This window comes from Acetobacter suratthaniensis (assembly GCF_017377745.1).
Taxonomy (GTDB): Bacteria; Pseudomonadota; Alphaproteobacteria; order Acetobacterales; family Acetobacteraceae; genus Acetobacter; species Acetobacter suratthaniensis.
This window is the reverse complement of sequence record NZ_JAFVMG010000001.1, coordinates 1-229657: the sequence shown is the minus strand read 5'-3', so window position 1 is coordinate 229657 and position 229657 is coordinate 1. Positions and strand designations below refer to the sequence as shown.

Annotated in this window: 221 protein-coding genes, 3 tRNA genes and 1 pseudogene (1 of these 225 cut by a window edge); 104 read left to right on the top strand and 121 right to left on the bottom strand. The window is 60.7% G+C overall.

Annotated features, from left to right (window positions below):
• The 3 genes from odhB to zapE all read right to left on the bottom strand — a co-directional run.
• A protein-coding gene (gene odhB / locus J2D75_RS01125) for a 2-oxoglutarate dehydrogenase complex dihydrolipoyllysine-residue succinyltransferase (RefSeq protein WP_207852787.1) crosses the window boundary here: on the bottom strand, nt 1–162 show its 5' portion. The gene continues 1068 nt to the left of window position 1, outside the view; only the first 162 of its 1230 coding nucleotides appear in the window; the start codon lies at nt 160–162; the stop codon falls past the left edge of the window.
• 127 nt (nt 163–289) lie between these two features.
• The gene (locus J2D75_RS01120) at nt 290–3154 is read right to left on the bottom strand and encodes a 2-oxoglutarate dehydrogenase E1 component (protein ID WP_207851928.1); all 2865 of its coding nucleotides are present in this window, start codon (nt 3152–3154) and stop codon (nt 290–292) included.
• A 205-nt stretch (nt 3155–3359) separates the two neighbouring features.
• The gene (zapE, locus tag J2D75_RS01115; protein WP_207851926.1) at nt 3360–4589 is read right to left on the bottom strand and encodes a cell division protein ZapE; all 1230 of its coding nucleotides are present in this window, start codon (nt 4587–4589) and stop codon (nt 3360–3362) included.
• A gap of 145 nt (nt 4590–4734) precedes the next feature.
• Between zapE and J2D75_RS01110 the strand changes: the two genes are divergently transcribed.
• A complete protein-coding gene (locus tag J2D75_RS01110) occupies nt 4735–5073 on the top strand; it encodes a carboxymuconolactone decarboxylase family protein (protein ID WP_207851924.1) in 339 nt (112 codons plus the stop codon).
• Here J2D75_RS01110 and J2D75_RS01105 read toward each other — a convergent pair.
• Nucleotides 5042–7465 (bottom strand): ComEC/Rec2 family competence protein, encoded by a 2424-nt coding sequence (locus J2D75_RS01105; protein ID WP_243428377.1) that lies wholly within the window; start codon nt 7463–7465, stop codon nt 5042–5044. The genes J2D75_RS01110 and J2D75_RS01105 overlap by 32 nt on opposite strands.
• A gap of 38 nt (nt 7466–7503) precedes the next feature.
• On the opposite strand from J2D75_RS01105, the gene gltX reads away from it, so the two are divergent.
• The 10 genes from gltX (at nt 7504) to J2D75_RS01055 (ending at nt 21887) form a co-directional block, all read left to right on the top strand.
• Entirely contained in the window at nt 7504–8907 is a 1404-nt protein-coding gene (gltX, locus tag J2D75_RS01100) for a glutamate--tRNA ligase (RefSeq protein WP_207851922.1), read from the top strand.
• Nucleotides 8900–9865, top strand: a complete 966-nt coding sequence (locus J2D75_RS01095; RefSeq protein ID WP_207851920.1) for an aspartate carbamoyltransferase catalytic subunit — start codon at nt 8900–8902, stop codon at nt 9863–9865. The genes gltX and J2D75_RS01095 overlap by 8 nt, the downstream gene beginning before the upstream one ends.
• Nucleotides 9862–11169, top strand: coding sequence for a dihydroorotase (locus J2D75_RS01090; RefSeq protein ID WP_207851918.1), 1308 nt, complete (start codon nt 9862–9864; stop codon nt 11167–11169). The genes J2D75_RS01095 and J2D75_RS01090 overlap by 4 nt, the downstream gene beginning before the upstream one ends.
• Nucleotides 11166–11810, top strand: a complete 645-nt coding sequence (gene plsY, locus J2D75_RS01085; protein WP_207851915.1) for a glycerol-3-phosphate 1-O-acyltransferase PlsY — start codon at nt 11166–11168, stop codon at nt 11808–11810. Before J2D75_RS01090 ends, plsY begins: the two co-directional genes overlap by 4 nt.
• Before the next feature lie 67 nt (nt 11811–11877).
• Nucleotides 11878–13197 (top strand): DNA-processing protein DprA, encoded by a 1320-nt coding sequence (gene dprA / locus J2D75_RS01080; RefSeq protein ID WP_207851913.1) that lies wholly within the window; start codon nt 11878–11880, stop codon nt 13195–13197.
• Between the two features lie 29 nt (nt 13198–13226).
• On the top strand, nt 13227–15968 hold the full coding sequence (topA, locus tag J2D75_RS01075) for a type I DNA topoisomerase (protein WP_207851911.1): 2742 nt from the start codon (nt 13227–13229) through the stop codon (nt 15966–15968).
• 35 nt (nt 15969–16003) lie between these two features.
• A complete protein-coding gene (locus J2D75_RS01070) occupies nt 16004–18211 on the top strand; it encodes an RNB domain-containing ribonuclease (RefSeq protein WP_207851909.1) in 2208 nt (735 codons plus the stop codon).
• Nucleotides 18201–20198, top strand: a complete 1998-nt coding sequence (locus J2D75_RS01065; RefSeq protein WP_243428376.1) for a S41 family peptidase — start codon at nt 18201–18203, stop codon at nt 20196–20198. Before J2D75_RS01070 ends, J2D75_RS01065 begins: the two co-directional genes overlap by 11 nt.
• The gene (locus J2D75_RS01060) at nt 20195–20536 is read left to right on the top strand and encodes a DUF1491 family protein (RefSeq protein ID WP_207851907.1); all 342 of its coding nucleotides are present in this window, start codon (nt 20195–20197) and stop codon (nt 20534–20536) included. The genes J2D75_RS01065 and J2D75_RS01060 overlap by 4 nt, the downstream gene beginning before the upstream one ends.
• Before the next feature lie 193 nt (nt 20537–20729).
• Entirely contained in the window at nt 20730–21887 is a 1158-nt protein-coding gene (locus J2D75_RS01055; protein ID WP_207851905.1) for an OmpA family protein, read from the top strand.
• An 89-nt stretch (nt 21888–21976) separates the two neighbouring features.
• On the opposite strand, the gene cysK is transcribed toward J2D75_RS01055, so the two are convergent.
• A complete protein-coding gene (cysK, locus tag J2D75_RS01050) occupies nt 21977–22963 on the bottom strand; it encodes a cysteine synthase A (protein ID WP_207851903.1) in 987 nt (328 codons plus the stop codon).
• A 154-nt stretch (nt 22964–23117) separates the two neighbouring features.
• Between cysK and J2D75_RS01045 the strand changes: the two genes are divergently transcribed.
• A complete protein-coding gene (locus J2D75_RS01045) occupies nt 23118–23567 on the top strand; it encodes an RrF2 family transcriptional regulator (RefSeq protein WP_207851901.1) in 450 nt (149 codons plus the stop codon).
• 108 nt (nt 23568–23675) lie between these two features.
• Here J2D75_RS01045 and J2D75_RS01040 read toward each other — a convergent pair whose 3' ends face one another.
• On the bottom strand, nt 23676–24227 hold the full coding sequence (locus J2D75_RS01040) for an Ig-like domain-containing protein (RefSeq protein ID WP_265782753.1): 552 nt from the start codon (nt 24225–24227) through the stop codon (nt 23676–23678).
• A gap of 382 nt (nt 24228–24609) precedes the next feature.
• Between J2D75_RS01040 and J2D75_RS01035 the strand changes: the two genes are divergently transcribed.
• Nucleotides 24610–25131: a hypothetical protein gene (locus tag J2D75_RS01035; protein WP_207851899.1), complete on the top strand. Its 522-nt coding sequence runs from the start codon at nt 24610–24612 to the stop codon at nt 25129–25131.
• A gap of 72 nt (nt 25132–25203) precedes the next feature.
• Entirely contained in the window at nt 25204–27228 is a 2025-nt protein-coding gene (parE, locus tag J2D75_RS01030) for a DNA topoisomerase IV subunit B (protein ID WP_207851897.1), read from the top strand.
• A gap of 123 nt (nt 27229–27351) precedes the next feature.
• On the opposite strand, the gene J2D75_RS01025 is transcribed toward parE, so the two are convergent.
• From J2D75_RS01025 to J2D75_RS00970, 12 genes are all read right to left on the bottom strand, one after another.
• Entirely contained in the window at nt 27352–28887 is a 1536-nt protein-coding gene (locus J2D75_RS01025; RefSeq protein WP_207851895.1) for an NADH-quinone oxidoreductase subunit M, read from the bottom strand.
• Between the two features lie 116 nt (nt 28888–29003).
• Nucleotides 29004–30941, bottom strand: coding sequence for a DNA mismatch repair endonuclease MutL (gene mutL / locus J2D75_RS01020; protein WP_207851893.1), 1938 nt, complete (start codon nt 30939–30941; stop codon nt 29004–29006).
• Between the two features lie 34 nt (nt 30942–30975).
• On the bottom strand, nt 30976–31506 hold the full coding sequence (locus tag J2D75_RS01015; RefSeq protein ID WP_207852779.1) for a DUF3035 domain-containing protein: 531 nt from the start codon (nt 31504–31506) through the stop codon (nt 30976–30978).
• A gap of 55 nt (nt 31507–31561) precedes the next feature.
• Nucleotides 31562–32077: a signal peptidase II gene (gene lspA, locus J2D75_RS01010; RefSeq protein ID WP_207851892.1), complete on the bottom strand. Its 516-nt coding sequence runs from the start codon at nt 32075–32077 to the stop codon at nt 31562–31564.
• Entirely contained in the window at nt 32074–34977 is a 2904-nt protein-coding gene (gene ileS / locus J2D75_RS01005; RefSeq protein ID WP_207851890.1) for an isoleucine--tRNA ligase, read from the bottom strand. Before ileS ends, lspA begins: the two co-directional genes overlap by 4 nt.
• A 139-nt stretch (nt 34978–35116) precedes the next feature.
• Complete coding sequence (locus J2D75_RS01000; protein ID WP_207852778.1) at nt 35117–36058, bottom strand: bifunctional riboflavin kinase/FAD synthetase; 942 nt, start codon at nt 36056–36058, stop codon at nt 35117–35119.
• Nucleotides 36055–36804: an acireductone synthase gene (mtnC, locus tag J2D75_RS00995; RefSeq protein WP_207851888.1), complete on the bottom strand. Its 750-nt coding sequence runs from the start codon at nt 36802–36804 to the stop codon at nt 36055–36057. Before mtnC ends, J2D75_RS01000 begins: the two co-directional genes overlap by 4 nt.
• 13 nt (nt 36805–36817) lie before the next feature.
• Nucleotides 36818–37363, bottom strand: coding sequence for a 1,2-dihydroxy-3-keto-5-methylthiopentene dioxygenase (locus J2D75_RS00990; protein ID WP_207851886.1), 546 nt, complete (start codon nt 37361–37363; stop codon nt 36818–36820).
• The gene (locus J2D75_RS00985) at nt 37360–37980 is read right to left on the bottom strand and encodes a methylthioribulose 1-phosphate dehydratase (protein WP_207851884.1); all 621 of its coding nucleotides are present in this window, start codon (nt 37978–37980) and stop codon (nt 37360–37362) included. Before J2D75_RS00985 ends, J2D75_RS00990 begins: the two co-directional genes overlap by 4 nt.
• Nucleotides 37981–38074: 94 nt before the next feature.
• Complete coding sequence (locus tag J2D75_RS00980; protein ID WP_207851883.1) at nt 38075–38329, bottom strand: twin-arginine translocase TatA/TatE family subunit; 255 nt, start codon at nt 38327–38329, stop codon at nt 38075–38077.
• 123 nt (nt 38330–38452) lie between these two features.
• The gene (locus J2D75_RS00975) at nt 38453–38905 is read right to left on the bottom strand and encodes a CHAP domain-containing protein (RefSeq protein ID WP_408736728.1); all 453 of its coding nucleotides are present in this window, start codon (nt 38903–38905) and stop codon (nt 38453–38455) included.
• A 44-nt stretch (nt 38906–38949) separates the two neighbouring features.
• Complete coding sequence (locus J2D75_RS00970) at nt 38950–39786, bottom strand: RecX family transcriptional regulator (RefSeq protein ID WP_207851879.1); 837 nt, start codon at nt 39784–39786, stop codon at nt 38950–38952.
• A 283-nt stretch (nt 39787–40069) separates the two neighbouring features.
• Here J2D75_RS00970 and J2D75_RS00965 point away from each other — a divergent pair, with 283 nt between their 5' ends.
• From J2D75_RS00965 to J2D75_RS00930, 8 genes are all read left to right on the top strand, one after another.
• The gene (locus J2D75_RS00965; RefSeq protein ID WP_207851877.1) at nt 40070–41278 is read left to right on the top strand and encodes an aspartate aminotransferase family protein; all 1209 of its coding nucleotides are present in this window, start codon (nt 40070–40072) and stop codon (nt 41276–41278) included.
• A complete protein-coding gene (gene argF, locus J2D75_RS00960) occupies nt 41275–42279 on the top strand; it encodes an ornithine carbamoyltransferase (RefSeq protein WP_265782759.1) in 1005 nt (334 codons plus the stop codon). Before J2D75_RS00965 ends, argF begins: the two co-directional genes overlap by 4 nt.
• Nucleotides 42279–42596 (top strand): hypothetical protein, encoded by a 318-nt coding sequence (locus J2D75_RS00955; protein WP_207851875.1) that lies wholly within the window; start codon nt 42279–42281, stop codon nt 42594–42596. The genes argF and J2D75_RS00955 overlap by 1 nt, the downstream gene beginning before the upstream one ends.
• A gap of 73 nt (nt 42597–42669) precedes the next feature.
• The gene (gene hslO, locus J2D75_RS00950) at nt 42670–43662 is read left to right on the top strand and encodes an Hsp33 family molecular chaperone HslO (RefSeq protein ID WP_207851873.1); all 993 of its coding nucleotides are present in this window, start codon (nt 42670–42672) and stop codon (nt 43660–43662) included.
• 124 nt (nt 43663–43786) lie between these two features.
• Nucleotides 43787–44692 (top strand): hypothetical protein, encoded by a 906-nt coding sequence (locus J2D75_RS00945; RefSeq protein WP_207851871.1) that lies wholly within the window; start codon nt 43787–43789, stop codon nt 44690–44692.
• A 163-nt stretch (nt 44693–44855) separates the two neighbouring features.
• A complete protein-coding gene (hrpB, locus tag J2D75_RS00940) occupies nt 44856–47420 on the top strand; it encodes an ATP-dependent helicase HrpB (RefSeq protein WP_408736727.1) in 2565 nt (854 codons plus the stop codon).
• 258 nt (nt 47421–47678) lie between these two features.
• A complete protein-coding gene (locus J2D75_RS00935) occupies nt 47679–48806 on the top strand; it encodes a S1C family serine protease (protein ID WP_408736726.1) in 1128 nt (375 codons plus the stop codon).
• A 126-nt stretch (nt 48807–48932) separates the two neighbouring features.
• On the top strand, nt 48933–49379 hold the full coding sequence (locus J2D75_RS00930; RefSeq protein WP_207851867.1) for a DNA polymerase III subunit chi: 447 nt from the start codon (nt 48933–48935) through the stop codon (nt 49377–49379).
• Nucleotides 49380–49471: 92 nt separating this feature from the next.
• Here the strand turns inward: J2D75_RS00930 and J2D75_RS00925 are convergent, their stop codons facing one another.
• Nucleotides 49472–50944 carry a leucyl aminopeptidase gene (locus J2D75_RS00925; RefSeq protein WP_207851865.1) on the bottom strand — a complete coding sequence of 491 codons (1473 nt, stop codon included), beginning with the start codon at nt 50942–50944 and terminating at the stop codon, nt 49472–49474.
• 116 nt (nt 50945–51060) lie between these two features.
• Between J2D75_RS00925 and cysQ the strand changes: the two genes are divergently transcribed.
• The 4 genes from cysQ to J2D75_RS00905 all read left to right on the top strand — a co-directional run bounded on the left by cysQ (nt 51061) and on the right by J2D75_RS00905 (nt 55016).
• Nucleotides 51061–51831, top strand: a complete 771-nt coding sequence (gene cysQ, locus J2D75_RS00920; RefSeq protein WP_207852772.1) for a 3'(2'),5'-bisphosphate nucleotidase CysQ — start codon at nt 51061–51063, stop codon at nt 51829–51831.
• Between the two features lie 85 nt (nt 51832–51916).
• On the top strand, nt 51917–52927 hold the full coding sequence (locus tag J2D75_RS00915) for an L-threonylcarbamoyladenylate synthase (protein WP_207851863.1): 1011 nt from the start codon (nt 51917–51919) through the stop codon (nt 52925–52927).
• Nucleotides 52924–53481, top strand: coding sequence for a hypothetical protein (locus J2D75_RS00910; protein WP_207851861.1), 558 nt, complete (start codon nt 52924–52926; stop codon nt 53479–53481). The genes J2D75_RS00915 and J2D75_RS00910 overlap by 4 nt, the downstream gene beginning before the upstream one ends.
• A 92-nt stretch (nt 53482–53573) precedes the next feature.
• Nucleotides 53574–55016, top strand: a complete 1443-nt coding sequence (locus J2D75_RS00905) for an FAD-binding oxidoreductase (protein ID WP_207851859.1) — start codon at nt 53574–53576, stop codon at nt 55014–55016.
• Nucleotides 55017–55033: 17 nt separating this feature from the next.
• On the opposite strand, the gene J2D75_RS00900 is transcribed toward J2D75_RS00905, so the two are convergent.
• From J2D75_RS00900 to J2D75_RS00890, 3 genes are all read right to left on the bottom strand, one after another.
• Nucleotides 55034–55519: a hypothetical protein gene (locus tag J2D75_RS00900; RefSeq protein ID WP_243428373.1), complete on the bottom strand. Its 486-nt coding sequence runs from the start codon at nt 55517–55519 to the stop codon at nt 55034–55036.
• Nucleotides 55520–55604: 85 nt separating this feature from the next.
• A complete protein-coding gene (locus tag J2D75_RS00895) occupies nt 55605–56258 on the bottom strand; it encodes a hypothetical protein (protein ID WP_207851857.1) in 654 nt (217 codons plus the stop codon).
• A 293-nt stretch (nt 56259–56551) separates the two neighbouring features.
• Entirely contained in the window at nt 56552–57157 is a 606-nt protein-coding gene (locus J2D75_RS00890; RefSeq protein ID WP_207851855.1) for a cob(I)yrinic acid a,c-diamide adenosyltransferase, read from the bottom strand.
• Between the two features lie 132 nt (nt 57158–57289).
• Between J2D75_RS00890 and J2D75_RS00885 the strand changes: the two genes are divergently transcribed.
• Nucleotides 57290–57676 (top strand): DUF423 domain-containing protein, encoded by a 387-nt coding sequence (locus J2D75_RS00885; protein WP_207851853.1) that lies wholly within the window; start codon nt 57290–57292, stop codon nt 57674–57676.
• Nucleotides 57673–58656, top strand: a complete 984-nt coding sequence (locus tag J2D75_RS00880) for an SAM-dependent methyltransferase (protein ID WP_243428372.1) — start codon at nt 57673–57675, stop codon at nt 58654–58656. The genes J2D75_RS00885 and J2D75_RS00880 overlap by 4 nt, the downstream gene beginning before the upstream one ends.
• 25 nt (nt 58657–58681) lie before the next feature.
• Here J2D75_RS00880 and J2D75_RS00875 read toward each other — a convergent pair whose 3' ends face one another.
• The gene (locus J2D75_RS00875) at nt 58682–59128 is read right to left on the bottom strand and encodes a hypothetical protein (protein ID WP_243428371.1); all 447 of its coding nucleotides are present in this window, start codon (nt 59126–59128) and stop codon (nt 58682–58684) included.
• Between J2D75_RS00875 and J2D75_RS14390 the strand changes: the two genes are divergently transcribed.
• Nucleotides 59102–59542 (top strand): DUF1653 domain-containing protein, encoded by a 441-nt coding sequence (locus J2D75_RS14390; protein ID WP_243428370.1) that lies wholly within the window; start codon nt 59102–59104, stop codon nt 59540–59542. The two genes, J2D75_RS00875 and J2D75_RS14390, sit on opposite strands and share 27 nt — an antisense overlap.
• Before the next feature lie 49 nt (nt 59543–59591).
• On the opposite strand, the gene acs is transcribed toward J2D75_RS14390, so the two are convergent.
• Together acs and J2D75_RS00860 are read right to left on the bottom strand one after the other, a co-directional pair.
• Entirely contained in the window at nt 59592–61526 is a 1935-nt protein-coding gene (gene acs / locus J2D75_RS00865; protein ID WP_408736720.1) for an acetate--CoA ligase, read from the bottom strand.
• 246 nt (nt 61527–61772) lie between these two features.
• Entirely contained in the window at nt 61773–62204 is a 432-nt protein-coding gene (locus J2D75_RS00860) for a DUF2501 domain-containing protein (RefSeq protein ID WP_207851849.1), read from the bottom strand.
• Nucleotides 62205–62730: 526 nt separating this feature from the next.
• On the opposite strand from J2D75_RS00860, the gene J2D75_RS00855 reads away from it, so the two are divergent.
• Nucleotides 62731–63426 (top strand): YoaK family protein, encoded by a 696-nt coding sequence (locus J2D75_RS00855; RefSeq protein ID WP_207851848.1) that lies wholly within the window; start codon nt 62731–62733, stop codon nt 63424–63426.
• 54 nt (nt 63427–63480) lie between these two features.
• Here J2D75_RS00855 and J2D75_RS00850 read toward each other — a convergent pair whose 3' ends face one another.
• The 3 genes from J2D75_RS00850 to radA form a co-directional block, all read right to left on the bottom strand.
• Nucleotides 63481–64839: an amino acid permease gene (locus tag J2D75_RS00850; RefSeq protein ID WP_207851846.1), complete on the bottom strand. Its 1359-nt coding sequence runs from the start codon at nt 64837–64839 to the stop codon at nt 63481–63483.
• 192 nt (nt 64840–65031) lie between these two features.
• A tRNA-Gly gene (locus J2D75_RS00845) sits at nt 65032–65105 on the bottom strand.
• A gap of 70 nt (nt 65106–65175) precedes the next feature.
• Nucleotides 65176–66564 (bottom strand): DNA repair protein RadA, encoded by a 1389-nt coding sequence (gene radA, locus J2D75_RS00840; protein ID WP_207851844.1) that lies wholly within the window; start codon nt 66562–66564, stop codon nt 65176–65178.
• Between the two features lie 223 nt (nt 66565–66787).
• Between radA and J2D75_RS00835 the strand changes: the two genes are divergently transcribed.
• From J2D75_RS00835 to J2D75_RS00820, 4 genes are all read left to right on the top strand, one after another.
• On the top strand, nt 66788–67573 hold the full coding sequence (locus tag J2D75_RS00835) for an MlaE family ABC transporter permease (RefSeq protein ID WP_207851842.1): 786 nt from the start codon (nt 66788–66790) through the stop codon (nt 67571–67573).
• Between the two features lie 24 nt (nt 67574–67597).
• The gene (locus tag J2D75_RS00830) at nt 67598–68374 is read left to right on the top strand and encodes an ABC transporter ATP-binding protein (protein ID WP_207851840.1); all 777 of its coding nucleotides are present in this window, start codon (nt 67598–67600) and stop codon (nt 68372–68374) included.
• Between the two features lie 100 nt (nt 68375–68474).
• Entirely contained in the window at nt 68475–68618 is a 144-nt protein-coding gene (locus tag J2D75_RS00825; protein WP_207851838.1) for a hypothetical protein, read from the top strand.
• 112 nt (nt 68619–68730) lie between these two features.
• Complete coding sequence (locus J2D75_RS00820; RefSeq protein WP_207851836.1) at nt 68731–71229, top strand: mechanosensitive ion channel domain-containing protein; 2499 nt, start codon at nt 68731–68733, stop codon at nt 71227–71229.
• A gap of 56 nt (nt 71230–71285) precedes the next feature.
• Here the strand turns inward: J2D75_RS00820 and J2D75_RS00815 are convergent, their stop codons facing one another.
• The 4 genes from J2D75_RS00815 to gmk are packed head-to-tail and all read right to left on the bottom strand — an operon-like array spanning nt 71286 to nt 76161.
• Nucleotides 71286–72785: a replicative DNA helicase gene (locus J2D75_RS00815; protein ID WP_207851834.1), complete on the bottom strand. Its 1500-nt coding sequence runs from the start codon at nt 72783–72785 to the stop codon at nt 71286–71288.
• Between the two features lie 50 nt (nt 72786–72835).
• Complete coding sequence (locus J2D75_RS00810; protein WP_207851832.1) at nt 72836–74053, bottom strand: AGE family epimerase/isomerase; 1218 nt, start codon at nt 74051–74053, stop codon at nt 72836–72838.
• 5 nt (nt 74054–74058) lie between these two features.
• Nucleotides 74059–75504 (bottom strand): D-glycero-beta-D-manno-heptose-7-phosphate kinase, encoded by a 1446-nt coding sequence (gene rfaE1, locus J2D75_RS00805; protein WP_207851830.1) that lies wholly within the window; start codon nt 75502–75504, stop codon nt 74059–74061.
• Between the two features lie 6 nt (nt 75505–75510).
• Nucleotides 75511–76161, bottom strand: coding sequence for a guanylate kinase (gene gmk / locus J2D75_RS00800; protein WP_207851828.1), 651 nt, complete (start codon nt 76159–76161; stop codon nt 75511–75513).
• On the opposite strand from gmk, the gene J2D75_RS00795 reads away from it, so the two are divergent.
• The 3 genes from J2D75_RS00795 to J2D75_RS00785 are packed head-to-tail and all read left to right on the top strand — an operon-like array spanning nt 76100 to nt 78530.
• On the top strand, nt 76100–76318 hold the full coding sequence (locus tag J2D75_RS00795) for a hypothetical protein (RefSeq protein ID WP_207852920.1): 219 nt from the start codon (nt 76100–76102) through the stop codon (nt 76316–76318). The genes gmk and J2D75_RS00795 overlap by 62 nt on opposite strands.
• On the top strand, nt 76297–77115 hold the full coding sequence (locus J2D75_RS00790; protein WP_207852764.1) for an SDR family NAD(P)-dependent oxidoreductase: 819 nt from the start codon (nt 76297–76299) through the stop codon (nt 77113–77115). The genes J2D75_RS00795 and J2D75_RS00790 overlap by 22 nt, the downstream gene beginning before the upstream one ends.
• Before the next feature lie 44 nt (nt 77116–77159).
• Nucleotides 77160–78530 carry a purine-cytosine permease family protein gene (locus J2D75_RS00785; protein WP_243428369.1) on the top strand — a complete coding sequence of 457 codons (1371 nt, stop codon included), beginning with the start codon at nt 77160–77162 and terminating at the stop codon, nt 78528–78530.
• Here J2D75_RS00785 and rlmB read toward each other — a convergent pair.
• Nucleotides 78494–79300, bottom strand: a complete 807-nt coding sequence (gene rlmB / locus J2D75_RS00780) for a 23S rRNA (guanosine(2251)-2'-O)-methyltransferase RlmB (protein ID WP_207852760.1) — start codon at nt 79298–79300, stop codon at nt 78494–78496. The genes J2D75_RS00785 and rlmB overlap by 37 nt on opposite strands.
• 235 nt (nt 79301–79535) lie before the next feature.
• Between rlmB and J2D75_RS00775 the strand changes: the two genes are divergently transcribed.
• From J2D75_RS00775 to lptB, 5 genes are read left to right on the top strand one after another with little or no spacing between them, the layout of a single operon-like run.
• On the top strand, nt 79536–80189 hold the full coding sequence (locus tag J2D75_RS00775) for a ribonuclease D (protein ID WP_207852758.1): 654 nt from the start codon (nt 79536–79538) through the stop codon (nt 80187–80189).
• A 48-nt stretch (nt 80190–80237) separates the two neighbouring features.
• Complete coding sequence (locus J2D75_RS00770) at nt 80238–81245, top strand: KpsF/GutQ family sugar-phosphate isomerase (protein ID WP_207851827.1); 1008 nt, start codon at nt 80238–80240, stop codon at nt 81243–81245.
• The gene (gene lptC, locus J2D75_RS00765; protein ID WP_207851825.1) at nt 81242–82018 is read left to right on the top strand and encodes an LPS export ABC transporter periplasmic protein LptC; all 777 of its coding nucleotides are present in this window, start codon (nt 81242–81244) and stop codon (nt 82016–82018) included. Before J2D75_RS00770 ends, lptC begins: the two co-directional genes overlap by 4 nt.
• A gap of 1 nt (nt 82019) precedes the next feature.
• On the top strand, nt 82020–83042 hold the full coding sequence (locus tag J2D75_RS00760; RefSeq protein ID WP_408736719.1) for an LptA/OstA family protein: 1023 nt from the start codon (nt 82020–82022) through the stop codon (nt 83040–83042).
• A gap of 22 nt (nt 83043–83064) precedes the next feature.
• Entirely contained in the window at nt 83065–83850 is a 786-nt protein-coding gene (gene lptB / locus J2D75_RS00755; RefSeq protein WP_243428421.1) for an LPS export ABC transporter ATP-binding protein, read from the top strand.
• Here lptB and J2D75_RS00750 read toward each other — a convergent pair.
• Together J2D75_RS00750 and J2D75_RS00745 are read right to left on the bottom strand one after the other, a co-directional pair.
• A complete protein-coding gene (locus tag J2D75_RS00750) occupies nt 83847–84686 on the bottom strand; it encodes an MOSC domain-containing protein (RefSeq protein ID WP_207851823.1) in 840 nt (279 codons plus the stop codon). The two genes, lptB and J2D75_RS00750, sit on opposite strands and share 4 nt — an antisense overlap.
• Nucleotides 84679–84987 (bottom strand): hypothetical protein, encoded by a 309-nt coding sequence (locus J2D75_RS00745; protein ID WP_207851821.1) that lies wholly within the window; start codon nt 84985–84987, stop codon nt 84679–84681. Before J2D75_RS00745 ends, J2D75_RS00750 begins: the two co-directional genes overlap by 8 nt.
• Nucleotides 84988–85269: 282 nt before the next feature.
• On the opposite strand from J2D75_RS00745, the gene hpf reads away from it, so the two are divergent.
• Nucleotides 85270–85866 carry a ribosome hibernation-promoting factor, HPF/YfiA family gene (hpf, locus tag J2D75_RS00740; RefSeq protein WP_207851819.1) on the top strand — a complete coding sequence of 199 codons (597 nt, stop codon included), beginning with the start codon at nt 85270–85272 and terminating at the stop codon, nt 85864–85866.
• A gap of 86 nt (nt 85867–85952) precedes the next feature.
• Here hpf and J2D75_RS00735 read toward each other — a convergent pair whose 3' ends face one another.
• Together J2D75_RS00735 and J2D75_RS00730 are read right to left on the bottom strand one after the other, a co-directional pair.
• A complete protein-coding gene (locus J2D75_RS00735) occupies nt 85953–86216 on the bottom strand; it encodes a hypothetical protein (protein WP_207851817.1) in 264 nt (87 codons plus the stop codon).
• Nucleotides 86217–86237: 21 nt separating this feature from the next.
• Complete coding sequence (locus tag J2D75_RS00730; RefSeq protein ID WP_207851815.1) at nt 86238–86729, bottom strand: Hsp20 family protein; 492 nt, start codon at nt 86727–86729, stop codon at nt 86238–86240.
• Between the two features lie 291 nt (nt 86730–87020).
• Here J2D75_RS00730 and def point away from each other — a divergent pair, with 291 nt between their 5' ends.
• The 3 genes from def to truA are packed head-to-tail and all read left to right on the top strand — an operon-like array spanning nt 87021 to nt 89346.
• Nucleotides 87021–87581 (top strand): peptide deformylase, encoded by a 561-nt coding sequence (def, locus tag J2D75_RS00725; RefSeq protein ID WP_207851813.1) that lies wholly within the window; start codon nt 87021–87023, stop codon nt 87579–87581.
• 33 nt (nt 87582–87614) lie between these two features.
• Nucleotides 87615–88553, top strand: coding sequence for a methionyl-tRNA formyltransferase (gene fmt / locus J2D75_RS00720; RefSeq protein ID WP_207851811.1), 939 nt, complete (start codon nt 87615–87617; stop codon nt 88551–88553).
• Entirely contained in the window at nt 88546–89346 is an 801-nt protein-coding gene (gene truA / locus J2D75_RS00715) for a tRNA pseudouridine(38-40) synthase TruA (RefSeq protein WP_207851809.1), read from the top strand. Before fmt ends, truA begins: the two co-directional genes overlap by 8 nt.
• A 61-nt stretch (nt 89347–89407) precedes the next feature.
• Here truA and J2D75_RS00710 read toward each other — a convergent pair whose 3' ends face one another.
• The 8 genes from J2D75_RS00710 to rpmH all read right to left on the bottom strand — a co-directional run bounded on the left by J2D75_RS00710 (nt 89408) and on the right by rpmH (nt 96127).
• Entirely contained in the window at nt 89408–90034 is a 627-nt protein-coding gene (locus tag J2D75_RS00710; RefSeq protein WP_265782768.1) for a hypothetical protein, read from the bottom strand.
• Nucleotides 90031–91215, bottom strand: coding sequence for a succinyl-diaminopimelate desuccinylase (gene dapE / locus J2D75_RS00705; RefSeq protein ID WP_207852750.1), 1185 nt, complete (start codon nt 91213–91215; stop codon nt 90031–90033). The genes J2D75_RS00710 and dapE overlap by 4 nt, the downstream gene beginning before the upstream one ends.
• A 30-nt stretch (nt 91216–91245) precedes the next feature.
• Complete coding sequence (gene dapD, locus J2D75_RS00700; RefSeq protein WP_207851807.1) at nt 91246–92094, bottom strand: 2,3,4,5-tetrahydropyridine-2,6-dicarboxylate N-succinyltransferase; 849 nt, start codon at nt 92092–92094, stop codon at nt 91246–91248.
• 72 nt (nt 92095–92166) lie between these two features.
• Nucleotides 92167–93084, bottom strand: coding sequence for an acetylglutamate kinase (argB, locus tag J2D75_RS00695; RefSeq protein WP_207851805.1), 918 nt, complete (start codon nt 93082–93084; stop codon nt 92167–92169).
• A 38-nt stretch (nt 93085–93122) separates the two neighbouring features.
• The gene (gene yihA, locus J2D75_RS00690; protein WP_207851803.1) at nt 93123–93794 is read right to left on the bottom strand and encodes a ribosome biogenesis GTP-binding protein YihA/YsxC; all 672 of its coding nucleotides are present in this window, start codon (nt 93792–93794) and stop codon (nt 93123–93125) included.
• Nucleotides 93791–95551 carry a membrane protein insertase YidC gene (yidC, locus tag J2D75_RS00685; RefSeq protein ID WP_207851801.1) on the bottom strand — a complete coding sequence of 587 codons (1761 nt, stop codon included), beginning with the start codon at nt 95549–95551 and terminating at the stop codon, nt 93791–93793. Before yidC ends, yihA begins: the two co-directional genes overlap by 4 nt.
• Before the next feature lie 48 nt (nt 95552–95599).
• Entirely contained in the window at nt 95600–95980 is a 381-nt protein-coding gene (gene rnpA, locus J2D75_RS00680; RefSeq protein WP_207852748.1) for a ribonuclease P protein component, read from the bottom strand.
• Nucleotides 95981–95992: 12 nt separating this feature from the next.
• The gene (gene rpmH, locus J2D75_RS00675) at nt 95993–96127 is read right to left on the bottom strand and encodes a 50S ribosomal protein L34 (protein ID WP_207851799.1); all 135 of its coding nucleotides are present in this window, start codon (nt 96125–96127) and stop codon (nt 95993–95995) included.
• 165 nt (nt 96128–96292) lie between these two features.
• Between rpmH and J2D75_RS00670 the strand changes: the two genes are divergently transcribed.
• Nucleotides 96293–96685, top strand: coding sequence for a hypothetical protein (locus J2D75_RS00670; RefSeq protein WP_207851797.1), 393 nt, complete (start codon nt 96293–96295; stop codon nt 96683–96685).
• Nucleotides 96686–96690: 5 nt separating this feature from the next.
• Here the strand turns inward: J2D75_RS00670 and gloA are convergent, their stop codons facing one another.
• The 20 genes from gloA to folK all read right to left on the bottom strand — a co-directional run bounded on the left by gloA (nt 96691) and on the right by folK (nt 115792).
• Nucleotides 96691–97083 (bottom strand): lactoylglutathione lyase, encoded by a 393-nt coding sequence (gene gloA, locus J2D75_RS00665; protein WP_207851795.1) that lies wholly within the window; start codon nt 97081–97083, stop codon nt 96691–96693.
• A 28-nt stretch (nt 97084–97111) separates the two neighbouring features.
• Entirely contained in the window at nt 97112–97966 is an 855-nt protein-coding gene (locus J2D75_RS00660) for a UDP-2,3-diacylglucosamine diphosphatase LpxI domain-containing protein (RefSeq protein ID WP_207852746.1), read from the bottom strand.
• Complete coding sequence (gene lpxA / locus J2D75_RS00655; RefSeq protein WP_207852744.1) at nt 97966–98820, bottom strand: acyl-ACP--UDP-N-acetylglucosamine O-acyltransferase; 855 nt, start codon at nt 98818–98820, stop codon at nt 97966–97968. The genes J2D75_RS00660 and lpxA overlap by 1 nt, the downstream gene beginning before the upstream one ends.
• A 110-nt stretch (nt 98821–98930) precedes the next feature.
• Nucleotides 98931–99359 carry a 3-hydroxyacyl-ACP dehydratase FabZ gene (gene fabZ / locus J2D75_RS00650; RefSeq protein WP_456304227.1) on the bottom strand — a complete coding sequence of 143 codons (429 nt, stop codon included), beginning with the start codon at nt 99357–99359 and terminating at the stop codon, nt 98931–98933.
• Between the two features lie 92 nt (nt 99360–99451).
• Complete coding sequence (gene lpxD / locus J2D75_RS00645) at nt 99452–100537, bottom strand: UDP-3-O-(3-hydroxymyristoyl)glucosamine N-acyltransferase (protein ID WP_207851793.1); 1086 nt, start codon at nt 100535–100537, stop codon at nt 99452–99454.
• Nucleotides 100538–100539: 2 nt separating this feature from the next.
• A complete protein-coding gene (locus tag J2D75_RS00640; RefSeq protein WP_207851791.1) occupies nt 100540–101409 on the bottom strand; it encodes an OmpH family outer membrane protein in 870 nt (289 codons plus the stop codon).
• Nucleotides 101410–101413: 4 nt separating this feature from the next.
• Nucleotides 101414–103894, bottom strand: a complete 2481-nt coding sequence (gene bamA, locus J2D75_RS00635; protein WP_207852740.1) for an outer membrane protein assembly factor BamA — start codon at nt 103892–103894, stop codon at nt 101414–101416.
• A gap of 73 nt (nt 103895–103967) precedes the next feature.
• Nucleotides 103968–105080 carry an RIP metalloprotease RseP gene (gene rseP / locus J2D75_RS00630; RefSeq protein ID WP_207851789.1) on the bottom strand — a complete coding sequence of 371 codons (1113 nt, stop codon included), beginning with the start codon at nt 105078–105080 and terminating at the stop codon, nt 103968–103970.
• A 31-nt stretch (nt 105081–105111) separates the two neighbouring features.
• Nucleotides 105112–106269, bottom strand: a complete 1158-nt coding sequence (dxr, locus tag J2D75_RS00625; RefSeq protein WP_207851787.1) for a 1-deoxy-D-xylulose-5-phosphate reductoisomerase — start codon at nt 106267–106269, stop codon at nt 105112–105114.
• Nucleotides 106270–106378: 109 nt separating this feature from the next.
• Complete coding sequence (locus tag J2D75_RS00620; protein WP_207851785.1) at nt 106379–107224, bottom strand: phosphatidate cytidylyltransferase; 846 nt, start codon at nt 107222–107224, stop codon at nt 106379–106381.
• Nucleotides 107221–107934 (bottom strand): polyprenyl diphosphate synthase, encoded by a 714-nt coding sequence (uppS, locus tag J2D75_RS00615; protein WP_408736718.1) that lies wholly within the window; start codon nt 107932–107934, stop codon nt 107221–107223. Before uppS ends, J2D75_RS00620 begins: the two co-directional genes overlap by 4 nt.
• An 80-nt stretch (nt 107935–108014) precedes the next feature.
• Complete coding sequence (frr, locus tag J2D75_RS00610) at nt 108015–108557, bottom strand: ribosome recycling factor (protein ID WP_207852738.1); 543 nt, start codon at nt 108555–108557, stop codon at nt 108015–108017.
• Nucleotides 108558–108665: 108 nt separating this feature from the next.
• Nucleotides 108666–109403 (bottom strand): UMP kinase, encoded by a 738-nt coding sequence (gene pyrH / locus J2D75_RS00605; RefSeq protein WP_207851781.1) that lies wholly within the window; start codon nt 109401–109403, stop codon nt 108666–108668.
• Between the two features lie 127 nt (nt 109404–109530).
• Complete coding sequence (gene era, locus J2D75_RS00600) at nt 109531–110430, bottom strand: GTPase Era (RefSeq protein WP_025860743.1); 900 nt, start codon at nt 110428–110430, stop codon at nt 109531–109533.
• 10 nt (nt 110431–110440) lie between these two features.
• Nucleotides 110441–111166, bottom strand: a complete 726-nt coding sequence (gene rnc, locus J2D75_RS00595) for a ribonuclease III (protein ID WP_207851779.1) — start codon at nt 111164–111166, stop codon at nt 110441–110443.
• A 2-nt stretch (nt 111167–111168) separates the two neighbouring features.
• Nucleotides 111169–111975, bottom strand: coding sequence for a signal peptidase I (gene lepB / locus J2D75_RS00590; protein WP_207851777.1), 807 nt, complete (start codon nt 111973–111975; stop codon nt 111169–111171).
• A gap of 82 nt (nt 111976–112057) precedes the next feature.
• Complete coding sequence (acpS, locus tag J2D75_RS00585) at nt 112058–112465, bottom strand: holo-ACP synthase (protein WP_207851775.1); 408 nt, start codon at nt 112463–112465, stop codon at nt 112058–112060.
• A complete protein-coding gene (locus J2D75_RS00580; protein WP_265782771.1) occupies nt 112462–114732 on the bottom strand; it encodes a RelA/SpoT family protein in 2271 nt (756 codons plus the stop codon). The genes acpS and J2D75_RS00580 overlap by 4 nt, the downstream gene beginning before the upstream one ends.
• Nucleotides 114733–114806: 74 nt before the next feature.
• Nucleotides 114807–115178, bottom strand: coding sequence for a DNA-directed RNA polymerase subunit omega (rpoZ, locus tag J2D75_RS00575; protein WP_207851771.1), 372 nt, complete (start codon nt 115176–115178; stop codon nt 114807–114809).
• 89 nt (nt 115179–115267) lie between these two features.
• Complete coding sequence (gene folK / locus J2D75_RS00570; protein WP_207851768.1) at nt 115268–115792, bottom strand: 2-amino-4-hydroxy-6-hydroxymethyldihydropteridine diphosphokinase; 525 nt, start codon at nt 115790–115792, stop codon at nt 115268–115270.
• Nucleotides 115793–116037: 245 nt separating this feature from the next.
• Between folK and J2D75_RS00565 the strand changes: the two genes are divergently transcribed.
• From J2D75_RS00565 to J2D75_RS00555, 3 genes are all read left to right on the top strand, one after another.
• Nucleotides 116038–116655, top strand: a complete 618-nt coding sequence (locus J2D75_RS00565) for an NYN domain-containing protein (protein WP_207851766.1) — start codon at nt 116038–116040, stop codon at nt 116653–116655.
• A gap of 197 nt (nt 116656–116852) precedes the next feature.
• Complete coding sequence (locus J2D75_RS00560; RefSeq protein ID WP_207851764.1) at nt 116853–117539, top strand: carbonic anhydrase; 687 nt, start codon at nt 116853–116855, stop codon at nt 117537–117539.
• Nucleotides 117540–117561: 22 nt separating this feature from the next.
• Nucleotides 117562–118455: an endonuclease/exonuclease/phosphatase family protein gene (locus J2D75_RS00555; protein WP_243428366.1), complete on the top strand. Its 894-nt coding sequence runs from the start codon at nt 117562–117564 to the stop codon at nt 118453–118455.
• An 84-nt stretch (nt 118456–118539) separates the two neighbouring features.
• Here the strand turns inward: J2D75_RS00555 and J2D75_RS00550 are convergent, their stop codons facing one another.
• From J2D75_RS00550 to J2D75_RS00515, 8 genes are all read right to left on the bottom strand, one after another.
• Nucleotides 118540–119817 carry a DEAD/DEAH box helicase gene (locus J2D75_RS00550; protein ID WP_207851762.1) on the bottom strand — a complete coding sequence of 426 codons (1278 nt, stop codon included), beginning with the start codon at nt 119815–119817 and terminating at the stop codon, nt 118540–118542.
• Nucleotides 119818–120243: 426 nt separating this feature from the next.
• Nucleotides 120244–120849, bottom strand: a complete 606-nt coding sequence (gene metW, locus J2D75_RS00545; RefSeq protein WP_207851760.1) for a methionine biosynthesis protein MetW — start codon at nt 120847–120849, stop codon at nt 120244–120246.
• On the bottom strand, nt 120849–122021 hold the full coding sequence (gene metX / locus J2D75_RS00540) for a homoserine O-acetyltransferase MetX (RefSeq protein WP_207851758.1): 1173 nt from the start codon (nt 122019–122021) through the stop codon (nt 120849–120851). Before metX ends, metW begins: the two co-directional genes overlap by 1 nt.
• Nucleotides 122022–122117: 96 nt before the next feature.
• Complete coding sequence (gene lepA / locus J2D75_RS00535) at nt 122118–123923, bottom strand: translation elongation factor 4 (RefSeq protein WP_207851756.1); 1806 nt, start codon at nt 123921–123923, stop codon at nt 122118–122120.
• A gap of 107 nt (nt 123924–124030) precedes the next feature.
• A complete protein-coding gene (locus J2D75_RS00530; RefSeq protein WP_207851754.1) occupies nt 124031–124693 on the bottom strand; it encodes a helix-turn-helix transcriptional regulator in 663 nt (220 codons plus the stop codon).
• Nucleotides 124690–124926 (bottom strand): hypothetical protein, encoded by a 237-nt coding sequence (locus J2D75_RS00525; protein WP_207852734.1) that lies wholly within the window; start codon nt 124924–124926, stop codon nt 124690–124692. The genes J2D75_RS00530 and J2D75_RS00525 overlap by 4 nt, the downstream gene beginning before the upstream one ends.
• Before the next feature lie 144 nt (nt 124927–125070).
• A complete protein-coding gene (gene glnA, locus J2D75_RS00520; protein WP_207851752.1) occupies nt 125071–126516 on the bottom strand; it encodes a type I glutamate--ammonia ligase in 1446 nt (481 codons plus the stop codon).
• 109 nt (nt 126517–126625) lie between these two features.
• Nucleotides 126626–126964 (bottom strand): P-II family nitrogen regulator, encoded by a 339-nt coding sequence (locus tag J2D75_RS00515; RefSeq protein WP_025860992.1) that lies wholly within the window; start codon nt 126962–126964, stop codon nt 126626–126628.
• A 257-nt stretch (nt 126965–127221) separates the two neighbouring features.
• Here J2D75_RS00515 and J2D75_RS00510 point away from each other — a divergent pair, with 257 nt between their 5' ends.
• From J2D75_RS00510 to J2D75_RS00485, 6 genes are all read left to right on the top strand, one after another.
• Nucleotides 127222–128415, top strand: a complete 1194-nt coding sequence (locus J2D75_RS00510; RefSeq protein WP_207851750.1) for an aminotransferase — start codon at nt 127222–127224, stop codon at nt 128413–128415.
• Between the two features lie 74 nt (nt 128416–128489).
• A tRNA-His gene (locus tag J2D75_RS00505) sits at nt 128490–128565 on the top strand.
• Between the two features lie 149 nt (nt 128566–128714).
• Nucleotides 128715–129488: a class I SAM-dependent methyltransferase gene (locus tag J2D75_RS00500; protein WP_207851748.1), complete on the top strand. Its 774-nt coding sequence runs from the start codon at nt 128715–128717 to the stop codon at nt 129486–129488.
• A 243-nt stretch (nt 129489–129731) separates the two neighbouring features.
• Entirely contained in the window at nt 129732–130952 is a 1221-nt protein-coding gene (locus J2D75_RS00495; protein WP_207851746.1) for an NADP-dependent isocitrate dehydrogenase, read from the top strand.
• Between the two features lie 258 nt (nt 130953–131210).
• Nucleotides 131211–132230 (top strand): NAD(P)/FAD-dependent oxidoreductase, encoded by a 1020-nt coding sequence (locus J2D75_RS00490; protein ID WP_207851744.1) that lies wholly within the window; start codon nt 131211–131213, stop codon nt 132228–132230.
• Nucleotides 132231–132275: 45 nt separating this feature from the next.
• A complete protein-coding gene (locus tag J2D75_RS00485) occupies nt 132276–133538 on the top strand; it encodes a D-amino acid dehydrogenase (protein WP_207851742.1) in 1263 nt (420 codons plus the stop codon).
• Nucleotides 133539–133683: 145 nt separating this feature from the next.
• On the opposite strand, the gene J2D75_RS00480 is transcribed toward J2D75_RS00485, so the two are convergent.
• On the bottom strand, nt 133684–133992 hold the full coding sequence (locus J2D75_RS00480; RefSeq protein WP_207851740.1) for a hypothetical protein: 309 nt from the start codon (nt 133990–133992) through the stop codon (nt 133684–133686).
• A gap of 251 nt (nt 133993–134243) precedes the next feature.
• A complete protein-coding gene (gene typA, locus J2D75_RS00475) occupies nt 134244–136058 on the bottom strand; it encodes a translational GTPase TypA (RefSeq protein WP_207852732.1) in 1815 nt (604 codons plus the stop codon).
• A 344-nt stretch (nt 136059–136402) separates the two neighbouring features.
• Here typA and J2D75_RS00470 point away from each other — a divergent pair, with 344 nt between their 5' ends.
• The 3 genes from J2D75_RS00470 to J2D75_RS00460 are packed head-to-tail and all read left to right on the top strand — an operon-like array spanning nt 136403 to nt 138794.
• The gene (locus J2D75_RS00470) at nt 136403–136690 is read left to right on the top strand and encodes a FeoA family protein (RefSeq protein WP_207851738.1); all 288 of its coding nucleotides are present in this window, start codon (nt 136403–136405) and stop codon (nt 136688–136690) included.
• Nucleotides 136687–138537 (top strand): ferrous iron transport protein B, encoded by a 1851-nt coding sequence (gene feoB, locus J2D75_RS00465; protein ID WP_207851736.1) that lies wholly within the window; start codon nt 136687–136689, stop codon nt 138535–138537. Before J2D75_RS00470 ends, feoB begins: the two co-directional genes overlap by 4 nt.
• Nucleotides 138538–138575: 38 nt before the next feature.
• The gene (locus J2D75_RS00460; RefSeq protein WP_207851734.1) at nt 138576–138794 is read left to right on the top strand and encodes a DUF6587 family protein; all 219 of its coding nucleotides are present in this window, start codon (nt 138576–138578) and stop codon (nt 138792–138794) included.
• Between the two features lie 41 nt (nt 138795–138835).
• Here the strand turns inward: J2D75_RS00460 and J2D75_RS00455 are convergent, their stop codons facing one another.
• The 4 genes from J2D75_RS00455 to J2D75_RS00440 all read right to left on the bottom strand — a co-directional run bounded on the left by J2D75_RS00455 (nt 138836) and on the right by J2D75_RS00440 (nt 142452).
• Nucleotides 138836–140014, bottom strand: a complete 1179-nt coding sequence (locus tag J2D75_RS00455) for an SMP-30/gluconolactonase/LRE family protein (RefSeq protein ID WP_207851732.1) — start codon at nt 140012–140014, stop codon at nt 138836–138838.
• 60 nt (nt 140015–140074) lie between these two features.
• A complete protein-coding gene (locus J2D75_RS00450) occupies nt 140075–141145 on the bottom strand; it encodes an SH3 domain-containing protein (RefSeq protein ID WP_207851730.1) in 1071 nt (356 codons plus the stop codon).
• Nucleotides 141146–141256: 111 nt separating this feature from the next.
• The gene (locus J2D75_RS00445) at nt 141257–141679 is read right to left on the bottom strand and encodes a DsrE family protein (RefSeq protein WP_207851728.1); all 423 of its coding nucleotides are present in this window, start codon (nt 141677–141679) and stop codon (nt 141257–141259) included.
• On the bottom strand, nt 141676–142452 hold the full coding sequence (locus tag J2D75_RS00440) for a HesA/MoeB/ThiF family protein (protein WP_207851726.1): 777 nt from the start codon (nt 142450–142452) through the stop codon (nt 141676–141678). The genes J2D75_RS00445 and J2D75_RS00440 overlap by 4 nt, the downstream gene beginning before the upstream one ends.
• 143 nt (nt 142453–142595) lie before the next feature.
• On the opposite strand from J2D75_RS00440, the gene J2D75_RS00435 reads away from it, so the two are divergent.
• Entirely contained in the window at nt 142596–143228 is a 633-nt protein-coding gene (locus J2D75_RS00435; RefSeq protein ID WP_207851724.1) for a DUF2939 domain-containing protein, read from the top strand.
• Nucleotides 143229–143275: 47 nt separating this feature from the next.
• Here J2D75_RS00435 and J2D75_RS00430 read toward each other — a convergent pair whose 3' ends face one another.
• Nucleotides 143276–143506 (bottom strand): DUF3126 family protein, encoded by a 231-nt coding sequence (locus J2D75_RS00430; protein ID WP_207851722.1) that lies wholly within the window; start codon nt 143504–143506, stop codon nt 143276–143278.
• Nucleotides 143507–143786: 280 nt separating this feature from the next.
• Between J2D75_RS00430 and J2D75_RS00425 the strand changes: the two genes are divergently transcribed.
• The 4 genes from J2D75_RS00425 (at nt 143787) to J2D75_RS00410 (ending at nt 149357) form a co-directional block, all read left to right on the top strand.
• Nucleotides 143787–144329 carry a hypothetical protein gene (locus J2D75_RS00425; protein WP_207851720.1) on the top strand — a complete coding sequence of 181 codons (543 nt, stop codon included), beginning with the start codon at nt 143787–143789 and terminating at the stop codon, nt 144327–144329.
• Between the two features lie 196 nt (nt 144330–144525).
• Entirely contained in the window at nt 144526–146379 is a 1854-nt protein-coding gene (locus J2D75_RS00420) for an alginate export family protein (protein ID WP_207851718.1), read from the top strand.
• A 134-nt stretch (nt 146380–146513) separates the two neighbouring features.
• Entirely contained in the window at nt 146514–148481 is a 1968-nt protein-coding gene (locus tag J2D75_RS00415; RefSeq protein ID WP_207851716.1) for an OPT family oligopeptide transporter, read from the top strand.
• A 90-nt stretch (nt 148482–148571) separates the two neighbouring features.
• A complete protein-coding gene (locus tag J2D75_RS00410; protein WP_207851714.1) occupies nt 148572–149357 on the top strand; it encodes an alpha/beta fold hydrolase in 786 nt (261 codons plus the stop codon).
• Between the two features lie 42 nt (nt 149358–149399).
• Here the strand turns inward: J2D75_RS00410 and J2D75_RS00405 are convergent, their stop codons facing one another.
• Complete coding sequence (locus J2D75_RS00405) at nt 149400–151052, bottom strand: NAD(P)/FAD-dependent oxidoreductase (protein WP_207851712.1); 1653 nt, start codon at nt 151050–151052, stop codon at nt 149400–149402.
• A 224-nt stretch (nt 151053–151276) separates the two neighbouring features.
• Here J2D75_RS00405 and J2D75_RS00400 point away from each other — a divergent pair, with 224 nt between their 5' ends.
• From J2D75_RS00400 to J2D75_RS00380, 5 genes are all read left to right on the top strand, one after another.
• Nucleotides 151277–152413 (top strand): cation diffusion facilitator family transporter, encoded by a 1137-nt coding sequence (locus tag J2D75_RS00400; protein WP_243428365.1) that lies wholly within the window; start codon nt 151277–151279, stop codon nt 152411–152413.
• A 26-nt stretch (nt 152414–152439) separates the two neighbouring features.
• Nucleotides 152440–153393, top strand: coding sequence for a cation diffusion facilitator family transporter (locus tag J2D75_RS00395; protein ID WP_207851708.1), 954 nt, complete (start codon nt 152440–152442; stop codon nt 153391–153393).
• A gap of 143 nt (nt 153394–153536) precedes the next feature.
• Nucleotides 153537–154919 carry a chloride channel protein gene (locus J2D75_RS00390; RefSeq protein ID WP_207851706.1) on the top strand — a complete coding sequence of 461 codons (1383 nt, stop codon included), beginning with the start codon at nt 153537–153539 and terminating at the stop codon, nt 154917–154919.
• Nucleotides 154920–155031: 112 nt separating this feature from the next.
• Nucleotides 155032–156042: a CobW family GTP-binding protein gene (locus tag J2D75_RS00385; RefSeq protein WP_207851704.1), complete on the top strand. Its 1011-nt coding sequence runs from the start codon at nt 155032–155034 to the stop codon at nt 156040–156042.
• Nucleotides 156039–157103 (top strand): WD40 repeat domain-containing protein, encoded by a 1065-nt coding sequence (locus J2D75_RS00380; protein WP_207851702.1) that lies wholly within the window; start codon nt 156039–156041, stop codon nt 157101–157103. The genes J2D75_RS00385 and J2D75_RS00380 overlap by 4 nt, the downstream gene beginning before the upstream one ends.
• Nucleotides 157104–157112: 9 nt before the next feature.
• Here J2D75_RS00380 and J2D75_RS00375 read toward each other — a convergent pair whose 3' ends face one another.
• Nucleotides 157113–157967, bottom strand: coding sequence for an alpha/beta fold hydrolase (locus J2D75_RS00375; protein ID WP_207851700.1), 855 nt, complete (start codon nt 157965–157967; stop codon nt 157113–157115).
• Nucleotides 157968–157969: 2 nt separating this feature from the next.
• On the bottom strand, nt 157970–158914 hold the full coding sequence (locus J2D75_RS00370) for a 2-hydroxyacid dehydrogenase (protein WP_207851699.1): 945 nt from the start codon (nt 158912–158914) through the stop codon (nt 157970–157972).
• 183 nt (nt 158915–159097) lie between these two features.
• Here J2D75_RS00370 and J2D75_RS00365 point away from each other — a divergent pair, with 183 nt between their 5' ends.
• The 5 genes from J2D75_RS00365 to J2D75_RS00345 all read left to right on the top strand — a co-directional run bounded on the left by J2D75_RS00365 (nt 159098) and on the right by J2D75_RS00345 (nt 164657).
• Nucleotides 159098–161209, top strand: a complete 2112-nt coding sequence (locus J2D75_RS00365; protein WP_408736725.1) for a M13 family metallopeptidase — start codon at nt 159098–159100, stop codon at nt 161207–161209.
• A gap of 144 nt (nt 161210–161353) precedes the next feature.
• Nucleotides 161354–162526: an energy transducer TonB gene (locus tag J2D75_RS00360; RefSeq protein ID WP_207851697.1), complete on the top strand. Its 1173-nt coding sequence runs from the start codon at nt 161354–161356 to the stop codon at nt 162524–162526.
• Between the two features lie 75 nt (nt 162527–162601).
• Complete coding sequence (locus J2D75_RS00355) at nt 162602–163042, top strand: acyl-CoA thioesterase (protein WP_207851695.1); 441 nt, start codon at nt 162602–162604, stop codon at nt 163040–163042.
• A 305-nt stretch (nt 163043–163347) separates the two neighbouring features.
• Nucleotides 163348–164172 (top strand): ferritin-like domain-containing protein, encoded by an 825-nt coding sequence (locus tag J2D75_RS00350; RefSeq protein ID WP_207851693.1) that lies wholly within the window; start codon nt 163348–163350, stop codon nt 164170–164172.
• 95 nt (nt 164173–164267) lie between these two features.
• The gene (locus J2D75_RS00345) at nt 164268–164657 is read left to right on the top strand and encodes a VOC family protein (RefSeq protein WP_207851691.1); all 390 of its coding nucleotides are present in this window, start codon (nt 164268–164270) and stop codon (nt 164655–164657) included.
• Nucleotides 164658–165045: 388 nt separating this feature from the next.
• Here J2D75_RS00345 and J2D75_RS00340 read toward each other — a convergent pair whose 3' ends face one another.
• Nucleotides 165046–165489 (bottom strand): hypothetical protein, encoded by a 444-nt coding sequence (locus J2D75_RS00340; protein ID WP_207851689.1) that lies wholly within the window; start codon nt 165487–165489, stop codon nt 165046–165048.
• Nucleotides 165490–165734: 245 nt separating this feature from the next.
• Between J2D75_RS00340 and trhO the strand changes: the two genes are divergently transcribed.
• Both trhO and J2D75_RS00330 read left to right on the top strand, forming a co-directional pair.
• Complete coding sequence (trhO, locus tag J2D75_RS00335) at nt 165735–166811, top strand: oxygen-dependent tRNA uridine(34) hydroxylase TrhO (protein ID WP_243428364.1); 1077 nt, start codon at nt 165735–165737, stop codon at nt 166809–166811.
• Between the two features lie 216 nt (nt 166812–167027).
• The gene (locus tag J2D75_RS00330; RefSeq protein ID WP_207851688.1) at nt 167028–167702 is read left to right on the top strand and encodes a hypothetical protein; all 675 of its coding nucleotides are present in this window, start codon (nt 167028–167030) and stop codon (nt 167700–167702) included.
• A gap of 34 nt (nt 167703–167736) precedes the next feature.
• On the opposite strand, the gene J2D75_RS00325 is transcribed toward J2D75_RS00330, so the two are convergent.
• Nucleotides 167737–168120, bottom strand: a complete 384-nt coding sequence (locus J2D75_RS00325) for a hypothetical protein (RefSeq protein ID WP_207851686.1) — start codon at nt 168118–168120, stop codon at nt 167737–167739.
• 172 nt (nt 168121–168292) lie between these two features.
• Here J2D75_RS00325 and J2D75_RS00320 point away from each other — a divergent pair, with 172 nt between their 5' ends.
• Nucleotides 168293–169375 (top strand): hypothetical protein, encoded by a 1083-nt coding sequence (locus J2D75_RS00320; RefSeq protein WP_207851684.1) that lies wholly within the window; start codon nt 168293–168295, stop codon nt 169373–169375.
• Between the two features lie 132 nt (nt 169376–169507).
• Nucleotides 169508–169687: a hypothetical protein gene (locus J2D75_RS00315; RefSeq protein WP_207851681.1), complete on the top strand. Its 180-nt coding sequence runs from the start codon at nt 169508–169510 to the stop codon at nt 169685–169687.
• 149 nt (nt 169688–169836) lie between these two features.
• Here the strand turns inward: J2D75_RS00315 and J2D75_RS00310 are convergent, their stop codons facing one another.
• The gene (locus J2D75_RS00310) at nt 169837–170139 is read right to left on the bottom strand and encodes a YggT family protein (protein WP_207851679.1); all 303 of its coding nucleotides are present in this window, start codon (nt 170137–170139) and stop codon (nt 169837–169839) included.
• Nucleotides 170140–170256: 117 nt separating this feature from the next.
• On the opposite strand from J2D75_RS00310, the gene J2D75_RS00305 reads away from it, so the two are divergent.
• Nucleotides 170257–170332 (top strand) — tRNA-Ala (locus tag J2D75_RS00305).
• 81 nt (nt 170333–170413) lie between these two features.
• Here J2D75_RS00305 and J2D75_RS00300 read toward each other — a convergent pair.
• The 17 genes and pseudogenes from J2D75_RS00300 to J2D75_RS00220 form a co-directional block, all read right to left on the bottom strand.
• Nucleotides 170414–171151 (bottom strand): phage baseplate protein, encoded by a 738-nt coding sequence (locus J2D75_RS00300; RefSeq protein WP_207851677.1) that lies wholly within the window; start codon nt 171149–171151, stop codon nt 170414–170416.
• A gap of 321 nt (nt 171152–171472) precedes the next feature.
• On the bottom strand, nt 171473–172003 hold the full coding sequence (locus J2D75_RS00295) for a hypothetical protein (RefSeq protein ID WP_207851675.1): 531 nt from the start codon (nt 172001–172003) through the stop codon (nt 171473–171475).
• A gap of 1 nt (nt 172004) precedes the next feature.
• Nucleotides 172005–172739: a hypothetical protein gene (locus J2D75_RS00290; protein WP_207851673.1), complete on the bottom strand. Its 735-nt coding sequence runs from the start codon at nt 172737–172739 to the stop codon at nt 172005–172007.
• A 13-nt stretch (nt 172740–172752) separates the two neighbouring features.
• A complete protein-coding gene (locus J2D75_RS00285) occupies nt 172753–173076 on the bottom strand; it encodes a hypothetical protein (protein WP_207851671.1) in 324 nt (107 codons plus the stop codon).
• Complete coding sequence (locus J2D75_RS00280; RefSeq protein ID WP_243428363.1) at nt 173064–174515, bottom strand: hypothetical protein; 1452 nt, start codon at nt 174513–174515, stop codon at nt 173064–173066. Before J2D75_RS00280 ends, J2D75_RS00285 begins: the two co-directional genes overlap by 13 nt.
• Nucleotides 174512–174865 carry a hypothetical protein gene (locus tag J2D75_RS00275; protein WP_207851669.1) on the bottom strand — a complete coding sequence of 118 codons (354 nt, stop codon included), beginning with the start codon at nt 174863–174865 and terminating at the stop codon, nt 174512–174514. Before J2D75_RS00275 ends, J2D75_RS00280 begins: the two co-directional genes overlap by 4 nt.
• A 170-nt stretch (nt 174866–175035) precedes the next feature.
• Complete coding sequence (locus tag J2D75_RS00270; RefSeq protein WP_207851667.1) at nt 175036–175605, bottom strand: recombinase family protein; 570 nt, start codon at nt 175603–175605, stop codon at nt 175036–175038.
• Between the two features lie 393 nt (nt 175606–175998).
• Nucleotides 175999–177290 (bottom strand): annotated as a pseudogene (locus J2D75_RS00265) (phage/plasmid primase, P4 family).
• Between the two features lie 98 nt (nt 177291–177388).
• Nucleotides 177389–178198: a bifunctional DNA primase/polymerase gene (locus J2D75_RS00260; protein ID WP_207851665.1), complete on the bottom strand. Its 810-nt coding sequence runs from the start codon at nt 178196–178198 to the stop codon at nt 177389–177391.
• The gene (locus tag J2D75_RS00255; RefSeq protein ID WP_207851663.1) at nt 178195–179064 is read right to left on the bottom strand and encodes a hypothetical protein; all 870 of its coding nucleotides are present in this window, start codon (nt 179062–179064) and stop codon (nt 178195–178197) included. The genes J2D75_RS00260 and J2D75_RS00255 overlap by 4 nt, the downstream gene beginning before the upstream one ends.
• Nucleotides 179065–179168: 104 nt before the next feature.
• Nucleotides 179169–179417 (bottom strand): hypothetical protein, encoded by a 249-nt coding sequence (locus J2D75_RS00250; RefSeq protein WP_207851661.1) that lies wholly within the window; start codon nt 179415–179417, stop codon nt 179169–179171.
• Between the two features lie 99 nt (nt 179418–179516).
• Entirely contained in the window at nt 179517–180170 is a 654-nt protein-coding gene (locus J2D75_RS00245; RefSeq protein WP_207851659.1) for a hypothetical protein, read from the bottom strand.
• On the bottom strand, nt 180167–180403 hold the full coding sequence (locus J2D75_RS00240) for a hypothetical protein (RefSeq protein ID WP_207851657.1): 237 nt from the start codon (nt 180401–180403) through the stop codon (nt 180167–180169). The genes J2D75_RS00245 and J2D75_RS00240 overlap by 4 nt, the downstream gene beginning before the upstream one ends.
• Nucleotides 180400–180660 (bottom strand): hypothetical protein, encoded by a 261-nt coding sequence (locus tag J2D75_RS00235; RefSeq protein WP_207851655.1) that lies wholly within the window; start codon nt 180658–180660, stop codon nt 180400–180402. The genes J2D75_RS00240 and J2D75_RS00235 overlap by 4 nt, the downstream gene beginning before the upstream one ends.
• Nucleotides 180657–180926, bottom strand: a complete 270-nt coding sequence (locus J2D75_RS00230) for a hypothetical protein (protein ID WP_207851653.1) — start codon at nt 180924–180926, stop codon at nt 180657–180659. Before J2D75_RS00230 ends, J2D75_RS00235 begins: the two co-directional genes overlap by 4 nt.
• The gene (locus J2D75_RS00225) at nt 180923–181192 is read right to left on the bottom strand and encodes a hypothetical protein (RefSeq protein WP_207851651.1); all 270 of its coding nucleotides are present in this window, start codon (nt 181190–181192) and stop codon (nt 180923–180925) included. The genes J2D75_RS00230 and J2D75_RS00225 overlap by 4 nt, the downstream gene beginning before the upstream one ends.
• Nucleotides 181189–181419, bottom strand: a complete 231-nt coding sequence (locus J2D75_RS00220; protein WP_207851649.1) for a hypothetical protein — start codon at nt 181417–181419, stop codon at nt 181189–181191. The genes J2D75_RS00225 and J2D75_RS00220 overlap by 4 nt, the downstream gene beginning before the upstream one ends.
• A 324-nt stretch (nt 181420–181743) precedes the next feature.
• Here J2D75_RS00220 and J2D75_RS00215 point away from each other — a divergent pair, with 324 nt between their 5' ends.
• The 3 genes from J2D75_RS00215 to J2D75_RS00205 all read left to right on the top strand — a co-directional run bounded on the left by J2D75_RS00215 (nt 181744) and on the right by J2D75_RS00205 (nt 183117).
• Nucleotides 181744–181983: a helix-turn-helix domain-containing protein gene (locus tag J2D75_RS00215; RefSeq protein ID WP_341534959.1), complete on the top strand. Its 240-nt coding sequence runs from the start codon at nt 181744–181746 to the stop codon at nt 181981–181983.
• A 160-nt stretch (nt 181984–182143) separates the two neighbouring features.
• The gene (locus J2D75_RS00210; RefSeq protein ID WP_207851647.1) at nt 182144–182500 is read left to right on the top strand and encodes a helix-turn-helix domain-containing protein; all 357 of its coding nucleotides are present in this window, start codon (nt 182144–182146) and stop codon (nt 182498–182500) included.
• A gap of 5 nt (nt 182501–182505) precedes the next feature.
• On the top strand, nt 182506–183117 hold the full coding sequence (locus J2D75_RS00205; protein ID WP_207851646.1) for an ImmA/IrrE family metallo-endopeptidase: 612 nt from the start codon (nt 182506–182508) through the stop codon (nt 183115–183117).
• Nucleotides 183118–183487: 370 nt separating this feature from the next.
• On the opposite strand, the gene J2D75_RS00200 is transcribed toward J2D75_RS00205, so the two are convergent.
• A complete protein-coding gene (locus tag J2D75_RS00200) occupies nt 183488–183928 on the bottom strand; it encodes a RusA family crossover junction endodeoxyribonuclease (RefSeq protein ID WP_207851644.1) in 441 nt (146 codons plus the stop codon).
• A 282-nt stretch (nt 183929–184210) separates the two neighbouring features.
• On the opposite strand from J2D75_RS00200, the gene J2D75_RS00195 reads away from it, so the two are divergent.
• Both J2D75_RS00195 and J2D75_RS00190 read left to right on the top strand, forming a co-directional pair.
• The gene (locus J2D75_RS00195; RefSeq protein ID WP_207851642.1) at nt 184211–184465 is read left to right on the top strand and encodes a type II toxin-antitoxin system HicA family toxin; all 255 of its coding nucleotides are present in this window, start codon (nt 184211–184213) and stop codon (nt 184463–184465) included.
• Entirely contained in the window at nt 184462–184794 is a 333-nt protein-coding gene (locus J2D75_RS00190) for a type II toxin-antitoxin system HicB family antitoxin (RefSeq protein WP_207851640.1), read from the top strand. Before J2D75_RS00195 ends, J2D75_RS00190 begins: the two co-directional genes overlap by 4 nt.
• On the opposite strand, the gene J2D75_RS00185 is transcribed toward J2D75_RS00190, so the two are convergent.
• From J2D75_RS00185 to J2D75_RS00175, 3 genes are all read right to left on the bottom strand, one after another.
• Nucleotides 184779–185981 carry a tyrosine-type recombinase/integrase gene (locus J2D75_RS00185; RefSeq protein WP_207851638.1) on the bottom strand — a complete coding sequence of 401 codons (1203 nt, stop codon included), beginning with the start codon at nt 185979–185981 and terminating at the stop codon, nt 184779–184781. The two genes, J2D75_RS00190 and J2D75_RS00185, sit on opposite strands and share 16 nt — an antisense overlap.
• Nucleotides 185982–186237: 256 nt before the next feature.
• Nucleotides 186238–186576 (bottom strand): tRNA-binding protein, encoded by a 339-nt coding sequence (locus J2D75_RS00180; RefSeq protein WP_207851636.1) that lies wholly within the window; start codon nt 186574–186576, stop codon nt 186238–186240.
• Between the two features lie 4 nt (nt 186577–186580).
• Nucleotides 186581–187567 (bottom strand): DMT family transporter, encoded by a 987-nt coding sequence (locus J2D75_RS00175; RefSeq protein WP_207851634.1) that lies wholly within the window; start codon nt 187565–187567, stop codon nt 186581–186583.
• Between the two features lie 99 nt (nt 187568–187666).
• On the opposite strand from J2D75_RS00175, the gene J2D75_RS00170 reads away from it, so the two are divergent.
• The 5 genes from J2D75_RS00170 (at nt 187667) to J2D75_RS00150 (ending at nt 191329) form a co-directional block, all read left to right on the top strand.
• Entirely contained in the window at nt 187667–188149 is a 483-nt protein-coding gene (locus J2D75_RS00170; protein WP_207851632.1) for an Lrp/AsnC family transcriptional regulator, read from the top strand.
• A 154-nt stretch (nt 188150–188303) separates the two neighbouring features.
• Nucleotides 188304–188546 (top strand): (2Fe-2S)-binding protein, encoded by a 243-nt coding sequence (locus tag J2D75_RS00165; RefSeq protein WP_207851630.1) that lies wholly within the window; start codon nt 188304–188306, stop codon nt 188544–188546.
• An 84-nt stretch (nt 188547–188630) separates the two neighbouring features.
• Nucleotides 188631–189605 (top strand): NAD(P)H-dependent glycerol-3-phosphate dehydrogenase, encoded by a 975-nt coding sequence (locus J2D75_RS00160; RefSeq protein ID WP_207851628.1) that lies wholly within the window; start codon nt 188631–188633, stop codon nt 189603–189605.
• A gap of 200 nt (nt 189606–189805) precedes the next feature.
• The gene (locus J2D75_RS00155; RefSeq protein ID WP_207851626.1) at nt 189806–190339 is read left to right on the top strand and encodes a Dps family protein; all 534 of its coding nucleotides are present in this window, start codon (nt 189806–189808) and stop codon (nt 190337–190339) included.
• A 249-nt stretch (nt 190340–190588) separates the two neighbouring features.
• Complete coding sequence (locus J2D75_RS00150; RefSeq protein ID WP_207851625.1) at nt 190589–191329, top strand: TetR family transcriptional regulator; 741 nt, start codon at nt 190589–190591, stop codon at nt 191327–191329.
• A gap of 41 nt (nt 191330–191370) precedes the next feature.
• Here the strand turns inward: J2D75_RS00150 and msrB are convergent, their stop codons facing one another.
• A complete protein-coding gene (msrB, locus tag J2D75_RS00145) occupies nt 191371–191775 on the bottom strand; it encodes a peptide-methionine (R)-S-oxide reductase MsrB (protein WP_207851622.1) in 405 nt (134 codons plus the stop codon).
• A 121-nt stretch (nt 191776–191896) separates the two neighbouring features.
• Between msrB and J2D75_RS00140 the strand changes: the two genes are divergently transcribed.
• From J2D75_RS00140 to J2D75_RS00125, 4 genes are read left to right on the top strand one after another with little or no spacing between them, the layout of a single operon-like run.
• Nucleotides 191897–193402, top strand: a complete 1506-nt coding sequence (locus tag J2D75_RS00140) for a sodium:solute symporter (RefSeq protein WP_207851620.1) — start codon at nt 191897–191899, stop codon at nt 193400–193402.
• Entirely contained in the window at nt 193399–194343 is a 945-nt protein-coding gene (locus J2D75_RS00135; RefSeq protein WP_207851618.1) for an N-acetylmuramic acid 6-phosphate etherase, read from the top strand. The genes J2D75_RS00140 and J2D75_RS00135 overlap by 4 nt, the downstream gene beginning before the upstream one ends.
• Nucleotides 194340–195404, top strand: coding sequence for an N-acetylglucosamine kinase (locus J2D75_RS00130; RefSeq protein ID WP_243428362.1), 1065 nt, complete (start codon nt 194340–194342; stop codon nt 195402–195404). Before J2D75_RS00135 ends, J2D75_RS00130 begins: the two co-directional genes overlap by 4 nt.
• A complete protein-coding gene (locus tag J2D75_RS00125; RefSeq protein WP_207851616.1) occupies nt 195401–197665 on the top strand; it encodes a beta-N-acetylhexosaminidase in 2265 nt (754 codons plus the stop codon). Before J2D75_RS00130 ends, J2D75_RS00125 begins: the two co-directional genes overlap by 4 nt.
• 6 nt (nt 197666–197671) lie before the next feature.
• Here J2D75_RS00125 and J2D75_RS14510 read toward each other — a convergent pair whose 3' ends face one another.
• The 3 genes from J2D75_RS14510 to J2D75_RS00110 form a co-directional block, all read right to left on the bottom strand.
• On the bottom strand, nt 197672–198856 hold the full coding sequence (locus J2D75_RS14510; protein WP_207851614.1) for a methyl-accepting chemotaxis protein: 1185 nt from the start codon (nt 198854–198856) through the stop codon (nt 197672–197674).
• A 593-nt stretch (nt 198857–199449) separates the two neighbouring features.
• Nucleotides 199450–201288, bottom strand: a complete 1839-nt coding sequence (locus tag J2D75_RS00115) for a Na+/H+ antiporter (RefSeq protein ID WP_207851612.1) — start codon at nt 201286–201288, stop codon at nt 199450–199452.
• Between the two features lie 69 nt (nt 201289–201357).
• Nucleotides 201358–202269: a LysR family transcriptional regulator gene (locus J2D75_RS00110; protein ID WP_207851610.1), complete on the bottom strand. Its 912-nt coding sequence runs from the start codon at nt 202267–202269 to the stop codon at nt 201358–201360.
• 118 nt (nt 202270–202387) lie between these two features.
• Between J2D75_RS00110 and J2D75_RS00105 the strand changes: the two genes are divergently transcribed.
• Together J2D75_RS00105 and J2D75_RS00100 are read left to right on the top strand one after the other, a co-directional pair.
• Nucleotides 202388–203161: an SDR family oxidoreductase gene (locus J2D75_RS00105; protein WP_207851608.1), complete on the top strand. Its 774-nt coding sequence runs from the start codon at nt 202388–202390 to the stop codon at nt 203159–203161.
• Nucleotides 203162–203314: 153 nt separating this feature from the next.
• Nucleotides 203315–205627: a TonB-dependent receptor gene (locus J2D75_RS00100; RefSeq protein ID WP_207851606.1), complete on the top strand. Its 2313-nt coding sequence runs from the start codon at nt 203315–203317 to the stop codon at nt 205625–205627.
• Between the two features lie 156 nt (nt 205628–205783).
• Here J2D75_RS00100 and J2D75_RS00095 read toward each other — a convergent pair whose 3' ends face one another.
• Nucleotides 205784–207151 carry an outer membrane beta-barrel protein gene (locus J2D75_RS00095; RefSeq protein ID WP_207851604.1) on the bottom strand — a complete coding sequence of 456 codons (1368 nt, stop codon included), beginning with the start codon at nt 207149–207151 and terminating at the stop codon, nt 205784–205786.
• 60 nt (nt 207152–207211) lie between these two features.
• Nucleotides 207212–207691, bottom strand: a complete 480-nt coding sequence (locus J2D75_RS00090; RefSeq protein ID WP_207851602.1) for a c-type cytochrome — start codon at nt 207689–207691, stop codon at nt 207212–207214.
• A 346-nt stretch (nt 207692–208037) separates the two neighbouring features.
• Here J2D75_RS00090 and petA point away from each other — a divergent pair, with 346 nt between their 5' ends.
• Together petA and J2D75_RS00080 are read left to right on the top strand one after the other, a co-directional pair.
• Nucleotides 208038–208667, top strand: coding sequence for a ubiquinol-cytochrome c reductase iron-sulfur subunit (gene petA, locus J2D75_RS00085; protein ID WP_207851600.1), 630 nt, complete (start codon nt 208038–208040; stop codon nt 208665–208667).
• An 869-nt stretch (nt 208668–209536) separates the two neighbouring features.
• Nucleotides 209537–209923, top strand: coding sequence for a hypothetical protein (locus J2D75_RS00080; protein ID WP_207851598.1), 387 nt, complete (start codon nt 209537–209539; stop codon nt 209921–209923).
• Between the two features lie 29 nt (nt 209924–209952).
• Here J2D75_RS00080 and J2D75_RS00075 read toward each other — a convergent pair whose 3' ends face one another.
• Nucleotides 209953–210549 carry a histidine phosphatase family protein gene (locus J2D75_RS00075; RefSeq protein ID WP_207851596.1) on the bottom strand — a complete coding sequence of 199 codons (597 nt, stop codon included), beginning with the start codon at nt 210547–210549 and terminating at the stop codon, nt 209953–209955.
• A gap of 48 nt (nt 210550–210597) precedes the next feature.
• Nucleotides 210598–211530, bottom strand: a complete 933-nt coding sequence (locus J2D75_RS00070) for a ribose-phosphate pyrophosphokinase (RefSeq protein WP_025860912.1) — start codon at nt 211528–211530, stop codon at nt 210598–210600.
• A gap of 425 nt (nt 211531–211955) precedes the next feature.
• On the opposite strand from J2D75_RS00070, the gene J2D75_RS00065 reads away from it, so the two are divergent.
• The 4 genes from J2D75_RS00065 to J2D75_RS00050 all read left to right on the top strand — a co-directional run bounded on the left by J2D75_RS00065 (nt 211956) and on the right by J2D75_RS00050 (nt 215351).
• Complete coding sequence (locus J2D75_RS00065) at nt 211956–213479, top strand: MATE family efflux transporter (protein WP_243428361.1); 1524 nt, start codon at nt 211956–211958, stop codon at nt 213477–213479.
• On the top strand, nt 213436–213645 hold the full coding sequence (locus J2D75_RS00060; protein WP_207851594.1) for a hypothetical protein: 210 nt from the start codon (nt 213436–213438) through the stop codon (nt 213643–213645). The genes J2D75_RS00065 and J2D75_RS00060 overlap by 44 nt, the downstream gene beginning before the upstream one ends.
• Nucleotides 213646–213654: 9 nt before the next feature.
• Nucleotides 213655–214233, top strand: coding sequence for a YqaA family protein (locus tag J2D75_RS00055; RefSeq protein ID WP_207851593.1), 579 nt, complete (start codon nt 213655–213657; stop codon nt 214231–214233).
• Between the two features lie 116 nt (nt 214234–214349).
• Complete coding sequence (locus tag J2D75_RS00050) at nt 214350–215351, top strand: SDR family oxidoreductase (protein WP_207851591.1); 1002 nt, start codon at nt 214350–214352, stop codon at nt 215349–215351.
• Between the two features lie 51 nt (nt 215352–215402).
• Here the strand turns inward: J2D75_RS00050 and J2D75_RS00045 are convergent, their stop codons facing one another.
• Nucleotides 215403–218120, bottom strand: coding sequence for a M1 family metallopeptidase (locus J2D75_RS00045; RefSeq protein WP_243428360.1), 2718 nt, complete (start codon nt 218118–218120; stop codon nt 215403–215405).
• Nucleotides 218121–218264: 144 nt separating this feature from the next.
• Here J2D75_RS00045 and J2D75_RS00040 point away from each other — a divergent pair, with 144 nt between their 5' ends.
• Nucleotides 218265–220412: an EAL domain-containing protein gene (locus tag J2D75_RS00040; protein WP_207851589.1), complete on the top strand. Its 2148-nt coding sequence runs from the start codon at nt 218265–218267 to the stop codon at nt 220410–220412.
• 32 nt (nt 220413–220444) lie between these two features.
• Here J2D75_RS00040 and J2D75_RS00035 read toward each other — a convergent pair whose 3' ends face one another.
• Nucleotides 220445–221356, bottom strand: a complete 912-nt coding sequence (locus J2D75_RS00035; RefSeq protein ID WP_265782787.1) for a 4-(cytidine 5'-diphospho)-2-C-methyl-D-erythritol kinase — start codon at nt 221354–221356, stop codon at nt 220445–220447.
• A complete protein-coding gene (locus J2D75_RS00030) occupies nt 221353–223203 on the bottom strand; it encodes a tetratricopeptide repeat protein (protein ID WP_207851587.1) in 1851 nt (616 codons plus the stop codon). The genes J2D75_RS00035 and J2D75_RS00030 overlap by 4 nt, the downstream gene beginning before the upstream one ends.
• Nucleotides 223204–223328: 125 nt before the next feature.
• Between J2D75_RS00030 and J2D75_RS00025 the strand changes: the two genes are divergently transcribed.
• Both J2D75_RS00025 and J2D75_RS00020 read left to right on the top strand, forming a co-directional pair.
• Nucleotides 223329–224207 (top strand): uracil-DNA glycosylase, encoded by an 879-nt coding sequence (locus tag J2D75_RS00025; RefSeq protein ID WP_265782788.1) that lies wholly within the window; start codon nt 223329–223331, stop codon nt 224205–224207.
• A gap of 214 nt (nt 224208–224421) precedes the next feature.
• Nucleotides 224422–226374 (top strand): transglycosylase SLT domain-containing protein, encoded by a 1953-nt coding sequence (locus tag J2D75_RS00020; protein ID WP_207851585.1) that lies wholly within the window; start codon nt 224422–224424, stop codon nt 226372–226374.
• 96 nt (nt 226375–226470) lie between these two features.
• On the opposite strand, the gene J2D75_RS00015 is transcribed toward J2D75_RS00020, so the two are convergent.
• From J2D75_RS00015 to J2D75_RS00005, 3 genes are all read right to left on the bottom strand, one after another.
• Entirely contained in the window at nt 226471–227769 is a 1299-nt protein-coding gene (locus J2D75_RS00015; protein WP_207851583.1) for a hemolysin family protein, read from the bottom strand.
• Nucleotides 227770–228051: 282 nt separating this feature from the next.
• Nucleotides 228052–229263 carry an adenosyl-hopene transferase HpnH gene (hpnH, locus tag J2D75_RS00010; protein ID WP_207851581.1) on the bottom strand — a complete coding sequence of 404 codons (1212 nt, stop codon included), beginning with the start codon at nt 229261–229263 and terminating at the stop codon, nt 228052–228054.
• A gap of 64 nt (nt 229264–229327) precedes the next feature.
• Nucleotides 229328–229657: hypothetical protein (locus tag J2D75_RS00005; RefSeq protein ID WP_207851579.1), on the bottom strand; the 330-nt coding region annotated here is incomplete at its 5' end.

The window sequence follows — 229657 nt, the reverse complement described above, 5'->3', positions numbered from 1 at the left end:
ACCAGCCTTGGGCGCGGAAACCTCGACACTCACCTTATCGGTTTCAAGTTCGACAATCGGCTCGTCTTCCTTAACCGCCTCGCCGGGCTGCTTCAGCCACTTGGCCACCGTCGCGGTCGTCACGCTTTCACCCAGTGTCGGCACCTTGATCTCGACTGACATCCTGTTCCCCATTTCTTTTCAGAAATTCCCGGTATGGCCTGCTGCTCCCGTGGCCATACCGGTCTTCATGTCCATACAGTGGACGGCTTGATTAAATAAAAACGACCCTGCTGCGCGGGGCGGCCATTCAGCCGCCTGTTTTCAGGCCCAGCGCCCTTTGCACCAGATCAGCCTGCTCTGCGGCGTGGATACGGGCAAGGCCCGTTGCCGGGCTGGCCGCTGCGGCGCGGCCGACATAACGGGGCCGCCCTGCCTTGTGACCAGCTTTTTCCAGCGCCTTTTCAATCCGCCTATCCACAAAGTGCCATGCACCGCCATTTTCCGTCTCTTCCTGACACCAGACGATATCCGCTTCAGGATAGCGCTTGAGTTCAGCCGCGAGAGGTGCCTGAGGGAAGGGGTAGAGTTGTTCCAGACGCAGGATGGCGACATCCTTGATGTCTTTCTCGCGCCGCTCGGCCAGCAGGTCGTAATAGACCTTGCCCGAGCAGAGCACGACCCGGCGGATGCTCTTGTCAGCCGCCAGTGCATCCACTTCCGGCAGCACAGGCTGGAAGCGCGTACCTTTACCGAACTCTGCCAGCGTGGACACCGCCAGCTTGTGCCGCAGGAGCGACTTGGGCTCCATCAGGATCAGCGGCTTGCGGTAGTCCAGCTTGAGCTGGCGGCGCAGGGCATGGAAGTAGTTGGCGGGCGTGGTGATGTTGCAGACAAACATGTTGTCTTCAGCACAGAGCTGGAGATAACGCTCAAGCCGCGCGGAGGAATGTTCCGGCCCCTGCCCTTCGTAACCATGCGGCAGCAGCATGACCAGACCGGACATACGCAGCCACTTAGTTTCACCCGAAGCAATGAACTGGTCGATAATCACCTGCGCACAGTTGGCGAAATCGCCAAACTGGGCTTCCCACAGCACCAGCGTGTTGGGGTTACGGACAGAATAGCCGTATTCAAACCCGAGCACGCCGTATTCGGACAGGAAGGAATTCCAGATCTCGATCGGAGCCTGCCCGTCCTGCACATGGTTGAGGGGGGTGAACTGCGTCTGGTTGACCTGATCTGTCCATGTTGCATGGCGCTGGCTGAACGTGCCGCGCTGGCAGTCCTCGCCCGACAGACGCACACGATGGCCTTCAACCAGCAGCGAGCCAAAGCCCAGCGCCTCGCCCGTAGCCCAGTCAAAGCCTTCGCCCGAGCTGAACATGGCGGCCTTGGCCTTGAGCTGGCGCGCAATCTTGGAGTTGAGATTGAAATCAGCCGGAGAGGTCGTGATGGCATCACCGATTTTTTGCAGAACCGCTTCATCCACACCAGTTTCAGGCCATGCTTCCTCGGGCTTGGCACCCGGTGCGGTCAGGCCTTTCCAGTCACCATCCAGCCAGTCGGCCTTGTTGACCTTGTAGGACTGCGCGGCCTTGTAGTCTTCCTCCAGCCGATCCTGAAACGCATCCCACAGGCTCTGCACTTCTGCATCGCTCATCGCACCCGTCTGCACCACTTTTTTAGCGTACAGCGTGTGCGGCGTCTCGTGGCTGGCAATGGCCTTGTACATCACGGGCTGGGTAAAGACCGGCTCATCGCTCTCGTTATGGCCGTGGCGGCGGTAGCACACGATGTCCAGCACGATGTCAGAGGCAAAAGCCAGGCGATAATCAGCCGCCAGACGCGAGGCATAGATCACGGCCTCGGCGTCATCCCCGTTCACATGCAGAACCGGCGCGTTGATGGATTTGGCAATATCCGTGCCGTAAACACCCGAATGGCCCTGCTCGGGGTTGGTGGTAAAGCCAACCTGATTGTTCACCACCATATGGATGCTGCCACCCGTACGGTAGCCGGGCAGTTTGGACATGGAGAAGGTTTCGTAAACGATACCCTGACCGGCAAACGCCGCATCCCCATGAATGACAACGGCCATAGCGGTTTTACGCCCGGCGTCCCCATAATCATCCTGAATGGCGCGCACCTTGCCGCACACCACAGGATCGACCGCCTCAAGATGTGAGGGGTTGGGCTGAAGCGAAATATGCACCGGCTTACCGCCCACCTCGACATCGGTGGATGAACCCAGATGGTATTTGACGTCGCCCGAGCCTTCAACATTGTCGGGCTTGAACGAACCCCCGGCAAATTCGTTGAAGATCGCGACATACGGCTTGCGCACGATGTTCACCAGCGTGTTCAGCCGCCCACGATGCGCCATGCCGATCGCCACCGACTGCACACCCTGCACGGCCGACTGGTCGATGATGGCATGCAGCGCGGGAATGGAGATTTCGCCCCCTTCAAGGCCGAAACGCTTCGCACCCACGTAACGCTTCTGGCAGAACGCCTCGAACCCTTCGGCTTCCGTCAGGTTACGCAGGATGCTCTTGCGCTCTTCAACCGACACGTTGGCCTGCCAGTTATCGCCCTCAAGGCGGCTGCGGAACCATTCACGCTGCTCGGCCGTAGAGGTCTGCATGTATTCCGCACCAAGGCTTGCGCAATATACGGCGCGCAGGGCGGCAATCACGTCCTTGACCTTGCCGGTGGTTTTGCCTTTGAGCAGCGGCTCAAGCAGCGAGCCAAAGAAAACTTCGCGATCCAGATCCTTGGGGCCAAAACCATAGGTGGCGGGGTCCAGCTCCACGCGGGGAGCAGGCACTTTCAGGCCCAGCGGATCGAGCGTTGCTTCTAGATGTCCGTATTCACGGTAGGCACGCACCAGACGGGCAATAGCCAGACTGTCCTGCGCGGCCAGACCGCCTGCGGGGCCACCCTTGGCGGGGGGCGGCGCCTCTTCACCCGTGATGATGGACGGGCGCGGCGCCCATGAAGCCCCGAGCGCGTCATGCAGGACGGCGGCTTCATCATCACCCAGAGAGCCAAAAAGAATATCGAAGGAAGGATCAACACTTTTCGGATCCTTGACCCACTGGGCATACAGATCCGCAAGGTAAGCGATATTGGCACCGTTCAGCGCGGTTGCCAGCATATCCGTGACCGCCATCTTACATTCCTCCCCGATGCGGGATTTTTCCGCGCTGCTGACCAGCAAACGTGTCGCATTTCAGCGTAAGGCAGACCATTTTTCCACCACTCCGCAGCATGGCACGGAGCGCCCTTCAGAAATTCCTGAGCCGGGGCCAATGTGGCCCGGCCGTTCTTTTCAAAGAGCTAGACCGCCCCTGAGGCGGGAACAAGATCAACCCCTGTCACGCTCTAGAGAGGCTATGCGCCGCCTGCGCCGCCTGTGCCCCATGTTCCAGCCAGCTTTCGCTTCCCATTTCAGCAAGACGTGATGCGGTGCGGGCGAACGCATCCGATCCCTCGCCCTGCGTGAACAGCTTGTCCGGCGGGGCTTCAGCCGAGGCAAAAAGCAGGTTTCCGTTGTCGTACAAGGCATCAATCAAAGTAATGAAGCGCCGCGCGAGGTTGGCTTCATCCATGCCCATGCTCGGAATATTGTCGATCACAACAACCGGAAAATGCCGTGCCAGCGCCAGATAATCGTTAGGGCCAAGCGGTCTGCCACACAAAGAGTTGAAATCAAACCGGCAGACCGGGCCTGCCGCCTGATCCACCTCAAACGCCCGGCCACTGAACTCCAGCCGCACGGGGCGGGGTGTTTCGCTCCCGGCATACCGGCTGAAAATCTGCCGCAACCGTGCGCGGGCGGCTTCATCAGCGGGTACCAGCCATGTTTCCTGATCCTGCTCACGCCCGCGCCGGTAATCACGTGGCGAATCCAGTTCTACCGTATCCAGCTCACGGCGGATGATCGCAATAAAAGGCTTGAACGCATCAGCGCCCGGCCTGTTCTGGAACAATTGCCCCGGCTCGGTATTGGATGTGGCCACAATCACCACCCCTGCCGCGAACAACGCCTCGAACAGACGCCCCAGAATCATGGCATCCGCAATGTCGTTCACCTGAAATTCGTCAAAGCACAGAAGCTGCGCCTGTGCCGCAATGGCATGCGCCAGCGGCGGAATAGGGTCCGCCATGCCGGGGTTGGCTTTTTTAAGAGCGTAGAGCTTCTGGTGTACATCCTGCATGAAACGCAGGAAATGCACGCGCTCCTTTTTTGCCACCGGTGCGCAGGCATAAAACAGGTCCATGACCATGGTTTTGCCGCGCCCAACACGCCCGACAATATAAAGCCCGCGCGGCCGCGCAACCGGAGAGGCCGCTGCGGGAGCCTGCAAAAACCGACGCGCCAAGCCGGAAAGTCGGCCCAGAGCCCCGGCTTCGGCCCGCTGGGGGGCCGAAGCCGGGCGAGCGGGCAGAGTGGCCAGTTCACGCCACAGCGTGTCCAGCCGCTCGACCACGCGGGCCTGATCGGCATCTCCATTCAGCTCTCCGGCTGCTACACGCTGCCGATAAACTGCCAGTGGCCCCTGCCGCATCGCGGCCGTAGGCCCGTTCTCGTGTCTGTCTGTCATACTCGCCCGATACCGGCTGAACACCGTCTTGGGCAAGCATCGTCACCTCTCCTAACCGTGTCGTGACAACACGGGGGGAAGACGCGCTAGGCTACGCGGGTTCTGACCCTGTTTTTCATGACAGCAACCGCAGGAAAACAACACCATGACCGACTGGAACGCCTACCGCGCCAATCTGACCAAAAACGTCAAGACACTGGCCAGCCTGACCCCCAACACCCTGAGCGGACTCCAGACGCTTGAAACCCCCCTGCCCGAAACAAAACATCTGGATGCCAAAACCCGCGAACTGATCGCGCTGGCCGTAGCCGTTACCACCCGGTGCGATGGCTGTATTGCCGTGCATACCGCTGCCGCCCACAAGGTCGGGGCCAGCAAGGAAGAAATTGCCGAAGCCCTTGGCGTGGCCGTGGCGCTAAACGCCGGTGCGGCACTGGTTTATTCCAGCCGGGTCATGGAAGCGTTTGAAAGCGTGGCGGACTGAAAAACCAGCCCGGATGCCCGGTGGGCAGCCCGTCCTCGCTCCGCGCCAGCGGCAGCAGCGGCAGGCCGTGACCGCCGGGGTTTAAAACCCACGGTCGCGCACCGCTCCATTGCCTGTCCGACACCACGCGCACCCGGCCTGACGCCAGATACATGGCCTGAGCACCTTCAAGCCGCGCCTGCGCCCGATCCACCCGGACAGGCACCCCCTCGCACAGATGCCCAAGCCCACCCGTGCTGACCACGCCATCCATACCCGCACACAGCGTACCCATCCGCGCCTGCCCCTCCGCTATGGACAGGCCTGCGGGGAATGGCGCGGGTATGAGCAGCAGCGTGCGCCCCGCACGCTGGAACACACAAACCCCCGCTACACCATCCTGCCCGCAGACAAGGCCACCATCGGGCGTCTGCCCCTCATGTTCGGGGTTAAAAACCCGTATGGGCAGGGCCAGTGCGCGCGCCCATTCGCGCTCAATCGCCGCCTGCTCCACCGAATGACCCAGCACCAGCACGCTGTTCGGCATGCGAATACCAATCAGCCCGCCATCCGGGCTGAGCAGAATATCCGGTTGGCTGACAAACCACGGAGACAGCAGCCCCACCCCGAACACGACCACACCGGCCAGCCGCCACGCCCTGCGCCACAGGCATAGCCACGCCAGCCCCAGCAGCGCCATGCACAGCCCCCAGCCCGGCATGGCAGGCACCGCAAACCGTGCGCCCGGCAGGCTGGCCACCCCATGCGCAAGCCATAAAACAGGCCGCAGACCAAGCCCCATGAGCCACAGCCCCGGTGCAGCAAGCCCGAACGGCATACCCAGCAGCGCCAGCAGGCCCATGGGCATGATCCACACCGCCATAAGCGGCACCGCCACCAGATTGGCCAATACGAAATACGGCTCGATCACCCCCAGATGCGCCATAACAACCGGGAGTGTAGCCAACCCCGCCAGCAGACTGGCCAGTGCGAGTTCAGCCAGATGCCCGAGCAGGAAACCACCAGCTCGCCCCATGCGCCCCTCCTGCGCGGCACACCAGCCCTGCAAGCGCGGATGCACACTTTCGTACCCCGCCACCAGCGCCATGACAGCAGCCATCGACATCTGAAAAGCCATGTCAGCCACCACCTGCGGCCAAAGCAGCAGCAACAACGTGGCGGCAAACGCCAGCCCGCGCATGGAAACCGCCCGCCGCCCCGCAACCAGCCCCAGCACCACCACCCCTGCCATCAGCCAGCCGCGCAAGGCGGGCAGGTGCGCGCCTGTCAGCAGCACATACGCCCCTCCCGCCCCCCATGCTGCAAGCGCCGACAACGCCTTGCAGGGCCAGCGCAGGGCCGCATATTCCCATGCCGCCAGCCCAAGGCGACACACCGCCATGACCACACCCATGACAATGCCCAGATGCAACCCCGCCACGGCGAGAAGATGCGCCAGACCCGACGCCGCAAAATCATCCCGCACGGAATCGGGAATGGCTTCGCCCCGCCCATCGAGCAACACGGACGCCACGGCCCCCACAGCACCCGGCAGGCTGGTGCGAATCCGCTCATCCATAGCGCTCCGCAGGATTTCCAGCCGTTGCCGCCACAGAGCTGTGTACCCTGTGCGCTCCACGCCCGTTGCCACCTCTGCTTCAAAGGCGGCTGGTTCCTGCCCGGCCAGGTCAGGTTCGTCCTGCCCCTCTACCGCAGGGAGGTGGGGCGCATCGGGCCTGGCAGGCACCGCTTCATGCACGGAAAGCGCCGTGCCACTCCCGGCCCGGCCTGCAAACCATGCCTCAAACTGCCAGTCGCGGCCGCCGGGCAGAGCGGCAAAACCCGGTGGGTGCAGCACCGCGCGCAATGCCACGGCGCCTCCCTCCGTCAGGGCGGCTGTGTCATCCGCCCTAAGCCTGACTGTCAGGCTGCGAACCAGAGGGGGTGCGGTTTCGGTCAACGGCATATGCAGGCGCACATCCACCAGATCGACCCGGCGGACCGGGCGTTGCCCCGCGCCGCGCGGGGGCAGGTCATGCACGGCACGCACCACACCGGATAGCGCCACCCCCCGGCGCGGCAGCTCAGGCATGGGCGGTTGCCTGTGGGTGCCAACCCAGGCCATCAACCCGCCCAGTGCCAGCGTGGCGCACAGCCCGGCCACGCAGCGCACCAGCAGGCTATGCCGCCAGACCACCCCTGCCCCCACAGCCGTCACCGTCAGCAACAGGGGCATGACCACGCCCCCTATGGCCGTGGGTTCAGCCCGCAAGCCGTAAAAATAGAACGCCGCCCCCAGCGCCAGCCCCACCGGCACCCACAGTACCAGCCGCCGCTGTTCCGCCACCAGCAGGGCTGTCAGCCCCTCAAAACACCTGAACAGAACAGAGGCCATTCCCGTCATCGTGCGCATATGGCTCCGCGCGCCCGTGCGTGATAAGGATGCTGCCCATGAGCATCCGTACACGTTTCGCCCCGAGTCCGACCGGCCTGCTGCATATCGGCAACGCCCGCGCCGCCCTGTTCAACTTCCTCTTTGCGCGTCACCATGGCGGCAAGTTCCTCCTGCGTATCGAGGATACCGACCGTGAACGCTCCACCCAACAGGCGGTGGACGTTATTTTCGCGGGGCTGGAATGGATGGGCATCACCCCGGATGAAGAACCGGTGTTCCAGTCCACCCGTGCCGACCGCCACCGCGAAGTCGCACTCGAACTGCTCGAACGCGGTCTGGCCTATAAGTGCTACTGCACGCCCGAAGAACTGGCCCAGATGCGCGAAGACGCCATGAAAAATGGCCTGCCCCCGCGCTATAACGGCCTATGGCGCGACCGCGACCCGGCAGAAGCCCCCGCAGGCGCCCCTTTTGCCGTGCGTATCAAAGCCCCGCGCGATGGCGAGACCGTCATTAACGATCTGGTGCAGGGCGAGGTACGAGTCGCCAATGCCGAGATGGATGACATGATCATCCTGCGCTCGGACGGCTCCCCCACCTACCAGCACGCCGTGGTGGTGGATGACCACGACATGGCCATTACCCACGTTATCCGGGGTGATGACCACCTGACCAACACCTTCCGTCAGGCCATGATTTACCGCGCCATGGGCTGGGATCTGCCCCGCTTTGGCCATCTGCCGCTGATTCACGGCCCGGATGGCGCCAAACTGTCCAAACGGCATGGCGCACAGTCCGTGGTGGAGTTCCGCGATCAGGGCTACCTGCCCGAAGCCCTGTGCAACTACCTGCTGCGTCTGGGCTGGGGGCATGGCGATGCCGAAATCCTCTCGCGCGAAGAGCAGATCCGCCTGTTCGACATCGACGGCGTGGGCCGCGCGCCCTCACGTATGGATTACGCCAAGCTTGAACACATCAACGCCGTGTGGCTGCGTCAGGCCGATGACACGCGCCTGACCGACGATGTGATGGAGCGCCTGAAGGCCGTAGACGGCGTGGAAGTGGATGAAACCACCCGTGCGCGCGTTCTCGCCCTTATGCCCGGCCTGAAAGACCGCGCCCGCACGTTGGTGGAACTGACGGACAATGCCGCCTTCCTTGGCCGCCGCGTGCCGCTGCCTTTCAACGCCAAGGCGGAAAAGCTGCTCACCCCCGAAGCCCGCACGCTGCTGGCCGAGCTTGCGCGTGATCTGGCGGTAGTCAGCCCCTTCACGGCGGAAAACATTGATGCGGCCCTGCGCCGCTTTGCCGAAACCGGTGGCCACAAACTGGGCAGCGTTGCCCAGCCCGTGCGTGCGGCGGTCACGGGGTCTAACTCCTCTCCGGGGATTGACGCGACACTCCACGCGCTGGGGCGCGACGAGGTGCTGGCCCGTATCGGGGCCGTGCTGCATGGCTGACGCGCCCTCCACCACGGCCACGGCCGGGTCGGGCCGTAACGCCCGGCACCTGCTGGGGCTGGAAGGCATGACCCCGGATCAGATCGAGCCGCTGCTCGATCTGGCCGAGAGCTACGCCCTGCTTAACCGTTCCCGCAAGGTGCCGCGTGACGTGCTGCGCGGGCGCACGCTCATCAACCTGTTCTTTGAGGACAGCACGCGCACACGCACCTCGTTCGAACTGGCGGGGCGCAGGCTCGGGGCTGATGTCATCAACATGTCGGTGGCGCAGTCCTCGGTCAACAAGGGTGAAACCCTGCTGGATACAGCGGCAACGCTCAACGCCATGCAGACAGACCTGCTCGTGGTGCGCCACTCGCAGTCCGGTGCGCCCGCCCTGCTGGCCCGCAAGGTCGATGCCTGCGTGGTCAATGCGGGTGACGGCATGCACGAACACCCCACACAGGCCCTGCTGGACGCCCTGACCATCCGCCGCCATATCGGCACGCTGGGTGGGCTGACCGTGGCAATCTGTGGCGATGTGGCGCATTCGCGCGTGGCACGCTCGAACATCCACCTACTGACCACCATGGGCAGCAGCGTGCGGCTGGTCGGGCCTTCCACGCTGGTGCCATCAGCCCTTGGGCGGCTGGGTGTGGATATCCACCACAATATGGAAGATGGCCTGCGCGGTGTGGATGTGGTGATGATGCTGCGCCTGCAACGTGAGCGCATGTCTTCGGGGCTTGTGCCCAGTGCGCGCGAATATTTCCGTTTTTTCGGGCTGGATCGCAGGCGGCTTGATCTGGCCCGCCCGAATGCGCTGGTCATGCATCCCGGCCCGATGAACCGGGGCGTGGAAATTGAAAGCAGCGTGGCCGATTCGAGCCAGAGCGTCATTCAGGAACAGGTTGAAATGGGTGTGGCCGTCCGCATGGCCGTGCTGGATCGCCTGACCCGCAACAGGCGTGCCGCATGAACACCATTCTTTTTGAAAATATCCGCATTATCGACCCCGCGAACGGTATCGACCAGCCCGGTCGCCTACTGGTGCGCGAGGGAAAAATAGCCGGAACCGACACCGCCGGAGCGGAAGGCCGCCCCGAGGGCGCACAGGTTATCGACGGTAACGGGGCTGTTCTCAGCCCCGGCCTTGTGGATATGCGCGTGGAAATCGGTGAGCCGGGGTTTGAATACCGCGAGACCATCGCCTCTGCCGCACGCGCGGCCTCTGCGGGTGGCATCACCACCATTGCCGTGCTGCCCACCAGCAAACCCGCTATCGACAACCCTGCTCTGGTGCGGATGCTCCGCACCCGTGGCGAGGAAAGCGGGGCCATTACCATCCTGCCTTATGGTGCGCTGACCAAAGGCTGCGAAGGGCGCGAACTGGCCGAAATCGGCATGCTGCACGAAGCCGGAGCCGTTGCCTTTACGGATGGCAACCGCGCGGTTGACCCTGCCCGGCTCATGCGCCTTGCCCTGTCCTATGCCAGCGGTTTCGGGGCGATGGTTGTCCAGCACCCCGAAGACCCCTCTCTGGCTGGCTCCGGCTGCGCCACGGCGGGGGCCCTTGCTACACGCCTGGGGCTTGCTGGCATTCCCGCTGCTGCCGAATCCATTATGATCGCACGCGACATCCGTCTGGCGGAACTGACCGGCGGACGGCTGCATTTCGGTCATGTCTCCACCGGCGAGGGCATTGACCTGATCCGCAAGGCACGGGGGCGCGGGCTTGCGGTAACATGCGACACCGCCCCGCCCTATTTCGACCTGAACGAAAACGCGATCGGGGATTTCCGCACCTTCGCAAAGTTCTCCCCGCCCCTGCGGAGCGAGGAAGACCGGCTGGCCGTATGCGCCGCGCTGGCCGATGGCACGATTGACGCCATTGCCTCCGACCACCTCCCGCGTGATGCCGATGACAAACGCCTGCCCTTCGCGCAGGCGGCAACGGGCGGTACCGGCATGGTCACGCTGCTGGGGGTCACGCTGGCCCGCGTGCATGACGGCACGCTGACACTGCCACAGGCCATTGCCCTGCTGACACACCGCCCGGCGGCCCTGCTGGGCAGCACGGCAGGCACGCTCAGCGTAGGAGCCGAGGCCGATCTGTGCCTGTTCGCCCCTGAACAGAGCTGGCTCGTACGCGCAGGGCAGTTGCCCGGCCGGGCGCAGAACACGCCCTTTGACCGTCGCCCGCTCGAAGGCCGCGTGCTGGGAACATGGAAAGCCGGGCGCAGAGTGTATGAAGCAGGCGCGACAGCCGGGGCCGGAGCATGACAGACTCCCTGCCGACTTATGCTCTCTGGCTGATCGGGGCCATGGCCTTTCTGGGCTATGTGCTGGGTAGCGTGCCTTTTGGCCTGTTGCTGACCAATTTTGCCGGAGCAGGCGATCTGCGCAAGATCGGCTCGGGCAATATCGGGGCCACCAATGTGCTGCGCACGGGCCGCAAGGACCTTGCCGCCGCCACTCTGGTGCTGGATGCAGCCAAAGGGGTACTGGCCGTGCTGACGGCCTGGATCATGACCCCACCCGATTTTTCCGACCGGGCGGCTGCCGTTGCGGCACTGGCCGCTGTAGTGGGCCATTGTTACCCGATTTTTCTCGGCTTTCGGGGGGGCAAGGGCGTGGCTACAGGGCTTGGGGTCATGCTCGCCCTTTCCCCGCTGACAGGGCTGGCAGGCTGCGCACTCTGGCTTGGCATGGCGCGGCTGACACGCATTTCTTCCGCCGGGGCGCTATCAGCCTTTGTGGTCATGCCGTTTATCTGCTTCGCCCTGTATGATTTTTCACTCCATGCTTCGCCCAAGCCGATGGCCACGCTGCTGATCTGCCTGCTGGTGCTGGCCCGGCACCATGAAAATATCAGCCGCATACTCCGTGGGGTCGAACCCCGAATCGGTGATGGCAAACGCTAACTGACCTCTCCCCGCCTGTCCGGCCCGTGACAGTGCGGGGGCTTGTTTTTTTACGGGTGAGTAAGCCATGAGCGCATCACCCTTTCCCGCACAGCTTCCCTTTGCCACCCTTGTTGCCTGCCTGCGCCTGACCCGTACCGAACAGGTTGGCCCACGCCAGTGGCACCGGCTGATGGCGCTCTACGCCACGCCCGAAAACGCGGTTGAAGCCCTGCGCACCAAACGAGGTGCGCCGACTGGCCGCAGCGGCAAGGTGCTTACCCTTGCACCTGAAGACGATATCTTACGCGAAATCGACGCAACACTGGCCCTCGGTGGCCAGTTCCTGACCCTGCTGGACTCGGGCTACCCCGCCCCTTTGCGCCACGTACCCGACGCACCCGTGGTACTCAGCGCACTAGGCGATACCACCTGCCTACACCAAGCGGGTATTGGCATTGTGGGGGCACGCAATGCCTCCGCCGCCGGACTGCGACTGGCTGAAAGCCTGTCAACCGAACTGGTGGAAGCCGGGCTGGTGGTCATATCCGGGCTGGCGCGTGGGATCGACACCGCCGCGCACCGGGGCGCTCTACACCGGCGGGGATTGACCGTAGCCGCCATTGCCGGAGGGCTGGACCGCCCTTACCCGCCCGAAAATACGGCCCTTCAGGCCCGTATTGCCGAACAGGGAGCTGTGATTACCGAAGCCCCTCTGGGTACAGCGCCACTGGGGCGGCATTTTCCGCGCCGCAACCGACTTATTGCCGGGTTGGCACTAGGCTGCGTGGTGGTGGAGGCTGCCCCGCATTCCGGCACGCTCATTACGGCGCGTATGGCGGGCGAATACGGGCGCGAACTGTTTGCCGTACCCGGCTCTCCGCTTGATCCGCGCTGTCGGGGCAGTAACAATCTGATCCGCAATGGCGCGGTGCTGACGGAAAGTGCTGCCGATATCCTGCCCCATATCGCCAGCCTGCGCGCAGGGCTGCCTCCCGTATGGCAGGACACGCTCCCCCTGCTCCGTGCACCTGCGGCCACACCAGTTCCCATGCCGCACTCCCATGTGCCGCAAGCACCACCACCCGGCCCGCACCCCCAGAAACTGCCTACAGGGCTGGCACACAGGGCAGCCCCATCTCCCCCGGCAGACATGCTGCCAGACGCCCCTCCGCCCCCTCGCGCAACGCTGGAACGGACACAAAAAACAGACGTGAATGTGCCTCAGCACATACTTGATCTTCTGTCCTTTACGCCCATAGCTGTTGACGATCTGATACGGCGCTGCCAGTTCTCGGCTTCCGTCGTGTTGATTGCGCTGACCGAACTGGAACTTTCGGGGCGTATCATCACCTCTGCCAGTGGATATGTGGCGCTGGCAGGCGGACAGGCGGAAACAAGAGGTTAAACGCTGCCTCCGGGCAGGTCGGAGAGAGTATGACTAACGTTGTCGTTGTCGAATCGCCCGCCAAGGCGAAAACGATCAACAAATATCTTGGAGACGGTTACACCGTTCTGGCGTCGTTCGGCCATGTGCGCGATCTGCCGCCCAAGGACGGCTCCGTGCTGCCCGATGAAGGATTCGCCATGTCGTGGCAGTCCGATGAACGGGGCATGAAGCAGGTTTCCGCCATTGCCAAGGCGCTCAAGGGTGCCAGTCATCTCTATCTCGCCACTGACCCTGACCGCGAGGGAGAGGCCATTTCGTGGCATGTCCGGGCCATGCTGGAGGAACGCAAGGCCCTCAAGGGCGTGGATGTCCAGCGTGTTACCTTCAACGAAATTACCAAAAGCGCCATTCTGCACGCCATGGCGCACCCGCGTGAACTCGACTTCCCGCTGATCGAGGCCTATCTGGCCCGCCGTGCGCTGGATTATCTGGTCGGATTTACCCTATCGCCCGTGCTGTGGCGCAAGCTGCCCGGCTCGCGGAGTGCGGGGCGCGTGCAATCCGTGGCGCTGCGTCTGGTCTGTGAGCGCGAAGCCGAGATCGAGGTTTTCAAGCCGCGCGAATACTGGAGTGTCACCGCCGCCCTGCTAACCCCGCAGGGTGCGCCCTTTACCGCACGCCTGACGCACCTCAACGGCACCAAGCTCGACCAGTTTGATCTGTCCAATGCCGAGCTGGCTGAAGCCGCACGCCGCGCGGTGGAGGCCGAAGCCCTTGCCGTTCGCAGCATCGAACGCCGCAAGGTGCGCCGCAACCCGCAGCCCCCCTTCACCACCTCCACGCTCCAGCAGGAAGCCTCGCGCAAGCTGGGCATGAGTGCGCAAACCACCATGCGCACCGCCCAGCAGCTTTACGAAGGCATAGACCTCGGCGGCGAAACGGTGGGTCTGATCACCTATATGCGAACCGATGGCGTCACCATGGCGCAGGAAGCCGTACAGGCCATCCGCACGCATATCGGCAAGCGGATTGGCGCGGCTTATGTGCCGGAAAAGCCACGCCTTTACACCTCCAAGGCCAAAAATGCGCAGGAAGCGCATGAAGCCGTGCGCCCGACCGATATTTCCCGCACGCCTGATCAAATGGCAGGACACCTCAACCACGACCAGCGCCGCCTGTACGAGCTGATCTGGAAACGTGCTGTGGCCAGCCAGATGGAATCCGCCTCGCTCGATCAAGTGGCGGTGGATATTGCCGGGCCTTCAAACCAGACCGTGCTGCGGGCCAACGGTTCGATCATCACCTTCGATGGTTTTCTCAAGCTCTACCGCGAAGGGCGTGACGATACCGACAAGGCGGCGGACGACGAATCGCGCATGCTGCCGCCCATGAGCGAAAAAGACCCGCTCACGCGTGAAAACGTGGAGGCCGAACAGCACTTCACCCAGCCACCGCCCCGCTACTCCGAGGCCTCGCTGGTCAAGAAAATGGAAGAGCTGGGGATCGGCCGCCCCTCCACCTATGCCTCAGTGCTGAGCGTGCTGCAGGATCGCAGCTATGTGCGGCTGGAAAGCCGCCGCTTCATACCCGAAGCCCGTGGCAGGCTGGTAACGGCCTTCCTTGTCTCGTTCTTTGAACGCTACGTGGATACGGGCTTTACCGCGAGCCTCGAAGAACTGCTTGATGATATTTCCGGTGGGCGCGCTCAGTGGAAAGAAGTGCTTGCCTCGTTCTGGCGCGACTTCTCCCACGCGGTGGCCGATACCAAGGAACTGACGATTACCGATGTGCTGAACGCACTCGATAAGGATCTGGGGCCGTTCTTCTTCCCCCCGCATGAGGATGGCTCCGATCCGCGCCACTGCACCTCGTGCGGCACAGGGCGTCTGGGCCTCAAGCTTGGGCGTTACGGGGCGTTTATCGGCTGTTCCAACTACCCTGAATGCCAGTACACGCGCCGTCTGGTTTCTGACAGCGCGGAAGAGGGCGAAGGGGCCGCCACGCTCAAGGACGGCATGCGCCTGCTGGGCCAGCACCCTGACACCAGCGAAGATATTACCGTGCGCCAAGGCCCCTACGGGCTTTACGTGCAGCAGGGCGAACCCGACCCGGCAGACAAAAAGGCCCGGCCTCGCCGCGCCTCGCTACCCAAAGGCGTCAGTGGCGAAACCATAACGCTTGAACAGGCACTGGGCCTTCTGTCCCTGCCCCGTCTGGTCGGGCTGCACCCGGAAACGGGTGAGCCAATCGAAGCCGGTCTGGGCCGGTTCGGGCCTTATGTGAAAATGGGCGCCGTTTATGGCTCGCTGGACAAGGATGACGATGTTCTGACCGTGGGCCTGAACCGCGCAGTGGATGCACTGGCCAAAAAGCTGGCCTCCATCCGCACGCTCGGCACCCACCCCAAGGACGCAGAGCCCGTTATGGTGCGCAAGGGCCGCTTCGGGCCTTACGTGCAGCATGGCCAGATCGTGGCCACCCTGCCGCGCGGCACGGACATGGATACCGTGACGCTGGATGAGGCCGTGGCCCTGCTGGTGGAAAAAGGCAAACCCCTCAAAGCCAAAGGCGGCAAGGCCGGGGCTAAAAAAACCACCGCCAAAAAGACCACCACCAAAGCTGCGACAGCCAAAACAACGGCAACAAAAGCAACCACAGCCAAGGCAACCACCAAAAAGGCGGCGGCCCCTAAAAAGACCGCCACAGCCAAAAGTGCGGCCTCTGACGAGGCAGCACCCGCCAAGGCTCCCCGCAAAGCCGCAGCACCCCGGAAAAAGAAAACCGATTGAGGCACACCGCCTCCGCGCCTGACTGTCTTCCGTGCATGGAGGACATTCAGGCGGTGCTGGCACAGGACACACGGCCTCTCGGGCTGATGGACATCCTGCGTGCCCTGCGCCTGCCGGTACAGCACAAGGCGTCGCTTAAAGCGCATCTGCACGATATGGCAGTAGCGGGTGCTCTCCTGCACCTGCCTGCCGGACGAATAAAAGCCTCTGTGGGCCTGCCGGATGTTGTGCGGGTACGGATCATAGGGGTTCACCCTGCTGATGACGGCACCAACACCGGGTCATTGCTAATCCGTGGGCAGGCAGAAGCCGCCCGCGGCTCCGGCGCAGCGGACAGGCCGCTCCGTCTATCCACCCCACCGGTAGAGACGGCACGCGGTATCCTGCCCCTGCTGCCTGACGATACCGTGCTGGCCCGCCTGCGTCCGGCTCTGGCCGGGCAGGCGCGCACAGGCCGAATCCTGCGCGTGCTTTCCCGCACATCCCGCAGCAGCCTGCCCATGATGGACTGCCCGCCGCACCGGAACGAATCCACGCAGGGGTCTGTCCCCACCGATCCGGCTTTGCTCTGGTCGTGCGATCCGCGCCTGACGGTACCCTTCCACCTGCCTGCATCAGCCCGCTCAGCCACCGACTGGCCCTTAAAAGACAGGGCTGACACCCAGCCGGGCACCATCCTGCTGGCAGCCCTGCCTGCCGGGCTGGATGCTTTGGCTGATGAGCCTGCGGAGCGTGCCTACACCGCACAGCCATCGGGCGTCATGGGGTGCGCCACGGAGCCGGGCATGGCCGCGCGGCTGAGCCTGCTGACCCATGCCGTGCCAGAAGTCTTCAGCCCCGAAGCTCTGGCCGAGGCCGAATCCGCCGCCCATGCGGTCGCGGCCCTGCACGGCCAGCCCACCCCAACCGACCGCGAAGACCTGCGCGCCCTCCCCCTCGTCACGATTGATGATGAAAACGCGCATGACTTTGATGACGCCCTGTGGGCCGAAGCAACCGACACAGGCTGGCGGCTGGTGGTCGCGATAGCGGATGTCAGCGCCTGTGTAAGCCCGGACACGGCGCTGGACAGACAGGCCCGCCTGCGCGGCACATCGCTTTACCTATCAGACAGGGTTGTACCGATGCTGCCGCCTGCCCTGTCTGAAAACGCCTGCTCGCTCCTACCGGGGCAGGATCGGCCCTGCCTGTTCATGGAGCTCTCCATAACCCCGCAGGGTACCCTTGGCCCAACACGACTAGGCCGGGGGCTCATGCGCAGCGCTGCCCGCCTGAGCTACACGCAGGCGCAAGCACTTCTGGCCCCGACCGAACACAATACCGCCCCTTCAGGTCAGGCTCTATCGCAGTCAATCCCCCCCGACCCGATGGTGCTCGAAAGCCTGCATGCCCTGTGGCACGCGGCTCAAGCACTACAGGCGGAAGCCCTGCGGCGCGGCGTCGCACCCCAGCATGACGATTCATGGATCGTGACCCATGATCCACAGGGCCGGGCTGTGTCGTTTACGCCACGCACGACCCTGCCCACGCATGAAATGGTGGCTGCGTGCATGATTGCCGCCAACACGCAGGCGGCCCTGTTTTTGCACCAGAACAGCCTGCCCGGCCTGTTCCGTATCCATGCCGCTCCGGCCCCCGGCCAACCACGCGCCATGGCCCGTTACAGTGCGGAGCCCGCCCCCCATGCGGGGCTGAAGCTTGCATATTATACGCATTTTACCAGCCCGATCCGACGTTATGCCGACCTTGTCACACATCGGACACTGGCGGATTTTCTGGCTCAAGCACCCTTGTCCACCACCCTAACCACACACGCCGCGCCCGCAGCGCCACCCCGCCCGCGCAATGCAGAACTGGAGACGCTGGCGGGCCATCTGAACCGGACAGAACGCCGTGCCACGGATGTCGCGCAGGCCTGCCTGAACCGGCTTGCCGCACAGATGCTCGCCCCCCTAAAAGGCCAGCACGTGACGTTCCATGCCCTCACATCAACACGGCATGGCCTTCGGGTGAGATTGACGAAAACCGGAACTCCGTCTTTCCTTCCATGGTCGGCATTCCCTTCTGGCACAGGGGCCTGCGACACCTTGCTGCATGACGGCGTCGCGTCGCGTCGTTCTGACTTCACTGAGCCGCCAACCGGAAACCTGAACCGGGGCGGGCGCGTATTTTCAGCAGTCCTGACCGCAACCTGCCCGTCGCGGGGCACCGTAACTCTGGCTTCTCCCGTTCATGCGTGCTGACCTGTCCCTCCCTTATGCCTGCGTCATGCGTGGCCTGCCTGTTGTCATTCTGGCAGTGCTGCTGTGCCAGCCAGCACCCGTGCGCGCGCAGGACAGGGCGGGTAACCAGACCCTGCCGCCCCCACCCCTGACCCCGCGCCAGAGCGCCACGGCCAGCCCCGCTGCCGCAACGCAAGCACCCGCACAGGCACAGGCACAGGCACAGGCCGAACAGCCTGTCGTAGCCCAAGCCCAGACAGCAACACCCGCACCAACGCAGGCTACGCCCGCCCCGGCCAGCCCGACCGCTGTGGAGAATGCCCCCCCCGCCCCCCCTCCTCAGCCCGCGGCGCACGATGCCCCCGCGCAGCCTGAGCAGGCGGCGCCAGCTTCCTCCGCTGCAACCGCCCAGAGCGCGGCCCCCGAAACACCGCCCCCTCCCGCTATAGACATGACGCTGATCCATTCCGTCATTGCCACGGCGCTGCAGTTTCTGGCGCCACGCACGCTGGAGCCGCACAGCAGCCGTGACTTTACGCTCTGGGGGCTGGGTAGCGTCACCGCCCTTGATCCCTCGCTGGCGTTTGACGCCCGTGGAGCGGATATCCGCCTATTACTGGGCCAGACACCGATTCTATCCCGCGTAGCCCCACCAGCGGACGATTCTGAACAATGGGCGCAGCTCGCCACGGATTTTCTGGATTCAGCACGCCAGCATTCCTCCGCCGTGGCCAGCGCCAGCCGCGAGGAACTGCTACAGGCGTTCTTTGACGAGCTGTTCAACCATCTCGACCCGTATTCGCGCTATATCGGCCCATCCTCCGCCACCACCGACCGTCAGGCCCGCGTGGGTGGAGAGGCAGACGCCGGGCTGACCCTGACACAAAGTGGCCCGCATATTGTCATTGCCTCCATCAACGCCAATGGCCCGGCATGGGCCGCACCGCTGGATACGGGCGAGCGGCTTATTGCCGTTAATAAACGTCCAACCGCAGGCCAGAGCGCCGAAACCGTGCGTGAATGGCTGCGCGGCGCGCCCGACAGCCTGCTGTCCCTGCGCCTGCAGGCACCGGGCAAACGCACCATCCGCACAGTAACCCTGCGCCGCGCCAAGGTTCCGCCTGAAACCGTATTTGCCTTTGCCAGCGGTTCCATCGTTGTACTGCGGATCACCTCTTTTTCGGCCGATACGGCGGAAGAACTCAGCCAGTATCTGGATCAGGCCGTGCAGGACAAACATCTGCGCGGGCTAATCATAGACTTACGCGGCAACCGGGGCGGTGTGCTGCAACAGGCCATGACCGCCGCCGCCCTGCTGCTGGACCGGGGCGTGGCCGCCATTACCAGCGGACGCGACCCGCAGGCCAACCATATCTGGGCAGTGGAAGGCGGCGACATGACCAACGGCCTGCCCATTGCCGTTCTGGTAGACGGACGCTCGGCCAGTGCGGCTGAAATTCTGGCTGCTGCTCTGGCCGACCACCGCCGCGCGGTAGTGATCGGCAGCGCGACGCTGGGCAAAGGTCTTGTGCAGACCGTGGCGCAGCTTCCCGATGAGGGCGAACTGTTTGTCACATGGAGCCGTGTCATTGCCCCGCTGCAATGGCCGCTTCAGGGGCTTGGCGTCATGCCCCAGATCTGCACCAGCCTTGGCGCACTGGAAACCGGCCGCGCCATGCGCGATCTGGCGGCGGGCCAGTTGGACAACCAGCCCGCCGTTGCCGCCTCACGCGCGGCGCGTTACCCGGTGCCAGTCTCGCGCATCATGGCCATCCGCCGGGCCTGCCCCGCCGCCCTTGGCACGGATACCGACCTGAGCGTTGCGCGCGATGTGCTGGAGCACGATGCGTGGTACAAAACCGCACTGGCCGCCATACCGGATGAGGCCGCCCCGCTCGCACCTGCCCCCACCAATGCGGCCCCGGCCATTCCTGATGTCCTGCCCGCCTCTTTACCGGCTGCGGCCCTGCCAGCTGCCCCCTCTCAGCCTGCCCAGAGCGCACCATGAGTACGGAGCCTCGCCTTAAGAGCGATCTTCTCGCCCGTGCCCTTGTGCGCGAATCCGCACGCGATGGCCGCTCGGCCATGGTGCTGCGTAAAGGCGATTCCGATGCAGGCGGGATTCTGGTTGTGCTGCTCAACCGTGCAGGCGAAAGCATGGTGCTGAGCCAGACCCGTACACCAGATGGTGATCGGGCCTGGATACGCAGCTCAGGCCCAACGCCGCTGAACGCACAGGACACACAGGCCTACATTGACCGGCAGGTAAAATACGACCCCGACCTGTGGGTGCTGGAAATGGAAAGCGATGATTTCAGCCCCCCGTTTCAAGCAATGCTGCTGTGAAACAAATAGTTAAAACCGTGACATCCGTCACACGCCTGCAACATTTATTGCAGCGAAAAAGACCCCACGGGGGAAAACTCACCCTCATGCCTGTTGCGCCTCAGGCCAGTTTCCAGCAAAGACAACAAGCATGTACCTCTTTGCATCCCGTGTCACAGTTGATGTACCACACCGCCACAGCGGGGAGAATTCCATGACGCCACGTAAGGCCCTGTTTGTGCGGACCGCGCTTTCCGTGCCTCTGGCCGCCGGGCTGCTCCTTGCCGCGGGCAGTGTATCGGCTCAACCCGTACAGGGGCTGTATGTCAGGGGTGAAGGTGGCGCCACCTTCAACCAGGATCAGTCCGTGCGGCTCTCCAACTCCTTCCCGCTGGGCCGCGACAGATGGCACGCGGGTGGTGTAGGTGTTGGTGCCGTTGGTTGGGGACTGGGCAACGGTTTTCGCGTGGAAGTCGAAGGCGACTACCGCTCCATGGCCTACAAGCAGTTTGCCAATAACAGCCTGACCTCCACACAGGCAGGCGGACGCAGGCAGACCTATGGCTTCATGGCCAATGCCCTGTTTGACCTCGATATCGGCCAGCCCTGGCTGTTCCCCTATTTTGGGGCCGGTATCGGCTATGGCTGGACGGCCATGCGCACGTCTATTCTGGCCACCAAGGGGAATGACACCGCCAATGAAACCATTGGTGGCACCTTTGGCAACTTCGACTATCAGGGTATTTTCGGCCTGTCCTTCCCCCTGCCGGGGGCTGTCGGGCTGTCCGCCACGGCAGAATACCGCTTCTGGACCATGCTTGGGCCGCAGTCGCATAATGTTGTCTCGACCGGCACGCTGGGCGGCACTGACCCCACCCATGCGTACGGCACCATCAGCGGCCATCACGACACGCAGACAGACTTTAACCATTCGCTGATGCTCGGCCTGCGTTACGAGTTCAATCCCGCACCGCCGCCCCCGCCGCCCGCACCAGTACCCTCCGTGCCTGCGCCGCAGGCGGCACGCAGCTATCTGGTCTTTTTCGACTGGGATAAGGCAAGCCTGACAGACAGGGCGCGCGCCATTGTCAACGAAGCAGCACAGGCTTCGTCCCATGTGGCGCTGACGCGGATTATCGTCTCAGGCTATACAGACAACTCCTCGGCCCATCCCGGACAGGAAAGCGGCAAGGCTTACAACCTCAAGCTGTCCCTGCGCCGTGCGGAAATCGTCAAGGCTGAACTGATGCGTGATGGCGTGGCAGGCACCACAATTGACGTGCATGGCTACGGCGAGGCCAATCCGCTTGTCAAAACCGGCCCCAACACCAAAGAACCCCAGAACCGCCGGGTGGAAATTCTGTTCCGCTAACGCCCTGCCCGCCATCGTGCGGGCACGGATACTCCCGCTCCTTACAGGCCGAACGGGCAGATTGCTCTACCGTCCGGCCATCTGAGGCTTTACAGCCCCGTAAACAGCGATGTGGACAGATAGCGCTCGGCAAAGGACGGCGCGATCACAACAATGGTTTTACCCTTGTAGCGATCTTCCACCGCCAGACGTAGCCCTGCATGCAGCGCAGCCCCCGAAGAAATACCAATCGGAATCCCTTCCAGGCGGGCGCAACGCCGGGCCGCAGCGATAGCCTCGCGTTCTGATACGGTCAGAACACCATCAAGCTGCGTGGTATCGAGCGTAGCGGGGCAAAAGCCCGGACCAATACCCTGAATACCATGCGGGCCGGGTTCATCCCCATTCAGAATGGCGCTTTCCGCCGGTTCCACCCCAAAAACCTCCACGCCCTTACGGCGTGCCTTCAGCGCGGTAGCAATACCCGTTGCGGTGCCGCCGGTGCCGACACCCGCCACAACCACATCAATATCTCCTGCCGTGTCCTGCCAGATTTCTTCTGCCGTGGTGGCGGCATGTACAGCAGGGTTAGCCTGATTATCGAACTGGTCAGGCATCCACGCATCGGGGGTTTCGTTCAGGATTTCGTTTGCACGGGCAATGGCTCCGGCCATCCCGAGGCGGGCGGGCGTCAGTTCCACCTGTGCGTCCATCAGTCGCAGCATGCGCCGCCGTTCGATGGATGCCCCTTCGGGCATGGTCACAACCAGCCTGTAACCGCGCGATGCCGCCACAAATGCCAGTGAAATACCTGTATTGCCCGATGTGGGTTCCACCAGCAGGGTGCGTCCGGGGGTAATCAGCCCACGACGCTCTGCATCCAGCACCATCGCGGCGCCAATCCTGTCCTTGACTGAACCAAGCGGATTAAAAAACTCAAGCTTAAGGAGCAGGCGGGCCTTGAGGCCATCATCCTGCATAAGATGGGGCAACGCCACCAGCGGCGTACCCCCCACCAGATTCACAACCGAATCGTAAACACGCCCACGCGGCGCCGCAAAACCATACCCTTCTGCTTTTTGCGTCTTCGTCGTCATTCCTAGCCCCGGCTGCACTGTTTACAAAACACACCCGCTTATAATACGAAATAACAACGTAGATAAACAGGCGTCCCCCTGCTATACCGTAATTCTGAACAGGAAAACAGCGGGCCATGATCGGCCTGACAACAACAACCGGAAGGATGTTTTCATGATTCTCCGACGCGACAGGGCAATGACAGCCGTACTTATCATGCTGGATGTTGCTTTTTATGCTGGCCGCGCCGGCACTGTCAGCGCCGCTGATATCGCGGAGCGATCTGGCCTTGTGCGGCGTGGAATCGAGCCGTTGCTTCAGGCTCTGTCACGTTCCGGCCTGCTGGAAAGCATTCGCGGCCCACGCGGCGGCTATAAGCTGGGGCGCCCACGGCGTGATATTTCTCTTGTCAGCATCATCAGCGCGGTTGCGGGCGATGATCAGGCCGAAGACGGCGCAGCCCCCGGCCCCCTGCTTCAGCGGGTGATCGAACCGTGCTGGGCGGAATATGAAGAATCCCTGACAGAAAAAATGGAGCAGACCACGCTGGATGATCTGGTGCGCCGCGCCGAGAAATCCGGCCTCAAGCGCCCGCTGAGCGAGCCTATTACGTTTTCTATCTGACATGTGAAGGGCCGCACGCGGGTGCGGCTCTGACTGCCCATAAAAAAAACGGCGTCTGAATAATCAGACGCCGTTTTTCATGGTCATACGGCTTTACGCCGCACGCCCTCAGTGCTTGCTTTTGGCTGCGGAAGCCGCGCGATGCACGCTGGCTTTTTTCTTGCCTTTGCTTGCGGGTTCCGCCGCTGGCGCAGGGCCGGTCACAGCAGGGTGCGGCACGTAAACGCCCGTTGCATCCACCTGCGCCGTTACGGTCAGCTTAGTGCGCTGCTGGCCGGGGCCGGGCACCAGAATAACCGTAAACGTATCCTGCCCGGCATAAGCCAGCGTGGGCGTATAGCTTACATGCGTATCGTTATCGAGCGAATACATGAACGCCTTGCCGTGTTCAGGCACCGGCGCGACTCCGAAAGACGCATAGGGCTTGCCATCAGGCTGGGAGATCAGCAGTTCGCACAGCCCGTCATCCGAGCGGACGGTCATGGTGGTGGACAACTGGCCATCAGCACCCTTGACCACGGGCGTGGTTTTACACACCGCTGATTTTTTCATGTAACCAAACGGATTGGGAGATCCGACATGAACCGGCCCGCTGGTTGTTGCACAGCCAGCCAGCATGCCACCGGCCATAACCAGCCCGGCAATTCCTCTTAAGCGCACTCCACAGCTCCGCTTCATTTCTGTTGAACTTGTTGTTTTCGCGGCCCGCCATCATCCGAACGGACGCGCAGCGCCGCGAGACACGATAGAGATCGTTTTTTTCTTTAAAACATCCCGCGGCAGGAAGAAAGAGGCCCCACACCAACGTGCCGCCCCTTCGCAGCAGAACTGATGTGTCCAAGCATTGTTTTACCGGGCGGATAGCCCTAAAACAGCCTGTCTTTCCCGCCGTCATTCCCTGTGGCACCGGCCCCGCGCCAGAGTGATGCCACAAGGAGTAACGAAGCGGCAGAAAGGCATGCTATTTTCGGTTTTGTTCTGGCCCCAATACGCACCGCCCGGTCTGTGGTTGTGTGGAAGCGCATCTGTCGGAGGTTACCGCATGTCCCTTTCCCGTCTTCTTGCCGCCGGTATTTTTGCCGCGGGCGTGGCGCATGGCTCCGTGTCATTCGCCGCAAGCCCCTGCGGCCATTCTCCCGCGCATGAGGCTTTTGATGTACAGGGCCTGAAAAGCGAGCTGATGGTTACCGCGCTCAAATGCTCGGCCCAAGATCGCTATAACGATTTCGTGGCGAAGTTCCGCCCCGAACTGCTGGCTGCCGAATCCAAGCTGAACGGCTATTTCCGCTCCGTTTACGGCCGCAAGGGCCAGCAGGAATTCGACAACTACATCACCCAGCTCGGCCTTGTGCAGGAAGATGCGGGCCTGCAGTCCGGCACGCTGTTCTGTCAGCAGCGCGTTTCCATGTTTGACGAGGTCAAGGCTCTGGAAAGCGCCGAGGATCTGGCCAACTATGCTGAAGGCAAGGATGTGTCACAGCCCTCCACGTTCGAGGCCTGCGCTGCTCCCAGCACCGCCCACCCCACGGCCCCCACGCGCCGCCGCACCACCCGCAAGGCCTGAACCTGCGCAAGGGGCGCGCTGGTCGCGCCCACTGCTTGACGAATCAGCCTTAACGCGGGACAGACTCTGCGCATGAGTGATCTGTTTTCCGCACCGTCCGTTCCCGGTGGCTCCGGCCCGTCTTCCGCGCGCGCGAAGAATACGGAACCTCAGGCCTATGACGCCAGCTCCATTGAGGTGCTGGAAGGGCTTGAGCCCGTCCGCCGCAGGCCGGGCATGTATATTGGTGGCACCGATGAGGCCGCCCTGCACCATCTGGCGGCGGAAATTCTTGATAACGCCATGGATGAAGCGGTGGCGGGCCACGCCACCACGATTGATGTCCGGCTGGATACGGAAAACCGCCTGACCATCCGCGATAACGGACGCGGCATTCCTGTTGACCCGCATCCGCGCTTTCCTGACCGCTCAGCCCTTGAGGTTATCCTGACCACGCTGCATGCGGGCGGCAAGTTCTCGGGCAAAGCTTACGCCACATCGGGCGGTCTGCACGGGGTTGGCTCCTCGGTTGTGAACGCCCTGTCCTCTCACATGGAAGTGGAAATCGCGCGTGAGCGGATTTTGTGGCGGCAGTCCTATGCGCGCGGCAAACCTGTCAGCACGCTGGAACAGGTGGGGGCAGCCCCCAACCGGCGCGGCACGCAGATCAGCTTTCAGCCCGACCCGGAAATTTTCGGCACCCAGCTTTTTGCCCCCGCCCGCCTGTACAGGCTCTGCCGCTCCAAGGCTTTCCTGTTCCGTGGCGTAACCATCCGCTGGTCGTGCGATCCTGCGCTGATCCGCACGGGCGAAGAAACCCCCGCTGAAGCCGTACTGCACTTCCCCGGTGGGCTGGCCGACAGTCTGGCGGATGAACTGGGCACCAACCCGCCTTTGCTCACCCCCTTCTGGGCGGGTGAAGCGCCGCTCCCGGCTGCGGCAGACGGTTCGGAAAACGGTAAGGTAGAATGGGCTGTCGCCTTTTTGGAAAGCGGTGCGGCCTCGCTGGTTTCTTACTGCAACACCATTCCCACCCCGCAGGGCGGCACGCATGAAACCGGGCTGCGCAATGCGCTGGTTAAAGGGCTGCGCGCATGGGGTGACCAGCGCTCGGTCAAAAAAGCTTCGGCCATTACCGCCGAGGATGTACTGGGCATGGGGGCTATCCGGCTTTCAGTCTTTATCCGCGACCCCCATTTTCAGGGGCAGACCAAGGAAAAGCTGACCACGGCCGAAGCCTCGCGCCTGGTGGAAACCGCCCTGCGTGACCGCTTCGACCACTGGCTGGCGCAAAACCCGCCACAGGCGGATTCCCTTCTGGCTTTTGCGGTTGAACGGGCGGAAGAACGCCTGCGCCGCCGCGAGCAGAAGGATACGCCCCGCAAAAGCGCAACCCGCCGCCTGCGGCTGCCCGGCAAGCTAACAGACTGCACGCGCGAACAGGCATCCGACACCGAAATCTTTCTGGTCGAAGGCGATTCCGCCGGTGGCTCGGCCAAGCAGGCCCGCAACCGCGAAACACAAGCCGTGCTGCCACTACGCGGAAAAATTTTGAATGTCGCCAGCGCCACATTGGAAAAACTACGCGCCAATCAGGAACTACGTGATCTGATTGAGGCACTGGGCTGTGGGTCGGGCGAGTCTTTCGACCTTAGCCGCCTGCGCTACGGGCGTGTGATTATCATGACCGACGCAGATGTAGACGGTGCCCATATCGCCTCGCTGCTGATGACATTTTTCTACCGCGAACTGCCCGAACTGGTGCGCAACGGCCACCTTTACCTTGCCCAGCCGCCCCTTTACCGGCTGACGCAGGGAGCCAAGAGCGTGTACGCGATGGACGATGCCGACCGTGACCGCAAAATGAAGAGCGAATTCAAGACACGCGGCAAAATTGATGTCTCACGCTTTAAAGGCTTGGGCGAAATGCCGCCCGCCGATTTGAAAGAGACGACAATGGACCCCAAGCGCCGCACGCTGCTGCGCGTTGTCACCCCGCCCGAAGACCGCATGACCACCCGCCAGCGGGTGGAAAGCCTGATGGGCCGCAAGCCCGAACTGCGCTTTGCCTTTATTCAGGAACATGCCCGCTCGGTGGACGAACTGCTCGATATCTGACCCCTGCAAAAAAACACCCGCCGGTATGCCCGGCGGGTGAATAAAACAGATAGCCCATGCCTGCAGCCACAACACAGAGCCTTATGACATGGCTCTGTGTCCGCTAAGCGTAGCTGACCCCTGTTAGCGGCTGGCCAGATGTACGACGCCCTGCACCGCACCCCCATGTGCCGCACCAGCACTCAGCCCACTGGCCATATGCCCGTGGACAGCCTGCATAACCACCGGATCAAACAGACGGGTAAAGGTTGACGGGTGAACGCCCATCCACAGGGTAACAATCGCAAGCGGCACCAGAACAGCCATTTCACCCGCTGTCAGGTCACGCAGTAGCCCGACTGTTCCCTTGACCGTGCCAAACAGCACCCTGCGATACAGCGAGAGCATATACACCGCCCCCAGAATCATGGTGCTACCAGCCAGCAGGGCGACCCATAGCGAGACATGCACCGCCCCCATCAGCACCAGCAGTTCACCCACAAAAGCGCCGGTACCCGGCAGGCCGACATTGGCCATGGTAAACAGCATGACCAGCAACGCGAGAATGGGCATCTGCCGGGCAACGCCCCCCAGCGCATCAATGTCGCGGGTTTCCGCCCGCCATGCCACAGCGGCCACACAGAAGAACAGGGCCGCAATAACCACACCATGCGAGAGCATCTGAAAAATCGCGCCGTCTATCCCTTCCGCCGTCAGGGTAAACAGCCCGACCGCAATCATGCCCATATGGGAAAAGGAAGAATACGCCACCATCCTTTTTATATCGGACTGGGCATAAGCCACAATGGCCGCATACAGGATGGCCGCCACACCGAGTGCGAGAATGTAAGGAGCAAAAACCCGCGCGGCATCAGGGAACATCAGCACCCCAAAACGCAGCAGGCCATATGCCCCGGTTTTGGACAGCACGCCAGACATCATGGCGGTCGCGGGTGTGGGTGCCTCGGTATAGGCATCGGGCAACCAGGCATGGAGCGGGAACAAGGGCAGTTTGACGCCAAAGGCGAGCACAAAAGCCAGTAACAGCCACCCCTGCAAGGGCTGCGAAAAACCGGTTTCCATCAGGGTGGGAATGTCGGTCGTGCCGGTCTTGAGCCACATGGTAATCAGCCCGACCAGCATGAACAGCGAACCCGCAAAGGTAAACAGAAAGAACTGGAGCGACGCCCAGACCCGTTTCTGCCCACCCCATATCCCGATCATGAGAGAGCCGGGAATAAGCGTTGCCTCGTAAAAAACATAGAACAGGACAAGATCCTGCGCAGAGAACAACCCAAACAGCGCGGTTTCGAGCATGAGCAGCATGGCCACGAAATCGCGCCCCTGTGTCTGCACGCTGCGCCAGCCCGCAAGAAGGGAAAGTGGGGTCAGGAACGCGGTCAGCAGCACAAACACGAGGCTGATGCCATCAACCCCCGTGTGGTACGTAATGCCGTATTCACCCAGCCAGTTCAGCCGTGTTTCATACTGCAAGCCGGGCTGGGCCGGATCAAATCCGACCCATAGCAGAACACTCAGGCCGAGTGTGACAAGCGTTGTCCACAGACCAAGCCACCGCGCGGCACGATCCCGCTCCTGAGAGCCACCGGGGCACAAAAAGGCCACCAGCGCACCTGCCAGCGGAAGATAGGTTATCAGCGAGAGGAGGATCGGCTGCACGACTTCACCGCCTTATGGGTTTGTTTCGTAATGCCCCATACTGCGCCTTTTCACCCTGCTATGCCAGCACGCCACCGTTCACGTTCTGCCGAACTGCACGCAATAAAAGCACCGTCTCAGCGGCGTCCGAACAGGCGTTCCAGATCGCCCCGGCTCAGTTTCAGCCACGTGGGGCGCCCATGTGAGCAGGTGCCTGCCAGCGGTGTTGCCTCCATCTGGCGCAGCAGGGCGTTCATTTCCTCGGCACTCAGGCGGCGCCCCGCCCGTATGCTGCCGTGGCAGGCCATACGCGCAATCACCGCATCCAGCCGCCCGTCGAGTGCAGCCATTTCATCGGGCGCACCGTGCTCATCCCGCTCCAGCTCATCCGCCAGATCCCGCAACAGCCCTACGGCGTCAGTCGCCCCAAGCATGGCAGGCAACGCGCGGATCAGCACCGACTGGCCACCAAAACCCTCGATTTCAACACCGAGTCTTTCCAATAGCGGCGTGGCATTCAGCAGGCTTTCCACCTGTGCGGGCGGCAGATCAATGACATCTGGCACCAAAAGGCGCTGCGCCTGCACCCGCCCGGACAGAAACTGCTGGCGCAGGCGCTGGTGGGTCAGCCGCTCATGGGCTGCATGCTGATCCACCAGAATAAGGCTGCCATCCGCCGCCACAGCCAGAATATAGGTATCCAGCACCTGTGCCACAGCCGCCCCAAGCGGATACTGCACCACGGGTGGGGCAAGGGTTTCGTTACCCTCAGGCTCAGGGCAAGCCGTTTCCGGTAATGGCTGTTTCGAATCCGAAGGCATGGCGGACTGAATGGTGCGCGCGGCGGGCGGGGCATCAAAATCGAGACGCTTTTCCGCAAAACCTGTCAGCGGCACCACCCCATCAGCCAGAGGGCGCGGTGCGGTGGCACCCGGATAAGCCGGTGCCTGTTCAGGCGTATTTTCCGGAGGATACCAGATGCGTGCCTGCCGGCCGATAGCCGAAGACAGAACGGGCCGCACCCCCGCTACCCCGGCCCCATGTTCCAACGCACGCTGGATGGAACCAATCACCAGTGAGCGCACTGCCGCTTCATCTGCAAAGCGCAGTTCGGTTTTGGCGGGGTGGACGTTCACATCCACCATCTGCTGCGGCACACTCAGCGACAATGCCACCACGGGATGACGCCCCGGCTCAATAACCCGCCGATACGCTACCCGCACCGCCGTACGCAGCAGCGGGTCCACCACCGGGCGACCATTGACCAGCATGAACTGCCCCGCAGCCGTAGCCCTGTGTACTGATGGCGGGCAGATAAAACCCGACAGCACCATGCCATCGCGCTCGCCACTGACACTGACAAGACCATTGGCCTCCGCCGCATCCAGCAAAGCAGCCGCACGGGCCTGAAGGGTCTGGGCAGGCAGATCGAAAACCAGCCGACCATCAAGCATAAGACGGAACGCAGTATCGAAAGCAGCCAAGGCCAAACGTCGCACCACGCTTTCGGCATGGCGGCCTTCCACCCGTGCGCTTTTAAGGAATTTACGCCGGGCCGGGGTGGCAAAAAACAGGTCTTCCACCACAACGCTGGTACCCGGCGCACCAGACGCCGGATGGGGCGGTGTAACCCGCCCACCTTCCACCCTGATACGCCATGCCCCGCTCTCATCCCGTGGGCGGGAGGTAATGCTCAACCGCGCGGCCGCCCCGATGGAAGGCAGCGCCTCCCCCCGGAAACCCAGTGTGGTGATCTGCACCAGAGTATCGTCACGCAGTTTGGAGGTGCAGTGCCGTTCCACCGCCAGCGCCAGATCGGCTGCATTCATGCCGCAACCATCATCGGTCACGATCATGCGGTCTATCCCGCCGCCTTCAAGGGCTATGTCCACACGGCGAGCACCGGAATCAATGGCGTTTTCGACCAGTTCCTTCAGCGCCGCCGCCGGACGTTCGATAACCTCGCCCGCCGCAATCCGGTTAACAACAACCTCGGACAGACGCCGGACAATGCCCTGCCCCTCGGCAGGAGGAGCAGGAGATAGCGGGAGGGAGGACAGATCGTCAGCAGACATCAAAACAGATGAGCCTTTCAGAACCGGCTCCGTGTCACGACCCTGACTTGCTGGCCTTCTGGGTCGGGGTTACGCCCTGTGTGGGCGCATTGCCCAGAGCCGCATTGGTTTTCAGACGGCGGTTTTCCGCGCTGGAATCCACCACGGACCCGGCATTATGGCCTTTCCAGAACATAAGCTGTTCAATAAAGCCTGCTCCGGCCGCGCCCAGTTCGCCCTGATCCGGCACATCGGATGCAGCGGTGGCCGCATTCACCAGAATGGTCTGGCCTTCGCTCGTATCACCGCTGGAGCCACGCAGCGCCACATCGGGCGAGAGGGTTTCAAGCGCCTGCAGGCGCTCGCTTTCGTCCTGCCTGCGCTCATCGCCCTTTGTGGTGGGCTTGGTCAGTTCATCGGACGGCGGCATGGACAGCGGTGCACGGGTTGTAACCGTGTACTCGTCAGGCATGCTGCGCTCCAGTCCAAAGGCCCGCGCGGCCTCATTGCCGGAGCAGCCGCTCAGCATCAGGCAGCTACCAAGCAGCAGCACCGGAGAAATCAGGGTTGAAACACGCCGCACCATCATCTGCCTTCTACTCATCCTGAAAAGCCCCGACACTGCGCGGGCTGGCTGTATTTCACGGTGTCTTGCCCGCTTGACTGGATGCACCCCCCGCAAGGGAGTTCTGCACCAGCAGCACACAGACAGAGCACACTATAGCGGAATCAGCGACGTTGAACACATACCATGACCAGCCAAAAGCATGAGCATGCAGAAAATCAACCACCGCCCCATACCGAACCCGGTCAATAACGTTGCCTACGGCCCCACCGGCAATGGCTCCTACGCAGGCGGCCGTAAGCTTGCTGGGCGTGCGGAGTATCCACACTGCCAGCAGCACCACAACCGCAAGCGCAATAGCCGAGAACACGATACGCCCCGCCCCACCAAGCCCTGAAAACATGCCAAATGTCACGGCATGATTCCAGACCATGGTAAAATTCAGGAACGGCAGAACCCGCACCGAACCCCGCGCGGGCAGGTCAAACCCGTAGAGAATCCAGAATTTGCTGAGCTGATCGGCTGACAGCACCAGCATCAGCACCAGCAGCCCAATCCCTGCCGGGCGCAGTATGAAAGGACGCCCGCTCACGCGCGCGCCTGCCCCTGAGCACCCGACACAACGCTGGCGCAGCGCAGGCACAGGCCCGGATGCGCTGCATCAGACCCGGTTTCAGGCAGGACTTTCCAGCACCGCACGCATTTCTCGCCCGATGCCACGCGCACGACAGGTGCGCCATGCAGCGCACCGCCTTCCTCCGCATCCACATAAACCGAAGCACTGGTGGGGTCGATCAGGACATCCACATGCGAGACAATGGCCAGTTCGGCCCAGTCCACCCCGGCAAACAGGGTCGCCTCCTCCTGCGAAAGCGTGAGTTCCACCTGTGCTTGCAACGAGGAGCCAATCTGCCCGGAACGGCGCGCCCCTTCGATTTCAGTGGTGATAACCCGGCGCACGGCCCGCAGGCGCGTCCAGCGTTCTTCCAATGCCGGGTCGTTCCATTCAACCGGCATATCCATGAACGCCTGCTCATGCACGCTGCTTTCACGCCCGAAGCGCGCACACCATGCCTCTTCCGCTGTAAAGACCAGCACCGGAGCCAGCCATGTGCTCAGGCAGCGGTGCAGGATATCAAGCACCGTCCTTACGGCACGCCGCGTGGGCGTGTCCGGGCCATCGCAATACAGGCTGTCCTTGCGGATATCGAAATAGAAGGCCGAAAGATCCGTGGTGCAGAAACCATGCAGCGCGGGATATACGCCCACCCATTCATGCGTTTCCACCGCGCGGGCCACAAGGCCGCCCAGCTCGGACAGGCGGTGCAGCACCCAGCGCTCCAGTTCGGGAAGCTGCTCATAAGGCAGGCTTTCCGCCTCGGCAAAGCCATCCAGCCCACCCAGCAGCCAGCGCAGCGTATTGCGCAGGCGGCGGTACAGCTCGCCCTGCTGCTTGAGAATTTCCTTACCGATGCGCAGGTCGTCATTGGTATCGGAATTCATCACCCACAGGCGCAGCACATCAGCGCCCAGCGAGTCATTTACATCCTGCGGGGCCACCACATTGCCGAGCGACTTGGACATCTTGCGGCCCTGCTCGTCCAGCACGAAGCCATTTGTCACCAGAGCACGGAACGGGGCGATACCGCGTGTGCCAACGCTTTCCAGCAAAGAGGACTGGAACCAGCCACGATGCTGATCCGAGCCTTCCAGATACAGATCAGCCGGGAAGCTCAGGCCCGGACGCCCCAGCACGAAGGCATGGGTGGAGCCGCTTTCGAACCAGACATCGACAATATCGAAAACCTGTTCGTAATCCTCGGGATTGCGCCCCTCACCCAGAAAACGCTCCGGCGGGGCGCTGTACCACGCATCCGCCCCTTCGGAACGGAACGCCTCGACAACGCGGTTCATCACCTCTGCATCGCGCAGGACTTCGCCCGTGCGCTTTTCCACAAAAACGGCAATCGGCACGCCCCATGCACGCTGGCGGCTGATGCACCAGTCAGGCCGGGTCCGCACCATGGACGTCAGGCGGTTGCGTGCCTGTGCAGGCACGAACGTCACATCATCCAGCGCATTCAGCGCCTTTTCACGCAGAGCCCCTTCACCATCCATGCGGATGAACCACTGCGGCGTGGCCCGATAGATGATCGGCGCGCGTGAACGCCATGAATGCGGATAGGAATGGACAATCTGCCCGCGCCCCACCAGACCGCTGGGCGCCGCCCCCGTGCTATTGGCCCGCTCCATGACGCCAGCCAGAGCTTCGCACACGACATCGGCCGCCTTGAACACATGCACGCCAGCAAAGACCGGCACCCACGGTGCGTAGGTGCCATCAGCCAGCACCACTTCAGGCACTTCAATCCCGTATGAGCGGCAGAGCTGGAAATCGTCCTCACCATGGGCGGGAGCCTGATGCACAAGCCCTGTACCTGCCTCGGTGGTTACGAACGCGCCGGGCAGCATCGGCACGTCAAAATCATACCCCGCACCACGCAGCGGATGGGCGCACACGGCCCCCTCCAGTGCGCTGCCGGGCAGAGTGTAGACGATATGATGCGCCTCGACCTTTGCCTCGCGACAGAAAGACTCCACCAGCGCTTCGGCCACCAGCACCTTGGCGCCGGGAGCCAGTGTGGCGCCCTCGCCCGTTTCATCCACCCGCAGCACCACGTAGGTAATATCAGGCCCAAAAGCCAGCGCACGGTTGCCCGGAATGGTCCACGGTGTGGTTGTCCAGATAACGACCGATACATCGGCCAGCGCATGCAGGGGCGTGGGGTCCTGAATAACCGGGAACGCTACCAGAATCGTGGTGGACGTGTGATCGTGGTATTCAATTTCGGCTTCGGCCAGAGCGGTTTTTTCAACCGGACTCCACATGACCGGGCGCAGGCCACGATACAGCCCGCCATTGAGCAGAAACCGCCCGATTTCCTCGACAATCGCCGCCTCGGAGGAAAAATCCATGGTGGCGTAACGGTTCTGCCATTCCGCCTGCACACCCAGCCGCTTGAACTCTTCCATCTGCACGCCCAGCCAGTGGCCTGCATAGGCCCGGCACTCGGCCCGGAATTCGAGCACGGGCACTGTGTCCTTGTCGCGCTTGGCCTTGCGGTAGCCTTCTTCCACCTTCCATTCGATCGGCAGACCGTGGCAGTCCCAACCCGGCACATAGCGCACGGCGTAACCCGCCATGCGGTGTGCGCGGTTGATAACGTCCTTATTGATCTTGTTCAGGGCGTGGCCGATATGCAGGTTGCCATTGGCGTAGGGCGGGCCATCATGCAGCGTAAAGACCGGACGCCCCTGCGCCTGCTCCACCAGCCGTTTATCCAGCCCGCTTTCCTGCCAGTGCTTTAGCCATTCGGGCTCCTGCGTGGGCAGGCCACCGCGCATGGGAAAGGGTGTACGCGGCAGAAACACCGTATCACGATACTGTTCGGAAAGGTCTGTCTTGTCCGGGTCGCTGGCGGATTTGGTCATGAGCGGCAGGGGTCACTTCAGTTCAGGTTCAGGACGCGGGCGAAATGCCTGGCGCGGGAGCGGGGCACAGATTTACATATACCGACCAGCGCGCGCATTCCCTTATCAAAAAGGAAACCCGCAGGGTCAAGTGTGACAATCAGGAGAGCGTCGTCGCCAGCAGGTGGCGCGCCTGTTGCGCATCCCGTGCAATCTGGGCCTTGAGCGCGTCCAGACCGTCAAAACGCTGCTCGCCACGCAACAGTGCGTGCAGCGCCACAGACAGGGTCTGGCCGTAAAGATCGCCTTCGAAATCGAACAGATGCACTTCCAGCCGACTTTCCTGCCCATCGTTTATGGTGGGTCTGCGCCCGATATTGGCCACCCCGAAAACAGACTGCCCACCGGGCAGACGCACCGTTACGGCGTACACGCCACGGGCTGGCTCCAGATGCCGTCCCAGCGGGATATTGGCGGTAGGAAAACCCAGCAACCGCCCACGCTTGTCACCATGCTGGACTTCGCCACGGATAGCCCATGCCCGCCCAAGCTCTACTGCCGCGCGCTCGGGATAGCCATCCTGCAACAGCATCCGCACCCGGCTGGAAGAATACGGCCCCGTTGCATCAGCCAAAGCCGGAACCTGCGTGCAGCCCATACCGAGCGCCAGCGCCTGCTCGCCCAAAAACGCAACATTGCCACCGCGCCGATAGCCAAAAGCAAAATCAGGCCCGCAGCCCACATGCCGGAGCTGCAATGCTTCATGCAGCACCTCGCGCACGAACTGGGCAGCTGTCAGCTCCGCAAAGGCCGCATCAAAGGGAAGCTGAAAGACATGCCGCACGCCCAGCGCTTCAAGCGCTGCCAGGCGCTCATCAGACAGGGTGAGCCGGAAAGGCGGATCTTGCGGGCGGAACAGCTCGCGCGGATGCGGCTCGAATGTCACCACCGCACGCGGCAGGTCTGGCCGGGCTGCGTACACGGTATTGACCAGATGCGCGTGCCCCAGATGCACGCCGTCGAAATTGCCCAGAGCCGCCGCACAGCCATGCGCTTCAGCCGGGATATTACGCCAGTCCGTGTACAGGCGGGCCTTTGTCAGCACGAAGCGGCCCTTTCTCCCACGCCCTGCCCGTTGCCGGACAGGCCAAACCGCGCAAGAGCCTGTGCAATATCCGGGGCAACGGGGTGCCGCTGGCTTGGCACGGTCGCATCTTGTGCGCGGGCAATCTGGCACACCCGCAGGCCTGCTGTGGCTGCGGCATCCAATTCAGCCTCGACATCGGACAGGAATAGCACATCCGCCGCCTGCCAGCCGGTTTCAGCCAGAATGGCACGATAGCTCTGCGCCTCTTTTTTGCCGCCCACACGCAGGTCAAAAAACGCACTGAACAGGGCGGTTACATCCCCCTGCTCCGTATAGCCATAAATCAGACGCTGCGCTGGCTCGGAGCCGGAAGAATAGACGGCCAGCACTATACCCGCCTCATGTAATGTGCGCAGGCAGGGCACGACATCGGCGTACAGATCCGCCACAAGTTCTCCCTGCCGGTAGCCCACATCCCAGCATAGACCCTGAAGGGTTTTGAGCGGCTCTACCTTGGCATCCTCATCCATCCAGCGTGCAAGCTGTTCAGCCGGGGCCACACCGGGGGCGAGTTCGCCAATCTGCGCCACGGCCCGCACCACCGCCGGATCATCCGCACGCTCTGTCAGCAAGGCTGTCAGATGCTTGCGGGCATAAGGAAACAGCACGTTGTGCACAAAGGAAACCGGCAGGGTGGTGCCTTCGATATCCAGCAGCACCACGCGGGGCGGAACGGTCTGCTCAGGGGCCTGCAAAGTCATGATCTATGCTCGCTCAAGACGCGTAGGATGGGAACCGGCGGGCGATCTCATCGCCCGTATAGCGGGCCACCCAGCCTTCCTTGTGGGTAAAGATGCGCAGTGTCACCACATCGGGTTCCGGCCCGGCGTCAAACCAGTGCCGCGTGCCTTCGGGAACGGAGATCAGGTCTGTCTGGGTGCAGCCCACATCATAAATATGGCCAGCCACATGCAGCACGAAATGCCCGCCCCCATGCACGAAAAACCGCACCTCATCCTCGCTATGGATGTGCTCGGACAAAAAGCGCTCGCGCAGGGCCGCAAGGTTGGGGGTTTGGGTGTTCATCCGCAGCACATCGGCTGACCCGGCCCCGGTTTCGCCCATCAGCCGGTCAAGCCACGGGCGATAGGTATCGAGAATAACGTCCTCCGCCGCGTCTTTCGGCGGAATGGCCGGGCCTTCCCACCGCTCAAAACGCACACCCATAGGAGCCAGAAGATCGGCGATTTCCTGCGGATCGGATGTTTGCAGCACAGGGGCTCCGGGCTGCCCGTCCTTGTAAACGCTCAGGCTGCTCATGCCTTCAGCTTCCTTTTTTCCAGTTCGCAGGCCAGCAGGAACTCAAGCCCTTCCAGCCGGGCCAGCGCCATGCCCATGTCCCGACCCCAGACATAAACACCATGCCCACGGATGATGTAGCCTGCGGGCATATCCGCCACATGCGGCTCCACCTCACGGGCAAGGCGGGCAATATCCTGATCGTTGGGGAACAACGGCACAGGCACCGTGGCCTCGTGCGTATCCTGCCCGGCGAAGACCTTCTGCACTTCGTAATCGCTCAGCAAAATCCGGGGCGAAGCTTCGATCATCGACAGCACGGTGGAGGCAACGGAATGGCCGTGCAGCACCGCCCCGACATCGGGCAACAGCCGGTAGATCTGGCAATGCAGCAGGGTTTCGGCACTGGGGCGGTTGGCCGGATCGTGCGGCTGGCCCGCCAGATCGACGGTAATCACGTCCTGCTCGCTCAGAAAGCCCTTGTGGCAACCCGAGCGGGTAATGGCGATGCGCCCATCCGGCAGGCGGCGGCTGATATTACCCGCCGTTGCAGGCACCCAGCCACGGGCATCCAGCCTCTGGCCCGCTCGCACAATATCGCGCGCAGCCGCATCCAGATCGGGCGTGTTCTCACTCATCTCTGTTCCATATTCGCAGGTCGCGGAAAAAGCTTTGCGGGCATGGTGCCACCTCCAACCCGGAAGGCGGCATTATGCCACGGCAAGACCCAGTTCAGCGCGGGGTGGACTGATCGGCGGATGCGCGTGTTTCGGCAGAAGCGGCCACAGGCGGCGGCGCGATATGCCCGCCCGCATTGCGCGATGCTGCCTGCTCTTCAAGCGATTCGTCATCAGCCATATGCTTCTTGAAGGATTTGATGCCCTTGGCCACATCGCCCATCAGCGTCGTGATCTTGCCGCCACCACCAAACACAACCAGAACGACAACAAGCACAATCAGCCAGTGCCAGATGCTCAGACTACCCATTACACGCTCCCCTTGGCCCGATCAGCCCGCCTGTTTTACCCCACGGCGCAGCCACGCCAGAAAACTCCAGTGTTGTACATGAGGGCGAATGCCCGTTCATGCAAGCCCTTCCTTAATACCCCCTTACGAGCGGGGTTCAGTGCCGCCCGGCCAAGGTGGCTCTATAAACCCGTACGCCGGATAAACGGTTTTACCCAGCTTGCGTGAGGGCGCCCACCACACGCGCACGCGCGTCCAGTCATTGCTGGGGGAAACATCAACAACAGGGGCTGCGCGCGTCACACGCCCCGGCTCCCAGTTGGCGTGATCGACCAGCACCAACCGGCTGCTCCTGACCTGCCGCACCACAGAAACATGCCCCGAAGGCAAACGCCCTGTCGCACGGAACACCAGCACATCCCCCTCATGCGGGACGGATGAGCGGGTATAAATCCCGCGCGAGCGGTTCCACCACAAGGCCGCATCCCCCCGCAGGTTAACGGCTGAATGCTCCCGCGCGTAGGGCGCACACTGCACTGCCCCACTCCAGCTACCACTCACACGCCCCGAATTCCCGCCCGCACAGGCCGCAAGCATCAGCAGGGACAGCAGAGCGCCTAACCGCCCCAACACGGACACGTTTACGATTCGGCTTTCAGTCGTTCGAGCCATTCGTCCGCCTCCTCCCGCGTCATATCCAGCGCACGGGCCGCCGTATCACGCGCAAACCCCGCACGCGCCAGCACCCCCAGCGCCCGGCTGGCGCCCCCGGCCTGCCCACGCCGCCCGAGCCGCCCGGCCCGGCGGCGCGGATCCGCCTGAGTATCCTCATCCCAGTCGCCCGCGCTCCAGCCTTCCGATGGATCGGTGTCATCCATCTCCTCATCAACCGGGTTTTGTGAAGCAGGGGGCGCAAACGGGCCAAGGCGTCTTTTGCGGGCCAGAACCAGTGCCGCACACACTTCGCGCTCCGCCGCTGACAGACCTCTGGTAAAATTGGCCGCGTCCGTCCCCGGTACCTGCCCCTGTGCAGTGGCTTCATCGCCCCGCATGGCCTGCTCCCGAATGGGGGCAGCCACCCCCCTTGCTGCCAGATGTGCTTCTATAGCCCGGCTTGAGCGCCCCGTACGCACCAGCCTGCGCGCGCGGGCATGGGCAAAGGCCGCATCATCCACAGCACCCAGACACACCATATCCTGTGCAATTTCGGCGCAGACGGCCGCAAGCTGCTGCGCCTGCTCTGCCGCACTCTCCAGCCCTGCGGCCTGTGCGCGGGCGCGCCAACGGGCCACACGGCGGAGCAGAACCTGTTCCAGCCCATGCCGGGTGGTGCCAAAACGGGCCAGATGCGCCAGTGCGGCCTCTCGCAGGGCTGCGCGGTCTGGCGCTGGCGGCACAGCAGCAGCCCCGGCTGGTTCACCCTCGCCGGAAACTGCCTTGCGGCGGGCCTCCCGGCCCAAAGAGCGCGCACGCGTCATACCGCCCACCCTAACGCGGCCCGGCTGTCAGGCAAACACTCCAACGTGCTGAAACCACACGCAATCCAGCCCTGCCTTTCAGGCTCCCCCGCCTTTGACGCATGCCGCACATGCAGGAATTTTAAGCCAGATATTTGACTCATTGCTGTTGAAAGCGCCATGATACAAAAGTGTAACGGATCGCCCGCTCCATTTTCAGGCAGCGGGCGCTTTTCGTTTTGCATCATCGTTTCCATGGCCACCAACCGGGTTCAACACTCAACTCAAAGCAAAGACCAGTCTCATGATCTCTCCGCTCATGCCAACCTACAAACGCGCCGATCTCGCCTTCGAGCGGGGAGAGGGCGCATGGCTGTACGCATCGGACGGACGACGATTTCTGGACTTTGCCGCCGGTATTGCCACCAGCTCCATCGGTCATGCGCATCCGGCCCTGGTTAAAGCCATCAGTGAACAGGCGGGACAGGTTATCCATGTCTCCAACCTGTTCCGCATTCCACAGGGTGAAAAACTGGCAGCACGGCTTGTTGCCAATACCTTCGCGGACAGCGTGTTCTTCTGCAACTCCGGTGCGGAAGCCAATGAAGGCATGGTCAAGATGGCGCGCCGTGCCCAGTTTCTGGCGGGCCACCCTGAACGCACAGACATCATCTGCATGGACGGCGCGTTTCATGGTCGCACGCTGGCCATGCTGTCCGCTACCGGCAACCCCAAATACCTTGAAGGCTTTGGTACCCCTGTCAGCGGTTTCACGCATGTGCCGTTCAACGACATCGAGGCCGTACGTGCCGCGATAACACCCAACACGGCAGCCATCATGCTTGAACCCGTGCAGGGCGAAAGCGGTATCAAGGTAGCAGACCCGGCCTATCTGCGCGCCCTGCGGGCCCTGTGCGATGAAACCGGCGTGCTGCTGGCCCTTGATGAAGTGCAGACCGGCGTTGGCCGTACCGGCCGCCTGTTTGCCCACCAGTGGGCAGGCATTACCCCCGATGTCATGAGCACGGCCAAGGGGCTTGGCGGCGGCTTTCCCATCGGGGCCATTCTGGCCACGCAGGCGGTGGCCGCAGGCATGACACCGGGCACCCACGGCACCACGTTCGGGGGGAACCCTCTGGCCTGTGCCGCGGCCAATGCCGTGCTGGATGTCATTCTGGCTCCCGGCTTTCTGGATCAGGTCTGCGCGCGCGCGGCCCTGCTGGACACCCTGCTGGACGCCGTTGTGGCTGATGCACCGGACGTTTTCGACCAGCGCCGTGGCCTCGGCCTGCTACTGGGGCTGCGCTGCGTGCCGCCCGTGGGCGATGTGCAGGATGCCGCACAGGACGAAGGCCTGCTGTGTGTAACCGCAGGTGACAACGTGCTGCGGCTTGTGCCGCCCCTGACTGTAACCGAAACCGAATGCCGTGACGCCGTGGCGTGTCTGGCGCGCGCCATCGCCGCCCTCAAAGACAGGTCCACCGCCAAGACTGTTCTGGAGCCTACACCGTGAGCGCCGTCGCCTCGATTGTCCCCCCTTCCCTCAACTCCGTGCCGCTGCGCCATTTTCTTGACCTGAAGGATCTGGACACCGCGACCCTGCGCCAGATTATCGACACGGCGGCGGGCATGAAGCGTATGCAGCAGGGGCGGCGCTTTCCGCTGCACCCGCGCCAGCCACTGGCCGGGCGGCAACTCGGGCTGATCATGTCCAAGCCCTCCACCCGCACGCGGGTTTCCTTTGAGGTGGGCATGCGCCAGCTCGGGGGGGATGCCGTGGTGCTGTCGCCGCAGGAAATGCAGATCGGGCGGGGCGAAAGCATTGCCGATACCGCGCGCGTGCTGTCCCGCTTTGTGGATGCCATCGTACTGCGCACCGGCCACACGTCCAACCTGCATGATCTGGCCCGCTGGAGCAGCGTGCCGGTCATCAACGGGCTGACACCCGACTCTCATCCGGTACAGATCATGGCCGATGTCATGACTTTTGAAGAACATCGCGGCCCGGTTAAAGGGCGGACCTTCGCCTGGACAGGCGATGGCAACAATGTGCTGGTTTCGCTGATTGAAGGGGCCGTGCGCTTTGGCTTTACGCTGCGTGCTGCAACCCCTGCCAGCATGAAACCCCCGCAGGCCGTGCTGGACTGGGCGTTACGCGAAGGCGGCAAGGTGGAATGGACAGCCGACCCCCGTGCCGCTGTAATCGGTGCCGACTGCGTGGTGACGGACACATGGACAAGCATGTCCGACTCCGAGGCCGAAGCCAGCGTTCGCGCCGAGCGGCTTGAACCCTACCGTGTTACCACGGAGCTGATGGCGCTGGCCGACCCGCAGGCCCTGTTCATGCACTGTCTGCCTGCCCATATAGGGGAGGAAGTCACGCAGGACGTGTTTGAAAGCCGCCATTCCGTTGTGTTCGATGAGGCTGAAAACCGTCTGCACGCCCAGAAAGGTATCCTCGCCTGGGCGCTGGGTGGCCCGAACTGGACTTCTTTCGGCAAGGAACAAGCCTGATGAACGGTGTAGACAGACCCGCCTCCCCCACCACCACGGAAGACACGCCCAGCACCCCCGGCTGGGTGGAGGGCAGCCTTGACGCCATTCTGGCTGAACTGCCCGTAACCGCCGAAAAGCTCGCCGCTCCGCGTGCGCGCTATCTCGACTGTCTGGCGGGATGTGGCCGGGCTCAGGACCTCGACGCCGAGCACGATGCCTGCCGCAAGGCGTTTCTGGCCGAACTGTCGTCGGTTCTGCCCCTTTCCGCGCCTGATCAGCGCGCACTGGAACAGAAGCTCGAAAAACTGGAACTCGATATTTCCGCGAGCATCTGATCTCCCCGGCGGGGCTTTGCGGCCCTGCCGTTGCGCATTTTCTCCGTATTTATGCAGGGCCTAACGTTACTCCATGGAAAAACCGGCTTTTCTTGATCGCGACCGCCCCGATGTGCCTGACCTCGTGGTGCCCGGCGGCGTTACGCCGTTTTATCTGGCAGGGCAGCCGGTACGCGGCCGTCTGATCCGGCTTGGCATACTGGCGGATGCCCTGCTGACCCGGCATGACAACCCCGCCCCCGTAACGCAGCTTGCAGGCAAGGCGCTGGCTCTGGTGGCGGCTCTGGCCTCGGCCCTGAAGTTTCAGGGGTCGTTCTCGCTCCAGATCAAGGGCGATGGCCCGGTTTCCATGCTGGTGGCAGACTGCACCAACACCGGCGCCCTGCGCTTTTATGTCCGCACGAATGATGAGGCACTGGAAGCCCTGCTCGCCAGTACGCCCAACCCCACCGACCGCGCCCTGCTGGGCGATGGGTATCTGGCCCTGACCGTTGATCAGGGGGCGGATATGGAACGCCATCAGGGGATTGTAGGCATAACAGGCGATGACCTCGCCACCATGGCCACCCATTATTTCGACACCAGCGAGCAGCATGCCTGTCAGGTCATGCTGGCCTGCGCCATGACAGATGCAGGCTGGCGCGCGGGCGGTCTGGTGCTGGAGCGGATCGCGGGGGAAGGCGGCGCCCAGAACGAAGCCGAGACTGCTGCTGTGGTGGATGACGCCTCGGGCGAAAACCCGCTGCTGAGTGCGGATGATGCCAACTGGGAAACCGCCACCATTCTGGCGGCAACCCTGCGCGATCAGGAGGTGCTGGATGACGGGCTACCCTCCACGCATCTGCTCCACCGCCTGTTCCATGAACAGAACCTGCATGTCAGCCAACCGCGCGCCCTCGCCTTTGGTTGCCGCTGCTCACGCGCCCGGCTGATTGATGTGCTCGAACGCTTCCCTGAAGACGATCTGGACCACATGTGTCAGGACAACGGTACAATCGTCATGACCTGTGAGTTCTGTAACAAGGATTTCCATTTCCCGCGCCAGAGCATTGCAGTGGGGCGCTGACACGCCCCGTTGACCGCGCCCAACCCCTGTCGCACACTCTGCCCCACAAGAGAGCGACGCCAGACCGGGTCGGGCGTTGGTGGTTTATCTGTCCGTAATCCGGCTGTTGCAGAGTGTTTGAATCATGATGTCGTTTCCCCACCTGTTCCGTTCATCCGTGGCAGCCGCCGTTCTGCTTCCCGCCCTGCTGGCTGGCTGCGCCCAGAACAACGAACCGACACAGTTCGCCCCCCTGCGGTACGACTATCTGGGGCAGATGAACCTCAATGTTTCTTCACTCGCGATTGTTGACCGAACCGCCACCCACCCGGTGGAAGGCAATATCGGGCCGGAAGCCCCCACCCCGCCGCTACAGGCTGTCCGCCAGATGGCGCAGGACAGGCTGACCGCGCGCGGTACGGTTGATTCCCCCAACACAGCACGCTTCGTTATCGACCGGGCCTCCATCCTGCATCTGCCCGGCGGCACGCTGAAAGGGAATGTCGGGGTGCATCTCGATATTCTCGCCGCCGATGGCCACCGCGTGGCCTCCGCATCCGCACAGGCATCGCAGTCGCTGCATCCTGATCCATCAGGAGATGTAGAAAGCCGTGCCAATCTTTACGCCGTTACCCGCGACATGATGCAGACACTCAATGTGGAGTTCGAGTATCAGGTGCATCATTCACTGAGCAAATGGCTGGTGGATGCAGGCGGCACCCCGGTAGGCAGCGCCATTCAGACCCAGTCCCTCACCGGGCAGGATGATAGCGCAGCCCCCCTGCCAGCCCCCAGCGCCACCAAAACCGATACACAGACCCTGCCTGCCGCTCCGGCCAGTGCAACGCCCCCGGCCGCCTTCACAGAAACACTGGCGGCACCCGCCACGGCCCCGGCCCCGGCCACCAGTGCGCAGGACGCGGAACCCAACCCCATTTTCCCGAGCGGGGGGGACACCGCCCCGGCTACCAAACCCGCCAAGCCGCGCACCCTTTCCCCCAAGGCAAGCTTTCTGAGCCTGCCGGGTAAAAACACGGCCAGCGGTCAGTAAGCACATACGGCCAACACGGCCTAAAAAAACGGGCTGGAAGCAATGCAAACCTTCCGGCCCACCAGCTAGCGCCACGCAGACAGGCCCACACACCTCCGCCCCCTGACAGGCACATGCAGGCACGCCATTGCGCCCGCTACGGGTGCGCGCCATAACTGCGCTCATGCCTATCATGCCCCCCGCTTCTGACCCGTTCTCTATCGCGGAAGGCCTGCCCGTAAGGGAAATCCTACCCGCGCTCTACGCGCATCTGGCCACGGAGCCTGCGGGGGGGCAGTTTGCCAGCGCCGTTGTTGTGGCCCCTCCCGGTGCGGGCAAGACAACCTCCATTCCGCCGGTTCTGGCCTCAGCCCCCTGGCGGGGCGAAAACGAGCGTATCATCATGCTAGAGCCCCGGCGGCTGGCCGCCCGTGCCGCAGCCCAGCGCATTGCGGCACTCCGGGGTGAAAAAGTGGGCGGGTTTGCAGGCTACCGCACCCGGGTGGACAGCGCCGTATCAGAACACACCCGCATAGAAGTCCTGACAGAAGGGCTATTCCTGCGCCGCCTGCTGTCAGACCCCATGCTCGAAGGTGTGGCCTGCGTCATTCTGGACGAAATCCACGAGCGCTCACTGGATGCCGATCTGGCACTGGCGTTCTGCCTCGACCTGCAACGCAGCTTACGCCCAGACTTACGGCTGGTTGCCATGTCCGCCACAGCAGAAACCGAACGCCTGAGCACGCTTATGAATGCGCCTGTATTCACCAGTGCAGGGCGGATGCACACGCTGGATATCCACCACGCTACCAAGGATATCGCCACTCTGCGCGATATTCCCACGGTTACGGCTGCGGGCGTGCGCAAAGCGCTGGCGGAAACGCAGGGCGATATTCTGGTTTTCCTGCCCGGCACGGGAGAAATCAGGCGCACGGCGCAACTGCTGGCCGACTGCCCCGTAACCGTCCTGCCCCTGCATGGCGAGTTGCATCCTGCCGAACAGGCGCGCGTACTCCAGCCCGGCGCGGCTGGGGAGCGCCGGGTCATTCTGGCTACATCCATTGCCGAAACCTCGCTCACCGTACCGGGTGTGCGGGTTGTGGTGGATTGCGGCTACCGCCGCGCCCCACGGTTTGATGCCGGGGCAGGCCTGTCACGGCTGGAAACGCTTCGCATTTCAAAAGCCGCGGCCCGCCAGCGCACAGGCCGCGCCGGGCGTGAAGCCCCCGGCACCGCCTACTGTCTGTGGACACCCCATACCGAGCGCGCCATGCCCCAGCATGACCGCCCGGAAATCCTTGAGGCCGATCTGTCGGACTTTGTGCTGGCCACCAGCCTGTGGGCGGAAACACTTGGCCAATCGGATACCCCGCTCCCCTTACCCGACCAGCCGCCGGGGGCGGCACTAGCGGCTGCACGTGACCTGCTGGGCTTACTGGGTGCGCTGGATGACAGCCAGAACCTGACCCCACTGGGGCGGAACATGGCAGGGCTTGGCACACACCCCAGACTGGCCGCCATGCTGCTGGCCGCCACCACTCAGGAGGAAGCCGCCCTCGCGGCTGATCTGGCCGCCCTGCTGGAAGAACGTGACCCGCTACGCCCACGCATGGCCGCACGCGGTGGCCCGCCCCCCATCCCTCCGGCGGATATAAGCCTGCGCCTTGACCTGATCGCCGGTGGCGATGACCCGGATGCAGACCGGGCGGCACTCGCACGGATCCGGCAGGCTTCGGGGCGTTTTCGGGCGCGGCTGGGCCTACCCCACGGCCTGCCCGCACGCGGCAATGCCGCAGCCCTGCTGGCTGCGGGCTTTGTAGACAGGATTGCCCTGAGCCGGGGCGAAATCGGCAGCTTTCGCATGGCCAATGGCGGCAATGCCCGCCTGCGCCGCGACGATACGCTGGCCAGCGCACGACTGCTGGCCGTAGCGGGCCTGCACCTGCGCACCACGGCTGAAATCCGGCTGGCCGCCCCACTCGACCCCGATGCCCTGCCCCCCGCCGTACTCGCCCGCACGCGCGAACAGGTGGAAACCGCACTCGATCCGGCTAGCGGCGCCATTATGGCCCGTAGGCGCATGCGTATCGGCAACCTGGTGCTGCGCGACCGCACGGAAAAAGTCCGCCCTGAAGAAGCCGCCACCCTGCTGCTTGAGCACGCCCGCACCAACCTGAGTACCGCACTGGACTGGAGCGGGGCTGGCGGGCAGTTGCAGGCGCGTGTTGAGCTGGCGCGCGCCCTCTCCGCCCCCATGCCGTCAGACATGACCGACTGGCCGGACTTCTCCTTCCCTGCGCTGGCTGCCAGCACGGACACATGGCTGGCCCCGGCTCTGGCGGGCTGCACCTCTATTGCCGGGCTCAAAGCGCTGGATGTCGTCCCCCTGCTGCGTGGCTGGCTAGGTTATGCCCATACCGCGTGGCTGGATAAGGAACTGCCCACCGCCCTTAATTTTCCCGGCGGCAGGGCCGAGGTGGACTATACCCAACCCATTCCCGTGGCCTCGGCCCGCGCACAGGTATTTTTTGGCGCCAGCACCACGCCGCTTCTGGCGGGTGGGCGTATTCCGCTCCGTCTGGCGCTGCTCTCCCCCGCCGGGCGGCCGCAGGCCATCACGGCTGATCTGGGCGGGTTCTGGCAGGGAGGCTGGGCCGATATGCGGCGCGACATGCGCGGCCGCTACCCCCGGCATGAATGGCCCGAAAACCCGGCCCTTGCCCCGGCCACCAGAACCCGCCGCCCGTAGACTGCCTGAAAAGGCCGGGCTGCCTGTCACCACATCGGCACAACAGCATGAAAACATGGATAGAAACATGATCCCTGTTGCATGTGCCGGGCAAACGGGTTCAAAAATCAAGACCATGTCCAGTTTCTTGGCGCTTCGCGCATGACACAGGCTCCCCGCCTGCCCGCTTTGTCCACCCTGCCTCTGCCATGCAGGGCCAAGCCCCAGCCCCGCCATAGGGTGGTGCCGCAGGGCATGACCCGCAGGCTGGCACGCGGCATGGCCTGTGGTCTGGCATGGAGCCTGCTGGCCCAGAGCGGGGCGGCCAAGGCGGCAGACACACTCTCCACGGGCCAGACACCGGGCCATGCCGCTGGCATGGGTGAAGAACCGCCACCGGGGCAAACCCCTGTGCCGCTGGTCGAATCCCGCCCGCTCAGCTTTGCGCCGCTGGTACGCCGGATCGCCCCTACGGTGGTCAATATCGCCGTCACACGCGAATCGGAAACGCAGCACAAACTACCTTCGTCCGTGCGCGGCACGCCGCTTGAACATCGCTACCGCGAGCGCATGCGCCAGCACTGGAACGACCTGCTTGAAGCCGGGTCAGGCTTTATTATCGACCCGGATGGCAGCATCGTCACCAATGGGCATGTGGTGGCCGATGCGGATCGCATTACCGTCTCGCTCATGGATGGGCAGGAGTTTACCGCAACCCCGGTGGGCATAGACCCGCTGACCGATATTGCCGTGATCAAAATCAACACCGGCAAACCCATGCCCTATGCCCAGTGGGGTGATAGCCGCCTTGTGCAGGTAGGCGACTGGATACTCGCGGCGGGCAATCCGTTCGGCCTTGGCTCATCCGTCACCGCAGGCATTGTCTCGGCACGGGGGCGCGATATTGGCGCCAGCCCATTTGATGATTTCCTGCAACTCGATGCGCCCATAAACCCCGGCAACTCAGGGGGGCCGACCTTTAACATGGCTGGTCAGGTGGTTGCGCTGAATACGGCCATTGTCTCGCCCACTGGCGGTTCTGTGGGCTTGGGATTTTCCATTCCTTCCGAAATTGTGCGCCCGATTGTGGAAACGCTGCGCAAAACCGGCCACATGGACCGGGGCTGGCTGGGGGCTACCCTCAAGGACAGCACGAACCCGCTGGGGGCACAGGTTACGGAAGTGGATCGCGACAGCCCCGCCGCCCATGCCGGCCTGCGCCGGGGGGATATTGTCACCCGCCTGAATGATGAACGCGTAGAATCGGCCCGGTTCATGATTCGCGCCGTGGCCGCCGCCGCACCGGGCAAGACCGTAGCGCTGAGCATCACGCGCCATGCGCAGCCCCTTGAGCTTAAAGCCCTTGTCGGCCATCGCCCACTAACCGAAGACACCGACCCGCACTAAAAGCGTGCGACAGCCCGCACAGCAACGGGCTTATGCGCACCGTGCCAGTGCGCATAAGCCCGGACATAACCCGACTGCGGACACGCCGCCTTTCCCGCACAGAGGCGCGGCTGTTATAGAGGCAGGATGACACAGATCGGTTTTTACCACCTGACCCGCACCGGCACGACCGAAGCCCTGCCCCCGCTGCTGACACGCACGCTGGGTGCGGGCGAAAAGGCGGTGATCTGGTGTGCGGCCAAGCCGATGTTGCAGGAACTGGACAAGGCCTTGTGGCAGGTTGCAACCCCGCGCTGGCTCCCGCATGGCAGCGAAGGCGCGCTCTGCCCCGACCTACACCCGATCTGGCTGACAACAGGAGAAGACAGCCCGAACAAGGCCCGCTTTCTGTTTTTGCTGGAAAACCGCACTTGCACGGACTTTGCCGCGTTCAGCCGCGTGTTTGACCTGTTTGACGGGCAGGACCCCCAAGCGGTCGCTGCCGCTCGTGAACGCTGGACAGCCGCCCGTGCGGCGGGCCATAGCCCCACATACTGGAAACAGGAAGCACAGGGCTGGACGCGCGGCGGGTAACCCCCCTTACACCAGCCCCTGAAAACCACCCCACAGACGGGGCATAATCGCCGGGCCTGCACAATGGGCAGCCCCGGCTTGCGAACAGGATGTTATTTCTGTTCAAACCCCGTACGCACAAAACGATCAAGCAGGCGCACGCCAAAACCGCTGGCCCCCTTGGGCTGGCCGTTACGCGCCTTGCTATCCCATGCAACCCCGGCAATATCCAGATGCGCCCAGGGGGTTTCCCCCACAAAGCGCTTGAGGAACTGGGCTGCCGTAATGGAGCCACCAGCCCGGCCACCGCTGATGTTCTGCATATCCGCAATATCGGATTTCAGCAGCTTGTCGTAGGCCGTGCCCATAGGCATGCGCCACAGCTTTTCACCCGTGAAGGCCCCGGCATCAGCCAGACCAGAGGCCAGCGCCTCATCATTGGAGAATAGCCCTGCATATTCATGCCCGAGGCTGACAATGATGGCCCCTGTCAGGGTCGCCAGATCAACGATCAGACGGGGTGCGAAACGATCCCGCGCGTACCACAGCACATCGGCCAGAACCAGACGCCCTTCGGCATCGGTGTTCAGCACTTCGATCGTCTGCCCCGAAGCGCTGCGCACCACGTCACCCGGCCGCTGCGCCGTGCCGGACACCATGTTTTCCACCAGACCGACAAGGCCCACTGCATTCACTTCGGCCTTGCGCAGCGCCAGTGTGGCCATAAGCCCGGTTACGGCGGCGGCCCCGGCCATATCCCACTTCATGTCTTCCATACCCGCCGCAGGCTTGATGGAAATGCCGCCTGAATCGAACGTCACACCCTTGCCTACAAAGGCCAGCGGTGCGGCATCCGCCTTGCCACCGTTCCAGCGCATGACCACCATGCGCGGTTCGTTCGCACTCCCCTGCGCCACACCCAGCAATGCGCCAAAACCCAGCTTTTCCATGGCGGGGCGGTCAAGCACCTCAACCTCCAGCCCGTGGGCACGCAGGGTCTGGGCGCGTTCGGCGAACTCGACGGGGTTGAGCACATTGGCCGGTTCCGTCACCAGATCACGCGCCAGCACCACACCCCGCGCCACCGCCTGCAGAGACGGCCATGCGCTGTCTGCATCCGCCGCGTGGGCACTCAGCACGGACAGAGCCTGTAGCTTGTGGTTATCCAGCGCTTCGGGCGCACCGTGGTACAGGCCGAAATGATACGCACCCAGCGTAGCACCCAGCGCCACATGCGCCGCCAGCGCCCCGGACAGATCGCCCGTGGCGACAGCCGCCTTTTCCGCACGGCCCAGAAGCGAGGACGCAAGCCCGCCAGCCTTTTCGGCCACGAAAGCATCCACGGCCTCCGCCTTACCCAGCCCCACCAGCACAATGCGCTCGAACGCTGCTGAGGGTGCGAGCACGACACAGCTTGTGCCATCCTTGCCGCTAAAGCCCTCGGCCTTTGCCGCGCGGGACAGCGCACCGGACAGAGCGGTATCCAGCTCCGTAAAAACAGCCGGGCGGGTTTCGCCCTGCGGCACCAGAATGGCCAGACTGCCGCCTACGGGCCGTATGTCGGAGGAGAACGAAATCTGAAGCATGAATTCTACCGATCATTCCTGCAAAACGGGTTCCCTTCTGCGTAAGTCTCTGTCGCGGGCTTGGCAATAGCGTGACGGGACATGACGCCACGCTCAAGCTGGCGTATGGTGCCTGCATGAACGCCCATACAGAGTCCGAGCTTCTGGCCCTGGCCACCAGACTGGTGGAAGAAGCCGCAGATCTCATCCGCGCTATTCGCGCCAAGGGATTTGAAACCCAGACCAAAACCGATTCCTCCCCCGTAACGGAAGCGGACACCGCCGCCGAGGCGCATATCCTGCGCGGCCTGCGCTCTGCCACGCCGGATATTCCCGTTGTTGCGGAAGAAGAAGTGGCCGCCGGACTGCAAACCGCCGTAGCTCCAACCTACTGGCTTGTGGACCCGCTGGACGGCACGCGTGAATTTGCCGCCGGGCGGGATGATTTTACCGTCAATATCGGCCTTGTGCGCGATGGGCGGGCTTATCTGGGGGCGATGTCACTACCCGCTTACCACCAGACCTACTGGGGTGGCGTGGGGCTGGGCGCGTTCCGGCGCGACAGTCAGGGCGAACAGGCCATTCATGTCCGCAAGGCTCCGGCGGAAGGGCTGAGCGTTCTCGCCTCCCGCCATCATGCGGATGATGTGCGGCTGGCGGAATACCTCAATGGCCGCAAGGTGGCCACGCTGGGCAATATTGGCTCTGCCGTGAAGTTCGTGCGCGTGGCAGAAGGGCTGGTCGATCTCTACCCACGCCTTGGCCCCACCATGGAGTGGGACACCGCCGCCCCGCAGGCCATTGTGGAAGCAGCGGGCGGGCAGATCACGCTTCTGGATGGTTCGCCCCTCGTTTATGGTAAATCAGGCTGGAAAAATCCGCCGTTTGTCTGTACCGGATCGCTATGACCCACGCTGCTGCCGTATGGCCTGCCGCCTTTCCGCGGGAAGGGGCGCCATGCGGCCTGCTTGAGCGCAAGAGCCTGAAAGACTCATGACACTGCGTCTGGACAGCACCGAAACCGGCATTGCCACGGCTGCCCGCCTTCTACGTGAAGGCGGGCTTGTAGCTTTTGGCACCGAAACGGTTTACGGGCTGGGCGCGGATGCCACGCAGCCACAGGCGGTGGCGCGTATTTTCGAGGCCAAGAACAGGCCGCGTTTCAACCCGCTTATCAGTCATTTTGCCGAGGCCGAGGCCGCGTTTGAACAGGTGCAGGCCACCCCGCTGGCCCGCAGGCTGGCAGCGGCCTTCTGGCCCGGCCCGCTTACGCTGGTGCTGCCCCGTGCGGTGGGCAGCACAGTCAGCGACCTCGCGGCCGATGGCCTGTCCACTCTGGCGGTGCGCGTGCCGCGTGGAGAGATAACCGCCGCCCTGCTGCGCCAGACCGGCCGCCCCGTAGCCGCCCCCTCGGCCAACCGTTCAGGGCGGATCAGCCCATCCAGTGCGGCCCATGTGCTCGAAGAACTCGATGGCCGGATTGATGCCGTGCTGGAATGCGGGCCGTGCGCCATCGGGCTGGAAAGCACGGTGCTTGATCTGTCAGACCCTGACCGCCCCTGCCTGCTCAGACCCGGCGGCATAACGGCGGAAGCGCTCGAAGCCCTATGCGGCCCCCTGCACCGCCCCACCACGCAGGCCGATGCAGCCCCCCTCTCGCCCGGCCGTATGCTATCGCACTATGCCCCCGGACTGCCGGTGCGGCTGGATGTGCTCACCCCCCGCGCGGATGAAGCCCTGCTGGCCTTTGGCCCGCAAAGCAGCCCCTCTGCCGCAGCCATAAGCTGGAACCTGAGCGAAAGCGGTAGTCTTGAAGAAGCCGCATCCCGACTGTTTGCTGGCCTGCGCGCACTCGACCATGCGGGCCATGCCCGCAACCTGCGCGCGATAGCCGTGCAGCCTATTCCTACTCACGGACTGGGGCTGGCCATTCATGACCGGCTGACCCGTGCCGCCGCCCCCCGTCCCTTTTCCGCCAACCCGAAAGAAAACACCCTGCCATGAGCGAGCTGGATCCCAAGGAGGTCAAACTCCTTTCAGACATTCTGGCACTTGTTCTGGAGGAACAGCAGGGGCAGGCTGTCGCCGCACTGGAAACCCTGCGCCGCCGCGCACAGCGCAACAACACCACGGGTGGCGCGCTCAAAAATCTGTTTCAGGTGATCTCGGCCGATCCCTCCCGCGCCCAGCCAACCGACCGTCGCAGAAGCTCGACCACCCGCGCCCGTGCGGACAAGCAGGACATGCCGGATTCCTACCGCACCCAGTTGCGTGAAATGGCCGACAGCATCAACCGGCTGGACCGCGACCTGCGCTCCATTACCGCACAGAACGAATCCCTCAAGGCCCAGCTTTACCTGACCCAGCAATCCCGCGCTGAACTCCAGACCCATCTGGCCGCCATGCAGCTTTCTTCCACCCGCAACCCCAAACCGCTCATGATTGTGGCGGCCCTGCTGGCCGGGCTGCTGGCGGGCGTTGCGGGTACAGAGGTGTTCCATACCCTCAGGCCCACACCCCTGCCCTTTACCCATAGTGCGCCGCATACGTTTAACTGAGTGCGCAGCCCGCCCTTTTCCTGACCGAACCATCGGCCTCATACCCTGTCCACCCCGCTCTTTCCGCGGCCCTGCAAAGGAAGCGCCCTGCCATGTCCGGCACGCCTGAAACCTCCCTTCCCTCAACACTCCATCAGGCGCTCGCAGCCCTGCTCGGCCCTTCCGGCCTGCTGACGGACACAACAGACACCGCCGCTTTCTGCACGGACTGGCGCGCACTCTATCAAGGCCGCTGTGCTGCCGTACTCCGCCCCGCCAGCACCGAGGAATGCGCAAAGGCCGTGGCCCTATGCCATGCCCACGGCGTGCCTATGGTGCCGCAGGGTGGCAACACCAGCATGGTAGGCGGCGCCACGCCGGATGACAGTGGCCGGGCGGTTGTCATTTCCACCACGCGAATGAACCGCGTACACGCCATCGACCATGCCGACCTGACCATGACGGTCGATGCCGGGGTCACGCTCAAGGCCGCGCAGGATGCCGCCGCCGCCGAAGGGCTTTTCCTGCCCCTGTCGATTTCATCGGAAGGATCGGCTGATATTGGCGGGATTCTGGCCACCAATGCCGGGGGCAACAACACGGTGCGCTATGGCAATGCCCGTGAACTAGCACTTGGGCTTGAGGCCGTTCTGCCCGATGGCAACGTGCTCAACCTCATGCGCCGCCTGCGCAAGGACAACACCGGCTACGCCCTGCGGCAGTTGCTGATCGGGGCTGAAGGCACGCTGGGTATCATCACTCAGGCGGTTATCCAGCTCCAGCCTGCCCCGCGTGCGCGTGAAACCGCGCTGTGTGCTGTCGCCAGTGCCGCAGGTGCGCTGGATCTGTTTGCCGCGTTCCGCAAGCAGGACCCGGCCGCTGTGGTGGCGTTCGAGTTCATGTCCGGTACCAGCATGGGGCTGGTAAACCGCTTCATTGACGGCGCCGCCCTGCCACTATCCGAACCGGCCCCGGCCTACGCGCTGGTTGAGCTTTCCAGCCCCCGCGCGGGAGATGGCCTGCGTAGCCTGATGGAAGATGTGCTGGGCGAGGCTCTGGAAAGCGGGCTGGTCAGCGATGCGGTTCTGGCCGAAAGCGAAACCCAGCGTAACGCTCTGTGGATGCTGCGTGAAGAACATGCTGAAGCCCAGAAGCGGGCCGGGGCATCCGTCAAAAACGACGTATCCGTACCCCTTGCCGCCATTCCCACCCTGATTACGGAAGCCACCGCCGCGTGCGAAGCCCTGATACCGGGTATCCGGGTTGCTCCTTTCGGGCATATTGGCGATGGCAACATCCACTTCAATCTGGTGCAGCCTGAACAGATGGATGCGGCGGCTTTCAGCGCACGCGATCATGATATCATGGATACGGTGGCCGAGATCGTGCGCCACCTTGGCGGCTCCTTTTCCGCAGAGCACGGTGTAGGCCAGCTTAAAACCTACATGATGCCGTCATGGCGGGGTGGCGCTGAACTGGAAAGCATGCGCCGTATCAAAAACGCACTCGATCCTGATGGGCTGATGAACCCCGGCAAGATCTTTCCCGCCGCCTGAAACGGCTTGCTCCCGGCTTACCGCGCGCCTGCACGCCGCAGGCCGGGGTAACGCAGGGCGATGCATTGCAAAAGAAAGGCTGGTAGCAGCACAAGTGCCAGACTGCCGCCCTCCTGCCACGCCGCCAAGGCTGTCAGGCAGGGCGCCAGCCAGCTTTCAAAGCCGACAGCACGCCCCATCCGGCGGCTGGCCAGCACCGAACAGACAAGCGAGACAACCAGCGCCAGCACGACACAGCCTGCACGCAGGGCGTGAGCGCCCCCATCAGGCAGAAAACCCGCCTGCATGGCATGGAGTGTCTTCTGATCCGCCGACCAACCCGCCAGCCCCAGCAGAAAGCTGAACGGCAGCAGCAGAACGCCAAAAACATCCCGCAAGAGGGAAAGAAAGCCAACAATCAACAGCGGCACCAGCACAAAGCCAATGCCTGCTGCCAGATCAATGATCAGCACGACAAAACCAAGCATTGCCATGCGTGAGGCAGGCTGAGAGCTTTCGCTCATACCTGCACCCTGCCACAACACGGTACAGGCACCGTTTCAAAATCCGGCACGGACATCAGGTAAACAGCGCAGACAGAGGTGCTGCTCAGTCCTTCCACCATTTGACGGGCTGAGGCCCACCGTTTTCCGATTCCCCAACCGCGAGTTCATAACGCCGTGTCGCGGGGGCTGCGGCAGGCCGTCTTTCAACCCGCTGACGCAACAGAGTGACTTCGGCCTCCGTTACTTCCAGCTTTTCACGCAGGGTTTTGACCTCACGCACGGCACGAGCCAGATGCGTTTCACGTTCGGTCAGCTTTTCCTTGAGTTCACGCACCAGCACATCGGCATGTCCGGCACGGGTCATCAACCCACGCTGGCTGGCCTGTGTTTCGGCCAACTGACGCTCGGCTTCTTCCGCACGCAGTTTTTCTTCCGCCAGATGGCGGCGCAGGCGTGTCAGTTCGCCGTTATCCTCATCGGGAAAATGCACGGCGCGGGCATTGCCGTTACCGGGGCGGGGGTCTGCCAGCGTGCGAGGAGCCGCAGCGCGACCGAGGGTGTGTTTTTCAACCTGCACCTCGCCATCACGCACGAAGCGCCGCCGCTTGCCCGCAGACTCGGCAGGCTGCCGGTTTGCAGGACGTGTACGGGCAGACTGACCAAGGCGTTCAAGCGCATTAAGCATGCTGGCTTCTTCAAGCCCATCTTCATGCTGCTGGTCGGACGGAGAAGAAGAAAGAAAAGGAGAAGTATTCATCAATCCTAATGTCACGTTCTTATTTTATCACGTTACATGAAACAGAAATGCCCAACGTGTAGCCCGTTGCCATTTCCCGTACCAATTTGCAGTAGGGAATACATCAGACCGCGCCGGGTTTTTAGAAAACCGTTTGCCCTGCAATAGGGCCGGCTAACGATCTTTTAAAAGAAATGGTCAACAGAGAAATCAGCGCCAAGTAAGCATCTTTAACCTGTTGGTGTTAAATCCATATCACGCCCGGATGTGTTATCCAAGCGTAATATGCAGGTTTTCCGGGCAAAATAGCGCATTTATTCCGCTTTGGCTGATACTCTGGGTTGCCATAGCAGATCAGACTGCCCGTTCTGATTGAAATAACGGGCAAGAACGAAAAAGTAATCAGAGAGTCTGTTCAGTATTTTCAGTAATACGGGATTAATCGTTTCAAGCTGTGCAAGCGCCACAAGCTGCCGCTCGGCACGGCGGGTCTGGGTGCGGGCCATATGCGCCCAACAGGCGGCAAGGGAGCCACCGGGTAGCACAAATCCGCTCAACGGCTGCTGATCCGCGCGCATACGTTCGATCCAGCTTTCCAGCTCCAGCACCACCGTGTCTTCCACCGATTTCACCCGCTGGGCTTTTGGCCCTTCAGGCATGCAGAGCTCCGCCCCCATATCGAACAGGAGATTCTGCAGGGCTGCCAGTTCCCTTTCACTCTGTGTTTCAGGCTGTGCTGTGGCAGGCTTACTGGAATGGGCCGCATGGGCACGCACCAGCCCCAGCACCGCATTAAGCTCGTCAAGCGCACCCAGCACATCTATGCGCAGGCTGTCCTTGCCCACGCGTGAGCCATCTCCCAGCGATGTCTGTCCGCCATCACCGCCGCGCGTTACCACTCTGTCTATGCGAATGCTCATGCCATGCTGTCCTTTGTTCCGGCCTTTTTATAATCCAAACCAACATTCCTCGGGCGGCGGTAGAAAACAATACGGCCCCACAAAGACAACGCCCTTTGCCGTCCGCCGCCTGCGCGACTATAGAATGGCCGCATGACACACTCTGCCTTTCCTCCCCGCCTGTACCGCACAGGCGGCGCGCTGGTCGTCGCCTGTGGCGTGATCATGGGTGCGCTCACGGCACACCTGCCTGAAACCGCCTTTGCCACGGGGGGCCGCGTCATGGCGCGTGGCGCCATGGAAATGCAGATGTGGCAGGGCCTCGCCCTTGTCGCCCTCGGGCTTGGGGCAGACCGCCTGAGCACGCGCCTGCTACGCATTGGGGCCGCGGGCATTCTGCTCGGTACATTGCTGTTCTGCGGAGCGGTGTACTACACGGCCTTTACCGGCCACCATGCCGGGCATGTCGCGCCTACCGGTGGTAGCCTGCTGATCCTGTCATGGCTGTGCCTCGCCTTCGCATGGGCGCGCGGCGCATGAGCGCGACAATAGGCGGCGCATGGCTGGCGGCAGAAGGGCTGGAAGAAACCCTGAGCGAAGACCTCCGCCGCCGGGGTGTTACCATCGAGCGCTGGCACGGACAGTTAGCCCTTTCCAGCCACCCGGCCGTGTATTCCCCGTGGGCGCTGGATATATGGCTTGAGCCCGAATGTGTGCCGGTTGCCTCCATCCGCGCGGCAGCCGATACGCTGCGTGCACGCCAGCGGAACTGGAGCCTGTACGCCGCCACCTGTTTTGGCCGCGCCCGGCTGGTGGAAGAGCGCCTGCCCCCGGTCAAGGCGGCCGCACTGGTCTTTCCAACAAGCCCGCCTTCCAGCCCGCTAGGCGCATGGACCTTGCTCGACCCCGAAACCCTGCTGTTTTCGGCACGCAAGAGCAGCCCTTTCCCCAATGGCAGCCCCCGTTTTGTGGAAAACCGTACCGGGCCACCCTCACGCGCCTATCTGAAACTATGGGAAGCCTGCACCCGTTTAGGCCGCTGGCCGGAGCCGGGCGCGCTCTGCTACGATCTGGGGGCAACCCCCGGCGGGTGGACATGGGCACTGGCGACCCTGAAAACACGGGTGGATGCGTTTGACCGTGCGCCACTGGCCCCGGCCGTAGCTGCCATGAAAAATGTGCGCTTTCATCAGGCCAGCGCCTTTGGGCTGGAACCCTCCACCCTTGAGCGAGCTGACTGGGTGTTTTCCGATATTATTGCCTATCCACAACGCCTGCTGCGGCTGGCCCAGCGCTGGATTGATACGCAGCAGACCCGTAACATGGTGCTGACCGTCAAGTTTCAGGGCGAGACCGACCATGAAACCGTCAGCGCTTTTGAAGCCATTCCCGGTGGAGCGCTGGCCCATCTGGCCCATAACAAGCATGAGCTGACATTTTTCTGGTCTGAAACAGCCGCCAAGGAAGGGGTTAGCCCCCTGCCGGGCTGGACCGGTCAGCCACAGCCCGTATCAGGCTAAACGCCCCTGAACACTCTGGCCCTGTTCACTCCTGCAGGGCCAGAGTGTCCACATAGCTGTTGTTTTTCCAGACCCAGCGATCAGTCCCATCGACCAGAATATCTTTCATGCCGCCATGCCCGGCGGGCAGAATCTCAACCGGCCCACTGACAGAATCCAGCACCTTGACCCACTGCCCCTGTTTTTTCAGGTAAACATCGGTCGAACACCCGGCCGACCCACACAGGCTGGCCGACTGCACCTGAACAAACAGTGCCTCCGCACCCTCCCCTTTAAGCGCCAGCACTGCGTTGCCCACCAGCACCAGCGGGGTTTCGCCATGCCGGGCGGCGGCGGCCATGTCTTCCGTTGCCAGCAAACGGGCCTGTGCATCCAGCGGTGTGCCGGGTTGGGCACTCAGAGTAACGGTGACACCACGGGCATGCCCCGCAGCATGTGCCAGACCATGGAAAAGCCCGATGACAGCCAGCAAGAGCCCGCTTATCCTGCCCAGCCGCGCAACCCGGCTCCCGCCCCGCACGAAAAAGCCCAGATGCCCCATGATCACGCGCGCCCCCATCCTTTCATTACAGCCATAAACATACAGAACACGGAAGAAGCCGCCATGACCAGCCCCGATCACGCTCCGGCCACGCTCTCGACACAGCCAGCCGCCCCGGCGCACGGCGCTATGCCAGCGCACCCGCAGCCCGGTCTTTACCGACATTACAAGGGAGGGCTTTACACAGTTCTATGCACCGGGCGGCACAGCGAAACCGAGGAATGGCTTGTCACATACAGAAGCGAGGCGCAGGGCAGCTACTGGGTGCGCCCTCTGGCCATGTGGATGGAAAACGTAAACGGCCAGCCCCGTTTTGCCCGGCTGGAAAACGGCGCAACACCGTAACCGGGTTGATGGCACCAGCCCCTCGAAGGAGGCTGGTGCCCTGCATGGGCTAACCCTGCTGTTCTGCTACCTGACGGATAAGGGCCTGCACACAGTCCGGGTCAGACAGGGTGGACAGATCTCCCAGATTTTCCAGCTCACCCGCTGCGATCTTGCGCAAAAGCCGCCGTACGATCTTGCCAGAGCGCGTCTTGGGCAGATCCCGCACGACATAGACTTTTTCAGGGGCGGCATAACGGCCCACGCTATCCGCCACCACCTTGCGCACCCGCGCCGTATCCAGCACGCCTTCCTCACGCGGGACGACATACACCACCAAACCCTGCCCCTTGAGGTCATGCGGGATACCGACCGCCGCACTTTCCACCACCTCGTGGTCGGTTGCGATGGCGTCTTCAATTTCCGCCGTGCCAATCCGGTGGCCGGAAACATTCACCACATCATCCACCCGGCCCGTGATCCAGATATAGCCATCGGCCTCGCGACGTGCCCCATCGCCCGAGAAATACCGCCCCGGGCAGGTAGTGAAATAGGTCTGGCGAAAACGCTCATGATCCTGCCACAGCGTCATGGCCTGACCGGGCCATGAGGACGACAGGCACAACAGCCCCTCACCAGCCCCTTCCACCACCGGCTGTTCCTGCCCTGCTCCGGCGGGGGTCAGGAGTTCAACCTGCACGCCCGGCAGCGGCAGGCCCGCAGCCCCCGGCCTGCCCGGCACCTTGCCCGCGCTGGCCGTAATCATGACACCGCCGGTTTCGGTCTGCCACCATGTATCGGCAACCGGGCAGCAGTTACGCCCCACCTTGTCATGGAACCACTGCCAGGCCTCGGGGCTGATCGGCTCACCCACAGTGCCCAGCACCCGCAAGCTGGCCAGCGAGCGGCTTTCCACCACGTGATCATCCTCGCGCATGGCGGCGCGGATAACGGTGGGGGAAGTATAGAAAACCGTCACCCCGTTGCGATCAATCACATCCCACCAGCGGCCCGGTGCAGGCCATGAGGGCAGCCCCTCGTAAATCATGATGGTGCCGCCATTCACCAGCGGGCCATACACCACATAGGTGTGACCGGTGATCCAGCTTGTATCGGCCGTGCACCAGAAAATATCATCTGGCTGGCTATTGAAAACGGTCTGGTGCGTAAAACTGGCCCATACCAGATAGCCGCCCGAGCCATGCACAACGCCCTTGGGCCGCCCCGTGCTGCCCGAAGTATAGAGCAGGAACAGCGGGTCACATGCATCCATGACCTCTACCGGGCAATCCGGCATTTCCAGCGCCACTTCCGCCTCGTAAGACAGATCGCGCCCGGCCTGCATAGGCACCTTGGCACCGGTTACAGCCACGACCAGCACCTTGCGCACAGCGCATTCGGGGCCGCAGGCGTCCAGCGCCTCGTCCATGGTGGTTTTGCTCGGGATCAGCTTGGCACCCCGGCGGGCGACATCCGCCGTAATAACCAGTACGGCCTGACTATCGCGCAGGCGTTCGGCCAGCCCTTCAGCCGAAAAACCGCCAAACAGCACCACGTGAATGGCCCCGATCCGTGCGCAGGCCAGCATGGCGACTACGCCTTCCACCACCATAGGCAGGTGAATGGCAACGCGGTCGCCCTTGCTCACCCCCAGACGGCGCAACGTATTGGCCAGACGGCACACACGGGCATGCAATTCGCGATAAGTCAGAACGGTGCGGTGCCCGTCTTCCTGCCCTTCCCAGATGACAGCGGCCTTATCAGGCTGGGTCAGCAGGTAACGATCCAGACAGTTTTCCGCCACGTTCAGGCGGCCATCCTCGTACCAGGCAATGCGGACATCGCCCGTAAAGTCTGAGCGGGAGGCATGGCTGGGTTCGCTGTGCCAGACAAGACGGCGCGCCTGCGCCAGCCAGAAAGCTTCCGGGTCGCGTTCCGCTTCCAGAACATTCTGCACATACTGATCGGAAACAGCCCCTAGAGCCGGATTTGCAGCCTCGTCCACCACGCCCTGTCCTTCTTGTTTTTCGTTTCAACCGTTCAGGTATGGCGTTTTGATCACATTGAGGCACAACAGGTAAAGGTACCTGCCCGCATAACGGAACCTAAAACTTCGGTAATGCAACAAAGGCCAGCCGCGAAACGCGGCTGGCCTTTGAAGATTCTGCCTGATATTTCGGTGCTACGCCCTGTGTTGACCGCCCCTTACAAGGGCCTGAAAACAAAAAGGCCGCGCACCGAAAAAACGCCCTTACAGAGACGCCTTGGCCCGTGCGAGCACAACCTTACAGGTGGACTGGCGGATGGGCAGCGTTGCCGTGGCGATGGAATAGGTCTTGTTGTTCACGCGCAGCTGGCCAGCGGTGCCAATGGCGTAGAACATGTTGCCGTCAGCGCCTTCAGGCACGGCATTCGTCTTTTTGACGTATTCCTGCAGGGTGCGGAAACCGTCGTCATAATCGACATATTCGTTCTGCACGCAGTAGTTCAGCAGCCCGGCGTTTTCAGCGGGGTTGATGGCCGCGACCTGATCGGACGGGTCAACAGTTGTCAGAGAGGACGTATCCCCCCCACGCACGACGGGAATGTTCAGCTCCTGTGCGTGAGCCAGCACCGGAGCGCCAGCCAGGAGAGAGGTGGTAAGGGCAAGCGCCGACAGGGCACGTACGGCTGTCAGTTTCATCAAGAATCTCCCTAGCGGAATATGCGACAAACTGCCCCGTAATCTGTCCAAAGATCAAGCAGCCGCCGGGCGCACAAAAAACATGGCAGACCACACGCGCCCTTCACCCTGCGTTGCGCAGCCCCCCGCCATAAAGGCGCGATCTGTGTGCCGCCCCATCGCCCCCGCCCATGCAGCGCGCAGACACCTGAACGAAAAAACGCAAAAGCTCTTTAACCTGTCTGTTTTTTCTGAATTCAGGCCAGACAGGGCAAAGTTGGCAAACCAGTCTATCCATCTGATAAAACAGCATGTCCATTCGCGTTGTACACCCCCTGCACAAGGGTACGCACCCCCTTTTGTCCCCCTCTCTACAGGGTCCTCAACCTGCATCACGATCTGGTGATCTGTCCCTGATGCCTCGGTTTTCGCCTCACTTGGCCGGGTGAGAGGTCATGGCTGCCCCCACCCGAAGGCATGTTCTGCGTTATAACAATTAATGCTATCTTTTTTATCCACTCAATCCACTCACGCTATTTCTGTATCAATGGAACATACTCCCCCTATTCAAAAAGGGCATGATGCCCGTCTGGTTGTCGCAATTATTCTGGTTACGATGGCAATGGGCATGCTTGATGCCATCTCGCTGCTGCACCTGAAAATGTTCGCGGGGTACATGACCGCAAGCATCATCCTGATTGCGGTCAACATCGCCACCTCGCAGGCTATCGTCCTGTCCGGGCTGGAGGCCATTGCCTGCTTCTATAGTGGCGCTGTGCTGGGAGGACGCCTTGTCCGGCGCAGACGGCACCAGCGCCTGATTATCGGAGATATGCTGCTCGGTGTCGCCAGCCTTATTGCGCTGGCGGCATGGATCTGGTCAGCCGCGCCACCCGGCGCACCTTATATAACGCTGGGCCTGCTGGCTTTTGCCATGGGGGTGCAGACCTCCGCCACCCGCCACGCCAGCCTGCCGGACATGACATTACCCGCCGCAACCGTTGTTCTGCACGGTCTGGCGCATAACAGCAGCGTGGCCGGGGGCGATAACAGGGGAAGCTGGCGCAGGGCGGCGGCCATTGGCGCGCTCTTTCTCGGCGCGGTCATGGGCACGCTGATTTCGGCCCATAGCGTAGCACAGGGAATAGCCTTAACGGCGTTCATCATCATGATGGCCGGTACGGTGCTACTGGTCGGGCGCCTGCCGCTTGTCGTGCGGCTGGACCGGATCAGCATTCCCTGAGCGCACCACGATCGGGCCGGTATGCCACTGGCCCGATTTACGTTGCGGTGTTGTTCAGTCCGCCCGGCGGATCATGAAATACGATGCCAGCGCAAAACAGAAGACAGACGTGCCCAACGAGGCCACCGCCGTCATACGCTCGCTCGGGTTAACCAGCATGGCCCCGAAGACAACCGCAACCCCCGCCACCGTGGCGTAGTTGGTCAGCGGAAACAACGGTAACGCAAACCGCCCCTGCCCTGCACGCTCAGCCGCTTTGCGGGTTACGACATGGGCTGTCACAATCAGGCTGTAAATCAGCAGGATAACGCCACCGCTACAACTCAGCAGGAAGGCAAAAATCGTATCGGGGGCGAGAATGGAAGAAAACGCCACCAGAGCCCCCGCCAGACCGCTGACTGTAATAGCCAGACGCGGCGCGCCCGAGCCCGCCAGACGCCCCAGTGGGGCCGGGGCATCGCCCTGTTCCGCCAGTTCACGCAGCACGCGGGAGGTAATGTACAGGCTGGAATTCAGGCAGGACAGGATGGCGCTCAACACCACAACGCGCATCATCAACCCGGCACCGGGCACACCCATGCGATCCATGGCCGCAACAAAGGGCGAGCGGCCGGAAATGATCGTATCCCACGGCACAACAAGCAGGATCATGCCCACTGCCAGAACATAAAACAGCGTAACACGCAGCCCCAGACTACGCGTTACGCGGTCGATGCTCTTTTCCGATTCACTGGATTCCGCCGCCGCCACGGTTGCGATTTCCGCCCCCATCATGCTGAACAGAATGGTGGGTACAATCGATAGCACCGCCAGAAAACCATGCGGCACAAGACCGCCATGCCCCACCAGGTTGGAGCGCACCGATACGCCCGGCCCAAAAACATGCAGCACATACAGCAGGCTCAGGCCCACAAAGGCCAGAATGCTGAAAACCTTCACCCCGGAAAGCCAGAACTCGCATTCGCCAAAAACACGCGGCGCCGCGAAATTGACTGCCTTGAGCACTGCCAGTTGCACAAGAGCCAGGAGCCAGACCGGCAGATTAACCCAATCCTGCAACAGGATAGCCCCGGCAATGGCCTCGCTGCCCAGCACCACCACCCAGAAAAACCAGTAAAGCCAGCCAGCGGTAAACCCGACCCTGTCGCCGTGGGCAATGCGGATATATGCCACGAACGATCCCTGTCGCGGGTTGTTCACCACCATTTCGCCCAGCATCCGCATGACCAGCATGACCAACGCGCCAACACCAAGATAGGCCAGCAGAACCGCAGGCCCGGTGGCGACAATGGCAGCGCTGCTACCGACGAACAGCCCCGCGCCGATGGTGCCGCCAAGGGCGATCATGGCGATATGCCGGTTCCGAAGACCCGCGCCCGACCTAGCGGGCGGTGTGGTCTTTGCCTGTGCCATACGGAAATTCCTTTTCTGTCGCCCGATCTCTATAATGTTCCTGCGTAATCGAACCGATCGATCATACTTGAAACGGAACAATATCCAAAGCGCACCGGCCCGACTGCTGCAATGCAGACAGACAGCGCCACGAGGCAGAGCCATGCCCAGTGCATGGCCTTGTCCGGCACGTCATCAGAATCGGGGGGAAACTGGAGCGGATGAGGGGAATCGAACCCCCGTATGCAGCTTGGGAAGCTGCCGTTCTACCATTGAACTACATCCGCGTGGCGAACCAGTGGGCGTCTTATAACCCCGCTTCTGCTGACTGGCAATCCGAAGGGTGTATTTTCCCGCTTACTCGCTTTGCGCATCCGGGCTGATCAGATCGGATATATGCCCGCTCTCTCGCAGGCTCAGCCCTTCCGGCGGGCGGGTGGGCGCACTGCCTCGCGCCACACGGCGTGGCAGAACAGCTTGGGTAAAGCCCAGCTTGGCGGCTTCTTTCAGCCGGGAATCCGCCTGAGAAACCTGCCTGATCTCGCCCGAAAGCCCGACTTCGCCAAAATAGACCGCACCGGGGCTGGTCGGCACGCCGGTCGCTGCGGAAACGAGTGCGGCAGCCACGGCCAGATCAGCCGCCGGTTCCGCCACTTTCAGCCCTCCGGCTACGTTCAGATACACATCCATGCCCGAAAGCTTCAGCCCGCAACGGGTTTCCAGCACGGCAAGCAGCATGGCCAACCGCCCGCCATCCCAGCCCACAACAGCACGGCGGGGCGCGCCATCCCCCCCTTTGGGCGAGAGCAGGGCCTGCACTTCCAGCAGGACAGGGCGAGACCCTTCAAGCCCGGCAAAGACGGCGGAACCGGCAATATTACCCCGCCGCTCGGCCAGAAACAGGGCGGAAGGGTTACTGACTTCCTCCAGCCCGCGATCGGTCATGGCGAACACGCCAATTTCATCCGTCGCACCATAGCGATTCTTGGCCGCGCGCAGGATACGGAACTGATGCCCGCGATCGCCCTCGAAATACATGACGGCATCCACCATGTGTTCCAGCACGCGCGGGCCTGCCAGTGCCCCTTCCTTGGTGACATGCCCCACCAGAATAAGACAGAACCCCCGGCGCTTGGCCGCGCGGATCAGCTCGAACGCGCAGGCCCGCACCTGCGAAACCGTGCCCGGAGCGCTTTCCACCGTTTCCAGCCACATGGTCTGGATAGAATCGATAACCACCACCCGCACATCAGCCTCGGCCTCGGCGGTGGCGATAATGTCCGCCACATTGATGGAGGCCGCCAGTTCCAGCTTTGCCCCTTCCACCCCCAGCCGCCGGGCGCGCAGGCGGATCTGATCCACCGCCTCTTCACCCGAAATATACAAAACCCGCTCGCCCTGTTCCGCCAGCTTGCTCGCGGCCTGCAACAGCAGCGTGGATTTACCGATCCCCGGATCGCCCCCCACCAGCACGACAGAGGCAGGCACCAACCCCCCACCCAGTGCGCGATCCAGCTCGGCAATACCCGAGCGCACGCGCGGCGGTGGCTGTACAACACCCTGCAAGGCCTCAAGCCGGACACGCCGCCCCGGCACAGCCCGTGCGGCAGAAGACGCCGCCAGCGGTTCTATCGCCAGTTCTTCAAGCGTGTTCCATTCCTGGCAGGCATCGCACTGCCCGGCCCATTTGGCATGTACGGCTCCGCAGGCGGTGCATCCGTACTGACGGGCTGGTTTTTTGGCCACGGGCACTCCTTGAAACTCCGCGCGGCCTAACCCGGCGCGGCACGACACCGGTTAGCTCCGGCTCCCGCATAAAATGGAATAAAACAAGAACAAACTCAAGCCCGCAGCCCCCCTGCCTACCCCCATGACGCATACAGGCACTTTGACGAACCCCCTCCTTCCACGCTAGGCCAGCAGAGCGATACAGCACCCACCCCCACGCAGGAGCAGACAGCCCCGATCCATGGATATGGCGCTCGATCTCGTGGCCGGCATTGGCCGCGCTACCCTTTCCCTTCTCCGCGCAACGGGGGCGATCGCGCTGTTCGCGCTGTCTGGCCTGTCGCATATTGTCCGCCCGCCGTTTTACGGGCGCGTCTTTTGGGGCAGTTTTCTCGAGACGGGTTTTTTCTCGCTCCCCGTTGTAGCGCTAACCGCCCTGTTTTCAGGCGGGGTGATTGCGTTGCAATCCTATACCGGCTTTGCACAGTACCATGCCCAGAGTGCGATTGCCGGTATTGTGGTACTGGCCGTTACCCGTGAGCTAGGGCCGGTTCTGGCAGGGCTTATGGTGGCCGGACGGGTGGGCGCTGCCATGGCTGCCCAGATTGGCACCATGCGCGTAACCGACCAGATTGATGCGCTGGATACCCTGTCCACCAACCCCATGAAATATCTGGTGGCCCCACGCCTGCTGGCCGGGCTTGTAGCCCTGCCCCTGCTGGTGCTGATAGCCGATGTGCTGGGGGTTGCCGGTGGTTTTCTCGTGGCAGTGGTCAAGCTCGATTTTTCCGCCACCGCCTATATTACCGCCACCCTCAACGCCCTGAAAGCCGAGGATGTCACGGTCGGGCTGGTCAAGGCCGCTCTGTTCGGCTTTCTGATCACCCTCATGGGCTGTTACCACGGCTATAACAGCAAGGGCGGGGCCGAGGGCGTGGGGTCTGCCACCACATCTGCCGTGGTCGCTGCCTCCATTTTACTACTGGCGTTCGATTATCTGATAACGGACCTGTTTTTCTCGCACTGAACACCATAAGGACCGCCGCCCCGCATGACAGATGCGCCTCCGAAAATCCGTATCCGTGACCTGCACAAATCTTTTGGCAGCAAAAAGGTGCTCGATGGCGTCACACTTGATGTGGCGCAGGGTACTTCATGCGTAATCATTGGCGGGTCAGGAAGCGGTAAATCGGTTCTGCTGCGCTGCCTGCTGGGCCTTATGACGCCCGATTCCGGCGTGATTGAAATCGACGGTGAAAACATTCTCAGCGCCCCCGCCAGCCGCCGCGAGCGCCTGCGCGGCGAAATAGGCATGCTGTTCCAGAACGCCGCCCTGTTTGACAGCCTGCCCGTATGGGAAAATGTCACCTTCGGGCTTCTCGCGCGCAAGCATCTTTCCCGCCGTAATGCCCGCACCCATGCGGGCGAAATCCTGACACAGGTCGGGCTTGACCCATCCGTGGGCGATCTTTACCCGGCGGAACTTTCAGGCGGCATGCAAAAGCGTGTGGGCCTTGCACGCGCTATCGCCGCACGCCCGGACATGCTGTTTTTTGATGAACCCACAACCGGGCTGGACCCGATCATGGGGGCTGTCATCGACGGGCTGATTGTAAACTGCGTCAAAACACTCGGCTCCACCGCCATTGCCATCACGCATGACATGGCCTCCGCCCAGCGGATAGGCGATCAGGCGGCCATGCTCTATCAGGGGCGGCTGATCTGGCAGGGGGCCGCCAGCACCCTGATGGAGAGCGGCAACCCCTATGTGGATCAGTTCACCCATGGCCGCCGCGAAGGGCCTATCACCATGGAACTGCGTCGTTAGAGAGCGGCTGGGCGCACTTCTTCGCTTGCCCGCACTGCCTGCGGGTGAGATAGAAAGAAGACAGTGAAACGGCCAGTCAACCGTGGAGAAAGACAACATCATGAAACGTGCAGTCCTGCTGCTGGCTTGTGCGCTCGGCCTTTCGGCGTGCGGGATGTTCCATTCGACCCCCCGCCATATTACCTCCCCCGCTCAGCTCGAAAAACTGGGGTTCCGCGATCATATCCAGAACAGCAACACCTAAGCTGTCTCCCGGCCTGACCGAGCGCCCCTGATCCCTTCCCCCCTGCTTTCAGGAGGCTCGCGCTCAGGACAGTCACGCAAGGCATACGGTAAAGCGGAGATACGACTGCCCGATGCGCCATCAGCTTTTTTTCTCCTCTTTGCGCCGCCTGCTCCGACCTGCGGGGCTGGCCCTTGCCCTGCTTGCCGCGCCTGCCCTTGCCACGGCAGCCACCGCCGCCACCACACGCACCGACACAACGCCAGCCGCCCCATCGGCTGATACGACACAACCGACCGTAGGCACCACCGTACCCGGCGGGCTGGCCAGCGCCTTTATCGCCCGCGCTGAAAACAGCGCGCCCGATCAGACGCTGGACGCAATGGAAGCGGAAATCCGCACCATTTACACCACCGGCCTGCAAGACCACGATACAGGCCATACCTCCGCTGATCTGGCCACGTTGCTGCAACGCGCAACGGCTGTCGCCACGCAGGCCGATACGCTCATGGCGCGGCTGAAGCCCTACCATGCAATGTACCAGAACTTTCTGGATATTCTGGGCAAGCCTCCCGCCTCCGGCGACCCGGCAGAAGCCGCCTCCATTACCGAGCAGCGCAATACCCTGACACGCCGCCAGAAAGAGGTGGACACCCGCATGGTGCGGCTAAAGCTGTATCAGGCGGAAGCCCAGCAGCTTATCAGCGCCCTGCGCCAGCATGGCAGCGCCATTCAGCAGGCAACGCTCTGGCAGCGTTTTCCCTCGCCGCTAGGTATCAATTTCTGGTCAGGGCTGATCAGCGCCTTCCGGCAGGACAGCAACCACCTGCATGACCTTTCCCAGCAGACCGTCGCCCTGACGGGGGTCGCCTTTAGCGGCTCGCGCGTGTTTATCACTCTGGGCGGAATGGCGGGCACGGCCCTGCTCATGGCGCTCTGGCTTGGCTGCCACGGCCCTGTACGCAGGCTGATTACCCGCTTTGTACCCTTTGGCCGCCTGCGCCCGATTACAGCCACCCTCGCCTGTGCGGCCATTGCCACAGCCGCCTGGGGTTTTTCCTTCCAGATCCTGTGGAACATCCTGTCGTTCGATAACCCTGCCGCACAGGGTGATCTGGCCGTGCTGGCCGACATGGTGGCAACACAGGCTCCCCTGTGCGGCTTTGTACTGGAACTGGGCTGGTGCCTGTTCTCACGCATGAAGGAATGGCGGGTTTTCACCATGCCCGACGAACTGGCCAGAAACCTGCGCCTGTTCCCCGCATGGCTGGCCGTCGCCATGCTGGTGCGCGGTGCGCTGCGCTATATGGACACACATAGCGGCCTGTCCCTGCTGTCCGTGCAGTTGATGGATGGCGCCTATACGCTGGCGGTCAGCCCCTTGCTGTTCGCGATCCCGCGGGAGCTACGGGTTACCGCCAATACGGAAGACGAAGATAACCCGCCCCTCGCGCAGTTTCTGCGCAGTCTGGCCATGACCGTGGCTATTATCTGCTGGCTGGCTGTGTTTTCGGGCTATATTCCGCTGGCCTATACCATCATCTCATGGCTGAGCATGATGAGTATCACGCTTTCCGGCCTGCTGCTGGTCTCGCTCCTGTCCAGCACGCTATGCGCCACAGCCCTGTGCGCGCATGGCAGCCTTGGCCAACGCCTGACAGCTCTGGGCATTCCGGCACGGCTGGTCAACCAGATCAGTGTGCTTATTCCCGGCGCGGTCAATCTGCTGCTGCTGGTGGTTCTGTTTGCTGTTGCCAGTTCAGGCGGTGGGTTTGACCCCTCGCAGGTATGGGCGCAGCTTGGCTACCTGTTTAATGGCCAGACCAATGCCGAAACACATTTTGTCTCGCTCAATGCCGTACTGCTCTGTGTCGGGCTGCTGATAGCCGGGCACTACGTCATCAATCTGGTCAAAAGCTGGTTCAGCCAGAAGTTTTTCCCCACCACCCGGCTGGATACGGGGGCACAGGCCTCCATTCTGGGTATTTTGGGATATTCTGCGTGGATTCTCATCGGACTGGCCATGCTGTCGGTGCTGGGGGTGACAGTCAAAAGCCTGACATGGGTTGTCAGCGCGCTGTCGGTCGGGATCGGGTTTGGTCTGCAATCCATCGTGCAGAATTTCGTTTCAGGCATTATCCTGATGGCCGAACGCCCTGTCTCGGTGGGTGATACCGTGACGATTGCCGGTGTAACGGGCAAGGTAGGGCGGATCAGCGTGCGGTCTACCGACATCCTGCTGGACGACAAATCCATCATGATCGTGCCGAACTCGCAGTTCATTACCTCGGCGGTCAAGAACGCCACTGCGGCACAGAAACCCGGCGTGTTTACCGTAACGCTTGATGTGCCGTTCTCCTCCGACCTCAACCACGCGATGCAGGTCATTGCTGACACACTGAGCGCCTGTGACGCCGTGGACGGCCTTGCCCCTGTTACGGTGGACATGACATCGGTAGAGGATGGCACGGTGCTGCTGACCGGCACCGCCACCGCCCGTGCGGATCTGACCATCAAACTCGCCAGACCCATAGCCCTGCGCGCACTGTGGCAGGCTTTTCATGAACAGGGGATTATCGTCGCATCCCGGCAGGTACTGCTGATGCGCGATGCGGACGCACCCGCAAGCTGACAGCCACCGCCCTGCTGCAACCATTACGGTATGCGACAGAGCGGTGCAGCCGCATCCTAGTGATCGTGCAGGGTGTCCAGATCGGCAAAGCGCGTGTATTCGCCTTCGAAGAACAGGTTGATGGTGCCGGTTGGCCCATGACGCTGTTTTTCGAGAATCAGCTCGGCCTTATTATGCACAAGCCCCATACGGCGCTGCCAGTCTTCCATGGCAGTCTGATATTTATCCATGGAATCAAACGCCGTTTCCTTGGGCTGACGCTGCTGGAGATAATATTCGTCACGATAGACGAACATCACCGCATCGGCGTCCTGCTCGATCGAACCTGATTCACGCAGATCCGACAGCATAGGCCGTTTGTCCTCTCGGCTTTCCACCTGACGGGAGAGCTGGGAAAGGGCCAGAACCGGCACTTCCAGTTCCTTGGCAATAGCCTTGAGACCCTGCGTAATCATGGAAATTTCCAGCACGCGGCTTTCTGGGCGGGTGCCGACAGACGGGCGCATAAGCTGGAGGTAATCCACCACCACCAGACTAAGCCCCTGCGTACGCTTGAGCCTGCGGCAGCGTGTGCGCATAGCCGAAAGGCTGATGGCCGGGGTATCGTCAATCACCAGCGGCAAAGACGCCAGCTCGTGGCTGACACGCACAAAGCGGTCGAATTCCTTCTGCCCGATATCGCCACGCCGAATGCGCTCGCCCGATACCTCAGCCTGTTCGGACAGGATACGGGTAGCAAGCTGTTCGGCCGACATTTCGAGCGAGAAAATGGCGACACTACCCTTGGGTTTGCCCCCCTTGTCCGAACTGTCTTCCATAATGGCGCGGGCGGCGGAAAAGGCCATTTTAGTAGCCAGAGCCGTTTTACCCATCGCGGGTCGCCCTGCCAGAATAAGCAGATCGGAAGGGTGCAGGCCGCCGGTTTTCTTATCCAGATCCCGCAGGCCGGAGGTCAGGCCTGTTACATGGCCATCGTTCTCAAACGCCTGTGCCGCAACCTCGATCGCGCCCGCCAGCGCACGGTTGAAGGAGACAAAATCCCCTTCCTTGCCTTTTTCGGTGGCCAGCTTGAACAGGGCTTCTTCCCCGGCCTCAATCTGATCAGGCCCGGACAGCCCGCCCGATATGCCAAAGGCATTGTTGACGACGGTCTCGCCAATATCAATCAACTGGCGGCGTATCCACGCGTCATGAATGGCGCGACCATAATCGCCCGCGTTGATAATCCCCACCATGGAGCCAAGAAGCTTGGCCATGTAACCCATGCCGCCAACGCTTTCCAGAACACCTGAATGTTCAAGCTCGGCACGCATGGTCACGGGGTCTGCCAGCTGTCCGGCTTCGACCCGCCGGGCAATGGCCTCGAAAATCCGGCCATTCACCCTGTTGGCAAAATGCTCGGCCGCGAGAAAATCCGAAACCCGGTCATAGGCACGGTTATTGGTCAGCAAGGCACCAAGCAGCGCCTGCTCGGCCTCTATGTTGGCGGGGGGCTGGCGCAGGCCAAGGGCCAGTGGCCCTTCTTCCTTCTGCTGGTCGCTCTCGATCGTGTTCATGCCGGTCTCTGTAGCAGATTTCCGGCCAATACCGTAAGAGTCGGCAGCGATTACGCGCGGCTCTTTCCCGCCCAGCCTTCCTGCACGGCGCGGTCAAGCTCATCATACGCAGTAACGATATGATAGAGTGAGCTTGTGGGAATACGCTCGGCTGCGGGCTGGCCCTGTGCGTCAAGCTGGTCTGTCCATGTCGCACCGGCACTGGCGCAGGCTACGGGGCCATGCAGGTAGCGTGTCAGCAGGTTGTCCGCCACGCGTGCCGCCAGCAGGCCATTGCCTTGCGCATCGTGGCGGAGGATGCCGCGCAGGGCCTCACCCTGCACCCACAGGCGCGCGGCGTTACTCAGCACCTGCCCGCCCCTGCCGACCGCATCGCGCACCAGAGCAGTCTCTGCCACCACGCCATGCGCCAGTGCAAAACGGTAAAGGCTGTCAGCCTGTCTGTGGGTTTCAACCCCGCTGCGGGCAGTATAGGCGTGGAGCAGCCACACCCATTCGAAATGATGCCCCGGCTCCGTCCACTGCCCGGCCTCGCCTGCCGCTGGCAGCCAACCCGCCTGAAAATATTCCCCCAGACACCCGGTTACAGGATCGAAAAAACGGGTGCTGAACAGCGCGTGCAGACGGTGGGCCAGCGTCAGATCATCGGTCTGGCCGGTAGTATCATACAGGGCCAGAACGGCCTCAAAAAGATGCATATGGGGGTTCTGCTGCCACGCTGCGCCATCATCGGGCAGGCAGTTTACAAAACCACCATCCGGCCGGGGCATGGCCGCTTCGATCCAGCGCAGGGTCTCGCGTGCAAGGGTTATGGCCTGCCCATCGGCCCTATCCAGCCGGGCATACCAGGCCAGAGCAAAAACCACGAAAGCCAGATCATACAGATCCGCCGTATTGTCGAGCACCGCACCCGAACGGGTCAGGCGGCAGGCCCAGCCGCCATCGGCCCGGCGTGCGTTGAGCAGAAACCGGAAAATACCGTCCGCCCGTGCGCGGGCTTCGGGCCAGCCCCGCAGCGCCGCCCAAGAAAACACGAAAAGCTGGCGGGCCTGCACCCTCACCCGCTTGAAAGGGGGCAGAGCTGGCACGCCCTCGCCCGTCAGGTGCTCCTGTGCGCCAAGGAAGGCTGGCGCTCCAGCCACGCTATCGCAGCCTGTATCGGCCCAGAAGGGCAATGCCTGCCCGAAAAGCCAGTCCGTAAAGCGCACATGCACGGCGGCAAGCGCACTGGCCGCATCCTGCTGCGCACAGACAGGGGAATGCCCCATGCCTGTCACTCGCTCCGCGCCCGCCCGATAATAGCCGTGGTGGAGTGGCCCTGCCGCAGATCAGCCAGCACCAGTCGCCCTCCGGCCCCCAGAACAAGATCAGCCCCCACAACGGTTTCAGCCGTATAATCTGCGCCCTTCACCAGCACATCGGGCATCAGGGCGCGGATTGTCTCTAGCGGAGTATCCGCATCGAACGCGACAACGGCATCCACCATCCGCAGTGCGCCCATAACAGTCGCACGCGCCTCCAGCGTATTGACGGGGCGGGTTTCCCCTTTCAGGCGGCGCACGCTGGCATCCGTATTCAGGGCCACCACCAGCCTGTCACACGCAGCGCGGGCCTGTGCCAGCAGGCTGACATGACCGGGGTGCAGAATATCAAAGCAGCCGTTGGTAAAGCCAACCTTGAGCCCCCGCGCACGCCAGCGATCCACCTGCCCGCGCATGGCCTCCAGCGATAGCAGGGGGGCCATGGTTTCTTCGCCCTCGCCCGATGCGTCCTGATCATCAAGTTCGCGCAGAACCTCGCCAATATCCGCCGTGGCCGTGCCGAGCTTGCCCACCACCACGCCTGCAGCGGCATTGGCGACACGCATGGCCTGTTCAAAACTCATGCCAGCGCCCACGGCCAGCGCCATGGTGGCGATAACGGTATCGCCCGCCCCGGACACATCAAACACCTCGCGCGCTCGGGCAGGTACGGACAGGGCCGGGCCGTTGCGCCGCACCAGCATCATGCCTTTTTCGGAACGGGTGGCCAGAATGGCTTGCGCCTCGGCCAGTTCCATAACCGTGCGGGCAGCGGTCTCTACCTGTGCTTCGCTCTCTACCGGCAGAGCCGAGGCAGCCGCCAGTTCGCGCGCATTGGGGGTAATGCACGCAGCCCCCCGGTACAGGCTGTAATCCGTGCTTTTGGGGTCAACAAAAACCGGCACGCCCAGATGCCGGGCCTGTGCAAACAGGTGTTCCAGTACGGCAGGTGCGCATACGCCCTTGCCGTAATCCGACACCACAACCGCCTGAACCTGCGCCATATGTGCGCTAATGGCCGCGCACAGCTTTTCCGCCTCATGGGTTTCGAGTGCGGTGCGGCTCTCCTCATCCACCCGCACAACCTGCTGATGGGCCGCGATAAAGCGTGTTTTGCAGATTGTGGGCCGCACGGGGCTGACGCAGGTGGCATCGCACAGGCGCTCACGGTTGGCCAGAGCAGCACGCAGGGTGGCCCCGGCCTCGTCCTGCCCGGTCAGCCCCACCAGAACCGCCCGCCCGCCAAGCGAGAGGATATTGCTGGCGACATTACCGGCCCCACCGGGCATTTCGCGGCGGTTATCGAGCAGAAGCACGGGTACCGGCGCCTCGGGGGATATCCGTTCCATGCGTCCGTAAAGAAAACGGTCGAGCATGACATCGCCCACGCACAGGACGGTAATGGCGGAAAAATCCATCAGATTTCAGACCCCAAAGGTGCCGACAAAATCCACCAGCCCAGCCTGACGGGACACCGCCTGACGGGCGGCCACCAGCACCGCGCGGGCTTCGGCTATGGCGCGATCCAGCTCGGTATTGACGATCACGTAATCGAACTCGCGCCAGTGCGAAATTTCATCGCGCGCGGCGGCCATGCGGCGGGCAATTTCATCGGGGTGATCGGAGGCGCGGCCATGCAGGCGGCGCTCAAGTTCGGCCATGGAAGGCGGCAGCACGAACAGGCTCACGACATCGCCCGGCAAAGCCTGCCGGATCTGCTGGTGGCCCTGCCAGTCAATGTCGAACACCATATCATGTCCGGCGGCCAGGGTCTGTTCCACCGGCGCACGCGGGGTGCCGTAGCCACGCCCGAACACGGTGGCCCATTCCAGCATATCGCCCGCTGCGGCCATGGTTTCGAACTGTTCCATGCTGCGGAAATAGTAATGCACGCCCTCTTTCTCGCCGGGGCGGGGGTTGCGCGTGGTCACGGAAACAGAATGCCGCAGCCGTGTATCTGAAGCCCGCAAGGCATTGGCGATGGTCGATTTTCCTGCCCCCGAAGGCGCAGATATGACAAAACATACACCCCTGCGGTTTATTTTTGCCGGACAGTCCGCTCCGTTTTCCACCATGCCGCCTTCCATGCTCCCCTCAATGCTCCCCTTCGGTATGCTACCGTATTGCGCTTCCGGTCTTGCCCCTTCATGCCAGAAGCCGCCATGCTGCGCCACAGCCCGCAACACGATATGGCGAAGACTGATTTTTCAATGCTCCATCCATCTGTCCTGATTACCGGCGCGTCCTCTGGACTGGGTCAAGCGCTTGCCCTGACACTGGCGCGCCCCGGCCGCAGGCTGTGGCTGGGCGGGCGCTGTGCGTCACGCCTGAATGACACCGCCGCACGCTGCACGGAAAAAGGGGCCGAGGTCTCCACCCTGCTGGCGGATGTAACCGACCGCGCCACCATGCAGGACTGGATTTATGGTGCTGGAACACTCAATCTGGTGCTGGCCTGTGCGGGCATTACCGGGGGTGCCCGCGCACCGACAGCCACCATGCAGGCTCCGCATGAGCCCCCCGAGCAGGTGCGCCGTATTTTTGAAACCGACCTGATGGGCGTGCTCAATACCGTGCTGCCCGCAATGGATGTCATGCGCCGCCAGCCCCGCACGGCGGACGGGCTGCGCGGGCGTATCTGCGCCATTGCTTCGGTTGCGGGGCTGGTATCCTTTCCGGGCACGCCTGCTTATTGCGCGGCCAAGGCGGCGGTGGATCGCTTTATGGTCGCCAGTGGGGCCAATGCGCGGCGCGAGGGCATTCTGCTGAGTTCGGTCGTTTGTGGTTTTCTGGATACACCCATGGTTGCGGGTAACCGCTTTCCCATGCCGGGGCTGACAGATGTAAACACGGCATGCCATCGTATCCTGCGCGGACTGGGGCGCAATGAGCGGCGCATTACTTTTCCGCTCTGGCTGGCGGCGGGGTCACGGTTGATGGATCTGCTGCCGCCGCGCGTGGCCGAAGCCTATTACACGCGCCAGTCCACAGGCGCGCCCGGCAGCATGCCCGAACCCGACCTTTCCTGAACGGGAGCGGGCACTTTAATTTCCCTGCACTTTGCGGAACCACCATGACACAGGATACACCACTGCCCGCCCAGCCCGGTGCCGCCACACCCCAAAATGGCTGGATGGAGGATTTTTCCGCCGCCTCCGTCAGCCAGCCTGTACCCGATGCGCTCAAGACCATGAAAATGGACAGGGTGTTCTGGAGCCATTTTTCCCCCAATCTCGGCCCCGGTGGCTGGGTAACGGGGGCGCTGCTTGTCAGCATGGGGCTGGATTTCCGCGCGGGCCTTGCCGCCGTGCTGCTGGGCAACCTGATCGGCGCACTGCCTGTGGCACTGGCCGCCGCCATAGGCCCACCAACCGGCCTGACACAGATGGAGGCCTCGCGCCGCGCTCTGGGGCGACTTGGGGTGCGGCCTCCAGCCCTGCTGAACTGGATTTACTGCGTGGGGTGGGATGCGGTGAACAATGTTCCCGCCGCCACCGCCCTGCTGACCCTGCTGCTGGCCGTGGGCCTGCATACACCGTTCTGGCTGGCGCTGGCGGTGCTGGCAGGGGTGCAGATGATGGCCTCCATCTACGGCCACCATATGGTGCAGGCCCTGCAGAAATATCTGGGCGGGATGCTGCTGGTGGTGTTCAGCCTGATCGGGATTGTGTTCGCGCTGCGCGGGCAGGCGCCACTTGCCACGCACCATGCCGTAAGCTTTGGCACTTTCATGCTGGCGGTTGGGGTGCTGGTCAGCTTCAACCTGTCATGGGCATCCTACTCATCGGATTACACCCGGTACCTGCCTGCCCGCTCAAGCCCTGCCAAAGTCGTCTTTCTGGCACTGGCCGGGCTGCTCTGCTCGGCCATTCCCTTCCAGATTCTGGGGCTGATCTGCGCGGGCAGCGTGGCTGATCCTTCGCCCACGGCGGTTATTGCCTCGCTCCAGCAGGCCATGGGGCCACTGGGCGGAGTGGCGCTGGCCGCCATTGCGCTGTCGTCCATCACCGGCAATTCTTTCAACGACAACACGGCCAGTTACAGTCTGATTTCCGCCGGGCTGCACATTCCGCGCGTAGCCGCCGCCGTGCTGACAGCACTCTTGGGCTACGGGCTGGCCGTGGCCGGAGCCGGGCGCTACACCACGCTTTATACCGACTACCTGCTGGTCACACTCTACTGGATTGCGCCGTGGATCGGCATTGTGCTGGCGGACTGGTATCTGGGCGACCGCACGGTTCATCCCGTTCCCCCCGGCTGGACGCGCGGGGCAACGCTCTTCGTGGTCATGACCGTGCTGACCATTGGCCTGTTTTCCACCAGCAGCCTGTATACCGGCCCCGTAGCCACGTGGCTGGGCGGGGCTGATATAGGCTATTATGTCGGGTTTTTTGGGGCTTTCGCGGGTTACGCGCTCAGCCGCCCCCGGCGGGCCAGTTCATAAAGCCCGACGGCTGCGGCCACGGACACGTTCAGGCTTTCCATCTCGCCGGGCATGTAAAGCCCGGCGATTTCATCGCAGCTTTCCCGTGTGAGGCGGCGCAGGCCGCGCCCCTCCGCACCCAATACCAGCGCCACGCGGCGGTTTTCAAACGCTACGCCATCCAGCACACCGCCACCGGCATCCAGCCCGACTGTCCAGCACCCGGCCTTCTGCAACTGTTCGATCGCGCGGGAGAGATTGACCTCGCGCACAATCGGCACGGTTTCCAGCGCGCCGGATGCAGCCTTGGCCAGCACGGCGGTTTCCTCCGGTGCATTCCGATCCTGCACCACCAGACACGCCGCCCCGAATGCCGCGGCCGAGCGCAGGATAGCGCCAACATTACGCGGGTCTGTAACCTGATCGAGCACCAGCACCGGGCCGGGGCGTTCAAGCGCCTCATCCAGCGCCAGAGCCGGTAACGGGCGCACCAGAAGGGCAACACCCTGATGCACGGCCTCTGGCCCCAGCAGATCATCCAACCGGGCGCGCTGCACCACTTCGGGGGCTACCCGCAGGCCACCAGCCTGCGTGGCTTCCTGCACGGCGGGATGCTCGGCTTCTGTTACCAGCAGGCGTTCGCACACACGCTGCGGGTTGGCGAGCGCTGCCCCCACGGCATGGGTACCAAACAGCCATAACCCACCACCCGGCGCACCCCCACGGCCACCACCGGCCGGGCCTGAAGAGCGGGGACGGCGCGCGGGCCGGGATGGGCGAGGAGAGCGCATGGGCGAGGTGTCCGGTTTTCTGGTCATTCTGCTCACACCCCTAGCGCATGTGCGGGGCTTTCGCCTATCCCCCCTGCCCTGTTTGGCCCCGGCCAGCCGACCAACAGCCCCACCACTCAGGCAGCAGGAATGGACAAGCCGCCTTACGGGCTGTATCGGTTCGCCTTCACCACGCAATGACAAAGGCCCCGCCCCAACGGCACGGGCCGGGCACCACGCAACCGGGGAGCGGGCCATGACCTCAGCTTATTCGGACCATGCCGTAACCCTCCATCAGAACGACCTGCCTGATGGCCTGACCTTTACCGGCTCCGTTGCCGTGGATACCGAAACCATGGGGCTGAACCCCCACCGTGACCGGCTGTGCCTTGTCCAGCTTTCAGCGGGCGATGGCACGGCGCATCTGGTGCAGCTTATCCCCACCCGTCTTGGCGGTGCAGGCTATGACTGCCCCAATCTCAAGCGGGTTTTAGCTGACCCGACGCTGACAAAAATCATGCACTTCGCCCGTTTTGATGTCGGAATTTTGCAACACACGCTGGGGATTACCGTAGCCCCCGTGGTCTGCACCAAAATTGCCGCCAAGCTGGTACGCACCTTTACCGAGCGCCACGGGCTTGCCGCCCTGTGCCGTGAAATTCTGGGGATTGAGTTAAGCAAGCACCAGCAGAGTTCTGACTGGGGCGCGCCCACCCTCACCCCCGAGCAGCGCGCCTATGCCGCCTCGGACGTGCTGCACCTGCACGCACTCTGGTCACGGCTGGAAGCGCTTCTGGAACGCGAAGAGCGGCGCGAACTCGCACAAGCCTGCTTCGACTTTCTGCCAAGCCGGGCCAGACTGGATATTCTGGGCTATGGTGAGCCGGATATTTTCGCGCACAGGGCATGAAAACCTTCACGCCCCCCATCTTTTGCGTGTAAGCGAACGGCACAACCCATGACCCAGCCTACCCCCACATCCATAACGGCCCCTTCCGGCGCGGACGCCGCCACCACAGTGCGGATGGAAGCCGCCGGACTCGCAGCACTGGCCCATGCTCTGGAAGACTCCACTGGACTAGGGGGGGCTTTTGCTGCCGCCATGGCCATTCTGCTCCCTCTACCCGGCCGTGTGGTAGTGACGGGTATTGGCAAGTCCGGCCATATCGCACGCAAGATACAGGCTACGCTGGCCTCCACCGGCACGCCCTCGCTGTTCGTGCACCCGGCCGAGGCCTCGCACGGGGATCTGGGCATGATCCAGCCCGGCGATGCCATACTGGCCTTTTCCAATTCGGGCGAAACCACGGAACTGGCTGACATCGCAGCCCATGCCCGCAGCAGCAAACTGCCTCTGCTGGCCGTAACCAGCCGGGCTGACTCCACTCTGGCTGCTGCCGCCACGGTGGCAATGATTCTGCCCGCCATGCCCGAAGCCTGCCCCATGGGGCTGGCCCCCACCACCAGCACGCTCTGCCAGCTTGCTTTTGGCGATGCGCTGGCCGTGGCCCTACTCCGCCAGCGCGGGTTTACGGCGGCGGATTTCAGCACCTTCCATCCCGGTGGGCGGCTGGGTGCGCGCTTACGCACGGTGCGCGAACTCATGCGCACGGGCGCTGCCATGCCTCTGGCCACACCGTTGGCCCCCATGCGCGACGTGATCATGGAAATGACACATAAGGCGCTAGGCTGTGTAGGCATTGTGGGGCAGAATGGCGCTCTGGCCGGACTGATAACGGATGGCGATCTGCGCCGCGCCCTGGATCACGATCTGACGGCCACCCTTGCCAAGGATGTCATGAACACCATGCCGCTGACGATAGAGCCAGACATCCTCGCCTCTGAAGCGTTGCGGGTCATGAACGCGCGTGCGCGGCCCATTACCTCGCTGTTTGTTCTGGGGCCAGACCGCCACCCGCTGGGCGTGATCCACGTGCATGACCTGATCAAAGCCGGGGTTGAATGAGCGAGCTTCCTCCCGAAACACCGCACACGCCCGAGCCCGCGGACAACGCCAGCCCACGCGCCCAACGCGCTGACTTTGCACGCCCACGCACGCTCATGGCGCAGCAGCGCGAAAAACTGTCGACAAACAAGACTCGCCGCGCCGTGCCTGACAGCGCCAATCTGGCCCGCCGCCGCGCCCTGTTGCGCCGTGCCAAATGGGCTCTCCCCGCAGCCGCCCTGCTGCTGTTGGCCAGCATTATCGCATGGCCCGAAGTGGAGCAGCGGCTCAGCGCCAACAAAACCGTATTGCGGGAACTGGCCAATATCCGCATTGAAAGCGGCAACCTGCTCGGCGCGACCTATCGCGGGGTGGACGAGCAGCAGCGCCCCTTCATGATCACGGCGGATAGTGCACACCAGATCAATGACAACCGCATGGATTTGACCAAGCCGGTAGCCGATATTCTCCCCCAGTCGGGTGGGTGGATGCTGGCCCGTTCGGCCAAAGGCGTTTACATGCAACACGCGCACCTGCTGGACCTGACGGGCGATGTCACGCTCTACCGCAGTGATGGCTTGATGATGCACACCCCGATGGTGGATATAGACGTCAGGCGCGGCATTGCCGCCTCCGATGCTTGGGTGCATATCGAAGGCCCGTTCGGTCAGCTTGACGCACAGGGCTTCCTGCTCTCGCAGCATGACGGCATCGCGCAGTTTCGCGGCCCCGGTAGGCTGATCCTGAATGACGACCGCCACAGCACCCCGGACCAGAGTAAAAAGGCGTCCTGACATGCGTAATGCCCTCCCTTTCCTGTCCGGGTCGCTCTGTTGGCGTCCAGCACGTGCCTGCATGCTGCTGCCGGGCCTTGCACTGGCAGCGCTGGCATTCGAACGTCCAGCCCACGCACAGGCTATCGACATGTCCCACGGCGGGCAGATTACCGTAACCGCCGCAGGTGGATTTGACTGGGATCAGAACCAGAAAAAGGTCACGGCCTATGATCAGGCCAAAGCTGTGCGGGGCGATGTAACCGTTACAGCGGACAAGCTGATTGCCTTTTACCGCAAGAAAGCCCCGGCTGACGGCGCCACACCTGCCGATGCCACGCAGCCCCCGACCCAGCCGGATGCCGGACAGCCTGCTGCGGACAAAAAAACCGCTGACCAGCACGATAACGGGCAGGATTCCGGCGCCAATGAAATCTACCGGCTTGAAGCCATTGGTCATGTTCATATCTACACCCAGACCGATCAGGCTTGGGGCGACCGTGCGGTGTATGACATAGACCAGTCCACCATGGTCATGACCGGCAAAAATATGAAACTGACCACCCCGCAGGATGTGCTGACCGCGCGGGATTCGATGGAGTATTATGCCCAGCAGCATATTTCCATCGGTCGGGGTGATGCCACCGTCACCACCAATGACCAGCGCCAGATCCGGGCCGATGTGCTCGTAGCCTACAGCGCGCCCGATGCCCCTGCGGACAACAAGACGGACAAAGGTGCGGCCGATGTCACATCGCCCATGGAGAACGGTTCGGGCAAACTGGAAAAAGTGAACGCGTTCGGCCATGTCTGGGTACGCACCCAGACGGAAACCGTTACGGGGGATCGCGGCGTTTACGTACCTGATACCGGCATTGCCCGCATTGTCGGCAATGTCCATATCACACGTGGGCCGAACCAGATTCAGGGTGCGGCCGCCATCATCAATATGCACACAGGTCTGGCGACCATGTCGGAGCAGCCTGGTGGGCGGGTAAGCGGTGTGGTGGTTCCCGCCAACGCCGATACATCGGACAGGAAATAGCATGACCCCCGAAACAGAGCAGATGCTACCCCCCTCTGACGGCGTTGACAGTGCCCCCACAGGCCTGCCCAACACAGATACGCCGGGCAATGGCCTGTTCGCGCACGGGATCGGCAAAAGCTACAAGAAACGTGAAGTGGTCAAAAACGTCTCGATCGAGGTGCATCGGGGCGAGGCGGTGGGCCTGCTCGGCCCCAACGGCGCGGGCAAGACCACCAGTTTTTACATGATCGTGGGTTTGATCCAGCCCGATACCGGCTCCATCACCCTTGATGGCGCGGACATAACGCACCTGCCCATGTATCGCCGCGCAAGACTGGGCATTGGCTATCTGCCACAGGAAGCCAGTATTTTCCGTGGACTGAATGTCGAACAGAACATTATGGCGGCACTGGAGGTTGTGGAATCCGACCCTGACCAGCGCCAGATGATGCTGGACAGCCTGCTGGGCGAATTCGGTATTTCTCACCTGCGGCGCTCAGCCTCACTCTCACTGTCCGGTGGGGAACGCCGCCGCCTTGAAATCGCGCGCGCCCTTGCCAGCCAGCCGCACTATATCCTGTTAGATGAGCCTCTGGCGGGTATTGACCCCATTGCCGTAGGCGAAATCCGCGATCTGGTTTCGCACCTGAAAGACCGTGGCATTGGCGTGCTGATTACCGACCACAACGTGCGTGAAACGCTCGAAGTTATCGACCGCGCCTATATCATGCACAGCGGACAGGTTCTGATGCAGGGTGTCCCCGAAGAAATCGTGGCGCATGAAGATGTCCGCCGCGTCTATCTGGGCGAAAGCTTCTCGCTCTAGCCCGCCAGCACGAGGTTGGAGGGGCCGCGCTCAAGCACTTCCACCTTGTCGCCCGCCGTAATCATGCCTGCTTTTTCCACAACGGCATTCTGTGCGAACATGATGCCGTCCTTAGCGCGGCGGAACGTCGATAATGTGCCCAGCGGCTCGCCCGGCGTGGGAATAGTGCCGGTATGCTGGTCTATGGTTGTCACCACGCAGCGCGCACAGGCCGCCACAATGCGGATCAGTGCGGTGCCGATAGAGAGCAGTTGCCAGCTATCTTCCTCCCACGGCAGGCCGCCTTCCACTACGATATTCGCACGAAAACGGTTCATTGGAATAGCAGGCTTGGGGGCAAGCCGTGCGTTCAGGTCATTCAGGGACGCCATGCTGGCGACCAGAAGCGGGTAGCCATCGGCAAAAGAAACCGGAACATCCTCGCCCGACAGATCGCGTATGCGCGCAAGCTCGGGCACGTGCATCCACACCAGCCTGCATTCCCGGCCTAGCGCCTCGGACAGCCAGTGAGCGGCGACATCGCCCGCATCCCGCGCACGCACGGTATCGTTCCATACGGTTACGACACGCTGCGGGGCCTCCACATCGGGAAACCGTACCGGACACGGCCTGCTGCCAGCACGGGTCAGGGTCAGCCCTTCGGATGTCGGAATAGGCGTAATCAGCGCCATGCCACGGCAGGCGCGCTGCGTCAGAAAACGGCCATCGGGGTCCACGATCATCCAGCGTCGATCGCCCTCCAGCCCCCATGGCCGCACAAGGGCCGCAGGCGGGGTCAGGCCATGCAAACCCTTGACGGGGTACAGGTGCACACTGGCCAGAGACAGATCACCCATGATGCCCACGCTCCAGAACCGGTGCCGCAAAGGCTGCGGGGGGTGGGGCTTCGAGAACAATAGGCGGCGCTACAGGCGCTGGGTTCTCGCGCTCGGGTGCAAGCAGCTTTACAGGAATATGCAGCATGCCCGCCTTAGGTGCCGCACCGGCACCCTGCGGGCCTGAGCCGTGGGTCATGTGCCACATCAGCCCACCGTAAGCCAGCGCCAGAAAAGCCAGACAACCAAGCCTGATCCGCCACTGCCAGCGGCTGCGTGGCATACGCGGCATGGAATCCGCAAGAGAAGAACGCAGGAGCATGGTGGCTTTCCTTCAGAATCCGGCCCGCCATGCAGGCCCGATTTCTACATGGTTACGCATTCACACCCGAGCGATGCAACCCTGCCCCGCGCTGCTGCATTAAAACCTTAACAAAGACATGGACACGCCCCCGGAAGGCGTGCCCAAATAGCAAATGAAGCGTTGCGGTGTCCACCCGCCACGCAGAAGGGCATACCGCCCGGGCCTGAATCCGCGTGCGGATTGACGCCGCCTTTTCAGGCTCGCTCGGCTCTGCCTGTCAGCAGCAAGGAGCAATGTCCTATGCATATACAGGTTTCCGGTAAACAGGTTGACCTTTCCAGCGCCCTGAAACATCGGGTCAACACGCATCTCGGCACCTTGGCTGAACGATACTTTGACAAGGGGCTGGAAGCGCAGGTGACATTCAGCCGTGCGCGCTCGTTCTTTACCTGCGATATCAACGTGCGCGCGGGCCGCGGCCTTATCCTGCGTGGAGAAGGCGAAGCCTCGGATGCCAACGCCGCCTTTGATGATGCAGCGGAGCATATCGCCAAGCGTCTGCGCCGGTATCACCGGCGGGTTACGACCCACAGCCGCACAGCTCCCCGGCAGGAACTGCCGCAGAAAGCCCGTTCCTATATCCTGCGCCCGGTAGATGAAAGCGAGAACCCCGCTCAGGCGGGAGACAACCAGTCCCGACCGGATGAAACCTACGCCACCATCATTGCCGAACAGCCCACTGATATTCCCCTGCTTGCCGTAGGCGAGGCCGTCATGCGACTTGACCTGGCAGGGAGCGACTTCATGCTGTTCCGCAATGCCGGAAACCGGCAGATCAGCCTCGTTTACCGGCGAGATGACGGTAATATCGGCTGGGTGGATACCGCACCCGTCTAAAGGGCCTTGGCCTTACAGCCGCAAGCCACAATAAAAAAGGGGCCGTGTAAACGGCCCCTTTTCCTGTTGGCCGATATGGCCAGACCTTACTGAAGCGAAGCAGGCACCATGTCATTCTGCATGATGGCCCCCCACGCGGTTTCCATGTCTTCCACCACGGCCAGAAGAGAGCCATCGGCGGCGTAAATGGCGCAGCCTTCGTCTCCGTCTTCCATTGTTGCGGGGCGCATATAGGCAACCTGCTGTAACCCCAGAGAACGGAACTGAACGTCCGAAAGCTGGCGCACATCAAGCAGCGGTTCGGCCTTCAGCAACGCCGGGCCACGGCTGTTTTCACTTGCACTTTTCATGGCGTCCTCCTTCTTGCGTGCTCAGCTTTCGCTCACATCCGTAACCGGACGGAGCACCCGGGCGGCTGTGCGGGGCTTGAGTGTAGCACCTGCACGTTTTTGTCCGCCCTGGATAATTTCGATCTGCTTGACCCGCACCTCGGGCTGGGGGCGGAACAGATCAATATGCAGCAGGCCGTTATCCAGCCATGCACCACCGGTTTCTATCCCTTCGGCCAGAACGAACGCTTTTTGGAACTGGCGAGAGGCAATGCCGCGATGCAGGTAAATTTTTTCCTCGCCCTCATCGGTCTGGCGTCCACGGATCACGAGCTGGTTGTCTTCTTGGGTGATCTGGAGATCTTCCATACGAAAACCGGCGACCGCAAGCGTAATGCGCAGTCCGTTCTGGGCAATCTGCTCGATATTATAGGGCGGATAACCATCCCCCGCCCCTTTACCGGCGCGTTCGAGCATCTGTTCAAGATGGTCGAACCCCAAAAACATGGGCGACCCGAAAAGCCTGCCTGACATGATGTAGAAGCCTCCTCCTTCCTGAGCGAGACAGAAAACCGGACCCTTAACGGCGTTCCGACTTTCTTAACGATATGGGAGGTTCCGCCCCGTACGCAACCCCGCCCCGCTATATATGGTGGGATTGTCCGCTTATTGGCCTACGGCCTGTGGCCCCGGAGTGACAACCACACGGGCGGTTGCCCTCTTCCCTCAAGCGCTACCCTGCATGGCGCCTGCGGGGGCTATTTTGTCAGGCTCAGGCTGCTTTTCTTCTGGCATCTGCCCTGACAGGGCGCTAAATCCGGCCTTATGACAGACGCAACCCTGACCAATGCCGCCTTTGCCGCCGCAGCAGCCCAGGCGGCTCCGCTTGAAATTCTGACGCCACCCCACCCGGTGCTCCGCCAGAAGGCCCGCCCTGTGCGCCCTGAAGATATGTCCGACATCCGCGCCGTGCTGCCCGGCATGTTCGCGGCCATGTATGCCGCCCCCGGCATTGGCCTTGCCGCGCCGCAGGTTGGCATCAGCCAGCGTTTCCTGCTGGTTGATCTGGGCGAAAAAGACGCGCGTGACCCGCTGATCATGATCAACCCCGAGATCATCCGCGAAACCAGCGCCATGAACGTGCATGAAGAGGGCTGTCTGTCGCTGCCCAACCAGTATGCCGAAGTCGCTCGCCCCGAAGGCGTGCGCGTGCGCTGGACGGGTATTGATGGCGCCACCATCGAGCGTGACGCCAGCGGCCTGCTGGCCACCTGCATCCAGCATGAAATGGATCATCTCGAAGGCGTGCTGTTTGTAGACCACCTGTCCAACCTGCGCCGCAACATGATCCTGCGTCGGCTGGCCAAGGAACTCAAGCGCACCTAAGCCCCAAGTCCCGTTAGCAGAAAGCCCCGGTTCATGCGTCTTGTCTTCATGGGCACGCCCGACTTTGCCGTGCCCGCCCTGCGTGCGCTGCACGCACGCGGGCATGATATTGCCGCCGTCTACTCCCAGCCGCCCCGCCCGGCAGGCCGGGGTAAGGCCGTGCGCCCTTCGCCCGTTCACCGTGCCGCCCAAGAACTGGGGCTGGACGTGCGCCACCCGGTATCCCTGCGCGCCAATCAGGCGGAATGGGATGCCTTTGCCGCACTCAAGGCCGATGCCGCCATTGTCGCGGCCTATGGGCTGATCCTCCCGCCTGCCATGCTGACAGCCCCCCGGCTGGGCTGCCTGAACATCCACGCCAGCCTGCTGCCACGCTGGCGCGGCGCCTCGCCTATCCAGAGCGCTATTCTGGCCGGGGATACGCAAAGTGGTGTAACCATCATGCAGATGGAAGCAGGGCTGGATACCGGCCCCATGCTCCGTGCGGACAGCGTGCCCATTACGACCGCCACCACCGCCACAACCCTGCATGACCAGCTAGCCCTTATGGGGGCGGAACTGGTTGTGCATGTGCTGGCCGAAGGGGCCACCCCCGTAACACAGCCTGAAGACGGTGTGACCTACGCCCCCCGCCTGACCCGTGAGGACGGACGCATAAACTGGCAGGACAGTGCCACAGCCATTGACCGCCGTATTCGCGCACTTACGCCGTGGCCCGGCACCTTCACCACCCTGCCAGATGGCACGGTGATCAAGATCGGGGCTGCCACTCCCTGCGCAACACGACACAGCGCCCTGCCCGGCACCATTCTGGACGATGATCTGAACATCGCCTGTGGTGAAGGGGCCATCCGCCTGCTGGCCCTGCAACGCCCCGGACGCGGCATGATGCAGGCCGATGCCTTCCTGCGCGGACAGAGCCTGCCCCCCGGCCTGCGTCTGGGCGAAGACACAGCCCATACCCATGACTGACACACCAGCCATCCAGCGCTGGGCTGTCAGGATCGAGTATGATGGCACGGGGCTTGTCGGCTGGCAGCGCCAGTCTTCTGGCGTTTCCGTGCAGGGCCTGCTGGAAGAAGCCGCAAGCCGGTTAGCGGGTGGTACGCCGGTTGGCAGCATTACCGCCGGACGCACAGATGCTGGCGTGCATGCTCTGGCACAGGTCGCTCATCTGGATTTTCCCGCCGGGATAAAGCTGACACCCCATGCCGTGCGCGAGGGGCTGAGTTATCACCTCAAACCCCATGCCGTTGTGGTGGTGGATGCGGCCCCGGTCTCTCTTGACTGGAATGCCCGGTTTTCCGCCACATGGCGGGCTTATCGCTATCGCATTCTCAACCGCCGCGCCCGCCCGGCACTGGTGGCGGGGCATGTCTGGCACGTTAAATCTCCGCTGGATACCGAGCGCATGAACGAGGCCGCCAGCCTGCTGCTGGGCCTGCATGACTTTACCTCGTTCCGCGCGGCGGCCTGTCAGGCCAAAAGCCCGATCCGCACGCTCGACCATCTGGCCGTACGGCGCGAGGGAGATGAAATCCTGATTACCGCGCGGGCGCGGTCTTTCCTGCACCATCAGGTGCGCAACATGGTCGGCACGCTCAAACAGGTTGGATGCGGATACTGGGCGCCCGAGCGGGTGGCGCAGGCACTCGCAGCGCGTGACCGTTCAGCCGCTGGGCAAACCGCCCCCGCCGAAGGGCTTTACCTGAGCGGTGTCGGTTACGAACCCGACCCGTTCAGCCCGCCAGCAACCGAGCGCTAAAGGCTACAGGATAGCGACCCGCCATACTGGCAAAGGCCATATGGCGGACATTACACATGCCTCAGTGCTGGGCTTCGCCGCCCACCATCGGCTGAAAAAGATCGTGCATGAACAGATAGTGCGGCGGCAGCAGGGCTGCGAGGGCATACAGCACGAAGCAGGCCAGCAGCACGGACAGGTAAACAATAATGGCGCGACCAGCGCCAAGCTCCAGCCCCACCCGCGCGATAAACCACTGCAACCACATTTCATACAAGGTGGCCACAAACACCAGAGCCACCATAAAGGCAGGCTCCTTGACCAGCGCTGGAAACAGCAGAACAGCCAGCATGGTGCAGGCCAACGACACCAGCACGATCATCCAGTTGCACCAGGTCGCAGCCGTCATATAGCGCAGCCACAGCCCCTCGCGCCCCCAGCGCCGGGCATAGGCATGGGTAATGACAAGCGGCAGCAGCAGAACGCAGAACGACAGCAGCACCTTGACCAGTTCCATAACCGGATCAGGCTGCATGAAAACCTGCAACGCCCCTACCAGAACAAAAGCAAGCTGGGGCGCCATAGCCGCGCCAAGGGCGTTGGTCGTGCCTTCGAAGCACGCAAGCCCTTCGCGGCGACCAGAGGACAGGAGCAGCATGCCCTGTATGATGCGCTTGACCACGCCCATCGGTTTGCCGTCAGAAATCACGCGCACACCTCTTGCAGAAAAGTCTGGTAAATACAGGTCAGTTTCTCAAGGTCATCCACGGCCGTATGCTCATCGACCTTATGGATGCTTGCCCCCACCAGCCCGAACTCGGAAACCGGGCAGTACTGCGCAATAAAGCGCGCATCCGATGTGCCGCCTCCGGTATCAAGCGCTGGCTCCAGCCCCGTAACCTGCGTAATGGCAGCCACCAGCGCACGGGTTTCGCGCCCCGGCTGGGTCAGGAAAGATTCTCCGCTGATCTTGGCCGTAACGGTCGAGCGCGGGGCATGCTGGCGGCACACCGTTTCAATCCACCCGATCAGTGCAGCCCCTGTGTGGAGATCATTAAAGCGGATGTTCAGCCGTGCCTGCGCGCGGGCGGGAATGACATTGGTGGCCTCGTTCCCGACATCAAGGCTTGTCACCTGTAGGGACGAGGGTTCGAAATACTGCGTGCCATTGTCCAGCGGCGTTGCCCGCAGGGCTTCCAGAACGGCCAGAAGGCGGTGTACCGGGTTATCTGCCCGATGCGGATAGGCCACATGCCCCTGCGTGCCTTCCACCACAATCTGGGCGTTCAGGCTGCCACGCCGCCCGACCTTGACCATCTCCCCCAGCGTGCGGGGGTTGGTTGGTTCACCAACAAGGCAGTAATCAGGAATCTGGCCGTTGGCCTGCATCCACTCCAGCACCTTGCAGGTGCCATAGGTGGCCGGGCCTTCCTCATCGCCCGTAATCAGCAGGCTGATGGAGCCGTTAACACCACCGGCAGCCGCCTGCCGAGCCACGGCTGACACGAAGGCGGCAATGCCCCCTTTCATGTCACAGGCGCCACGGCCATAGAGCAGACCATCGGCAATATGCGCCGCATAAGGCGGGTAGCGCCAATCTTCCTCACGGCCCGGCGGCACCACATCGGTATGCCCGGCGTAACAGATATGCGGCCCGCCTGTGCCCAGACGGGCAAAAATATTGGGCGTGCATTCCGCACCCTCGCCAAATGGCAGATGGGTGACGGAAAAGCCCAGAGCCTCCAGCATGGAAGCTAAAAGACGCTGGCTTTCCCCCGGATCGGGAGAAACGGAAGGCAGGCGGATAAGCGCCTGCGCCACGGCCACAGGGTTGGACAGGTCTCCCGGCCGCAATGTTTCGGCCGCGCAGGCTGTGCCATCTGTGGTCATTTCCGTCATGCCGGAGCCTCCTCCGCGCGATTAGTCGCGCAGCAGTTCGTTAATGGATGTCTTGGAACGGGTGCGCTCATCAACACGCTTGACGATAACCGCACAGGCCAGCGCCGGGTTGGGGCGACCATCCGCACCGACCGGGTTGGAAGACGGCATGGTGCCCGGCACCACAACCGAATAGGCCGGAACCCTGCCCATGTAGATTTCGCCCGTCGCGCGATCGACAATTTTGGTCGAAGCCCCGAGGAAAACACCCATGGACAGAACGGAACCGCGCTCAACAATCACGCCTTCGGCCACTTCCGAACGGGCACCGATAAAGCAGTCATCTTCAATGATGACAGGAGCAGCCTGCAAAGGCTCCAGCACGCCACCAATACCCGCGCCACCGCTGATATGGCAGTTACGGCCAATCTGCGCACAGCTACCCACCGTAGCCCATGTATCCACCATGGTGCCGCTGCCCACATGCGCACCCACGTTGACAAAGCTGGGCATCAGCACCGCGCCGGGCGCGATATAGGCTGACCGGCGCACAACGGCACCCGGCACAACACGGAACCCGGCAGCATCAAAGCGCGCCTGATCCCAGCCCGCGAATTTCAGCGGCACCTTGTCATAAGCCGGAGCACCAGCCGCCCCACCGGGCAGAACAACACTGTCATTCAGGCGAAAGGAGAGCAGAACCGCTTTTTTCAGCCATTCGTGCACAACCCAGCCATCTTCCTGCGGGGCTGCAACGCGCAGCTTGCCAGAATCCAGCGCATCAAGCGCCTGTTCAATGGCGGCGCGATCCGCCCCTTGGGTTGCGGAGGAAATGCCGTCACGCTTTTCCCAAAGAGCTTCAATATGCGCGCGAAGAGTTTCGTCAGTCATAACACACCGTCTGATGAAAAAATGGGCCAGAAAAAAACAGATCGCCGGAAAAGAGGCCGCTCAGCCGCCCCTTCAGTCAGCGCGGATCAGGGTGCCGGAACCCGATGCCGTAAACAGTTCCAGCAGGCAGGCATGCGGGATACGCCCGTCAATAATGACAGCCGCCCTCGCCCCGGCCTGCACCGCTTCGATACAGGTTTCAACCTTGGGAATCATCCCGCCGGTAATAACGCCGTCCTGAATGGCCTTGCGGGCCTCGGTTGCACTGAGTTCGGGAATAAGCTTGCCCTGCGCATCAAGCACACCGGCCACATCCGTCAGCATCAGCAGGCGGGTGGCATGCACCGCCCCGGCAACAGCCCCGGCGGCCGTATCGGCATTGATGTTGTAAGTAGCGCCATCCTCACCCAGCCCCACGGGAGCGATCACCGGGATCAGGCCCGAACCCGATAGCGCGTAAATCACGCGCGGATCCACCTTCACCGGCTCACCAACAAAGCCGAGGTCCAGCACGCGCTCGATTTCACTATCGGTATCGCGCACCGTCCGCTTGAGCTTGCGGGCGGTAATCATCTTACCGTCCTTACCCGAAATACCAACAGCCAGCGCACCGGCGGCGCAGATCAGTTCTGCCACTTCCTTGTTGACCGAACCGGCCAGAACCATCTCGATCACGTCCACCATATTGGCGTCGGTCACACGCAGGCCATCAACGAAGGATGAGGGAATATCCAGCCGCTCAAGCATCTGGTTAATCTGCGGCCCGCCGCCATGCACCACCACAGGGTTGATGCCGATCAGCTTGAGCAGCGCTATGTCCCGCCCGAATGTCTGGGCCAGATCGCGGTTGCCCATGGCATGTCCGCCGTATTTGACCACAATGGTATCGCCCGCATAGCGGCGCAGATACGGCAGCGCACCCGCCAGAACGGCGGCCTCCTGCGCTGCGTCAAGCTGAAGACCGGAAGAAGGAACCTGAGGTTCGGTCATATTCTGCAGTCCTGTTCGTCGTCTATCCGCCACTCTGCTCACGGCAGAGCAAATTCCGCAAGTTCAGCCCGGAGGGCTTCCATACCGAGCCCGGTCTGGCTGCTGGTCAGTGTCAGATAGGGAAATGCTGCGGGATGTTTGGCAATAACCGCCTCTACCTCGGCCTGCTTGCGTGCAAGCGGGGTGGGTTTGACATCATCACACTTGGTCAACACAACCTGAAAGCTGACAGCCGCACGATCCAGCAGATCCATGACCTCACGATCATGAGTTTTCAGCTCCACGCGCGCATCAAGCAGCAGCACAACCCGGCGTAGCACCGGGCGGCCGCGCAGGTAGTCAAACATCATGTCCTGCCAGTCTTCCTTGACCGACTTGGCGGCGCGCGCATAGCCATAACCGGGCATATCCACCAGCATGAGACGCCCGGCCAGATCAAAGAAATTGAGCTGTTTAGTGCGCCCCGGCTCGGAAGAGGCCCGTGCCAGCGTCTTGCGCCCTGTCAGAGCGTTGACAAGACTGGACTTGCCTACGTTGGAGCGCCCGGCAAACGCGATTTCGGGCAAGGTCAGCGGGGGAAGCTGCCCCAGCTTTTGCGCACCAAACACAAAGTCGCATGAACCGGCAAAAAGCCGCCGCCCGTTTTCCAGGGCGGCGGCGATGGCGTTGTCATCCTTCAGTTCCCTGAAGGTGGTAGGGCCGGTGTTCATTTTTTCTCTACCAGTTGAGGCTTGGCATCTGCTGCACGCAGGCGACCCATGATCACCACCTGCTGCAACGCTGTCAGGATATTGCTCCAGCAGTAATAGATGACCAGACCCACCGGCTGCCGCGCCATGAAGAAGGTAAACAGCAGCGGGATGAACATCATGACCTTCTGCTGGGCAGGGTCCATGTTGCTGGCGCTGGAACTGACCTTCTGCATCAGGAACAGGGTTGCACCATACATGATCGGCCACGCCCCCAGCACAAGGAAAGGCATGATCTGCGTGGGATCGAAAGGCACCAGACCGAACAGGTTGAACACGTTCGTCGGATCGGGCGCAGAAAGATCCTTCACCCAGCCCACAAAGGCCGCATGACGCATTTCAATGGTCACATACAGGTCTTTATAGAGACACCAGAACACCGGAGCCTGAATGAACAGCGGCAGGAAACCGCCGAACATGCTCACGTTCTCCTTGCGATACAGCATCATGATATTCTGCTGCAGCACCATCGGATCGTCCTTGTGCCGCGCACGGATGGCATCCACCTGCGGTTTCAGGCGCGCCATCTTCCAGGTCATGCGCATCTGCTTGACGGTCAGCGGCAGGAACACAACCTTAACGATCACGGTAAAGATCAGCAGCGCCCAGCCAAAGCTGCCGAATTGCTGATAAAGCAGATCCAGCACGAAAAAGACCGGACGGGTCAGGAAGGACAGCCACCCGAAATCGACTGCTTTCCAGAACATGGGAACATGAAGCTGGGTTTCGTAGCGATCGAGCAGACGCACTTCCTTGGCGCCCGCAAATACATGTGCCTGCGACGAGGCGCTGGCACCCGGTGCTACCACCACAGGGGCTGCCCCCGTAAAGCCCACCTGATACTGGCCCTTGGTCGCCTGCCAGCCATAGCTGCCCACGACGGCGGCTGTCTGGTCAGGCAGAACCGCCATCAGCCAGTATTTATCGGTAATGCCAGCCCAGCCACCTGTGCCCTGATGGCTCCATGAAATATTGTCTGGCGGCGTGCCACCCGTGCGTACGGATTTGTAGGAGCCTTCATTCAGGCGCCCATCCACCACAGAAATCGGGCCTTCATGCACCAGCATGCCCCCGGTTTCCTCAGGGGTATAACCACGGTTAACACGATAGAACGGATACAGTGTCACAGCCTGCGCCGTAGCGTTATGCACGCTCTGCGTCAGAGTGAACATGAAGTCCTGATCAACCGCCAGTTTCACTTCAAAAGTCAGGCCCTGACCATTATCCCAGCTCAGGGTCAGCGGATGCTTATCATCCAGCGTCGCACCCGAGGCATGCCATAGAGACTGACTGTCAGGCAGACGCACCTGTGTATCAGGGGCCGCACGCCAGCCAAAATCCACAAAATCCGCACGGGAAGTAGCAGCCGGGCTAAGCACGCGCACATCCGGGCTGTCTGGCTTAACGGTTTCGCGGTACTGCTTGAGCAACAGGTCATCAAGCCGGGCGCCACGCAGGTTAATGCTTCCCATGACGGCCGGCGCATCAATAGCGACACGGGCCGGTGCATCACTAGCCGTGCTGTCGGGCGTATCAGAATGGGAAACTTCTGCCGTATCGCCAGCCTGTGCGGCGGCATCGGGCTTGTTCACCGACTGCGTAACAGCCGGGGGCGCGACACTGGTCGTCTGCTGCTGCGCCTGCGGAAAGAAATATTCAAATCCGAAGAGCACGGCCGCCGAAAGCAGCGTTGCCAGTATCAGACGTCTTGTATCCATAAGACCCTATCCATCATGCTCAAGCGCCCCGCCGCGACGATCGGGGGTCTAGCCATCTTTCTGGCAGAGCCTTAGCGCCTTGCGGAAGTCAGACACAAGGGCGTCGAACGGGCGGGTCTGTGTTGCCGCGCGGCCTATCAGAACCAGATCAAGGCCATTGAGCGGCGTATCACGCTCGACATTTCGCACAACCTCGCGCAGCCTACGCCGCACCCGGTTACGCACCACCGCGTTGCCGACCTTTTTGGTTACCGTAAACCCTATCCGGGCGGCCCCGGTATCGGTCCTGCGGACAAGCTGGAGCACCAGCCCCGATACCGGGGCTTTGCGTCCACGTGCCGCCAGAAAAAGGAATTCCTTCCTTTTTTTCAGCCTGCCGGAACGCTCGGGAACAGGCTGCGCCTGTTCCGCTCCGCAGGAACCGTCGATCAAGACCGGAACTTAAGCGGAAAGACGCTTACGGCCCTTGCTGCGACGGTTGCCAATGACCTTGCGGCCACCTACGGTAGCCATGCGGCTACGAAAGCCGTGACGACGCTTGCGGACCAGCCGGGACGGTTGATAAGTGCGCTTCATGGTGGCGCTCCCTTCGTTCTAAGAATCAGATATGCATTGCCAGTGGCCGCCGGAGCACCACCCTCTTGAAGAGGCGGCTTATAGAGTTCAGATAAGGGAACGTCAATGGAGGGCGCAGAGTCGTCTTGCGTTCCTCGCCTACTTCCTTATCAGGGCCGGACTGGCATGACCTTTTTCTCTTCCGCCGCACGGGTTCTCGTGCTGGCTTTCTGCCTTCCTGTCATGGGGGGGCTACTCGCGGCCTTGCTGGGGCTTTCCTTCCCCGCGGCCCTGCTCCCCCTGATTGGTGGCGCAGCACTCGGCGCGTGGCTGAGCCTGCGTGCGCAGGCCGGTGCCACAGAAAAAGCGCCACCAACTCCTGCTCCTGCTCCTGCGGCACTCACCGATCCTGACCCAAAGCTCAGGCATGATATTCGCGGCATTGTCAGCCCGGCCATGCTGGCGGCAGAACAGCTTTCCCTGAGCACTGATCCGCAGATCAGCAAGGCTGGCACAACAATCAATGACTGTCTCGACCGCCTGACAGCCCGCCTCAAACAGCCACCACGCGGAAATTAGCCCGCTCAGTCTGGCCGTTCGATCAGTTCCACCTTGTAACCGTCGGGGTCTTCCACGAAGGCGATAACGGTTGTACCGAACTGTACTGGCCCGGCCTCACGCGTGACCTTGCCGCCCCCGGCGCGCACGGCTTCCACCGTAGCCGCCACATCAGGCACGCCCAGAGCAAAATGCCCGAATCCGGTGCCTATGACATAGCCATCATCCTGCCCCCAGTTATAGGTCAGCTCAATTTCAGCCTGCCCCGCCGCATTATCAGCAAAACCGATAAAAACCAGCGTATAACGCCCTTCAGGCACGTCGCGGCGGCGCAGCTCACGCAAGCCCAGCAGGCGGTAAAACGCCAGACTTGCTTCCAGATCGCGTACACGCACCATAGTATGCAGATAACTGGGCATGGTGGTTTTCTCCTTTTATATGTCGTCCTTACGGTGCGTTCAGACCAGCCTCGGATTCCGGCCTGACGGCCAGCAGGAAAAGCCCCAGCCGATCCGCAGCCTCCACGCAGGCATCCCGATCCATCAGCAGGGTATGGCCTGCCTCAAACGCAATCCCCCGCAAACCCGCCGCGTGGGCGTTGCGCACGGTAGCGGGCCCGATGGCGGGCATGTCGGCACGCTTTTCCTGCCCCGGCTTGAGCAGTTTGATCAGCACACCGCCCTCGCCCGGCTGACGACACTCCCCTGCCCGTGCCAGCATACGATCCGTGCCTTCCATGGCTTCGACGGCAAGCACCACGCCATTCTGCACGACACAGCCCTGTCCGATATCAAGCCGCCCCAATGCCTGAACCACCGCGATACCCTGCCGGATATCGCCCTGCGCCTGCGCATCGGGCTGCCGCTGCCCCAACACACCGGGCTGCTCCACCACGGCCTGTGTTAGAAACTCATGCGCACCCCGCACATGAAACCCTTCTTCCCCCAGAATTCGAACAAGGGCTGCCAGCAGGCCATCATCTCCGGCGAATAAAGCCCGTCCGAGCCGCGCAAGAATCCGCGCACCTTCCGCATCGGGGCACAGGCTGCGCAGGGAGGGCCGCCTGATCGGGCCTATCAGCACCAGATCAGTACAGCCGTGCTGGCGCAACAGCGCCAACATCTGCCCTGCTGCACCTAATCTGACATATTCATGGGGCCAGGATTCAATAACGGCGGGCTCCGCAAAGCCTGCAAATCCCAGAATGAAAACAGGCCGTCCGGCTGCTGCCACCGCCCGCGCTACAGTGCCGGGCAAAGGCCCGCCACCGGCAAGAATTCCAACGCCACCCACGGGCGTTATCACGCGTCTTCCATATCCTGACCACGTCCCTGCTCACGAGCGGAACGCACAAGGCCGCGGCTACTCGGCGCATCAATAAAGGCAAGGATTTCCTGCACGCGCTGATCCTGCGCAAACGCCTGCCGGACAGCGTCAAGGCGGACGGCAAAAGGCTGATCACCACCATTTTTGGGGTACAGGCTCAGAAAAGCCTTTCGCATCCGATGGATTTCATCAGATTTCACGCCATTGCGGCGCAGCCATATCCAATGCAGCCCGACCAGTCGCGCACGGTTACCCAGCACACTTCCATAGGGGATGATATCAGCTTCCACCCCGGTTACACCACCCACAAGGGCTGCGTGGCCAATGCGGACAAACTGGTGAATAGCGGCAGACCCCATAATACGGGCGTCATCACCAATACAGACATGGCCACCCATGACCACGTTGTTCACAATAATCGCGCGGTTACCCACCACGCAGTCATGCGCGACATGAGCGTTGGCCATAATCAGCACATCAGTACCGACACGGGTAATGCCCGCCCCCATCGCTGTGCCGCGATGGATGGTGACATGCTCACGCACAACCGTACGCGCACCCACCTCGCACCGCGTTGGCTCACCCTTGTATTTGAGATCCTGCGGCGCCATGCCAACTGTGCAGAAAGGAAAATACCGTGAGGCAGCGCCGAGACGGGTGTGACCATCCACCACCACATGGGAAATGAGTTCCACGCCGTCTTCGATCACGACATCCGGCCCAACCGAACACCATGGTCCAATGGTCACACCGTCGCCCAGTTGAGCACCGGGTGCGACAATCGCAGTTGGGTGGATAACGGTCGCTCTAGCTTCCTTTACAACGTGCACCACGTTAATTTCCTACCCACTACCTTACGCAAGTCGCGTACCATACTCAGCAGTTTGCACGGTTTTACCGCACAAGCAAACCACTGTACCCTGCCCTGAATACGAGGCAATTAGCCCATTATCATGGCACTGAAGGAGGCTTCTGCCACCACAATGCCATCAACATGAGCCTCGCCCTTGAATTTCCAGACATTGGAGCGATGACGCTCTTTGGTCACATGGATACGCAACTGGTCGCCCGGCTCAACCGGACGGCGGAACTTGGCGCCCTCGATGGTCATGAAATAGACCAGCTTACCTTCAAACGCTTCACCCAGCGTCAGCACGACAAGCGTTGCCGCCGTCTGCGCCATGGCTTCCACGATGAGCACGCCCGGCATAACCGGCCGCCCCGGAAAATGCCCCGGGAAAAACGGCTCGTTTACCGAGACATTCTTAATTCCGGTTGCTTTCACACCCAGAACGATATCTTCCATCCGGTCAATAAGAAGGAAAGGATATCTGTGTGGAATCGCCTGCATGATGCGGTTTACGTCAATCCGATCAATCGTCTGAACGTCGCACTGCGATTCTTGTTTCGTCTCCACGTCCCCAAGACCACCCTTTTCGCCAGATATAGTCCGGCCTGTGTTCACACCTTGCCTGTCTCGCCCTGAGCGGTTCCAGACGCTTTTTTTGCCAGCTTCCGCAGAACGGCCACGTTACGGAAAAACTCCCGGAACGGCATGGCCGGACTACCGATGACATCCGCACCGCCTTCGATATCCGACATGACACCACACTGCGCACCGATACGCGCCTTGGTGCCAATACGGATATGACCGATAAGACCGGCCTGTGCGGCAACCGTTACATAGTCCTCCAGCACAGTAGAGCCGGAAATACCAGCCTGCGACACTACAATACAGCAGCGCCCCATCTGCACATTATGCCCGATCTGTACCAGATTATCGAGGCGCGAACCCGCCCCGATCACCGTATCGCTGACTGACCCGCGATCAATCGTGCTGTTGGCGCCAATTTCCACATCGTTTTCAAGGATAACCTTGCCAAGTTGCGGAATGGTTTCAAACCCTGCCGGGCCAACTGCAAAACCAAAACCATCCTGCCCGATACGCGCACCCGGCAGAATAATCACCCGCTCACCCAGCAACGCATGCGAAATGCTGACATGATTGCCAATCCGGCAGTCACGCCCCAACCGCACACCCTGCCCGATAACGGCATGAGACCCCACAACGCAACCCGGCCCGATCTCGGCATTCGGGCCGATAACCGCAAAAGGCTCAATCTCGGCTTCAGGTGCAACACTCGCAGAAGGATCGACGCAGGCCAGCGCATGAATACCCGGCCGTGCTGGTGCCAGCGGGTGAAACAGGCGCGCGACGCGCGACCACGCCAGATAAGGCGAGGCCGTAACCAGTGCCGCACATCCGGCAGGCACCTTATCCACAAAGGCAGGGGCGACAATAACCAGCCCAGCCCGTGTCTGCTCAAGCAGAGGGGCATAACGCCGGTTGTCCAGAAAGCTGACATCCGCAGGGCCAGCCACCTGCAACGGTGCGATCCCTGCATAGTCGCGTACGACCCCATCGCCCGCCTTGGCCGGAACCAGTTCGGCTCCCGCGGCTTCTGCCAGTTGCTCCGCCCCAAAAGGACCCGCGCGTGTAAAGAAGCGAGGGTCCGCCGGACCGGATATCTCCTTTCCGGCTGTCATGCTTACGGCGTTCCAGCGGTGGGCTGTACCACTGGTGCCGGGCCAGTGCGGACAACAGACTGCGTCGTGTCAGCGGTTGTCGGCATCTTGCCAGACTTGGCAAGCTGCTCAGGATCTTCATTCGCAGCGGGGATAAAGACCGATGGCAGGATCTTGTTCAGATTTACAGCCACTTCATTGGTAATATCCTGCCCGTCCACATGCAGGGCAACCTGCTCGCTATGGAGCACGAGGTTCATGCCATGGGCGGAGGCCACCTTCTGGATCACCTGCACCAGTTCACGCTCGATCTGACCGAGAGAGACCTGGGCCGCTTCCTGAATAATGCGGTTGCGGTTACGGAAATCACGCTGAGCCTTCATGACACGTGCCTGCAGGGCGCGCTCACGGCTCTGGATCTGGTCAGAAGAGAGCGACTTGGCCTGAGCCTGAAGGCTCTGCTGCTCATCGCGCCATGCAGCCTGCTCTTTCTGCAGATCCTGCGCCAGCGCATCGCGGCGCGCACCCAGAATATGCTCGACCTGCATCGCAGCCGTGGACTGACGCATGACACCGCCAACGCTGATCACACCGATAACGGTTGTCGGCGGGGGTGCTTCCTTGGCGATTTCAGGCGCATCGGGAATATTGGGCTGCGGCAGAACCGGCGGAGCCTGATCGGCTTCCTGACTATCAGCCGGGGGGGCTGGCAGCGCTACCGGCGGAGGAGCCGCACGATGCGTTGCCGCATGCTGCGGCGGCACGGCGGGCTGGCTGGCCTTGGGCACAAACCAGCCTTCTCCACCTTCCGCATGGGCGGCAGGCATAACCGAGGCTAAAACAGACAGACAAACCGCCCCGACCAGGGCTGCTTTAGTACGCACGTGCATCATTACCTCAGAATTGCTGGCCGAAACCAAAACGCAGAAGCTGCGTACGGTCATTGTAGCTGCGGATAAGCGGCACACCCAGATCCACATTCAGCAGACCAAAGGGACTTTTCCATGACACACCGGCACCCACGCTGACGCGGGGCGAAATCATGTTACCGCTGACAGGCGTATAACGCGAACCGGCTGTCGCCGGATCCGTGTAGAGCCTGCGCACACGCAGGCCCGTAACCGTGCCCATATCAGAGAAGACACGGCCACCAAGCCCCATGCTGGAAACGAAGGGCAGCGGGAACGTAAGCTGTGCGGAAGCGTTGTACATGAAACGCCCACCCAGCAGATCTTCCGATGCCTGCCCTGTGCGGCTACCAACGCTACGCGGGCCGGCACCACCGTCCAGGAAGCCGCGCAGGTTGTTACCACCAAGGTAGAAGTTATCGATCACATCGCGGCGGCCATTGCCCCAGTCCGCCATCCAGCCCGCGCCACCGCGGAAGGAAAGCGTCCAGTCATGGCTGTTGGTCAGATCATCCAGCGGGATGTAATATGCCCCGTTGATCTTGCCCCGCACGTAATCTTCATCACCCCCGATGCCTGCGAAATCGCCACCAGCGGACACGTAGTAGCCCCGATGCGGTGCCATACGGTTATCACGACGGTCATACATGACCGTGGTGCTGAGCTGGGACAGCAGCGATGCGCCCTGCTGGTCAAGAATATACCATGAAGCCTCGCTCCATGCGTCATTCACCCAGCGGCGGATCAGGCTGTAGTTCCAGGACTGCGAGAGGTAGCGATTATAGGAATACCCCATACGCAGGGTAATACCGTAACGGCCTTCCGAGTAGTTCTGGTACGTCTGGTAATTATTCTCGATAAAGAAGATATCCGCGCCAACCACGAGGTTACGTCCCATGAAGGACGGGTTGGTGATCGAAATATCCGCCTGCTGCTGCCAAAGGGACAGGGTGCCCGAAATACCGGCATCCACACCCGTGCCAAGCAGGTTATGCTGTTTGAGCCCAACGTTACCGATCACGCCCACGTCAGTCGAGTAACCGCCACCAAGCGAGAACTCGCCTGTGGGTTTTTCAACCACGTCCACCGCCACGTTAACACGGTCCGGCGCACTGCCGGGCGTATCCTTGATGTCAGCACTTTTGAAGAAGCCAAGGTTCTGCACGCTTTCCTTGGCGTATTTCTTGTAGCTGGCGCTGTAGGGATCGCCTTCCGCGAAGGGAAGCTGCGCACGCACAACGTGATCCTGCGTGATGGTATTCCCGTTGATATCAATGCGCTCGATATAACGGCGCGGCCCTTCGCTGATATCGAAAAGAAGATTGATAATCCGCTTTTCAGGGTTACGCGCGATTTCGGGATGCACCTGCGCGAAGGGATGCCCTTCGGCCTGGAGGAGTTCCTCCATATCGGTCGCATTGTCCTGCACGGCCTTGCCATCGTACCACTGGTGGGCAAACAGCTCGACATGCTTACGCATTGATTCAGCCGGCACATGGCGCAGGCTTGAGCGGATATCCACCTTACCCAGACGGTAGCGGACACCTTCATCCACCGTAAAGGTCACGTAAAAGGACTTACGATCAGACGACAGTTCGCCCTTTACGTCCTTGATCTGGAAATCCACATACCCGTTACGCAGGTAAAAACGACGCAGCAGTTCGGCATCGTATTTCACACGCTCAGGGTTATATTCGTCGGATGACCCAAGGAAGTGATACCAGGCACTTTCCTTGGACGATACCACACCGGCCAACTGCGATTCGCTGAACGCCTTATTCCCCACGAACGCAATCTTGCGGATCATGGTCTGCGGGCCTTCGTTGATCTTGAAGACCACATCGACACGGTTATGGGCAAGACGGACGATCTGCGGCGTTACCACCGCGGAAAAACGCGCTTTCTGGGCATAAACCTGCAAAATGTGCTGGCGGTCATCCGCCGTTGTTTCCGCAGAGAAGACGGCACGCGGCTTAAGGGTCAGAACCTTGTGCAGGTCTTCATCCTTGGCGGCGTGATTGCCCTCGAACACGATGCGGTTGACAACCGGGTTTTCCTTAACCCGCACGAGCAGGTCATTGCCTTCGCGCCGCAGCGTCACATCGCTGAACAGCCCTGTGGCGTACAGGGTCTTGAGCGAGCGATCCAGATCGTCCTGCGAGAACGGATCGCCCGGCCTGACCACCATGTAGGACAGGATCGTGCTGGTTTCGATACGCGTGTTACCAGACACGCGAATATCCTCGATAATGCCATCAGCCGCCCGCGCAGCAGAAGCCCTCTCGGCAACCTGTCGTGAACCAGCACCCTGCGTCGCCATCGAGCGATGCGGAGCAGCACCAGCCTTGCGTGTTGCGACCATGACAAGTGGCAGCATACAGACAGAAAGGAACAGGGCAGACCGTTTACCCTTCAAGATCTGCCTCCAGCCATCCAGATCGTTCTCAGCACGAAGCCCACTCTCCTGCATTTTCCCGCCCGCAAGGGACGTATCCGAAATTACCCTTGTCACGCAAGACTTTCTCTTTCCGCCCAGAGGCGTTTCAACCCGCGAGCGATGCAATCCACCTGAACAGGCCAAAACCTGACAGGTCGTTAAATGTCGAGAACAGAAACAACCCAGCCAACACCGCAAAACCAGCCTGAAAACTGATCTCCTGCACCCGCTTGGAAACAGGGCGGCCCCTTACTGCCTCTATGGCATAAAAAACCAGACGTCCACCATCAAGAAGCGGTACGGGAAAGAGATTAATCAACCCGAGATTAACCGATAGCAGCGCCATGAACGAAAGCAGGCTGGCAAAACCATACTGCGCTACCTGCCCGGAGAGCTGCGCAATCTTGAGCGGGCCGCCCATTTCCTTTGCGGAATGCTGCCCGCTGAGGATCTGCCATACCCCGGCAAGGGTGCGTACGGTTGTATTCCATGTGGCTTTCGCCCCCGATACCACCGCTTGCGGCAGGGACTGGGGCTTGCCGCTATCCACCGCAAACGTCACGCCAAGCTGACCATGCGCGGGTGCGCCAGCCGAATCCGAAACGGAGCCGATTGTTACAGGCAGAACCAGATCCTGCCCCTGACGGCGCACGGCAAGGGTTGTCTGGACACCGGCACGCCCGGTCACTTCGCCCAGAATATCTTCCACGCCATGCACGTCATGCGTACCCACACGGGTAATGACATCCCCCTGCTGCACCCCGGCCGCTGCTGCGGCACTGCCAGACTGAACCGAGGCAACCTCATCGCGCACATGCGGCTCGCCCGCCGTAGCGAACAGGAGCGTAAAGAGCACAAAGGCCAGAAGGAAGTTAAAGGCAGGCCCGGCCAGAATGACAATCGCACGCGAAGCTACTGACTTGTCATGAAAGGTACGTCCGGGAATCCACGCGGCTTTCTGCTCTTCCGTGGCGTCTTCGGGGTCTTCAAAACCGTGGGGCCGCACATAGCCGCCCAGCGGCACGGGGCAGACACGCCATTCCGTACCCGTGCGGTCACGCCATTTGAACAATGCCGGGCCAAAGCCGAGCGAAAAGACCTCGACATGCACCCCGCGCCAACGGGCGGCGAGGTAATGCCCGAGTTCATGAATGGTAACCAGCACGCCCAGGACGAAAACGAAGGAAACCAATGTACGCAGATAATCGTGTATCATCATGCCTCCGTTATCGGGCCTGAAAGGATTTTTCTCAAGCGGCGCAGGTCAGAACCAGCTTTTCCGCAGCCTTGCGGGCCTGCATATCCCAATGAAGAACGGCCTCGAGCGTATCCGCTGGCGGTGCGCCAAGCGTGCTCATAACCTCTTCTACCATGCGCGCTATATCGAGAAAACCAACCCGTTCAGACAGGAATGCCTCGACCGCGATTTCATTTGCAGCAGACAGGATAGCCGGAGCCGCCCCACCCTGCCGAAGCGCCTGCCGCGCAAGACGCAAAGCGGGAAAGCGCTCTTCATCTGGTGCAAAAAATTCCAGCGTTCCGAATGCCGCCAGATCAAGCCAGCTGGATGTTGTGGCCATACGCTGCGGCCATGCCAGAGTATGCGCGATGGGAATACGCATATCCGCCGAGCCCATCTGGGCGATCAGGCTGCCATCGGTGTACTGCACCATACCATGCACGACCGACTGCGGGTGTACCAGAACATCAATCCGCTCTTCCGGCAGATCGAAAATGCGCGATGCCTCAATGATTTCCAGCCCCTTGTTGAACATGGTAGCCGAATCAATGCTGATCTTGGCCCCCATACTCCACGTCGGGTGCTTGAGGGCCTGCGCACGGGTGGCACTACGCATGGTTTCCAGCGTGGCATTCCGGAACGGGCCACCAGAAGCCGTCAGCACGATCTTGGCAACCTGATCAGCCTGACGGTCGGCCATAGCCTGAAAAACCGCATTATGTTCGGAATCGACCGGTAGCAGCGTAGCCCCAGCTTCACGCACGGCACGCAGCATAACATCGCCCGCGCAAACCAGCGCTTCCTTGTTGGCAAGGGCAATGCTGCCACCATTGCGCACGGCGGCGAGTGTCGGCTCCAGCCCGGCGGCACCGGTAATGGCGGCCATTGTCCAGTCTACCGGCTCCGCCGCCGCCTCAATAACCGCCTGACGCCCACCGGCAACACGGATACCGCTGCCTGCCAGCAGGCCACGCAGATCTTCTGCTGCGGCCTCATCGGACAGAACCGCCAGTTCCGCACGCAGGCTCAGCGCCTGCTCAGCCAGTTTCGCGGCATTCTTCCCGCCCACCAGCGCCCGCACCCTGTACTGGTCGCGCGCCTGCTCAAGAAGATCGACCGTGGAGCAGCCGATGCTACCGGTACATCCCAGAACGGTTACGGTTTTCATGCTTTGTCTTCCACCCTGCGAACACTCAAAACCTGCGGCGGCGGACAGGATGCACCGCGCAGGACAAACCTCAATACGGCCGCTCAGAGCTGGCCCCCCGCGCTTATACCTACCCGGGCAAAAAGCGGGATACACCGCTCAGAATATCGTGCAGCCCCGCCAGCCAGAACGCTCCGGCTCCCCCCGCGCAGGCTGCAAGCCCCGCCGCAAGGGGGGCCGCTGCTGCCAGACCGTCAAACCGATCCAGCAATCCGCCATGCCCCGGCAGCAGTGTGCCGGAATCCTTGACGTTCAAAGCCCGCTTCATGGCGCTTTCGGCAAGATCACCCGCCTGAGCCGCCACACCGAGCAGAACGCCCCATAGCAGCCCGCCCGCAACACCCCCCGCACCCGCGCACGCTGCCACCAACGCACCGACACCCATAGCGCCCAGCAAACCGCCGACGGCCCCGGAACGGGTTTTGCCCGGAGAGATACGCGGTGCCAGCTTGGGGCCACCAACCATGCGCCCCACGGCATAAGCCGTGCTGTCGCTAGCCACCACAACCCCTACGACAAACACGACAGGCCAGACCCCGCCCTGACGCAGCCACAGCAGGGCCGTGCCCGCCAGCACAATCACGCACATAAGCGCCCACAAAGGGCCACCAAAAACAAATGAGAGCAGACAGAACAACATAAACGATGTCCAGTGGCCCGCTGCCGCCGCCAGCCCGGCGCACACGGCCCAGACAACATACAGCCCACCACGCCACTCCCGCACGGACAGGCCGAACAACCGGGCGGCCTCAACAGCCATCCCCCCCATGGCGGCAAGAATCAGCAGGGCATAAAGCCAGCCACCAACTCCCGTGCACACGGTTGCCACGGCTACCAGCACACCGCCTGAAATCAGCCGGGGCCGCAGATCACGCCATGCGGACTGTCCGGCTTGCGCCGTCTTACCCGCCGTCATGCGATGGGTACCGGGCGACTGCCAAAGCGGCGTTCGCGCCGCGCGTAAACATCTAGCACCGTCGAGAAATGTCCCTCGGTAAAGTCAGGCCAGTACACATCCAGAAACACCAGTTCAGCGTAAGCACTCTGCCATAGGAGAAAATTGGACAGCCTGTATTCCCCACTGGTGCGCACCACCACATCGGGGTCTGGCACATCATGCGTCCACAGATGGCTGGCCAGCATTGCTTCGGTGATATCTTCTGGTGCGAGCTGACCCGCCTTGACCGCCCGTGCCAGAGTGCGAGCCGACTGCACAATATCGCACCGCCCGCCATAAGAAAGCGCCAGCAGCAGCACCATACCCGTATTGTCGCGCGTCAGAGCTTCGGCCCGATCGAGTTCCTGCCGCAGGCTGGGGTCAAAGCGATCGAGCTCACCAATAAAACGTAACCGCACGCCTTTTGTATGCAGTTCGCGCACTTTATGCCGCAGGTAGTAGCGCAGCAGGCTGGTCAGATCAGAGACTTCCTGCGGGCCGCGCGACCAGTTTTCGGAAGAAAACGCGTACAGCGTCAGATATGGCACCCCACGCTGCATGGCCGCGCGTACGCAGCGGGCCACGGCCTCTGCCCCGGCTTTGTGTCCTGCGATATGGGGCAGCCCGCGTTCACGCGCCCAGCGACCATTTCCATCCATGATGATGGCAACATGCGTTGGAACGGACATGTTTTTTTCAGCCACACCAGACGACATCGCAAGAAAAGCTCCAAAAAAAACCGGTTTTATCAACGCAAAGCTGCGCCGGATCAGACCTGTTTGATTTCCTTGTCCTTTTCAGTCAGCATGTCATCAATTTTTTTCACATACTGATCAGTGAGTTTCTGAATAGCATCAGACCAGGTCTTGATGTCGTCCTGACTGATTTCACCTTTTTTCTCGAAACCCTTGGCCTTGTCCATGCCATCGCGCCGGACGCCACGCACAGCCACCTTGGCACCTTCCGCATAGCGGGCCGCGGCCTTGGCCAACTCGTTACGGCGCTCCTCGGTCAACTGCGGAATGGGCACGCGAATGGTCTGGCCTTCGCTAGCCGGGTTCAGGCCCAGACCGGCATCGCGGATAGCCCGCTCAACAGCGCCGGACAACGCCCTGTCCCATACCTGCACGGTAATCATGCGCGCTTCCGGCACAGCAATAGAGCCGACCTGCGTAAGCGGCACTTCACCACCATAGGCTTCAACCCGAACGGGTTCGAGCAGGGCCGGGCTGGCACGCCCCGAGCGCAGACCGGAAAAATCACGCCGCAGGCTTTCAAGCGCACCATCCATGCGACGTTTCAGATCATCCATCAGGGCATTCAAGTCAGACACGGCGGTTTCTCCCGTTACCTTGTACAATGCGGCGCTGCCCGCGCCGCAGTCATATCCTATTCATCACACCGCAGGCGCGGCGATCATTCATGCGGTTTCGATAATCCGGGTAAACGGCCCTTCTCCGCGCATGACACGGCCAAACGACCCTTCCTCTCCGATATTGAAAACAATAATCGGCAGGTTGTTTTCACGCGCGAGACTGATAGCTGCGGCATCCATGACGTTAAGCTGGTTGGCCAGCACGTTCAGGTAAGTCAGCTCATCATACCGCACAGCGTTGGGGTCATGTTTAGGGTCTGCGGAATAGACGCCGTCAACCTGCGTACCCTTGAGCAGAACCGTACATTCCATTTCCGCTGCACGCAGAGCGGCGGCTGTATCGGTGGTAAAGAACGGATTGCCCGTACCTGCGGCAAAAATGACCACGCGCCCCTTTTCCATGTGGCGCACCGCACGGCGGCGGATATAGGGCTCGGCCACAGACGACATCTGGATAGCCGACATGACACGGGTTGGAATCTGTTCGCGTTCCAGCGCGTTCTGGAGCAGCAGCGCGTTGATGACCGTGGCCAGCATGCCGGCATAGTCACCTTGCGCGCGATCCATACCCTTGGCCGCCGCAGCTACGCCCCGGAAAATATTACCCCCGCCCACCACAAGGCAGACTTCGATCCCACCGCGCACAACCTGGGCGATATCCTGTGCAATACGCTCGACGGTTTTCTGATCAACACCGAAGGCGCCGCCGCCCATCAGGGCTTCACCCGAAACCTTGAGCAGTACACGTTTGCGGTTTGGCGTTTCGCCAGCACAAGCAGTCATTGGCCCTCAACAAGCAAGCAGTCCGCAACAGACCCTTCCACGCACCCGTATGGGCCACATGTCAGGGTCGCCCTCTCTTATCCCTCATGGCGCACGGCCACAAGCGTTCAGGCCAAACTGGCAGCCTTTATGGCACGTCATCCAGCCCGATTGCCCTCAGGCGGGCGCGCTCTTCATCCCAGCCCGAACGCTCCTTAACGTTCAGGAACAGATGGCACGGGCGCTCCAGCAAAGAGCCAAGCTGCTTGCGGGCGCGCTCGCCAATCTGGCGGATTCTCTGGCCGCCATCTCCGATCAGAATCGCCTTGTGGCCAGCGCGCGCAACGTAAATTGTGACATCAATCCGCACAGAGCCATCGGGGCGTTCCGTATAGCTCTCTGTTTCCGCCGTGGCGCCATAGGGCACTTCTTCATGCGTCTGCATAAAAATCTGTTCGCGCACCAGTTCGGCCGCCAGCAGGCGGTCGGGCAGGTCGGTCAGATCATCCTCGGGGTAGAGATACGGCCCCGGCGGCAGAGCACCCGCCAGTTGGTCAAGCAGATCATCCACACCATTGCCCGTGCGCGCACTGACCATGAAAACATGCTCAACCGGTAAACGCTCCGTAATGGCTGCCGTCAGCGGCAACAACGCACCGGGGGAAACAAGATCGGTCTTGTTCAGCACCAGCCAGACCCGGCGCTTGGTCGTGGCCAGACGGTCCACGATTTCGCTCACCGCTTCGTTCAGGCCCGAACGCGCATCCACCAGCAGCAGCGTGATGTCGGCATCTTCAGCACCCGTCCATGCCGCTGCCACCATCGCCCGGTCGAGCTTGCGCCGCGGGCGGAAAATGCCGGGCGTGTCCACCAGCAGGATCTGCGTTGTCCCGCGCATGAGAATACCCAGCACTCGAAAGCGCGTGGTCTGCGCCTTGGGAGAAACAATGGACAGCTTAGCGCCCGCCATACGATTGAGCAGAGTGGATTTGCCCGCATTGGGCGCCCCCACCAGTGCTGCAAAACCGCAGCGTGTCGTATCCGCCATATTCCGAGCCTCAGCCATTGGGCTTGCCTTCCAGTTTTTCCAGCAGAGCGGCGGCAGCGGCACTTTCCGCCGCGCGCTTGTTGCCTGCGCGCCCCTCTCCCGCCAGACCGCCCGCCGTCACCCTGACGACAAAAAGCGGCGCATGGGACGGGCCATCCGCCCCGATCGTTTCATAAACGGGAAGCGCCTGCCCCCGTCCCAGCACCCATTCCTGCAGGGCTGTTTTGGGGTCCTTGGGCGGGCGGGCCTGCGCATCAAGCTCGGGCGTCCAGCACAGGCGCACAATCTTGCGGGCGGGATCAAGCCCGCCATCAAGGAACACGGCACCCAGCACCGCTTCCAGCGCATCGGCCAGCACATTGGCGGCTGTCCGCACGCCTGCCTTAGCCTCATGGGCGGCTACGGTCAGGGCATCGGGCATATCAATCCGTTCGGCAATGCCCGCCAGCGTGGTGCGCGAGACCAGATGCGCCAGCCGTGAGCCAAGTGCGCCTTCCTGCTCGCTCGGATAACGCTCCAGCAGCCATTCAGCCATCAGCAACCCCAGAACACGGTCGCCAATGAACTCAAGCCGTTCGTTGGAGCCTGCCCCCTTGGCCTGCGCCCGCTTACGCCCATTGGTTTTATGGTTAACCGCCGAGCGGTGCGTCAGCGCCTCGCCCAGCAGGGATTGATTGGCAAAAACGTACCCAAGGCGCACCTGCAGGGCGCGTGCGCCATCATGTGGTTCACCCATTGTCACTGGATACCCTGCATCAGGCGGCCCCAGCGGATTTCCTGCGGCCAATGCCAGACCTGCCAAAGCGGATAATCAGCCGAAACAGAGAAGAAAACGCGCTGTGCCCGGCCTACGAGGTTTTCCATCGGCACAAACCCCAGATCCTTCGGCCCGTCCCCCATGAAGCGGCTATCCGCGCTGTCATCTCGGTTATCGCCCATTGCGAAAAAATAACCCGGCGGCACAACATAATCGGGCGTGTTGTTCTGCGGGCCTTCATTGGTCAGCTTCAGGATTTCGTGGCTGACAGGGCCAGCCCCCTGAATGCTCGACGGCAGTTTTTCAGTGCAAGCATCCCCCGCCATGCTCGTATCGGTTTCATCATGGGCGATATAGGGATGCGGATTATCGCACGGCACCGGCGCATCGTTCAGATACAACTGCCCATCGGTCACACGCAGATGGTCGCCCGGCAGGCCGATCACCCGTTTGACGTAATCAACCGAGGTGTCCTTGGTAAAGCGAAACACCACCACATCGCCCCGGTGCGGTTCGCCCCCCCATATCCGCCCATTGAACAGATCGGGCGAGAACGGCAGGGAAAAACGGGAGTAACCATAGGTGTATTTGGATACCCAGATATAATCCCCAACCTGCAGGGTCGGGATCATGGAACCTGATGGAATCACAAAAGATTCAAACAAAAAGGTTCTGACAATAACCACGACCACAACGACCGTGAAAAATGTACGCACGTATTCGAACAGGCTCTGCCGCATGCTAACCGGCTGCTCTGACCGGGCTGAAGAGTGATCCTGTGTATTCATCCTGCTTCCGCCCTGCCCGCTTTTTGTCTTAGTTGCCGTAAAAAGAAATTCTGGCGGATCAAGCCGCGCACGCCCGGTTGTGTCAACCCGGCACGGCCGAGATAAAAACCTGCGCGAAGGCGTAGGGCACCTCATCCGTCAGGCTGAGCGCCAGCCGGGCCGTGCTGCCGGGGGGCGTTATCTGCGCCAGTCTCTGGGCCGCCACACCGCTCAGGCAGAGCACCGGCTGCCCGCCCGGCAGGTTTTCAACCCCGATCTGGGCATGGGTAACCCCTTGCGCAAATCCTGTACCCAGCGCTTTGGCGCAGGCCTCCTTGGCGGCCCAGCGTTTTGCATACGTGCCAATTCTGGCCTGCCCGCAACGCTTTTCAGCCCATGCACGTTCCTGCGGCGTAAAAACGCGTTCCATAAAACGCTGGTCAAAGCGCGCCAGCATCCGTTCGATGCGCCGCATGTCACACAGGTCAACGCCCACGGCAATCAGGCTCATGAACGCGCCCTGTCCACCTGCGTAATGCCCGAAACCGCACGCAGCCCGGCGATAACAGAGGAGAGATGCCGTAGATCCCTGACCTCCACATCCACCAGAATTTCCATGAAATCCAGTTGCCGGTTGACGATTTTGAGGTTGACCGTAGCCGCATCCCCACGGGAGATGACATTGGTAATGGCCGCCAGCACCGAAGGCTCGTTTTCCGCCACGATACTCACACGCCCGACACGCATGGGCCCGGTATTACCGGTACGGGCCATGGCATCGTAATCCCAGTCCACATCAAGGAAACGCTCCGGGGTGGCGGCAAAATTTTCCAGCGTCTGACACGAACGGGTGTGAATGGTCACCCCCTTGCCCGTAGCCACCACGCCGACAATCCTGTCTCCCGGCAGAGGGTGGCAGCACGCGGCATAATGCACGGCCACGCCAGCCCCAAGCCCCACCAGCGGAATAGCGCCACCCGCAGGTTTGCGCACAAACGCACCCGGAGCCGCACCCGTGCGCGGCCCCGCCGTACCCAGAACCCCCGGCAGCCCTGCCAGCATACGCGGCACACGCTGCACACGCCGCAATTCGGGATAAGCCGCATGCACAACTTCGCGCGCACCCAGAGCCCCCGTGCCGACAGCCACGTACAGGTCGGGCAAGGACGCCTGTTTGAGCGCCTTGAGCGTGGTTTCGATAACTTTTTCGGAGCCATCCACGCCTTCCTGACGGAAAGCCTTGGCCAGCGCAGCCCGCCCACCATCAAGCGAGACCTGACGCTGCTGCTGGGTAACATAGCGGCGGATACGGGCGCGCGCCTTGCCCGTAACAACGAACCGCTCCCATGAGGGAGAGGGCGCCCCGCCACGGGCGGTCATGATTTCTACCTGATCGCCATTTTCCAGCTCGTGCCGCAGGGGCATAAGCCGGCCATTGATCCGTGCCCCCACACAGGTATCGCCAATCTGGCTATGCACGGCATAGGCGAAATCAACCGGCGTGGCCCCACGCGGCAGGGAGATAAGCTGCCCCTTGGGGGTGAAGCAGAAAACCTGATCCTGATACAGTTCGAGTTTGGTGTTCTCCAGAAACTCATCAGGAGCGGACGACGCTTCGAGAATTTCAAGCAGATCCTGCACCCAGCGCGGTCTGCGCAGGCCGCCGTAGCCGCCCTCCTGCACACCGGTGCCTTCCTTATAGGCCCAGTGCGCCGCCACACCGTTTTCAGCGATGTCGTGCATGGCCTGCGTGCGGATCTGCACTTCAATTTTCTGGTTACGGGGCGAGCGGAGCGTCACCCCCGTATGCAGGCTCTGATAACCGTTGGCCTTGGGGGTAGAAATATAGTCTTTGAACCGCCCGACAATCATCGGATAGGCAGCATGCACCGCGCCCAGCGCCACGTAGCAGTCCTCGCGCGTGCCAACATTCACGCGGAAAGCCATGATGTCCGAAAGCTGTTCGAAGGCGACATTGCGCCGCTGCATTTTCTCCCAGATCGAATAGGGAGACTTCTCACGCCCGGAAACCTGCACATCCTTCAACCCTGCCTCGTGACAGAGTCGCAAAAGCTCACGCCGGACATCCTCGATCACATCCGCCCCCTGCCCGCGCAGGTAGTTCAGGCGGGTGCGAATCGTATCATCCGCTTCGGGTTCAAGCTGGGCGAAAGAGAGGTTCTGCAACTCCGTCTTGAGCCGGTCCATACCGATACGCTCAGCCAGAGGGGCATAAATATCCAGCGTTTCACGCGCGATACGCTGACGGCGATCCTGACGCTCCACAAAATGCAGCGTGCGCATGTTGTGCAGCCTGTCCGCCAGCTTGACCAGCAGCACGCGGATGTCTTTGGACATGGCGAGCACAAGCTTACGGAAATTTTCCGCCTGCTTGGTGCGGTCAGACTGCAACTCAAGCCGGGTGAGCTTGGTTACGCCATCCACCAGATCCGCCACTGTCTGCCCGAATTCGAGCTTGAGCGTTTCATGGTTGACGCTGGTATCTTCTATGGTGTCGTGCAGGAGCGCGGTGCAGACAGACTGAACATCCAGTCCGAAGCGGGCCATGATCATGGCCACCGCAAAGGGGTGGGTTATGTAGGGGTCGCCATTGTCGCGCTTCTGCCCCGCATGGGCGGCACAGGCCACGTCAAACGCACGGCGGATCATATCCACATCCGCGCGCGGCGCGTAGCTGAGCACGCGGCTGACCAGTTTTTCGCAGTTCAGTCCGCCCCGCGCGGCCTCGTCATCCACCCCGGCAGACACAACGGACACGGACGTGCCGCTGCTGTCTCCCGTCAACGGGCCAGTGCCCGGAACCTCAGCTCCCGCGGGGGTCACCAAAGCATTTACCGGCGGGCGCGGCCGGTCAGGGCTGCCTCGATGGCGCGGGCGTCATCGGCGGTTTCCTCCTCGACCGAGACTTCCTGCAGACCAAAGATGTTCTGCTCGGTCGGCACGAGATCCTGCACTTCTTCTTCCACGGGCTCGGGCTCGGGCTCGCGCGCCTGAGAGCGGATCAGATCGCTGCGCAGGCCGGTCAGCGAGACGGTTTCCACCGCGATCTCGCGCAGGGCGACAACAGGGTTCTTGTCGTTATCGCGGTCGATGGTCAGTTCTTCCCCCCGTGAAATGTTGCGGGCGCGCTGAGCCGCGTACACAACAAGTTCAAAACGGTTGGAAACCTTTTCTACGCAGTCTTCGACGGTGACGCGGGCCATTACGAAGAGCCTCCAGACAATTCAGCTTACGGATTCAGCAAAGAGATACAAACATCGACAATACTGCATCAGCCCCCCGCAGGGAAGGGCTATTCCCTTATCCGGCGGATTTCCTGCCCCTGCACCGCTTTGAGCATAGCCTGCATGTCCTGCCCGGAGCGGGGGTGCCGCCAGTCTGGCAGCACGTCATTGAGCGGCAGCAGCACAAAGGCCCGCTCATGCGCACGGGGGTGCGGCAGCACCAGCCGCTCGCTCTGCTGGCAGAGGTCATCAAACGCAATAAGGTCGAGATCAAGCGTGCGGGCTGCATTAGGCACGGAACGCTCACGCCCGTTGTGCGTTTCTATGGTATGAAGGCAGTCCAGCAAGGCATCCGGACTCAGATCAGTCTGGCACAACACCACCCCGTTGACATAAGGAGGCTGGCCCGAAGGGGGTACGGGAGCACTTTCGTACCAGTGCGAAACGGCCTGCACACGCAGGCCCGGCGTATCGCGCAAAGCCTGCACGGCTTCAAGGCAGGTGGCGCGGGCATCCTGATCCGCACGGGGCAGGTTGGCACCAATGGCAATAAGGGCAGTCGCGAGATGCGCCTGACCTGAGCAAACTGACATAAGGCTCTCTCTTAAAGAAAAAACGTTAAGCAATTGGTAACTTATGGTTGGCGCTTGGGAACGAATGCAATATTCTTGCGGTTTCGGCTATGCCGCCGTTCCAAAAATGCCTGGCAGGCATATTCCTGCCACAGAATGCAGAAATATAAAGACCGGTCATTCAGCGAAGCTCTTACTCCATTCGGAAAATTTCAAGACAGACCGACTGCAGGACATCAGAACAAGAATTTGGAAGGGAATGACACGTGAACCTCAAAAAAGATGAAAAAACCTGTCTGTTCATAGATGGATCGAGTTTGTACTCAACATCCCGCGGCCTCGGCTTTGATGTGGATTACAAGAAACTGCTCGATTTTTTCACGTCGAAATCTCACGTGATCCGCGCTTATTATTATGCCGCCATACTCGATACGGAAGATTATTCTCCCCTCAAACCGCTGACGGACTGGCTCTCCTATAACGGCTATTTTCTGGTGACCAAGCCCGCGCGTGAGTTTACCGATTCCACCGGCAAGCGACGCGTCAAAGGCAATATGGACATCGAAATCGCGGTGGATATGCTCGAAATGGCACCCCATATCGATCATGCCATCCTGTTCAGTGGCGATTCTGATTTCCGCCGCGTGGTGGAAGCCGTGCAGCGACAGGGTACACGCGTATCCGTCGTGTCCTCCATGAAATCATCCCCGCCACTGATTGGTGATGACCTGCGCCGTCAGGCTGACCAGTTCCTTGATCTGGCGACACTGGGTGCGCATTTCACCCGCCGTCAGATGGAACCCGCCCGACTGCGCCAGAATCAGCCGCCAGTGCGCCACCCGGCAGACCAGATGAGCGAACCCGAAGACGATCCGCTAAGCTGAAAATTAACAGTTTTCATCAGACCTTGCGCAGGTTACGGCATGGACAGACCGCGCGATATGCCTCACAAAACTTAACAACGAGCGGGAACTTTCTCGTGATTTGGGGCGTTCTTTCCCCGAGCGCGTCCGTCGTTCAAGCTGACTGAGGGGGTTCTGTACCATTCAGTCATAACCAGACGTTTTTCGGAGTACGATACATGCCAACATGTTCCGAGGCCAGAAGCAGCCTGCTCACCCTGCTGCGTGGCGCAGAACATTTCAACACAGAGGTCTTTCCCGCGAAGGAAGCCCTGTTTGCCAGCTTGGCAAAAGGGCAATCGCCCGGCGCTCTGTTCATCGCCTGTGCCGACAGCCGGATCGACCCCAACCTGATTACCCAGACAGAACCGGGCGACCTGTTCATTCTGCGTAACATCGGCAATCTCGTGCCCGCTTACGGCGAAATGCTCGGAGGCGTGTCCTCCGCCATTGAATATGCCGTCATGGCGCTTGGCGTTTCCACCATCATCGTCTGCGGCCATTCCGACTGCGGTGCCATGAAGGCCCTGCTCGATCCGGAAAAAAGCGGTCTGGACACCATGCCTACCGTTAAAAGCTGGCTCCGCAATGCAGAAGCCGCGCGCGCAGCAACCCTGAACACCTTCCGGTCCGAGGATGTTGGCCCGGCCACGGTGCGCTGCATTGCCGAGCAGAACGTCCTGCTCCAGCTTGCCCATCTGCGCACGCATCCGGCGGTTGCGGCGGGGCTTGCCGGGGGCACACTGTTCCTGCAAGGCTGGTTTTATGACATCGGCAGCGGCGAAATCACCATTTTGGACGAACAGACCCGCAAAAGCGTTTCCATCGACGACGTTATCAAAAAGCTCGAAACCGAGCCTGCATAACACGCCTACCGATGCGGGGCTTTTGGCCCCGCATCTTTTACGCCTCCTGCGCCATTGCAGGCATACAGGACTGGCCCTGCTGGCATTATACCAGCCTGCCCATGCCACACCCGCCTACCACGCCATCAAGCTCAGCACATGGAATATGGAATGGCTGCTTGATGAGACAGCGCCCGCAAGCCGGGCAGCCCCGCTCGATATATCTCCCCGCACCGCAGCCGATTACGCGCTTATGGCCAGCATTGCCGCGCGACTGAACCCCGACCTTGCCGCCGTGCAGGAAGCCGATGGCGCACGCAGCCTCTCCCGCGTTTTTTCTCCGCAGCGTTATGTTATTTTCACAACGGATGACACCGTTCTTCAACACACGGGACTGATCGTGCGCACTGGGCTGGAGGTAACCCGCCACCCCGATGTGCAGGAACTCGACATCACCCCACCCGATGCACCGCACCATCTGCGCAGTGGTTTAGATATGACTGTGCATTTTGCCCATGCAGACCTGCGCGTACTGGTCGTACATCTGAAAACCGGCTGCTGGGATGATCCACCCGAACAAACCCACCATGCCTGCCCCCTGCTGGCGCGGCAGTTCAGAATACTCTCGGAATGGATCAGCGAACGCACACACTCGGGCGAAGCATTTGCCATTATGGGGGATTTCAACCGCAGGCTGAACGTGCGCGACCCCCTGTTCCTGCAATTACAGGAAAACGCCAGACTGGATCTGACAACATCAGGATATGCCAGCCCCTGCCTGGGAGGCAGCTATTTTATTGACCATATTATTCTGGGTGGCCCCGCCATAGGCTGGAAAGACCCGGACTCCCTCAGCGTCATGGCCATACCGCAAGACAGCAGCCACCAACTGAGCGACCATTGTCCGGTTTCCATAACCCTGCATATTCCCGCCTGACGGTTGATACAAAAAAGAATGGCCCGCCAAGCCTTTTTCAAGACTGGCGGGCCATCCCACACATATCAGACCAGAACCGTCAGATCAGGCGCGTGCTGAAGCACCACCCGAACGACGCGGGCCACCACGGCCACCGCCGCCGCCACCCTGACGCGGGCCACCGCGACCACGGCCACCGCCGCCACCCAGCACCGGCGGGCGCTGGTTTGAAAACTCGGCTTCTTCCGAATGCCACGGATGATCGCGCACGATGGGAATGGATTTGCCAATCGTCCGCTCAATATCGCGCAGCCACGCGCGCTGCTCAGCATCGCACAGCGAAACCGCCCAGCCATCACGCCCCGCACGCGCCGTACGGCCAATGCGATGCACATAGCTTTCCGGAACATTCGGCAGATCGTAATTGAAAACGTGGCTGACTTCATCCACATCAATGCCGCGCGCGGCAATATCGGTCGCCACCAGCACCTTGACTGCACCGGAACGGAAGCCCTTCATGGCCCGTTCACGCGCACCCTGCGACTTGTTGCCATGAATGGCTTCAGCCACAATGCTGTTCTTGTTCAGGAACTCAGCAACCTTGTTGGCTTCATGCTTCATCAGCGTAAACACGACAGCCCGTGCCACCTTGGGGGATTCCACCATGGTCAGCAGCGCATCGCGTTTGTCCGAAGCGCCATTCACGAACATGACAGCCTGCTGGATACGATCCACCGTGCTGGACGGGGGGGCGACCTCAACCCGCGCAGGGTTGTTCAGAAGCGAAGCCGCAAGGTCTTCAATGCTGCGAGGCATGGTGGCCGAGAACAGCACGGTCTGGCGCTTTTCAGGCACAAAGGTCATGATCCGGCGGATATCGCGCACAAAGCCCATGTCCAGCATGCGGTCGGCTTCGTCGAGCACCAGAATTTCGAGGCCGGAAAGATCAATATGCCCCTGCCCGATCAGATCAAGCAGACGGCCCGGAGCGGCCACCAGCACATCCACCCCACGGCGCATGGCTTCAACCTGACGCCCCTGACCAACGCCACCGAACACCACAGCCTGCGTAAAACGCATGTATTTGGCGTAAGCTTTAAAGCTGTCGCTGATCTGGGCCACTAGTTCACGCGTGGGGGCCAGCACCAGCACACGCGCCTGACGCGGTGCCACCGGACGCGGGGAGTTGGCGAGATGTTCCAAAATAGGCAGCGCAAAAGACGCTGTCTTACCCGTGCCAGTCTGCGCCAGACCAAGCAGGTCGCGCCCTTCAAGCAGGTGCGGAATGGAGCCTGCCTGAATAGGGGTGGGTGTATCGTAACCTTGATCCGCAAGAGCACGCAGCAACGGCGCAGCAAGTTTCAGATCAGAAAAACTAGTCATCAGGACGAACCTCTTCGTGCAGCCTGAAAACGAGACACAGCCACCTTTTTCAGCTAAGCACCTATGGATAGTCACAACGGCATGGCACCGGCAGCCCCCAAGGGGACGGGCCATTCATCCTTCCCGCATCAAGGCAGGGCAAGGACAGCGGGTTTATGGAACTGTGTCTTTCCTCCGCAGCCCGTATATAGGGGCAGGAGCCTGCTCAGGACAAGCCTACAGGACTATAATGGTCCTTAAACTTTTTTATCGAACTGACACGCAAGGCTTTTCATCCCCTCTGAGCCTCGGCCAAGTCAGAAGGAAAAATCCATATACCCTGTTATTCTGAAACAATCTTTCAGAAGCATTCCTGCATTTGGAATGAAAGTACCAGACATACGCGCACACGCAAATCTAACAAAAAATTTAGGTGTCGCGCTTTCGTCAGTCGTCCCGTCGCCTCAGCAAAAACAGTGCCTGCTCACCAAACAGGTTGGCCAAACGGATAGAGCGCCGCCAGGGGGCACGCTCCCCTTCCTCATCCACCGCCATCCACTGCTCCACGCTGTATCCTTCCTCGGCGCACAGGGCCAGAAAGTCGCGGATGGTACAGGGGTGGATATTGGGCGTATCATACCACGCCGTATGCCAGACCGCCGTCATAGGCATCCGCCCGCTCAGCAGCAGCTTGAGCCGCAACTGCCAATGACCGAAATTGGGAAAGGACACAATGGCATAGCGACCGATACGCAGCATCTGCCGCAGCACCTCACGCGGGCGGGCAACAGCCTGCAAGGTGCGCTGCAACACCACGTAATCAAAGGCGTGATCGGGATAATGCGCCAGATCATGATCGGCATCGCCATGCACCACAGGCAGGCCGTGAGCGACCGAACGCGTGACAAGCTTCATGTTCAGCTCGATTCCACGTGCATCGCACCCGCGATGACGGAACAGATGATCAATCAGCAGACCATCTCCACTGCCGATATCCAGCACCCGCGTGCCGGGTTCGATCATGTTGGCTATCAGGCGTTGATCAAGCCGCATCAGACCAGCCCCGCATGTTCAGCCACACCACAGAGGAACCCCCGCACCGTCCGGTCGAAATCGGGTTCATCCAGCAAGAAGGCATCATGCCCCTTGTCGGTGTCAATTTCGACAAAAGAGACATTGGCCGCCGCCTGATTGAGTGCACGCACCAGAGCACGCGCGGCCGATGTCGGGAACAGCCAGTCCGATGAAAACGAGACAACACAGAACCGCACCGGCGTGCGGGCAAAAGCGGCTGTCAGTTCACCATCGTGGTCTGCCGCGATGTCAAACCAGTCCATTGCGCGGGTAATCGACAGGTAGGAATTGGCATCGAACCGCCGCACAAAGCTTGAGCCCTGATACCGCAGATAGGATTCCACCTCGAAAATATCGCTAAACAGCGACACTGGCCCTTCCGGCCCCGGCCCGCTGACCGGGCCGCGCCGGGTCCTTCGCCCGAATTTACGGGTAAGCGCTTCTTCCGACAGGTAGGTGATATGCGCCATCATACGCGCAACAGCCAGCCCGCGTGCAGGCACCACATCGGCCTGCCAGTAACGCCCGCCACGCCAGTCAGGGTCGGCAATAATAGCCTGACGCCCAACCTCGTTGAAGGCGATATTCTGCGCGGAATGGTAAGGCGCTGTGGCAATGGGCATGGCAGCCAGCATCATGTGCGGGTACGTCACTGTCCATTCCAGCACCTGCATGCCGCCCATGGAGCCACCCACAACAGCAAAAAGGCGCTGCACGCCCAGAGCATGCACCAGCTTATACTGCGCGCGCACCATATCGCGTATGGTAATGGGCGGAAAATCAGTACCCCACGGCTCTTCCACCCCTTCGGCATTACGCCGCAGAGAGCGTGGCCCGGTGCTGCCCATGCAGCCACCCAGCACATTGGAGCAGATCACGAAAAAACGGTCGGTATCAATCGGCTTGCCCGGCCCCACCATGCGCTCCCACCAGCCGGATTTACCGGTTAGCGGGTGGGACTCCGCCACATACTGATCGCCCGTAAACGCGTGGCAGATCAGGATGGCATTATCCCCCCGCTCGGACAGGGTGCCATAGGTACAATAGGCAAGGTCGATGGGTGCAAGGGTTACACCGCAATCAAGCTCCAGCCCTTCCTGAAAATGGATATGCCGATGATGACCAATTTCGAGGGGTGTTGTACTGCTCATAAGGGAATGCTCGTTCTCCAGCCTGACCCGTCGGGCCTGTAGGGGGAAGAACACCTTACTTCCCGTTTACAGGAACACCCGACAGGCAGGGCAGGTTCAGTGTTCCATTTTGAGCGCTGCAAGAAAAGCGCTCTGCGGAATTTCAACCTTGCCGAACTGGCGCATTCGCTTTTTGCCTTCCTTCTGTTTTTCCAGAAGTTTGCGTTTGCGAGAAATATCACCACCATAACATTTGGCGGTCACGTCTTTTGACAGCGCGCCAATGGTTTCACGCGCGATAACACGGCTACCGATAGCCGCCTGAATGGCGATCTTGAACAACTGGCGCGGGATCAGGTCTTTGAGACGTGCGCAAATGGAACGGCCACGCGTTTCCGCCGCCGAGCGATGCGCGATAAAGGACAGCGCATCCACCGGCTCCTGATTGACCAGAATGGAAATCCGCACGAGGTCACTCTCCTCGTAGCCATCCATCTGGTAATCGAAGCTGGCATAACCACGCGTGAGGGATTTCAGGCGGTCGTAAAAATCGAACACGACCTCGTTCAGCGGCAGGCGATAGACCGCCATGGCCCGGCTGCCCACATAGGTCAGATCGATCTGTGAACCACGCCGCTCCGTACACAGGGTCAGCACGGCTCCCAGATATTCATCGGGCACCATGATGGTAGCCTTGATCCAGGGCTCCTCGATCCGCTCGATCAGAGAGGGATCGGGCATATCGGCCGGGTTGTGCAGTTCCTCGCGCTCACCATTGGTGCGCTCGATCTTGTACACCACCGAAGGCGCTGTCGCGATCAGGTCGAGATCGAACTCGCGCGACAGGCGTTCCTGAATGATTTCAAGGTGCAAAAGCCCCAGAAACCCGCAGCGGAAGCCAAAACCAAGAGCTGCCGATGTTTCCGCCTCGTAGTGGAAGGAAGCATCGTTCAGGCGCAGCTTGGCGAGACTGTCACGCAGCTTTTCGAAGTCATCCGCAACAATCGGGTAAAGACCGCACCACACAACGGGAATGGAGGGTTTAAACCCTTCCAGCGCCGTCGCGGCCGGGCGGCGATCATCGGTAATGGTATCACCCACATTACAGTCGGCTACGGTCTTGATGGCGGCGTTGATATACCCCATCTCGCCCGGCCCGAGGCTGTCAACAGCCATCATGCGCGGCGCGAACACCCCGACCTGATCAACCTGATGCACCGCACCAGACGACATCATGCGGATTTTCATGCCCTTTTTCAGGCGGCCTTCCTTGATCCGCACCAGCACGATCACGCCCAGATAGGGATCATACCAGCTATCGACCAGCATGGCCTGCAAGGGTTTTTCCGCATCACCCTGCGGCGGCGGCAGGCGGGTAACAATGGCTTCGAGCACGCCTTCGATATTCAGGCCGGTTTTGGCGGAAATTTCCACCGCATCATCCGCCGGAATGCCGATCACTTCCTCAATCTGCGCCTTCACGCGTTCAGGTTCGGCGGCTGGCAGATCAACCTTGTTGAGAATAGGCACGATCTCGTGGTTGGCATCTATGGCCTGATACACGTTTGCCAGTGTCTGGGCTTCAACCCCCTGCGAGGCGTCCACCACCAGCAGCGAGCCTTCGCACGCGGCCAGCGAACGGCTGACTTCATACGCGAAGTCAACATGTCCGGGCGTGTCCATCAGGTTCAGGATGTAGGTATTACCATCCTTTGCCGGGTAGGACAGGCGCACGGTCTGCGCCTTGATGGTGATGCCACGCTCGCGCTCCAGGTCCATGTTATCCAGAACCTGATTGGTCATTTCACGCGCGGTCAGGGCGCCACAAGCCTGAATGAGTCGATCCGCCAGAGTGGATTTTCCATGATCGATATGTGCGATGATGGAAAAGTTGCGGATGAGCGAAAGAGGTGTATCGGTCATGCTGCTCCCTTTAAGGGAAATAAAGGAAAAAGTCAGCCGGTTCCTGCATGCCCGACACGAGTTGACGCATTTTTTTCGCGCTACCGGCAAAGATAGCCCATAAGTGGCTAGGCGGTGGTCATAACAATCCGGTGCAGGTAATGGCCTTCGCTGTCAGGAACGACCCTGCCCTCACCTTCTGGTGCATCAAACGGGCGGATAACCCCGGGCGTCTGTTCGCTCATGATCCCGACACAGGGGGCTTCGCCCGGCACAACCAGCAAAACCCGATCCTGCGCACGCACGGCAAGGCCGGGCAGCAGCACAACCGAAGCCCCTTCGCGCAGCACAGGTTCGCATAGGTCGGTATCAATCCGCACGACATAGGCCGGCGGAGACAGATTGAAGGGGCAGTCCATCCGTTCCCATGCGGCGCCAGTGGGCAGGCCATGCCTGTCAAAAAGCCCATCCTGCCCCAGATGCGACAGCGGCAGCCCCCACATTCCGCCCTCAGCAGCGACTGTCTCCAGCGCCTGCTCCGCCCCCCAAGATGGTAATGGCCTTTTCTCCAGCCCGGCGGCAAAAACACTCAGCGGTGTGTCCAGCACATCAAGCGCACGCAACAGACTGCCCAAAGACAGCCAGCGCACCCGACCTTCCCCCTCGCTCCTGCGGGATGGGTTGAACGCTGTCGGGTCAAGCCCGGCGGCGCGCGCCAACCCGGAAGGTGTCAGCCCCCGCTCACGCGCGAGGGTATCAAGGGCGAGCCAGACATCCTGTGCAGCAATCATGTTTCTGAACGGGCATGCAGCCCGTGACGCAGGATTTCCTGTGCGTGACGCTGCCGGCCAGCAGGCGTCATGACAAACCGCCCCTCAGCAGAACAGGTGACAAACCCCATGCGCTGCATGCGCTCAAGGCATGGGTCGTCTTTCAGACCTTTCGGTCGCCCCGCCGCTCCAGCCAGCGACACCCTGTGCAGAGCCGAACGGCAGCAGGGCTCAAGGTAGGGTTCTTTCCACATGCGTGCAGGATTACCCATCCACCCCGCGCCCGCAAGCACCACACCATGCCCCATAAAAAAAACGCGACCCAAAAAGGGCCGCGTCTTCATAACATCACAATCCGTCAGAACGGGCGGGGCTGAAAAACTCAGCCCCCCACACAATCAGACAGAGTAGTACATTTCGAACTCAACCGGGTGCGGCGTGTGTTCGAAGCGATACACGTCGTTCCACTTGAGAGCGATATAGCTTTCGATCTGGTCTTTGGTGAACACGCCACCGGCCAGAAGGAATTCATTGTCGGACGCCAGAGCTTCCAGAGCTTCACGCAGCGAACCGCAAACGGTCGGGATCTGCTTCAGTTCTTCGGGCGGCAGGTCGTACAGATCCTTGTCCATGGCATCGCCCGGGTGGATCTTGTTCTTGATGCCGTCCAGGCCAGCCATCAGCATGGCGGCGAACGCCAGGTAGGGGTTGGCGGTCGGATCGGGGAAGCGAACCTCTACGCGCTTTGCCTTGGGGCTGGTCGCGTAGGGGATACGACAGGAAGCGGAGCGGTTGCGGGCGGAGTAAGCCAGCAGCACCGGCGCTTCAAAGCCGGGGATCAGACGCTTGTAGGAGTTGGTGGAGGGGTTCGTGAAAGCGTTCAGCGCCTTCGCGTGCTTGATGATACCACCGATGTAGTACAGCGCCGTGTCGGACAGATCAGCATAGCCGTTACCCGCGAAGGTGGGCTTGCCGTCTTTCCAGATGGACTGATGGACATGCATGCCCGACCCGTTATCACCGAAAATCGGCTTGGGCATGAACGTGGCCGTCTTGCCATAGGAATGGGCAACGTTGTGCACGCAGTACTTGTAGATCTGCATGAAGTCGGCAGCGCGCACCAGCGTTTCGAACTTGGTGCCCAGCTCGTGCTGGGACTGCGCCACTTCATGGTGGTGCTTTTCGATTGCCAGACCCATTTCGCCCATGGTCGCCAGCATTTCGGCGCGCAGGTCGCTTTCGCTGTCAACCGGAGCAACGGGGAAGTAACCACCCTTAACACCGGGGCGATGGCCCATGTTGCCTTCGGGGAAGTCCTTCAGGGAGGCGTCAGGCCCTTCGATGCTGTCGAGCTGGTACTTGCCGTAGTTCGGGCCCGTGCCGAACTGCACGTTGTCGAACACAAAAAACTCGGCTTCGGGGCCGAAGAACGCCGTATCACCCAGACCGGAAGACTTCAGGTACTGCTCAGCCAGCTTTGCGGTGGAGCGCGGGTCGCGGTTGTAGGGCTGTCCGGTGGACGGCTCAATGATGTCGCAGAACAGGATCAACTGCGGACGAGCGGAGAACGGATCCACCACAGCGGAGGTCGCATCCGGCAGCAGCACCATGTCGCTTTCGTTGATGGCTTTCCACCCAGCGATGGAAGAGCCATCGAACATGAAGCCATCGGTAAAACTGTCTTCTTCAATGGTGCTCACATGCTGGCACGTATGCTGCCATTTGCCATGCGTGTCCGTAAAGCGCAGATCCACCAGCTCAATCGCGTGTTCCTGGATCAGCTCAAAAACCTTGGCAATTGCAGCGGCCTTGCTGTCGCCCGCCGAAGCTGTTTTCTTTACCATGCTCTTCTCACCTAAAAGCCTGAGACACGTGCCGCACCCCGCGACACGCACTGTATGACCAAAGGGCCAGCCGTCTGCCTTTCATACCGGACACGCCGACATGAAAAAATCAGATGGCGTCGCCCCCTCGTTCCCCCGTGCGGATTCGCACAACGTCTTCCACCGGAATCACGAAAATCTTGCCATCACCGATACGCCCCGTACGGGCTGCGGCCGAGATTGCCTCAACCGCCCGTTCGACCATGGAAGCAGGGCAGACGACTTCGATTTTCATCTTGGGCAGAAAATCGACGATGTATTCCGCGCCGCGATAAAGCTCGGTATGCCCTTTTTGCCGCCCGAAGCCCTTGGCTTCGATTACGGTTATGCCTTGCAGTCCGAGTTCATGAAGGGCTTCCTTCACTTCATCCAGTTTGAAGGGCTTTATAATGGCTTCGATCTTTTTCATATCGCGTCGTCAGCACACCATGTCATGAGCCCGGCTTGCGGGCTGTCCGTACCTGTCATTCCACAGCCGTACCGTACCCGTTCCGGCGCACGGCGGCGTGTGGTCCCACACTTGCACGCCTTGCTCCGCCGGGCAATCGGTAGATGTGAATTTGTATCGATCCGGCATTAAAACCCGTTCATACGCGCCCTGCCCGATCTTGACATGAGTCTTTTTCATTTTACGAAGTCCCGGCAAACGGGCAAGGAATCCTGCCCATGACCAGAACGCTCAATCGAAACCTTGCGGCCCAGCCGACAACCATCTTCACCATCATGTCCGAGCTGGCCCGCCAGCACGATGCCATCAATCTCGGGCAGGGCTTTCCCGATACGGAAGGCCCGCAGGATATGGTGCGCGTAGCGGCTGACGCCCTGCTGGACAACCGCAACCAGTACGCCCCCCTGACCGGCCTGCCCGAACTGCGTCAGGCCGTGGCCGATGCCAGCCTGCGGTTTCAGGGCATAACCGTCAGCCCCGATTCGGAGGTGGTTGTCACCTCGGGCGCTACGGAAGCGCTCGCCGCAGCGTTTCTCGCCCTGATCGAACCGGGCGACGAAGTGGTGCTGATGGAACCGCTATACGATACGTATCTGCCGGTCATCCGCCAGCTTGGGGGCATTCCCCGTCTTGTGCGGCTGGAAGCGCCGGACTGGGCGCTGCCGCTCAAGGCGCTGGAAGACGCCTTTTCCTCCCGGACAAAGGCCATTGTGCTCAATAGCCCGATGAACCCGACCGGCAAGGTATTCAGCACCGAAGAGCTCGATTTTATCGCCAGCCTCGTCCGCCGCCATGATACCTACGCCATCTGCGATGAGGTGTATGAGCACCTCGCCTTTGGTGCGCCGCATGTCTCGCTCATGACGCGTGATGGCATGCGCGACCGCTGCCTGCGTATCGGCAGCGCGGGCAAGAGCTTTTCCCTTACGGGCTGGAAAGTGGGTTATGTCACGGCAGCCCCGGCGCTGACCGCCGTTGTGTCCAAGGCGCACCAGAATCTGGTTTTTGCCACGCCCCCCAACCTGCAACGGGCCGTTGCGTTCGGGCTGAACAAGGACAGCGCCTATTTTACCGAACTCGCACGAGATATGGACAAGAAGCGGCTGATCCTCTCCTCCGGGCTGGAACGGGCCGGGTTCCGGGTTCTGCCCTGTCAGGGCAGCTATTTTGTCATGGCTGATATTACACCATTCACACAGGATGGCCCCCAAAGCGGGATGGATGACGTGGCTTTTTCCCGCCTGCTTACGCAGCAGGCACGCGTCACCACCATTCCGGCTTCGGCTTTCTACGACCCGAATGGGCAGACCCCACCACCACGTAACCTGATCCGTTTCGCCTTCTGCAAACGCGAAGAGGTGCTGCTGGAGGCCGTAGCCCGGATCGAAGCATGGAAAAACAACCGGGCATGATTTTTTCCATGCCCGAACGCGTTCTTGCGGTTGACGGGTGGGAGCGTTTTCTCTAAACGTCCGCTTGCTGTGTGGCGGACGTAGCTCAGCTGGTAGAGCGCCGGTTTGTGGTACCGGTGGTCGCGGGTTCGAGCCCCGTCGTTCGCCCCAGCATATTTTTCCCTTTTATAATTGATACCTGGCAGACTGCCGCACATTCCCTAACCGCTTTTTGGTTAGACGGAACGCAGCCCGCATGACAGATGTCCCTCGTCCCTAGGGTACTGTTTTCTCCCGCGCACACATGCGATACTGGGGCGATGAGCGAGCCCCTTTACCCGCCGACACCACAGGAAGCGACCTGCCCTGTCTGCGGCAACCCCCATGCCATTTTTAGTTTCCACGTGCACAGACCTGAACTCAACAGATACGATCTGTTCCGCTGCCCGGACTGTGCATTGGTGTTCGTCTCCCCCTTTCCATCAGACGACGCGCTCCAGTTATTTTATCAAACGACTTACCGGCAGGCCTCCAGCACCTTCTACCCCAAAGCCTCCAGCCGCCGCTGGAGAGCGTTCTGGCGCAGTCTGGTCTTTCTGCCGCAAGTCGTAGGGAAAGATGTGCTGGATATCGGCTGCGGAGGCGGCTTCATGGTTGACGCGTTTGCACGGCTAAAGGGGCGTGCTTCCGGGTTGGACATCAGCCAAAACAGTATCGATTATGCCAGAGCGCATTTTAAACGCGGCACGTTCTATTGCGAAAGTCTGGAGGCGTTCCAGAAACGCGGCCTGCAATTTGATTTTGTTTTCACATCCGAGGTTCTGGAGCATCTGCCCGGCCCGACGGAACTGATGCAGACACTCTGCGCCGTGACACGCCCCGGCGGGTTTGTGTATGTCTCCGCCCCCAATTACGACCATCCGCGTACCCCCACGGATCTGACACAGTGGGATGCCATGTGCCCACCAGAGCACCTCATGTTTTTCAGTCCGCAAACTGTCATCCGGCTGTTTAACGATTACGGCTTTGCCCTTTACCGCAATTTTGGCAGTAAAACCCCGGCCCATTCGATGCTGTTCCGCCGCGCAGCCTGAAACACGGCGCAAACAGCCGCGCCGCGCGCACCCGTCAAACCCCCAACTTGTCACAACAACGCTAGTAACCCCTGTTTTTGTGGCGAAAAACCGCCACAGACGCGGGATGCCGCCATTTTCTGTCCTGATTGTGAAGAGTGCTCTCTCCGGTTCCGCCATAAGGTCTTTAATCCGTCTGGCGCATACGTTGATGAACTTCCATACGCCAGACGCACTAAAACTTCGAAGACGGAATATCTCACAATGGCGAAAATAAAGGTCAAAAACCCGGTTGTGGAAATGGACGGGGATGAAATGACCCGTATCATCTGGCACTTCATCCGTGAGCGCCTGATCCTGCCCTATCTGGACATTGACCTGAAATACTACGACCTGGGCATTGAACACCGCGATGCAACGAACGATCAGGTCACCATCGACGCTGCCGAAGCCACCAAGCGCTACGGTGTGGCGGTCAAGTGCGCCACCATCACCCCTGACGAAGCGCGCGTGACGGAATTCGGCCTCAAGAAAATGTGGCGCTCGCCCAACGGCACCATCCGCAACATCCTTGATGGCACCATTTTCCGTGAGCCGATCATCTGCTCCAACGTGCCGCGTCTTGTCCCGCACTGGACCAAGCCCATCGTCATCGGCCGTCATGCCTATGGCGATATCTACCGTGCGGCAGAAACGCGTATTCCCGGTGCGGGCCGTGTCACGCTCAACTTCGTTCCCGAAGATGGCGGCGAACCGATGGTGCTGGACGTGCATGACTTCAAAGGCCCCGGCGTGGCCCTTGGCATGCACAATACTCGTGCGTCCATCGAAGGATTCGCCCGCGCGTCTCTCTCCTACGGGCGCGACCGCAAGCTGCCGGTTTACCTGTCCACCAAAAACACCATCCTCAAAGCCTATGACGGCATGTTCAAGGACGTGTTTCAGGACGTGTACGAACGTGAGTTCAAGGCCGAATTTGAAAAGCTGGGCCTGACCTACGAACACCGCCTGATTGACGATATGGTGGCCTGCGCCCTCAAATGGCCGGGCGGCTATGTATGGGCGTGCAAAAACTACGATGGCGATGTGGAAAGCGACATCGTGGCACAGGGCTTCGGCAGCCTTGGGCTGATGACATCCGTTCTGCTCAGCCCCTCGGGCGATGTGGTGGAAGCAGAGGCCGCACACGGCACGGTCACGCGCCACTACCGCGAGCACCAGAAAGGCAAGCCTACCAGCACCAACCCGATTGCCTCCATTTTCGCATGGACGCGCGGTCTGGCCTATCGCGGGCGCTTTGATGATACGCCAGATGTCGTCAACTTCGCCAACACGCTTGAGCGTGTTTGCATCGAAACCGTTGAAGGCGGTCAGATGACCAAGGATCTCGCCCTGCTGGTTGGCAATGGCGCGAAGTGGCTCGACACACAGCCCTTCCTTGACGTGCTGGACGAAGCACTCAAGAAAGCGCTGCCCAAAGCCTGAAAAACATCAGGCCCGGCATAAAATCCGGGCCTGAACACACCGGGGCGCACACCATCCCCGGTTTTTTTACACGCGGCTCTGTACGGGGCCGCGTGTTTTTTCATGCCTGTTTTCAGGCCTTTCCCCTTGCGGTTTGGCACGGCCATATCCCTGCCTCAATATCCCGGCAGCCTTCCTGCACTGACTGCCCGCTCTTGCATCCGGGCCGCTCTTGGCCCTATGCCCGCAGCAAGACCAGACAAGCAGGATGGATGCTCAATGACCGACATGCCGGCCGAAACAGACGTAGCCATTATCGGTGCAGGCCCGGCAGGCCTGTTCGCAGCTTTTCAGTGCGCCATGCTGCGCCTGCGTTGCGTGCTGATTGATGTCCTGCCTGAAATCGGTGGCCAGTGCGCGGCCCTTTACCCGGAAAAGCCGATTTACGACATTCCGGCCTGCCCCGCCGTGGAAGGTGCGCAGCTTATCGCACGCCTTGATGAGCAGATTGCCCCCTTCGCCGCACCGCGCCTGCTAGGCCACAAGGTGGAAAGCCTGAGCGGCCAGCGCGGACAGTTCGTGCTCGGCACCGATAAAGGGGCGAGCCTTGCAGCCAAGGCCGTGATCATCGCCGCTGGCGCTGGCGCATTCGGCCCAAACCGCCCCCCGCTGGATGGGCTTGAAGCTTTCGAAACCAGCGGTGCGGTGCAGTATTACGTACGCCGCAAGGCCGAGTTTGAAAACCGGCATATCGTGATTGCGGGCGGGGGCGATTCCGCGCTCGACTGGGCGCTAGCACTCAAGGACAAGGCCGCACGCGTCTATCTGGTACACCGGCGCGACCGCTTCCGAGGCGCACCCGAAAGCCTGCGCCAGCTTGATGAGGCTGTCGCCGCCGGGCTGATCGAAAAGGTAGTGCCTTACCAGCTTCATGCCCTGCGCGGTCAGGATGGCAAGCTGGAAGGCGTGGATGTGATTGACCTGAATGGTCAGATTCGCACCCTTGAAGCCGATGTGCTTCTGCCCTTCTTTGGTCTGGCGACAGATCTTGGGCCGGTCGCACGCTGGGGCATGGATACGGCACGCGCCACCATTCCCGTAACCCCATCCACCTGCGAAACCAGCCTGCCCGGCGTGTTCGCCATTGGCGATGTGGCCACCTATCCCGGTAAGCTCAAGCTGATCCTGCAAGGGTTTAGCGAGGCTGCCATGGCCGCCCATGCGCTTTACCCCATCGTCCACCCCGATCAGGCGCTGCATTTCGAGTATTCCACCACCAAGGGTGTTCCCGCTGGCTAAGAGGCCCGCACACCTGCCCTTTCATCCGCCTGCGAGGATGCTGCCGTGAAAGTGATCATTCTGGGCGCGGGAGTCATCGGGGTGACTTCGGCCTGGTATCTGAGCCAACTGGGCCACGATGTCACCGTCATCGACCGCCAGCCTGAAGCCGCGTCTGAAACATCCAGCACCGGCACAGGGCAGATCACGCCGGGTTGTGCTTTTCCATGGGCCAGACCCGGACTGCCGCTACAGGCTATGCGCTGGCTGTTAAGCCCGCAGGACAGCCCCTTGCGGCTACGCAAATGGCCAGACCCCGCCATGCTGCGCTGGCTTGGCCTGTTCATGAATAACTGCTCCGCCCGCGCCTATGCGCTCAATGCAGCGCGCATGCACCGGGTGGCAGAATACAGCCTCCACTGCCTTGATGCACTCCGGCAGGAAACCGGCATTACCTTTGATGACAGGCAAGATGGGCTGATCCGCCTTTTCCGCACCCATAAACAGATGGAGCAGGCACGCCGCACCGCTCCCTTGTTGTCCGAGGCCGGAATCGCGCACACGTTCATGACGGTTGAAGGCATTCTCGAACACGAGCCGGGACTGGCCCATTCAGCCCCGTTACTGGTCGGCGGGCTGCGCCTTGCGCGTGAACAATCAGGAAGTGCCAGCCTGTTTACGCGCCGTCTGGCCCGTATGGCGCAGGCCGCTGGTGTGCGCTTTCTCTACAATACGGCCATACAGGGACTCGATGCCTCCACGGACCGTATTCTCTGCGTCCGCACCAGTGCCGGGCGTCTGAGCGCGGATAGCTATCTTCTGGCCTTGGGCAGTTACAGCCCCAACCTGTTGCGTAAGCTGAACATCCGCCTGCCGGTTTACCCTATCAAAGCTTACTCACTGTCTCTGCCACTGACAGATGAAAGCCATGCCCCGCTCTCGATGGTGGAGGATATCTCTCATCATGTCTCCATTACGCGACTGGGCAGACATATCCGCCTGAGTGGCTCGGCTGATCTGGGGGGCTATACACTCAAAAGCAGCCCACGGCTTCGGACGGTCATGGAACTGTCTTTTTCGGAGCTTTTTGGCGGGGGTGATCTGGCAGAGGCCACAAGCTGGACAGGGTTAAGCCCCTGCACGCCAGACAGCACGCCCATTATCGGCCGGGCAGATCCGTTCAGCAATCTGTGGCTCAACACCGGTCATGGCATGCTGGGCTGGACAATGGCCTGCGGTGCTGCGCGCGTGGTGTCTGACCAGATATCTGGCCTGCAACCAGAAATTCCCGCACTGGATCTCTCGCTAAGCCGCTACCGGCCTGCCTGAAACCTTACGGCCACCTCGCAGCCACCTGCCGGGCTGGCCGCAACACCATGCCCGACATAAAAAAAACCGGGGTCCTGAGACCCCGGCCTTTTCAGCCACCCTGCCTGACCTGTTCGGCCAAGCGGGCGGAACCCTGTCGGGCTGCTTACTGAGCAGCGCCTTCAGCGGCAGGAGCTGCGGCTTCGCCTTCAGCGCCCTTCTTGTCGTGCTTCTTGTGGTGATGCTTGCCGTGGCCCTTGTGGTGCTTGCCTTCGGTCTTCTTGGCTTCAGACGCATCGGCAGCGGCGGGAGCAGCAGCAGCAGGCGCTTCAGCAGCGGGAGCAGCCGGAGCAGCAGGAGCGACAGCAGCAGGAGCAGCGGCGGCAGGAGCAGCAGCTTCCTGAGCGAAGGAGGGAGCAGCCGCACCGAGCAGAGCAACGGTGGACAGGGCGGCAAACAGATGACGAGAAATCATATCTAATATCTCCAGACAAAAAACGGCCTGCAAACCCTGTTCAGACAGTTTCGTACCATCTGCAAGGACAATCGCCGGTCACGCCCTTTATCGGTAGCACGGCATTTATGGGCCGTCTTGGTCTAAAATTTTTGCAATCCGGGGACATTTCCCCGAACCGACTTATACGCACCTTATTTTGACCACAAATGCCCAAACCCTATCCCACAAACAAAACCGGCCCTACCTGAGGTAGAGCCGGAACTGAAAGATCAGCCTTCGTTTTTGCGCTTCTTACGCTCGTGGGGATCGAGGTAACGCTTGCGCAGACGCACGGCAGAGGGGGTGACCTCAACCAGTTCGTCGTCCTCGATATAGGCAATAGCCTGTTCGAGCGACATGCGACGCGGCGGAACCAGCAGCAGGGCTTCGTCCTTGCCGGAAGCACGCATGTTGGTCAGCTTCTTTTCACGAATCGGGTTCACTTCCAGATCGTTTTCACGGGAATGCTCACCGATGATCATGCCCTGATAAACGGTCTCGCCCGCATCCACGAACAGCGTGCCGCGATCCTGCAGGGAGAACAGCGAATACTGCGTGGTGGTGCCGTCTTCAGCCGAAATCAGCGAACCATTGCGGCGGCCTTCGATGGTGCCGGCATAAGGCCCGTAATGGGAGAACAGGCGGTTCATGATGCCCGTGCCGCGCGTGTCGGTCAGGAATTCACCATGATAGCCGATCAGCCCGCGTGAAGGGATGGTGAACAGCAGACGCACCTTGTCGCCACCGGACGGACGCATATCCTGCATCTGACCTTTGCGCATGGACATCTTTTCCACCACGACGCCCGAATACGGCTCGTCAACGTCGATCGTGACTTCTTCGTAGGGTTCTTCGCGATCACCGGTTTCTTCGTTGCTGCGGAACAGCACGCGAGGACGGCCGATGGTGAGTTCGAAGCCTTCACGACGCATGGTTTCGATCAACACGCCAAGCTGCAGTTCGCCACGGCCCGCCACTTCGAAAGCTTCGCTTTCCGGGCTGTCCGTCACGCGGATCGCGATGTTGCTTTCCGTTTCCTTGAACAGACGGTCACGGATCTGGCGCGAGGTCACCTTCTTGCCTTCACGGCCGCCCAGCGGGCCATCGTTGAGGCGGAAGGTCATGGACAGGGTCGGCGGGTCAACCGGAATGGCAACCAGCGGGGCGTCCTGTTCGGGAGCTGCGATGGTGTCGGGAATCGTTGCCTGAGACAGACCGGCCACAGCCACGATGTCACCGGCTTCGACTTCATCAACCGCCACGCGGTCAAGGCCACGGAAGGAGAGCAGCTTGGTCAGACGGCCGGTTTCCACTACGGAACCATCAGCGCGCAGCACCTTAACGGGCATGTTCACACGCGCACGGCCCTGCTCCACACGCCCGGTCAGCACGCGACCCAGAAAGTTGTCACTTTCCAGAATGGTGGCCGTCATGGCGAAGGGCTTTTCCTTGTCCAGTGCCGGAGCCGGCACATGGCGCAGGATCAGCTCGAACATGGGGTTGAGGTCCTTGCGGGCGCCATCAAGCGTTTCATCCGCCCAGCCCTGACGGCCCGATGCATACAGCATGGGGAAGTCGAGCTGTTCGTCATTAGCGCCAAGGGCCGCAAACAGATCGAAGATTTCGTTATGCACTTCATCGGGGCGGGCATCGCCACGGTCGATCTTGTTCACCACCACAATCGGACGGAGGCCACGGGCCAGCGCCTTGCCGACCACGAACTTCGTCTGCGGCAGAGCGCCTTCAGCCGAGTCCACCAGAACGATCGCACCGTCCACCATGCTCAGAATACGCTCGACTTCACCACCGAAGTCGGCGTGTCCGGGCGTGTCGATGATGTTGATGCGCGTATTGTTCCATACAACGGACGTGCACTTGGCGAGAATGGTAATGCCACGCTCACGCTCAAGGTCGTTGCTATCCATCGCGCGCTCGGCAACCGACTGGTTTTCGCGGAAGGAGCCCGACTGCTTGAGCAGCTCATCAACCAGGGTCGTTTTCCCGTGGTCAACGTGAGCGATGATGGCGATATTGCGGATATCCATGAATTGCCTGATTTTTCCTGCGCCCCACGCCACCGCCTTCAGCCGGGAAGGGGCGGCAAGAACATGCTGCGATATTTTGCGTGCGGCACAGATAGCCGCCCCGGCGGCAGAATGCACGTAAAATTCTCGCATCCCCCCTTCTGCTCCGCCATGCGCCCCACGCTGCCAGCACGCTGCCCAGCCCCCGCGCAGATGCACAACCGCTTTCGCGGGCACGCATTGGACAATGATAAAAATTGGAACTAAGGATCATTCTCAAATGCGCAGGCGCAACGTATGTTGACCCGTCGCAGACATGCCGCGCCCCCGCACGCTTGGGCGCGCCCAGGCAGGACGACAGGACCATGCTTCTCAACTCCCTCCCGCTTTCAGGGTGCGGCGTGATTGATCATGTGCGCGAACGCACCCCACATGACCCCGTGGCCCGCAGGCTGGGCGAGTTGGGGTTTGTACCGGGCGAAGCCGTACGCGTGGTGGCCTTTGGCCCGATCGGACGCGATCCCCTGGCGGTTGAAATCGGCTTTACACGCTTTGCCCTGCGCCGCTCCGAGGCCGAGCGCATTGTACTGCGTCCTGATCCCGGCGCACCGGAGCTGAGCCTTTCACAAGACGATATTGCAGGGCAGGAATGACAGACGCGGCTCCGTTGCGTGTAGCGCTGGTTGGTAATCCCAACTGCGGCAAGACCACTCTTTTCAATCAGCTCACCGGCAGCCGCCAGAAGGTTGCCAACTACGCGGGTGTAACCGTCGAGCGTAAAACGGGCCAGCTCGTTACGCCAGCCGGGCGCCCTGTTGTGGTCGTGGATCTGCCCGGCGCTTACAGCCTGACCGCCACCAGCCCGGATGAGGCTGTCACGCGCGATGTCTGTCGGGGTGGCTACAAGGGCGAGCCAGCCCCCGACCTGCTGATATGCGTGGTCGCGGCCACCAATCTGAGGCTGCACCTGCGCTTTCTGCTTGAACTGCGCCAGCTCGGACGGCCCATGCTGGTCGTGCTGAACATGATGGACGCTCTGCACCAGCAGGGCCTGCGCGTGGATGTCCCGCGTCTTCAGGCAGAGCTGGGCATGCCCGTTGTCACCACAATCGGCACCAAACGGGGGGGAGCCGCAGACCTTCTGGCCGCACTGGATGCCCCCCTGCCCGCACCGGCGGTGCAAGCCCCCCTGACAACGGACGGAGAGGAAGACCTGCACGCACAGGTGCGCCACCTGTTGGCCCTGTGCGTCACGCGTGAGCGCCCGGCGGCAAAAAAACTCGAATCCGTGCTCGACCGCTGGGTGCTGCACCCCGTCTGGGGCATGCTTATCCTGCTCGTGCTGCTTTTTGTCATGTTTCAGGCTGTGTTTTCATGGGCGCAGCCTTTCATGGACATGCTTGAGGCGGGCATGACCCATCTGGGCGAACTGGTCGGGGCCGCCCTGCCTGACGGCCTTCTGCGCGGCCTGATTGTGGATGGCGTCATCGCCGGGGCTGGCACGGTTATCGTGTTTTTGCCGCAGATCCTGATCCTGTTCCTGTGGATACTCGCACTGGAAGAATCCGGCTATCTGCCACGCGCCGCCTTCATGCTCGACCGGCTGATGGCCGTAGCAGGGCTGAGCGGGCGCTCCTTTATTCCGCTGCTATCCAGCTTTGCCTGCGCTGTGCCGGGCATCATGTCCACCCGCACTATCCAGAACCCGCGTGACCGGCTGGTAACGATCCTGATCGCCCCCCTTATGACCTGTTCGGCCCGTCTGCCGGTTTATGCGCTGCTGATCGGAGCTTTTGTGCCTGCGCACCGGGTTGCGGGGGTGTTCAACCTACAGGGGCTGGTACTGTTCGGGCTTTATGCGCTGGCTATTGTCAGCGCCCTGATTGTCGCACGCGTGCTCAAGCGTGGTGATAGCGACGAACACCCCCTGCTGCTGGAACTGCCAGACTACCGCCTGCCCAGCCTGCGCAGCCTCGGGCTGGAGCTGTGGCAGCGTGCGCGCATCTTCCTGTCACGCGTGGGTACGATCATTGTCACGCTCAGCATTATCCTGTGGGCGCTGTCGAGCTTTCCCGCCCCACCGCCCGGCGCAACCGGCCCGGCCATTGACTGGAGCCTGGCAGGCCGTATCGGACAGCTTATGCTACCTGTTTTCCAGCCTATCGGTTTTAACTGGCAGATTTGCGTGGCACTGATTCCGGGGCTTGCCGCTCGCGAAGTCGCGGTGAGCGCACTGGGCACGGTCTATTCCATAACCGGGGCGGAAACCGATACAGCCCAAAGTCTGGTGCCGCTCCTGTCCTCGCAATGGAGTCTGGCCACCGCCCTGTCTTTGCTGGCGTGGTATGTCTATGCGCCGCAATGTTTTTCGACGCTGGCTGTTATTCGACGTGAAACCGGCACATGGCGGGTGGTATTAATAACAGCGGCCTATCTTTTCGGGCTGGCTTACGCCGCCGCGTGGCTGACGTATCACATCACGCGTTTTCTTACTGGCTGAACCCCGGGCAGCCCTTTTTTTCAAGGAGACATGGCACCATGCTTCAGATCCTTGTTGTCAGCCTTGTTGTTGTGGCCAGTGTTCTCTACTGGCTGCACCGTCTGGCTCCGGCCACGGTTCTGCCTTTGTGGCAGGGCCTTGCCCGCACCCTGCCCGCAGGCCCGCTACGCCAGCGCGCCCAAAAACTGGCAACCCAGAAAAAAGCAGGCGGCTGCGGCGGCTGTTCCGGCTGCGACAAAAGCGGCGGTTGCCACTGACCTACCCCTGAATGCTCCAGCTATGCGGGGAGCGCACCTGTTTAGCTTGGAGCGCAGCCCTGCGCGCCAACATGCAGCCTGTACAGTGTTGACCCCGCACACATGAACAGCCAGTCGCGCTCCGGCCCTGCAAACGTCAGGTTGGATACGCCCTGCGGTAGCCGAATCCGGCCGATAAGCTGCCCTTCGGGGTTGAAAACAAACACCCCGCTCCGGCCCGGCGAACCACTGACCCCACACCAGATATTGCCGTAAAGATCAGCCCGGATTCCATCGGGCATCATCTGCTCGCCCTCAAAACGCATGTTGGTGAACAGACGTGGGTTGGATAGGGGCAGTTCTTCTGCGTGCAGGTCGAACACATGCACCGACAGGTCTCCATCCTGCCAGACATGCTCTTTGGCGTGGCCTTTGCCGTGCCGTCGGACATGCTGCGCCTGCCGGGCTGCAGAGGTCACATACAGGCGTGAAAAGTCTGGCGAAAAACACAGACCATTCGGATCGACAAGCTGCTGCTGGTTCAGCACCACATCAATGCGCCCGGAAGCATCAACCCTAAAGGTATGATCCTGCGGGACAACAGCCTGCCCCTCCGGCACCTGTACGGGGCGCGGGCCAGACCCCGCAGGCCCGGCTACGGGGTCGGTAAACCAGATACTGCCATCCGGGTGGGCGATGACATCATTAGGAGCATTGAGCGGCTGCCCTTCAAAACGATCCGCCACCACATGCACAGAGCCGTCATGCTCCCAGCGGATCACCCGGCGCAGGACATGCTCGCAGGTGATCTGCCGCCCCTGATAGTCAAAAACGCTACCACTGGCATGATAGGATTCAGGCCGGAAAAGCGTAACCTCGCCCGTTTCCCAGACATAGCGATACTGATGGCTGGTGGCCGTGTCGCTGAAGAGAAGATAGCGCCCCTGCGCCGACCAGGCCGGGCCTTCAAGCCACTGACCATGCCCCCAGACACGCTCCACCACTGCATTGCCAGCAAGCAGGCCGCGAAAAGCGTGGTCAAGCACGATCACTTCCGCATCGGGGGCGGGGCTATGGGTTGCACCCCATACCCGGGCATGAGGCGCTGGATCGGGCTGGCGGGTTTCAGGCGCATCGGCTGCGGCCCGTGCGCCGGGCAACCGCAGCGCCGCACAGGATAACCCCGCCACCCCCGCAAGCATGGCCCGCCGCCCAAGAGCTTTGTCAAACGATGCAGCCATTCGCATTTTCCTGGCCCGTTACCACGCCGTTAAACGTTATTCAGGGGCTGTAAGCCGTGTTCAGGACGGGGCCAGAACCTCATCGGGTTCCACACCCCAGAGCGCCTGCCGGGGCAACCAGCCATTATACTGATGCACCGATACACGGCACCAGCCAGAACCCTGCGGACATTCCTTGATGGAGCCAACCGTGCCGGGCTGAAGCACCGCCACAATCGCACCGGCCTGATCCGCCGTGGCGCGCAGCATGACCCCGCCGGCAACATGCGCGGCTTCTTCAGGGGTTGCGGCGCGCGCGACCTCGCGGCTGTCCATATGACCTGCCGATGGCGGGTTATCACCGTTCTGATCACCCTTGGCAGGAATGGGCGCCTGATCACCCGGCGCTTCGCCCGGTATCAGAAAATCGCGTCCGCCGGACAGGGTTGCCTGCTGCATCCAGCCTTTCTGCCCGGTCTGGTCTTCCACCAGACGCCAGACATCGAACTCACGCTCGACTTTCACAGGCATGCCGCGCCGGTGGTAAACCCACAGGATGGGAAAGCGCCGCCCCGGCCCGGCCCGCATGTTCACTTCATCAGATCGCAGGGCGGCATAACGCGGCAGCGGCAGGCCGGTAACGGTGCCTTTGCTCAGGTCTGGCGTGGCGGGAGCCTGCGCGGCCGCGGCGGCGGGGTCTGGCGTAGCCGCGGTTGCTGCTCCGGCTGCGGCCACCGCACCGGCCGCACCAGCAGCTCCGGCGGCGGCCACCGCCGCATGATGGTGCGGCTTTTCCGTATGGGCGGCTACCGCTGCGGCATGGCCATGATGGGCATGAGCCCCCTCTTTGGCACCGCTTTTGGCGTGGTGTTTCTTATCCGCCTTTTTTTCCGCCTTCGTGGACGCGCCGGTTTTGTGAGCGGTCTTTTTCACGCTGCCATGATGGGCCGTTTTCGCCGCATCGGCGCTGGCACTCTCAGCATGATGATGGTGGTGATGCTTGGCGGCCTTGCCTGCGTCCGTAGACGCCGTGGCAGCCTGCGCACCGCAAGGCAGAACGGCCAGCCCCGTTACACAGGCCAGCAAAGCGCAGCGCAGCCGCCCGCTACGGGGCAGGCTGACTGAAAACGGAAAGGAACGGATAACTGTCATGCCTGCATCCCTGCCAACAGAGCCGCGCCGGAGCAAGAGGGCTTTCCCTGCTCTGGATCAAAAACCTGCACACAGCACCTTACCCGATGCCGCATGCCCTAGAATAACAGCCTAGAATACAAGCTGACGCGCAGTACCCGCACAGTCCATGAATGTCGGCAGACCGACAACCCGCACCCCTTCAATGAGGTCCTGCGCACCAAGATTCATCGCTTTCAGCCCGGAGTCGCACACCATCATGCGGGCACCCATTTCCTGTATGGCCTCGCGGAGCACTTCCACACCGGCCACACCGGCATTCAACCGACCGGCCTCACCCTGCGCATGATCAGGCACCCCCTCCCATGAACGACAGAAAGCGCCGACACCGCTCCCCATACCAAACAGGGTAACCGGCCGCCCCAGAGCCAGCGCCGTAGCGGCCAGCATAAACGCTGCGTGCAGGCGCTCGTAGCGGGCTTCAACCAGCAGCAGGGCAAGGGCTTCAGGTTCTGCATCCTGCGCCCCAGTTGCAAAAGTGGCCGAATCGTTCATGCCCGCACACCTGCCGCACCGCAGACAGGACAGGCCGGGTCCGCTGCCAGTTTCAGTTCAGAAAAACGCATGGACAGGGCATCCCACATCAACAGTCGTCCGTCCATGGAGGTGCCGATACCCGTTACTTCCTTCAGCGCCTCGGTGGCCTGCAATGTACCCATCACACCTGTTATCGCCCCGAGCACCCCCGCATCACCGCAGGTGGGAATGGCGCTATCATCGCCCTCATGCGGGGGGTAAAGGCAGGCGTAACAGGGGCCACCAAGCTGGGGCCGGAAGGTGGAAAGCTGACCACCAAAACGCTGCGCCGCCGCTGAAATCAGGGTTTTGCCCTGCCGCACACAAGCCTCGTTGACCAGATAGCGCGTTTCAAAATTATCGCAGCCATCGCAAACCAGATCATAACGCGAGACCAGATCCGCCACGCCTGCGGCATCAAGGCGCATATCCCATGTTTCCACAACGATTTCAGGGTTAAGCGCCCTCAGCCGTTCGCGAGCGGAGTCCACCTTCTTGTGCCCTACTGCTCCGGTAACGTGCAGAATCTGACGCTGGAGGTTGGAAAGCTCCACCACATCATTATCCACCAGCCCTATACGCCCGACACCCGCTGCCGCCAGATACAGGGCAACAGGCGAGCCAAGCCCGCCTGCGCCCACCACCAGAACCGAGGCGTTTTTGATGGCCATCTGCCCTGTGCCACCCAGTTCAGCCAGAAGGATATGGCGCGAGTAACGATGAATCTCGCTCTCGGTAAGATCAATGCTCATCGGCCCCGCCTCCTGCCCGCCCGAATACCGGGCCTGACATCATATTTCTGTAATAACAAGCCCTGAACCATGATGTTATCCTCGCATCTGCTCGGGCATCTGGGTTATAAGTGTTGCTCACAACACATGGAAGGAATGCACACATGGCACTCCCCTCCCGGTCGGGGCTTCTCTCCCGGCAAGCTCGCATGCCCCGGCATCAGGCTGCACGCCGGGCCTGTGTCTGCTCGGCTCTGCTTGCGCTGGGGCTTTATGTGGCATCACCCTTCATCACGCTGTTTTGCGTCGCGGAAGACCTGCAAACCCACGACATGACGGCTCTTGGCCGTATTATCAACTGGGGTTCGCTTGATACCTCGATCCGGCAGCAGGCACTGGCGGGGCTGCATCTTGATACCCAGCCCCCTGCCGATGAACTACCCGAATTCGGCAATTCTTTCGCAAGCACCGCCGTGTCCAACGCGGTGGATCAGAGCGTAAATTCGGCCAATCTTGGCACACTGGTCGATCAGGCTCTGCCTGCCATTCCGCCAGAAGCTGCCCCCACGCTGAGCCTACACGGCCTGACAACATTGCTGCACCAGACTTCGCTGCGTTTTGCCCGGCTGGACTGTTTTGTGGCGGAATTACCCATACCCGGCCACGCAGATGAAACACCCCTGCGTGTTGAGCTGCGTATTCAGAGCTGGCGCTGGAAAATCACCAACGTGACATTCCCCGTTGCACAGTCGCGCACACTTCAGGCATCCGGCCCGGCACCTGCACGCGCAGCCTAAAAGCGCTCCGGCGGCCCGCTATCGGGCACGCCGCCGAATCTGCCGCTTTATTTTGCGGGCGGCAGATCTTCTTCCAGCACCACCATGTTGATGGCGTAGCTGACGTCACCATCTTCATCATCACGGTGAACGGTGCCAATCACTTCGCCATTCACCGAGAGTTCAACCGACATACCCGCACGCGGCGCAGGGTTGACTGTCAGATCCTTCGAACCCAGCAGGCGGCGCAGAGCTGTCTGCAGACGAGTGATTTCAGAAGCAGAGAGAGAAGCGTTCATCGTCGTCCATTCCTTGCAGGCATTACGGGCGATCCGCACTGTCGCGGCCGCCTCACCTGTGTTGCATACGTGTGGGCCCAACAAGGCGCACAAACCAGCAGCGACAGTATTTCTGAAAAAACCGACACCCCGGCCCCGTGCGCGCACTGTCTGGCCTGTCGCGCCCGCTATAATCTGCCCGCGCCGCTGCCGCAACCTTTCCGCACCCCTGCCTTTCCGTGGCCATTTTCTCCCGCCCAACTAACGTGGACGTGAAAACCCTCTGAAAAGGAAAGCCTGCTTGTCGTTTCTCCGCCGTCTGTCCACTGCGGCTCTTCTCAGCCTGACCATGGGCCTGTGCCTGCTGGATGCACACACCACGCTCCACCAGCCTGCATCGTCCCCGGCACTGATCGAAGCCCGCACTCAGGAACACGCCGGGCAGGCCCTGCATACAATTTCGCAGGATATTGCCAGCAACGGCGCAGCCCCCACGGCGCGTGCACTCTCGCAGCAAAATGGCTGGCAGAACGTAACCAGAGCGCTCGCACTGGGGCAGCCTGAAGTTGCCCCGGTCTTATCCAGCCTGATCCCTGCAAGCAGTAGCCAGACCACCGCGCTGCTGCGCCGGAGCATGAAAACCGCCCTGCCGCACCACCCCTCCGTGGTGCTGAGCGCCCTGCGCGAACAGACCGACAGCCCCGTTGCCCCGCGCGATGTCTGCTCGGCCAAAGGCATGAGCCGCACATGGCGCAAAAACGCCACGCAGGCCGTCGCCACCGTGCACGATATCCGCCTGAGCAGCCGGGCCAGACAGTGCCTGAGCCTGCTGCAAAACGGCTGATTTTTGCTGTTTTTTAATTCTGTTGTCGTATTCGACACAGGGGTGGAAAAAAAATCGGATAAACGCTTAGTGATACCCAACACGCAATCGCGATATGACATATTAGCATTGCGTGAAACAATATGGATATAAGTCATTCATAAATTGAATGACAGTCGCGCCTCAAAGACAAAAATAAAAGAAGAGACCACGACCTATGTTCATTCCCTGCGGTATCCCTCCCGGTTTTTCCCGCCCACCCCGCAGTTTTTCCAGCCGTACCGTATCAAGCCAGAGGGCCGTCTGGATTGTGCTTGTCAGCACATCTGCCTTTACCATGCTGCATTGTGCACCCGCGCAGGCTGAAACCGCGCCGCACGCGGCGCATCTGAGCTACCCGCACACCACGGCGCAGGAAACCATACCACCCGCCCCTACAACCACCACCACCCCAGCAGCGCAAAGCACGACCGTAACCCTCAAACCCGCCGCCACAAGCAGCGATGTTGAGGTAAAAGCCCCCGTTGTGAACTGGAACAGCTCCAGCTTTCTGCCACCGCTGAGCAGCCGCCCTGAAGCCTACGGCCAGCCGCAGACACTCGAACTCAAGCCCCTGCCCTCCGCCCTGCTGCATCAGGGGCCGTGGGGAGTGTTCAACTCCAATACAGGGGCTGCGGCCGGTTTTGGCACGGTGGGGTATTACGCCGTCTCACGCTGGGCGGAAGACTGGTCGGATCTGCGCGACAAGCGTAACCGTATCGACGCGATGGATGTGCTGAAATACATCCCCTTCAACGATAAGGGGGATATTTACCTCTCGCTTAGCGGTAACTTCCGCCAGCATAATTTCTACGATCAGCGCGCAGGATTCGGGGCGACCAAGAAAGACCCCGCCTATCGCAACAACTACCGCTGGAACGTAGGGGCTGACCTGCATCTGGGCGAGCATGTGCGCCTGTATGGCGAACTGATGAGCGGCCAGGCGGCTGGTATCAACTACTATGGGTATGCGGGTGGCCGCTGGCGCAGCAGGCTGGATGCCCAGCAGGCCTTTGTGGAAGTGCGCGGCCGGGTGCTGAACGCAACCGTGGGCGGCATGGCCGGGCGTATGACCTTTCTGGATGCACCGCCCTACTTCACGGCGGGTAGCGTGTATCCGTCGCTGCCCTATTCATGGAATGGCCTGCGCGGCTACGCCTTTTGGAAAAACTTCCGCGTGGATGGTTTTTACCTGACCCAGACCGATACAACGCCCTCGGCCATGTTCCATGACAAGGTTGGCTGGAAAACACGCCTGTTCGGGGTTTACACCTCATACGCGCTGCCCAAGTTCACTTTCCTTGAGCGCAACAGCCAGATTTTTGTGGACACGTTCTACCTTGGCTTCATTCTGGCCAACAACCCCATGCCCACAGCGACTTCGGGCGTATCGGTTGCAGGTTCGACCCACCGCGATACACCCGGGGTGCGAATCTGGGGTAATGCCGGGCCGATCGAGTTCTCGCTTGGAGCCATGTGGCAGGGAGGGGAGTTCCGTCCCGCCAATAACGCGCCAAGCAGGAGCGTGTCAGCCTATGCGCTGGACGCCACCATTTCATGGCGTTTTGCCCACTGGCCCGGCCATCCTGCTATCGGCATTCAGGCCGACGATGTCTCGGGCGGCAACCTCAATGGCAGCAAAACCTCCACATGGGGTGGCTTCATGTCGCCATTCGTGCCCAGCGCCTACTATCTGGACATGAGCACCTATATCGGCCAGTCGAACATCATCACCGTTGGCCCCATCGCCACCATAACGCCAACACCCAACACAACCTTGCTGCTGAAAGTGCCTGCCGTTTGGCGTAACAATACAAACGATGTGGTGTACCCCAACGGGCTGACCTACTATAATTTCCGCCCGCACGGGGGCTACACGGCCACCCTGCCACAGGCGAGCTTTACCTGGCGCGCAACCCGTCACGTCACGCTGAGCCTTGATGGGGAATACATCTTTGCCTCGCGCAGCATGATCAAGGCGGGAGCATCCTCCGGGGCGTTCGTGCAGAGCAATCTTGAACTGACGTTCTGACCCCGCACCCGGTGCGCGGTACAGACAAGGCGCCCGATCCGTCGTATCTGACACAAACGGAGCGGGCGCCCATAATGGCGCCCCAGCCTGTGTTTATACATGGGTTTTGATCAGGCCAGTTGAGGGCAAACCGCATGACCGTCTCTCCCCACCACCGGGAAATCACCCTGCGTGGCCTGATTCTGGGGGCGCTGATCACGGTCGTTTTCACCGCATCCAATGTCTATCTTGGCCTGCGCATCGGGCTGACCTTCGCCTCGTCTATTCCTGCTGCTGTCATTTCCATGGCGGTGCTGCGCCTGCTGGGGCGGGGCACCATACTGGAAAACAATATGGTGCAGAGTCAGGCCTCGGCGGCGGGTACGCTGTCCTGCGTGTTCGCCACCTTTCCGGGGCTTGTCATGGCGGGGTACTGGCACAGCTTTCCGTTCTGGCAGACGGCCGGGCTGTCTCTGGCAGGCGGGGTGCTGGGCGTACTGTTTACCATCCCGCTCCGCCATGCACTGGTCACCCGTAGCGCGCTGCCCTACCCTGAAGGCGTAGCGGCTGCCGAAATCCTGCGTGCCGGAGCCGAGGCACAATCCGGGCAGGGTTTGCGGGCCTTACTGGCAGGTGGGCTTGTTTCCGCTGTGCTGTCTTTCGCCACAAGCGCGCTCCGGCTTCTGGCTGACGGCATCACACTCACAGCCAGCGCAGGCACGGCTGTTTTCCAGTTTTCAGCCAGTTTTTCTCTGGCCCTTGTGGGGGCCGGATATCTGGTCGGGCTGGCCGGTGGGCTGGCCATGCTAACAGGTGGCGTGCTGGCCTGGGGTATAGGCGTGCCGTGGCTGAGCAGCCACACACCCAACCCGGCCCACCTGCCCGCCGCCGCTTTTGCCCATGACCTGTGGCTACACAAAATCCGCTTTATCGGCGCGGGCAGTATTGCCGTGGCATCGCTATGGACACTGGTGGAACTGCTCCCCCCCGTCCTGAACGGGATCAGGCAAAGCCTGCGCCCCGCAAAGGGTACGACCGCCACGCATGAGCGCGACCTCTCACCGTGGAGCATGGCCGCTCTGCTGGCTGTCTCCGCCTTTGGGCTTTGGTGGTTTTTCAGGGATTTTCTTGGCCCCATGACAACGGGTGCAGGCGCACTGGTCGGGGCTGCGGTGCTGTTCTGTATCGTCTTCGGTTTTCTGATGGCCGCAGCCTGCGGCTACATGGCGGGCATTGTCGGCTCCTCCTCATCGCCCATATCAGGCATTATCATTGTAGGAGCCGTACTGAGCGCACTGATGATTCTGGGGCTTGAAGCACTGGGGCTGGTTCCTCCCGCCCTGATGGCCAACGAGCAGAAACTGGCCACGGCCTTCACTATTCTGGTGCTCTCGGCCATTACGGCCACCATCGCCATTTCCAACGACAACTTGCAAGACCTCAAGACCGGCCAGCTTGTTGGGGCATCGCCATGGAAACAGGAGGCGGTGTTGATCGTGGGCTGTGTCGTTGGCTCTCTGGTTATCCCGCCGGTGCTCAACCTTCTGTATCAGGCTTATGGGTTTGCAGGCGCTATGCCTCGCCCCGGCATGGACCCGTCCCGAGCACTGTCCGCCCCGCAGCCCGCCTTGATTACGCTCATAACGCAGGGGATTTTTTCCGGCACGCTGGACTGGAGCATGCTGGGAGCGGGGCTTGTACTGGGCTGCGTGCTGGTGGCCGTGGACAGGCTTTTGCGCCGCCGTGGCCTGTCGCTGCCACCGTTGGGCGTTGCGGTCGGGTTGTATCTCCCTGCCTCCACCAGTCTCACACTGGCAGGCGGTGCGGTTCTGGGGTGGGCCTTGCGCACATGGGCCAGACGCAGCGCTGCACAGGAGAGCGAAACACAGGCCAGCCAGACACGTGGCACCATGCTGGCCTCTGGCTTTATCGTGGGGGAAAGCCTGACGGGCGTGGCCGTTGCGGCATTCTCTGGTGCGCTGGGACACGATGATGCGCTGTCCATTGCCTCCACCCTGCCTACCGCTGCGCCAGACCTGCTTGGGGTGCTGGCATTTTGCGCGGCCTGTGCGTGGTTTGCCCGCAGGCTTATGGGCCAGCGCAATCGGACAGTCTCGCCATAAGGTGAAGGTAAAGTGCGCCTTACCCCTCGCCTTTGGGCTCAAAGCGGGGCAAAAACGCGCCGATATGCCACACAGGAGAAAGGCCCCGCCATGCTGCTGAACGTGATTGAACGCAGCCCCGAACCCCCGACAGCCCCCGTGCTGCCGCCTGTCGTGCTGCTTCATGGCCTATTTGGCCGCGCCCGCAACCTCGGTTTTGTGCAACGCCGCCTGTCTGCCTCCCGCCGCACACTGGCCATGGACCTGCGCAACCACGGTGCCAGCCCGCATGGCCCCATGAGCTACCCGGTGATGGCGGCGGATGTGGCCGAAACCATGCGCCAGCACCACGCCCTACCCGCCGCCGTGCTGGGCCACTCCATGGGGGGCAAAACCGCCATGATGCTGGCCCTGACCCAGCCCGAAGCGGTGCGCTGCCTGATTGTGGTGGATATTGCGCCCGGTCAGGGCGGGTTTGACAGCCTCGACCTGCCGCAGGGGCTGGAAACCCTGCATTTTCCAGCCCATCTGGACCTGCATACCGCCAATGACCTGCTGCGCCCGCTGATAGACAAGGATGCGGTGCGCCAGCTCATGGTGCAGAACATGCGTCTGGGCGATAATCCGGGCTGGGCTATCGGGCTTGAGGACATACAGGCCGCCCTGCCTACTCTGATGGCATGGCCCACCCTGCCCGCAGATGCCTGCTACACTGGCCCCACCCTGTTCATACGCGGGGAGCAGTCACGCTATATCCAGCCCGAAAACGAACCAGCCATGCGCCGCCTGTTTCCCAACCACCGGCTTGAAAGCATTGCCGGAGCTGGCCACTGGGTTCATGCCGATGCACCGCAGCGCTTCTGCCAGCTTGTAGACAATTTTCTGGCCGAGCACTAAGCGCCAGCCCCCAATTTGGGGGCTGGAAACCCAAACCCGGCGTTACAGGGGAGCAAGCGGCAGGCCCGCAAGGGCGCGGGCGACAGCTTCGGCCATACGGATACCATCCATACCCGCCGAGAGAATACCCCCCGCATAGCCTGCCCCTTCACCCGCCGGGTACAGGCCCGGCGTGTTGACGGACTGCCCCGTATCGTCACGCGGAATGCGCAGGGGAGAGGATGTGCGGGTTTCCACCCCGGTCATGACCGCATCATCCATCGTGTAACCTTTAAGCTTGCGATCAAAATGCGGCAGGGCTTCACGCAGGGCCTCCACCACAAAATCCGGCAGGCAGGTGGCAAGGTCCGTGGGCGTTACCCCCGGCCGGTAGGACGGCACGACATCCCCCAGTGAAACCGATGGCCGCCCGGCCAGAAAGTCGCCCACGCGCTGGGCTGGCGCCCGATAGTCGCCCCCACCCGCGACAAAAGCCTGCTTTTCCCAATGACGCTGGAACGCCACCCCTGCCAGCGGGTCATCGGGGTAATCCTCTCCAGGGCGGAGTTCCACCACAATACCGGAATTGGCATTCCGCTCGGCGCGCGAATACTGGCTCATGCCATTGGTCACCACCTGTCCTTCTTCCGAAGTGGCGGCCACCACTGTCCCGCCCGGACACATGCAGAACGAATACACCCCACGCCCGTTGGCCGCATGATGCACCAGCCGGTATTCCGCCGCCCCCAGAAGGGTGTTGCCTGCGGCACCGCCAAACTGCGCCGTATCAATCACGGATTGCGGATGCTCGATCCGCACCCCCATGGAAAACGGCTTGGCCTGCATGGTAACGCCCTGCTCGTTCAGCATGGCAAAGGTATCGCGCGCACTATGGCCCACGGCGAGAATGACATGCCCGCTTTCCACCACATCGCCATTAGCCAGACGCACACCCTGCACGCGGCGGGTACCGGGTTCTAGCAGCAGCTCTTCCACCCGTGACTGGAAACGGTATTCCCCGCCTGCGGCTTCGATCTCGCTTCGGATATGCTCCACCATGCTGACAAGGCGGAACGTGCCGATATGCGGGTGGGCAAGGGTCAGAATATCCTCCGGCGCACCGGCTTTGACAAACTCCTCCAGCACCTTGCGGCCCAGAAAGCGCGGATCGCGCACCTGACTGTACAGCTTGCCATCGGAAAAGGTGCCTGCCCCGCCTTCGCCAAACTGCACATTGCTTTCCGGTGTCAGAACCGAACGCCGCCACAGAGCAAAAGTATCCACCGTGCGCTCACGCACGGCCTTACCGCGTTCAAGCAGCAGGGGCCGCAGGCCCATGCGGGCCAGAATAAGGGCAGCCATAAAACCGCATGGCCCCGCGCCCACTACAATGGGCCTACGGTAGCCCGGCTGGGCTGCCAGGGCCGCACCGTCTTCAACCGGGGCGATCCAGCGCATGTCAGGGGCAATCTGCACATGGGAATCACGCGGGTGGGCCTGCCGGTAACGCGCCAGTACGGCGGCCTCGTCACGCACGGCGCAGTCCACCGTATAGACAAGCACAATAGCGGCACGGCGGCGGGCGTCATGCCCACGCTTGAAAACACTGAAATGCTCAAGAGCCTCGCGCCCGATATCCAGCCGGGTGCAAATGGCGTGTTCAAGAGCCTCAGTCGGGTGATCCAGCGGCAGGCGTAGTTCGGTCAATCGCAGCATGGGACGGTTCTATCATCCATAAAAACTGACAGGGTAAAACTGCGCCATCCCTAGTCGCAAAGCCCCCTCGGGTGCAACGCCCGACAGGCTGGACCTTATTCCGGCCTGCATGCGCGGCCACCATGCCCCGCGCATGCCCCCCTTGTAGCCGCCCGCAAAGGGCGGGATACAGGACAACACGCCCCCACAGCCCCTTTCCGGCTGACAAACCCCGAGGCATGACCATGTCCCAGCCCCCCGCGCCGCCCGCCCCCGGACAGCCGGCCTCCACCCACGCCAACAGCCACACCCATACGCCACTGGCGGAGCACACGCCCGATGCGGAGTCGGGTGGGCATGACCACACGGACGCACATGGGCATAACCACGATCATGACCCACATGACGACGGGAATGACCACCACCACGAGCACGAACACGAGCACGACCATGGCCACAACCACGGGCATGGGCATGGGCATGGGCATTCTCATGCCCCCACATCGTTCGGCCGGGCCTTCGCAATCGGTATGGTGGCCAACATTCTCTATCTAACGCTTGAAGCCATCTGGGGTACGCTGTCGCACTCGCTCTCCCTGCTGGCCGATGCAGGCCATAACCTGTCCGATGTCATGGCGCTGGGGGCGGCGTGGCTGGCGCATGTGCTGTCGCAAAGGGGGCCATCCGCACGCTTTACCTACGGGCTACGGCGCTCCTCCATCCTGACAGCACTGGCCAATGCCCTTGTGCTCATGCTGGTAACGGGGGGCGTTGCATGGGAGGCGATCCTGCGCCTTCTCTACCCACACGGGGCCGAACCGATGGGCGGCACCATGATGGTGGTGGCGGCCTTCGGCATTGTGGTCAATGGCGCAACGGCCCTGCTTTTTGCCTCCGGCCAGAAAGAAGACCTGAACGTGCGTGGCGCTTTTGCGCATCTGATGGCCGATGCCCTGACATCGCTTGCCGTGGTCATTGCGGGCGGTCTGGTGCTGCTGACCGGGCTGAGCTGGATCGACCCCGCCATAAGCCTTGGCATTTCGATTGTGGTGGTGATCAGCACATGGTCGCTTTTGCGGGATTCGCTGGACATGGCACTGGATGCCGTACCCCGCTCGGTTGATACCGCAGCCCTTGAAGCCACCCTGCGCGCCCTGCCCGGGGTTGCCGACCTGCATGACCTGCATGTATGGCCCCTGAGCACCACAGAAACCGCGTTAACGGTGCATCTGGTCAGCCAGTCAGACACACAGAACGCAGCACTTCTGACACAGGCGATTGAAATCCTGCGCACACGCTTTGCCATCGCACACCCCACCGTGCAGATCGAAAGCGCCGCCTATGCCCCCTCATGTCACCTGACAGACCCCAACTCGGTCTGACTGCCGCCGCTGGAGCCTGCCCTCTCATGTCCCTGTTTGCTTTACCTGACAGCAACAAAGGCATTGCGCTGCTCAGCCTGCTGGTGAGCGTGCTGGCGCTGACACTCAAATACGCCGCCTACACTGTTTCGGGCAGCGTGGCCCTTGGCGCCGATGCAATGGAGACCATTATCAACGTTGTCTCCGCTGCGGGGGGGCTTTGGGCGTTGGGCATTGCTGAACGCCCGGCGGATCACAACCACACCTACGGACATTACAAGGCAGAATACCTGTCTGCCGTGGCTGAAGGCACGCTGGTGGTGATGACAGCCTTCCTGATCGGGCGCGAGGCTATCGAGGGCTGGCTGTCGCCACATCCCGCTCTGGCACCGTGGTCGGGGCTGGCGCTCAACGCCGCAGCCACCGTGCTCAATCTGATCTGGGGGCTGACCATGTTGCAGGCGGGGCGCGCGCGCCGCTCCCCTGCCCTTGTGGCGGGTGGACAGCATGTGCTGTCCGATGTCTGGACGGGCGTTGCTCTGGTCATAGGCGTGGCCCTTATTCCCATAACCGGCTGGGCGCGGCTTGATGCGCTGCTGGCAGGGTTTGTGGCGCTGAACGTGCTGCGCGTGGGCTGGGAAGTCATGCGCGAATCCATTGCCGGGCTTATGGATCAGGCCCCTGATGGCGCAACCCTTGACCAGATCCGCGATATTATCGCCGCCAACGGACAGGGCGCGATTGAAGCCCATGACATCCGCACCCGTATTGTGGGGGCCATGACGTTTCTGGACTTCCATCTGGTGGTGCCGGGCAGCATGAGTGTGGAACAAGCGCACGATATCTGTGACCGCATCGAAGCGGGCCTGCGTGCGCAGATGGGCAGCACACTGGTGCATATCCATGTGGAGCCTGACCGTCTGGCCAAGCACGAAGGCATAGTCTTCTGGCCCCGGCCTGCAACCCCACCCACAGGAGCCCCCGCAAACGGGCGAACCTAACCCACCCCCACAAGCCTGAAGGCCCGCACGCATGAAACCTTTGCCATGCCGGGACAGATGCGGCTATGGGGGGAAACCCGGACAGACCCGGCCGCGTTTTCGGCCCGGTTACCGGCGTAGTTTCCATCAGGCGGACCCGACCCATGCACCCCAGCGTGAACACCACGCTCGAATCCCTTCATCAGTTCCGTGATCTGGCCAGAAACGGCACACTGAACTGGCGGCGCAAGCTCATCTACTGGTCGGGCGCGGTTCTGGTCGGCCTTGTTGCGGTGGGCTTTGCCGAACTGGCTGATGCCGCCAGCCATATTCGCGCCCGCATCACGCATGTCAGCCCGCTGCTGATGCTGGTGGTCGCGCCTCTGGGGCTGGCCCTGTCCACATGGCTGACACGCAAGTGGTTCCGTGGTGCGCAGGGCAGCGGCATTCCGCAAGCCATTGCCTGCCTGCACCTGCACGACATGGTGCTGGTTGACCGGATACTGGCCATACGGATTGCACTGGCCAAGATTTTTCTGACCTGTCTGGGGCTGCTGGCTGGCGCTTCCATCGGGCGCGAAGGCCCGACCGTACAGGTGGGGGCCTCTATCATGCACATGGTGGGGCGGCAGGCGGGTATGACCAACGTGACGGGTATCCACGCCCTTATCAAGGCGGGTGGGGCCGCCGGGGTTGCCGCCGCCTTCAACACCCCGCTGGCGGGGATCGTGTTCGGCATTGAGGAACTGGCCCGTTCGTTCGAACAGCGCACCAGCGGCACCATGCTGACCTGCGTGGTGATTTCAGGTGTGACGGCCATCGCCCTGATGGGCAACTACACCTATTTCGGCCACACCTATTCCGCCGTGCCGGTAGGGGCAAGCTGGCTGGCCGTGCTAGCCTGCGGTGTGCTGGGCGGACTGAGCGGAGGCATGTTTTCCGCCCTGCTGGTGCGGGTCTCACGCGGGGTGCCGGGACGACTGGGAGCGTTCATCAGCCGCCGCCCGGTTCTGTTCGCGGCTCTGTGTGGTCTTGTGCTGGCGGTGATCGGCCTTGTATCCGATGGCATAACCTATGGCACCGGCTACACACAGGCACGCGACATCATCATGGGTTCGGATCAGTATCCGGCCTATTATTTCGTGCTCAAGCTGCTGGCCACCTTTGTTTCCTACTGCTCGGGCATTCCGGGCGGGCTGTTCGCGCCTTCGCTGTCCATCGGGGCTGGCATGGGCGGGTGGGTGGCGCAGTTTCTGCCCCATACAGCCCCCGGCGCCGTGGTGCTGCTGGGTACGGTTGCCTATTTTTCCGCCGTAACACAGTCCCCCCTGACAGCGACCGTCATTGTCATGGAAATGTGCGACAATCAGCAGATTACCTTAGCCCTGATGGCCAGCGCCTTTCTGGCTTTTGGGGTCTCGCGCGCCCTGTGCAGCCACGCCCTGTATGGCGCGCTGGCCGTGCGGTTCCTGCGCACGACCAGTGCCGGGCATAAAAACGCGCCTCCGGCTCCACGGCCCGAGTCCTCCTCTCCCGCAAACCGCTGAGGCGACACCCCGCAGGCCCATGATGCGCGCCTGCGCGGGCGGGGTCTCTGGTTTCCATCCGCGCGCTGTCCTATATGACACCCATAACGCAGCCAGAACGGAGGGTTCTCCCATGTCCGATGTATCCGGTATTTCCGCCGACAGCTCTCAGGCCGACGAGCCAGATAACCGCGTGCCTGTCACTGTCCTGACCGGCTTTCTGGGAGCGGGCAAGACCACGCTGCTGAACCATATCCTGACCGCCGAACACGGCCGCAAATATGCGGTTGTCATCAACGAGTTCGGAGAACTCGGTGTGGATAACGACCTCGTGGTGGACGCCGACGAGGAAGTGTTTGAAATGAACAACGGCTGCATCTGCTGCACCGTGCGCGGCGACCTGATCCGTATCCTGAACGGGCTGATGAAGCGGCGCGGCAAATTTGATGGTGTCATTGTTGAAACCACAGGTCTGGCCGACCCCGCCCCTGTGGCACAGACCTTTTTCGCGGATGAAGACGTGCGCGAAAAAGCCCGACTGGATGCCGTGGTAACAGTTGTTGATGCCTACAACGTGCTGGCCACGCTGGAAGAAAGCCCCGAAGCGCGCGACCAGCTCGCTTTTGCGGATGTCATTATCCTCAACAAAACCGATCTGATGGACGAAGCCGGGCTTGCCCGCGTGGAAGAAACCATCCGCCGCCTGAACAGTGCGGCCCCCATCCACCGCGCACGCAAGGGTAATGTCAAACTGACCGATGTGCTGGATCGGGGCGGGTTTGATCTGGCCCGTGTGCTTGAATCCAGCCCCGATTTTCTGGAAAACCCCTCGCACGAGCATGAGGAAGACATCTCCAGCGTATCGCTGGTGGTGAAAGAACCACTCGATGCAGGCCGCTTCCAGATGTGGGTCAGCGCACTGCTTCAGGAAAAAGGGGCTGACATCCTGCGCACCAAGGGGATTCTCAACTTTGCGGGCCAGCCCGACCGCTTTGCGTTTCAGGCCGTGCATATGATGGCGGATGGCGATGCCATCGGGCCGTGGAAAGCGGATGAACCCCGCGAAAGCCGCCTTGTCTTCATTGGCCGCAACCTCAACCGGCCCCAGCTCCGCCGTGGGCTTGAAAGCTGCATTGCCGCATGAGCACGCTGCATGAAAACGCCATAGCGCCACACGGCCTGATTGACAGCCGGGGCGGTGTGCGGGTGGTCGAAGGCGAAATTACCGACTGCGTGGCCACGCGCGATTCCAGCCGTCTGGCTTTTTCCACGGTGGAAGGCGATATAATCATCCTGCACCGTGAAGACGTGCGGAGCCCGGCAAGCTGGACATCTCACGCCGTGCATGATGGCCCGGCTCTGAGCCTGTGCGCCGACACACTCCCCGACTGCCTGCTGAGCGGTGGAGATGACGGGCGCCTGTGCCGCCTTGACCCCTCGGGCGAAATTGAGGAACTGGGCAAGGGGCGGCGCTGGGTTGAGCATGTGGCAACCTATGTCGATCCCAAAATGGCGCTGGTGGCCTCTGCTTCGGGCAAGGTGGTGGAACTGCGCGATGCCACGGGCCGCACCGTTACCCGCTCGCTCGAACACCCCTCTACAGTGGGCGGCATGGTGTTTGACCCGCGCGGCAAGCGCATTGCGGTTTCGCACTACAATGGCGTGTCGGTGTGGTTCACCCAGTCCAAGGATGGCAGCCCCCGGCTGCTGGAATGGAAAGGCAGCCATCTGGGCATTGCCATGCACCCGCAGGGCGAAGCCGTGGTGACCGCCATGCAGGATAACGACCTGCACGGCTGGCGCCTGTCTGACGGCCACAACATGCGCATGAGCGGCTACCCGACCAAGGTACGCTCGATGGCGTTCTCGCGCGATGGCAAATGGCTGGTCACGGGCGGTGCCGATGTGGTGGTCATGTGGTCGTTTACCGGCAGCGGCCCTATGGGCAAGCCCCCGGTGGAACTGCCCGGCTCGGGTGGTGCGCTCTGCACCCGCGTGGCCTGTCACCCCACGCAGGATGTTGTAGCCGCAGGCTTTGCCGATGGCTCGGTGTTGATGATTGATATCGAAACCCGCCGGGTTCTGCCGGTTTCGCTCGGTCAGGGTGGAGCCGTGACCGCCCTTGCCTACAGCCCGGATGGCTGCATGCTGGGCTTTGGCACCGAGGAAGGTCTGATCGGGGCTGTAACGCTGGCCTCGGAATAAAGCCTACATTTAACCTGCTGGCAGCCTGCCGTTTTTTACAGCGCTGCCAGCACCTTCAGCGGCAAAAGCCGCGACAGCCTGCGCCACATGCTCTGGCTGTTCAAGCTGGGGCAGATGCCCGGTCTCCTCAAGCAACAGGCCATGCGGGGGCCGCACCAGCGCCTCCGAGGCTGGCAGCGGCAGCACTGAATCCTCCCGTCCCCAGATAATCTGGCAGGCAACCGGACTGGCCCGCAGCACCGCACGCAAATCCGCCGCCTGCACCCCTCCGTCAAAACAAGCCTGCGCCACATGCCGCAAGGCCGCGCGCACACCCGGCCGGTTCAGCCCCGCCAAAAGCGCCTGCGCTGCCTGCCGCCCCACAAGCCCTTTGGCATACACCGCCATATCCATCGCTGCGCGCAGGGCTTCGGGCGTGGTGGCCTGCACAAAGGCCTCGATAAACGCAATGTTGACAGTGCGCCCCAGCCCGGCAGGAGCCAGCAGGGAAAGCGCCTGCACATTCTCAGGCTTATGTGCCAGCAGGCTCAACGCCACGCCCCCACCAAGCGAATGCCCCACGACATGCGCGGCGGGCACATCCAGTGCTTCCATCAGCCCTGCGGTAACGCCAGCGAAAAACCCCACCGATCCATCCCCCACCGCAATAGAGGATTGCCCATGCCCCGGCAGGTCAAAGGCAATAACAGGCCGTATGCGTGCCAGAGCGGGGCTGACAAGCTGCCAACTGGCAAGACTGCCGCCAAACCCATGCACCAGCAGAAAAGGCGCACCAGTCTGCTCTGTCCGCTGGCGCTCCATGCCGGATACTCTGACACACAGGGTATGCGCCCCGACCTGAACATGGCTGACGCCATCACGCATGTTCAGTAGCCCCGCACGGGGTCATAACGCAGGGGCACGTCCTCGCCACGTTCAAGCGCGTGAAGGGTCTGCACAACCTGTCTGGCACGCACAGGGCGTGAGGCCTCGGAGGCAATATGCGGGGTGATGATCGCCCGTGGCGCACGCCACAGCGCAGAATCGGCCGGGAGGGGTTCATGGTCAAAGACATCAAGCACCGCGCCGTGCAGCACGCCTTCTTCCAGTGCGCGCAGCAGGTCGGCTTCCACCACAATCGGGCCGCGCGCTACATTGACCAGCCCCGATGGCTGGCGCAACTGCTGCAACAATTCGTAGGTGATCAGGCCGCGTGTCTGATCCGTTTCCGGCAACAGGCAGACCAGCACATGACATTCCGTCACAAAAGCTGTCTGCTGGCCCTCTCCCCAGAAACAGGTAACCCCTTCAATCTCATGCTGGCTGCGGCTCCAGCCCAGCACGTCAAACCCTGCGGCCACCAGCCTGCGGGCCACTACCTCTCCCAGACTGCCAAGCCCCATAACGCCCACACGCAAATCGGACGACAGCAGGGGCGCGCATTCCCGGCGCACCCATTGTGCCGCCGCCTGCGCCGCCTGCCAGCGCGGCACATCACGCAACAGCGACAGCACGGCCCACAGCACGTAATCGGCCATCTGGCCACGGGTCTGCTCCTCGCCCATGCGGATCAACGGAATACTGCGCGACCATGAAGGATCGGACACCACATGATCCACCCCGGCCGCAACACTGAGGATAGCGCGCAGGTTCGGCATAGCGGCCAGCCGCCCCGGCTCGGGTTGCCAGACCAGCGCATAGTCTATCCGTGCCGGGTCGAGGGTGGGGTCATCCCACTCCCTGACCTCCAGTTCGGGCATAAGCTCGGCAAACAGCGCCTTCCACTGAGGAAAAACCCGGCTGCCCCCTGCCTTCACCACCAGACACGTCATGTACCCGCTCCGCTTTTGCCCTACCCGACCGCACACCCCCGGCACGCTCAGGTGCCAAAGTCAGGACAGCATGGCTGACGTTTGTTTTAAACACCAGTCTTCACCCCGCAGGGTAGGCAGGCACTGACAAGCTCACTAATGTGAGGGCGCGGCCTTTCCTCTTTCTGGAGATAATCAGTGCCTATCCGTCCAGCCCGTTCCTTCTTCCGCAATGCCCTGCTTGTCTCCCTTCTGGCGAGTGCAGCCTGCCTGCCTGCCCATGCCCAGTCCGGCTCAGCCTCTGGCAACACGTCCGATACCCCGACACCCGCCCCCACCACGACAACGGAAAACCCGTTCGGCCCGTGGGGGGTTGATCTGGCCGGGCGCGATCTGGCCGTGCAGCCGGGCAATAATTTTTTCCGCTACGCCAACGGCACCTATCTCGACCACCTGCATATTCCCGCTGACATGACGAGCTATGGCCCGTTCAACGCGCTGGCCGAGCTTTCACGCGCACGCGTTCGCAGCATTCTTGATGATCTGTCGGCCCACCCGGTGCAGACACCGCGCACCACGGAAGAAAAACTGGGCACCTTCTATGCGTCCTTCATGGACACCGCCGCCATCGAAGCCCAGGGCACACACCCCCTGCAGGCTGATCTGGAAGCCGTGCGCGCCATCCGCGACATGAAGGATTTCGCCCGCCTTGCTGGCACATCATCCGAAGGGTTCCAGTTTTCGCCCTTCTCGCTGGGGATCAACCCCGATGCCAAAGACCCCACGCGCTACGCGCTCAATCTGGATCAGAGCGGGTTGGGCCTGCCCGATCGTGACTATTACCTGAAGCCCGAATTCGCCGCGAAAAAGAAAGACTATCAGACCTATATCGAAAAAGCCCTGACACTGGCGGGCTGGCCCACACCAGCAAGTGCCGCGGCAGCCATCATCACGCTGGAAACCCGGCTGGCCGAGGCGCACTGGGCACGGGCTGACCTGCGTGATCCGCAAAAAACCTATAACCCCATGACACTCGCCGAGCTGGAAAGTCAGGCCCCCGGTTTTGAATGGGCGCTGTGGCTCCAGAGTGCCGATATTCCGCAGCAGAATATCGCCAGCCGCGCCATTATCGTAGGCGAACCCTCCGCCATTACGGGCGAGGCCCGCGTGCTGGCCGCCGCCAGCCCCGAGACGCTTCAGGCGTGGATGGCATTCCACCTTGTGGATTCCGCCACGGCGTCCCTGCCCGAAGCGTTTGAACAGGCACGCTTTGCCTTTACCCGCTCCCTGACCGGACAGCCCGAACTGCCTCCGCGCTGGAAGCGGGGGGTAACCGCCACCAGTTCCGCTATGGGTATGGCGCTGGGCAAGGTTTATGTGCAGCGCTACTTCCCGCCCGAAAGCCGCGCAGCCATGCAGAAGCTGACTGCAGACCTCAAAAACGCCTTTCGTGTGCGCCTGCGCAACAATACGTGGATGAGCGGCCCCACCAAGGAAGCCGCGCTGCACAAGCTGGAAAACTTTGAAATTCAGGTAGGCTACCCCAATACGTGGCGCGACTACCGCGGCCTTGTCGTGCGCCGGGGCGATGTGTACGGCAATGCCCGCAACGCTATCGCCTATGAATGGCGCTACTGGCTGGAGCGGCTCGACCGCCCGGTTGACCGCAACGAATGGGACATGACACCCCAGACCGTCAACGCCTACAACAACCCGCTCTTTGTTGAGGTCGTGTTCCCTGCTGCCATTCTTCAGCCCCCCTTCTTCAACCCCAAGGCAGACCCTGCGGTTAATTACGGGGCCATTGGCGGGGTTATCGGGCATGAAATGACCCATTCCTTCGACGATGAAGGCCGCCAGTTCGATGAACATGGTCGCCTGAAGGACTGGTGGACAAAGGAAGATGCCGAACGCTTCCAGAAACTGGCCGACCGTCTGGGTGCGCAGTACGATGCCTTTGAAGTGCTGCCCGGCCTGCATGTGAACGGCAAGCTGACCATGGGCGAGAACATTGCCGATCTGGGCGGGCTGACACTGGCGCTGGACGCCTATCACGCTTCGCTTGGCGGCAAAGAAGCCCCGGTACTGGACGGGTTGACCGGCGACCAGCGCGTATTTCTGGGCTGGGCGCAGGTCTGGCGTGAAAAACTGCGTGATGACACCATCCGCCGTCTGGTGGTGACAGACCCGCACTCCCCCCCACAGGCCCGTGTGAACATTCCCATGCACAATATCGACTTCTGGTACGAGGCATGGAAAGTGCAGCCGGGGGCCGCGCTCTACCTGCCGCCCGATCAGCGCGTCAAGATCTGGTAACGCGTAACGCACAAGAACGGCCCGCCCCTTGCCCCGTGCAACTTCCCTGTGGCACAGGGCAGGGAGCGATGGCACAATACCGGGCGCGGGCAGGTGTGCCGCACAGACAGATCCTGCGGGATAACGGGAGAAAACCGGCGGTTCATGGTTTCTGATACGCATCGCCCCGCTTCCGCATCCGCGCGGAAAGAGCCACGCCTTGTGCCGCTCTCCGCGCGGGCTGACGCCGCCCAACCCCCTTCCGGCCAGCCCCCCCATGGCGCATCGGCCCCCGAGCGTGACCCGCCCCATGACCAGCGCGCACGCCTGCTCCCGCTACTGCCGGTGCTGCGTGTACCGGGCTGGACAGTCCGAGGCACCGCCACACCGCTGATCCGCAAGGAACGCTATGCGGAACCCACTCTGGGACCGGTGCTTACCGTCTCTCTCGGGGCGCATGCGCTGCTGTTGCTGGCCATCTGCTACAAGGCGGCTGCGGGTGTCACGGGGTCTCCGTCCTCCCCTCCGGCTCCGCCGGTGGAAATGCTGTTTGATCAAGCACCCGCCATGACTGGTATGGCAGGCCCGGCTTCACCTGAGGCTGCAGGGGGCAATGCAGCCCCCAACCCTGCGCAACAAAGCAGCAACGCACCGGATTCTTCCCCTGAAGCGGAAGAAAGCCCGCAACAGAGCAATGCCGAGCAGTCCTCCTCTCCCCCGCTCCCTCAGTCCAATGACGGGCTGCTACGCGCAGAGGAAAAAACGCAGCATACCGCCCCGGCCAAACCTGTCAGCGGGCACAGCCCGCAGCACCATCCCCCCGCGCGCCCGCACCCGAACCCACGGCCCACGCCCAAACCCAGCCACCATGCGCCTTCGCCGCTGGATTACCCCATGGACACGTCGTTCGATCAGGCGCCTGCCCCCCGCAGGCCCCGGCGTGGACGCAGCGGCGGCAGCGGTGCGCCGCTTGACCTGTCTATCGGCCCGATAGTGGAAAATGGTGCGCTCAACGCCCATTACTCCTCGCGCACATCGGTGCACGGGGTGAGCAGCGATTACGCGGCAGAAATTGACGCATGGATCCAGCGCCATCTGTATTACCCACCCGAAGCCGCCCAGAACGGCAATTCCGGCACGACCTCGGTGCACGTCGTGCTGGACAGGCAGGGCAATGTTTTCAAGGTGTTCGAAACCAGCTCATCGGGCGTGACAGAACTCGATGCCGCAACTGTCGGCATGTTCCACGGAGCACAGCTTCCGCCCGTGCCGCCGGACATGAAGGACAACTTCATCAACTTTGACGTAACGATAAACTATATCCTTATCCGCAACTAAACGGTGCTGATACGTTAAGGACACCACTGCCCCTGCACCTTCGGGTATCAGGAGCCATTACAAGGAGTTTCGCGTATGTGTCCGTCTTCTGAATCCGTCCTGCCAAAAGGCATTCCCACAATCCGGGTTGTGGCCATGCCAACGGACACCAATCCGGCAGGCGATGTGTTCGGCGGCTGGATCATGTCGCAGATGGATCTTGCAGCAGGCACCACCGCAGCGTTCAGGGCCAATGGGCGCTGCGCCACGGTGGCGATCAACAGCCTTGTTTTTCTTGAACCGGTCGTGGTGGGGGATGAAGTCAGCATCTACACCGATATTACCCGCACGGGTCGCACCTCGCTGCATATCCATGTCGAGACATGGCGCAGGGCGCGGCATACGCATATCACCTCCAAGGTGACGGAAGGCGAGTTCATTTTTGTAGCACTGGATGAAAAGCGCAAACCCCGCCCACTGCCCCCCGCCCAGCCGGGTGATGAACTCCCTGCCCCTCCCTGCAAACAGGAGGCCTGACAGCCCTGCACCGGTCGGCTGACGGCATAGGCGACCGCCAGCCTCCCTTACGACCGTCACCTGCAATAAGCTGTGCTAACCGCGCCACAGCCACCCCCTGGTGTGGTGCGGTGGACTATTAGGCGATCATTTTTTTGCTTTGCGACATTCCGCCCATGGGATGGATGGTCTAAAACCTCCTGCCAGCCCCCGTGGGCATTATGATGCAAGGTGGCAAACCGCCCCCGTCTTGCGAAACGATCGCACTCAGATCAGGGCGGAAAGAAAACACAGAGGCTGCCACGGGGCAGGAGGAGGCTCGATACATGAAACACTGGCAAATCGACCAGCTCCCGTGGGATGAGTTCGACATATCAAAAGTGGACCCGCAACTGCTGCCCGCCATCAAGGCTGCTTCGGTTGTTGAACGCAACAGCGTGGATTACGCCCACTACCTCAACAATGTCTTTCATGACGACCCGGACTTCCGCACCGCGGCTGATCTATGGGCGCTGGAAGAAATCCAGCATGGTGATGCCCTTGGCCGCTGGGCCATGCTGGCCGACCCCACATGGGATTACCAGTCCGCCTTCCGCCGCTACCGCGATTTTTACCAGATCCCGCTTGATGTGCGCGAATCCGTAAGGGGTTCACGCACAGGAGAACTGATCGCACGCTGCATGGTGGAGATCGGCACATCGTCGTTCTACACATCGCTGGCCGATGCCACGCACGAACCCGTTCTCAAGGCGCTATGCAAGCAGATTGCCGCAGATGAATACCGGCATTTCAAGCTGTTTTACGACCATATGCACCGCTACCTGCAACGCGAGAACATAGGCGTGCTCAAGCGCACCCGCATAGCACTGGGCCGGGTGACGGAAAGCGAGGACGATGAACTGGCCTCCGCCTATTACACCACCAACGAACCCGCCTCGCAGCCATATGACCACCAGCGCTGCATTGCCGCCTATATGACGCGCACCATGCAAAACTATCAGCCTCACCACCTGCGCCGCGTCACCAGCATGGTCTGCAAAACCATTGGTATCAAACCGCATGGGCTGATCGAACGTGGCCTGTTTCGGGTTGCGGAAAAACTGTTCTTCAGGCGGCAGCGCCGGTTTGCGCGGCTGGCCGCACTGGGCTGACACATATCTCTGCCTGCCAGAAGGCTCCGGGGCTTGGCCATAGCCGTGCGGAGTTCTAGTTTGGCACCTGTCAGACCACGACAGAAGGACAGACCATGTTCACGCATATCATGGTGGGCAGCAACGACATTGCGCGCTCGCAGAAATTCTACAACGCCACGTTTCAGGCTCTGGATATTGCCCCTTCAGAAATCAACGCCAATGGCCGCCTGAGCTATGCCCATCATGGCGTGCGCTTTCTGGTAACCAAGCCGCTGGATGGCAAGGCCGCCACCCCGGCCAATGGTGGCACGCTCAGCTTTGCCGCCCCTTCCCCCGCACATGCCGCAGCATGGCACAAGGCCGGACTGGAAAACGGTGGCACAGCCATTGAAAACCCGCCCGGTATCCGCCAGACGCCGGTTGGCCCCATGTATCTTGCCTACCTGCGTGACCCGGACGGCAACAAGCTGTGCGTTGCCTGCAAGGTGCCTGAAAACACCTGATCTCCCATTAAGGGATGATCTGGCGCGCGGCGACCCGACATCGCCCGCGCCACAGCCCCGCCTGCTGGCTGAAACAAAACATTAACAGGAACAAATGCAGAAAGCCGGAAAAAAGGTCGGCTTCCTCTCCCTTCCACAAAACTATCCACAGGGTTTTCCCGCAATCCGCCCCGAGAATCTGTGGATATCCCTTTGAACGAGCGATTAAAAAAAACGCCGTTTTCCAAGGTTTTTGCGGTTTTTTTGCCCTTGCTCCAGAATCCCTCTTGACCTTGCAGCGCAACTACGATTCGGGCATGCCGCAACTCATCCACAACCGCGCCAAACAGACATGCTTCCGTGTCTTATGGGCATCTATACAGCCTTAATCGGCTCTCTGGCCCCGATTTCAGGGGCTATCAATGGCGGGTTTGTCGCCCAGACTGACAAATGTCTGATCGGAAATGGATACATCCGTCAGCGTCGGGCGTTGCAGGGCTTCGGACGTATCACGCGCAATCCCGGCGGTGCGCAGCTTCAGGTCTGCCAGTTCCTCACGCACGTCACTCAGGATTTCAACCAGTGCGCGGTGGTCTTCCATCGCCCGATCATCCTGCGCCTTGTTCAGCAAAGCACTCCCCACCATAAGAGCTGGCAGAGCCACAAGCTGGATGCAGTTGCTGATATAAAGCAGCGTATTCTGCCATTGCGGCATAAGCGCTGGCACCAGCGAGAAAATCAGGAACGCATACACACACCAGATGCTGCCGAACATCCAGGTCATCCGCATGGCCACGCTGTCATTCAGCCTGTTGATGACTGCCAGAATACCGGTTTTCTGGAGAGGTTTCATAAGCCGGGTGTTCCTTTCCTGCGTGACGGGGCGCCCCTGAACAGACCGGCAGGGTTTAACATGCCCCCGCCTGTTTGTCCGTTTCCTCCACCGGATGCCACGATCGCATGCCCGACATGGGAAAGCACTTGCCGCCCCCTGCTCGGCCCCGCTAAACCGGCGCCAACATGTAGGGCTTCACGCCACTTATGCTCCCCTTGCCGGTTTTATCCGGCACGATGCCGCGCAACCGCAAGGACACCGCCATGACCACCTCCCGCACCAGCCCTGCCGCCACCGCATTGGATGACAGCGCCCTGCCCTACCGCGTGGCAGCGCTCTATCGGTTCACACCATTTGAAAACCCGGCGGAAATCCGTCAGGCATTGCTCCAAACCTGTACAGAGCTGGGCGTAAAGGGCATTCTGCTTCTGGCAAAAGAAGGCATAAACGGCACAATTGCGGGCACCGATGCCGGGATTGATGCCGTGGTGGCCTTTATCCGCACCCTGCCGGGCTGCGCTGCCATTGAGGTCAAGTTCTCCCGCGCGCCGTCCATGCCGTTCCTGCGGATGAAAGTCCGGCTGAAAAAGGAGATCGTCACCATGGGGGTGGCGGATATGGACCCCAACCGAACAGTTGGCACCTATGTTGCTCCGGCGGAATGGAACGCCCTGCTTGAAGACCCCGATACCATCCTGATCGACACCCGCAACGATTACGAAGTGGCTGTCGGCACGTTCCGTGGTGCCACTGATCCGCGCACCAAAACATTCCGCGAATTCCCCGAGTGGTTCCGCAAAAACCGCGATACCTTCACACAGGCAGGCCGCAAGCCCCGGCTGGCCATGTTCTGCACGGGCGGCATACGCTGCGAAAAGGCGACAGCCTTCGTCAAGACCGAAGGTTTTGACGAAGTGTACCATCTACAGGGTGGTATTCTGAAATATCTGGAGACAATCCCCGAGCAGGAAAGCCTGTGGGAAGGCGAATGCTTTGTATTCGACCAGCGCGTAACGGTTGGCCATGGGCTGCAACCGGGCGAGATGGAGCTGTGCCATGCATGCCGTGCGCCGCTTTCACCGCAGGATAAGACCTCGCCTCTCTATGAAGCCGGGATAAGCTGCCCCGCCTGTCATGGCCAGTGGGATGATAAACGCCGCGCCCGCCACGCCGAGCGCGAACATCAGGCACGCCTGGCCTCCGCCCGGGGAGATAGCCATCTGGGGGCCAATATGGCGGAAGAGCGCGCCCGCAAGCGCCTGCGACAGGAAGAAAATATCCGCCGCCAGCACGCCACGCGCGAGGAGATGGAGCACACCATCCCGTCAGAAACAGATTAAACGCTCCCCCTTAGGGGGCGCGACTGTGACATTGTGAAAAAAAATATAAATCTCAACACTTTATTCATAAAGTTCTGGGCATTAGGGTTCGTAAGACCTTGAGCACGCAGGCGTGCGATCATAGCAGGCACATTATTTTCCCAATCAGATCGACCAGCCTGAAAAGCATTATAAATTTCAGGAAAACCCTCCTTTTGTTCAAGCCATCCGTATTCCATGACCCATTCGCTCCCCCCTAGTTTGTGCCCACAACAGGCTGAGGCCTTCCGTCAGGAACTTTCCATGCTGATGGAAGGCGGCAGGCATGACTTTCATCACCTGCTCTGCGGCATGCAGGAAAACGAACTGCTGGCCACAACCTCGCTCTGCCTGACAACCGCACAGCTCCGCGTTCCAGCCGTTTTACAATTTGCCGCCCGCCTGTTCCGTCTTCATGAACATGCTCTGTCATTCGAAACGGCATCGCGCCTGTGCAAGACACTGATGGATGTCTCGGCCCATGATCTAGGTGCACCGGACCGCATCAATTTTTCAGAATATCTTTATTACTCGGTGCATTACGCCTCCAGTATCCAGAACTGGCAGATCCATTCCATCATACCCTCTCTCTACGCGGATCAAACTCCGCTGGGGCGGGTGCTGGGCGGGCATCTGGCACTTGATGTGGTGCTGCTGAGCGTATGCAGGCTGAATGCCCGGCGGCTGAAACAAACCGACTGGCTACGCAAAAAGCCAGACCTCAACGGTCTGGCTTTTATCATTCACACGCTTCACCGCTACGACCTGCTGGATATGGCCGAACTCCACAAAACATTCAGTCATGTTCTGGAAGTCATCACGGGTTATGCGCTGCGGAGCATGCAGGCGACTGCGGCAAACCCGCGCGACTGAGCTGCATGCCCCCTGTTTGTAGGCTGGCCGCCCCTTACAGATGTTCCGCCGGTGCCGGAGGGGGCGCGGGCGGCTGGGCAGGTTTGGGGGCTTCTGATGGCGTCATGGCACCGGGCGCTGTGGAATGTTCCACATCATACGCCGTGGCTTTCTGCTCATAGGTGCCTTTGGCACCGGGATGTTCCTGATCGTACAGATGCGCCTTCATACGCGCTTCCTTGCGGTATTCATGCCGCTTGTACATCCCTACCACGCAGCCCGCCGTCGCACCCAGAACACTATGATGATCTGCCAGATGTCCACCCACAGCCCCGGCGGCTCCATATTTGAGACACCCGCCGGGTTCGGCATGGGCACTCACGGCAAGAGCCGAAGACAGCATAACGGCGGCCACCACAGCCACCTTGCGATAGATCATGTTCTCATTCCTGTAGGGTTTCAGCCCAAGAGCACGCCAGCATGGCAAGCCCTTTGTACTGGGCAAAGAGGACATAAAAACCTCCTCATGACAACTCACCCAAACAGCGGTATGCACATCCGCTCATGGCCCGTCCCCGGCCCCACGCCTGACCCAGCTCTGTTGAGGACGCATGAAGGAACACGTTTCGCGCACCGGCCGTACTGCGCTCCGTATTGCCCAGCACCGTTACATTCACGCCCGTAACCTGCGACACGCCACGGCCTTACTCGCGCTGCTGAGCCTGACTGCGTGTGGCTATAACGATTCACGGAGCGCCCATAAAGGACAGTTGGCCGTGATCGGCATGACCAACGAAGACCTTCAGGCCTGTGCGGGCATACCGGACAAAACCGCACGGCTGGACGATCATGTGCAGATTTTTCAGTACACCCGCACCATCAACGTTCCTTCCACCAACGACTCAACGCTCTTTCCGCTGCAAACGATGGTCAATCTGACCCAGACCTCCATGGGGGGCGCGGGCAAGACCTGTATTGCGTCCATCCGTCTGGTTGATGGCCGCGTTACCGACATGCATTACAGCGGCGACAATGACCGCATGATCGGTTCGGATGGTGTTTGTGCAACGCTGGTTAAAGGTTGCCTGACCACACCGCCCGCATCGGCGCATTCTGTCAGTAACAACCCGATTTTCGGGCCGGTGTCGGCTTTTCATGCGCCAAGCCTGCCCGTACCCGGTGCCCCCAAACCGCATGAACCCGCCGTGCATTACACCACCGCCACAGCCCCGCAGGATACGCTGGACCCGCTACCTGCCCCGGTATCAGGGCTGCCCGACGCCGCCTCAACAAACGCGGCACCCGCTGCATCGCCTGAACAGGGAACATCTCCGAGTCTGCCTCAGCTCCCCGCGCAGCCTGCCACGCCCCCCGCGCTGGACACAGCCACCAGCAGCCCCAATGCCGTTGCGACTACAGCCAAAGCAGCCCCGGCCTCTCCAGCACCCGCACAGGCTTCCACGGCACAGGGCGCGGCGAGCGCCACACCCGCACACGATGCCCCAACGCTTACGACAGGCACTACGGAAAGCAGCAATCAGGCAGCCGCCATCGACCCGACCAACCCCGATGCCGCGCCAGAAAGCACCTGCCCACCCCCATCCTCCCCTGCAAACAGCAGGACACAGACCAGCGCCACCTCAACCGAAAAAGCCGAGGCGCCATGCGCTGCGCCGCTTGACCACAAAAGCTAAAGGAGTAGTGTAACGGCTGTTTGGTTTGTGAACGATTGTGGTGGGATCTGACCCCACAGCCCTCTTGGCAGACAAGGGCGCTGGTGAGAAAATGGTCAGGGCGTCTCGCCCAAACAAGAGGGTTTTCAAGAGATGGGCATGTTTGTGTGCGTGGCGCTGCTGGGTTTTGACCTGATCGCTTTTTTCCTTGGCATGAACACTTCTGCGCTGGGCGCGACGGTCATCACCTTCCTGGTGCCGGTTATCATCATGAGCGGCTATACCCTCGTGCATATTGAAAAAGACAACAGCCCGGCCCCGGCCCACCACTAACAACAGTTCCCGCTGCCTTACTGTAAGGTAAGGCACGGAGGGGAATTCTGTTGGGTTGGTTTTTTCTGGCCCAGATACAAAAACGCCGGACTTCCTTTACGGAAAGTCCGGCGTTTTTTATAAACTCATACTTTTAGCGCCACAGAACCTTAGCCACCATTTTGCATGGACAGGTAAAGCAGTTTGACCAGCGTGGGCTGCAATACATACTGAATGACCAGCAGTACCACCATGGGGCTGAAATCAATACCACCGGGCGTGGGCAGGACACGGCGCACGGGAGCCAACACAGGCTCGGTCAGACGCTCAAGAAACATGCCGATTTTCCAGACGATCTGGTTGCGGCTGTCCAGAATGCCAAACGCGTACAGGTTCACGAAAATGCAGGATACAAGCAAAATCCAGCAATAGATTTCCAGTACACGGGTCAAAATCACAAACAGTACAAACACGATAGAACCTGATCCTTCCGCCGGGCAGGACATGCCGTTTTTCGGGTACGATACCCCATAATACAGCTTGACAGAAAATTGGTAAGCCCTATACACGGGCTCACCGAAAAGACAGGCGGGGCTGTAGCTCAGATGGGAGAGCGCCTCGTTCGCAATGAGGAGGTCAGGGGTTCGATTCCCCTCAGCTCCACCAGCCGCCTGATCTAACGCACCGTAATCATTATGTTTTTTAAACTATGATTACAAGCTACCCCTCTTAAAACCCCCCTCAAAGTTATGCGATAGCATTCCTATGGAACGCCTCTGCCTGCTTGCCTGTGGCGGACTGAGCCTGCACATTCCCGCTATTCTTCTGGGTAGCCCCTGCGGGGGTTTTTGTGCTTTCGTCTGATGCCCGGCTGACCCGCGCCGTCAACCTCACCTCCTGAAGCATGATCTGCGCCCACAGAAGCGTAATGCCCCGGTCTGATGCGCGGCGCATGCCGTATCCAACCACGTTCATGTTGGCGTAGGTCGTTTCCGGGGTGGTGACGGTATACAGGTTCAGGTCAGTAACCAGCGCACGCAGTTTGGTCATGAACTCCTTCCGCGCCTGCCCCTCAGATGAAAGCCCGGTTATCACCGTTGCTGAAAGCAGGTTGCTGATGGCGCTATAATTCCCGTAGCTCATGGTGGAACCATCACACAGCATTTCAAGCATGATCTGCCCCGGAATTTTCACCTTGTTGTAGGACATGAAGGCGCCGTTTTCCTGCGGTGCATCCGTAATCTGCCCGGCTGCGTGCGCATCAATGGCCCGTACCCGACCCGAGGTCAGAACCGGCTTGTTGCTGCTGTCGAACAATCCCCACTGCTTGTCCGCCTGCTTGATAAGCGTGCTTTGCAGAAGGGTATCAAGCTCGACCGAGGCCACGGCCTCCGCATCGGAAATGACAGTTGACCAGAGTTTGGGAACGCCCGCGCCGGGAATGACATTGGCTGTCACCGGCTGGGCGATTGTTTGCATGACCATGATTTTAGTTCCTGAATGTGTGGGACTCTGCCTGCTCTTCCAACTCGTTTAGCTATGATCTGTCGCACCAGCTCCACTCCATACCGCCCCTAAGCCCCATAAGGGCATCAATTACTGTGGCCATTCTGCTAATCCTTTCCCATCAGCCTCGCACGCATGGCTTCGAAGCGGGCAATGCGGGCCAGGGTTGGTTTACGAGGGTACCGTTTCTGGAAACGCGGCCTAGGCTTGCGAGATGTTTTCTGGTGATCCGTCCACCCCTTACCACGCAGCAACCCGGGGATTGTGACGGTGTCGACGGTGGTGTCCGTCATGCCGCCACTACCCGAAGTTCCGGGGTGCTTTGGTCCCAAGACGCACCTCCAGATCGGACAATGCCACCACCCGTTGCTTGCGCTGGCCTACAAAACCCTCGAAAATGGATCGGGCGGCGTCATCCGTGACGTGTGTGGCATCCTGCCCAAGAGCAGTTAGCCCCAGACGGTAAGCATCCGCAGCACTGTCGCAAGCCATTGCATCCGCCCCGGTCGCCCGCATAACTCGTGCTTTCGCATACTGCTCCGCGCGCATTGCACATTTCACGCGCAATGCTGCATCCTGAGCCACAATTTTTCCCTGATCGTCGGTCCCGAAAATAATCTTACGGACTCGGCTCACCTCGTCTTCCGGTAGCCGTTCATCCAGAAAATTCAACAGATCCACCGTCCGCATAGCCACTTCGGTGTCATCAGCCCCGGCACCATCGGAGGCTTCCAGCAAATCTTCCAGCATGTCGTAAAAATCAGTGTAAGCTTCGGGTGGCAGGCGCTCTTCCAGAAAACCGGTCAGCCGATCGGCCTGAGACTGCTTCATCTCACCGCCCTCCCAGCATTTTGCGTAGGCCGCCCTTGCCCGAAGCAGAGGCCGTGACGCCACTGGGAAGAGGAGCCTGTGCATCGACATCCAGTGCTGTCAACGCTGCATGCCATTCGGGATTTTCACGACGCCCCTCCTTTTCCAGCAGGAACGCCCAAGACTGCCCCGGAGTAGGGCACGGTATCAGGTGATTGCCAAATGGGTGCAACGTAAAGGGATCATAAACCCCCGGGAACAGCACGCCCGCACCAACCAGATAAGCGATCTGGGCCATACGTTCGATGAGCTGTGCTTCCAGGGCCTTCGCTTCCTCCAGAAGCTTCGTAACCTCTAGGCTACCCTGCACCACTACAGACAAAGCCGACCGAACCTCACTTTTCGCCCAGGACAGCTTGCTTTCAACCGCTTTTTGCCGATCGGTCAGCACTGCCTTCGCATCTCTGGCGGCGGCAAGCTCATCTTCTACAACCGCCAGATCAGAGCGCATCTGCCGCAGCGAGGGCCGCGCCTCCGTAGTCTGCCCAAGGGCTTCGTCCACCAGATAGGTCACACTCGTCTGGCGGGCCTGTTCAAAAGAGGCCTCCGCTGCCTGGAGTTTGGTCCTCAGCTCAAAAATGGTGTTCTGGACCCGGTCCTGTGCGTCCTTAATGCCGCCAAACTCGCGCCGGAGCGCATCACGTTTCCCAATGGCATCGGCAAGGGACTGACGCAAATCATGTGGGGATGTGTCCATAGATATGGCCTCCTTACAGCTTGCGAGGCGTGGGCACGCCATAGTCCGTGGCCATGCTGGCCTCATCCGTCGCAATCGCAAAAGAGGGCGCACTGACTACTCCACTGCCATTACCGTTCAGCAGCATGCGAACCATGGTCTGCAGGGCGGCCGTGCCGGCCCCACCCGGTACAACACCGTGTTGTCTGAGCGTATGACTGTAGATTTCGGCAGCACTGTCCATGCCCAATACATCACCCACCAAGGGAGCGACCACTCGCCGGGCTGTCTCCACCTCCTGACGCCTTTTGCGTTCCCGATCTATGGCGCGGCCAATAGCCACTTCTACACGGCCCATGTTTGATATCCTCTCATGCTCTGATTAGCGATTTTTTGAACGACTTCAGGTGTGAATTTTGGCATCCGCCGCCTTGGCTGCATAAGCAGCGCGCCTGCGACAGCATTGGCGACGTCATCATGCCCACCCGGTGCATGATCGATGCTGTCCCGTCCCCCACGGCCGGTACGCCGCTCCAGACCGCAGAGCTGGCGGGCCAGAACTGGCAGATCGAGCAATTCGGCTTTGCCGGAGTTCAGCAACGGCAACAGATCGCGGTACAGGTCGGAGCGGGGTTTATCGGACAGGTTGTAGGCAATGCCATGCTTGCGGAACTGCTCACGGGGCCATTCCCCGCCGTAACGGTCGCCTGTGACACTGACCAGGCCATAGGTTTTCAGAACCGCAGAAAATTCGATCACGGTAGCTTCTGGGCTGAACGGAGCTTTACGCTCGCGCACCAGATCAAGGATGGCGCTATCCCCCTCGTAATGAGCAATGGCCAAGGTCATGCTGTCAGACGAACCGCCAGAGGGATCTACGAAGGCCGCATACCGCACCCGGCTGTTACGCGGCAGTTCGTGCCGGCCCTGCACGGTGCAGGCCTCCACCACCTCGGGGGCTACGAAGGAGGCAATGTCGCTACGGAACTCGGCCCCGTATTCAGCGGCGGCAGAGGCGGGGTCTTCCTCGTAGGCGTCCCGCTCTTCCTGCACGTCAAATTCCGGGTTCATATCCCGGGTGGCTGCTTTCCATACGAGGGTACTCGCACCTTCCTGACCGTAATAGCGCTTGAAGGTTTTCCACAGCACGCCCCGGCGTGCATACGGGCTGGAGGCAAGCAGCAACATGGAGCCTGGTATGGTCGCAAGGCCAGGGCGGAGGGCCCGCAGGATTTCCTCGTCCGGGTTCGCGCTGCTATCGTCACGCCAAAAGGCGATCTCGTCACACAGCACAGCAGCATAAGTGTAACCACGGGTTGCACGGAAACTGGCTGTGCCGATCTCTATCACCACGCGGCGGCCCGCCATCTCTATGATCTCGTCCGTCTCGCGCGTGACCTCTGCCTCCATTTCCGGCACCAGAGCAAGAAGGCCGCGCACGTAACGGAAGATGGTGCGGGCCTGTTTGCGGTCGGCAGCGATAATGCCCACCGTGGCAACCTCACCTGCTGACAGGTAGGGCCGGTAATCCTTCAGGGTTGCAAGGGAGGTGCCCAGCAGCGCCAAAATGCGGCTTTTGCCCGCGCGCCGTCCACAGACCAATGCTGCCCGGCGGAATACCTGGGCTGGCAGATCGGTCCGGCCCGTATGCGTCTGGCAGATAAGCTTCTGCTCATCTGTCATACCCTCGCCAAGCAATGCTGCCAGGAAGGCTTCCCATGCGGTCCATGTGGGTTTGTCGAACTCGGCCCCGAACAGGGCTGGATCGTGCATGGCTTGTAGAACGGTCACGCTCATGCCTGCGCCCTCCGCTCCGCCAGAAGGGCATCGAGACCACGGGTAACGGTCGGGGACTTGTCGAGCCCGAGCGAGCGCATGGTACGGGTTAACGTGTTAGCCCAGGCCAGATACTGCCGGGAATCCCGTTCCGCCGGAGCACCACCTTGCAGCATGTGGTTGTCCATCAGCCCCATATGGAGGATCAGCCAAGCTGCCCTATCGATCAGGACAAACTGGGTAATGGAAGGATCACCCCCCAGATGCTCAACCAATGCAGAGCGCACGCTTTTGAGGAGCCGCGCTTCCTTGCTTCTTCCGTCGAGTTTCCTGAGACTATCCGGCCGCGAATGGGGACCTATCTTTTTCATACCCCCTTTATAACCGGGGCATTCCCACCGCATCAAAACCTAAATTGGAAACCACCTTTATATAGAAGGGATATTCCCGTTTCATTGCGTCACACAGACACAGCAGGAGACGCAGGGAGACAACAGAATTCCGAACATCACAAATTGTTACAATGATGTTTGCGAAATTATCAACTCTCACCTTGACCGCCAAGGGCCCGATAAACGCCCGATCTGGCAATGCCTAACTGCTTGGCAATGGCAGCCGCTGACAGGCCTTTTTGTCTCATTTTGCGGATGGTCTGGGTCTTCGACAGGACCGTGCGGGGGCGGCCCATGGGGCGACCTTCCGCCTTGGCTTTGGCAATCCCCTCTCTCTGGCGCTCCAGCATCAGGTCACGCTCGAACTCTGCCACGGCCGCCAACATGGTCAGCATCAGCTTGGAGGTGGGGCTTGTCGTGTCCAGGGTCGTGCCATTCATGGACAGGACGATCAGCCCGCATTTCTTAGCCTGCACGGTCTGCACATACCCCAAAAGATCAGCAGTAGAGCGGGCCAGACGGTCGGGCTTGGTCACAACCAGCACATCGCCCGGGCGCACATACTCCAGAGCTTCCATTAGGGCTGGGCGCTGACTGTCTGTGCCACTGACCTTTTCGGCAAAAATTTTCTCGCACCCTGCCGCAGTCAGGTCACGTATCTGCGCTTCCAGTCCGGCGTCCTGATCTACGGTTGAAACGCGAGCGTATCCGATCTTCATGACTGGCCTCATGTCCTAAAACTCCTAAGAGGTCATTCCTTGCGTGTCCTAAAAGTCAAATGGTAATTTTTAGGACTAAGACATTCCGTCATTCTGTCCCACGTTTTCCACGTCCTGAAAGGCTTGCCTTTTGAGACAAGCGCCCGTGCCTGTCATGCCAATGCGACAGTGGAAGAAGGCTAACCACAGGGGGAGATTTTTCCGAGCACACCCCTACACCCCCTAAAAACACCTTCCGACATCCTCGGAAATTCCGAGCAACCGCCGAAAAACCTTCAATTGTCCAACAAGCATCGAAGAGGGGGCGGGGTGGGGATAGGTGAATTCGTTATCCCTCATGTACGCGCGCGTGTGGCGCCAAATCGGATAACCCCGCCCCACCCTGCCCCCGGTTTAATCCATCCATCGGTTTTGCTCAGAAAGGGACGGTTTTAAGCCAACACCTCGCACAGCTCGAATACCTCGTGTCTTCACATAGCGAATACCGTTTGTCCGCTCCAACATCCCGCGCATGCGCTTGTTATCGCTCTCAGGTTCCCCGTTGTTACGGCACCATTCCTGAAAGTCCTTGAGCAGCATGCTGGGCTTCGTCTCCAGACCAACATCCAGAATGCATCTTTCAGCCAGCCACTGGCCAAACGTATCCTGCGCCTCAAAATACTCAGCCGTTGCCTCCCTCACGACTGCGGGGCGGGGCATACCTTCACGCTGCCATTCCAGACACCCCTGTATCATCCAGTGCAGGATACCCGGCCATTCTTCCTGAAGCTTGAATTCCAGATCCTTGTCGGGGCTATTGGGCTTGTGAATGAACGGAACGATATTGAAGCGCCGGCGGGCCGCATCATCCACGTTCTTGAGCACTGGCTTGTGGTTACCCACGATAGTGAGCTTGAACTGGGGTAAAAAGGTAAAGTTGTCCTGCCGCATGAAACGCGCGGTAATGGGGTCACCACCTGTCATCTGCTTGATCCGGCTTTCGGCCCAAGCCCTGCCCTCTTCCGTTTCTGAAGCGCTGACCAGACGGGCGCCACGCAACATGGCAAGGTCGGTTGAGTGCCTGTCCCCATGGCTGGCGGTGAACGTATCCATGGCCGCGACTGTGGCGTAATCTCCCATGATCTTTGCCAACACATTGAGGAAAACGCTCTTTCCATTTCCACCCGGGCCACAACCAAACACCAGAGCGTGCTCACGCGTATCACCTGTCAGGCAGTATCCACACCAGCGCTTGAGAAAGGTAATCAGCTCCTCATCTCTGTTGGTAGCCTCCTGCAGGAACTGTAGCCAACGCGGGCAAGGTATTTCGGCTGGCGCAACCGCCGCTACGCGGGTGATCATATCATCAGGGGCAGCAGGCCTGAGGATACCCGTTTTCAGGTCAACAGTCCCTCCGGGGTTGCAAGTAGATATGGATCCCTGTCCCAGTCATCAGGCACCACAGCATGTGCGGGGTCGGCACGCGCGAACCTTTCCACGCCGCTGCAAAAGGACGCTTTGCCTGTAATGGCTTGCTCCTTGAACTCACTGTTCCGATTGGCCTCAGCCACCAGCTCACGGGCATAGCTGAAGGCACGGTGCATGCTGTCCTCATCCCAATGCGTTCCTGCCCACAGAAACCAGCGCCCAACCTGATGATCGAAACGGAGTTCATCCTTGTAGCGGTTGGTAAAAGCCGTTGCCATTCCATGCTCGGTCAGCAGCGCGTAGCTATTGCTACCCGGCACGTTCTGGGCCTGCCTCAGCCCCTGACGCACCACATCATCAATACTGGTCGTTTCTGTCATACCCCCACCCTTGCCCGCAGAGCGGACGCGATGGTCTTTTCAATTTCCGGGTGCGTCAGACCCGCCTGCAGGCCACCCGCGGCCACAGCATCCACAACCTGCGCAACGGTCAGATGCCCACCCGCAATAAAACGGGCTATCGCGTACGTTTCGGCATTGAGGGTATCGTTCCGGCGTCCTTCAGGGGCAGAAGCTACAGACCGCACAGCGGAGCGCACGGCATTACGAACCTTCTTCTCCGCATCCTGCAGATCCAGACTGGTAGCCTCTAAACTGGCTTTCGGCGGAATAGGCGGCTGAGCCCGTTCAACCAGCCAGGCAGGCCACTGCTGGGCTGGGCTACGGTCAACGATCTCCAGCCCAGCGGCTGGCCACCAGATAACGTATCCACCATCGGCCCGCACATCCACGCCATGCGCGATCCGGCTGGCGCTGTTCCGCATGCCCTCCCGATGTTTGAAGAGCAGGTGGAGCCCGCCCGAACGGGTCCGATGCGTACGGGTGCCAGTCAGCCGGGGGCAATGCTCCTGATGGAAGTCATCGCCCCCTTTCCCCCAGTCCAGATCAAGCACATCAAACCCTGAAACCGCCCCCGTCATCACCCCAATGAGCGGGCCGGGATAAGTGCGCCACAACATGGGAACGCTTTGGGGACGGTTAGTAGCCAGTTCACCCCATTTGCAGGTCGGCCGCTTGTCTTGCTGGCAGGGAAAGACCTTAAGACCATGCCGGGCCAGTTTCTGCGCGTAGGCTGCTACCGGATCCCCTGATACCGGCCGATCCGACTGATCGAGGGCCGCGCTCATTGGGGGACCGCCTGCTTGAAGAAATACTGAAGGCGCGCATAACCAGCATCATAAGCCCGCTTGGCGTAAGCAGCCCGCTCAGCAAAGGGGGAGCCGTCCTCGTTGGTCATGTTGCCATACACAAAGCCAATGTACTGGTTCAGATGGTCGTAAGCCTCGGCAAAGGTGATGCCACCCTTGCGGATGTCATCCACAAAGTTCCTGGCCGTGTCCTCTGGGGTATCAACTTCGGCATCCTCTACGGCCTGTGCCTCGGTTGCCCAGAACACTGCGGCTTCGCGCGCTTTGGCAATATAGGCCTTGGCCAGATGGGGTTGGATAACATCGCTGGCGCGAAAGAAGCTGCCGATCTCCTGCAATTTTGCATCAACCTGAGCAATACGTTCATCAAGCGTAATCCCCTCGGCCTCATTGGCTATGCCAATACCAAGCTGGAGCAGATCAAGCTGGAAGCGGTTCAGGTGCTCGTTGAAGGTCCACGGGTCTCCGGGCAGGGTATTGGGCAACTCGGATGGCGGTATGTCTACCAGACGACCGGTGCGTACAACTGGCATAGGAACTGCCGGGCGTGTCTGGTCGCATACGCCCCGGTCATGCAAGGCGCTCCACCGGAAGCAAAGCTGACGTGCTGCCTCCAGCGTGCCAATAGGCCCGATCATGGCCCATGAGTTATCCAAAAATACAACGCAGGGGGCATAAGCCACGCCATTGCCGTTGCCCACAGGGAAAACCCATAGGTGGCAAACATGCTCCCAATCGATAACGCCATCAGAGGTGATATCCTGCAATACGCATTTGCCTGTCGTGACTGTTGGATCTGGCAGAATAGAGGCAAGCCGAGAGCGTTCACGCTTTTGCGTGTTCATGAAAAATTCTCCATTACTTGCCTGAGATTACAATTGTACCTGACGAGTGCCCGTGGTATTAAGAAATCCCTAGGTGAGGGGTTTTCAGGGCCGTCAGTCTGTTCTCAGGCTGACGGTTTCTTTTTGCGGGTTACTGGTGTCATGTTCGGTAAGGCATTGATGTAAGCCAGCATGCTTTCTGTTACGACCATGGTGTAGCGGCCCATTTTTTTTAGACTGATTTTTCCTTGAGCAGCTAATTCATAAATATAAGAGCGAGACATCCCAAAGGTCTGCGGGGCAGAACCCATAGAGACCAGAATTGGCAAGTCAGATGCTTCACGAAAACTGTTCGATGGTTGCTCAGTATTCATATAAAATATCCTTGTGCCCATGTGGAGTTATATGGTTGCAAGGACAAAATAGGGAGCATAGGCAACTGCGTCCTTACGCAAAATAAGCCTCTGCCATTTTTACGTAAGCCCCTCAAAACTTTGAGCCACTATTTGAATGGAAAATTTCCACAACGGCATATCATTGTGGGCTAGAAAAGAGTTTCTCTTTTTCCACTTGTTAAGAACACCTTCAATTGAGGCAAGAGAAACATCACCACCAAGAATAGATGAGATAAAGCGAACCGCCGGACCAGACCTAGAAAACGAATCAGCCCCTGTCACAGCGCAATAAAAACAAAAATAAAATACTGCAATTTCATGCCAAATAACATTTTGTTTTTTTGGCGGCGGAATATCAAAAAGAGATTTTTTAAGATTATCGCATTTTTCCTTCCACTCCTTTTCTAATTCATCAAAATTCTTTTCAGAATAATAGCGAAAATAAATTTCTGTAGAATTTCTATTGAAATCTATACATTCGTTAATTGCTTTAATCGCCATGCGCATTTTTTCTAAATTCTGCACCCCTCTATCAAAATCTCCAATCTCTCTCTTTTTAGTATTGGTAAACGAAATACTAACCTCTTTTTCATTTTTTATAAAAACCTTTAATATTTCTTTATTAACATCCCCAGAAAACCCAGAGACGGAAAAAGCTTCCGACAGCATCTCTACATTTGGAGACAGAGCTCTCTCGAACACCTTATTTAAATTGCGGCTCTTTATACTCATGACAGCACCTCATCAATCAGGGCGCACCGGTGCTCTATCTCAGCGGCAAGCCACTCCATTGCGCTTCCAGCCGCATCCGGCAGGCGTCTTCCGGCTCCCGGCGCGTGAATAAGCTCACGGCCCATAGCTGAAAGACAAGTGGAAATGGCGCTCAATTCCAAGCTTGCAGTCTGGATAAGGTCGATCCGATCTGGCGTGGCAACCGGGATTTCCGGCCGTGGTTTACGGGTCATGGCTGGCCTCCCGTGAACGCCAGCACATCGCGGGCAAGGCTAGCCTCCATGCTGTCCGGTTCCTCCATTGTCAGCAGGATCAGCCGGGCCTTGCATTGCAGGTCTTTCAGGGTGCGCGCCCGTACGGAAGCCACCCGGCGGTAAGCCCTGTTGAAACGGCGGCTATGAGGCAGACCCGCATCAAGGGTCTGCTCCTTCCAACAGCAGCGATCGGAACTGAGGGCGGCAATGGTGGCCACCTGAATGGGGCTGGTCATGCGTGGCCTCCGTGGTGCTGGGACAGGTAAAGGTCAAACAGCCGGGCTTTGGCTGAAATGGTGAAGGCGCTGCAATACGGCTCGACCAGCGGAGCGCCGCCCCGCGCTTTCATGGTTTTGCCCAGAGCGTCCGCCTCCTGTACCACGAGCCGAACAGCTAAGGGCATGGGCAGGCCATCAACGCCCCACACGGACTCGGCCCACGCCTTCCCGCGTGCGATCGGGTCAGACACACCAAAGACGGCCCACGATTCATCTGGGGTCATGGCTGCACCTCCTCGGGTTGCATCCAGCCGGGAGCGTTTCCGTCACCAGATAGCGCAGCCAACAGGTCCAGCTTGTCTTGCAGGCGATGAGCTAGCCACAGCAGGGCTTCTGGCTCGGTGATCTCGCGGCCAGCGCCAACGCCACTTTCGGCCACGGCCACAACCAGCCCTGATAGCTTCCTAGCATCATTCAAAACCACGTCAGGGACTCTGAGGGCCTTAACGCTTTCCTGTTCAAAAGCAGTCAGGGGTGAGAGGCCAGTCATGCTCCTGCCTCCGCGTGCTTGGCGTCTTCTGCGGCCACATCTGCCCCGTGCCGGATATAAGCGGACAGGAACAGGGCGACCCCACTGCACATTTCCGCGTCACTACCATCAGGACCACCGGTCTTGTTGGCCAGATAGTCCGTAAGTGCATCACAGATCACCGCAACGCGGCGCTGGTGATCAGCCTGCCAGTTCAGAGCGTAAGCTGCATGTTCCAGAGGGGTCATTGTGCCACCTCCTGAATATGAACGATCCGGCTTGATATAACTGGATCAGGTGTTGCCAGCCCTAACAAGGCTAAAGCGATTAAAGCCGGAGCTATGAGAGCGGGGAGCCTTGAGTTTATAATATTGAACGCGTGAGCATGCGTGAGCGTGCTATAGGGATAGTTAGCCATGGCCGAAACTCCAGTTCGGTTGTGGTTAGGCTAGCTTTGTGACTGGTAATCACTAAGCTAGCCGTCTTGTGTTGCAGATAATTCACATCACATCTATGATGTAACCTTACTCCAGAAGATAAGTCAACATCATTGATGTAAGGTTACTTTATAAGTGGAAATTACTCCCCCACAATGCCGAGCAGCACGCGCGCTATTAAACTGGTCTCAAAGTCAGTTAGAAGATGCCTCAAAGGTAGCGAAAAAAACTATTGCTGATTTTGAGAGAGAGGCTAGAGCCCCTTATCCACGAACACTTTCCGCCATCCGCATTGCTCTGGAAGCCGCTGGCGTTGAGTTCATTGCTGAGAATGGTGGCGGGGCTGGGGTAAGGCTGAGGAAAGTGAAATGTTAGTTCGAGATCAATAAAGGGTAAAATCTAACGTCTGCATGTAGCTGGCGTAATGGAATACGACAAAAATTAACCAGAACGGTTTATTTTTTTTACCCAGACACTTGATTTAACCCATCAGGTTGATTTATATAATCTAGACCCCAACAGGAGGTGCCAAGGAATGGTGACAGAATTTGGAAAGGAGCTTCGAAAGATCCGCATTGACCGTGATGAACGGTTGATGGATATGGCGGACAAAATCGGAAAATCCTCTGCTTTTATTTCTGCAGTTGAAGTCGGAAAAAAATCTCCGCCGCATGGATTCGAAGACATTATTGCTCAGGCTTACGGTTTAGCCGCAGATGTCGGAGAGAAACTAAAACAAGTTGCTGACAGAGCACGTAAGAGTTTCACTATTGAGCCATGCAGCATTTTAGGACGAGATACAGCAGGCCTGATGGCGAGGCGTATGAATGAATTATCTGAAGAACAATTAAGTGAGATTCTGGCTATTCTCAGTAAGGATAAAGGTGAGTAGAAACAATGAATGGAAATGGTTTTATTGTTCCCCCTTTAAGCTGGTCTAAAATTGAGAATAATACACTCAAATGGCGCAGAATTTTAGGATTGGAAAATGATCCTTTTTTTCCAATAATGGAGGTTTTGGAGAAAGTTCTCGACAATAAGCTTAATTTTTTTGATTTAATTATTGTAGAAAATCAAGAAATGGGTAGTGCCGAGGGGTATACTGATCAGTCAGGTAAAGCGATTTATCTTCGAGAAGATGTATATCGACGTGCATGGGAAGGTGAACCTAGAGACCGTTTCACTGCTGCTCATGAACTAGGCCATTGGGACATGCATACAAATGTACAGTTGGCTCGGGTTCAACCAGAGCAGAGTGTTCCTATCTTTAGGCAGAGCGAACCGCAAGCTAATCAATTTGCTAGCGAGTTGCTTATGCCTGCTAGATTTTTTTCTGCGGAAGATACTCCGGACACCGTGATGCTAAGACATGGGGTCAGCTATCAAGCTGCAGCCAATAGACTGTCATATTTGCATCGCAAAGGGAGGATTCTTCCACAAAAAAATAAAGACCTGAGGATAAATCCTCAAGTCTCTACTTTTCCTGCTGGGCAAGGGGCTAGCTGGTAGGAAAGCCACAGAGCGCCAACGAGGTCTCAACAGCCGTACAAGTGGTACAGGTTGGATGCTCTGTCAAGGCAAATGTCGCCCCAGAGGAAGCGTGATGGTGAAGAAACCTTTACCGCCAGCGCCGCCAGGATATCGCTATATTTTCCGTTCATGGCGGAAATGTGCGAAATCTGGCAAAGTGCTTTATGCTCGTAATTTCGGGCTTAAGGCTTGGCCGATTTTGATCCCGGTCTAAAATAATTTACGAGGGAGATATTTTTATCTCCCTCGTATTATTATGCTGCTTTCATTTTTATAATTATCTTGAGATATTGAGCGCAGTAGCATGTAATTTTTCTTGGCTGTATACTTTTAAATTGGTGGCTGAAAATTATACGCACAATGAATTTAGACGCCGTACAACAATCACGGTCACGCTCTCCGGCCCGTAGCGGCGCGACAGGTTGGCATCCACAATCTGGGCATCATCTTTCCACGCGATACCGTTTAAGGCATCCGCTGCGGTCTTCATCTGATTGTCTATGTCTGGCCTGCTGGTTGGGAGTATGCGCCCTGCCAACGCATCTGCTGTCTTCTTCCTACTCCATGACGGGGGTGGTGCAATGTTGATTGTCAGGGAAACATGAAGCGGCCCGCTCAGGCATGGCTTGCCAATCTGCTCTATGGCGTGGCGCTGGATATGCTTTTCAGCCTGCACCGTTTTGGCATCGGTAAAAGTGCGTCCGTTCCCAAAGCGTGGGCGGCCTTTGGCCCTCAGCAGACCAGGGATGATGATACGGTAAATGGGCTGTTCGGATGCCGCGGGTTCCATGCCAAAATCATAGTACAGGAGCGGCAGTCAGTACAATAGAAAGTGGTCGCCGGAACTGCGATGCAGAGGCTGGAGCAGGCGACCCAAATTGGAACTGCAAGGCATGCAGGCCATCCAAACTGAAAACCAGATGCGAACCCGTAACCCCGTGACCTCTTAATTGTACAACGGTCGCACCTCAATTGTGCAACGCGCGTATCTAACTATGCAAGGCATGTCGGTTCGGCCAAGCACCCCAGTCCCCTCTTGCATTTGATACTATAAATCAGTATCAATCATGCTATGAAAGCTAAGCATCGCCGCACGCTGGAACTGATCTTCAAACGTCCCGTATCCGGCAATGTGCCGTGGGCGGATATTGAAGCGCTGTTCGTGTCCCTCGGTGGTGAGGTTTCAGAGCGCGAAGGTTCTCGCGTTGGTATGTTCCTGTTCGGTGAGGTGCGGGTGTTCCATCGGCCTCATCCAAAGCCGGATACAGACAAAGGGGCCGTTGCATCCATACGAAAATGGCTCGAAGCAAATGGGGTGACACCATGAATAATGTGATGGAAATTGGCGGCCATCGGGCTGTCATTCAGTTTGACCCGGAAATCGGCATGTTCCGGGGTGAGTTTCTGGGCCTCAACGGCGGGGCAGACTTCTATGCTGACAGTGTTGGAGGTCTCCAGCAGGAAGGCGAGACCTCGCTGCGCGTGTTCCTTGAGATGTGCGCCGAAAAGGGGCTGGATCCGGTCAAGCACTACTCCGGCCGGTTCGTCGTGCGCCTGCCCGAGGATGTTCATGCGCGCGCCGCTGAAATTGCTGCTGCCCGTGGAGTGAGCCTTAACCGGCTGGTGGCGGATGCTCTATCTCAGGTGGATTGTTGAACTACGAACCATTCAGCCATCATCTCCCGCCGCTTATCAAACAGGTCGCCTCGCCTATAAGCGGCTTCCACTTTGTCACTGATGGCATGGGCCAGAGCCATTTCGGCTACTTCCCGCGGGTAATCAGTCTCCTCGGCCGCCCAGTCGCGGAATGTGGAGCGTAGGCCGTGCACGGTCACTTCTTTTGTGCCGGCGGCCAGGTGCAGGGCCTTGGACAACGCCACATCTGATAACGGACGGCCTCGCTTCGCGCCCGGGAAAACGAGATCGCCCGCCCGCCGGTCGCGCAGGGGCAGGACTTCATGCAGAATAGCCATTGCACCTTCCGAAAGCGGGACGCGGTGTTCCTTGCCGGTTTTCATCCGCTCGGCCGGGATAGTCCAAATCTGGGCGGTCATGTCGATTTCCAGCCAGATAGCGTGTCTGACCTCGCCAGAGCGCACGGCCGTCAGGCAGGTGAAGCGCACGGCCTTGGCCGCCATCCCTTCCGATTCGACCAGCCTGGCCATGACGCGGGCAATGTCCTGCCGGGGTACGGCGGCATGGTGTCGCACCTTTGTGACAGCGGACGGCTTGGGCAGGATATTGGCCAGATGCCCCCGCCAGCGGGCCGGGTTCTCACCATCGCGCCAGCCATGCGTGCGGGCATAATCGAGGATCCGTTCGATGCGGCCCCGCAACCGGTCGGCCGTCTCTGTCGTGGTCTGCCAGATCGGGCGGAGGATGGACAGCACGTCCTTCGTTTCCACCTCTGCAACCGGATTGGCGCCGACAATGGGGAAGGCCAGTCGCTTGAGAGAGCTTGTCCATATGGTGGCAGCCCGTGGATCCCGCCAGCCGGGTGTCATCTCCTTGATATAGCGCTGGGCGACCTCGGCAAAGGTGATGCCGGTTTCCTTGCGATCCTGCGCCTTCTGCCTGCGCCGTTCGTCTATGGGGTCTAAGCCATCCGCCATTTGGTGGCGGGCCTCGGTCGCACGCCTGCGGGCATCCGCCAGCGTGATGTTGGCCACCGAGCCGATTCCCATTTCCCGCCGCTTGCCGGTCACGGGGCTGGTGAAGCGGAAATACCAGGACTTGGCCCCTCCCTGAGCGACCAGCCACAAGCCGCCTCCGTCCGCCAGCGCCCCGTCTTTAAGGGCGCTGACCTGTCGAGCCGTAAGCTGGTGTGGTGAAACCCGACTCATAACCGGGATACCCCTCTTAAAACCCCCCTTAAAAACTGCGCCAAGCAAAGTCGGGCAGACACACAGGGGGACGGACTATCTTGCAAATCATTGATATTATAGCACGAATTTGCGCCAGACAGAACCGCCCAGAGAAGCCGGATTAGTGGCCCTCAGCTCCACCAGCCGCCTGCAACGGTTTACCCAAAAAATCTGTCTTTTCTAGCGTGCTTTATAAAGCCCTGTTATTGCAAAACGCTCTTTCTTTCACCCGCATTTAAAACAGACGGCTACCATTGGGCACTGCTCGTTCCGGGGCTACCAAAACCACGTTGTGAGTGGCATCGGGAAAGCCGAGTGTCAGCACTTCTGAGAGAAAAGGGCCAATCTGACGTGGTGAAAGATTAACCACGCAGGCAACCTGTCGGCCAACCAGATCCTCGATACCATATAAATCTGTAATCTGAGCACTCGAACGCTTGGTGCCGATTTCCGTCCCGAGATCAATGGTCAGTTTCCATGCGGGTTTACGGGCTTCTGGAAAAGGCTGGACATCAACAATTGTGCCAACGCGGATATCCACTTTCATGAAATCATCAAATGAGAGTGTGGACATGACATTATACTCCATTTTCCATCAAGCCATCGACGGCCCTGCGCCCTCTGGTGGCGTGTTTATGATGTACTGAAACGCAGGTAAGCACGCTCAGAGTAATGCAGACAAAAGCCACAACCTCAAGCGGGCGCGGCCACCGGCTCTCCCATAGAAAACCGTAAATCAGCGCAAAGAAAGTTTCGAACAGGATCATCTGCCCGGTCATGGTCAGCGGTACCAATCGGCTCATGCGGTTCCACAAGGCATTACCGAAAATGGACGCGACAACGGCCACCGCACAGGATACGGCCACAAACCGCCCCAACGTCCCGGCATCATAATTCAAGGGCCCGCTTAAAAGCGCAACCGGGCTGAGTAGTAACGCCTGTGCCCCCGTGACAATGCCGGTCAACAGGTTCCAGTCATGAACAGACAAGGCATGCAGCCGCACAAGACAACGACTGTTGCCCACAGCATAAGCCGTCCACAAAACAAGCGCTACAAGCGCACAGAAAAAGCCGCTCACTGAATGACTGCCCGCCTGAGGCGCATCAAAAGCCTGCCAGGTAATGCACAGCGCCCCAGCCAGACAGAACAGCAACGAGGGCAGAAGAGCGAGAAAAGACACCGCTCCCTTATCTTTACTGCCAATGATTGTAACCGTGACAGGCAAAAACCCGATCACCAGCGATGACAGCGCAATGCCGCCTTTCTGCACAGCCTGCGAGAGCATGACATAATAGACAATATTGCCGCATAACGAGAGCCAGAACAGGGCCTCCCAGTCTTTTTTCGTTATACTGCGTTTGAGATTTTTCCAACGTGGCGCAATCATGATGACGGAGAGAAGCCCATAGGCAAGATAACGCCCAACCGCGACCTGCAACGGCGTAAACGGGCGGGCCAGTTCGGGCGCCAGAAAAACCAGCCCCCATAACGCGCCAGCCCCTGCGCCACACAGCATGCCCAGAGGAATAGCCCCTGCCGTATCTGCCTGTTGGTTATTTGCCATGATCGTCACGCCTGTTGTCTCCTTGCGACAGAGACATATCATCAGGAAAGTGATTTTTGCGCTCTTGATTGGTCACCTGAATGCAACAAAAACTCGCATATGAGCAAAAAAAACACCCCTCGCCCGCTGGATGAGTTCGACAGGGCCATTCTGCGCATTGTCCAGAAAGACAACAGAATGCCGCAGCGGCAGATTGCCGAACGGGTCAATCTTTCAGCCGCAGCCGTGCAAAGGCGGATTGCCGCCATGGAAAATGCGGGAATCATTGCTGGCAATACCGCTGTGGTGAATGTGCAGGCAGTCAGCATGAGCATTACCGCCATTGTGGAAATACGCCTCAAGGATGAGCGTATTGAAACGGTCGATACCGCAAAAACCCTCTTTCGCAGCGCGCCGGAAGTTCAGCAATGTTACTACGTGACAGGGGGTATCAGCTTTATCCTGATTGTCGTTGCACCAGATATGAGTGCTTACGAGGAAATCACCCGCCGCCTTTTCGCGCAAAATGACTCGGTTGCGAGTTATCGCTCCCTGATTGCACTGGATAGGGTCAAGGCTGGCAGCACGATCGTTATTCCCTGACTGCCCGCTTATATGCGCCATCCAACGCGCTGGCGCAGGCTCAGCAGGGGCTACCCAAAAGCCCCTGAGACAGGATTCCACACAAAAGTATTGCGACTAATTATCATTTGTTGTTATCGTCGCTTCAGGACGCAACGACTCAGGACTGTGATCTATGGTTGTCTGTTCGTGTAACCGACTTACCCATGTTGATGTGGAAACCGCAGTCGCTGGTGGCGCAACCCACCCACGCGAGGTTTATGCCGCGCGCGGATGCCGGGCACAGTGCGGCAACTGCGTGCAGGGTGTTGTGTGCCTGCTGCGCGAAGCCCGTAAAAAGCACCAGCTTGCCCATGAAGCCGCAGCCCGGCAGGCTATGGCCCCCGCAGCCGAAGCTGGAATCGCACTGTCTGCCTGAACGCGGCAGACACCAGCAAAACAGATCATCAGGCCAGAACAGGTGATCTTGCGTAACAGCGGGGCTTCTGGCACGGCTCGAAGCATGAACAAACCGTTTCTTGTCATGGGTGCTGGCGCATGGGGTACAGCGTTGGCCCTGCATGTTGCCCGCACTGGCGCACAGGTTCACCTGTGGGCCCGGTCCACCAGCACGCTGCCATCGGGCGCTATGCCCCGCCTGCCCGATTTTCCGCTCTCGGCCTCCGTGCAGGTGACATCAACACTGGCAGATACCGCATATGAAGCTGTGCTGGTGGCTATCCCTACGCAGTCCCTGTCCAGCATTATGCCGCTGCTCCCCACAGGCATACCGGCCATTCTGTGCTGCAAAGGCATAGAACGGCAGAGTCTTGCCTTCCCGCTCGATATTCTCGCGCGTGAACGCCCCGATGTGCCGGGCGCCGTGTTATCCGGCCCCAATTTCGCGCATGAAATTGCCGCGGGCCTACCTGCTGCTGCGGTCATTGCCGCACCGCAAATCGCTCTGGCCCGCCACCTGACCGACACACTGGCTACGCCGCTTTTCCGCCTTTACGCCAGTCAGGACTGCACCGGGGTGCAACTGGGGGGGGCTGCCAAGAATGTCATCGCTGTTGCGGCAGGCATCTGCATTGGTGCGGGACTGGGCGAAAATGCCCGTGCCGCTCTGATTACGCGCGGTCTGGCGGAAATAACACGACTGGCCTGCGCGTTGGGTGGGCAAGCCGCCACACTGGCCGGACTGGCCGGGCTGGGCGATCTGCTACTGACCTGCACGGGCAATCAATCACGCAATTACCGCATGGGGCTGGCCCTTGGCAGCGGTGCCTCCACCACCGAAGCTCTGGCCAGCCTGCCCGGTGTCGCGGAAGGCGTAACCACGGCCGATGCGCTTGTAACCCTGGCCGCTCAGGCAGGTGTGGAAGCCCCGATCACCCAGTGCATTGCGGCTTTTCTGGAGGGGCGGCTTACCTTGTCTCACGCACAGGCCCAACTACTCAGCCGCCCATTGAAAGAGGAATACGAAAGCACCCCCTAGCCTATGGCGCATTAAGGCTGCGCCAAGGTCTGTCACAAGGTTGTCATTGTTTTCACGTTTCCGTGCGATGGGGCGTTTTTTCTCCCCATCTTCATGGGCCTCCCTTGCATGGCGGAGCGCAGCCGCCACGTAAACCACAGGCAGTCTGGCATACACACCCTGACTGCACGTTGGTTATTAACGGAAAAAAGGCCGAAACCATGACCAAGACGACAGCCTCGCAAGCCCATATCCGCGAATATCTGGGCACGCCCAGCGATCTGGACGCAAAAAAACTCCACGCCGTAACAGCCGGGCTGGCGGACGTTCTGGCCGATGTCTTTGCTCTGTATATCAAGACCAAAAATTTCCACTGGCACATGAGCGGCCGCCATTTCCGCGACTACCATCTGCTGCTGGATGAGCAGAGTCAGGAACTGTTCGCCATGACTGACCCGCTGGCCGAACGCGCCAGAAAAGTCGGTGGCACAACCCTGCATTCCATCGGTGAAATCAGCCGCAAGACGGTCATTGCCGACAACGACGCTGAATATGTCACGCCCGAAGACATGCTGGCTGAACTGCGTGAAGACAACCAAACACTTGTCCGCCGCCTGCGCGCCGTGCATGACCTGTGTGACGAGGCGCATGATGTCGCAACCGCCAGCCTGATTGAAAACTGGATTGACGAAGGCGAGCGCAGGACGTGGTTCCTGTTTGAAAGCACCCGCCCGGCCTTTGGCAAAAACGACTGACAGGGTTTGGCGCCAGCCGCATGAGCGGCCCGCCAGAAGGGCTCTTATGGCTGGCGCATGCCCCGGCTCCTTATCAGGGGCCAGACCGCCTGTTCCACCGCCCCGGCAGTCGGGCGGGTGTGATCCTTTGCTTGCAACCTGTTCACCGGACAGACTACAAACACCCGACAACGGCCTACGCCAGCCCCGGAACAAGCAAGAAAGCACCGCATGCCTGCGCGTGCAGGCAAGAGCAGAACGAACAGATCAGTGTCCGAGACCCGCCCGCCTTCTTCCAGCAAAGAAACGGATGCCACACGGCGCCCGACCCGCCTGCTGGATATGCTTAACCCCTGCATGAAGGGCCGCAAGCGCCGGTGCGGCCGCCCCACGGCCCATGATACGGAAGAACTTGACCAGTATCTGCTGGAAATCGCAGCGGGCCTGTTTGTACAGCATGGCTATGCGGGCACCTCGATAGACCAGATCGCCCGCAAGGCTTCCGCCAGCAAGCAGACCATCTACCGCCGCTACCCCTCAAAGGAAGCGCTGTTTATCGCGGTTATTTCAGATCTGACCGGCACCGTGCTGCAAGCCATGGCGGCCACTCCGCTCAAAGACCCGCTTGAGGAGCTGCGCCATATCAGCACCCTGCTGCTCGATCTCACGCTGCGGCCGGATTCACTGGGCACCTACCGGATTTTGATTGCTGATGGACACCGCCACCCCTCGCTACTCCGGCAGGCAGTGGAGGCCATCGGCCAGCCTTTCCATAATTCAATCGTGCGCCTGCTCAAGGCTGCGGAAAGCAAAGGCCAGATCGAGCCCGGCAATGCGGATGATACCGCCGCCCACCTGCTGACAGGCCTGATTACCGGCTGGCCGCTTGAAGACAGCCTGTTCGGGCTCGACCCCCTCAGGAACAAGGCTGAACGTGAGGCGTATTTCAACCGCGCATGGACATTTTTCCTGCGCGCGGTCGGCGGACGCCACGGGCTTCCTGCCGCCTGATACGGCAGACAGCACCGCGCATACGCTCGGCTATGCCGTGTTTATGTTCTGGCGGGCCTGAACACCAGCGCCAGACCATTGATACAATAGCGTTCTCCCGTGGGCGGCGGCCCATCAGGGAATACATGGCCCAGATGCCCCTCACACTGCGCACAGTGTACCTCGACACGCACCATGCCGTGGCTGGTATCCCGCCGGGTGGCAACGCCTTCAGGCTCTGCCTGCCAGAATGAGGGCCAGCCACTGCCGCTCTCATATTTGGTAGCAGAACTGAACAACACCGTGCCGCAGCCCGCACAGCAATACACGCCCTCGCGTTTTTCATGATTAAGCGGGCTTGAGCCGGGATACTCCGTGCCATGCCCGCGCAGGATATGCTCCTGCTCAGGGCTGAGGGCGCCACAGGCTGCTGGCCCACATCCGTTCTGACTGCTCGGCTCTGGCATATACCTGCCTCCTTTTTTCCACTCCCGTCCGCTGGCCGGGTTTTATATAAAGGCCGTTCCGATCCGGGGCGAACAGGCCTATCATGCACGATATGGTGTCGCGCGCGCTTTTTCCACCGTCATGACCACACTGGACTGGCTGACCCTGCTTGCCTATCTGGCGGGCATGCCCGCTCTGGCGCTGGCGCTGGCGGGAAAACAGGCTTCGGCCCATGCCTATCTCGAAGGCCACGGCGATCTACCATGGTGGGCGCTATGCCTGTCACTGGTCGCGACAGAAACCTCTACCCTGACACTCATCAGTGTGCCGGGCATTGCCTATGGCAGCGGCATGGTGTTCGTGGGGCTGGCACTCGGCTACCTGCTGGGCCGGGGGATTGTAGCCTGGGCCTTTCTACCGCTTTACCGACAGGGGCGTATGCTCAGTGCCTATGACTGGCTCGGCCAGCGTTTTGGGCCGGGCCTGCAACGGCTGGCATCGGGTACTTTTCTGGTCACACGCCTGCTGGCCGAGGCCGTGCGCCTCTTCGCGGGCATGCTGCCACTGGCCACCATACTGGCCGCACTGCATCTGTCCGTATCCGCCCCTATCCTGCTGGCCGCCATCATGCTGCTGACACTGGCTTACACCCTACAAGGCGGGCTGCGCGCGGTGGTCTGGTCGGACAGTATCCAGTTTGCGGTCTATGTGGGGGGCAGTCTGGCCTGTGCTGCCCTGTTATGGCGGGCAGCACCCTCCGGCACACTGGGTATGCTGCATGAAGCCGGACGCTTTAAGCTGTTCACCCATCACACGCCCGCCTTTACCAGCCCGTTCACCCCACTGGCCGCCATTGGCGGGGGAGCTGTGCTCTCGCTCGCCTCGCACGGGACTGACCAGCTTATGGTACAGCGCATGCTGGCAGCCCGTAGCCTGCGCGATGCCCGGCTGGCACTCATGGGCAGCGCCGTGGGTGCGGGCCTGCTGTTTGGCCTGCTCTCGCTGGTGGGTATTCTGCTCTGGGTGCATCATGGGGGCCTGCCTGCATCACAGGCGGGTTTTACCCGCACCGATGCGATTTTCCCGGCCTATATCGCCCACGATCTGCCATCGGGCCTGCGGGGGCTGATGCTCGCAGCTATTCTTGCCGCCACCATGGGATCGCTCTCCTCTACCCTGTCCGCCATGACGGCGGCGGTTATGGGAGATTTTGCATCGCTCTGCCGTGCGCTCCTGCGGTTAAGCGGCACACAAAACCCTGACCGGGCGCGACTGCGCCTTGCCCGTAGCATTACCGTGTTCTGGGCGGTTGCTCTTGTGGTGTGCGCCAGCCTGTTTGCCCATGCCGGGCAGGCTGCGGTACTTGTCGGGCTCTCCATTGCCGCCTGCGGATATGGCCCCATGCTGGGCAGCTATCTGGCGGGCATGCTTTTGCCAAAGTTACGTGCGCAAGATCTCGTACCCGCGTTCTGCCTCAGCCTGCCTGCCGCCGTGCTGGGCATGCTGTTCATACACCCGCACGGGCAGCCTCTGGCTTTTGCATGGCTGATCGTGCCTGGCATGGCCGTACTATGCGTGGTGGCACTGGCCAGCCATGCTATAGGCCGCATGCGCCATACCGCCCGCCGGAACAGGAGCCTTTCATGACCGAGTATGCCCCCCCTCCCGCACCGGCCCGCACGGAAACGCTGGATCCCCGCTACGACAGTCTGGAACAATGGCCTGCGGCCACCCTGCTCTCCGCCCTGCTGGACAGCCAACTGGACGCCGCCGCCAGCGTGCGCGCGGCCCTGCCTGCCCTTGAAACCGCACTGGCCGAAGCCCTGCCACGGCTGGAACGGGGCGGGCGCCTTTTTTACGTCGGCGCCGGAACATCCGGGCGGCTGGGCCTGCAGGATGGTGTGGAACTGATCCCGACCTATAACTGGCCGCGCACCCGACTGGTGTTGATGCTGGCTGGTGGCGACGCGGCCCTTTTCAGCCCCGTGGAAGGAGCGGAGGATGACGAGGCCGAAGCCATCCGCACCCTGCTGGCCCACGCCCCCACGCCCGATGATGTGGTGATCGGTATCGCCGCCAGCGGCGGCACCCCGTATACCTGTGCCGCTATAGGGCGTGCGCGGGCCGCAGGCAGCCTGACAATCGGCATGGCCTGTAGCCCGGACAGCCGCCTGCTGGCCGAAGCGCAATGCCCGGTTCTGACCTACACCGGGGCGGAAGTCATTGCCGGTTCCACCCGCATGAAGGCAGGCACCGCCCAGAAAATAACGCTCAACCTGCTCTCTACCGGGCTTATGGTGCGTCTGGGCCATACATGGCGCGGCCAGATGGTGGATATGCGCCTGTCAAATGCCAAACTGGTGCGCCGCGCCCACCGCATGCTCCAGCACCTGACCGACTGCACGCAACCACAGGCCGAAATGGCCCTGCAACGGGCCGAAGGCAGTATCAAACTGGCGGCCCTTCTTCTGCAGGGGCAAAATATGGGGCTGCAACCAGCACAGGCCCGCACCCTGCTGGCCTTATGCAACGGGCGGCTGGGGCTTGCGTTTGAGCGGCTGAGCCAGACAGCCCCCATGCTGGCATGACACAAACCATGCAATCCGGCTTGGCCGCCCCCACCAGCATTCTGGCACTCGATGGTGGCGGCACATACACACGCGCCCTTATCATCACCCGCGAAGGGCAGATAACCGCCCATGCGGAAGGCCCCGGCTGCAATCCATTCGACCGCCCCGACTGGGCGGACAGCCTGCGCGCCCTGCTTGAACGCCTGCCCCGGCACGGTCTGATCGCAGCGGGCCTTGGCATGGCGGGCTATGATGCCGAGCGTCCTTCCTGCATGGCGCAGGAAAACCTCGTGCGGGCGATTTTAGGCCCGGATGTGGCACTCTGCCTGGAAAATGATGTCGAAACGGCGCATCGTGGCGCGTTTGCGGGTGGGCCGGGGCTTTTCCTTCTGGCTGGCACCGGATCAGTCGTTATGGCCCGTACGACAGAGGGCCGCTCAGCACGCGCTGGTGGCTGGGGCTGGCTGCTGGGCGATGAGGGCAGCGGCTACTGGCTGGGTCGAAAAGCCCTGCGCCACGCTGCCCACTGCCTTGATACCCCCCACGCGCCAGACCCCACATTCGCCCATGCCCTGTTGCGCAGGCTCGGCCTGCCGCTGCCCGATAGCATCCTCACCCTCGCACCACCGGCCATCGCGGCCATCACTACACGACCGGAGGCCGCCAACGCTCTGCGCGAATGGCTACGCACCCGCGCACACCCGCGTTCCGCCATTGCGGAACTGGCCGTGTTCGTTGCCCAACAGGCCGAAACAGGCAGCCCCACCGCCATGGCCCTGCTGCGCCGGGCGGCTGAGCATCTGGCCGCGCAGGCTCAGGCCACGACCGATCAGCTTGATGAAACAACCACTCTACACTGGAGTTATGGCGGCAGCGTCATGCGCAGTCCTTTCCTGCGCAACGCGTTAACCACCCTGCTGGAACGCGCTCCCCACCCCCCCCGTTTGCCCCCGTTGGGCGGGGCAGCCCTGAGCGCTGCACGGCTGGCGGGCTGGCCCTGCGAGCCTGACTGGATCAGCACGCTGGCACACAACCTGCACAGACACGCCGCCTCCTCTCTGCCGGAGCCTACAGCATGATCCGTTTTCTTCTGCCGGGCATGGCCTGCCTCAGCCTGCTGTGCCTGCTGCCCCGGCCTGAGGCGCAGGCACAGCCTGCCGCACCCTATGCGCTGGCGGATACCATAGCGGCTGCCACCCTGAGTGCCGCCACACCCCCTGTGCTCATGCCAACCCCCGCCACCATGCAGAGCAGCGGTGAGGCATTTCCTCTCCCGCCCCGGCTGGACATACACTGGGACAGCCCGGCCACACCTGCCCTGCGTCTGGCCGTACAACGCTTTGAGCAGCATCTGGCGACCCTGACCACCCCCCAGAATACGGCCAGTCTGCCGGGTGCGGCCCCCGCAGCCTATAGCGTGCATATTCATTACAGGCAGGATGCCGCCTTCCCCCGCCCCGCCATGCGCGAAGACTACAGCCTGCACACCACCAGCACACAGGCACAACTGGATGCGCAGGAACCTGTGGGCATCCTGCGTGGGCTGGCTACTCTGCTCCAGCTTGTGCGGCTTGAGGCATCCGGCCCGGTCATTGCGCAGGCAAGCATTACGGACAGCCCCCGTTTTATCTGGCGCGGGCTGATGATCGACACCAGCCGCCACTTCATGCCGCTGCCCGCCCTGTTGCGCCAGCTTGACGCTATGGAAATGGTCAAGCTCAACGTCCTGCACCTGCATCTGTCCGATGGCGCGGCCTTCCGGGTTGAAAGCAGGCTCTATCCCCGCCTGACAGGCACAGAGCAGCCCGATGGCCTGCGGACATTCTACACGCAGGCGGAAATCAGCCAGCTTGTACGCGCCGCTGCCGACCGGGGTATTCGCGTGGTGCCAGAGTTCGATACCCCCGGCCACACCTTCGCAATCCTGCGCGCCTACCCGGAACTGGCCGCCCAGCACCCACTGAACACAACCGACCGTGCTGAGATCAACCGCGCGGCCATGGACCCGACAAACCCTGCCACCCCTGTTTTTGTAAACCGTCTCTATGCGGAAATGGCCCGCCTGTTCCCTGATCCCGTCTTCCATATCGGGGGGGATGAAGTCGTTGCCCGGCAATGGCTGCAAAACTCCCATATTGCGGCTTACATGAAGCAGCATAAGCTTGCGGATACAGCAGCCCTACAGGCAGGTTTTTCAAAACAGGTTGCGCTGGCGCTGCATGCACGCGGCAAAACCATTATGGGATGGGATGAAATTCTGGCCGCAGACCTGCCCCCCGGCACCCTGATCCAGAGCTGGCGCGGCCCAAGCCACACGCTTGATGCAACCCGCGCGGGGTATGGCACCATCATTTCTGGCGCATATTACCTAGACCGCCTGCTGCCCGCCCGCGCTTATTACGAAACAGACCCGCTCGACACCAGAAAAGGGGCCGCCGAGGCCGCCGCCGCTGCCCAGACAACGGGGCCGGGCGGCACAGCCCCAGCCTCACTAGCCTCCGCCTCATCCACACCGGAAAACAGACAGGCCGAGGATACCCTCCTGCCCCCGCTCTCTACCGAACAGGTTGCCCATGTGCTGGGGGCTGAGGCCGTTTTGTGGACGGAAGTGATTGACGACAGCATGCTCGACGCCCGGTTGTGGCCACGCACGGCCGCCCTGGCGGAGCGCTTCTGGTCACCTGCGGCACTCTGTAAGGGAGAAAGCCTCGCCCCCCGCCTTACCGTCATGCGCGACAGGCTCGACCTATTGGGCCTGCATACCACACAGCAGACGCTGGAGGGGCTGGAGCGCATGGCCCCCGGCGAAACCGGCCCTGCACAGGTACTGCTCTCCGCTGTCTCACCCGTACGCAACTACGCGCATAATCACGAATTTCTTCAGATCCGGCATAAAGAAACCGCAACACAGCAACCGCTGGGCGCACTGGCGGATATTGCTCTGCCTGACACACCGCTGGCTGATCTTTTCAATACCGAGGTTGCAGCCTTTATCGCGGGAGAAACGGCTCTCAAACCCGACCTGATCCGCATGTTGACCCTCTGGGCTGATAATGATGAAGCCTTCCAGCGGGCAGCCGCCCATCACCCCTCCCTGACAGCCGGGCTGGGTGCTTCGGCTGAGCTGGCTGCACTGGCTCAGGCCGGGCTAGCCGCACTGGGTCAAGGCCGCACCCCCGGCTGGCGGGAGCGCGCTCATGCAGCACTGGACACGGCCCAGAGCGATATTGCCGCCTCGGCCAGCATTCATGTCGTCACGCAGGCACACCAGCCTGCGGGCGATCTGATCCAGCGCATTACGCCGGGCATAGCCCTTCTGGCGGGGCAGGACAGGCCCTGATTAGCCCTATACCTGCACACCCATGCCGTTAAGCACCCGGTGCATGTCAAATTCAAGCAGGAGCGACCACGGCTGATCCGCCGCCCCCAGCCTGAGCGGGTGCAGAATACGCACAATACCTGACGGGTCACGGACATGGCAGGACAGACCCTGCGTCACTGCCTGCCTGACATTCAGGGGCAGGTCGGTTGCCTCATGCCCGATCCGCGCCGGGTCAGGGTGGGTAGCGTACACCCCGGCATGGGAAAGCAGCATCAGGCTCCCGCTGCCAAACGGTTTACGGTCTGCCAGCATGGCCTGTAGTTCATCCAGCAGGAAATCCGCCCCAAGCACCCCGACAAAACGCCCGTTCCATACAAGAGGGAATACAAGCGATGTCACTTTTACAATCCGCCCGCCTATGGGGTAATCATAGGGTTCGAGCATAACCGTGGTGCCTGCCCGGCGGGGTTGATCGTAATAGGCGTTCTGGCCGGGAATATCATATCCCAATAGCGGTTCGAGAACGATCCGCCCCCCCTCACGATGCCAGTAGGAGATATAGCGCCCGGTTGCATCCGTGCCGGGCGTATTGGCGTGCTCGGCATCGCGCCCGTCAAAAGCATCGGGCTCCATACCGCAAAAAATACCCAGAAGACTTGGATTATTCTCCAAAAACTCGGTCATGACCGCATCAAACACCGGTCGGGACAGTGTTGTGCTGGCCCGGCGCAGACCGCCCAGTGTATGGCGCAGCGCATCAAGCAGGGTTGCGATCCGCTGAAACCAGGCCTCAATTCGGGCCGCTTCCAACCCGGCCAGACTGACAGCCGCCTGCATGAGAGCCCCGGCCTCCTCACGCTCCACATCATGCACGGCTTCGGTAATTTCACGTTTGACGCTGGGCAGTATGCGGTTGATGTCCGCCGTGGCAGTAGCCGTACGTTCCGCCAATGTGCGGACTTCGGTTGCGACAACAGAAAAACCCCGCCCGCTTTCTCCGGCCCGTGTGGCTTCTATCGTGGCATTGAAGGACAGTAATTTTGTATGCTTGGCCACCTGATTGATCACATCCGCCATGGATGCGATTTCCTCAAACCGGCGCTCCAGCCCTGTGACCATGGATTTTACGCGCTGGATGGTGCTCGCGCCGCGCTCCGTCTTGCCGGACAACGCACTGGGGGCATCGCTCCGTATCATGGTTTCGCCCAAAACCGTTTCTCCTTATCCGCGACAACCACCCCATGCGGCTCTGCCGTTCGCCTGCATGACAAACCGGCTCTCGGGCAGGCTATCGCGGATTATTTTGAAACGAAAGTGGAATAATAAATTCCCTACCCTCCGCACATCGGTCATGGTTAGATCGGACTTACCTGATATCGAAAAGGTAGGAGAACAATCCCGGCCTGATCCTGTTTGGGGGACGCGCAAAATCCTCCAGCCAGAACCCTGAGAGAAAACCGCGCACCTGACTGACCTGCCCTGCCATGTTGGCGCTGGCGGCTGATGTCTGCTCAACCATCGCAGCATTCTGGCGTGTGCCCTGCTCAATGGTTGCAACCGCGTTATTGACAGCTTTTGCAACATAATTCCGGCAGGCATACATCATGAAACCGCACGGTATATCAGAGCATAAAACACTTTGATTTTATAGAAAAAATCCGGTTCAGGTTTTGTAATTCACCTGAAAAACAAATAATCTGCGCTCACTCACGAACAGATTAAGAGCCCACCCCGATACACTCCGCCTGAAGCAGGCGGCAAACATCATGGTAGGGTTCTGGGCCCATATATCTCAGGACATTCTATCCCTGGTCTTCCCGCGGGAGGCGCAAGGACTGGTAGCGGATCACCTGCTCTTCGTAATCCAGTTCCTGCTGCAGTTTCCATTCCGTCTGGTCATTGATTTCGCGCCGGGTGACCATCTGGTGCATGACCTGCCGCTCCATCCGCAGTACCTGCAAGCGGAGCGCCAGCTCCAGCCGTGCATGCCGCACCGCACTCTGCCGGTCTTCCACCCCAATGCGGGGTGTGGCGTCTTCCTCATCCAGTCGACATTCGTAAAGCTGGATCAGCCTATCTGATACCTCGCGCCGGAGCTGGCAGTCTTCCTCCGAAGGGCCGGATGAGTCCTGCGTACCAGCCCCGACGGGCGTTGCAGGAACAACAGCAGGGGCCACCGAAACACCAGCCTGAGGCTGCGCCGCACCGGCTACGACCGCAGCCTGTGCCACCGGAAGAGCTGGAGCTGGAGCCGGAGTGGCCGTGGCAGGTGCCTCCACCACGGCCGCGTCATGCACCTTGCGCAAGACGCCAAGCGCTGCACGAATGAGCTTCTGGCGGGCAAGATTTTCTTCCTGTGCGTTCTTGTCCACCAGTTCAGGCGGGATAAACCGCAGACAGAACGGAATACAAACCCCAGCGCAGATCAGCGACAGAATGATAACCCCTGTTGCAATCACCACGACACTTTCACGCGCAGGAAAAGCCGCGGCACCATCCAGCCCCACCGGCAAGGACAACACCGCCGCCAGTGTTACAGCGCCGCGTACGCCAGCAAATGTCAGCAACAGGTTGGCAGCAAACCCCGTGCGCTCATAGGGCATATGGTTAAGCCGCGCACCCGCCCAGCGCCCTGCCTCGCATAACAAAAGCCCAAACAGGCGCATGATCAGCATGGCCCCGTACACTTCAACCACCAGCAAACCATACTGCCAGAAGGCGGCATTATGAACCTGCACCAGATCGCGGGCACTACCCACAAGGGAGGGAAGCTGCAAACCAAGGAACAGAAAGATCAGCCCGTTAAAAACATAACTGACAATATTCCAGACCGTATTGGCCTGTATCCGCGTCATGGTGGCGGCTTCTTCCACCGAGCCGGACAGCTTGAGAACCATGCACCCTGCCACGGCCGCCAGAATGCCCGAACAGCCTGCCGCCTCAGCCGCCGCATACATGGCAAACGGCAGCAGCAGCACAAGCACGATCTGAGAACGCGCTTCATCCAGTTTACGCCGGATCAGCTCATGGTTGATACGTGACGCCACCCACGCAACAAGTGCTCCGATAAACAGCCCCCCGAAAGCCACCAGAATGAAAGTGCCAAAGGCCTGCCGGTAGGAAAACTCGCCTGTCATGGCGTCCGCCATGGCAAAGCGGAAGCACACAAGCCCCGAGGCATCGTTGAACAGGGCTTCGCCCGAGAGCAGTTGCAGGAGCCGCCCCGGCACCTTGCGCCCCTGTAGCAGACTGGAAACTGCCACCGTATCTGTAGGGGAGAGAGCCGCCGCAAGGGTAAAGCACACTGGCAGCGTAAAAACCGGCAATATCCAGTGAATGATATAGCCGCACACGATAGTGTTCAGGATAACCAGCCCGAAAGCCAGAAACAGGATAGCCCGCCGCATCTCCCTGAACTCACGCAGGGGCATGCGGAAAGCATCCGCAAACAGCAACGGTGGCAGGAACACGAACATGAACAGTTCAGGCCGTATGCCAATATGCAGGCCGCATAGTGCTGCCCCGACCCCCAGCACAATCAGAATGATGGGCTGGGGAACCTTCTGGCGGCACGCAGTCGCCACAAGACTGCTGAACGCAGCAAGCCACAGCAGCAAAAGAACGGTCTGGACAGTCAGCATAATCATTTGTGCTTGGCCGTATCTGGCAGTGGATGCAAGTGACATTCACCCCGAATCAGGACAGTGCCGTCAGGTATCCAGCACATGGCAGGACAAAACACCGTGCAGCCAGTCTGCAAAAACCCGCAGCCGCGCGGAAAGATGCCTGCGGTGTGGATAAAGCAAGGCCATGGGCATAGGGGCTGCACGCCAGTGTGGCAGCACCTCTACCAGGTCTCCTGCGACCAGATGAGCGCGTACATCGTATAAAGGGACCTGAATAAGCCCCAGCCCGGCCAGACAGCAGGCGATCTGCGCCTCTGAACACTCGACTGTCACGCGGCCCGGCAGTTCAACCAGATGTGTCGCTCCCGCCTCCTGCCACTCCCACGGCTCGACCCGCCCCAAGGTGGCCGAGGCATATAGCACGGCCTCATGCCCCTCCGCCGCCAGGGTTTCAGGGTGCTGCGGCATACCATGGCGGGCGAGATAGGCCGGGCTTGCAACATTGACCAGCGTCAGCTCCCCCATGGGCCGTGCCACCAGCCCGGATGAACGCAGCGCCCCTACCCGCAGGGCGCAGTCAACACCATCTCCCGTCAGGTTGATCGGCCGATCCGTCATGCCCAGCGTAATCTGCATAGCGGGATGCACCGCCAGAAAATCCGGCAGAGCAGGTGCTACGACCAGCCGCCCCAGACGCGCGGGCAGATTGACGCGCAACATGCCACGCACCCCGGCGGCTCCCGGCCGAAACAGGGATTCGGCTTCTTCCATATCCATGACCAGCCGCTGCGCATGGGCATAAAATGCCTCGCCATCCGGGGTGGGGGTAACGGTGCGGGTCGTTCGGGCCAGCAGGCGGGCGCCCAGACGCTCCTCCAGTTCACGAATAGCAGCGGACACACTGGAGCGCGGCATGTCCAGCATACTGGCGGCCCGGGTAAAACTGGCCATATCCACCACACAGGTAAACACCCGCAAAAGATCGACCCGATCCATGTTCGCCCTGCCTCATTGTTCTGATTTTCTGACATATCATGTCAGAGCCTGCCCATTTATCAGATTTTTCCGACTGATATGGTGAAGACGATCAACCCACAAACAGGACAGACACACAATGGCGAACCATTCCCTGCACGGCAAAACGGTTCTGATAACCGGCGGCGCCAAGAACCTTGGCCGACTTGTGGCCCGCGACCTGTCCGCCCACGGTGCGGGCAGGATTGTCATTCACTATCACAACCCGGCTGATGCTGAGGCGGCACAGGACACCGTGCGCGAGATCGAGCATAATGGCGCACAGGGTTTTAGCGTGCAGGCCGATCTGACACGGCCCGGTGCCGTGGCTAGCCTGTTTACCCAAGCCAAAACTCTTGCGGGTGCGCCTGACATTGCCATCAACACCGTCGGCAAGGTTCTGAAAAAACCCATTCTTGAAACCACAGATGAGGAATATGAGGCCATGTTCGCGGTCAACACCCGCGTGGCCTTCCAGTTTATCCGCGAAGCCGGCCGACACCTGAACGACAATGGCAAGCTGCTGACACTCGTAACCTCGCTACTGGGGGCCTATACACCGTTTTATGCCACCTATGCGGGGTCCAAGGCCTCGGTAGAGCACTTTACCCGCGCGGCATCGAAAGAGTTCGGCGCACGGGGTATTTCGGTCAATGCCATTGGCCCCGGCCCGATGGACACACCCTTCTTTTACGGACAGGAAGCCCCAGAGGCCGTGGCCTACCATAAAATAGCCGCCGCCCTCTCGGCCTTCAGCCCCAGTGGGCTGACAGAAATCGAGGATATTGCGCCCTATATCCGCTTTATCGTCTCTGAAGGCTGGTGGATGACCGGGCAGACCATTCTGGTCAATGGCGGTTACACGACCAAATAGCCCCAACGAAACTGCGACAATATTGCAACAGGCACGCAGCTCCTGCATGGGGCGCGGGCCTGACCTGCGTTTTTCAGCAAAAAGTAATTGTTATGTTATACTGTAACATCTATCCCTGTGCAGGAATTCACTCCAGCCAGGATCGCCTGCACCATGCTACGCCGCATTCCGCGCCTTCTTCTCTGCTCCTCCGTTCTGGCCGGGCTGCCCCTGATCAAAACCCATGCACAGACGCCTGATACAAAGCCCATAACGCCCCCGCCTGTAAAAGCCGCCGCCAACACCAGCGTGCCGCAGGCAAAACAGGCACATGCCCCCGCGCACCAGAGCACCGTGCACATTGTCGGGCGCACCCCCAACGAAGCCGAACAGGTTATCGTAACCGCCCATCTGGATCAGCAGCGCATAGCGCTCTCCCCCTCTACCGGGGCGACGGTACGCACCTTCAGCCGCAAAGACCTTGAAACCATCCCCGGTGGCGATAATGCCCCTATTAATCAGGTACTTTTGCAGGCACCTGGCGTTGCGCAGGACAGCTATGGTCAGATCCATGTCCGTGGCGATCATAACGAGGTGCAGTTCCGCCTTGATGGCGTGCAGTTGCCCGAGGGGCTGAACGTATTCGGTCAGGCGCTCATGACCCGCTTTGCCGACCACATGTCCCTCACCACGGGAGCTCTGCCCAGCCAGTTCGGATTCCTGCAGGCAGGTGTGGTCGATATCACCACCAAGAACGGCACCACCAATCCGGGCGGCAATGTCTCGGTTTACGGCGGCGCACGGGATTACTTCTTCCCCTCCGTGCAATACGGTTTTCATGAAGGAAAGTGGGATTTCTTTGCCACGGCCGATTTCGTGCATGACCGCACCGGCATTGAAAACACGACACCCAACTTCAACGCCCCGCATGACCTGAGCAATCAGTATCATTTCCTCGGTCATGCCCGCTACACGGTCGATGACGATACCCGCATCAGCCTGATTGCAGGCGTTTCCAATGCAGAATATCAACTGCCCAATAATCCGGGCCAGCTACCCGGCAAGTGGCGTCAGAACTACACACCGCCTGCAAACATGCCAGCAAGCAACACGCTTAACGAACATCAGAAGCAGATCACGGACTTTGCCGTTCTGGCGCTCCAAAAAGAAATTGGTGCTTTCAGCCTGCAGGATTCCGTTTTTACCCGCTACAGCAGCCTGCGCTACTCCCCCGACCCACAGGGCGATCTGTATTACATGGGCATAGCCCAGCATGCTGCACGTTCGGTTTTTTCCACTGGCACTCAGCATGATGTCACATGGCGGGCAGCACCTGACCACACCGTGCGCTTTGGTTTCCAGATTTTTGTCGAACGCAATGTGTCCAAAGCCTCTTCGACCGTATTCGATCAAGATGGCACATACTACCCAGATCCCGACGATGCCACTAACATGCTGCCAAATTACGATCTGTCCAACCCCCGCACCATACAGGAAGGCAGCGGCAAAACCGGTATGATCTACGGCCTGTATGCACAGGACGAATGGCGTGTTCTGCATAACCTGACTATCAATTACGGCCTGCGCTTTGACGGTGTCAGCGAGTATACGTCGGAAAATCAGGTCAGCCCCCGCATTAACGTGGTGTGGAAGCCCTGGACCGGCGGCGTGCTGCATGCAGGGTATTCACGCTATTTTACCCCGCCGCCGTTTGAAGTGGTCAGCAGCGCCTCTATCGCCCGCTTCAACAACACCAGTGCGCAAGCTGCAAGCAACGGTAATAGTCCGGTTAAAGCCGAGCGCGATCATTACTTCGATGCCGGGATTGAACAGACCATTCTGCCCGGCTTGCGCGTTTCGTTCGATGCTTATTACAAGCTGGCCAAGAACATGATTGATGAAGGCCAGTTTGGCGCGCCGATTATCCTGAGTGGCTTCAACTACCGCCGCGGTCAGGTGAATGGCTATGAAGTCGCCTTCTCCTACGACCATGGCCCACTTTCGCTCTACGGTAATTTTGGATGGTCACGTGCCATTGGTAAGGATATTACCAGTGCGCAGTTCAATTTCTCGCAAGATGATCTGAACTACATCAACAGCCACTGGGTACATCTTGACCACGACCAGCGCTGGACAGCCTCGGCTGGTGCGGCTTATGCGTTCTTCCGCACCACCCGCTTTCCGCTGCGCCTGTCGGCAACGCTGGTGTACGGATCGGGCCTGAGAAAAGATTACGAAGTTACTCGCGACCTGACCATTCCGAACGGCGCATCGGTTTCCCCTTATGCCACGGTCAATTTTTCTGCCGTGCAGACTATCCACAACACGTTTGGCACCCGCTGGAAAGGCGATACGCAATTCCGTCTGGACGTGCTCAATCTGGGAGATCACACCTACCAGCTGCGTGATGGCAGCGGCATTGGCGTGGGCGCACCACAATACGGCCTGCGCCGCACCATCCTGTGCGGTATCTCACAGGGGTTTTAACCCCCTCGTCCTGACAGCCTGCACGGGCTGTCAGGGTGCCGCAGGCAGGTGTCGGCTGAACGTCATGCCTCAAACAGCCGGCACAGCCCCCCCCTCTCGGCAGCCTGCTTCTACCGTCCCGCAATACACCAAAGCATAACGGGGGTGGGCTGTTTTTCAAAAAGACCACACAGCATCGCAACTGAACCAGAACATAGTGTCCATGCCATTATCAGCAAAATTATAGCCCGGTGTATCCGTCGGTGAAACACGGTTGAAAGGCTTTGTGCCATTAAGAGAGCGATCCAGCCTGACCTCAGGGCGAATAACAAGACTGCCCTTGGGCAAATGCAGGAACTGCGGGCGGTAGGAAACACCCACTGTCAATTCGCCATAGGTTGTGCCCGGGGCCTGATCATACGGATAGCTTTCCGCCCCCCGTAAATAATTGATATACGACATGGTGGATGTGTTCATGCCAACAACATTGCCGTTGTTATCACGGAAGATTTCACCACGGGCATTGAATGTCAGCCACGGGTAGAAATCATGAGCGAAATAGGTGGTCACACCATACGCATCATCCCGCAGGTAATCATCATGAAAATAGGTGGCGTTCAGAGTAACACTGGTTGTGTCATTAATTTTGTAGGTAGCAACGAAGTCGCCAATATATTCCATCTCACGGTTTGCATCTGACCCGATATCAGGATTGTGCATATTCTGCTGCGGGCCAACATAGGTCAGCGCTGTCATGTCCAGCTTGCCATCGGCCAGACCTTCAAACTGAAAACCAAAGTAACCTTTGGGTCGGTTATTATTTCCAGCATTCCCAAAGGTTGTGGAATTACCAGCATTAATCCCGACAATCCAGCTTGTATGATCGCTCAGATGCACGGTAGCGGTTACACCCACCACCTCAAACGGCACAATATAGTCAGACGAATAGTTGTAGCTATAGAACGGCCTTTCCAGCGCGTCTGTACCTTCGTAACCCAGCAGGCCGTACATCTGCCCGATATTCAGATCAATGCCCCCTTTGGTCAGCCATGGCAGATGTGCATCAATATGCGCCTGTGTGGGCGCCCACTGATACATACCGGTCAGATTACCGTCCCCCATCCCAATCGTCGGTGTAAACCGGGCATCGGAGCCGTACATCACCTCAAACAGGAACCCCAGACCATAGCCTCCACCCAGATCACTGACAGGATGGGAAAGTGTGCCGGTAATCTGATTGAGCGTACCGGTATTGGCGCGATCAACATAATATTGCGCCCAGTTGCGCCCGGTCTGGGTCCATGGGTTGCCGTTCACGCCGGCTTCCACCACCACATGGCCTTCAAGATCATCAAACCAGCTATGGCTTTTCTGGGGGGCGAGAGAAACGGGAATACGCGCAGCATCGCGCTTTTCTGCTGCTGTTTCTTCCGTAACCAGCGGACGGCCTTCGCTTTCAGCCGGGATTTTTTCCTGAGCCAGAGCTTGAACGGCCGCAAACTGGAAGAAAAGACAGGTGCTCACCGAAAAACAACGCGAAATCATGAAGCGTTTTCTTTCCCATAGCGCAAAAACATCAAAGACCAAGGCCGCTCGCCCCCTGCATTACGGCAGAGGGTGCGCCGCATTCAGTTTAGTCCGTTCGTCAAGAATAGCGGCTGGCGACAAGGCTCCATCCGCGCGAGCGGCTCTGATCTCGTCAGCGCTAAAAGTCGGAGGCGGGGTGGTTGCCCCAAGTGACGCCACATAAGTCAGCACTGCGGCAATCGTCTCATCCGGCTGGGAGCCGAATGAAGGCATATATCCTTTATAGGTCTGGCCATCTGCCTTGATCTCGCCCGAAAGGCCGTTCAGCAGCACATGCGCCAGATAACGCCTGCCCTCCGGCGTGGCAGCGATCCGGTCCACCCGTCCAGCCAGGGGGGGAAACTGGCCCGGCAGGCCTTTGGCTCCAGTCTGATGGCACAGGCTACAGGTCGCGCTGTAAAGATCCCATCCATTAGCAGCCATAGCCTGCCCACCCGGCAGCGCTGCCACGAGCAAGAAGGCCACGGCTGCACCGTGCAGCCTGATCCCGTCTTTCATGCGTTCCATCCCCGTACCATTAAACCAACCATCAACCCCGCAAAGAGCCGCTGCACGACGCCCTTAAACGCAATAACGCATACAGCGCAGTCATACATTTCCGCAGTCCTTATAAGGGCACCCGCCCTGCGGGGTTAATGACAATTTTAAATTATCATTACATATCAAAAGCTCTGTCAGCACATAGTCGCGGGTTGATACGCATTACAGACACACCCCACCATCCCGCCCCACAGGCTGGATGAACCCCTCGCCCGCAGGTTATAAGCAAGCCCGGCCTCCCTCGGCAGAGGGGCCACAGATATAAGAAACCGCCAGACTCAGCGGATAGCGCGAAAGCACAAGCATGACCGAAGAACCCAACAGCGCAGAAAACCACCCTCCCGGTCGGCGCAGCTTTCTTGGCCTTGTCACGACTGCGGGCGTTGCCACAGGTGCGGCAGCCTGCGCCATCCCTTTTGTGGAAAGCCTGCAACCACCGGACAATGCGGCGGCCCACCTGCCGGTTGATGTCGATATTTCGCATCTGGCCCCCGGACAGCAGATGACCGCTGTCTGGCAGGGTAAACCTGTTTTCATTATCCGCCGCACGCCTGAGGACCTGAACAGATTGCAGGATGCAGCCCTCATTACCCAGCTACGTGACCCGGAATCCGACGCTCATCAGCAACCCGACTACACCCGTAACTGGCACCGCTCACTCGTGCCTGAATACGGGGTTTATGTTGGAATCTGCACGCATCTGGGCTGTGTACCCACCTATGTTAAAGACGGCGCGGGCGCTCCGGCAGGCGGGCTTTACGGTTGCCCCTGCCACGGCTCCCGGTTTGATCTGGCAGGGCGCGTATTCAAGGGGGTGCCTGCCCCTTACAATCTGCCCGTCCCCCCGCATGCCATGCCCGACCCGTCCACAATTCGGCTGGGCGAAAACCCGACCGGCAAAACCTTTGATTTTGGTAGTATCGTGCAGATCTGATTTCTTGGCCTGCAAACCCACCGGGCCGCACGGAACGGAGCTGTTCTTATCAAACAGCCCCGTTTTCGTTACGCCGGTGATGGAATCCATGCTTTAAGCAGGATCACCCAGAAATCAGCTTTTATGTGGGTTTCGCAGTCTAAATATTTCAGCTTCACTGAAATAATAAATAACCCCATGAGGCATTCTAATGCCAAAGCGATGAACTTCTCGAAGGGGAAGGTGCCTTTCTTCAGGTAGAATATCAGTTTTTATATCCTCTATTCTACCAATAAAGTTCAGATCGTAGTTTCGTGGGTGTCCTGTATATACGTGAACCATATCACCCACTAAAAATATTGCGGCCCTCCGTATGAGGGGAAGCCCATACTCTACTTAAAAAGCGCGTTATTGTGTTAAAAGGAAACATTGTGTGCCTCGTTTTTTGGTCCGACCAAGGACGTGTAAAAACGCTGACAGCCTCCTGGCGTCAGGTGGTTGGTCGCAACGATAACGAAGTGAACGCTGCCCTGCTTATTCCCATCATAATGAACAGCCGTCACCGTTCACCACGATTGGCCGAAGCCGGGTGTTGTATTCGCAGGCCACCCGACAAGGGGAGCCACTTCGTTTTGCGTGCGCGACCAAGCGCCTCATTACGCTAGCACACTCATACCCCAACGACCAGCGTGCCTCAAAAACCGCCACGGTCACGAATTTGCCAACATAGCCTGCAAATAATCCGAATGACCTTATCCTTTGTTCATACAGAATCAGGTAAAGACACTGTATGATGGCAGGGCCGGGTGCTTTTGTTCATAAGGGCCGGAAACCTCGTCTCCTGCTGGCCGTTGGCTTCAAACATCCTTTTTCGGAACGGATACAATGCAATGTCATTCCTGCACGCTGTAAAATCCGTTGTTCGCCGGAAAAGGGTTGTCGTACCCGGAACGCCGCTAAATACCTCAGCGTTACTCACTGTCCTAAACGAAGTGCTTGGCCCTGTTCCCCGCCCCGACCGCCCCAGCAAACTGGACAGGCGCGCCCGTGCCGCCGGCATGCTGGAAACGCTCCTACGCTGGCGGGAATCCCAACAGAACGCCTACGCGACCCCCAAGGAAATCCGCGCACTGGTTACCCGTACGGAACTGATGGCATTTTCGGAGCATACCGGGCTATCCGGGCTTGATCTGCAAAAGGCTGTGAGTGAACTCCTGCCCCACTGCATCCGCATACGGGCACACAACAACCCGTTTTTTCTCCTGCACAACGACTGAAAAGGGCTTTTGCCCCAAAAGCCGTTGCCTCAGGGCAGTTCCTGCAACGCCCAGCCGCCCGCCTGTGTCGGCGCGGCACTCAGCGGCACGGCATTGGCCAGCCGCACATTGGCGGGCAGATCCATCGCGGCACGCAGGGCACGGAACAATGCCCCATGCGCCACAATCAGGGGGCGTCCTTCGGTCTCTGTCGCCCGATTGATGGCACCCACCGCCCGCGCCCGCAAAACAGAAAAGCTTTCGGCCTGCGGAGGGGTGTAATCTCCGGCAATCCAGTCATCATACCAGTCACTGATCGGCTGGCCTTCCTGCTCACCAAAGCTGACTTCGGCCAGATCAGGCTCAATGCTCAGCGGCAGGGCGGGCAAACCACGCGCCACCAGCGCATCGCGCACGATGGTAGCTGTACGCAGCGCCCGCTCCAGCGGCGAGGACACAATCCGCACAATGCCCGCCTCACCCACGGCATCAAGAGCTTGCCCGATCAGAACCGCTGCCTCGCTGGCCTGCTCTATGCCGGTTTCGTTCAGCGGCACATCCGTGCGCCCCTGCGACAGGCCCGCCCGGTTCCAGTCAGTCTGTCCGTGGCGCAAATACCAGTATGGCCGGAGGAAAAGCTGGGTCATGAAACCTTGTCACCTGTCGTACTAGGGGGCTGTGCTGTGCGTAACCGTTCAGTCGAACAGAGACGAAACAGAGCTTTCATCCGCCACGGCGCGCATGGCGCGAGCCAGCAGGCCGGAAATAGTGATCTGGCGGATATTGCGTGCAGCCTGCACCGGTTCTGTCGCCATGATGCTGTCTGTCAGGGTCAGCATTTCGATAGGCGAATCTCCGATCCGCTCCACGGCCTGCCCAGTCAGCACACCATGCGTCACATACGCGCCAACCGAGGCAGCGCCCCGCTCCGCAATGGCGCGGGCCGCGTTGCACAGAGAGCCGCCACTATCCACAATGTCATCCACCAGCAGGCAGTGCCGCCCTTTGACATCGCCAATCACGTTCATGACCTCGGACACGCCCGCACGTTCGCGGCGCTTGTCGATAATGGCCAGATCGGTGTTCAGCCGCTGGGCAAGCTGGCGCGCACGCACAACGCCACCAACATCGGGCGAGACGATCATGAGATCACGATCACCATACTGCGCACGGATATCGCGCACGAACAGCGGGGCCGCATACAGGTTATCAACCGGAATGTCGAAGAAACCCTGAATCTGCATCGCGTGCAGGTCCAGTGTCAGCACTCGGCTGGCCCCGGCCTCCACCAGCAGGTTGGCCACCAGCTTGGCGCTGATCGGCGTGCGCGGGCCGGACTTACGATCCTGCCTGGCATAGCCGAAATACGGCATGACCGCCGTAATACGCTTGGCCGACCCCCGACGCAGCGCGTCGAGCATGATCAGCAGTTCCATCAGGTTGTCATTGGTGGGTGTGCAGGTGCTCTGCACCACGAACACGTCCTCACCACGGACATTTTCATGGATTTCTACAAAGACTTCCATATCCGCAAAGCGCCGGACGGTGGCATTGCACAGGGGCAGGCTAAGTTCTGCGGCGACGGCTTCGGCCAGCGGCAGGTTGCTGTTACAAGCGACGATCTTCATGGCTGTTAAAGAATCCCGGCCTTACAGGTGTTACATGGACATGCACGCGGCATCGCAAGCGAGGGCGGTTTAGCAACGACGGCCCGCCTTGTCATCCTTGGCGAACACCCCTGTGTGCCTTGCGTCTCATCCAGTGGCAAAAAAGCCGCGCGCCCTGTCGCCTGACCTTGCATCGGTGTCGGGTTTTCTCTAGTCTCGTTCTTCCGCCGTAACTGCAGAAACAGCAAAAGGCCGGAGCGTATGCAGGCCTGCCCCGCAAAGGTCAGGCCTCCCGCACAGGAACTGCCGGAACGGCACGGCTCTCATGACCGGGGTTCATTGCTCTGATGGTTCGCTTTACGGTGCAGGCGTGACATACTGGCCCCCCTTATCACCCTTACCCCCCCTGCCATCCATCGCAAGTCGCACGCCCCAACGGAGCCTCAATGCCCACGCCCGGTAGCCGCAACAGGGCCTGTTTTGTAACAGGCAGCATCATGCGGCATGTTCTTGTCATGTCGGGCACCGGCGCTATCGGGCTTATGGCCGTGTTCGCGGTGGACATGCTGAACATGATCTATATCAGCCATCTGGGCAGCACGGCCCTGACTGCGGCCATCGGCTTTGCCAGCGCGGTCATTGGCCTGCAAATTGCCGTCGCAATCGGGCTGACCATTGGTATCAGTGCTGCCACCGCGCGCGAAATCGGAGCGGGCAACCATCAGGAAGCGCAGGCACTCGCCTCCTCGGCGCTGACTGTAACGCTGATCGTCACCGCCATTCTGGGTGTGGCCACCCTGATCTGGGCACGGCCCATTCTAGCCGTGTTCGGCGCACGGGGCGATGCACTGGAAGCCGCCACCACCTATCTGCGCGCCGTCAGCACCGCTATGCCACTGATCTGCCTTGGCATGGCTACTTCCGCCCTGATGCGCGTGGTGGGAGATGCCAAAGGCTCCATGAACATCACGCTGGTTGGCGCGGTTGTGGCCGCCATCCTCGACCCGTTGTTTATTTTTGGCTTCCATGAAGGGCTGACGGGTGCTGCCATCAGCACGCTTTTATCGCGGCTGGTGGTCAGCTTTGCCGGGCTGCGTGGGGCCATGCGTCATGACATGCTGGCCATGCCCCGCCTGTCCCGCCTGCTGCCGGATTCACGCCGGGTGGCCAATATCGCCCTGCCCGCCATCCTAACCAATCTGGCCACCCCGGCGGGCGGCGTTTATGTCACCAGCGCCATGGCCGGATTCGGGCTTGAAGCCGTTGCCGGTCAGGCATCGATCGAGCGCATGATTCCGGTGCTGTTCGCACTGGTTTTCGCGCTAACAGGTTCGATAGGCCCCATCATGGGGCAAAATCTGGGGGCCGGGCGTTATGACCGTGTCAACCAGACCCTGACCGCTGCCCTCAAGATTGTAGTGATGAGCGTCAGCCTGACATGGCTGCTCCTTGCCTGCGCGCAGGGCCTGATCGTCGATATTTACAGCGCACATGACGAGGCAGCCGCCCTTATCCACCTGTTCTGCACATGGACAATCGGCAGCTACCTGTTTGTTGGCATGCTGTTTGTCGCCAATTCCGCCTTCAACAACCTTGGTTTTCCGCTCTATTCCACGGCTTTCAACTGGGGCCGGGCGACCTTGGGCACAGTCCCTTTTGTGCTGGTGGGTGCGCGGTTCGGGCCACTGGGCGTGCAGGCGGGGCAGGCTATCGGCGCGGTTCTGTTCGGCACACTCGCCATCTTGACGGCCTTCCGCGTTACGCGGAACCTCAAGACGTCGGCAACCTGCACAAACGTCATGGCACGACCACCCGAAAGCGTGCCAGTGTCGGATATCCCCACCACCAGTGCCGAAGCCGCCATGGCCGAACTGGATGATGTGGAAAGCGCTGGCATTGTGTACACGCAAGACAGGATGAGCCAAGATGTCGAAGCTGACAGCCGCAGAACGCAACGCCCTTCCCGATAGCGCCTTTGCCCTGCCGGGCCGCCGCTACCCTATCCATGACGCTACCCATGCCCGTGATGCTCTGGCCCGCGCCAGCGAAATGCTGCATCGCGGTGAACTGAGCCAAGATGAATACGACACCATCCACCGCAAGGCGGAAGCGGTGCTGCACAACGAAAGGCCGTAACTTCTCTCCATGTTGTCCAGACTTTATGCCCGCGTGATCAGCCACGCCGCCAGCCCCCATGCCCCTTGGTGGCTGGCCGCCCTCGCATTTTCAGAAGCCAGCTTCTTTCCCCTGCCGCCCGAAACGCTGCTGGTGCCGATGGTGCTAGCCAACCGCGAACGCGCGTGGTTTTATGCAACACTCTGCACGCTGGCCAGCGTAGCCGGGGGGCTGCTGGGCTGGCTGATTGGCGCAGCGCTACTCGATAGCGTGGCCCGCCCAATCGCGCATTTCTACCATGCCGACCATACGCTCGAGACCCTTCAAATGCGGTTTAGGGAATGGGGGGTCTGGATTGTGCTGCTCAAGGGGCTGACCCCCGTCCCCTATAAATTTGTCACCATCGCCAGCGGCATGGCGCATTTCGCTCTATTGCCCTTCATGGTGGCCAGTCTGGTTACACGTGGCGTGCGGTTCTTTCTGGTCGCCGGGTTGCTGCAACGCTTTGGCGCACCAATCGAGCGCTTTCTGGAGCGCCGCCTGCCACTGGTTACCAGCGTGTTCGCGCTGCTGCTGATCGGCGGCGTGCTGGCGTTGCGTTACCTGTAAGCGCCTTATCCCGCCCTTGCGCGCACCAACGCCATGAGCGAGAAACCATTTTTCACCCTGCCCGCCTGTTCAACAGAAGGGTCAGGATTGCACGACAGACAAAAGGAACTGCCGCCATGCCATCGCAAATTGCCGTTGTAACGGGCGCGGGCTCAGGCATTGGCCGCGCTACAGCGCAGGCTCTGGGACGCGCAGGCTTTGACATCGCCCTGCTGGGGCGCAACGCCGAACGTCTGTCCGATGCGGCACAGGAACTCGCACGCCATTCTGTCCGCACCCTGATTCTTGAGGCCGATGTCGCTGATGCAATGGCCCTGAATGCGGCAGCCGCACGGGTCGAGGCGGAACTTGGCCCGATTTCCGTTTGGGTCAACTGTGCGGGCGCTACGGTGGTCGGGCAGGTTGCTGCACTGGATGCACAGGACATCCGCCGCGCAACCGAAGTCACCTATCTGGGCAGCGTCAACGGCACGCTGACAGCACTTGACGTTATGCGCCGCCGAGGTGAAGGCACCATCGTCAATCTCGATCTGGCCGAAGCCCTGCGTGGCCTGCCCCTTCAGGCAGCAGAAAGTGGCGCACGGGGCGCTTTGCGGGGTTTCTGCGAAAGCCTGCGGAGCGAACTGCTGCATGATGCGGATTCAATCCGCATCGCCATGGTCAATCTGCCCGCCATCAACACACCACGCTATGCCCACACCCGCAACGTAACAGGCAAGCCGCTGGAGCCCTATGGCCCTGTTTATGAACCTGAAGTAGCCGCAGAGGCCATCTGTCGGGCCGTGTTCGGCCGCCACCGCTCCATTTCAATCGGGCTGGGAGAAACGCTCCATGCCCTGTGGCGCCGCGTAACCCCGCTCTGGCGCGAATCCTGGCTGGCAAAGCATGCCTATAAAAGCCAGATGGGCCATGACTGGCTTGAAGCCCCCCAGCCTGACAACCTGTACGCCCCGGCCCCCGGCGCACTGGCCGCACATGGCCCGTTCGAAACCCGCTCACGCAGGCTGGACAGTCCTCTCAGCCTGTTCGTGCCTGCTGGCTTGCGGGCGGGGCTGCTTGGCACGCTAGCCTGTGCAGTGCTGATCGGTCTTGTCCGCCATAAGCGCCGCCGGGGCTGAACCGGCTCAATTATAAAGCGAAAAAGGGCTGAATGACGTCAACCCGTCTTTTCAGGGAACCTTGGGCGGCAGACGCTCAAGGAACGCACGCAGCCCCTCCGGCGCTGTCGCCGGGCTAGCGGCCAGAGTATTCAGCCAGTCTGTCACTGCCGTATGCGTGCGTCCGGTCAGTTCAACGGTCTGCCCGATCTGTTCTTCCGCCTTGCGGGCTTCCTGTCTGGCCCCAGCCGAAGCCCGGCTTGCTGGGTCCGCCATAAGCGCGACCCCTGTCGCTGGGTCGGTTGACTGCGCGGCCACCGCCGACAACAGCATGGCCTGCCCACCCGGCGTCAGGCGTTGGCGTATGCCCGCCTGACGGGCCAGCACAAGCCGCCACACCAGTTCAGGCTGCTCACTTTGCCGGGCCAGCTGAGCCAAAGCGCGTACAATCCGCCCGTTAGGAGTACCGCCATCGGTGGCCAGTATGGCCGCCTGTTCAATCTGTGCTGGATCATGTGTATGAGCCAGTGCGGAAAAAAGGCGCAACCGGTTTTCTGTATCAGGAGCCTGACGCACAAGGCGGGCCAGCGTGTCAAAATCCGCACTGGAACCATACTGCGCGGCAATACTGGCCACAGGCCCGATAAGGCCGGATGGCAGCGATTGCGGATATTGCTGCCACGCATCAAACCGCTTAAGCCCCTGCGTGATCACGTCCGGGTCGTTCAGGGTCGCCAGCGCGGTTATGATCATGGGCCGGAGCAGGGCCTCGGGCAGGGCCTCGCCCTTTTTTTCTTCCCAACCCAGCCGGGCAAAGGCTGGAGCCAGAACGCCACGGGCAAAAGCCCGGAACGCCGCGCGAGAGGACGTATCGCGCTCCATACGGTCAATCTGCAACAGGTGGGTCAGCGCTTCCTGCCAGACAGCCGTGCTGCGTTCGCCTGTTGTTGGCAGCAGAGCCACAAAAGACAGATACTCCGCCAGCGGCGCACGCCCTGCTTCAAACAGGGCGAACTGGTCACCCAGCACATTAGCCCGCTCCGCAGGGCTGAGCCGGGCAAAGCCGCTCCGCAGGGCGCTCAGCCCCTGTGTATCATATTGGGCGCGATAATAGCCGTTTTCGCCCACATTGACTGTAATCGCCTGCCCGCAACCCGGAAAAGACAGGGAGACTGGCTCTGCGCCCAGAACGACCCGGTGCGAAGGCACCCCCGGCGCACCAGCCACCACCGGCACCTGCCATGTCAACGGCTGAGGGAAAGGATCATGTATGGTGAACCGCTCCTGCCGCAGGCTCAGCACACTACGGCCCGCCACACAGCGACGCGCCACCTGCACAAGCGGAATACCCGGCTGCTCGGTAAAAGTCCGCGCCACTACCCCAACATTCCGCCCCGATACAGCGGAAAGTGCGCTCCACAAATCCTGACTGGTCGCATTACCGTAAGCGTGAGCCTTCATATAACGCCGCATACCCGCGCGGAATGTTTCCTGACCCAACCAGCTTTCCAGCATGCGGATCACCTGTGATCCCTTCTGGTAGCTAATGCTGTCAAACGCCGAACTGGCCTCGCTGATGTCATGGATAGGATGCTGGATGGGGTGCGTAGTCGGCAGGGCATCCTGTGCCATAGCCCGTTCACGGTCTTCATGCTGGCGGGGCCAGATTTCCCATGTGGGGTTGAACCGATCCAGCGCACGGGTTTCCATCCATGTGGCAAAACCCTCGTTCAGCCACAGGTCATCCCACCAAGCCATAGTGACCAGATCACCCGACCACTGATGCGCCATTTCATGCGCCACAACGAGAAAAACCCGCTCTTTGGTTTCTGGTGCGCTGTGCTGCGGGTCGTACAGCACGGCGTCATCTATAAAGGTAATGGCTCCCCAGTTTTCCATCGCTCCGGCCTCATAATTGCCGGGGATAGCAATCATGTCGAGCTTGGGAAGCGGGTACCGAACGCCAAAATAATTGTTGTAGTAAGGCAGTATCCTGACAGCAGACTGCGTGGCGTAAGCGCCGTCCTTCTCCTGCCCTTCGGGGGCGTAGGTACGCACGGGAGTAGCATCGGCATGCCCGGCGAACGGTGCCATATGCCCCGCCACTAGGGCCAGCAGGTAAGTGGACATCCGCGGCGTGGGCTGGAATATCGTACGCCGCAACCCTTCGCCCGCAGGCAAAGCATTGGCGACAGGCATGTTGCTCAAGGGCAGCAGATCATCCGGCAGGGTTACACTTAGCGTAAAATGCGCCTTGAACGAGGGCTCATCCCAGCCGGGGAACATCCGCCGGGCATCCGCCACCTCGAACTGCGTCACCAGCATACGCCTGTGCTGGCCTGCACGGTTGGTGTAATCGTTATAATAAATGCCGTTAGGAGTCTGGGGAATGGGGCCGGTATACTCCACCACCAGTGTATGCTCCCCTGCCGTCAGAGCCTTTGGCAACTGGAATGTGGCGGTCTGCTCCGCCTCATCCTGTGTAATGCGGGCTGCAACACCATCGACCATGGCGGAAGATAGTGTCAGCCCGGCCTGATTGAGCACCAGCGTATCCGTGGGGCCCGCCAGCATGATCCGCACGCTTTCATGCCCACGCAGGCTCAGGCGCTTGAGGTCTGGGGTCAGGTCGATCGTATAGGCCAGCGGGGCCACTGTCTTGGGTAACTGCCCCGGTGTCGCGGCAGACACAAAAGGCGTTCCCGCGCGGGCAGGCATGGCCAATGGCACCGACAGAACACTTCCGACCGCAGCCAGCCACACAACCATACCCTGACAGGACTTTACCAAACCGCTGCTCCTTCTACCGCTCCCGTTCGGGTGGGGTTGCCTGCGGGCTCGCAGCCTTCCGCGTTGGCCCACCCGGGGTCGCGGCCTTGCCATTAACAATAAATTCACACCATCAAACGATGACGGGGCCGACCATTTTCTTTTATGAATAACAGACTCTTGCCTGAACCGGAACGTCTTCATGCACTGCCTGTTCTCGCCCGCTCGCACTCCCTGTCTCTTGAGGTAATCATGTGCGACCGCACCACCCAGCACCGCATGAAAGACATTGCCCTGTCCGTACACCCCGTCTCCCCTGACGAAAGTGGTGCGCACATTCTGGCTCTGTTCAACGATACCCCTACCCTCTCGCAAATTCCGGTTGTGGATGCGGACAACCGCCCCATCGGGCTTATTGGCCGATGGGACTTCCTGCTCAAGGTGGGCAATCGCTTCGGTTACGAGCTGTTCGCCAACCGCCCCGTTGCCCTGCTGATGGATACCGACCCCATTCTGGTTGACCTGAACCACCCGGTGGCGGACTTCGTCAATAAAAGCCTACAGGCTCAGGCTCTGAACCAGTTGACCGGTTTCATCATTACCGATCATGGCCTTTACCACGGTGTCGGCACCACCCTCGGTCTGACCAAGGCCCTGCACACGCAGGCCATGAACACCATTACCGAACTCAACCAGACCACAACAGAATTACGGCAGGCCAACCGCAGCGCCCTGCGCGACAAGCTGTTCATTTCCAGCATTATCGAGAGTATTCCCACCGCCATTCAGGTGCGTGAACTCGAAAGCGGGTCGGTTATCCTGCACAACAGGGCGGCCGAAAGCATGGGCTTGCATGCCCGCACAACGCCCGACATCAGCCAGCCCACGCGCACGGCCACCGAAAGCGCCAAATCTGAACAGACCCTGATCGACCATGATGGCCATGAGCGCATTCTCTCCAGCCGCCGCCTGCGCCTGCGCGATGACACCGAGCATGAACGCTGGGAACTGACCGCCACCGATGATGTAACCGAATACCGCGAAACCCAGCAGCGGATCGAACGGCTGGCGCATTATGACAACCTGACCGGCCTGCCCAACCGCAATTTCTTTCACTCGCATCTCAAGGCACTGTCTGAAAATCTGGCAAGCCCTTTTCTTCTTCTCTACATTGATCTGGATAACTTCAAATCCGTCAACGATGTTTACGGTCATGGCGCAGGCGATGAACTACTGATCAAAGCCGCAACCCGCCTGACAGCCTGCTGCCGCGATCATGACTTCGTCGCCCGGCTGGGCGGCGATGAATTTGCCATCATCTGGCCGCTGCACGCCATGAGCGCAGAAATTGAGCACCGCCTGGCCGGACTGATTAATGATCTGAAAGTCCCTTACGTAGTCGAGGGAAATGAGGCCGCATCCGGTGCCAGCATTGGCGCGGCCTATTTCCCCAATCAGGCCACGGACATCAAAACGCTGCTCCAGTATGCGGATATGGCGCTGTACCGCGCCAAGGCTCTTGGCCGCTGCCAGTACAAGGTATTCGATAACGAACTCAGCCACGCCATACGCGAGCGCATGGAATTAACGACAGCCCTCTCCCGGCTGGCGGAAGGCGAAGGGTTGAGCCTGCATTACCAGCCGATCTGCTGCCTCAGAAGCGGTCGGGTGCGCTCATATGAGGCTCTGGCCCGCTGGCACCACCCGGAACGCGGGGCTATTCCGCCCAATCTGTTCATTCGGCTGGCAGAAGAAACAGGGCTTATTCACCAGCTTGGAGAGCGTATCCTGTGGATGGCCTGTGAACAGGCGGCACAATGGCCACAGGATGTTGCGGTATCGGTCAACGTTTCGCCTGCCCAGCTTAAAAACCGTAAACTGACAGAAATTATTCGCCAGACCTTAAAAGGCACAGGCCTGCCCGCGCACCGGCTCGAAATAGAAATAACTGAAAATGTTCTGATTGATAACGTTGAATTCAAAAGCTCCATTCTCAGCGAAATCCGCAATATCGGATGTCGGATCAGCATTGACGATTTTGGAACCGGCTATTCATCATTAAGCTATTTGTGGAAATTCCCTTTTGACAAAATCAAGATCGACCGTAGCTTTGTGCAGGGGCTTTCAGACCCCACTGCGCGGGAAATCATTCAGGCCATTGTCAGCATTGCGGCCATTCGCTCAATGGTGATTATTGTCGAGGGTGTGGAAACCGAGGAGCAGTTCCAGATCGTCAAGGCTATGGGGTGTACGCAGGCTCAGGGCTACCTGCTCGGCCGCCCCAGCCCTGTCATCCAGCACGCATTCGCCTGAACCGTCGCACCTCCTGAACGCTGGTGCCTTCCTTATGCGCCTTCGCGCAAGGCACCACCCCAGACCCACCATGCCTCATGTGCATCCGCCAGGCGGGCTGCGGCCTGTTCAGCAGCCAGCACACTCGGGAACAGACCAAAGCAGGTCGCGCCTGAACCACTCATGCGAGCCATCAGGCAGTCCGGCTGGGCGGCAATATCATGCAGCACTTTTTCCACTGTCGGGCACAGGGCGCAGGCCGGAGCTTCAAGGCTGTTTTCAAGACTCTGGAGCGTGCTGACCAGCGCCTGTGCGTTCTCCCAGCGTTCCGGCAGGGCGGCTCTCGGCACAAAACCACCTTCACGCGCACGAAAAACGGCAGGCGTAGAAACAGCCTGTCCACAATTGACCAGAACAAGACCGCACTCAGGCAGGGCGGGAGCTGCACTCAATACCTCGCCAATGCCTTCCATCCGCGCGGTGTGGCTCAACAGGCAGACCGGCACATCTGCCCCAAGCCCTTCCGCCAGACGCAACAGATCAGCCTGCGCGGCCTGCACACCCCAAACACGATCAAGCAGGCGGAGTGCCGCAGCGGCATCCGCCGAACCGCCCCCGATACCTGATGCAACCGGCAGGTTTTTTTCCAGTACCAGTGTGCCACCCCGCACCGCTGCCTTTGGCCCGGCCTGTGTCCGCAGCGCGTTGGCCGCCTTTATGACCAGATTATCCGGCCCGGCCGCATCTTCGCCCAGTACTGCGCCAAAACGCCCGGCAAGCTTTAAGGTTAGTGGTGTTTCACCGGGTTGATAGTGCAGCACATCGCCCGCGCCAGCAAACACCACCAGACTGTCCAGACAGTGATAACCATCCGCCCGACGATCCGTTACATGCAGATACAGGTTGATCTTGGCGGGGGCAGCTTCCACAAAAGTCACCTCAGCAGGCGCAACGGCGGTCGTCACTGTGCTTTTTCTCCTTTTTGAGTGTTCTGATCACTCTTTTTTTCATCCAGCCTGATCTGCGGCGTCAGATCAGCACGGGCAAGTGCGGCGCGGATCAGCGCTTCATCCGAGGGGGTAGGGTGCAGACCCAGCGCCATATTCCACTGGTCTATCGCCTCCGTCCTGCGGCCAAGACGCCAATAGGCTTCGCCCAGATGATAATTGACCTCGGGATCTTCCGGTATCTGCTGGACTGCTTTCTCAAGCATGGCCAGACCGCCGCCGACATCTCCGCGTTCTATACGCACCCAGCCCAGACTATCGGTAATGGCGGCTTCTTCCGGCGCAAGACGGTGGGCCTTGCGCAAAAGCTCTTCTGCTTCAGGCAGGTTTTCATGACGCTCGGTCATGGAATAACCAAGAAAATTCAGCAAGGACGGCTCATCCGGCGCATAAGCCAGTGCTGCACGGGCATCCGCGCGGGCATGCGCCCAGTCTCCGGCTTCATAATAAACCGTTGCACGCATGGACAGCAGCGCCCAGTCCACCGTGCCAAGCTTGCGGTCAAGCTCCATCGCACGTGTGTAAGCTGCAATCGCGCCCGGCCAGTCTTTCTTTTCCAGCAGAGCGCCACCCAGAACCCGCTGCACCTGCGCTTGCCCCGCTGTCTGTTCCGGCGCTTCGCTCGACAGCTTGTGCAGCAGGGCAATCCCGTCATCCAGACGCCCGGAAGCAATATCGAACATGCTCAGCCGGAACATGGCTACGGGAGCCAGTGGGTCGGTGGAAGGTACTTTGAGCAGCGTTTCACGCGCGGCATCGGGATGGCCTTCCTCGCTCTGGATTTCCGCCAGCATCAGCCGGGCTTCCACCAGAGTCGGGTCCATTTCCAAGGCAAAGCCAATCATCAGGCGACTGGCTTCATTAAACTGGAAAGCGCTCGTATTCCCCTGTGCCGCGGCCAGGCGACCCTGCCCTGCCGTGTTGGCGCGCATCTGCTCACGCCCTTGCTGGTTGAGAATAAAAGCCGCCAGAAGATAGGCCCGGGCGACACCCTCCAGTGCCGATGTCACAGGAAAGACACCAATATTTTCCTGTAGACCCGGCCCGGCAAGAGTCAGCAGTGGGTCTGTTGTTCCCAGCGTACGCAGCAGTTCGCGTGCTTTTTCGCGCTGGCCGTGCTGCCACAGCCATGCGGCACAGGACCGCGCGGCCAGCACATCGGAGCCGGACATGAGTTTCTGCGCCCGGAAAAGCAGTTCCTGAGCACGGTTATCCATGCCGCCCGCACGGGCTATCAGGCCCGCATGCAGCGTATAAAAAGGGGTCAGCCCGCCGCCATCCTGCCCCAGCAGGGTATTGATCGCCTCGGGTGCGTGCCCTTGCGCCTGTTCCCCCCACGCCATCAGCAGGGGCATGATCAGGTGCGTAAGCAAATCGGATTCGGCCTTGCGGTAATAACCGAGCGCTTCACCCCACCGCCCCCGCCGGGCGGCCTCGTTACCCAGCGCCAGCACCGAAACCTGATTACGGCTGGCAGGCTGGTCGTTCACACGGCGGGCAAGCCCCGCAGCATCGGGTGCGCCTGACATGATGCTGCGCACCAACGCCTGACGCAGTAGTTCCGCATTGCCCGGATCAGAGGCCAGCGCCTGACGGAAAGCCTGTGCGGCTTCGGTATCATCTTCCAGACGAACGGCCACGATCCCGCGCAGGAACGCTCCCGAATCGATGTATCCAACGTCTGTCCGGGCTTTGGCTCCCTCCTGCGCTGCTCCGGCGGCCAATGCTGGCGAACTCAGCGCGGATGCACAGGACAGGGAGGCGGACAGCAGAAAGACCGCAGGCAGAATACGACAGAACAGCATAAGACCCCTTAACAGGCTGGATCGGTGATACCGGGCTGGCCTCTGCAACCGCCCCACCCAGATGGGGGAACAACGCGAATGGCTGCCTTATTCTCTACCCCGGCACGGCCAAACCGCCAAACCGTGTGGCCGCCAGAACAGGTTATGGTAAAGCATTGGGGATGGAAGCCCACCTGTCCCTGCTGCGTCTCTATACCGAATGGGGCGTGGATTTCGCCATGGCCGACCTGCCGCGCGCTGCCCGCGCCCCGCAGGAAACAGCCCTGCGACTCCCGCACATACCCCATACAGACACAGCCTCCGCCCCGGCACGGCGCCCAGCGGCACTACCGCAGGCGGGTAAGGCGGCTCCGCGACGTCCCGCCAGTGCCCGCACGCCCGCTGGAGCCCCCGTTGCGGCTGGCGATTCCCTTGAACAGGCCAGACAGATCGCAGCGAAAGCCGACACGCTGGACGCATTGCTGGCAGCCATGAACCGCTTTGACGCCTGCCCCCTGCGCACCACGGCCACCCACACGGTCGCCCCACGCGGCCCGCTCAACGCGCCACTTCTTTTTATTGGCGATGCCCCCGATGCGGACGAAGACCGGAGCGGGCAGGTTTTCTCGGGCCGTTGTGGTGCGGCGCTGGATGAAATGCTCGCCCCCCTGCCTCTTGCACGCGACACGCTGGCGCTGGCCCCTGCCCTACCTTGGCGGCCACCGGGCGGGCGCCCGCCATCAGACCTCGAACAACGCCTATGCCGCCCCTTTCTTGAACGGGCCATCAGCCTGCTAGCGCCACAACGCATTATATTATGTGGGCGTCTGGCCACTCATATGCTGCTGGGTGCGGACACCACGCCCCCACGCCGTCAATGGCTGTCTTTTGAACAGCCCGGCCAGCCCGCACGACCGGTGTTGGCCATGCGCCATCCGCTCCAGTTACAGGCCAGCGCCACAGCCCGGCGTGAAATATGGCAAGCCCTTATGATGGTGATGCAAAGCCTCCGCACCGAGAGCTGAAAACAGCCACTCCGCCCCCACCAATAACGCCACAACCTCCACAAAGAATTGCCACATTCATTTTTCCAGAATACCTGCAGTAAAACAAAGAAATTCCACCACTCCTTCCTGACTGTTCCAACCTACCCGGATATGAGTTTTACAGCCCTCGCTTCCGATGCTTACAAACATGAAACTTGCTTTTTGAACGCGAAGCGACTAGACCGCGCCTGCTATGCGAGCGATAGGTCATATCCCCCATCAGATCGCGGCAAAGGCCATCCTGGCCGGAGCCGCCCTGTTGGCCAGCGCTTCCGTCAACATGACGAGAGCCCATGCCAAGCCCCCGGAAAACGGGCACGAGCCATACAGCGATGAGCAGCTGGCCATGGTCGTGCCACGTCCGGCGTTTCCAGAAGGAGATGATCTTGCCCTACCCAAACCTCTTCCCCCCGAAGTAGCAGCAGAAGTCCGCGCTATTTTCCGCCTGCAACATCAGGGCTCCTTTGCTGAGGCGATCAACGCCACAACCCATCTGACAGATTCTACCCTGCTGGGTGAGCTGGAAGCCGACCGTTATCTCAACCCGGCCTACCTCCCCAATGCCACAGAGCTGCGCAACTGGCTCAAGCAGTACACTGGCTATGCCGATGCGCCCGCTATCTGGGCCAGACTGGCCGCCCTGCCTGACCGTGGCGGCCCCCTGCCGCCCGCGCCGCCCGCCGACAGGCTGGCTCCGCAACACATGGCGCTGGCAGCCGCCCCAAAAGTGCAGGAATTCTCCCGCAATCCCCTGCTGGACCGCACGGTGCGTGAACGCACCAATGCCGGTCTGAAGGGGGCCAGAAGTGCGCTGCATCTGATCAGCATCACACCGGGCATTACCCCCGCCTATGCCTCGCAGCTTCAGGCGGAAACAGCTCAGGCTCTGCTGGCTGAGGGCGAGACCGACATCGCCCTCGACATCAGCCGCAATGCGTTTGAGGAGGCCCGTGAGCACAATGCTCTGGCCGCCTTCATGTCTGGTCTGGCCTTGTGGCAGAAGGGCGAATGGGCCGAAGCCGCGCAGTTCTTCAAGAACACGTCGCGCGCCTCCCATGCCGCACCAGATATGAAAGCAGCAGGCGCTTTCTGGGCTGCCCGCGCTTACAAAAAGCTGGGCAACACCCATAACCGCCATCTGTGGCTGCAACGGGCAGCGGCGTTTCCACACACTTTCTACGGTCTTCTGGGCGCTGGCATTCTCCAGCACGCCAGCCTGACCGAAGAGCGTGAAAGCACGCCCTCCCCAGCCGAAAGCGGGCATATTGCTGGCTTCGCTCCGATGGAGGCCGCCAATACCGGCACCGTGTCCAACCCGGTTCTGACCGAAATCGACATTGAGGCGGTTGGCGCTACCGATGCCGGGCGACGTGTTTTTGCTCTTTTACAGGTTGGCGAGAACGCACTGGCGGAAAACGTAATCCGGCGTGTCTGGCCCGATCTGCACGATGTGACACTGGCCCGCGCCTTCCAGCTCGTGGCCAATAGTGCGGGCCTACACGACCTCTCGACCGAAATGGCGGAAGCCCTGCGCGCTGGGGACAGCCACACCCGTACTGCGGATGATGCCCCCCTGCCGCCGTTCCACCCCCGTCATGGCTTCACCATGGACCCGGCTCTGGTTTATGCGCTGGCCCGTGTTGAATCCAATTTCGACCCCCGGGCCGTCTCCGGCGCGGGTGCACAGGGGCTTATGCAGATCCGCCCGACCACGGCGGATTTCGTGACCAGCAGCTCCCCTTCGAGCAATACGCACTACTATGAGCGCACGTCTTCCGCACTGCATGACCCGGCTATCAATCTGGAAATCGGGCAACGCTATGTGCATTATCTGGCGCAGCTTACCCACCAGACCAGCCATACCGATGCGGAAGGGGGCGACATGATTCGCCTGCTGGCCAGCTACAATGTCGGCCCTGCGGCTCTGGCACACTGGGAAAACACAGGGGCCGCTCCGGCTGACCCTCTGCTGTATATCGAGCTGCTCCCCAATGTGGAAACGCGCGATTATGTGCATCGCACGCTTACCTATCTGTGGCGCTATGCTGGCAAGATGAAGCTTCCCGCACCATCGCTGGCCGCTCTGGCCAAGGGTGACTGGCCAAGCTTTGCACAGGAAAGGGCGCTGGCCCACACCGTGCATTAATCCGCACAGGCAGAACGTCAGAAGGCGGGCCGGGTGTAACCGGGGGATTGCCCCCGTTATGCCCGGCCCGCCTTTTGTATTTTCAGACCCGTATCGTCAGTTTTCCGCCAGCGCCTGCCGACTGGCCCGAACCCGCGATACGCGGCGGCCTTCCACTTCCAGCACCTCGAACAACCAGCCTTCATACGCAACCTTATCGCCTGCGGCAGGCACCCGCCGTAACAGTGCCAGAATAAGCCCGCCAAGCGTATGGTAGCTGCCTTCCCCCGGTAGCAGGCGCAGGCCTAGCCGGTCTTTCACCTCATCAGCCGATTCCGTGCCATCGAGTGTCAGCACCGTATCCTGTGCGGGAAGTGTGGTGGCATCCGTCATCTGCTGGGGTTCATGCGCGGTCTCGCCCACAATGGCATCAAACAGGTCAGAAGCCGTCACGATCCCTTCGAACGAACCGTATTCATCAAACACAAACGCCATACCCAGCGGGATACCGCGCATACGCGCCAGCATGTCCAGCGCGGAAATACTGTCCGGCACCACCACCATAGGCCGTAGGCCCGCCTCGATAGAGGCTGGCATGCCATCCAGCATGCGATCCAGCATATCCTTGGCCAACACCACCCCTACAGGGTTATCCATACCCCCTTCGCAAACGACGATGCGGGCATAGGTTGTCTGCTTGAGAGCGCGTACCAGCGCTTCACGCCCGGCATGGCGGTCTATCCAGTAAAGTTCCGTGCGCGGGGTCATGATCGCACGCACGGGCCGATCCGCCAGACGGAGCATGCGCTCGATCATCGTACGCTCCTCATGCTCCAGCACACCCAGACGCGCACCCTCGGCAATATAAGCTTTGAGTTCATCTTCCGTCAGGGTGCGGTTAACTGCATCCGCCGCCCCAACCAGACGCAGCACCAGATTGGAGGACTGCCGCAATAGCCACACGACCGGCCGTGTGACGCTCGCCAGAATTTCAAGCGGCAGGGCCAGCCGGGCCGCCACAACCTCCGGTTCGCGCAGGGCAAGCTGTTTGGGCACCAGTTCCCCCAGCACCAGCATCAGGCCTGTAATCACCATCACTACCAGCACCATGGAAAGCTGGGGAGCGACAGGCCGCAAGGCGGGAATCTGTTCCAGCACGGGTGTCAGACGCGCCTCGATCTTGATACCGCCGAACGTACCTTCAAGAATCGAGACCAGCGTCATACCGATCTGCACAGTAGGCAGGAATATCTGGGGATCTTCCGCCAGACGCAGCGCCCTGTCCGCTCCCCGCACACCGTTTTCGTACAGCTTGGCCAGCCGTGGTTTCCGAACGGAAATAAGCGCCAGCTCGCCCATCGCAAAAATGGCGTTCAGCACCACCAGAAACAGAATAATAAGAAGAGAGACAAGCATGAACGAAAACCACACCCCCACACAGAACCGCACCCCGCGCGATCACGCCGGGCCGCGCCACGATAAGAGATGATCCGGCAGGATACCAGCCGCCAAGCCCTGAACGCGCCACAGGCCAGCATGGCGGCGGGGCAAAAACCCATGCGACAGCCGTATGCCTGCTCCTCCGTTAAAGCGGACAAAAATGGTATTCTTTTATCAACCCGACATGAAAAAAGGCGGCCCCTGATCGGAGCCGCCTCATTCAGTCCGCACGATTCGCGGGCAAGTCTGCCTGTATAATCAGTCTGCTGCGGTGGATTCAGCCGAGGTTTCGGCTTTCACTGCGGCATCATTGGCACCTTCAGTGCGGATCACCTTCACGCGCGGCGCCTTGGCGGGCTTGCGTGCAGCGATGGCCTCCATCTGCTCTTCCACCTGCTTGGAGAAGACGTACTGGGCAGGACGCTGGTTAGCCAGCGAGATTTCCGGCGCCATCGGCTTTTCGGTTTCAGGTCCGAACAGCGCAACCTTGGCAATATGCCAGGGGCGACGCACGGCATCCATAACGGCGGTGGATTCATACCCGGAATGCACCATGCAGTCGGCGCATTTTTCGTAGTTACCGGTGCCGTAGTCGTCCCACTTGGTGTCTTCCATCAGCTCATTGAAGGTTTTGGCATAGCCTTCACCCAGCAGATAGCACGGACGCTGCCAGCCAAACACGTTACGCAGCGGCTTGCCCCACGGCGTGCAATGATACTGCTCATTGCCAGCGAGGAAGTTCAGGAACAGAGGCGACTGCGTAAAGCGCCACTTCTTGCCCTTGCCCAGACGGAACACATCCCGGAAGAGCTGCTTCGTCTTCTGGCGGTTCAGGAAGTGTTCCTGATCCGGCGCACGCTCGTAAGCATAGCCCGGCGCGGTCATGATGCCGTCCACACCCATAGCCATCACTTCATCAAAGAAGGAGGCTACACGCTTGGGATCAGCCCCATCGAACAGGGTGCAGTTGATGGAAATACGGAAACCGCGCGCCTTGGCCTTCTTGATGGCGGCCACGGCACGTTCGTACACACCGTCCTGACAGACGGAGGCATCGTGCATGGTCTTGTCGCCATCGAGATGCACATCCCACGAGAAGAAGGGAGACGGCTCGTATTCGTCCATCTTCTTCTCAAGCAGGAGCGCATTCGTGCACAGATAGACGTACTTTTTCCGGGCGATCAGGCCACGGATGATTTCCGGCATTTCTTTGTGCAGCAGCGGCTCACCACCGGCCACAGCAATGACGGGCGCACCAGCTTCGGCATCCGCGTCAAGGCATTCCTGCACTGTCATACGCTGGTTGAGGATAGCCGCCGGATAATCGATCTTGCCGCACCCTGCGCAGGCCAGATTACAACGAAAAAGCGGCTCAAGCATGAGTACAAGCGGGTAACGCTTGCGCCCCGTAATATGCTGTTTGACAACGTAGCTGCCGACCCTGACGGCCTGCATTATCGGTACAGCCATAAACCCCCGCTTCGGCGCCTTAACCGGACACCCTATCGTAACTAAGGAAAACTCGTTCAGTGTGTCAAAGTAACACGGCCCGCCGCTCCATGCCGTCTGATGGAAACAGCCATGGAATGCGACTACCGCCTGCATTGAAGATACTGGCCTGCATATAGGTGGGGTGTTTTGTCAAGCTCAAGTGTTTTCCACAGAGCGTTGCACAAAAGACACATTCATGGGCCAGATTTACTTCTATGCTTGCCTTTCTGGCAGAAACATTAAACCAGAACCATAAATCCCGCATCAACAGATCACAGGCACGCGGGTCGCCACAACCCTGAACACGATGCAGGCCCGTCCCTGCCAACAACAAGAAGATGGAAGCGATCACATGGACAGTGCGCAGGACAAG

Coding starts and splice junctions, on each gene's coding strand:
- J2D75_RS01120 (WP_207851928.1), bottom strand. CDS start 3,154: ATGGCGGTCACGGATATGCTGGCAACCGCGCTGAACGGTGCCAATATC.
- zapE (WP_207851926.1), bottom strand. CDS start 4,589: ATGACAGACAGACACGAGAACGGGCCTACGGCCGCGATGCGGCAGGGG.
- J2D75_RS01110 (WP_207851924.1), top strand. CDS start 4,735: ATGACCGACTGGAACGCCTACCGCGCCAATCTGACCAAAAACGTCAAG.
- J2D75_RS01105 (WP_243428377.1), bottom strand. CDS start 7,465: ATGCGCACGATGACGGGAATGGCCTCTGTTCTGTTCAGGTGTTTTGAG.
- gltX (WP_207851922.1), top strand. CDS start 7,504: ATGAGCATCCGTACACGTTTCGCCCCGAGTCCGACCGGCCTGCTGCAT.
- J2D75_RS01095 (WP_207851920.1), top strand. CDS start 8,900: ATGGCTGACGCGCCCTCCACCACGGCCACGGCCGGGTCGGGCCGTAAC.
- J2D75_RS01090 (WP_207851918.1), top strand. CDS start 9,862: ATGAACACCATTCTTTTTGAAAATATCCGCATTATCGACCCCGCGAAC.
- plsY (WP_207851915.1), top strand. CDS start 11,166: ATGACAGACTCCCTGCCGACTTATGCTCTCTGGCTGATCGGGGCCATG.
- dprA (WP_207851913.1), top strand. CDS start 11,878: ATGAGCGCATCACCCTTTCCCGCACAGCTTCCCTTTGCCACCCTTGTT.
- topA (WP_207851911.1), top strand. CDS start 13,227: ATGACTAACGTTGTCGTTGTCGAATCGCCCGCCAAGGCGAAAACGATC.
- J2D75_RS01070 (WP_207851909.1), top strand. CDS start 16,004: ATGGAGGACATTCAGGCGGTGCTGGCACAGGACACACGGCCTCTCGGG.
- J2D75_RS01065 (WP_243428376.1), top strand. CDS start 18,201: ATGCGTGCTGACCTGTCCCTCCCTTATGCCTGCGTCATGCGTGGCCTG.
- J2D75_RS01060 (WP_207851907.1), top strand. CDS start 20,195: ATGAGTACGGAGCCTCGCCTTAAGAGCGATCTTCTCGCCCGTGCCCTT.
- J2D75_RS01055 (WP_207851905.1), top strand. CDS start 20,730: ATGACGCCACGTAAGGCCCTGTTTGTGCGGACCGCGCTTTCCGTGCCT.
- cysK (WP_207851903.1), bottom strand. CDS start 22,963: ATGACGACGAAGACGCAAAAAGCAGAAGGGTATGGTTTTGCGGCGCCG.
- J2D75_RS01045 (WP_207851901.1), top strand. CDS start 23,118: ATGATTCTCCGACGCGACAGGGCAATGACAGCCGTACTTATCATGCTG.
- J2D75_RS01035 (WP_207851899.1), top strand. CDS start 24,610: ATGTCCCTTTCCCGTCTTCTTGCCGCCGGTATTTTTGCCGCGGGCGTG.
- parE (WP_207851897.1), top strand. CDS start 25,204: ATGAGTGATCTGTTTTCCGCACCGTCCGTTCCCGGTGGCTCCGGCCCG.
- mutL (WP_207851893.1), bottom strand. CDS start 30,941: ATGTCTGCTGACGATCTGTCCTCCCTCCCGCTATCTCCTGCTCCTCCT.
- J2D75_RS01015 (WP_207852779.1), bottom strand. CDS start 31,506: ATGGTGCGGCGTGTTTCAACCCTGATTTCTCCGGTGCTGCTGCTTGGT.
- ileS (WP_207851890.1), bottom strand. CDS start 34,977: ATGACCAAATCCGCCAGCGACCCGGACAAGACAGACCTTTCCGAACAG.
- mtnC (WP_207851888.1), bottom strand. CDS start 36,804: ATGACTTTGCAGGCCCCTGAGCAGACCGTTCCGCCCCGCGTGGTGCTG.
- J2D75_RS00990 (WP_207851886.1), bottom strand. CDS start 37,363: ATGAGCAGCCTGAGCGTTTACAAGGACGGGCAGCCCGGAGCCCCTGTG.
- J2D75_RS00985 (WP_207851884.1), bottom strand. CDS start 37,980: ATGAGTGAGAACACGCCCGATCTGGATGCGGCTGCGCGCGATATTGTG.
- J2D75_RS00980 (WP_207851883.1), bottom strand. CDS start 38,329: ATGGGTAGTCTGAGCATCTGGCACTGGCTGATTGTGCTTGTTGTCGTT.
- J2D75_RS00975 (WP_408736728.1), bottom strand. CDS start 38,905: ATGCTTGCGGCCTGTGCGGGCGGGAATTCGGGGCGTGTGAGTGGTAGC.
- J2D75_RS00970 (WP_207851879.1), bottom strand. CDS start 39,786: ATGACGCGTGCGCGCTCTTTGGGCCGGGAGGCCCGCCGCAAGGCAGTT.
- J2D75_RS00965 (WP_207851877.1), top strand. CDS start 40,070: ATGATCTCTCCGCTCATGCCAACCTACAAACGCGCCGATCTCGCCTTC.
- J2D75_RS00955 (WP_207851875.1), top strand. CDS start 42,279: ATGAACGGTGTAGACAGACCCGCCTCCCCCACCACCACGGAAGACACG.
- hslO (WP_207851873.1), top strand. CDS start 42,670: ATGGAAAAACCGGCTTTTCTTGATCGCGACCGCCCCGATGTGCCTGAC.
- J2D75_RS00945 (WP_207851871.1), top strand. CDS start 43,787: ATGATGTCGTTTCCCCACCTGTTCCGTTCATCCGTGGCAGCCGCCGTT.
- hrpB (WP_408736727.1), top strand. CDS start 44,856: ATGCCTATCATGCCCCCCGCTTCTGACCCGTTCTCTATCGCGGAAGGC.
- J2D75_RS00935 (WP_408736726.1), top strand. CDS start 47,679: ATGGCCTGTGGTCTGGCATGGAGCCTGCTGGCCCAGAGCGGGGCGGCC.
- J2D75_RS00930 (WP_207851867.1), top strand. CDS start 48,933: ATGACACAGATCGGTTTTTACCACCTGACCCGCACCGGCACGACCGAA.
- J2D75_RS00925 (WP_207851865.1), bottom strand. CDS start 50,944: ATGCTTCAGATTTCGTTCTCCTCCGACATACGGCCCGTAGGCGGCAGT.
- cysQ (WP_207852772.1), top strand. CDS start 51,061: ATGAACGCCCATACAGAGTCCGAGCTTCTGGCCCTGGCCACCAGACTG.
- J2D75_RS00915 (WP_207851863.1), top strand. CDS start 51,917: ATGACACTGCGTCTGGACAGCACCGAAACCGGCATTGCCACGGCTGCC.
- J2D75_RS00910 (WP_207851861.1), top strand. CDS start 52,924: ATGAGCGAGCTGGATCCCAAGGAGGTCAAACTCCTTTCAGACATTCTG.
- J2D75_RS00905 (WP_207851859.1), top strand. CDS start 53,574: ATGTCCGGCACGCCTGAAACCTCCCTTCCCTCAACACTCCATCAGGCG.
- J2D75_RS00900 (WP_243428373.1), bottom strand. CDS start 55,519: ATGAGCGAAAGCTCTCAGCCTGCCTCACGCATGGCAATGCTTGGTTTT.
- J2D75_RS00895 (WP_207851857.1), bottom strand. CDS start 56,258: ATGAATACTTCTCCTTTTCTTTCTTCTTCTCCGTCCGACCAGCAGCAT.
- J2D75_RS00890 (WP_207851855.1), bottom strand. CDS start 57,157: ATGAGCATTCGCATAGACAGAGTGGTAACGCGCGGCGGTGATGGCGGA.
- J2D75_RS00885 (WP_207851853.1), top strand. CDS start 57,290: ATGACACACTCTGCCTTTCCTCCCCGCCTGTACCGCACAGGCGGCGCG.
- J2D75_RS00880 (WP_243428372.1), top strand. CDS start 57,673: ATGAGCGCGACAATAGGCGGCGCATGGCTGGCGGCAGAAGGGCTGGAA.
- J2D75_RS14390 (WP_243428370.1), top strand. CDS start 59,102: ATGGAAAAGCCCGATGACAGCCAGCAAGAGCCCGCTTATCCTGCCCAG.
- J2D75_RS00860 (WP_207851849.1), bottom strand. CDS start 62,204: ATGAAACTGACAGCCGTACGTGCCCTGTCGGCGCTTGCCCTTACCACC.
- J2D75_RS00855 (WP_207851848.1), top strand. CDS start 62,731: ATGGAACATACTCCCCCTATTCAAAAAGGGCATGATGCCCGTCTGGTT.
- J2D75_RS00850 (WP_207851846.1), bottom strand. CDS start 64,839: ATGGCACAGGCAAAGACCACACCGCCCGCTAGGTCGGGCGCGGGTCTT.
- J2D75_RS00835 (WP_207851842.1), top strand. CDS start 66,788: ATGGATATGGCGCTCGATCTCGTGGCCGGCATTGGCCGCGCTACCCTT.
- J2D75_RS00830 (WP_207851840.1), top strand. CDS start 67,598: ATGACAGATGCGCCTCCGAAAATCCGTATCCGTGACCTGCACAAATCT.
- J2D75_RS00825 (WP_207851838.1), top strand. CDS start 68,475: ATGAAACGTGCAGTCCTGCTGCTGGCTTGTGCGCTCGGCCTTTCGGCG.
- J2D75_RS00820 (WP_207851836.1), top strand. CDS start 68,731: ATGCGCCATCAGCTTTTTTTCTCCTCTTTGCGCCGCCTGCTCCGACCT.
- J2D75_RS00815 (WP_207851834.1), bottom strand. CDS start 72,785: ATGAACACGATCGAGAGCGACCAGCAGAAGGAAGAAGGGCCACTGGCC.
- J2D75_RS00810 (WP_207851832.1), bottom strand. CDS start 74,053: ATGGGGCATTCCCCTGTCTGTGCGCAGCAGGATGCGGCCAGTGCGCTT.
- rfaE1 (WP_207851830.1), bottom strand. CDS start 75,504: ATGGATTTTTCCGCCATTACCGTCCTGTGCGTGGGCGATGTCATGCTC.
- J2D75_RS00795 (WP_207852920.1), top strand. CDS start 76,100: ATGACAAAACATACACCCCTGCGGTTTATTTTTGCCGGACAGTCCGCT.
- gmk (WP_207851828.1), bottom strand. CDS start 76,161: ATGGTGGAAAACGGAGCGGACTGTCCGGCAAAAATAAACCGCAGGGGT.
- J2D75_RS00790 (WP_207852764.1), top strand. CDS start 76,297: ATGCTCCATCCATCTGTCCTGATTACCGGCGCGTCCTCTGGACTGGGT.
- J2D75_RS00785 (WP_243428369.1), top strand. CDS start 77,160: ATGACACAGGATACACCACTGCCCGCCCAGCCCGGTGCCGCCACACCC.
- rlmB (WP_207852760.1), bottom strand. CDS start 79,300: ATGCGCTCTCCTCGCCCATCCCGGCCCGCGCGCCGTCCCCGCTCTTCA.
- J2D75_RS00775 (WP_207852758.1), top strand. CDS start 79,536: ATGACCTCAGCTTATTCGGACCATGCCGTAACCCTCCATCAGAACGAC.
- J2D75_RS00770 (WP_207851827.1), top strand. CDS start 80,238: ATGACCCAGCCTACCCCCACATCCATAACGGCCCCTTCCGGCGCGGAC.
- lptC (WP_207851825.1), top strand. CDS start 81,242: ATGAGCGAGCTTCCTCCCGAAACACCGCACACGCCCGAGCCCGCGGAC.
- J2D75_RS00760 (WP_408736719.1), top strand. CDS start 82,020: ATGCGTAATGCCCTCCCTTTCCTGTCCGGGTCGCTCTGTTGGCGTCCA.
- lptB (WP_243428421.1), top strand. CDS start 83,065: ATGCTACCCCCCTCTGACGGCGTTGACAGTGCCCCCACAGGCCTGCCC.
- J2D75_RS00750 (WP_207851823.1), bottom strand. CDS start 84,686: ATGGGTGATCTGTCTCTGGCCAGTGTGCACCTGTACCCCGTCAAGGGT.
- J2D75_RS00745 (WP_207851821.1), bottom strand. CDS start 84,987: ATGCTCCTGCGTTCTTCTCTTGCGGATTCCATGCCGCGTATGCCACGC.
- hpf (WP_207851819.1), top strand. CDS start 85,270: ATGCATATACAGGTTTCCGGTAAACAGGTTGACCTTTCCAGCGCCCTG.
- J2D75_RS00735 (WP_207851817.1), bottom strand. CDS start 86,216: ATGAAAAGTGCAAGTGAAAACAGCCGTGGCCCGGCGTTGCTGAAGGCC.
- J2D75_RS00730 (WP_207851815.1), bottom strand. CDS start 86,729: ATGTCAGGCAGGCTTTTCGGGTCGCCCATGTTTTTGGGGTTCGACCAT.
- def (WP_207851813.1), top strand. CDS start 87,021: ATGACAGACGCAACCCTGACCAATGCCGCCTTTGCCGCCGCAGCAGCC.
- fmt (WP_207851811.1), top strand. CDS start 87,615: ATGCGTCTTGTCTTCATGGGCACGCCCGACTTTGCCGTGCCCGCCCTG.
- truA (WP_207851809.1), top strand. CDS start 88,546: ATGACTGACACACCAGCCATCCAGCGCTGGGCTGTCAGGATCGAGTAT.
- dapE (WP_207852750.1), bottom strand. CDS start 91,215: ATGACCACAGATGGCACAGCCTGCGCGGCCGAAACATTGCGGCCGGGA.
- dapD (WP_207851807.1), bottom strand. CDS start 92,094: ATGACTGACGAAACTCTTCGCGCGCATATTGAAGCTCTTTGGGAAAAG.
- argB (WP_207851805.1), bottom strand. CDS start 93,084: ATGACCGAACCTCAGGTTCCTTCTTCCGGTCTTCAGCTTGACGCAGCG.
- yihA (WP_207851803.1), bottom strand. CDS start 93,794: ATGAACACCGGCCCTACCACCTTCAGGGAACTGAAGGATGACAACGCC.
- yidC (WP_207851801.1), bottom strand. CDS start 95,551: ATGGATACAAGACGTCTGATACTGGCAACGCTGCTTTCGGCGGCCGTG.
- rpmH (WP_207851799.1), bottom strand. CDS start 96,127: ATGAAGCGCACTTATCAACCGTCCCGGCTGGTCCGCAAGCGTCGTCAC.
- J2D75_RS00670 (WP_207851797.1), top strand. CDS start 96,293: ATGACCTTTTTCTCTTCCGCCGCACGGGTTCTCGTGCTGGCTTTCTGC.
- gloA (WP_207851795.1), bottom strand. CDS start 97,083: ATGCCCAGTTATCTGCATACTATGGTGCGTGTACGCGATCTGGAAGCA.
- lpxD (WP_207851793.1), bottom strand. CDS start 100,537: ATGACAGCCGGAAAGGAGATATCCGGTCCGGCGGACCCTCGCTTCTTT.
- J2D75_RS00640 (WP_207851791.1), bottom strand. CDS start 101,409: ATGATGCACGTGCGTACTAAAGCAGCCCTGGTCGGGGCGGTTTGTCTG.
- bamA (WP_207852740.1), bottom strand. CDS start 103,894: ATGCAGGAGAGTGGGCTTCGTGCTGAGAACGATCTGGATGGCTGGAGG.
- rseP (WP_207851789.1), bottom strand. CDS start 105,080: ATGATGATACACGATTATCTGCGTACATTGGTTTCCTTCGTTTTCGTC.
- dxr (WP_207851787.1), bottom strand. CDS start 106,269: ATGAAAACCGTAACCGTTCTGGGATGTACCGGTAGCATCGGCTGCTCC.
- J2D75_RS00620 (WP_207851785.1), bottom strand. CDS start 107,224: ATGACGGCGGGTAAGACGGCGCAAGCCGGACAGTCCGCATGGCGTGAT.
- uppS (WP_408736718.1), bottom strand. CDS start 107,934: ATGTCCGTTCCAACGCATGTTGCCATCATCATGGATGGAAATGGTCGC.
- frr (WP_207852738.1), bottom strand. CDS start 108,557: ATGGATGATCTGAAACGTCGCATGGATGGTGCGCTTGAAAGCCTGCGG.
- pyrH (WP_207851781.1), bottom strand. CDS start 109,403: ATGACTGCTTGTGCTGGCGAAACGCCAAACCGCAAACGTGTACTGCTC.
- era (WP_025860743.1), bottom strand. CDS start 110,430: ATGGCGGATACGACACGCTGCGGTTTTGCAGCACTGGTGGGGGCGCCC.
- rnc (WP_207851779.1), bottom strand. CDS start 111,166: ATGGGTGAACCACATGATGGCGCACGCGCCCTGCAGGTGCGCCTTGGG.
- lepB (WP_207851777.1), bottom strand. CDS start 111,975: ATGAATACACAGGATCACTCTTCAGCCCGGTCAGAGCAGCCGGTTAGC.
- acpS (WP_207851775.1), bottom strand. CDS start 112,465: ATGAGCCTGATTGCCGTGGGCGTTGACCTGTGTGACATGCGGCGCATC.
- rpoZ (WP_207851771.1), bottom strand. CDS start 115,178: ATGGCCCGCGTCACCGTCGAAGACTGCGTAGAAAAGGTTTCCAACCGT.
- folK (WP_207851768.1), bottom strand. CDS start 115,792: ATGTCAGTTTGCTCAGGTCAGGCGCATCTCGCGACTGCCCTTATTGCC.
- J2D75_RS00560 (WP_207851764.1), top strand. CDS start 116,853: ATGCCAACATGTTCCGAGGCCAGAAGCAGCCTGCTCACCCTGCTGCGT.
- J2D75_RS00550 (WP_207851762.1), bottom strand. CDS start 119,817: ATGACTAGTTTTTCTGATCTGAAACTTGCTGCGCCGTTGCTGCGTGCT.
- metW (WP_207851760.1), bottom strand. CDS start 120,849: ATGCGGCTTGATCAACGCCTGATAGCCAACATGATCGAACCCGGCACG.
- metX (WP_207851758.1), bottom strand. CDS start 122,021: ATGAGCAGTACAACACCCCTCGAAATTGGTCATCATCGGCATATCCAT.
- lepA (WP_207851756.1), bottom strand. CDS start 123,923: ATGACCGATACACCTCTTTCGCTCATCCGCAACTTTTCCATCATCGCA.
- J2D75_RS00530 (WP_207851754.1), bottom strand. CDS start 124,693: ATGATTGCTGCACAGGATGTCTGGCTCGCCCTTGATACCCTCGCGCGT.
- J2D75_RS00525 (WP_207852734.1), bottom strand. CDS start 124,926: ATGTGGAAAGAACCCTACCTTGAGCCCTGCTGCCGTTCGGCTCTGCAC.
- glnA (WP_207851752.1), bottom strand. CDS start 126,516: ATGGTAAAGAAAACAGCTTCGGCGGGCGACAGCAAGGCCGCTGCAATT.
- J2D75_RS00515 (WP_025860992.1), bottom strand. CDS start 126,964: ATGAAAAAGATCGAAGCCATTATAAAGCCCTTCAAACTGGATGAAGTG.
- J2D75_RS00510 (WP_207851750.1), top strand. CDS start 127,222: ATGACCAGAACGCTCAATCGAAACCTTGCGGCCCAGCCGACAACCATC.
- J2D75_RS00500 (WP_207851748.1), top strand. CDS start 128,715: ATGAGCGAGCCCCTTTACCCGCCGACACCACAGGAAGCGACCTGCCCT.
- J2D75_RS00495 (WP_207851746.1), top strand. CDS start 129,732: ATGGCGAAAATAAAGGTCAAAAACCCGGTTGTGGAAATGGACGGGGAT.
- J2D75_RS00490 (WP_207851744.1), top strand. CDS start 131,211: ATGACCGACATGCCGGCCGAAACAGACGTAGCCATTATCGGTGCAGGC.
- J2D75_RS00480 (WP_207851740.1), bottom strand. CDS start 133,992: ATGATTTCTCGTCATCTGTTTGCCGCCCTGTCCACCGTTGCTCTGCTC.
- typA (WP_207852732.1), bottom strand. CDS start 136,058: ATGGATATCCGCAATATCGCCATCATCGCTCACGTTGACCACGGGAAA.
- J2D75_RS00470 (WP_207851738.1), top strand. CDS start 136,403: ATGCTTCTCAACTCCCTCCCGCTTTCAGGGTGCGGCGTGATTGATCAT.
- feoB (WP_207851736.1), top strand. CDS start 136,687: ATGACAGACGCGGCTCCGTTGCGTGTAGCGCTGGTTGGTAATCCCAAC.
- J2D75_RS00460 (WP_207851734.1), top strand. CDS start 138,576: ATGCTTCAGATCCTTGTTGTCAGCCTTGTTGTTGTGGCCAGTGTTCTC.
- J2D75_RS00455 (WP_207851732.1), bottom strand. CDS start 140,014: ATGGCTGCATCGTTTGACAAAGCTCTTGGGCGGCGGGCCATGCTTGCG.
- J2D75_RS00450 (WP_207851730.1), bottom strand. CDS start 141,145: ATGACAGTTATCCGTTCCTTTCCGTTTTCAGTCAGCCTGCCCCGTAGC.
- J2D75_RS00445 (WP_207851728.1), bottom strand. CDS start 141,679: ATGAACGATTCGGCCACTTTTGCAACTGGGGCGCAGGATGCAGAACCT.
- J2D75_RS00440 (WP_207851726.1), bottom strand. CDS start 142,452: ATGAGCATTGATCTTACCGAGAGCGAGATTCATCGTTACTCGCGCCAT.
- J2D75_RS00435 (WP_207851724.1), top strand. CDS start 142,596: ATGGCACTCCCCTCCCGGTCGGGGCTTCTCTCCCGGCAAGCTCGCATG.
- J2D75_RS00430 (WP_207851722.1), bottom strand. CDS start 143,506: ATGAACGCTTCTCTCTCTGCTTCTGAAATCACTCGTCTGCAGACAGCT.
- J2D75_RS00420 (WP_207851718.1), top strand. CDS start 144,526: ATGTTCATTCCCTGCGGTATCCCTCCCGGTTTTTCCCGCCCACCCCGC.
- J2D75_RS00415 (WP_207851716.1), top strand. CDS start 146,514: ATGACCGTCTCTCCCCACCACCGGGAAATCACCCTGCGTGGCCTGATT.
- J2D75_RS00410 (WP_207851714.1), top strand. CDS start 148,572: ATGCTGCTGAACGTGATTGAACGCAGCCCCGAACCCCCGACAGCCCCC.
- J2D75_RS00405 (WP_207851712.1), bottom strand. CDS start 151,052: ATGCTGCGATTGACCGAACTACGCCTGCCGCTGGATCACCCGACTGAG.
- J2D75_RS00400 (WP_243428365.1), top strand. CDS start 151,277: ATGTCCCAGCCCCCCGCGCCGCCCGCCCCCGGACAGCCGGCCTCCACC.
- J2D75_RS00395 (WP_207851708.1), top strand. CDS start 152,440: ATGTCCCTGTTTGCTTTACCTGACAGCAACAAAGGCATTGCGCTGCTC.
- J2D75_RS00390 (WP_207851706.1), top strand. CDS start 153,537: ATGCACCCCAGCGTGAACACCACGCTCGAATCCCTTCATCAGTTCCGT.
- J2D75_RS00385 (WP_207851704.1), top strand. CDS start 155,032: ATGTCCGATGTATCCGGTATTTCCGCCGACAGCTCTCAGGCCGACGAG.
- J2D75_RS00380 (WP_207851702.1), top strand. CDS start 156,039: ATGAGCACGCTGCATGAAAACGCCATAGCGCCACACGGCCTGATTGAC.
- J2D75_RS00375 (WP_207851700.1), bottom strand. CDS start 157,967: ATGCGTGATGGCGTCAGCCATGTTCAGGTCGGGGCGCATACCCTGTGT.
- J2D75_RS00370 (WP_207851699.1), bottom strand. CDS start 158,914: ATGACGTGTCTGGTGGTGAAGGCAGGGGGCAGCCGGGTTTTTCCTCAG.
- J2D75_RS00360 (WP_207851697.1), top strand. CDS start 161,354: ATGGTTTCTGATACGCATCGCCCCGCTTCCGCATCCGCGCGGAAAGAG.
- J2D75_RS00355 (WP_207851695.1), top strand. CDS start 162,602: ATGTGTCCGTCTTCTGAATCCGTCCTGCCAAAAGGCATTCCCACAATC.
- J2D75_RS00350 (WP_207851693.1), top strand. CDS start 163,348: ATGAAACACTGGCAAATCGACCAGCTCCCGTGGGATGAGTTCGACATA.
- J2D75_RS00345 (WP_207851691.1), top strand. CDS start 164,268: ATGTTCACGCATATCATGGTGGGCAGCAACGACATTGCGCGCTCGCAG.
- J2D75_RS00340 (WP_207851689.1), bottom strand. CDS start 165,489: ATGAAACCTCTCCAGAAAACCGGTATTCTGGCAGTCATCAACAGGCTG.
- trhO (WP_243428364.1), top strand. CDS start 165,735: ATGACCACCTCCCGCACCAGCCCTGCCGCCACCGCATTGGATGACAGC.
- J2D75_RS00330 (WP_207851688.1), top strand. CDS start 167,028: ATGACCCATTCGCTCCCCCCTAGTTTGTGCCCACAACAGGCTGAGGCC.
- J2D75_RS00325 (WP_207851686.1), bottom strand. CDS start 168,120: ATGATCTATCGCAAGGTGGCTGTGGTGGCCGCCGTTATGCTGTCTTCG.
- J2D75_RS00320 (WP_207851684.1), top strand. CDS start 168,293: ATGAAGGAACACGTTTCGCGCACCGGCCGTACTGCGCTCCGTATTGCC.
- J2D75_RS00315 (WP_207851681.1), top strand. CDS start 169,508: ATGGGCATGTTTGTGTGCGTGGCGCTGCTGGGTTTTGACCTGATCGCT.
- J2D75_RS00300 (WP_207851677.1), bottom strand. CDS start 171,151: ATGGTCATGCAAACAATCGCCCAGCCGGTGACAGCCAATGTCATTCCC.
- J2D75_RS00295 (WP_207851675.1), bottom strand. CDS start 172,003: ATGAAGCAGTCTCAGGCCGATCGGCTGACCGGTTTTCTGGAAGAGCGC.
- J2D75_RS00290 (WP_207851673.1), bottom strand. CDS start 172,739: ATGGACACATCCCCACATGATTTGCGTCAGTCCCTTGCCGATGCCATT.
- J2D75_RS00285 (WP_207851671.1), bottom strand. CDS start 173,076: ATGGGCCGTGTAGAAGTGGCTATTGGCCGCGCCATAGATCGGGAACGC.
- J2D75_RS00280 (WP_243428363.1), bottom strand. CDS start 174,515: ATGAGCGTGACCGTTCTACAAGCCATGCACGATCCAGCCCTGTTCGGG.
- J2D75_RS00275 (WP_207851669.1), bottom strand. CDS start 174,865: ATGAAAAAGATAGGTCCCCATTCGCGGCCGGATAGTCTCAGGAAACTC.
- J2D75_RS00270 (WP_207851667.1), bottom strand. CDS start 175,605: ATGAAGATCGGATACGCTCGCGTTTCAACCGTAGATCAGGACGCCGGA.
- J2D75_RS00260 (WP_207851665.1), bottom strand. CDS start 178,198: ATGAGCGCGGCCCTCGATCAGTCGGATCGGCCGGTATCAGGGGATCCG.
- J2D75_RS00255 (WP_207851663.1), bottom strand. CDS start 179,064: ATGAACACGCAAAAGCGTGAACGCTCTCGGCTTGCCTCTATTCTGCCA.
- J2D75_RS00250 (WP_207851661.1), bottom strand. CDS start 179,417: ATGAATACTGAGCAACCATCGAACAGTTTTCGTGAAGCATCTGACTTG.
- J2D75_RS00245 (WP_207851659.1), bottom strand. CDS start 180,170: ATGAGTATAAAGAGCCGCAATTTAAATAAGGTGTTCGAGAGAGCTCTG.
- J2D75_RS00240 (WP_207851657.1), bottom strand. CDS start 180,403: ATGACCCGTAAACCACGGCCGGAAATCCCGGTTGCCACGCCAGATCGG.
- J2D75_RS00235 (WP_207851655.1), bottom strand. CDS start 180,660: ATGACCAGCCCCATTCAGGTGGCCACCATTGCCGCCCTCAGTTCCGAT.
- J2D75_RS00230 (WP_207851653.1), bottom strand. CDS start 180,926: ATGACCCCAGATGAATCGTGGGCCGTCTTTGGTGTGTCTGACCCGATC.
- J2D75_RS00225 (WP_207851651.1), bottom strand. CDS start 181,192: ATGACTGGCCTCTCACCCCTGACTGCTTTTGAACAGGAAAGCGTTAAG.
- J2D75_RS00220 (WP_207851649.1), bottom strand. CDS start 181,419: ATGACCCCTCTGGAACATGCAGCTTACGCTCTGAACTGGCAGGCTGAT.
- J2D75_RS00210 (WP_207851647.1), top strand. CDS start 182,144: ATGGTGACAGAATTTGGAAAGGAGCTTCGAAAGATCCGCATTGACCGT.
- J2D75_RS00205 (WP_207851646.1), top strand. CDS start 182,506: ATGAATGGAAATGGTTTTATTGTTCCCCCTTTAAGCTGGTCTAAAATT.
- J2D75_RS00200 (WP_207851644.1), bottom strand. CDS start 183,928: ATGGAACCCGCGGCATCCGAACAGCCCATTTACCGTATCATCATCCCT.
- J2D75_RS00195 (WP_207851642.1), top strand. CDS start 184,211: ATGAAAGCTAAGCATCGCCGCACGCTGGAACTGATCTTCAAACGTCCC.
- J2D75_RS00190 (WP_207851640.1), top strand. CDS start 184,462: ATGAATAATGTGATGGAAATTGGCGGCCATCGGGCTGTCATTCAGTTT.
- J2D75_RS00185 (WP_207851638.1), bottom strand. CDS start 185,981: ATGAGTCGGGTTTCACCACACCAGCTTACGGCTCGACAGGTCAGCGCC.
- J2D75_RS00180 (WP_207851636.1), bottom strand. CDS start 186,576: ATGTCCACACTCTCATTTGATGATTTCATGAAAGTGGATATCCGCGTT.
- J2D75_RS00175 (WP_207851634.1), bottom strand. CDS start 187,567: ATGGCAAATAACCAACAGGCAGATACGGCAGGGGCTATTCCTCTGGGC.
- J2D75_RS00170 (WP_207851632.1), top strand. CDS start 187,667: ATGAGCAAAAAAAACACCCCTCGCCCGCTGGATGAGTTCGACAGGGCC.
- J2D75_RS00165 (WP_207851630.1), top strand. CDS start 188,304: ATGGTTGTCTGTTCGTGTAACCGACTTACCCATGTTGATGTGGAAACC.
- J2D75_RS00160 (WP_207851628.1), top strand. CDS start 188,631: ATGAACAAACCGTTTCTTGTCATGGGTGCTGGCGCATGGGGTACAGCG.
- J2D75_RS00155 (WP_207851626.1), top strand. CDS start 189,806: ATGACCAAGACGACAGCCTCGCAAGCCCATATCCGCGAATATCTGGGC.
- msrB (WP_207851622.1), bottom strand. CDS start 191,775: ATGCCAGAGCCGAGCAGTCAGAACGGATGTGGGCCAGCAGCCTGTGGC.
- J2D75_RS00140 (WP_207851620.1), top strand. CDS start 191,897: ATGACCACACTGGACTGGCTGACCCTGCTTGCCTATCTGGCGGGCATG.
- J2D75_RS00135 (WP_207851618.1), top strand. CDS start 193,399: ATGACCGAGTATGCCCCCCCTCCCGCACCGGCCCGCACGGAAACGCTG.
- J2D75_RS00130 (WP_243428362.1), top strand. CDS start 194,340: ATGACACAAACCATGCAATCCGGCTTGGCCGCCCCCACCAGCATTCTG.
- J2D75_RS00125 (WP_207851616.1), top strand. CDS start 195,401: ATGATCCGTTTTCTTCTGCCGGGCATGGCCTGCCTCAGCCTGCTGTGC.
- J2D75_RS00115 (WP_207851612.1), bottom strand. CDS start 201,288: ATGCTGACTGTCCAGACCGTTCTTTTGCTGCTGTGGCTTGCTGCGTTC.
- J2D75_RS00110 (WP_207851610.1), bottom strand. CDS start 202,269: ATGGATCGGGTCGATCTTTTGCGGGTGTTTACCTGTGTGGTGGATATG.
- J2D75_RS00105 (WP_207851608.1), top strand. CDS start 202,388: ATGGCGAACCATTCCCTGCACGGCAAAACGGTTCTGATAACCGGCGGC.
- J2D75_RS00100 (WP_207851606.1), top strand. CDS start 203,315: ATGCTACGCCGCATTCCGCGCCTTCTTCTCTGCTCCTCCGTTCTGGCC.
- J2D75_RS00095 (WP_207851604.1), bottom strand. CDS start 207,151: ATGATTTCGCGTTGTTTTTCGGTGAGCACCTGTCTTTTCTTCCAGTTT.
- J2D75_RS00090 (WP_207851602.1), bottom strand. CDS start 207,691: ATGAAAGACGGGATCAGGCTGCACGGTGCAGCCGTGGCCTTCTTGCTC.
- petA (WP_207851600.1), top strand. CDS start 208,038: ATGACCGAAGAACCCAACAGCGCAGAAAACCACCCTCCCGGTCGGCGC.
- J2D75_RS00080 (WP_207851598.1), top strand. CDS start 209,537: ATGTCATTCCTGCACGCTGTAAAATCCGTTGTTCGCCGGAAAAGGGTT.
- J2D75_RS00075 (WP_207851596.1), bottom strand. CDS start 210,549: ATGACCCAGCTTTTCCTCCGGCCATACTGGTATTTGCGCCACGGACAG.
- J2D75_RS00070 (WP_025860912.1), bottom strand. CDS start 211,530: ATGAAGATCGTCGCTTGTAACAGCAACCTGCCGCTGGCCGAAGCCGTC.
- J2D75_RS00065 (WP_243428361.1), top strand. CDS start 211,956: ATGCCCACGCCCGGTAGCCGCAACAGGGCCTGTTTTGTAACAGGCAGC.
- J2D75_RS00060 (WP_207851594.1), top strand. CDS start 213,436: ATGTCGAAGCTGACAGCCGCAGAACGCAACGCCCTTCCCGATAGCGCC.
- J2D75_RS00055 (WP_207851593.1), top strand. CDS start 213,655: ATGTTGTCCAGACTTTATGCCCGCGTGATCAGCCACGCCGCCAGCCCC.
- J2D75_RS00050 (WP_207851591.1), top strand. CDS start 214,350: ATGCCATCGCAAATTGCCGTTGTAACGGGCGCGGGCTCAGGCATTGGC.
- J2D75_RS00040 (WP_207851589.1), top strand. CDS start 218,265: ATGAATAACAGACTCTTGCCTGAACCGGAACGTCTTCATGCACTGCCT.
- J2D75_RS00030 (WP_207851587.1), bottom strand. CDS start 223,203: ATGCTGTTCTGTCGTATTCTGCCTGCGGTCTTTCTGCTGTCCGCCTCC.
- J2D75_RS00020 (WP_207851585.1), top strand. CDS start 224,422: ATGCGAGCGATAGGTCATATCCCCCATCAGATCGCGGCAAAGGCCATC.
- J2D75_RS00015 (WP_207851583.1), bottom strand. CDS start 227,769: ATGCTTGTCTCTCTTCTTATTATTCTGTTTCTGGTGGTGCTGAACGCC.
- hpnH (WP_207851581.1), bottom strand. CDS start 229,263: ATGGCTGTACCGATAATGCAGGCCGTCAGGGTCGGCAGCTACGTTGTC.